Consider the following 190,573-nt stretch of genomic DNA (forward strand, 5'->3'; position numbering starts at 1 on the left):
CGATCGGATGACTCCGAGGCGATCGGATGACTCCGAGGCGATCGGATGACTCCGAGGCGATCGGATGACTCCGAGGCGATCGGATGACTCCGAGGCAACACGGCGATCGACTCGCTGGCACTCGCACTCGCACGGCTGGCACTGACAAGCTGGCAAAATGCACCATCTAGCGCGGTCTAACAGGTTTTGGGGTGATTGGTTGGGTTGCACTGGCACGGCTGGCAGAATCGCACCACAGACACGGCTGCACGTCGGGTAAGGTCGGAGCGCTGGCAAGGTGGCACGGTCGGAGCGCTGGCACGGTCGGAGCAGTGGCACGGTCTAGCGCGGTCGGAGCGGTAAGTGTACCTGTGTGTAACGTGTTGACAGGTTGGATGAAACTTAAGTAGGATAACAAGGGTTAAAAATTAATCGATTAGGAAATTAATAATGAGTGTATTGTTGCCGTGGATAGGCGTGACAGATTGCACTAGAGCAGAATATTTGCTTAAGAATTGCCATCAAAATATTGTTGGAAGTTTTTGGTTAATGTGCGGCTATGGGTTTAACACAAAAGATATACCAAGCTGGTGGATTAGTTTAGTTTCAGAGGAAAATCAAGCGCAGGCTATTGTTGAAAAATTTGACGAAGGTTGGATTATTACTGAACATGAAGACCCTTTGTATTTAGGCTTTTGTATCATCGTCGTCGCTGACCGTTTAAACCCGGCTAACCTGTCCTACGTCATTCAGCATACAAGGATGGAAAATTTTGAAGGCATTAACCTATTAAAAATAATGGTTCAACATAATATTCCAGCTATTACAGAAATTACATATCCTGAAGACTTTTTGTATATCAGATACCCAGAGAAAAGCGAGGCGTATAAACTTTTGCAATCTAATATAAGGTATTGGACTGTTGGGGTGTGGGAAGATTATTGCAGTCATCTAATGGCAGAACATGGTCAAACAATGCTAGCTGAATATTGGGGGAAAATGAATAACAGCTAAAGCAAAAGCTAAGCTTATAGAATACATTGGTAATTCATAGTTTTTCAAAATTTAATTCACTGTAGCAAGGGTTACAAGGCTTAGGCGGGGAAATGTGACTATCCCCGCCTATCTTTATTTGAGGCTCTAAATCAGGAAATGAGCGAATCCTAATGAAGTTACAACATTGTAAGCTGTAGATGGGAATCCCTCGCCTATCTACGATTAATCCTCTTTATCTAGGAGTTTTTTCACATATTCAACTAGAGTTATACTCAGTGCTGCCTTTTCTAGCTGAATACTGCTTGAAGAAGCGGGCAAGAAGTTCAACGCAGCAGTTAGAGTAATAGTAGAGATTAAGTACAGACTTTTGTTCATTGTTTAATTATTCTGGTTTGATTGTGCAACACACTCTCCTTTCGTTTGGAAACAAGCAAAAAAAAAAGGCGCTCCTTGAGGAACGCCGGCTAAGCTTATTCTTGTATTTTGAGAGAGTATAATTGCTGGTTTGATACAGCCGTTCTTACTTTGTAGAAAACAGCAAAAGCTATATTTTTACAAGTGGTTGGCTGACTCTTAGATTATAACGTAATAAAATTGAATCTGCAATCGAGCGAGATCTGCCCCTTCTCCAAATATTGGCTCAGGATATGGGCGTTTTCTGATGTGTAAGGGTTGCAGCCTTTAGGTAGGCTGGGAAATAGAATTTTCCCCGCCTAGATTTATTTAGCAAAGTAAGGTTGGTGATATTCTCACGTCACTATCTAAAAAGGGTGTGACTGTTAGCGAAACTTACAGGTTGCAATCAACCTAAATCCCTATCAGGGATTGAAACATGGCCTTAATCAGGTTGAAGGTGTAGATTTTCACTAATCGGTAGGTGGTTAGATGAATGCTAACCAATTAGCTATCGATCCGCCCTTAAACCTCTCCACTCAAAATCTGTTGAACCGTCAAACTTAGCTGTGGAAACATCGGAGATACGATCGCCTCTCCATCCCGAAACACCCCAACCTCAACATATTGCCCCTCCTCAAGCCGCAAAACCGTCACCACTTCTTCTATTGGATCGATAACCCAATACTCTGCGATGCCCCGCGCTGCGTACTGAGCCCGTTTGCGATCGTAATCCCGATCGCTGCCCACTCTACCCGGACTCACTACCTCCACAACAAACCGAGGAGGCAGCATATCGAAAGTGATAGTTAGCCTGGTTGCTGTCAGCGGAATGTGTTCAGGTTCCAGAATTATCAAATCGGGGTAGCGGTTGGCCGCATCTCCCGATCGCAAAACGGCAACTTGAACCTCGCAATTATGCGTTTTAATCAGCCTGAGTGGCACTAGCCCGCTGCGAGCAAGATAGAAAAATAGATAGTTAGCAATGAAATTATTAGGTTCAGATTCTGGTGGCAAAGCTATTAACTCCCCATCAATTAACTCATAGCGTTGACCCGTATCATTTGAGTAATTAAGGTACTCGTCAAAAGTTAATTTTTTAGAGTGAGCTTGTACCATAAAATTACATTCCTTGATTTATTCGTTCCTTTCTGCTGGGAGTTTGTTTATGTAGAAACGGTTTCAACAGCCGAAGCATATCAATCAAATCTGCTGTGCAAGTTCAGCAGGTGTCCCAGCCTCCATCGACAATCGACCCACAAATGACATATTAAAAACTATCACAGTTCAAATCCTCTGGAATATTAAAAATGATTTCAGATAAATTTCGGCGCGAGTTGCGATCTCAAGCCAAACTCTGGCAAGCAGAAGGACTCATCGACACTTCATTCTACCAACAACTTTCCGAACGCTACCAATTCAACACACTCGAAACCGCCTCCCGCAACCGATTCCTCAGCATTCTCATCAGTCTCGGCGGCATTCTCCTCGGTATAGGAGTCATCACGTTTGTAGCCGCAAACTGGCAAGTTTGGTCACGCGAAGTGAGAGTTGCACTGCTGCTAAGTCTTTTCGTAGCAGTCAATGCAGCAGGTTTCTATCTGTGGCGAATTCCCCCATCCCGAAGCCAAAACTCCAATCCCAATATGCCCGCAACAAAAGGGCGAAACAAACTCCTAGGTGAAGGATTGTTGCTGTTAGGAGCTCTGATTTTAGGAGCAAATATGGCATTGATGGCGCAAATGTTCCACATAGGCGGTTCTTCCTACGGACTTTTCCTTGCTTGGGGAATCGGCGTGCTCGGAATGGCTTACAGTTTGCGGTTGACTTCCTTGGGCGTTTTGTCCGCACTTTTAATCGGTTTGGGCTATTGGCTTGCCGTGTTAGATTGGTCTTCTAAAGTCGAGTTTTCTTGGCTGGAAGTTTTGGTGCGGCAAATGCCGATCGCAGCCAGTATAATGTTTGTGCCGCTGGCTTATTGGTGTCGGTCGCGTGCTATTTTTGCCATAGGTGCGATCGCGATAATTTTTTCCCTACAAGTTTCAATTGTCCAAGGGTTAAATCAAACTTGGGCTGTGACAATGTTTTGCGCCCTACCGCCCGCTTTGCTGTGGGGATACGACGATGCAATCTGGCCCAAGGTACGCAACAAGCTGTTTCAACCTACCGCCCGCAGTTTAGCACTGCTGTTTCTCGCCGGTTTGTTTTATGTTCTTTCTTTCTACGGGTTTTGGCAAGATTCGCCGAATCCTTCGCCAAGTAAGCCGGATTGGGTTTTGCTGGCAAATGTGGCTGTCTTGGGCGGTTTCACAGTGTTTGAATGGCTGCGTTTGGGACGTTTGGAACTGCGGCGACCGAAACAAAAAGGAGGGGATTTGACCACAGGTGCGATCGGCATTTTAATCCTCGCCAGCGCCTTAATACCGCTTATTCACCTCAATTTTACTCCCCTTCCTCAACTAGCAACTTTTCTGTTCAATGTTTTATCATTTTTGCTCGCTGTCGGCTTAATCCGAGAAGGTTTAGCATTAGGAAACCGCCAGACTTTTTGGGGAGGCATGGTATTAATCACCCTGCAAATTATCAGCAGAGTGTTTGAATATAACACAGGATTGTTGCTCAAATCTTTTGTCTTTGTTTTATGCGGAATTGGCGTAATTGCTGCTGGTTTGTGGTTCGAGCGCCACTTCGCAAAAATCCCCGATGAATAGGAGCATTCTACTATAGTGCGATCGTCCCCTTTGCAGTGCACTCGGAAGATGATTATGCCGATTCAAAGCTCAACGATATTATTCTGCGAACCAATTCCCAATTCCCAATATGAACACCGAAAATCCAGATTCAACAGATCAAAGTCCCGAAATAGCAGATACCAGCGCTAATTCCCCATCATTCACCCTTCCCCCCGCAGCGCAACGCCTTCCCGCGTGGCGGCTGTGGGTTCCTTTGCTGCTGCAAATCGGACTAATTGCCGCCGTACCAGCTCCATCAGTTTACACTTTTATTACTGGCAAAACAGTTGTCCTGCAAACAGCACCAGTAGATCCTTACGACTTTTTGCGCGGATATTACCAAGTTTTGAGCTATAATATTTCCGATCGCACAAATCTCCAAAAACTCCCCGGCTGGAAAGATTTAACGACGGAAAAAATATATTGTCCGCCCGCAGTTGTTTGTCCACAAAGTACGCACAGCCTCAAGCCACAAACCAGTTTTTATGTAATATTAGAAGCGCCAAAAACCGCGACTAATCCCGGTCGCCCCCAACCTTGGAAACCCGTCCGCGTCAGTCGGGAAAATCCCGCCAATTTGCCCGCCAATCAAATCGCAATTAAGGGAAAATATAACGGTTGGCAGATGGAATACGGGTTAGAAACTTATTATATGCCAGAGGATGAAAGGGAAAAAGTCAATCAGGACATTAGCGAAGCTCAAAGGAAGCAGCGACAATCTTTTTTGGTAGAAGTCAAGGTTGACAAAACAGGCCATGCTGTGCCTGTGAGTTTGTGGGTGCGCGATCGCAATTATCGATTTTAGCTGATATCTCGCACCATTGTCAGCAACAGGCAAGATGCCTGTTCCCCAAGAAAATTTATACTTTGTGGAACAGGCATCTTGCCTGTTCCTAAACAAGTAATTGAGAATGGTGCAACATATGAGTTTTAGCCAATTTAGCCAAAAGGTCGATCGGTCTTTTGCCCTTGTTTTGAGTATTTTAGCTTAGGGATGGGGCGAAGGTTGGGCGATTCCCTACCGCAACGGGTTCGCACGCGCGATCGGGATAGCTTCCCTCGCGCAGACATTTCAATTGCCGACAACCCAAGAGAATCTATTAAGATATATAAGACTTGTGCAAATCTTGCCAATTCAAGGGCGCAAGTCATGACTCTACTGGAGCTTCTCATGTTAGCCGAGCTAATCTCTGCCAGACGAATACTCAAGACCAAACTCCTCGACTTCTTAGGACTTCCCGAAAATTGCCAAGACCAAACCGATCATCTCGTCAACCGAATTGTATCCCTGCTGGAAGCAAATCCAGCCGAACAAGAAAGATTTTGGGAGACATTCAAAAGTGAATTAGCCGTCGATCCGGTAGAATTAGAAGCAATACTCAAGTGTTCGCCAGCAGAACGCCAGCAGTGGATTGAACAAGACAAACTCCCTATTTTAGAATACCGCTCTTTCCGCAAATCAGGAATCCATCTAGAATATCCCGTTCACGACAGAAGATTCATCTTAAGTCTAACGCCAAGCGATATTAATAATTGGCGCCAAGAACCCAAAGGGCTGATTAAAAATAATCGCCAAATACCCACCCCAATCAATACAGAAAAGCCTGAAGAAAACGAACAATCACGAATAGCTTTTAGTTCAGCTTGGGAAAAAATCATTGCCGACTGGAAAGAACAAGGTTCGGAAGAAATTTCAGCAACCTTCCAGCTAGCTTACTGGACAGTTTGGGCATCGCGCTGGGCCAAAGAAAATCAGCTCAACAGCTTTAAAGCAATTAAATATAAGGAAGTCTACGAAACTCACCAGCAGGAATGGTATCAGCGAAAAAATCAAGCAGTCAAGTTACTGATTGAGATGCCCTACGCCATGCTTTACTTCTACCGTCCGGCGGATTCTGACAAATTATATCTCGAACTGTGTGACGACCACCAAGAAATGATGAAAGATGGCTACTTTTGGGATAAGTGGGATTTTTTCTATCAGAACCGCAAACTTGTAAATAAGTGCCGCGAATGTGTGTACTGCGAAACCAAAGATTATTACTCGCTTTACTATCTCGAAATCAAAAGCGACAAGTTTCCCGATTTTAGTTTTTCTTTCCACACGCCGTACACCATCGGCAGAAAATTTTTGCCACATCCAGAAACGCTCCCTTATGTAGATCACGTAGAACAGGACGGTATTTTTCGCTTTGGCCGCCCGCTGCTGGAACAAGAGAAAGCTATTCACACAGAAAAGGATGTATTGCTCAAGTTTGAGGCAGCTTTGGCAGAAGCGAAAAAGTTTGTTTAGTCATTAGTCATTAGTCATTAGTAGACTTATTGCAGATTATCTGGATTGATAGGGAAACCAATGATATCAAATCTGTTAGCATCGGAATTATTCAGATATCTATTCTCTTTATCTGCGTGAATCAGCGTCAATCCATTCTTATCTGCGGTTAATTTTTCTTTTTCTAACCGCAGATACAGGCAGATAGACACAGATTAACGCAGATAAATTAGATTAATTCCGGTTGCACCCTGGGTGGTTGTTGAGGGTTGATTGGATTTGATGCCCGACGATGCTACCGGATTTGATATGACTTTTGAACTTGGATTACTTGAATGCTGCCACCAGCATAAAGTTTGGGTTGTGGAGTTACTTCGGAATTGTACGATCGCAATCCTACCTCTGCCAACAAACTCCCCAAGTCAGTTTTAGTCTCAAACAACCACAAAAAAACAGCCAACCCTGGCCAAAATACCGGATTTATATGCCGATGAAAATCTACCAAAATGAATAGACCACCGGACTTGATCGCGCGGTATACTTCCTGGAAGATTTGTCGCAATTGCGCCCCTTGCATTTAGTGCATCGCAACGCTGCTGTGTACTCCTGTCAAACTGACAGTCGGCAAAAGCTTCTAAATAATAATTGGCTGATGGTACATTTTTCGGGGGCCGTTGCAGAGATAATGGCGAAGCGTCAAGTCCTGTGACATCCTGGAAATATTGCACCAGAAATTGCTTAGTTTGACCGCAACCGCAGCAACCCTCTAAAACTTTAGTTTCGGCGCTGACGGTGAAATTTTCCCAGGCTAGTTGACCCAAACGAGGATTGCCGCTTACGCTCAAAGCAGCCAGAGGTGCGATCGCAATCCTAGAGACACTGAAACCGATAACTTAAATCTCTAAAAATTGTTGCTATAGTCAAAATTATGTATACCTTGCTATCGACTTAAGATATTATTAAATTATATGATAAAGATAAGTAACAGAACTGAGACGATGGGAGAGCTGTAACCGCTATGGGTCGTGTGGGAGTATTGCTATTAAACTTGGGCGGGCCAGATCAAATCGAGGATGTCCGTCCTTTCCTGTTCAACTTGTTTGCTGACCCGGAAATCATTCGCATTCCGTTTCCGTGGATGCAAAAACCGCTCGCCTGGTTGATTTCGACCCTGCGCTTTCAAAAATCCCAGGAAAACTACCGCCAAATCGGTGGCGGCTCTCCTTTACGGCGGATTACCGAGGAACAAGCCACTTCGCTGCAAGAACTCTTGCAAGAAAAGGGACAGGATGCTCGAGTATACGTGGGGATGCGCTACTGGCATCCTTTTACTGAAGAGGCGATCGCCAAAATTAAGCGCGATCGCATCGAACATTTGACAATCTTGCCGCTGTATCCTCAATTTTCCATCAGCACCAGCGGTTCTAGCTTTCGGCAGCTAGAAGAAATGTGGGGCAAAGATCCTGCCCTCAAGGATATACAATATACCGCGATTCCTTCTTGGTATCAGCGGCCTGGTTACATTCAGGCAATGTCGGAATTGATAGCCCAACAACTAGACCACAATCCGAATCCCGATCGAGTTCACATCTTTTTCAGTGCCCACGGCGTCCCCCTCAGCTACGTAGAAGAGGCTGGAGACCCCTATCAACGCGAGATTGAAGATTGCACTCGTCTGATTATGGAACATTTGAACCGATCGAACGAACACACTCTAGCTTATCAAAGTCGGGTTGGCCCGGTGGAATGGCTCAAGCCTTACACCGAAGACGCCATTACCGAATTGGCAGAAAATGGAGTCCAAGATTTGTTGGTAGTTCCGATTAGTTTTGTTTCCGAACACATCGAGACTCTGCAAGAAATTGACATGGAGTATCGAGAATTAGCAGAAGAATCGGGGATTAAAAATTTCTACCGAGTGCCCGCCCTGAATACTCATCCGGTGTTTATTGAAGCCTTGGCCGATTTAGTCATCGAGTCGATCGAATCTCCCAGCGTTAAATTCTCCGATGTGATACGCCCTTCCAAGACAGTGAAAATGTACCCTCAAGAGCAGTGGGAGTGGGGTTTGACCACGGGGGCGGAAGTCTGGAACGGTCGTGTGGCGATGATTGGTTTTGTCGCACTATTGCTGGAGTTAATTACGGGTCAAGGCCCGCTACACTCGATCGGATTGCTTTAAATTGACAGTTGACAGTTGGCAGTTGACTGTTGACTGTTGACTGTTGTTATAAATGACTAATGATATCAAATTGGTTGGTATCGGAATTATTCATCTCTCTCTTCTCTTCCTCAGCGCCCTCTGCGGTCTCTGCAGTTAAATCATTCCGAAACAACCGTAAACGATATTACTAATCACCAATAACTCATCACTAATTAATCAGGATCGCGCTTGCGGCGGCGGGGATTTCCCCTATCGCCCGATATTCCCTGACTTTTGTACCAGCGATACCACTCTTTAGAACTGCGAATTGCCAGCCACAGCAGCGTCATCGCAACTAACCCTCCCTGCCGTGGTGCGTCAAAGGCAAACAAAACCAAGGAAATGCACAGAACATCTTGGAGGAAAATCACCCAAATCGGCAAACCCCGCAGCCGATAAAACCATCCTGCTTGTACCAGTTGCAGGACTAAAGCTAACAAACCTCCGACAATACCAATTATCCACAGCATCCAAGGGTGAACAATAATTTCCTCGATCGAACTTACTTGAGCGATTGCAATTCCCATAATTGCTCCTACAATGGGGCTGAAAATAATTTGCACAATTTGCAGCACCCGCTGTCCTACAAAGGTTTTAGAAGCAAATAACTCTAACAGCGACCAACTCACCAAGATGGTGATAGCCACCTGGGGGGGAACCCCCGACAATAGAGGTATTTCAGACCAAAGTTTGTCAATCCGCAACAAACCAATTAACAGCAGGGGCAGGGCAATTCTCATACCCCCTGCCGCAGACGCAGAGAGTGCGGCTAGGAGTCCAACCATAATAATAATTCAGTTTCTAACGTCAGCAAAAGCCTCGATCTATTTCAGAATTTAATTCCCCTGATGGCTGGCTATGATTTGAGCGATCGAACTCAAATTGAGGCTTGAGCTTAAATATCACCCTCTATTGTAAGTGTATCTGCTTAATCCTGCTTGGCACTGCGATATCGTCGATCGACAATATCGCAGTTGACTGTTGTTAGTTGACTGTTGTCAGAATAAAGGAGGCAGCATTCAACCAGGATTGTGATTAAATTAGCTTAAGCACCCGAATCCTTCTTCTCTCTGACAACAGTCAACTAACAACAGTCAACAGTCAACTAACTTCTTATGTCTGAATCATTATTTGCCGATGCCAGCCGCCGATTAGAACGAGCCTTAAAATATGTGTCCCTTTCCGAGGATACGATCGAACGGCTGAAACACCCCAAATCCAGTTTAATTGTATCGATTCCCGTGCGGATGGACGACGGTTCCCTACGAATTTTTCAAGGTTATCGGGTGCGCTACGACAATACCAGAGGCCCGTCTAAAGGAGGAGTGCGCTATCATCCGGGAGTATCCCTGGATGAAGTGCAATCCTTAGCATTTTGGATGACTTTTAAATGTGCAGTTTTGAACTTGCCCTTTGGAGGAGCCAAGGGCGGAATTACTCTCAATCCCAAGGAATTGTCCAAACTGGAATTGGAACGGTTGAGCCGGGGCTATGTCGATGCGATCGCAGATTTCATCGGCCCCGATGTCGATATTCCCGCGCCGGATGTCTACACCAATCCCATGATTATGGGTTGGATGATGGATCAGTACAATATTATTAAGCGGCAGCTTTCTCCAGCGGTGGTGACTGGAAAACCAGTGACAATTGGCGGCAGCTTGGGCAGAGATACGGCAACAGCAATGGGTGCTTTTTTTGTAGTACAAACTATTCTACCCAAATTTGAGCTAAATCCTCAAGATACAACTGTAGCGGTACAAGGTTTTGGTAATGCAGGTGCCGAAATAGCTGAACTGCTCTGGAAAGCAGGTTACAAAATTGTTGCTGTCAGCGATTCCCAAGGGGGAATTTATGCTAAACAAGGGCTGGATATCCCCAGTATTCGAGGCTTTAAAGACTCTAACAAAGGTATCAAAGCTCTTTACTGTGAAGGTTCTGTTTGCAATATTATCGAACACGAAATCTTGACAAATGAACAGCTTTTAGCATTAGATGTAGACGTGCTGGTTCCAGCAGCTTTGGAGAATCAAATCACTGAAGCGAATGTTAATGATATTAAGGCTAAGTTTATTTTTGAAGTAGCTAACGGGCCGATTGATTCTGCTGCTGATTTGATTTTAGAAGCGAGGGGAATTCAGGTAATTCCTGATATTTTAGTCAATGCGGGAGGCGTAACTGTTAGTTATTTTGAGTGGGTGCAAAATCGCAGCGGACTTTATTGGACGCTGGAGGAGGTCAACCAGCGGTTGAAGCATAAAATGGTCGAAGAAACTGAGGCAATTTGGAGAAAATCTCAGGAATTGTCAGTTTCCATGAGAACTGCGGCTTACGTGTACGGGTTAAATCGACTCGGAGAAGCGATGAATGCGAAGGGAACGCGGGATTATTATGTGAATGGTTGAGAAATAAAATCCCCGACTTCTTCTGGTTATGTTCGTGAAATATCGAAGTAATTTCAGAAGTCGGGGATTTAGCTATTGGCTATTACATAGCCTTAGTCTCCGGCATCAAACACTTATCGGAATCGCAGCCCGCAGGCCCCGAATCCATCATTTCCCCCAAGTCATAGCGACTTAGTGCCGCATGAAAAACATCTATTTGGCGGCGCGCTAAAGTCTCTTCCACCATCTTGGTGTAAGTTTCCTTGCTCACCGGTTCAAAGGGCAAACGCGGAAAAGTTTCAAGAGCATCAAACCTAGCCAAAAGGGCTGCGGAAATGTAGCCTTCATCATCGCGAATGGCTTCATAAATCCGAGTGCCCAAACTTTCCACTTCATTTTCGCGCAGTTCAATCGTGGCCGAAGTGTTATGTCTGACATAGAACTTTTGCACCTGCATATAAAAGTCCATTTGTGCCGCCGCTGAGAACTTGTTAATGTCAATTTCATCAGCACCGGGCAAGTCAGCCCAACTTACCGCAACAGGTATTTCTACCAGCCATTCTGTACAGCGTTCATCGAAGGGATTGTTCAGCAAATTGCCGTTTTCATCTTTGTCAGATTGAGACGGAATCACGTTGTATCCGTAGTCGATGCAGGCGAGGGCTACGGGGTCGTTTTTGCCAAAAGTGATTCGGCGAATGAAACGCTGGGCTTTCGGCGGATGCCACCCCGGCGAAGCACCTGTCAGCAGAGATTTAGTACCCGATGGTTGAACGGTTGTGCAGCGATTTGGGCGTTTTAAGGAATGGCGATCGCAATAATCCCATACTACTCGATCGACAATCTCGCGCCAACCACTCAAACACTCTTCTTCCCGCTGTTTAAAAGCAATTCCTTGCGGAGTTTGCGGGCGGCCTTCCACCCACCAGCGCAGCCACTCAACGCCAAAAGCATGAACGAAGAAATCGAACAATCCCGTGAAAGATACGCCGACAATGGGGTCTAGTTCGCGACTGTATTGATAGCGGGGTTCAAGAAATTTGTGATTGAGAAGTACCGCGACAGATAGAGCTGCAGCCCTGAAAGCTTCCTCCTGTTCTTTGAAGTTGTAAGGGTCAAGTTGATTGAGGTGAACCTCCGCCAAATTACAGTGGAAATTAGAGCCGATGATTTCCAGTTTTGTTACCCTAAAGGCTTTTTATCCTTTAGTTCTACAGATTCAATTTTCCCTGTAGCTCGGCGTACTTTTTCATCTACCTTAGTCGTAAATGCCCCGCACTCTTGCCAGGATTATATTCTTCAATAAAGAAGGTTCACCCGGTACGCTCTACGGTGGTAAAGGATTTTTAATTCCCTTACTTACCTCGGAGTTAACATCTCAGCCTTCTCCGATTTTGCGAGGTTTTTAACGTGAGGCAAAATTACTTACCACACGGGTTTAAGCCCACACGGACTAACCGATGCTCTAACTCGCCAGCAGTCATATTAGGATGGCGTTCCTGCAACCACTCTTTAGCTTTTCCTTCGTCGTAAGCTTTCAAAAACTTACTTCTAAGACTCGGTGTTGAAAGTAAATCAACGTTAGATCGAGCTACAGCTTCCCCGGCCCATTGAATCGCACCTTCGCCGCTGTAATACTGTTTGCGGACAGCATCAATACATTCTTCTAGTGTAGGTTTAGTATGGAAAACTCGCGTATGGTTGGCCATCCGAAGGGCATCGCGTTCTGGATCTATTCTCCAGTTGCCGCTTTCATCTTGTTGCCACAAATTATTTTTAGCATTTGCTCCGAGTTCGTCATCAGCATAAAACTGACGCATTCCGGCCGATCTTCTAATGTTTCCAGCCACAATGGTCACAGCCGCTTCATCTATCAACACGCAGCATTCAACTGAATTTAACTGCCGTCCTAAAGCTTTATTCAAAATTGCGGCACAGCGCTGATAGAGGTCGGGCAACTTCACCGGATTTGCTACTCCGCCAAAACCTTTTAAAGGTTCTCCCACCGGGCGAACGTCGCTCAAATCGATGAAAACTTGAACTTCTCCTGCAAATCTTTCATCTGTGGATAATTCCAGCAAAGTTTGATAGGAGTTTACCCAACCTTGGCGAGAATCTCCGACATAAATAGTTGCGGTTTTTTCGGCTATTTTTACTTCTGTTTCTTGACGGCGCAACTGGGCGGGTGTAGAGCCGATTTCGCCTTGCATGGTTAGGGTTAAACGGTTGCGAATCGGCGGCAGTTGGTTGATATATTGTGGTTCCAAGACTGCCCCAGTGCCGCAGCCCATCATTGCCAAATCCATTAACAAACCAAAGGAACGCCAGTCGAGAATATTTGTTGAGGAGCAATTATATGCGCCGGAAAAATTCTCTGGTTGTTCGATCCATTTGCTGCCACCTACCCACAGCCAGCGGCCTGAAGCGAGGGTTTTGAGCTGGTTTTGCATCCGGTGCAGCAGTTGTGTTTCTTCGGGGGTGAGGTTTCCAAGCTTTTGCAGCCCCTTGACTGTTCGATCGCACACTTCGGCCCAAGTCTCTCTTCCCGTCTCGGTACGGCGGCTGTAAGTCCTAAAAAATACTGGATTGGCTGCGGGTGCTGTTTCGGGGAAATCGGACAGGTTGCGTTTGTCGCTAGCACTCGATCGCTCTAATTCTCGAACCATAGGTTGTGTACTGACGTGTCGGAATATATCAAACTACGAATATACAACAGGATTCAGATTTAGGGTGAAAGCTGGACAAATTTGACAATTTGCACTAAATATGGGGCATAGAAGTGTACAAGCTCGATCGGGCGTGATCCTCAAAACTTGACAAAAAAACCCGATTTCTTCCTGAAACCGGGTGAAGCGCAAATCTTGTCAATTGTCAATTCTTTGTCAATAAAAACTCAATATTGGGTAACAGCGGGTCTTGAACAACCCCCACACCGTTAAATCCCCAACGTTCAAGCAGCTTTTTTACCTGAGAACCGGAAATCGATTCTACTCCGAATCGATCGGCAACATCAGCAGCGTGGGCGTTGAGATAACTCAAAGCGTCATAGTCTTCGCGAAACATCAGCAGGTAACTAACTGCCGCATCTGGATTGGGATTCGCGGACAGATATTTGCCATCACTGCGGGAACGTAGCAAGTAAAAAACTTGAGATAACATTTTATCTTGTTTGTCAAAATAATAGATTAACTCAAATTGGGCATTGGGAATCGGGAATCGGGAATTGGGCATTGGTAAATTAAAAAAGTTTAATTATTTTTCTTCCTTCTTCCTTCTTCCTTCTTCCTTCTTCCTTCTTCTTTCTTCCTTCTTCTTTCTTCCCCTATTTAAATCAAAGTCAGTGCTAAACCTTTAATCCCTCGCCCGTCACCAATTTGACCGACGATCGAAGCTTGACCGGTCGTCAAATTGATATTGTACAGGCTGGAAACTCCGCCCACCTCGATCGCAGCCAAAGCCGTCTCGTTACCGCCAACACTCCTGACATCAAAGCCGAGAACGGTACCAGCATCAATGCCCAAAGATCCGATCGTATTCAACACCCCATTATTCGGCGGATCTTGGCGCACCAAAACATCTAAATTGGTGTCAATTGCAAACAGCGTTGTCGAATTTGCCCCTGCAAAGTTATTCACATACGCCGCCGCAGCAGCCGCGCCGGGATTGCCAAAATTGCGATCGCCCGCAGCATAAGCCAAATTCCCGTCGAGTTGAATTCCCCCCGTCAGCGTGTCAAAATCTACAAGTGCCCCAGTATCCGGGTTGAGGCGGGCGTTTTGACCGGCTTGATTGACAAAGCGAATTCGATCGACTGTCGGATTAAAATCAAAACCCGCAGCCCCCGGAGTTAGGGGAACAGCAAACTGGCCGCTACCGACTGCACTTGCTTGCCCAGTAACTGGATTAATCGCGTACAAGCGATTGCTAGAACCCACACCGTATAGCACACCGTTAGCGGGGCGAAAATCAATTCCCAGCAAACTTTCTCCAGGCTGCAACCCTGTAACTGCTGCATCACTGAGAATCGCCCGCGGTGCCGCCTCATTAAAACCGACAATTGTTTCAGCGCCATTTCTAACAGTTAAAGCGTAAGCTGTAGGCAAAGGCAAAGCCAAACCGTTAATCTGTCTCCCGTCAGCAATTTGACCGACAAAGGAAGCTTGACCGCTACTTAAATTGATATTGTACAAGCCGGAAATCCCACCAACTTCCAGGGCCGCGACTGCCACCTCGCGGCCGCCAATACTCCTGATATCAAAGCCGAGAACGCTATTGGCATCAACTCCCAAAGATCCGATCGTATTCAACCCTCCATTATTCGGCGGATCTTGTCGCACCAAAACATCCAAATCGCTGTCAATTACAAACAGCGTTGTCGAAGTTCCCCCGGCAAAGTTATTCACATACGCAGCCCCAGCAGCCGCTGGATTTGACCCAACATTGCGATCGCCCGCAACATAAGCCAAATTCCCGTCGAGTTGAATTCCCCCCGCCAGCGTGTCAAAATCCACAAGTGCCCCGTTATCCGGGTTGAGACGGGCGTTTTGATCGGCTTGATTGACAAACCGAATTCGATCGACTGTCGGATTGAAATCAAAACCCGCAGCCCCCGGAGTTAGAGGAACAGCAAACTGCCCGTTACCGACTGGACTTGCTTCCCCAGTCATCGGATTGACAGTATACAAGCGATTGCTAGAACCCACACCGTATAGCACACCGTTAGCCGGCCGATAATCAATTCCCAGCAAACTTTCTCCCGCTTGCAATCCAGTCACGGGCAAATCTGTGATGACACTTCCCGGATTGGAAAGACTAAAACCGACAATCCGATTAGCAGGAGTTAAAGCATAAGCCGTTGTCCGGGCTGGAGGCGGGGGGCTGGGAACAACGCTGCCAATATTATTAGTGAAACTTGCCTGGTTAATCGCACTTTGCCTCACCCCTCTGAGAGTAGCGAGAAATTCTCCTGTTACCCGGTCTTGAATAACAGTATCGTTTCCAGCTTCCAGAATATTCAAGTCGCTAAAACTGAGACCTTCCCCCAAACCGATTAAATCTGTACCTGGTACAAAATCGGCGATCAGGTCGGCATTTGCCAAACTAACACCGCCACTGGTACGGGAAGGGTCAGCCTCAGCGTAGCGCCTCAAAACAAATAGGTCTGCCCCGTCTCCGCCTATCAGGATATCAGTATCTCGATCGCCCGACAAAACATCATTGCCAGAGTTGCCCGATATGGAATCGCTGCCTTTTCCGCCCACTAAAAAATCGTTACCTTCTCCGCCGTTAATAATGTCGTTATCTAAATCTCCAAAAAGCGAATCTTGACCAGAATTGCCATCAATTAAATCGCTTTGCTTACCTCCATAAATGCTGTCATTACCAGAGTTTCCGGCAATGGTATCAGTGCCCATCAAACCAAAAGTCAGGTCATCTTCTGGAGTTCCTGCTAGCAAGTCTGCTTGGCCGGTGCCTCTAATTTCTGCCATTTTCTAATCAGCCTCTAAATTTGATACTTCTGTTGCCTAACGGCGGTGGTATTCTCAGTTAAAATATCACAAGTTCGCACTTTTAGGATAGTTTTTGTTATTTTCGGCTGTAGGGGTGGGTTGCCATAAAAGTATTACAGGCAGATCAAATGATATATAAACCAGCCACCGGGTTCAAATAAACCCAATCCTAAATAAAGATCACTTAGCCGTATTTTATAGTTGGCTGTGTAGCCAAGGGCGATCGCAGCTCAACTGCAAACAGGCAAGCTGAAATTTTTAGCGGTGCGAACCTATGAAATTTTGTACTGCGTTCATTAGTAATATACGCTGACTCTATAATTTTGGATCTGTACGGTCAGAAATTATTTTTTAACTTTAATCTTAAAGCCTGCGACGGTGGGCTTTGTGTGTAGAGGCGACAACCATCATCAAGTCTGCACGGAAAATTTCTGTGGATCGATATCCCAATTTACCCAGCGAATTGCCTCCCTAGCAGATGTCAGGTTAGGTGGAACTCTCAAAGCATGAATGAATCTCGTACTCGGACAAGTCATTTTTAACAAACAAATCGGCTCGACATCGGCGTCATCTATTTGTAATAGTGCATATTTCTGCCAACTATCTATTTGTTTGGCTTGCAACTCTTGACAAATGCGCTCGTAACCAATTCCTTCAATTAACACTCGCTTCAGCTCGGCATTCTCTTCTGTTAAGAGCCATTGGGATTGCCATTGATTTGGGTGGAATTTGCCGTATTCTTCAGGCAATGTGACGCCGTGATAATAGTAAAAATTCCATCCGTCCGCAAACTCAATCGCAGGTTCTCCTTCCGCGTGCAAGCGGTTTTGACTGTCAAAGCGCAGGTGGCGGGGGCGATCGCACACCGCGCAAAACTTTTCAAAGGGAAATATCCAACCGCAATGCTCGAAAAGCAGCTTTTGACAGCGAAGTATTTCTTGTGCCTTTTGGGAAATATTGACGCCTAGTGAAGAGATATAAAGTTCACTCAAATAGATTTCTCTACACAAAGTCGTGGGGGTTTCAGGGTATTTCAAGCCTAACAAATCAGCGGGAAAAACATTCCCCATCCTTTGTTCCGATTGCTCAAATTCGTCAACCAATTCCCTCATGAGCGAACTCAGTATGCTGTCTGCTTCGGGCTCGATCCTTATGCGCCGGAACTCATACTCCCACACCGCCGGACTTGCAAATTCTCTCACAATCGATGGGAACACGGAGATCCATTTCCAGTCTAGCTTTTTCCCCAATCTATTTCCATCTCCTTCGTTTGACCAGTTTGGTGAATGGTCGCCTTTTGACAAGTTGAAGATTTGGAGAAAAGCGTCGCGGGGACTGCTGTAAATAATAACGGAGGGTTCTTCTAGGCCAATAGTGGCATAGGCAACTTTGACTGCTTCTGTTGCTTTTTGAGCATCAATTTGCCTAGTAGAGAGAGTAAGACGTTTCTGCGCGAGTTCGCCTAACACGCACAGACCGGTAATTTGAATGTTGTAGAGATTCACTCCTGTCAGATTGGTGAGCTTACGCAAGGCGCTGATGTCGGTAATTTGATTGTCGCACAGCTCGAGTCTGGTCAGATTGATGAGCGAGCCGAGAGAGCTGATGTCGGTAATTTCAATGGTGCTGAGAAACAGTGCTGTCAGATTGGTGAGCGAGCCGAGGAAGCTGATGTCGGTAATTTGATTGTTGTCAAGAGACAGTATTGTCAGATTGGTGAGCGAGCCGAGGGAGCTGATGTCGGTAATTTGATTGTCGTTAAGAAACAGTGTTGTCAGATTGGTGAGCGAGCCGAGGGAGCTGATGTCGGTAATTTGATTGTCGTTAAGAAACAGTGTTGTCAGATTGGTGAGCGAGCCGAGGACGCTGATGTCGGTAATTTGATTGTTGTCAAGATACAGTATTGTCATGCTTGAAAGTATCTGCTCCGCTGCTTCAGGGTCATCAGTGACAGCCTTGTCTAACAACACTTTAACTGTGTACCTTGCCGATTCTGAAAGACTGTCAATATGTCTACACCAGTCGGCAAAGCGGCTAAAACTCCTTGGCTCGTTTGGTTGTTTTTCTGACATAAAACACTCCGAGATGGGTAATGGGGCATGGGGCATAGGGCATGGGTAATGGGAATACTGTTGACTGTTGACTGTTGACTATTACAAATCGCCCTTGCGTACCTCATATTACTCAGCTAAGTCTGTTATTTCAAATCTTCCAGCTTAATCCGAGGATCGACAGCCTTCAGCAGCAAATCCGCCAACAAATTCCCCACAATCAACATCGTCGCACCCATCATCAAACTCGCCATTACTAAATACAAATCTTGATTGTTCACCGCCTCCAAAGTCAGCTTTCCCAAACCCGGCCAATTAAAGAAAAATTCCGCAATAAACGCACCGCTCAACAAACTAGCAAACTCAAAACCCAATAGCGTAATCAACGGATTAACAGCATTCCGCAAAGCATGAATATAAATTACTCGATCGTCCGGCAAACCTTTCGCCCGTGCTGTTCGGATGTAATCTTGACGCAGCACGTCTAACAATTGTCCCCGCATCAATCTTTGCAAACCAGCAAAACCAGTAACGCTGAGGGCGACTGTTGGCAAAATTAAGTGCCAGCCGTAATCGAGGATTTGACCCCACCAAGGTAAGTCTGCATGGTCAATGCTTGTCATTCCTCCGACGGGAAACAGAGGCGAAGTATTTTGAGCAAAAAATAGCAGCAGCAACGCTGTGATAAAGCTCGGAAATCCTTGTCCGGTGTAGCTGACTACTTGCAGAACTCGATCGACTGTGCGGTTTTGATTGACGGCGGCGACAATTCCCAAAGGAATCGCGATCGCCCAAGTTACAATCAAAGATGCGATCGCCATCAATAGCGTCGCCGGTACCCGTTCCCACAGCAGCGAAGCTACGGATCGCTGATACACAAAACTCGTGCCAAAATTTCCCCGCGTCACAATTTGTTGCAGCCACAGCCAATACTGCACAATCGCTGGTTTATCTAAGCCGAACTGCTGTTCGAGTTGCTTGAGTGTCTCCGGCGAAATCTTGGGATTTTGGCTCAAAGTATCCAAGTAATTTCCCGGTGCTAGTTCAATAATTGCAAAACAAAGCATAGATGCCAAAAATAGGGTTAAAAGTGCCTGCAACAGTCGCTTGACAACATAACTAAATGTCTCGCTGCCAAACAGAGAATTTAACGCTCGCCAATTCCGATTTAACTTAATAGAAGTCATAGGATTTTAGATTTTAGATTTTAGATCTGAACAATTGAAGAATTGTGAATGATATTAATTCCGGTTGCATCGGAATGATTTAACCACAGAGAACGTAGAGAACGCAGAGAAAGAGAAGAGAGAGATGAATAATTCCGATGCAAAGATCGAGAATATTATTTGTCAGTATTTTTTATTGAACTGTCAGCAGTCAACAGTCAACAGTCAACTGTCAACTGCCAACTGTTAACTAACTAATACTCCACTAGCGTGACGATCGGCACATCCGGCAATTTCTGCCTGCCGCCCAAAGCCTGCAATTCAATGATAAAAGCAAAACCGACAAGCTCGCAGCCCGCTTGCTCCAACAATTTAGCCGTCGCCGCCGCTGTTCCGCCAGTGGCGATTAAATCGTCCACAATCAGCACCCGGCTGCCGGATGTCATCGCATCTCGGTGCATCTCCAGTCGATCGACACCGTACTCCAATTCGTACTCAGCAAAATGAACCGCACCGGGCAGTTTCCCAGGTTTGCGGACAGGAATAAAGCCTATTCCCATTTTATAAGCCAAAGGCGCGCCAAAGATGAAGCCCCGCGATTCCATGCCCACCACATAGTCAACAGACATTGCAGAGCATTTTTCGGCTAAGGTGTCAATGGTGTAGCTGAGCCCTTGCGGGTCGCGCAGCAAAGTTGTAATGTCTCGAAACAGAATTCCCGGCTTTGGGAAATCAGGAATGTCGCGAATCAGAGATTTGAGATCCATAAGCTTGCAGATCGGCGTTGAGGGTAACGAGACATCAAAAATGGTACAATAATAACGTCAAAATTTAAAAATTAAAGAATAAAAATTAAAACTAAGAGCTTCTTTAATTTTTATTCTTTAATTGCTTAATCCTTTACGTACTATGTAAACAAATGTCATAATTCCCTAACAACAGGGTTGAATATCAACATTTGTCACCCTATGATCGAAAATCAAAAATCTAATATCTAAAATCCAATGATTAAGTTGGCAGCACGAGTGGGTGAGGTTTCTCCTTCTATAACCTTGGCGATCGCAGCTAAGGCTAAAGCCATGAAGGCCGAAGGGATTGATGTCTGTAGTTTGAGTACGGGAGAACCCGACTTTGATACCCCCGAACACGTTAAAGCAGCGGCAAAACAAGCTTTAGACGAGGGGAAGACTAAGTATGGCCCTGTGGCTGGGGAACCGCAGTTAAAAGCTGCGATCGCCCGCAAACTCCGCGATGACAACAATCTCAACTATCAACCGGAAAATATTATTGTCACCAACGGCGGCAAGCATTCCCTCTACAATCTGATGATGGCTCTGATCGAGCCTGGAGAAGAAGTAATTATTCCGGCTCCCTACTGGCTAAGCTACCCTGAAATGGTGAAACTCGCTAGCGGCAAGCCAGTAATTGTACAGACTGATGCTTCTACAGGATATAAAATTACACCGGAACAACTGAGTCGAGCGATTACTCCCAAAACCAAGTTATTTGTACTGAATTCGCCTTCTAACCCGACGGGAATGGTTTACTCTCCGGCGGAAATAAAAGCATTGGCTGAGGTGATAGTCGATCGAGATATTTTAGTCGTTGCTGACGAGATTTACGAAAAAATTATATATGACGACGCCCAACACGTCAGCATCGGTTCCCTGGGCCAAGAAATCTTCGATCGCACCCTGATCAGCAGCGGTTTTGCCAAAGCTTACTCGATGACAGGCTGGCGAATCGGTTATTTGGCCGGGCCGATCGAATTAATCAAAGCCACCAGCACCATTCAAGGTCACAGTACCTCAAACGTGTGTACCTTTGCACAGTACGGCGCGATCGCAGCTTTGGAAAGCAGTCAAGAGTCTGTCGAAACAATGCGTCTAGCTTTTGCCGAAAGGCGTCAGGTAATATTTGAATTACTCGATGCTGTCCCTGGAATTAGCTGTATTAAACCAGACGGTGCTTTCTATATGTTTGTCAACATCAGCAAGACGGGAATGAATTCTTTGGAATTTTGCGACGCTTTCTTAGAACAGCAGCAAGTAGCAGTTATTCCGGGGATTGCATTTGGTGCAGACGACCATATTCGCTTGTCTTACGCTACCGATTTAGGCACAATTAAAAAAGCCGTAGAAAGGCTCGATAAATTTGTCCGCAGCCTCTAAAAATTAGTCATTAGTCATTAGTCATTAGTCATTTGTTATTTGTTCTTGGTAGCAACTGACTAATTACCGATTGCTGTTGACTATTGACTGACTAATGCTGACTGTTGACTCATACCAATTTAAAAAACTCTTGCTACAGTAATTGTCTTATATAAATTATCGTTCATTCACTCTCACCATCGGCCGGACACGGCAGTGCCGTTTCCCTACAGACGATAGCTGATAATTTATATGTCGCACTACTTTTGTGAATGGGTATAACTACTGCTGACTAATGACCAATGACTAATGACCAATGACTAATGACTAATGACTAATACCTAAAGCTGTTTAGTCATAATCTCTTTGAGCAAATCCAGTCCCTTCTTAACTCGCCGAGAAACTGTCACCGCACTGATACCCAAGCGTTCAGCCGTTTCCTTCTGCGTCAAATCGTAGAGAAAAACAAACTCCAATATCTCGCGAGTCCGTTGTTCCAACATAGCCAAAGCTTGCTGTACGCGAATTTGATCCTCTTGCGCCAACTGAAAACTCCGATACTTGCTATCGGGCACCAATTCTCCCAGACAAGTCGCCCCCTCATCTTCATCTTGCATCGGGGCGTCCAAACTTAGAGGCGATCTGTTGAGATGGGCCAACTTAATTTCTTGCCATTCTTGTAAAGAAACCTCAAGGACTGCTGCTACTTCAGCATCCGTAGGTTTGCGGTTTAACTGCACCTGCAAATCCTTGATCGCTGCTACTGATTTGCGTTCCAGGGACTGCCAGTGGCGGGGAAATCGCACAGAAGGGCTTTTGTCCCGCAAGTAGTGTTGAATTTCGCCCCGAATGTAGGGAATGGCAAAGGAACTAAAAGCGTGCCCCTTCGCGATATCAAACCGCTCGATCGCCCTGATTAACCCAATACATCCGACTTGCAGCAAATCGTCGTAGCTTTCACCGCACTGGTTGATCCAGTGGTAAACTTCTTTTCTGACCAGTCCAATATTCAGTTTAACTAACTGATTGCGGATTTCATTCGATCCAGAAAGTTGGTACTCGCGCAACAATTGCAAATTTTCGCTTTTTAGCTCGTTCGGCAGTGTGGTAGACATGGTGGCATAAGGGTGGGTAGAGCAGAGGACTGAGGTTGCTTTAGATCTAGCTTCTAATCTAGTCTAAAAAAATTCACTTTTAGGTAGTGTAATCCTAGCACTTAATAGGTGTGATAGCGGACACACCAGTTGAGTTTTCGGTACGTGAACGGATTTAGTGGGATTCTCCGAAGTTTTTCGGCATAAGGCAGACTTTTACCAGGTAGAACGCCTTCGACCGCATCCCCAATTTAACCAGGTTTTTTGAAAAAAATATTATAAACTGAAAGCGGTTTGAATACAATACTTTAATTAATAAAAAATCCCAACTTCATAACTTGCGAATGACCACTATTTAATCAGAAATTTAGTCATTAGTCAACAGTCCTAAGTTATGTTGCTCAAGACTGTTGGCTAATGAAGGGCGAGCAGGAGCTTTATGGCCAGAAACTGCTCAAGTTCGATCGATCCAGAAAGCCAATTTTATGACACAGAAGGCTCAATGCGAGCGTAAAACAAACCCCGAATTTTTACGTCCAGAGCTGGTCTAGCTCCCAAATCAGTATCAGAAGGCTGCGTGCTCTCAAAAATCCCGCCAACTTCGCCAGTGGCGCTGTTGACTTTAGCAACTTGGAGAGAAATTTTGCCCGCCTTGGTGCGCGTGTCAGCTACCTTAACATTAGCCCGCACACGTTTGGAATTGTCAGTAGCCGGAAGCGCTACAGCATTGTCGTAGCCAGTCGATACCCCGCGAGCTTTAGGATCTAAAAAGCCTGCGCTGCGGTAAGAAGGAACGTTAAACTCCCCTCTCAAATCGGTGGAAGTATTGATAGCAACCACTCCCGGTTCGGAACTTGCAACTAGCTGTTTAATGGTAAACAAGAAAGGTACTTGCTCTCCGCCCGGTAACTGAATCGTAATAGCTTGAAAATCCAAGCCGTCTTCTTCTGTGAAAGTCAGAGTTCCGTCTGTACCGACCTTGAGTGTACCTTGAACTTGGTCAATGCTCGACGTGAACCGGGTCAGCAATTTACCAGGCACAAATTCCGCTTCTTGGCGTTTGTTTGCTGGTTCTTCCTTCACAAAATAAGTTGTGGGCTGCAAACACAAACCAGTCAGTTTATAGGTGGCGCCCGCTTCGATGGGGATCGATCCCCGAGAAGTTTCTGCCAAGCTAGGGCAGTTATTAGCCAAGCCAGTACCTCTAATCTCGTCGTAGGTGAGCAACTCAGTAGTCGCCACCGTCGTGTCAGGAGCAGAAGAACAAGCAACCAGCGCACTCATGCAAAATGCTAAAAGTGCAACAATTAAAGCACGATATTTCATTGCAAACCTCAATATCCAACATCGGATTATATTAAGAAAAAGCCCTACTTCGAGCAAAATATAATTGCCCGCCGGCAGGCTAGGCCAGCGCTTAGGGCAGCATTTAGATCCAGATCGCTCGCTTCACCGACACCGGCATTGACTCCAAAAATCAAGCTAGTGTGCCGTGAAAATAAGCATGAACTTATGATTTCTCAATCGTGTTCGGATCGCAGCCCAATACACATGGTACGACGGGTTGTGCTCTTTTCCTGACTTGGGCTGCAAATTAATATTGCTTAAGTCAACCTACTTAAGTTACTTTGCTTATGACCCCGAATGGCGATCGCGACTAGCTCGATTAGTCGGTTGACCAAAAGGCTGGGGACAAAGGCCTTGTAGATTTCAAAGGAAGCAGCAGTATGGACAACGGCAAAGATTTAGAGTCAGAAAAGTTGCAGTCTCAAATGCAATCGCTGACAGAGGCGATTCGGACTTTAGCCGAAAGTTGTCAGGGAGACAGTCTGCTGCTTTTGGCCCTGCTGCGGAGGCTGGAAGCTTCGCACCGGGAAATTCGGGACGGTTTGTTTCAAGCGTCTTTTCCCGACAACCGCCAAGCACTTTACAAACTGCTCAGGAATATTGAAGCCAATGGCGGCTGGCCTTACATCCACCGCATGAAACTTCGATCGCTCTTGGGGTACAGCCAACAATTATCTCCCCTAGAAGATTCTCCAGCCGAGTCGTCAGAAGAGTCGGCCGAAACTCCCCAAGACGTTAAATAGTTTTGAGTGATGAGTTTAGTGAGTTTTACATTAACTCATCACTCCTCAGTGAGCTGCGCGATCGCGCTTAGAACTAGAAAGGTGTAGGAGGTAAGGGTAGCGGGTTGGGCACCGTCGGGAATATCGGCGTCTGGCCCTGCATTTGCAATAGTCTGGGAGTCGGAGGGATCGAACTAATTGATAGCAGAGGCGAATCAGGCACGCTAACAGTCGGCGGAATCGGAATCCTCGTAGTAGTCGGCGTGGGAGTCGGAGTCGGTGCTGCTGTGGGAGTCGGAGTCGGTGCTGCTGTGGGAGTCGGAGTCGGTGCTGCTGTGGGAGTCGGAGTCGGTGCTGCTGTGGGAGTCGGAGTTGGTGCTGCGGTGGGAGTCGGAGTTGGTGCTGCTGTGGGAGTCGGAGTTGGTGCTTCCGTGAGAGTTGGAGTCGGTGCTTCCGTGGGAGTTGGAGTCGGTGCTTCCGTGGGAGTTGGAGGCGGAGTTGGAAGTGATTCTGTAGTTGAAGTTTGAGGTTGAGCTGGATCTGTAATTGTGCTTGTAACTGTAGTTGTAGTTGTAGTGGTAATGGTGGTTGGCCTGGGAGTAGCCGTCCCAGTCACAGCGATAAAATCATTCGCTTCGATCAGCGCCGCTGGAGTGTCGATCAAAATTGCTAAAAGCTTGCCGTCGAGCGTCGTAATTACTGTATCCCTGACATTTGCACCGTTGCCTTGGGTAACTAGCAGTTGAGCGAAAGATAAATTGCTCGGCAGTCCAAAGAAATCCTCTGTGTCATTGTAATCAGTAATTAAAGCCAGACTGCCAGGCCCGGCTCCCAATCCAAAAACATCGCTGCCGCTGCCGCCAGTCAGAGTATCCGAACCCTCGCCTCCGATTAAAGAATCATTACCCTCTGCTCCAAATAAATTATCATTGCCGAAACCGCCCAAAATTGTATCGTCGCCGATACCTCCAGCCAGGGAGTCATCGCCAAAACCACCGTCGATACCATCATTACCTTTGCCACCAAACAGAAAGTCATTACCTTCTTCTCCCAGTACCGAGTCGTCGGCTTCATCGCCGCGAAGGGTATCGGAACCGGTGCCGCCAAAAACTGTATCGTCAGCCTTGCCGCCGAATATCTGGTCGTTACCAGCATCTCCGAAGAGCGAATCATTGTCGGCATTGCCGTACAAAGTGTCGTCGCCGTCGCTGGCACTCAAGTAATCGTTGCCCTCACCGCCCAACAGTTGATCCCTGCCGCTACCGCCGTTGAGAGAATCGTTCCCGGAATTCCCGTAGAGAAAGTCATCATCAGCATTCCCGAACACGGAATCGTCGCCGTCATTCCCTGTGAGGGTGTCGTTGCCAGTACCGCCGGCAATCACATCAAAGTCTCCGTTGCCAAAAACTAAGTCGTCCCCAGCGTCTCCCACCACGCTGTCTATCCCGTCGTTGCCTTCGAGGATGTCGTTGCCCAAACCGCCGCGGATCGAGTCGTCGCCGTTCCCGCCGGAAGCAGAATCGCGGCCTTGGTTGCCAATGAGTTCGTCATTTCCTTCACCGCCAAGCAACGAATCTGCTCCGTCAGCTCCAAGAAGCTGGTCGTTGCCGCCGTCGCCCTCTAGGGTGTCATCTCCTCCCGCACCCAGGGGCGTGTCATCCCCATCTAAGCCGCGAATTCGATCGCCCAGCGGAGTTCCTAGAATAAAGTCGTTGCTGTCTGTGCCGATCAGGTTTGCCATACGGGATACACCGGTCCTCAATAAAATAAATTGTTTGAAATTATGTTAATCGCCTTCGTGACAAGGGATTGCTGCTTGCCTAGGTTAGCATAATTGAGATTTTGGCAATCTGGCGCAGGGGCGCTGGAAGTTTTGTCCGTATCCGGAGTTGCGATCGGGGCTGGTATAATGCCCGATTAGTCATTAGTCATTAGTCAACAGTCATCAGTCATTAGTCAACAGTCATCAGTCATCAGTCAACAGTCAACCGTCATGAATTAACAGTCAACAGTCAACTTTTATTCAGTAACAGGTAACACTATCTCAAATTCACTCCCTCCCCCCAAAATAGAATTGACATTAATTGTTCCACCGTGGGTTTCGACTACAATCTGGCGGGCTATCGCCAATCCTAAACCAGTGCCTTTTCCTACTGCCTTCGTGGTGAATAAATGGTCAAAAATCCGCTGTTGTACTGCTTCCGTCATACCCGCACCGTTATCGGTAATCTGAATTTTGATGTGTCGATCGCCCGACAGACTGGTACGAACTGTGATACAGTGTTGATTGGCTTTAATTGCCTCCAAACTGCGTCCTTGGTTTGATTCTTCTAGGGCATCGATCGCATTAGCAAGCAGGTTCATAAAGACTTGGTTCAGTTGACCGGGAAAGCATTCGATTTGCGGGAGATTACCGTAGTCTGTGACGACTTCGATCGCGGGATGGTGTTCGTTGGCTTTCAGCCGATGTTTCAAAATTAAGATGGTGCTGTCAATGCCCTCATGGATATTAAACGGAACTTTGTAGTCTTTATCAGCTCTGGAGAAGGTGCGGAGGCTGGTGCTAATGCCGCGAATACGATCGCACCCCACTTTCATCGACAACAGCATCTTTGGCAAATCTTCTAAGGCATACTCTAAATCAATATCCTCAGCATCTTCTTCAATTTCCTCCCCTGGATTCGGCAGTTTTTCTTGATATAATTTTAAGTGGGCAATCACATCTTTAATCGTGGTGGTTGCTTCCTCAATATTGCCGCTAATAAAGCCGACAGGATTATTAATTTCGTGGGCTATTCCTGTGACTAAATTGCCCAATGTGGACATTTTTTCGCTTTGCACGATCTGTAACTGTGCTTGCTGCAAATCAAAGAGCGATCGCTCTAATTCTTGTGCATAAGCTTGAGATTGTTGGTACAAGCGGGCATTTTCTATAGAGATAGCCGCTTGGGCGCACAAAAGTTGGATGACTTCAGTGCGATCGTCTGTAAATGCACCAATTGTCAAGTTATTTTCTAGATATAGCAAGCCGATTAATTTACCCTGATTTAAAATTGGCACGCACAGCACACTTTTGGGCTTTTTCTGCATCAAATACGGATCGGCAATAAAATCGTTTTGTACTGCTGCATTATCCAAAACTACAGTTTTCCAAGTCCGCTTAACATAGTTGACCACAGCAGCGGGAACCTCGTCGTTGGCTGACAGCGGTACAGATATTGAGATGACATCTCGATGGAAGGAGGCCACAGCTTCGATCGCCAGATTCCCATCCTTAAGCAACAGGAGAACTGCTTTTTTTGCCCCGGCATTTTCCATCACCACACACATCAGTGCAGCTAGCAATTTTTCTAATTGAATTTCACTCGATAGACTTTGGGAGGCTTTGAGAATTGTCGCGAAATCGAGGGCTTCGTAAATACTGCTGTTGCTAGATAGAGTTGTGTGCCAGGTTTGATGCAAAACTGACGATTTATTGATTGTGTGGAGGCGAGTTTCGCTGATTCCAAAACGATTTTCTCTTGCTTGCAATATGGGAGCAAAAAGTTGGGGATAGCGTTTTTCTAAGTCATCAATTTTGGCTTTCGCACCCCAGCGAGCATAACAGTAGTAGGCTTCTTGCATATAAGCTTGCGCCACTTTTTCTTTGCCCCAGTCGAGGTAGAATTTAGCTGCTAGTTCGTTAGCGAGGGCTTCTTCTTGGATGTATTCGTTTTCTTTCGCTCCAGAAATGGCGCGATCGTACATTTCAATAGCTTCTGCCCTCTGTCTGGCAACTCGGTATTTCTCTGCTTCTACCAACTGCCACTTATGCAAATAATTCATGGGGGCGTGTTCTGCCCAATGCTGCAACTTCCTTTGATTTTCCTGAACTCGTTGCGACTGCGTTTCTAACTCCGTCTCGGACTCAGGAGTGGCAAGGGCTATGAGTGAGTCATAGAAATATAAACCAGCTTCGGAAGCAGTTCCTGCACATCCGGCTATATACTGTCTTGCTCGATCGACATCTGCCCAGGCCCCAGCAATGTCTTCCAGCAGGAATCTCAACGTTGCCCTGTATAGATAGAAGACGCAGAGTCGGTAAAAATCCTTAGAGGCAAGCGACTCAGAAACCAGCTTCTCCTCATAGCGTTCCTGTTCAAAGGAAATCTCCAAGTTGTTTGGATTACCCAATAAAAACAGCGTTGTTTCCCAATAAATCGAACAATAATTTGCCGTCGTTAGTTGGTTGAGGTCGAGTAATTGCTGACGGTATGCCCGAATTTGGGGATCGAGTTCTGCTAAAGGCTGACCGCACCCGTAGGAATGTAGACAAAATCCATGCCCATTAAACCCCACAAACTCTAAATTTCCTGTTTCTAATCCGGCTTGATAGCCTGCCTGAAGAATGGGGAGGGTATCCCGCAAATGCGATTTGCGATGGTACAAAAAGAGTCCGATCACAACACAACTTGCAGAGCGAATATTTTTGGCCTCCGCGCTACTGCCAAGACGATAGGCTAATCGGCCAAACTGATCGGCTACCGTCACATCTTGTAGAAAGTTGTTGAGAATAATCCCATAAGAACTATAGCTAAAAGCTGAAGTACGACTGTTGCCATATTGGATAGATAAATTTACCTGTAAGGCAGCCACCAGCGCAAACAAAGACGAACCAACCAGATAACAAACTGACACCAGACTTGCCGCCACTTGCATCGTGGCCAGCTTTTGGGTATCCACCATCGCTGGCAGATCGAATAACTCTTCAATCGGTCGATCGCCGAGCAAGCTATTAATTTCCTGCACAGCTTGCTGAATATCTTCTGATGTAGGGGGATCGGGCAATTCAACTCCTAATTCTTTGAGAATCAACAAACCGATAGTAATTGCTTCTAAAAACTTGTTCTGGGACGATAATGCCTGAATTTTGACGGTGTAAACGTTCACTCGCTCTAGGGGAGTTCTGGTATGATGAATCACAGTTTCAATCCACCGATTCATCTGGTCAAATTCGCCACAAAGTGAAGCCACTTCTGCTGCTATGTCGTGCAAGTTCAAGGTCATCTCGTACTGTCGTTGCCAAGCGCTCTCTCCAAGCAAATTTAGCCCGATCGCAGCATACTCGCGAGCAGCTTGATAAGCAGTAGCGCCTCTGGCTTTGCGGCAAGCCGTGAGGTTGAGTTGTGCCAATTCATCGCGTTCTATTTGGTCTTCAATCAGCGCAATACCATAATTTAACTGATTGACAACTGAAAAAATTTGCTCTTCTATAGCTGCGGCTGAAATTTGCTGGATCAGCAATTGTCCGATCTGATAGTGAGCGCGCGATCGCTCTTGTTCGGGAATTAAAGAATAGGCAGCTTGCTGAACGCGATCGTGCAAAAACTTGTAATTCACCACCTCCGAATTGTCGGTTTCTTCCCGTCTTTCTCGCCCCATATAAAACTTGTAGACTTCACTTTCAGGCAGGATTAACCCTTCTTGCAAAGCCTTCCACAAATCCGCCGCCGTTTCCGTTTCCAATTGCTGGGAGACAACTGCCAAAGTCCCCAAATCAAACTGATTCCCAACACAAGCAGCCAACTTCAACACATTCTGAGTCCCTGGCGGCAATTTTTGCAACTGCAACGCCATAAACTCGACCACATCATCCGTCAGCGCTGCCTCCCGAACTCGCACAATATCGCACTGCCAACAACCAGCAACCCGGTCAAACTCAATCAGCCCATCCTGATGCAGTGCTTTGAGAAACTGCGTTGCAAAAAAGGGATTTCCTTGGGTTTTTTGTGCCACCAAATCAGCCAAAGGTCTTGCCCAAGATCGATCGCAATTGAGCGTATCAGCAACCAAATGATTTAGACTTTCTGAACTCAACGGTTCCAGCGTCAGAGTATTCACCGTCGCCCCAGCTTTTGCCATTGCATCCAGTGTCAGCATCAACGGATGTGCTGCAAACACTTCATTATCTCGGTAGGCACCAATTACTAATAAATAGCCGGTTGCTGACTCGGCAACCAGCAGTTGCATTAACCGCAGCGAGGCGGAATCAGCCCACTGCAAGTCATCCAAAAACATCACCAGGGGATGTTCTGGTTTGGTGAACACGCGAATAAAAGTTTGAAACAGCAAATCAAACCGATTTTGGGCAGCCGTTCCTGATAATTCGAGTGCGGGCGGTTGTGGCCCAATAATTCTTTCGAGTTCTGGGATTACTTCAATAATGACTTGTCCGTTATCGCCCACTGCTTGCAATATTTGAGTTTGCCAATTTTTCAACTCCTGGTCACTGGCGGTCAACAATTGTCCCATTAAATCTCGAAATGCTTGGACAAAAGCTGAAAAAGGAATGTTGCGGTTAAATTGGTCGAATTTGCCTTTGATGAAATAGCCGCGCTGGCGGGCAATTGGTTTGTGAACTTCATTGACAATTGCAGTTTTGCCAATCCCAGAAAAACCCGCGACTAACATTAACTCACAGCCTCCACCCTGTTCTGATGGCTGCTGGGAAAAACCTGCTACTCGATCGAATGCTGCCAGCAATTCGGCAACTTCGGTTTCGCGGCCGTAGAGTTTTTCGGGTATGAGGAAGCGATCGCCCACATCCCTCTGCGCGATCGTAAAACTCTCTATCCTACCGTTTTCTTCAAGTTGCTTCAAACAAAATTCTAAATCGAATTTCAGTCCCAACGCACTCTGATAGCGGTCTTCGGCATTCTTTGCCATTAATTTGCTGACAATCTCCGACAGGACGGGCGGGATTGCGGGATTTATTTCATGCAGTGATGGCGGTTGCTTGGCAATATGACAGTGGATCAATTCCATCACATCGTTGGATTGAAACGGCAATTGTCCCGCCAGCAATCCGTAAAACGTCACGCCCAAAGAGTAAAAGTCTGTCCGGTAGTCAATCCCCCGATTCATCCTTCCCGTTTGTTCGGGAGACAAATAGCTGAGTGTCCCTTCCAGCACGTTAGGATTCATCAGGGTTTGAGTTTCCCTTGGCAGCAAAGATGCAATACTAAAGTCAATGAGTTTGACTTGTTTTGTATGCGGATTAATTAAAATATTGGCTGGTTTAATGTCTTTGTGAATAATGCGGTGGCGGTAGAGTATATCTAATGTATCACTCAGGTCGATCGCCACTGGCAAAAACTCGCTCAGAGACGGCCCAGTTTCCCCTTTTTCCATCCATTCGTTCAGAGAAATTCCCCCAAAGTCTTCCATTACCAGCGCATAGCTGTTTTGGTAGGGTTCTAAACTGTAGGTTTCGATGATTCCGGGCAAGTTGAGATTTTTGGCGATCGTGTACTGATTGCGAAATTGCACCAGTTCGCTGAAGCTGGGATACTGACTCCGCAGGACTTTGATGGCTACTGGCTGTGTGTCGCCCGTGCGGAAAGCTCGATAAACTAGGGTGCGAGTTCCTGAGTAAATGCGATCGAGAAGTTGATAACCTTTCAATGTAAAATTTATACTTGCCATACTTTTATTGTTCCCGTCCTCAGCGAGGTATTTCCACATTAGCAGAAGCCAATACAGTTTCCCAGTCCCGTGATTATTATTTTAAATCAAGATGACATATATGGCTCCATATTTGTGATGGGATCACTGAAATAAGGCAGTTTAAAAACTGAGCAATTTCTATTTTTTTTATTAAAAATTAAATAGCCTCATCCATAGGGGAATAGTGAATAATAAACTAACGCAGCCGAGGCCGATCGCAGTTACGGCTAATTCGCGATCGAGATTGAAAGCTTCGGCCAACAACGTAGTACCAAAAGCAGGAGGCATCGCCATTTGCAGCACTAGCACAAGTCGCGGCGCGCCCGCGATCCCCAAAAACGTTAATCCCGTGCCAATTGCCAAGGGAACTAACAGCATTTTAATCGCCAGACAAGCCAAAACTTGTTTGAGGTTGTGCAAGGAATTCAACTTGCTCAACTGCATCCCGATCGTAATTAAAGCTAAAGTAATTACACTCCAAGCACTTGTTGTTAACAATTCTGCGATTTGTGCTGACAACGGCAAGCTGCGCGAGACAAACCCTAGACCAAAAGCCCACAGTGCCGGATTCTGAAAAATTGCCCGCACCGGACTTAACCAACTCTGATGGCGATCGCTTTTACCGCAGTGAGAAGCAATAGCAACTCCCAGTATATTGATTCCCACGGTAGTGCCTAGCAAGTCGTAAAACAACGCCCAGGCAAAGTGTTCCGACCCTAATAAGGACAAGCTGACGGGAATGCCTAAAAAACCCGTATTACCCACCATCGTTGCCAATAAGAAGCTGCCTTGAGTGGGCAAACTCCAAGCGCTGGTGTGTTCCGGGCTATTTTGGGCGATCGGATTAAGAGTCTTGAAACGTCCCTCGCCGGCACCGAAATTTATCAAAATCCCAGCGAGTCCTCCACCTGCTAGAATTGCCGCCCAAGCTATCAGCGGCGCCATCCAAATAGCGCCAGATAAATTGGCGCTACGGATAAAAGCAACAATGCTCAATGGCGTGCCAAAGAAGAAAAGAAACTTGGCTAAATATGTAGAATAGCTTCTTGGTAGCTGGCGGCCGAGAATGAATCCCAACGCCACCCATCCGAACACATTTAGATAAAGTTTGAGCAGCGGATTTTCTAAATAAACCATGATTGACTAAATATTTACTAAACGACTTACGCAAATCCACTACTTTTGCCAAAACAGCGCACCTTTAGCCTAGCGCCGCAGTTTTCCATTGCACCGCAGCGCTAAATATTAATGTTTATTCAGCCTCGCAGACAATTTTCCACACAGGCCTTGACATCCACAGAAGCGCGTGTCATGATTAAGTTGAGGAATAAATCAACATAGGTCAAAACTATGGCACGGCAAGCAAAACAATCATCTCAAGTTAAAAGTTCCAGCAGCCAAGCAGCCTCCAATACTCGCACCAAGTTTACCCTCTACAATTTTGCCGGAAACGCAAAGGCATTCTATCTAGTCGATCGCATTAATTTAGAAAGAAAGCCCGGTGATATCCCTGAAAAATCCGTCGCTCACAGCATCATCATCATCGACCGTTCCGGCTCAATGTATTATGACTTAGAACCGCTCAAAGAAACCCTAATCAAGCTTTTGACCTTAGACGAATACAACAATTACCAGCTAATTGTTAGCCTGATTTCCTATGCTAGCAATGGGGACGTAATTTGTCATTTCCAGCGAATTCCCATTCAAGAAGTGCTGAAGTTTGACTCTCAATACATCAAAGAAATTCAAAAAATCCACACGGCTGGCAGTACCTGCATATCGCAGTCGATGCAACTCGCTAAATCTTTGGTTAAAGCGGGAGAAATGACAGCGATCAATTTGCACACAGACGGCTATGCAAATGACCCCAGTGCCAATTCGGAATCTGCAAAACTAGGGGAAATTTGCGAAGAACTGAAAGACATGGATGTGTTTGCCAACACGATATCCTATGCCTCTGCTGACTTCAAACTTCTCTCCAAAATCGCCAACACATTATCGGGAAACTGCATCCGCGCTGGCGAAGTCAAAATGGTTTATGATGCTCTTTACGACAGCACAAAACTTTTAGGCAGTTCCGTTGCACCTGCGCTGGAAAAACCGTTAATTAAGGAATATGATTATCAAGTTTTTGTTTCCAAAAGCGGCAAGAAAATCAACGGTTCATCGAGCACGCTGAAAATCTGCGGGCTGAAAGCAGACGATCGGGGACTGTTTTACAAATATCAGAAAGTCGCCAAAGATGAGTATGACAAACTAGATGTTCCCGTTGCTCAAACTGATGAGTCGGTGTTTGCTTTTGCGAAAGCTAACCTCGCTGACGGCAATTTAAATACGGCTAAGTATGCGCTGGTTAGTACCTTCGACGCTACTTTGACGGAAAAACACGCTAAAGCTTTGACAAATGCCCAAATAGCTGAGTTTACGGAAGATTTGGAACAGGCTGTTTTTGCGCCTGAGGTGTTGAAAAATCATGAAATTGGCGATCGGGTAAAAGTCAGCGATAAAATTTCCCTGCTGGAGTTAATCAAGATATTGGAGGAAAACAGCAACAGCATCATCATCAACTTGAAACACTTGCAAGAAAATTATCAGCGAAAAGGTTTGAAGCGAATTGAGGGAAAGCGAGACGAAAACGGCAACCTTGTCAAGCCTTGGCTGAAAACAGAATTCTTAGATGGTGGCGAATACGTGCAAATGGGTTCATTTGCCATCAATCAAAATACCGCTACCATCAATATGCTGATTACCCGAAAAGCTAAGCTGGTAAAAGTTGAGGATGGAACTTTAATCGCAGAAGTGGCGGGAATTCTAGTTACAGACCTCAATACTTTCAACAATTATACCATTGTCAGCGACGGCGAAGTTAATATTAAGTCGCTGCGAACCAAAATCAGCAGCAAATCAGTGTTTGATTTGCTCAAAAAATGCGGTGTCCTTGAAAAAGACGGTTCGCCCGTGCAAGACTTTGACTTCCGTTCAGAGTACGATATTAAGTTGGAGACTTTGCCCCTGGTGCCTTTTGACGGGCGTTACGGCAGCCTTGACGGAGTGTTTGAGGAACTCGCAGAAATCAAAATTCTCTCTAGCATTCTCTCGGCTCATTTGAAGAAGGAATCCGAGGCTTACACTGCGGAACAATTGGAAGAATTGAAACAGCATTATCTGTCAAAAAACCTTTACATCAATTTTCCGACGACGACGGAATACACAGATTTAAAAAGTGCGATCGCCAACGGTTCAGTAGATTCGCGAGTCAGCTACAAAATCGACATCGGCAGCAAAAACATTCTCAACTTCGGCAAATTGCACTCTGCCAACAAATTTCTCGATCGCCTTTATGAAGTTTACCACAAAAACACGGGCGAAAAGCTAGCAAAACCGACATTTGACATCACGTTAGATGAGCCTGTTGTCTTCGCACACAAAACGCTTTCATCCCGAACAAAAATCACCAAAGTTGACGACTTGATGAAACTGATTTTCGATGAGTTTTTGGGGTTGGAGGATAACGGAATTGTTAGCGCTACTTTAGCCAAAGTGGGTGCAGATAGTTTGCTGCGGCTTTTGCAAGCGAAATGGCAGGAAGAAGATGTCAAGCGAGACGAATTTGTCGCTGCTTTAGCTAATGCGAATGAGCGACTGGACGCTTATGCAGAAAAAGTGTACCGCGAAAAAGTTTCACCGCTGGTTTTCTATATCGGTTCTACCGGACTTATCCCGGATGAAATGGAGGCAAAAGCGGCGACGGCTGAGGAAATTAATTCTAAATACGGCAACTTGCAATTTTCTAAAGATGAGCAAGAGGGGATGTTTTTTGAAGTCGGAGACTGCATTATTAGCGTGTATGCTAAGAATGAGTATTTCACGGTAGGGAAGTAGGAATTATAGCCTTTCTCTGTAACATGAGGTGCTCATAGGGCATAGGGCATAGGACTCGCCCCCATACCTCACGACGCTTGAGAACCGCTATAGGGTGGGCATTATTTGCCCACCTTGCTCAAATATGGGTGATTGAAATAAACCGCAAAGTCGCAGCGGTGGCGACTAGGAAATAGGTAGATGGGACAAGTATTAGGTTGCCAAGACGAAAGGAGCGATCGGAAATCTTCTATGATGGGAGTAGAACAAGAGTTTGAGTGTGTGCAATTGCTTAGCTTTTAGCTTTATGCCAAGTCATCACTAGATACTTACGATCGTGTTCAATCCCATCACCAGTAGATAAAAACTCGTGTTTATTGTAGAAAGCAACCGCTATTTTATTCTCCTCATAGACTGGTAACTCAATTGGAGATTTGCAGTTTTGTTTAACCTGCTTCATCAATTTAGTTCCGCAGCCTTTGCGTTTATAATTTTTCAAAATATATAAAATATTTAATATTGTCTTATCCTTATACTCACGAGCAAAGGCAAATCCAATTACTACATCACCATCCACTATAACCCATGCTTTAATAGACCATTTTCCATATTTATCTTCACCTTTGCCATTCAATAAATTCTTTTCGAGAGCATCTAGTTCTTTCTGTAAAGCATCATCAGGCACCAAGCCTAGTAATTTTTCTTCTGTTTTAAATATGTTTAAAACTTGATTAAGATGAGATTTATTATACTTTCTGATTTGTCCAACCATAGTTGATTTGTTCCAAAAATACAGTGAGCGCAATAAATGCCTAATGTTTTAGCGATTTCTGGCCTGATTAGGGCATCTTGAGGAGATCATGTTGAACTCGCAATCTGCCTAGCAGCCTCTCGCAGCCGCTCTACATCGCGCATCGGCGGTATACCAAAGAGCCGCTTGTACTCTCGGTTGAAGTGCGAGGAATCGTCATAACCCACACGGTAGGCAGCACTGGTAGCGTCAAGGTTTTGCCCCAACATCAGACGGCGAGCTTCCTGGAGTCGCAGTTGCTTCTGGAACTGCAAGGGACTCATGGCAGTGACAGACTTGAAGTGATGGTGGAAGCTCGATACACTCATGCCAAGCTCTCGTGCGATGCTTTCAATCCGAAGCGGCTGGTTAAAGTCTTTACGCAGTCGATCGACTGCTCTAGCAATTTGGTGGGTAGAGCCACCCAGAACAGCAATATGACGCAGCCGACTACCTTGCTCTCCCATCAGGAGTCGGTAAATGATTTCCCGCTTAATCAGTGGTGCCAGAACATTAGCTTCACCAGGGCAATCTAGAAGCCTGACGAGCCGCACCACAGCGTCCAAAAGATTTGCATCCAACGGACTTACGTCGATCGCTTTGACACTGGCACCCCGTTGTGCTGAGGGATAGCGTGCCTCCACCATGACTGAGCCAACTAAGGTAGGGTCGAGATCGAGACGAAGGCCTAGGTACGGTTTTTCCTGGGTTGCTTCTAGAATTCGGCTGGCAATCGGCAGTTCGATCGTCCCTAACAGATAGTGCATCGGGTCGTACTGATAGCGATCACAGCCCAGAAGGACTTCTTTGCTGCCCTGAGCAATGACACAAAAGGCAGGAATAGAGACACTATGAAAGCATTCCGAAGGGTAGGAGGCGCGATAGAAGTGTAATCCTTTCAGCGGCTCGATCGCTCCATCATGAGGGATCGCCTGTGTAATCCGCTCGGTCAGTTCGTCTCTGTGGGCTTGCGCTCTATCTGCCTCACGCTTTGCCTGCGGGTTGTTCATTAAATCCATAGCGGACTTTTCACTCGTTTTGGCAGCGTTCATTTCTAAGTTTGCAGGATTGTACAACAATCTTAGACGATCGTTCTATTGCTTGGCCTTGAGGATTCTTAGAATGAAGCTAAAGCAATGAAAAATGGTTCCAGCGAATTGTAAGCATTCTCGACTTTTATTCAAGAGAAAATGCAGTTTTGATTGGGCAAGAGATTCGCCTACTGACAACCAAAATGCCATCAAAGCTAACGTTGCTTCTTAAAAAATCCATCCCTATTGATAGAGAAGCGATAAGTGTTCAATTTCTACGATTAGGACAGCCACCCAAATGGCATCAAGTGAAGGAATTAAGAAATGGACATCAAAAGAAGTGGCTCACAGCCTTCCGCCAAAGGATCGGCTGAGTATTTTACGGGAACTGTCCGCATTGACCCCCTGTTCCAAGCAAATGATCCGGCACGCACGTCTGGTGCCAGTGTCACGTTTGAGCCGGGTGCTCGAACAGCATGGCACACCCACCCCTTGGGACAAACCCTAATTGTCACGGCTGGTTGCGGTTTCGTACAACGTTGGGGCGGAGCGATCGAGCAAATTCGACCGGGGGACGTGATCTGGTTCTCGCCTGGTGAAAAGCATTGGCACGGTGCTACCTCAACCACAGCCATGACTCACATTGCCATTCAGGAGGCGCTCGACGGCAAGCCTGTGGATTGGCTGGAACAAGTCAGCGACGAGCAGTACGAAGGAAGAGCTTAATGCTTTTGAAATGGTTTCCCATCAAGGCGAAAAACTGCCAGAAGAGAATGCTGATTTTGGTCTTCGCCCTAACGATGTCCCTGAGTTACTCAGCCTGCCGTGCCGACAACAGGATGCCTAGTAGTACCTCGTCGAAGCTGCCGACTGAAATATCAACCAAGCAGGCAAACAGTATGAAGATAAACATCAAGGTAGGAGATAAAGCCGTTACAGCCACGTTGATCGACAGCAAAACCACGCGGGATTTTGTTTCCCTGCTGCCATTAACGCTAACGATGAACGATTTGTTTGGAAGAGAAAAGTTTGGCCATCTACCGAGAACGATTTCGGAGGAGGGAAAGCGAACCAAAACTTATGAAGTTGGAGACATCATTTACTGGTCTCCCGGTCCTGATGTGGCTATTTATTATCGCCACGACGGAGAGGAAATTCCTGACCCCGGCATCATCACGATCGGCAAGATCGATGCTGGCGTAGAAGCATTTAATATACCTGGCTCTGTAAACGCAACAGTCGAGCTGATCAAGTAAGAAAAGGAAGTTCCAATCAAGACTTCCCTCATGGGCAACACGCAAAGGAGTAAAAAATGGCAACGAACGAGAATGGCAGCTACACAGGAAAGGTTGCGTTTGTGACCGGAGCAGCGAGTGGCATTGGTCGAGCTACGGCGCTGGCGTTTGCCCGTGAGGGTGCCAACGTGGTGGCTGCTGATGTTTCACAACCGGGCAATCAAGAAACGGCACGCACGATCGAAGAACTCGGCGGTCGGGCGATCGCCATCAAGTGCGACGTGACCCGAACCGAGGACGTGAAGGCGGCTCTGGACAAGACTGTTGAGGCTTTCGGGCGGCTGGACTTCGCCTTCAACAACGCGGGCATCGAGCCGAGGAAGGCAGCTCCGACTGCGGAGTACGAGGAGGAGGAGTGGAACCGGATTATCGACATCAACCTGCGCGGCGTTTTCCTGTGCATGAAGCACGAGATCCCGCTGATTCTCAAGCAGGGAGGCGGCGCGATCGTCAACACGTCCTCGGGCGCGGGAATCATCGGCATCAAGGGCAGCCCCGCGTACACCGCCGCGAAACATGGCGTGATCGGACTGACCAAGGCAGCGGCCCTCGACTACGCCGCGCAGAACATCCGCGTCAATGCCGTCTGTCCCGGCTACATCGACACCCCGATGATGGGTCGCTTCACCGGCGACACCGACGAAGGGCGCGCCAAGGTGATTGCGGAGGAGCCGATCGGACGGATGGGCAAGCCCGAGGAAATCGCCGAGGCTGTCCTATGGCTGTGCTCCGACGCGGCTGCCTTCATGATCGGCCACGCCATGGTCATCGATGGCGGCCAAACGGTGCAGTGATGTTCGTCGCCAACCCGATCGAACCATAAACGCACGACAACAAAGCACTGTCGCGATCGCCACCTTTACCGCCAGCCGCTATGACTCATATCGCCACTCAGGAGGTACTCGACGGCAAGCCCGCGGACTGGATCGAAAGGGTCAGCAACGAACAATACCAGGACAGATTCAAGACCGAGTAGAAGTAAACCAGCTTATCTTCCAGATTGGAGCATCAATATTATGTACAACGCCAAAGCTTATTCCGCAGCCAGTGCAACATCACCGCTAGCCTCCGACACGATCGCACGGCGCGATCCAACCGAACATGACGTACAGATCGAAATTCTCTTCTGCGGCATCTGTCACTCCGATGTCCATTCGGTGCGTAATGAGTGGAGCGACTTCATGTCTACTACCTACCCGATCGTCCCCGGTCATGAGATGGTGGGACGTATCACCCAGGTTGGCTCGGCAGTGACGAAGTACAAGCCTGGTGATCTGGCAGGAGTCGGCTGCATGGTTGATTCGGATGGAACCTGTCCCCATTGCAAAGCTAACCTTGAACAGTTCTGCCCGAACCTGACGCTCACCTACAATTCCCCAGACAAGCACAAGACTGCTCCAGTCACCTATGGGGGCTACTCCGATAGCATTGTCGTCGATGAACGCTTCGTTCTGCGCGTTCCAGATAACCTCGATCTCGCCGGGGTTGCGCCGCTCCTCTGCGCCGGGATCACCACCTACTCGCCCCTGCGCCACTGGGGCGTTACCGAGGGCAAGAAAGTTGGCGTGGTCGGTCTGGGAGGATTGGGACACATGGGCGTGAAGTTCGCTCGCGCCTTCGGCGCTCATGTCGTCGTCTTCACCACCTCGCCCGGTAAGACGGAAGATGCGCTCCGCCTCGGTGCCCACGAAGTCGTGGTCTCCCGCAATGCCGACGAAATGCAAAAGCACGCTGGCAGCTTCGATTTCATCCTCGACACCGTTTCAGCCAAGCACGACATCAACGCATATCTCAACCTGCTCCGCCTCGACGGTAACATCACCCTGGTTGGCGCACCGGAGAATCCCCTGGAGGTCTCGGCATTCAGCCTGATCATGGGCCGCCGCAGTCTCTCCGGCTCTAACATCGGCGGCATCGCGGAAACCCAAGAGATGCTTGACTTTTGCGGCGAACATAACATCACTGCCAATGTCGAAGTCATCCCCATTCAAAAAGTCAACGAAGCTTACGAAAGACTGCTCAAGTCCGATGTGAAATATCGCTTCTGTATCGATATGGCATCCCTTAAATCTGAATAACCGAAGTGGAACCTCGAAGGAGTAACAATGCAAACGCGCAAACTTGGCAACAGCAACCTAGAAGTTTCCGCGATCGGGCTGGGCAGCAGGCAGGGCTGTTTCATTCTCAGGGAAATCATCGTTTTGTAGGGGTAGTGCCAAGAATGCCTACCCCCTCCACGGACGAGGGAATCGGTGTTTTAAATATCGGGGCAACCACGGGGGGTTTGCCCCTAGCTCGAATGAAGCAGCCCTGCCCCAAAGCGGGGAAGTTCCACCTAAAGAACAAAGCAAAAAATACTGCAGATACAGTACCTTTGGCGTTGGCACAAGATGGAGAGCATTGGGTGAATTATATTGATAAATATTCTGAATCTGTACAATAGTTAATGAATTTAACTCCTAATAAACGTCGCTTTTATCAACAGGGTATACAGGCAGCAACCCTTATTCGGTCTTCTAGACCTCTTTCTCACCCTCCTAGCCCCAGAGAACACAGAAAAATGAGAGGAAACGTGATATTTTAGTAGTTAAAACGGAATTTCTTCCTCTTCATCTTCCACAGTCTTCGCCGTCATCCGCCAACTGGTAATATACTCAATTTGCACATCAATTTTGTTAATCGCTTCCCCTAACCGCTTTTGGATGTATTGAGTCAGCGTCACCATAAAATCTAACTCTACTCCCACAGATAGCGCCAGTTTTGCCAATCTAGCAAAATCTACCTTCAAAATCGAGGAACTGGATAACTTAAAATCGGGAGTATTTCTCTTATTTTGCACCAACATTGCTTTTTTAATGCGCTCTTTCAGATGCTCAACTTCTGAATCCAGCAACTTCCATTCAGGCAAAATTTCTTTGTACCTTTCCCCCAATGCTGTTAAATCCTCACTCTCGGGTTCCGGCGCAATTTTCTTAGTAGATTTTCGCCGCTGCTGTACATTAGAATTCAAGCGCCAACTAGCAATATCCTCAACTTCCAAAGATGGATCGGCGATGAGTTTGCCTAACTGTTTTTGAATTTCTTTCGTCAGCGTTACCGGAAAATTTAACTCAATTCCCTCAGTTTGCGTCAGTCTTGCCAGCGTCATAAAATCAACTTTCATCGTTATCGAACTGGAAAGATCAAAATAAGAACTGTCTTTGAGGTTTTGGGCTAGCATCCCTGCTTTAATGCGTTCTTTCACTTCAGCTATTTCTGAATCTAGCGGCTTCCACTGAGATTCTATTTCCTGATATTTTTCGCCCAAGGCTGTCAAGTTTTCCGTTGCGGGTTCGGGGTAACATTGGGCAAGGATTTCTAGCAGGCGGCGATTCACTCCAGCTAAATAAACCGCGTCCATCTTGGCATATTCTAGCTGCTTCTGGGTGAGGGGACGCTTTGCCCAATCGCCGCTTTGTTCTGTTTTATCTACATAAGCAATGCCGCAAAGTGTTTCTATTAAAGTTTTGAGTTGTCGGTTAGGTAATGGCAGGATGTAAGCTGGAATTTTTCTCGCCATTTTTAATGTGCAAGTGACATTTTGAGCATCATCATTGCCTAGAAATCGGATGTCATAGCTGGCGTTGTGCAAGACTTTTTCAATATTTGGATTTACCATGATTTGGTTGATGAAATGTTTGGCCAATTCAGGTTGATCCAAGACATCTAGTAGAAAAGTGGCATCTCCCGTCGAATCTGTGGAGTCAGCTAACACCTGAATCAGAGATAATCTGGGGTTGGATTTATAGTCAGCGATTTCTGTATCCACCCACAGGATTTTAGCTTGGGAAAATTTAGCGATGAGTGCTTTGATGTCGTTTGTTGCTGTTAAATAAGGCATTTTTACAGACTTTTACTATTAACTTTTTGATTCTATTATGCTATAGCAATTATTGGCTCGATTGTCAACTGTCAACGATAGCATTAAGGACACGGCATTGCCGTGTCCCTACATATATCTTTTCAGAATTAGTATTAAATGTTGACCAGTTTTGGAGGCAGAAACCGGGAATAGACGATCGCATTTTTACCATTCAGCAGTAAGGTACGCAGCGCGCACCTTACAAACTATTAACCTATGACTATTCTGCCACTTCCTCAGATTCCGATTCTTCGGCCGATTCTTCACCAGCAGGCGGCACTAAAGCCACAGCTACGATCGAATCATCCTCATCTAACCGCTGCACCCGCACACCCGTTGCTGTGCGCGATTGAGTAGAAATTGCACTCACAGCCTGACGGATAATAATACCTCGGTTGGTAATGATCATCAATTCGTCATCTTCGTTGACAATTCGCAGCGCAGCTACCTGATCCTTACCCTTTTTCGACTTAAATTTAGTAGCAGTCAATCCCTTGCCAGCCCGTCTTTGTAGGCGGAATTGAGAAACTGGAACCCGCTTGCCGTAGCCGTTGGTGGTGATTACCAACACTGAAGGAACTTCGCTGCTAACTGCCGAAATTTCTTCGACATCTTCGCCTTCAATTTCCTCGGCTTGCAGTTCTAATTCTTCATCTTCCACTTCCGCATCTTCAGTGTCCAATTCAGCAATTTCTGCTCCTTCAAATTCCGATTCGCCAGTTTCTAATTGAGCAATATTAGCTCCCTCAAATTCCGAATCTTCCGTTTCCAGTTCAGCAATTTCCGCAACAATTGAACTGGGCAAAATGTCCATGCTAATCAACTCATCGCCCGATCGCAATTTCATCGATTTTACACCCCGCGTCGCGCGGCCGACTGGGCGCAACTGTTCGTGATTAGTGCGGAAATGAATTGCCATCCCTTGGCGCGTACCGATGATGATGCTGTCACCAACTTTTGCTCTCCGTACCCAGCGCAGTTGGTCGCCTTCTTCTAGAGAAATCGCGATTAATCCATTAGTGCGGATGTTACCAAAAGCGGAAAGTGCGGTTTTCTTGATGTAGCCGCCGCGAGTCAGCATGACCAAGTATTCTTCGCTGGTGAATTCTGTGACTGACACCATAGAAGTGATTTTTTCTTCTATAGGAATCGGCAGCAGTTGCACCACGGGAGTGCCGCGGGCCGTCCGGGAACAGACGGGGATTTGATAAGCTTTTACAGAGTAAACTACGCCCCTGTCGCTGAAGAACAAAACGCTATCGTGATCGCAGCAGGAAAGGAAATGTTCTACTCCGTCGTCTTCTTTCATTTTCGCGCCTGCTTTGCCGCGAGTAGCGCGACTTTGGGCCTCGAAAGTGCTGACCGGCATCCGCTTGATGTAGCCTTGTTCTGTGATCAGAATAATTGCTTGTTCGTTGGCAATTAAATCTCTTTCATCGATTTCTCCTTCGGCGTGTTCGATCACACTGCGTCTAGGAGTGGCGATTTTGGTTTGGATTTCGACTGCTTCAAATTCGGCAATTTCTAAGATGCGTTCCCGACGCGCTAAGATATCTTCCAAATCGGCGATTTTTGCTCGCAATTCTTCGTGTTCTTGCTGAATTTTTTGCGCTTCCAATGCTGTCAAACGCCGTAACTGCATTTGCAGAATTGCGTCGGATTGCTGTTCTGAAAGACCGTAATTATCTATCAATTCTTGTTTGGCTGCGGCGGAGTCGGCTGCGGCGCGAATTAGGTGAATAATTGCATCTAAGTTGTCTAGGGCAATTAATAAGCCTTGCAGAAGGTGGTCGCGTTCTTCTGCTTTGCGGAGCTCGTATTGAGTCCGGCGAGTAATTGTCTCAATGCGGAAGTCTAGGAAGACATTGAGGAATTGGGAGAGCGTAAGTAGTTGGGGTTCCCCATTTACTAGCGCTAACATATTGGCTCCAAAGTTGGCTTGGAGGGGTGTTTGTTTGTAGAGGTTGTTGAGGACGACGCGGGGATAGGCGTCGCGCTTGAGTTCGATGACGATCCGCATTCCGTCTCTATCGCTTTCGTCGCGAATGTCGGAAATTCCATCTAATCTTTTGTCGTTGACAAGTTCGGCAATTTTCTCAATTAGCGCTGCCTTGTTTGTTTGGTAAGGCAATTCGGTGATAATAATTGCTTCTTTGTCGGGGCGGCCAGGATGTTCGATGGTTTCAATGCCAGCGACTCCGCGCATTGTAATCGAACCCCGCCCGGTGGTGTAAGCATCGCGAATGCCGCCTCTACCCAGAATTTGCCCTCCGGTGGGGAAGTCCGGGCCGGGGATGTACTGCATCAATTCCAGGTCAGTAATTGCTGGATTGTGAATTAGTGCTACTAAACCGTCAATTATTTCGCCTAAATTGTGCGGCGGAATGTTGGTGGCCATCCCTACAGCAATCCCCGATGAACCGTTGAGCAAAATTTGGGGGATGCGTGCCGGGAGTACGAGGGGTTCTTGCTGGGAACCGTCGAAGTTGTCGCCAAAATCAACTGTTTCCGAGTCGATGTCGCGCAGCATGGAGTCGCTAGTCAAAGCTGTGAGGCGACATTCGGTGTACCGCATGGCAGCGGGCGGGTCGTTGTCAACGGAGCCGAAGTTGCCGTGGCCGTTGATCAGGCGTTCCCGCATGGAGAAATCCTGAGCCATCCGCACCAGGGCGTCGTAAACCGCTGTATCTCCGTGCGGGTGATACTTGCCCAGCACCTCCCCCACGACGCGGGCGCATTTGCGGAAAGGTCGATCGGGAGTCAAGCCCAATTCGTTCATGGCGTAGAGAATGCGTCGGTGAACGGGCTTGAGACCGTCCCTGGCATCTGGTAGCGCCCGACCGACAATTACGCTCATGGCGTATTCCAAGTACGATCGGGACATCTCATTACCCAGATCCGTCGGGATTATCCGCGACTCAGAGATACTCATAGGTTGAAAAACTCCGTTAAAAATTTAAATTTGACCGCTATAAATCTCAAAAATGCGATAAAATCGGTTTGGATTCAGTAGAGCTGCCAAATATTGCAAATTACTCCTGAAATTATATCACAATTTGCCTTTGAATTTATGGGAAAGTTGCCAGAAAAATTAATGGGCGAAACAAGGGAAATTCGTAAGTTGGCAGTTGGTGATTTAGTCATCAATTGGCAAAAGCTAGAAATGGTTTTTTAGGGGGAAGGCTTTCATGCTTTGGTGAGTTTTTTGAGGGTTATCTAAAAAAATAAAAGGGTTTCCCGATCGCAATTGTAATTTCACAAAACCGAAGGCCTTCTTAAAGCAAACTAAAAATCTAAAATCTAAAATCTAAAATCTAAAATCAGCCGATGCTACCCGTCATCTACTCCGAAGATTTCTTGCTACACAAGACTGGAATGCTTCACCCAGAGCGACCAGAACGTTTAACGGCGATCGTCAACGCTCTGAAAGCTGCTCCTTGGGCGGCTCAAATTGAGTGGCAACTGCCCACCCCAGTGGCGCAGCGCGAACAACAACTGTTCTCGGCTATCAAAAAAGTTCACTCGCAAAGATACATCAAAGAAGTCGAACATTTGGCTCATCGGGGAGGTGGCTACCTCGACGGTGATACGCCGATTTCAGCAGAAAGTTACGATGTAGCGCTGCTAGCGGCGAGTGCTTGGCTCGATGGGGTCGATCGAGTGGTGGCTGCGGGGGAACCGGCTTTTGTGCTGGCCAGACCGCCGGGACACCACGCCGAAAACGCCCGCGCGATGGGTTTTTGCTTGTTTTCCAATGCTGCGATCGCCGCTCACTACGCCTTGGAACAGCCGGGAATCAACCGCGTCGCCATCCTCGACTGGGACGTGCACCACGGCAACGGCACTCAATCTTTGGTGGAAAGCTGCCGCCAAATTGCCTACTGTTCCCTGCATCAATCTCCGTGCTATCCGGGAACTGGAGATGCCGAGGAGCGCGGTGCCTACGACAACGTGCTGAACATTCCCCTCTATCCCGGCAGCGGCATAGCTGAATACCTGAGCGCCTTTGAATCTCTTGTCGTGCCTTTTTTGTCAAAATTTGAACCGGATTTGTTGATTGTCAGCGCTGGTTATGACGCTACTGCGTCTGATCCGCTGGCGAGCATGACTCTGATGCCGTCAGATTTCGGTACTTTCACCGGATACTGCCTGCAACTCACCCGCCGCATAGCTTTTGGTTTGGAGGGGGGTTACGCGCTGAAAGAGTTGGCCGAGTCGGTTGTGGCGACTATTGACCGATGCCTCAATTAGCTGGAAAATTGACCTAGGGAAAAATAAGGTTGAGAAGCGGTGAGGACGGGATGGAGAGTTGTTGAGGGCGATCGTGCTTGATGGTCTTTTTCCCTCTGACTTCTGACTTCTGACTTCAGTGACAAGCATCACAAAGTTAAGAGATCCAAGTCACTTGGCATCAAAGTCTTGGTCACAGATTTTTAACCAAAAAATCACACCTTGTCAATGTGTTCGATCGCCTTTGAAGTCGCTCCCAGAGTGCATAATACAAGTACAACAAGCCTGTTAAAATTTTATCTGTCTCAATCAACTAGGAGGTTTATCATGTCAGTATCCCAAATGACACTCGAAGAGTTATTTGGTCAGGTCATGTTCTCCAGCGTCGTGACTCGCCACGACCGGAGACAGCTCAGATCTGCACTCTTAGAAAGAACACTGAATGAAGATGAGTATGCCATCATCAACCGACTGCTGTACAACGTGCGCCGCGGTTGGGTAAAAATTGTCGATTAAATACCTGGCAATGGCTCCCTGTAGGGGAGTTAATACCATTTTCGATTAAAGAATTCGTAATGACTGATAAATATCGGGGTTGAGATCACGGAAATACTGTTACATTTTCTGTGGAACTCATTACAAGTATAACTTGCCACTTAGGGAAGTTTTTTGTGTTTAATACTTGGATCGAGAGTGTGATGTATTTGACCAGAGTGTTAACTATCATCAAAATCTCGCTACACATCAGCCTATAGGTAGAGATAATTATAAAATGACAGGTTTCGGGTGCATCTCTACTTGTTGAAAAATTGTGAGTTTTGAGTTAACTGAAAAGTTATAATTAACTCAAAACTCATAATTTTTTTGATTTTACATGGGAGATTGGAGAGTGGAAAAACTGATGAATATCAGGGTTAAAAACCGCTATAAAGTTAATATTTTTTAAACTGAGATTAACAATCAAAACTATAAGCAGTTTCCAGTTGAGGAGGAGTGTGCGATCGTACAAGCACAGCCAGTCGCATTGGTCGATCGACCATTCCGGCAATTTGAGCCCGGAAGTGTCAAAATATTAACAACCAGTTCATCCCCAAAATATATGGCTCCCGCCGTTTTAATTGAAAATCTTCAGAAACGCTACGGCACTGTAGAAGCCGTTAAAGATGTTTCCTTCAAGGTAGAACCGGGGGAAATATTTGGTTTGCTAGGCCCCAACGGTGCAGGCAAAACCACAACCCTGCGGGTACTTTGTACTTTGAGTGCGCCCGATAGCGGACGCATTGAAGTGTCTGGCATTTCTGCTGTCAGCCAGCCGAGAATTGCCAGACAAAGACTCGGCTACGTCGCCCAAGAAGTGGCTCTGGATAAGGTGCTGACGGGGCGGGAACTCCTGCAACTGCAAGCAGCGCTTTACCATTTGCCGCGCCATACGATTAAAGGGCGGATTGACAAAATGGTGGAACTCCTCGGTTTGGAGGAGTGGGAAAATAAAAAGACGGGTACCTATTCCGGCGGTATCCGCAAACGCCTCGACTTAGCTGCTGGGTTGCTTCACCAGCCGGATGTTTTGGTGTTAGACGAACCGACTGTCGGGCTCGATATTGAAAGCCGGGTGGTTGTGTGGGATTTCCTGCGCCGCTTGCGGGAGGAAGGTACGACGGTTTTGATTACCAGCCATTATCTCGAAGAAGTGGATGCTTTGGCCGATCGCGTGGCGATTATTGACAAGGGTACGGTGATTGCACAGGGCACGCCGGAGGAGTTGAAAAATCGGGTTGGGGGCGATCGGGTGACTCTGCGGATTCGGGAGTTTTCGCCGATCGAAGAAGCTGAAAAAGCTAAAAAACTGATGCAATCTTTGCCTTTTGTGCAGGAAGTAATTGTCAACACGGCTCAAGGAAATTCTCTCAATTTAGTAGTAACACCGCAAAGCGATGCGCTGGTGACTATTCAGCAAGCTTTGAAAGATGCGGGACTTCCTACTTTTGGAATTGCTCAATCTCGGCCGAGTTTGGATGATGTGTATTTGGCGGCGACTGGTAAGACGCTGTTGGATGCCGAGTTGGCTGCTGCTAGCAACCGCGATTTGAAGGCGGAGCAAAAACAGGCGATGCGATCGTAGTTTGAGGGAAGAGGGAAGTTCGGCAACGGATTTTGTAACGGATGTAACGGATATAAGGAAGAGGGAAGAAGGAAGAGAAAACCTTCTTCCTTCTGCTATATAATCTTAAGAGGAGAGTGAAAAAATACGCTCGTAATTTTGGGGGATATTAATAGATGAATCTTGTTTTGGAAGTTGAAGCGCCTCCTTTCCGAGAAGATGCAACAGGTGCTATTCGGGTGGGAAACTCAAGAGTTTTGCTGGAATTGGTGATTCGAGCTTTTCAGGATGGTGCATCGCCAGAATCAATTGTGCAGCGTTATTCAACTGTGTCATTGTCTGATGTCTATAGTGCGATAGGCTATTATCTCCGACACCAAGAAGCAGTGGAAACTTATCTCAATTATCGCGAACAATTAGCAGATTCCGTCCGTCAGCGTTTGTTGGATATTCAACCCGATCTCAGCGTTATTCGATCGCGCTTGTTAGCCCAAAAACAATCTTGAGGATTAACTATGCTGCGGCTGTTGAGCGATGAAAATTTTAATGGCGATATTGTTCGAGGGCTTTTCCTGCGTCAGCCAGACCTTGACTTGCTTCGCGTTCAGGATGTTGGTTTGCGAGAAGCTGACGATCCAACAATTCTCAACTGGGCGGCCCAGAACGATCGCATTGTGTTAAGCCATGACCGGGCAACTATGCCAGATTTGGCTTACGAACAGTTGAGGGATAAGGAACAAATGTCAGGTTTATTTATAATTAACGATCGAATGCCAGTTAGACAGGCTATTGATGAACTTCTGGTGCTGGTTAACTGTAGCGAACAATCGGAGTGGAAAGGAGTTGTTTTGTATCTACCATTGTAACAATTAGCTAGATATTTAAGACTCTTCTGCAACCATTTTAACATACTGTTTTAACACAGGTGGAATCGTGAAAACGATTTCAGCTTCACCGCCCAATTTTTCGATCATTCCCCGTCGGGCTAAAGATTGAATTGCTTTACATAATTCGCCTTGTGATCCTTGACATTTTGCCATCCATTGGGTAAACGAAACAGGCTCAATTTCAGTGCAGATTAGGCCGAGCGCCTGTTTTTCTATTTCCGACAACCGCTGATAATGCTGCTGCAATATCGGTGTCAATTCATCGCTTAAAAATACTGGTTGATAGCTTAAATATTGAGAGACTCTACCGCCAAATAAGTTGTTAATGGTTTGAGCGGCTAATTTTAACCAGAGGGGATTACCTTGATAAAGGTTAATCAATTCTGACCAGTATTCTTCATCCAACAAACCCTTTTGTCTAAGAATTTCTGTTCCTGCTTCACCTAAACCGGTTAACTGCAATAAACGTACTGCTGAATTATCGTCGGTGAATGTGAGGATGTCTGAGGGTGGTTCCCAACTATTGAGAATTAAGCAGCTATTATGGGGAATTTCGCCGATGAGTTTAAATAGGGTTCCGTAGTTTTCATATCCGGGTTTGTAATTTCCTGCAAGTTGCCCGCTTCTGAGAATTTGCTGCACGTCATCGAGGATGATGAGACAGCGATTGTCTCGCAAATATTCGATTAGGATTGATAACTGAACATCGGTGTGGGCGGGTATGTTAATTTCTGGTTGATTTGAGAGAAATTGAATGAGGGTTTTGAGGGTGGTTTCGAGGGGTGGGGAGGTGCGGAGACTGAGCCAGATGATGCGATCGAATTGAGTTTGAATTTGGGGGATGAGGTGACGGGCGATCGCACTTTTGCCGGTGCCTGCCATGCCTGTGATGGTGAGGAGGCGGCAGTTTTGGCGGGCGATCGAGTTTTCGATGGCGGTGAGGGGTGAGTTGGGGTAGTTGTAGAAGGTTTTGAGCTCCGGTGCATCTCTTAAATCGAGTCGCGGTTTCTGTTGGGTGTTGTCTTCATTTGAGGTTTGTGTAGGGGGTGAGTGTTGTGGAGCTTTTGGAGGGCGTGAGGTTTCTGTGCAAACATTGATGTTACCTTTGTTTTGTACAAAATTAAAATCACCAAAATTTGAAACTTTAGAAAATTCATACCTCTCCATCGTGGAGCGCAAATTTGATTTCATTACATCTTCATCTAATATTTCTGAAAGAGTTTGCCATAACTTTGAGGCAATATTTCTGACATGGCGTTCAGTACAATGAACCTCTTTAGAAATTTCGGAGTATCTTTTACCTTGCCACGTTCCCCGTACTACTGCCTGTTGCAGATCGTCCAATCGTTTGCCAGTCTTAGCGAACACCAAGCCATCGGCCAACCTTAAGAGTTCTTGAACATCCATTTATTGGGTAAATGTAGGAGGTTTTATCTATTGTATCAGACTTTTTCTGACGTTTTATGGCTAAGAAGGACAAAATATGACTTTTAACGGCTAGCTAATTTTATTCACTCCTGGCAAATTGTGACATTCTCCTAGTTTCCAATACATAAAAATTAAATTAAAATTTAATCACGGGCTTTAAAACAATCTTCGGCAACCTAAAAATTTTTAACAATGTAAATCTGACTGGCGCAACTATGCCAGATATCAGCGTGCATCCCTAACGGTTCAAAAAGTTGCTCAAAATTTGGCTGCATCCGCTACTCCAGCGGTTAAAGAAGTGGCTCGCAATGTTGCTGCATCGGTGAGCAATGTCTAGGGGCTTTTCGCCTCGTGAAATGTTCGTAAATATTTTCTAACTTACCATAGGAAAGAAATCATGTCTAGTGCATTATCCCTACCGCAAGCTAATTTAAAAATGGCTCTATGGCAAGTCGATGCTGATGCAATGAGTAGCAGCGACTTGTATGTGTGGTTAAATGATATCGGCTTGCCGCATGAAGTCTCGATGCGGCTGCATGAACTAGCCACATACACGAAAAAAGCTGCTAACAAAGTTTTATTCATCGGTAAAATTCTCCTGATTAAAATCATAGAATTTGTCAAAGCGCATCCCAATTTAGTTATAGGGGCTGCTGTTGGCGTCGCTGTAGGAATTTTGGCAAATTCGATACCATTTGTCGGCCCGTTATTAGCACCTTTGGCAACAGCGCTGGGTATCCCAATTGGTGCAATAGCCGGCCACCGACTCGATAAACTTGCCCAAGGCCAAGAGGTGTCTGATGATGGAATTATTGGAATTGCTCAAGACATGATTGAGATTGCCAAAGCATTTTTTCAACTACTGATAGACGTTTTCAATACAATTTTCCGCAACGTCATCACTGCTTAACTGCCTAAATTAGCAAAAAGATTGAGGTCTAATATGTCTGCAAATAAAACGCCAACCAAAGAGCAAATTCTGAAGTCAATAGAGCAACTGGAAAAAAACCCACATGATAAATTAGGGATTTTAGCAGATATTGGCATTGGTGTGGTGGGGGCTGCCGGTGCTGGTGCGGCGGTGGCAGCTTTCGGTGGTGCATCATTTCTATTTGGGTTAGTAGCCGTTGCACCTCCCGTAGGATTAGTTGTTGGCGGTGCAGCTTTAGGTGCTGCTGCTCTTGTAGGGGTAAAACGAATGTTATTTGATGGCACTTTTGACGAGGGAAAACAAGCAGAAATGCTTAAACAGTTAAAAGAACAGCTAAGAGATATTGAAGCCAAAGAAAGAGGCTCTAAGCTGCAAGACAGCGATAAAACTAAATTTATTGTTTCCTTGAAAGAACCCGTCAGGCTCGATTTAATTAGCCCGAAAGACGCTCAGGATTTAATTAGCGCCGTAGAAAGCGGTAAAATTGCAATCAAAGAGGCGATTAAAATGGTTGAGGATGTGGTTAAAGCTGCTAAACCATAACTGCCTTCTGACTGCGTAACATGGGAATGCTAAGTTGTAAGTCTGCGATCGCCCTTCCTTGAGTCAAGAGCGATCGCTCTTTATAAGAGACTACTGATACTCTCATTCTTGCCATTCTCTATCTTCCTGATACTGTTGCAACATTACCTCAGCTTGTTTTGCTAGAATACTTCGCCTCTCTTCAAGCGGCAATTGCATAAATTCTCGGCGACTGGGATAGTCGGCTAGTGTTGGTATTTCTAAAGCTATATCAATACCTAATGGCTGTGCTTTTCCTGCGGAAATTTCCTGTTTGGCGCGCTGTGCAGCCACAATCAGCGATTGTTGCGTGTTCTCAAAAGATGAATTCCATTCCTCTTCATCCCTTAAGTCTTCAAGATATTCTCGCAAATGTTCAACCACTTTGTCTTGAAGAGTTTCTGGCAGAGATTCCATGATTTGGACCAAAGTTGCGATCGCCCTTGATGACATAGCTTTATCCTCCTAGTAAATCAAGTTTTTATTTAGTATATTTGATGAGCTTATTCTCAATTTTAGAGCGATCGCCCGCCCAACACCACCAATACCTCCAGACTTGCTACTGTAAAGAGAGTTAGATCTAATCAACAAGCAATTATGAGCGGTACTGTTACATCCCCCAACAACCTCAACCAGCAGCGGCCACTCTCCACAGCATCCGCTGACACTTCCACTTCCCTGCTGGCCGACTTCATCCAAGAAACACTCGCCTTAACCAAGCGCCTGTTTATTCAATTGCAGCGCCGCCCCTCGACGCTAGTTGCAGGCATTATTCAGCCCCTGATGTGGTTGGTTTTGTTCGGAGCTCTGTTTGAAAATGCACCCGCCGGCTTGTTCGGCGAAAGCCAGAATTACGGACAATTTCTCGGCGCTGGCGTAATCGTTTTTACTGCCTTTGCCGGGGCGCTGAATGCTGGTTTGCCGATTATGTTCGATCGCGAGTTCGGATTTCTCAACCGCTTGTTAGTCGCGCCGTTGGCTTCGAGATTTTCGATCGTCCTGGCTTCGGCTATTTTTATCGTCACCCTCAGCTTTATCCAAACCGGCACAATCGTTACAGCGGGGGCGTTTTTGGGCGCGGGATTCCCCGGAATTGCCGGACTAGGGGCGATCGCCCTAATTGTGCTGCTGTTAGTTTTGGGCGTCACCGGCTTGAGTCTGGGTTTAGCCTTCGCTCTTCCCGGTCACGTAGAATTAATAGCGGTAATTTTTGTTACTAACCTGCCGCTGTTATTTGCCAGCACAGCCCTCGCGCCGCTGTCATTTATGCCAGAGTGGCTGCAAGTTGTGGTGACTCTCAATCCTCTGAGTTATGCGATCGAACCCATCCGCTACCTGTACCTGCACAGCGATTGGTCGCTAGCCAGTGTCGTGATGCAGGCTCCTTGGGGTAATGTTACCTTTGGAGGAGCGCTGTTAGTATTGCTAGCCTTTGATTTGGTGGCGCTGCTGAGCATTCAACCGCTGCTGAAACGCAGGTTTGCTTAGGGCGATCGTTTCACCTGCACCGTCAATGGTAGGGACACGGCATTGCCGTGTCCTTAGCCCCAGCGAAGTAATATAATATTTAGTCGCAAGTCAGAATATTGTTTAGATACAATTGTTTTTTTGAAGATTCAACTAATAAATTATGAACACCAAAACTTCCAAATCCGGCAAATTGATGATTGGGATTGCTGCAAGCGCGATCGCATCCTGTGCTGTGTTCTCCCCTCAAGCAAGCTTCGCTCAAGCCAGCGGTTTAAATAATGCCCAACCGCTGCAAGACTTTCAAACTCAAGACAATACCGACCCATTTTCCGGCCGCAGCAGCGGAAGCGCAATATTTGATTTAATTCACAGATCCCAATTGGGAGGCGGCCGCAGCATGGAAGAATTTAATAGCGAACAGCGCCAAAATTTGAACGATGCGGCAGCAGAATTTCGCAACAAACAGCGCCAACTACTGGAAAAGCAAGCTGTACCTACACCAGGGGCGATCGCACCAGCAGAAATTACCGCCCCCGTCCCTTAAATTTACAACTGCTGTTTGCTCATTTCTCAGTCCGCGTGAGCGAAGTCAGCGCTTAGGCGGACTTCGTTTGTATAGCAGCGATTTCAAGATCCAAATCTTATCTACAAACCATCGCCCTTAATCCCGTTCCAACCACGCCCGCATTTTACCCGGATTAAGCAAACCGTAAGGATCGACCAACTCTTTAAACTGCAACTGTTCCACATTAATACTTTTCATCCCTCCATCTTCCAATATATAAGTGTGAGGATTAGCAATCATTGCGCCTTGCTCTTCGTGATAGCGAATAATTTCATTGAGCCGTAATTCCGTAGTGTAGCGAACTATTTGCAAAGCTGCGGCGATCGCCTTGCCATTGATCCGCAAAAACTCCAAGTGCATCATCACCTCATCCCCATAATAATTGTACAGTTCCTCAATCAATTTCAAACCTTTATCTGGGGGAAAAATCGTCTGCAAATAAGTCAGAGACGGGTCAGCGCTGCGAGCGTGCAGAGTTGTATGATTCCAAGTAAATTCAGCAATGGCTGCACCTTTGCTCGCTGCTTGCGCGTTTTTTTGATAGCAAATTGTGCCGCCATATTCGCGCACCAAATCTTGCAGCGGTTCCAGACAAGATTCAGCTACCATTAACAAAGCGCAGTGCTTACCTTCAGGAATCTCCTCGCGGAAAGCAGCAAAATAAGCAGGAATCGGCCAAGCACAAACACAAATTAGTTTTTTGATAATTCCGTCAGCATCGCCCAAAGCTTGACCGAAGTTTGCCGATGTCATAAAATCGTCAAAAGCGACGATGATTTCCGCCCAAGGATAAGCAGGGGCGAGGGGAATTTCTAACTCAGTAATAATCCCATTTGTGCCGTAAGCGTGATTGACTTTCTGCACTTCATCGCCCCGCAATTCGATGACGCGGGGATCGTCTTCCATTGTAACGACTCGAACGGCATGAAGATTTCCCCGATCGCGCAATTGCCCGTAAGTTATCGAACCAATTCCCCCGCTACCGCCGCCGATAAATCCCCCAATCGTTGCGGTGCGATAGGTTGAGGGAACCATCCGCAATTCCCAACCAGTTTCTCGCGCTTGTTTGTCGAAAACTGACATTTTCACCCCTGGTTCTACGCAAGCTAAACCCGGTTTTATCCAGCGGATACTGTTCATTTTGCTGGTATCTAAAATGACGCCGCCCTTGAGGGGAATGCACTGCCCGTAATTGCCCGTTCCTGCACCTCTGACAGTTAGCGGAATTTTGGATTTGACGCAGGCTGCAGCAATCCGCAAAACTTCGGCTTCGCTGGCGGGACGAACGACTAAATCTCCTGTTTTATCACTTAAGAGAGGTTGCAAAACTGGACTAAAGTGATAATAGTCTTGAGATAGCTTGACAACTTGCGCGCGATCGCTAATTATTTCAATTCCCGATAGTTCCGAAGAAAAAGCATTCCAGTCAATACTTTGAATCGCATTTGCAGTCATTTTGTTTTCTCCATGCTGGCAGTATTATATATTTTATATAAGCGAACTTACTAACATAAAATACTAACTGCAATCTTTCTTTAAGTAGTAAGGTGTGCCGAGGCGCACCCTACATATAGAAGTTTTGCGTCCAGGACTGCTTTTTTCAATTAACAAATCCCCCAAACACCGCCATACCGTAATATTTCCAAGGCACTGCAACAGTGTCAAATCTAGCTTTTACCAGCATTTCCAACTGTGCCGAAAGTGTAGCTAGGCGATCGGGATTAGAATACCCGTAAGAGACACTCGTTCCCACATTTGCGCGAATTTGTGCTAAGGTTTCCCCCTGATTTAGCGCCCAATCTTCTCGCGCCCCTTGATAAATATCTTTCATTGCTGCTGATTCTGCTAAAATAGGCTCGGCATTCCAAAAACAACCACCAGCATTTAAACTTTCGCGAATGCGTTGAAACACTTTCAACTTCATCTCGTCCTCAAGATGGTGAATTGCCAGAGATGAAATGCAAGCATGGAATTTATCGCTCAAGCCTGAAAAAATTGGATTGTTCGCCCATTCTCCAAAGTCCATTTCTATGCCAGTCCACCGGGCTGCGTATCCTGCCGACTCTATTTTGGCGCGGGCAAAATCAAGCATTCGCGGCGAGTAATCGACTGCAACTATTTCCGCAGACGGGTAGCGTTGGAGAACTTTTAAAGTGAGTTCCCCCGTACCGCAGCCGAGTTCTAAAATGCGGTGGTTTGTGTTAGCAATGCAGCCTGATACTACATCCAGCATTTCGTCATATTTAGGTAAAAGTCGCCGAATGCCAGTATCAAAATCAGCAGTATTGACGAAACTTCTCCCGGAAAAATTTCCTTGTTAGTAGGTGAGACAGTAGAGTCAGAATTCACGATCGTCAACCATAGACTACAATTGCTATCCTAACCGAGATCAAGCAAAAAGTGCGTGAAGTAGGGACACGGCACTGCCATGTCCTTAACCGAGCATCTGTACTTCACTCAACAGAAAATCCCTATAAAGTTATGGGTATTCTTACGGATAAGCTAAACACTCGCGGTAAACAATAATTAACCCTCCGTTGCACCCAGAGAGTATTGGTTTACCCCGAACGCCAGCAAAACAGTCTGAGAAAGCAGTGTTATGTTAGTAGTGCATAAATTCCAATCAAGATTAAACCTCACACGTGAGGATACCATGCCCCAGTTGATTTCTCGAATTCGGGCTGCCATCAGCCAATTAATTTACAAGCGAATTATCCTTGCGGTGACAATTTTATTTTGTGTAGGTGTAGGAGTAGCGATGGCAAATATGTCTCGTCTTTCCTCCACTCTAATCGAATCGCAAGCCCTCCAAAATGCCACCCTCTATGCCCAAGCTGTTAAAGAAGCCCGCACCCTTTACAGTTCCGATGTTGTTAGTCCTCTAAACACCGCTGAAGCAATTAACTTTACCCACGACTACAACCCGACAAAAGTAACAGTTCCCGTACCAGCCAGTTTCTTAATAGAACTAGGCAACCATATCACAAAAAAAAATCCCGAAGTATCACTTCGTCTCTATAGCAACTACCCGTTTCCCTGGCGACAAAAAGAAGGCGGAGCCCGAGACGAGTTTGAACAGCAAGCTATTACCTATTTGACGCAAAATCCGACAAAAAAATTTTTCCGCGTTGATGATGTTCGCGGCAAACCCGCCTTTCGATATGCCGAGGCAGATATTCTAAGTTCTAGCTGCGTGAAGTGTCACAATACTCACCCTGACAGTCCTAAAACTGATTGGAAAGTGGGAGATGTGCGGGGGATACTAGAAATTACTCAACCTCTCGCTACCATCACTCAACATACTCAAAGTGAACTTAAAAACCTGTTTTTACTGTTAGTAGGACTTTCCGTTTTAGGAGTGACAGGCTTAACTGTATCTATCAGCAGGTTGCGCCAAAATGCTAAACAATTAGAACAGCGCGTCAGGGAACGCACGGCACAATTGCAAGAAACTAATGTAGAATTGGTAAAAGAACAGGAAAAGAGCGATCGCCTGCTGCTCAATATTTTACCCCAATCCATTGCTACCAAGTTAAAAGACGGTCAAAGCAGTATTGCTGACGGCTTCGCAGAAGTCACGATTTTGTTTGCAGATATCGTAGGCTTTACCGTGCTTTCAGCACAAATATCTCCCGAAGAACTGCTCAAGTTTCTCAACGAAATTTTTTCAGCCTTCGATAGCTTAACGGAAAAGTACGGCTTGGAAAAAATCAAAACAATTGGAGATGCTTACATGGTAGTGGGAGGTTTGCCAAATCCTAGCAGCAACCACGCCGAAAGCATTGCGGAAATGGCTTTAGGTATGCAGCAGGAATTAGCAAAATTTAATGCCAAACATCATGCAGGAATTAACATTCGCATCGGCATCAATACCGGACCGGCAATTGCGGGGGTTATTGGCACTAAAAAATTTATTTACGACCTCTGGGGCGATGCCGTCAATACAGCAGCCCGCATGGAATCCCACGGGATTGCCGGCGCGATTCAAGTCACACAATCCACTTACGATATCTTGCAAAATAAGTATCGGTTTGAAGACAGAGGAATTATCCACATCAAAGGCAAGGGCGATATGAATACTTATCTGCTTGCAGGCAGGTTAGTCAGCCCAGTTTCGGTTTAATTTGTTTATTATATTATGAAGGGGTATGCTAGTTAGTCCGAAGTCATCAGTCATTAGTTGTTAGCCGTTAGCCAACAACTAACAGTTAATGCCTGCTGGCCTTTGACTGCTGACAATTACAGGAATTACAGAGGGGATGTGAGAACCCGGTTTCTGCGCGGTTGCTTCGTTGACACACCAAAAATTTATTACGAGAAACCGGGTTTATTTTCTTATGTCCTATCATTAGCCATTTGCAAAATAGTAAGTTTTATGTTATCGCGGATTTTATCATTCTTGAAATTTTTTAAATCTCGCTTGTCTAGGCAAATAGCTTTGTGGGTATTTGCTAGCATTCTTGTCATAGAGGGAATTATTTTAGTTCCTTCTTATTTTAGGCGAGAAAATGAACTTTTAAGTCAACTGGAACAGGTATCTCGCGCGACTGTTGATTCCCTAGAGTTTTTGCTTCAACAAGATATTTCCGATCGCACTTTCTTGCAAGAAGAAGTAAAAAATATTATTAAGGATTCTCAAGTGGTTTTAGGACTATCTATTTACCAAGCTAACGGTCAGCTAATATATACACTTGGCGAACCCCCAGAAATCAGTTTACAGCAACTAAAAAAAGCTCGTATAGTTCACAATCACAATTTCGATGGCAAGCGCTACGATATTGCTTGGACGGAGCGACATTTGGGAGGCGATTACATCTTAATTGTTCGCCACGATGCTTCCACCGTTCAACCGGAACTCTACGCATTTATCGGGCGGATTGCGGTTCTAGTCATCATTATATCAGCCTTTGTCACTTCGGTGACTATGTTTTTTTTAGGGGTGACAGTAATTTCACCTCTCTTGAGATTGCGCGATGACTTGATCGCTGCTGGAGACGCTTTGAGCAAAGATCAAGAGAAACCTGATTTCTACTCTCTGTCTGTCAAGCGCGATGACGAGTTAGGAGAACTCATGGTCGCATTCAATCAAATGTTTCACCGAGTATACAAGGAAATTGCACAGCGGAAACAAGCTGAGGAAGTATTACGCGCCGAACAAGAAAAGTCGGAACGTTTATTACTAAATATATTACCTGTCATGATTGCCGATCGCCTAAAACAAGGCCAGATAAATATTGCCGATGGATTTGCCGATGTTACGGTTTTGTTTGCTGATATTGTGGGCTTTACCGAAATATCTTCGCGCACATCTCCTGAAGAATTAGTCGAGTTGCTTAATAAAATATTTTCATCTTTCGATCGCTTAAGCGAACAATACGGCTTAGAAAAAATTAAGACTATCGGCGACAATTATATGGTGGCAGGCGGTTTGCCGCTTCCCTGTACAAATCACGCCGAATCTATTGCCGAAATGGCCCTGGAAATGCAGCAAGAAATTATGAAATTCCGCGACGAATGCGGTAAACCTCTCAATATCCGCATTGGCATTAATACTGGGCCTGTTGTAGCAGGTGTCATCGGCACTAAAAAGTTTATTTACGATTTGTGGGGAGATGCTGTGAATACAGCAAGCCGCATGGAATCTCAGGGACTTCCGGGTAAAATTCAAGTTAGCAACTCAACTTATGAATTGCTGTGCGATAAGTATTTGTTGGAAAAGCGCGGTAAAATTAATGTTAAAGGCAAAGGCTCTATGACGACTTATTTGCTCAAAGGTAGAAAATTGTAACTAACAATTTTAACCATCGCCCGCGAATACGTGGTATGGTGGCTGACGTTGCAGGGCAGACGCCCTCGCCACCAAACTATATTTTTTTTGAACGAACCGCGAAGACGCTAAGGACGCGAAGGAAGAGAAGAGAAGAAAAGAGAAGAGAATATAAAGAGTTGCCAAGTGAGTTAACTTTGCTATATTAAAATGCGAGTTGATATTAGTTAGATGGGTAAAAATGACGGCGGATCAGGAACTGAATTATTCTACTTCACCGATTTGGCAGCCCTTCACGCAAATGAAAACGGCGCCCCCGCCACTGAAGGTAATTCGCGGCAAAGGATCGGTGCTGGAATTAGCAGACGGGCGGCAAATTCTCGACTGCATTTCTAGTTGGTGGGTGACTGTTCACGGGCACAGCCATCCAGTTCTCGCTGAGGCTCTTTACGAACAAGCTCAAAAGTTAGAACACGTAATATTTGCGGGATTTACTCACGAACCTGCCGAAAAACTTGCTAATAAATTGCTAACTCATACGCCTGCTTCTTTAACGCGGATTTTCTTTTCTGATAACGGATCGACTGCTGTTGAAGTTGCTCTGAAAATGGCATTTCAATATTGGCAAAATATCGGAGAAACTAATCGCACTAGCTTTATTAGTTTTGAGGGAGGTTATCACGGCGATACTGTGGGCGCGATGTCGGCTGGCAGAAGTTCGCTGTGGTGGGAATCTTTTGCACCTTTAATGTTTGCTGGTGATGTTGTTCCTTTTCCGGCGACTTTTGACGGCGATGAGGAGGTGGAAAGCAAGGAGGCGGCGAGTTTAGAGAAATTGGAGTTTTTGTTAAAGCAGGGCGGCTATGCGGGAATTTTTATCGAACCTTTGGTGCAAGGTTCTGCGGGGATGCGAATGTGCCGCCCTGAGTTTTTGCGGGCGATCGCACAACTTGCCCGCCAGTTTAATGTATTGTTGATTTACGATGAAGTAATGACGGGTTTTGGGCGGACGGGCGAACTGTTTGCCTCGGTTAAATCTGCAACTTCACCGGATATCCTGTGTTTGTCTAAAGGATTGTCTGGTGGTTGTTTACCAATTGCTGTCACAATGGCATCGGAGGATATTTATCAAGCTTTCTGGCGAGATGAATGGGACAAAGCTTTTTTTCACGGTCATTCTTACACCGGAAATCCCTTAGCTTGTGCGGTGAGTGTAGCATCCTTGGAGCTTTTGGAGCAAAACCCAAATGTGTATCAAGGGATGGAAAAACTCCACCACAAATATCTAAATCAATGGCTGAGAAATCATCCTAAACTCGAACGGATTCGGACTTGCGGCACCATCGCAGCAATGGATGTGAAAACGGAAAGCGATTCCGGTTATTTTAATGACATCGCTCCTGTATTGAAAGCCAAATTTCTCGAAGCGGGGTTTTTGCTCCGCCCCTTGGGAAATACGCTTTACTTGATGCCTCCCTACTGCATTTCTCCTGATGAACTAGAATCGATTTATCGGGTAATTCGTCAGGTTTTGGATACTCTGTAAACCCTTTAATTTTAGTAATGAATTTACCCAATTGGAACGATTTGGCTGACGACGCGCTGGCGGGCAAATGTCTCTCTCGCGAGCAATCTTTAGCCGTATTGCGCGCACCGGATGAGGTTTTGCTGGAACAACTAAACGCAGCTTATCGGGTGCGCCGCCACTACTGGGGAAACCGAGTCAGGCTGCACTATTTGTTAAATGCTCAAAGTGGCCTTTGTCCTGAAGATTGCCATTATTGTTCTCAGTCCAAAATTTCGAGTGCGGAAATTGAGAAATATCCGCTTTTAGCTAAGGAGAAAATTCTGGATGCTGCCCAACGCGCAGCAGATTTAAAAGCTGGTACGTTTTGTTTGGTGATTTCGGGTCGCCAACCTAACGCATCTACTTTCGATCGCGTTTTGGATGCTGTCGAGACTGTGAAGGCAAATTATAACCTAAAAATTTGCGCTTGTTTGGGATTGTTGAGCGAGGAGCAAACTCATCGGCTGGCTAAAGCTGGAGTCGATCGCGTAAATCACAATCTCAATACTTCCGAATCATATCACACGGACATTTGCACGACTCACACTTTTGGCGATCGGGTTGAAACCGTCGAACACGTAAAAGCAGCGGGAATCACAACTTGTTCCGGCGGAATTTTGGGGATGGGCGAATCGGATGATGATGCGATCGATTTAGCGCTTTCGCTTCGCAATTTGGGAGTTACTAGCGTACCCGTCAACTTTTTCATTCCGATTCCCGGTACGCCATTTGCAGATGTGAACCGGTTAACTCCCCGCCAATGTTTGCGAATTCTCTGTTTGTTCCGATTTTTGCTTCCCAGTCAAGAAATTCGGATTGCTGGGGGACGGGAAGTGCATTTGCGATCGCTGCAACCTCTCGGACTCTACCCCGCTAATTCTATCTTTGTTGGTGATTATCTGACAACTCCCGGACAAGCTGCCCATCAAGATTGGGACATGATTCGAGATGCGGGATTTGCGATCGAATCCCCCGAAGGTTCTCTCTTAGAAGTTGATTCAGCAGTTACCACATCCGAACAAAAATCCCTGGTTGTGTAACTCTTATAGCAGTTTTCAATCGGATGAAATAGAGGAAGACACGGCACTGCCGTGTCCCTACCCAGTATCTATATTTCACGTTTACGAATGGGAAAGAAAAACCTGGTTTCTGAGGTAGCAAATGTGTAAACGGTAAGTTCTTAGATTGTAGCCCGAAACCCTTATTCTACGGTTGACATTCTTCAATCTAAAATCTAAAATCTAAAATCTAAAATAATACAAGAGAGGAAAATTGTGGACAAACGCGAAGAAATTACGATCGCAGAATACCAGCTAACTGCCGAATCTTTTCGAGAAGGAACTTGGCATCATGACGTATCCCAAAATCGATCCGCACTGACCGCTGCTATGCCCCGCAATCCCGGTAAAATTCTCGATATAGGATGCGGGCCGGGACGAGATTTAGTAGCGTTCAAGAGCCAAGGACACACAGTTGTAGGCTTAGATGCAACTCCGGCTTTTGTAGAAATAGCAAAAGAGTTGTCAGGATGCGAAGTTTGGCAACAATCTTTTCTGAATCTCGACTTGCCAGAAGCAGAATTTGACGGTATTTTTGCCAATGCTTCCCTGATTCACGTTCCCAGCGACGAGATGGTGAAAGTGCTGCAAGATTTGCACAAAGCCTTAGTTGTTAACGGTGCAATTGTCATGTCAATGTGCCGAGGAAATTGGGAAGGATACGACGAGAGACCAACGGGAAAACGCTATACTGCGGGATGGGAATATCATACTTTAGCGCCTTGTTTAGAAGAAACAGGATTTGCAATTGTCAATCACTACTATCGCCCCCCTGGCTTACCCCGCGAAGCTCAATCTTGGGTAGTAATGGTGGGCAAAAAACTCTAACGTAAATGGAAAATAGGCAATCGGTAATTGCCAATCATTCCCCTCTCTTCCTCTGCGCCCTCTGCGCCCTCTGCGGTTAAATAAAAAAACTCATTCACCAATAGACAGAAGATTGTTGTATAATTATATCCAGTCAAATAAACCACTTTCTGCACCAATTAAATCCCAATTAATATGACAGATAAATCCCACATTTTTTTAGCGGGTGCTAGTCGAGGCGTCGGCTTAGAAATCGCGAAATGTCTGACAGCACAAAAGATGCAAGTAACTGCACTTTTGCGATCGCCCACAACCAGCACCGAATTAGAAGCAATGGGCATCAAAGTCGTGACTGGCGATGCTTTGGATGCAGCAGCTATGGAAGCTGCGATGGCTGGCGGTGAGCCAATTCACGCCGTAATCAGCACAATTGGCGGCTTGCCCAAAGATGGAGAAAGAGCAGATTATTTGGGAAACAAAAACTTGATTGATGCGGCTGTCAAAGCAGGCGTGCAAAAATTTATTTTAGTTTCATCCATCGGTAGCGGTAAAAGTGCCGCTGCTTTGCAACCGCAGGTTTTGGAAACTTTGGGCCCGGTCTTAATTGAAAAGGAAAAAGCCGAAAATCATTTGATAGCAAGCGGGATGATTTATACAGTGATTCGTCCGGGCGGACTCAAATCGGAACCTGCAACAGGCAACGGTATTTTAACAGAAGATTTTAGAGTTGCTGGAACTATTCACCGGGCGGATGTAGCGCAGCTAGTTTGTCAGTGTTTAGTTTCTGATGCTGCTAACAATAAAGTTTTGTCGGCGGTAGACAGGCAAATGCTTTACGGCAATCCAGAATTTGAGGTATTAACTTTTAGTTAAATATCCAAACCTCAAAAAACACAAAAACCTGTAGGGGCGGTTTAAGCGAACAATACAAAACTTCCGCCCTTTGCAGATTTTTGTACAAAACCCGCCCAGACTTAAGAATCGCAAGGCTTAATCCACGATCGCCCGATCGCCCAATCCAAAACCAAACCCGCGATCGCAAACAATACCACACTCTCGACACCGCGAACCGCAAACGGCAATAACTCTTGTAGGGCGGGCATCTTCCCGGATTCAAAACACAATCCAGCATCCAACTGTCCAAAAGCCCGCACCAACCCAAAAGCCAACACCGCACCAGATTTAAGCTGCGGGTTAACATCTCGGCGGATAGCGTAGCGGTAAGTCACGCCGAACAAAAAACCGCCCAAAAGTGCGATCGTCCCTCTCAAGGCAAAATTTAGGTCAATTTCCCTTACCTGCAAACTCGCCAGAGAATCCAACCTATCCGCTAGAATTAAGCTATTACCAAGGGCGATCGCCCCAAAACCCAGCAAACAAGACAAAGCAGCAACACTCCCTGCCTTCAAAGATTCTACCCGTTCAGCCGCACTAAAATTTGACGAATCCTTCACAGCGCCCTCATTTCAAAAATGGCTCAAATTGACCTATCATAAGGTTTGGAGTCACTTTGTACAGTTTGTTCAATAAATAGCTATGGATATTTTGTCACTCGGTTGGGTTTCGGTGCTAGTTCTGTTCTCCTTCTCAATTTCAATGGTCATTTGGGGACGCAACGGTTTCTAGATTCCCGAATAGCTTGCGGGGCAGGCTTTTTAACGGCCCCGCATTTTTTTAAATCCTATTTAACCAAATCAAAATAACAGGAGTTGTAAACATGACAGCAAAAAAAATCTTAATGCTAGTCGGCGACTTTGTAGAAGACTACGAAGTAATGGTTCCCTTCCAAGCACTGCAAATGGTAGGTCACACCGTCCACGCCGTCTGCCCGGACAAAGCAGCAGGCCAAACGATTCGCACCGCAATTCATGACTTTGAAGGCGATCAAACCTACAGCGAAAAACCCGGTCACAACTTCACTTTAAACGCGACTTTTGACGAAATCAACCCGGCCGACTACGACGCTTTGATTATCCCCGGAGGACGCGCCCCAGAATACATCCGCCTCAACGAACAAGTGCTGCAAATTACCCGCTACTTTGCCAACAGCAAAAAGCCGATCGCATCTATTTGTCACGGCTTACAGGTTCTAACTGCAGCAGGCGTACTCGAAGGCAAACGGTGCACCGCATATCCCGCTTGCAGCCCCGACGTACTCCGGGCCGGTGGCAAATATACAGAAGTTCCCGTTACCGAAGCCGTAGTCGATGGCAATTTAGTCACCGCCCCCGCGTGGCCAGCACATCCTAACTGGCTGGCTGAATTCCTGAAAGTTTTGGGAACGAAGATCGAACATTCAGATAGTCATTAGTTATTAGTCATTAGTCATTAGTTATTAGTCATTAGTCATCAGTTATTAGTTATTAGTCACATGAAAATTTTTACAGTCAAAGTTAAACCGAATTCCAAACAGCAAAGCATCGCAGAACAACCCGACGGCAGCCTCACAATACATCTCAAGTCCCCGCCCGTTGATGGTAAAGCAAACCAAGAATTAATCATGCTGTTGGCAAAAAAGTTTAAAGTGCCGAAATCTGCGATCGGCATTAAATCAGGTCTTTCTTCTAAAAATAAACTTGTCGAATTTGCGATCGAACCTTTAACTTAGAAATAAAGGTAACAAGAAATCTATCTAAAGATGGATACAAACTCAACTTTAAAATCCTATATTAGTAGTTGTAGAGTTAGAATAAAAAGTTATGAACATTGAAAATAGAGTCGAAGCCACAGCGAAGAATATTGAAGGCAAAATCCAAGAAGCTGTTAGCGAAGTTACAGGCAATCAGAAAGATAAATTAGAAGGTCAAGCCAAGCAGGATGAAGCATCAGCAATTCACCTGAAAGAAGACCTCAAAGATAAAGCCAAAGAGATTGTAGACCGAGCCTAGTAACAGTATTCCCTACAAGTTTCCTGCCTACTCAATCCCGCAAACATATAGTTTGCGGGATTTTTTATAATGAGCCTAAATTATTTGTACCAATATCTTGGGGTGGGTTTATCAACATTATTGGTGGCAAAATTCACCTGCGAACCGCCTTTATAGATTCCAGTAATTCATAGTGCAAAAGCATTAATTTTGTGGCGGGAATTGTTTCCATTGCATAAGTTGTGCCATCTTGATGAGAAAATTTTACCTCAAAAGCACTGCCATCAAATTCCATCATGACTGTTCCTACTTGTCCTTTATATAATTTAATGATTTGTTTTGTTTCAAAATGGGTTGCTTCTAAATCTTCAGTTAAAGCAACAATATCTAGGTCTTTAATTGTTTTCATTATTTTTACCTCACTTTTTGACGGGATAACAACTTGTTAATCTGGGGAAACTTTCACCTAAGCGGACGATCCAAGCTGCTAGAATCAGAGATTCACCTACTTCGGTTTTCAGCAAGAATTTCATGTTGTAATGCGTTCCGTATTCATTGTTTTTTTAAATAACAACATCTTCGTTGATAGCAGCTTCTTTTAAAGCCTGTTTGAGCATTTCAGCATTTTTTAGGGTAATGCCTAACTTACTGGCAAACAAAATAGCTTTATTTTTTCATTCTTGGTGATTCAGATTTAGAGAAGATTCTTCTATTTTATTGCCTAAATCTGCTAGATGACCATTGGGCAGTTTCACTATTAATAACTTTTTTTGAAGGACAAAATAGAATATTAGTCTGCTACGATAATCGACTTTTACTCAAATGTCAATTATATCGTCTTTGAGCTGGGTGGCTGGTTTATCAACATTATTGATGGGTGGCAAAATGGAGCGGTGAATCTGCCCTTCCTTTCAATGCCTAATGCCCAATCCCCAATCCCCAATCCCCGATGCCCAATTCCCAATGCCCACAAAAAAGCCAGGGATGGATATCCCCAGCTCGAAACATAGCACAATTAGTTTTGAGAGTTGGTAGGGCGATGTTTCAGAATCGACCTCACCCTCTTTTACCCAAATTAAATCAGGGTAATGTCAGTAACCGTCAGGCCCGGTCTGCCATTCAGAATTGCCAGCGTAACCCCTGGGTTAGAACCAGAAATACCGTCAGGGTCAAATCCTAGTCGTCCGCTTTCATTTTCATAAAAGACGAACGGCTCTGTCGGGCTCGCCCCGGCTGGAGCAAAACTGCTAGTGTAACTCCCACTCTCAAGCAGCAAGAACGCCTGCGAAGAAAGTCGATTCGTATTTGGCACTACCCTCAAGTTGGGGAAGCCGTTGGAACCATTGATTTGGAAGATAAACTTGTCTTGGCCGACTGTAAAATCACCGATTTGGTCTGGGTTAGTACCCCCGGCGCCCTCGCCGAAGTTGTTGTAGTAGAAACTGTCATTACCCGATCCGCCAATCAGCGTGTCAGCACCAGGCCCCCCGCCGAGAGAGTCGTTACCGTCACCCCCGATCAAATAGTCGCTACCAAAGCCGCCCAGCATGGTGTCGTTCCCGCCACCGCCATTTAAGGTATCGTCCCCGGCTCCTCCGAGGGAGTCGGTAGCATTGGATGAGTCGCCGAACAGGATGTCATCCCCGCTACCAGTAGTGATCACATCAGTGCCGTTGCCACCAATAATGAAGTTGCTGCCTAAGTTATCAGTAATGACGTTTGGCGCTGTAAGACCGGTAAAGCTGACGCCGCTAGCGTAGGAGATGAAGTCGTTACCCGCAACGTTGCCAATCACGCGATCGCGCGCGCTGCCAAAGATAATGGTGTCACTTCCCTCGCCACCGTTCATGAGGTTGGTGACGGTGAAGCTGCTGCCAGTAGTAGGATTGGTGTAGCCAATTAACAGATCGCCGCCGAGTCCGCCTTCGAGAGTAATCAAAGCCGTACCAGTACCAGCAAAAATGGCCTTGGTAGCATCGATAGTATCGTTGCCATCTCCACCGGCTGCGTTAGTAAAGGTACCGCTCAGGCTGTCGTTGCCTTCGCCGCCGACCATTGTATCCGTCACAAAAGCTGCAACGATTGTGTCATTGCCTACTCCGCCGTCGAGCAAGTTGCGACCCGCGAAGCCGGGAAATGAACTCTGGGCGCCTCCGCTCAAAGTTAGATTCGATACCCTGGATGACTGGATGAAGTCGTCGCCTGCACCTCCCAAAGCGGTATCCTGCGTGGCAAAAACCGTGATCGTGTCGTTGCCGTCGCCGCCCTCCAAGAAGTTTCTGCCGGCTTCAAACTCGCCGATCGCCCCGGTGAGAGAATCGTTGCCGCCACCACCAATCAAGGTGGTTCTCTCAATGCCGATCGTAATGACGCTGCCCTGAGCAAACGGGCTTGTCTGGGTACTGTTGCTAATGAATAAGATGTCGTCGTCAAGATCGCCCGACAGGTAGCTGTTGCTGGCGACACCTCTTAGGGTGTCGTTGCCTCTACCGCCAAAGAGACTGTCTCTTACATTGATACCTACAACTAAGTCGTCGCCCAAATCACCGCGCAAGTAGTTGCTGCCTTCATTACCACCGAAGCCAATACCCAACTCCTGTAAACCGAGGTTGTTGCCACCGCCTGCGATGAAGAAGCCGATCGCGTCATTGTCCTTACCGCCGTAGAGGGAATCTCCTCTCTGCGCCCCTCCCAGCATGGTATCTTCGCCCTGATTACCAAACATCAGGTTAGCTTCGACAGTACCTTGGAGGATGTCTTCTCCCTCGCCGCCGACCAGGGTAGCGCGGGCTTCAGCGATTATGGTGTCCGAGCCTGCCTCGCCAAGCAGCAAAGCCGGACTGCGCTGAGATCTGATTGAATCTTCGTCGTCGCCGCCGTATATGGTATCGTTCGGGCCAACTGAAATCAGAGTATCGTTATCGCCTTGGCCAAATATTAAGCTGCCGCCCAGGGTGGAAGTTCTAATGAAATCCGCCCCCTCTCCGGCGAATACTGTATCCGGGCCTAGTCCCGGAAGGTTTAAATCTAGTTGATTAGGATTGTCATCTAACGTTGTCATAAAGCTTCACTCCTCTACTTGTTGGTCATCGCTGGTGCGACTACAGACACTGCCTAGAACACCGAATGTTTGGATTCCGCTGTAGTTTAACCTGTTTGCCAGCCGCAAGTCTAGCCTACTGGCGTTAACCCTGTCTAGACTTTCTCCCTCGCGGATTTTTTGCTTGTAAGCTTTTATTTTCAAAGTCTTCACCCTTTAATAATCCTGGTGCACTGTCTCAGGTGCTCATGCTCTATAAGACGCGGCTCATATTCTTAATGTTCCATTCTGGATTGGCGGTCGGGGATCGCGTCCGGGGGAGGAAATTAAAGATTAAAAAAGGCTGATCTGGGTGATCCCGAAGACAAGGGAAATTGGGAGATTTGTTACTTGGTAACAAGGCTTTGTGGCAATTTCCGGTTTTCCAGGCAGGGCCGTCATTTAATAATTCTGACCCGGATTGAACCGAGTACCGCTCCGGGCTTTAAAAGTCTACGCCCCGCTTTAGTTCTACGCCCCGATCGCCGTAGTGTTTGTGACAGTATACCTCGGAGTGTACGCTTGCCAAGTCAAAGTAAGCGTGGGGTTTGTGGCAGCGCCCGGTGATAATAATTTCTGTATCCCGCGGCTTGCGTAGCAGGGCTTCGACGATCGGCTCTACTGGCAGCAGTTCTAAGTCTACTGTGGGATTGAGTTCGTCGAGAATAATCGTTTTGTACCAGCCGCTGGCGATCGCACATTTGGCGATTTCCCAGCCGCGTTCTGCTTCTATGCAGTCTAGCTCTTGCTGTTGCCCCCGCCAAACTATAGCATCTCGGCCGCACCGCTGGTGGTCTACTAGCTGCGGGTAGCTTTGTCGCAAAGCTGCGATCGCCGCATCTTCTGTATAACCGCTGCCACCTTTGAGCCATTGCACGATTAACACCCGGTGAGATTGGTCTTGACTGATACCCCTACCTATTGCCTGCAAAGCTTTGCCCAAAGCGCTCGTAGACTTGCCTTTCCCCGCTCCGGTGTATATTTCGATACCCGAAATATGATGGTCTGCCGCTGCGGGGTGATAGTGGGGCTTCATTTCTGAGTGTAAGTCGGCAATCTCCAGCAAAGCTTCCGGAGCCGCTCGGCCTGTGGCGATGACTTCTAAATATTCTGGTTTGTTTTTGAGGGTTTGGACTACTTCGTCAACTGGCAGCAAACCCAAGTCCAATACGGGGTTTAGTTCGTCTAGTACCACGACGGAATAGAGCTCGCTGGCGATCGCTCCTTTGGCGATATCCCAGCCTCGCTGAGCTTCTGCGCGATCGAAGCGGGTGATTGCTTCGGCCCCAAAATATTCGGCTCTGCCGGTTCGCACTTGGTCGATCAAGTGCGGAAATGCCCGTTGCAAGGCTTCTATTGCTCCGTCTTCGTCGTAGGAGCGGCCGGGGCCTTTGAGAAAGCGCAGCAACAAGACTCGTGTGGGCGAGTCAGAATTGATACCCAGCCCGATCGACCGCAACACTACTCCCAAAGCTGCCTGAGACTTGCCTTTACCAGCGCCGTCGTAGACGTGAATCTGACCCGCGGCGCGTTCCGAGCGGGATGAGGCTGTCCGAATACCAATGCCATTCCTTACCATAATCAGCAGTTGTTTGAGTCTGTAGCGGGGTGGGTATTCGATCGCGCGCCTTGAATGTTTAATTTTTCCATTCTTTTGGCGGATCTCAACAGATTATACGATAACTTATAACCCCCAATCTTTTAAGCAGCGATCTAACGCAATCAGGTGCTCAAACCTCCGGTTAAGATTATTCCGTTTGTGCTGTACAATTAAAATTTAACACGGACTGATATACCTAAAGGCTTATGATTGCGAGTGTTTTCCCATTTCGGACTGTTTTGGTGCAAATTTTAATTATGTTTTTGGCGATCGCGATCGAATCGTGGTTTTTGCAAAAACTACTTAAACTCGGCCCCAAAACCAGCATTGAATATACAGCCATCCTTAATCTATCTTGCACTTGCGTAGGCTGGTTAGTTTTCTTCGGCATTGAAAGCGTTCTTAGCAAAGAATTGCGGGAACAGCTTATCGGTTATATTTTATTAGGACGTGGGGATAATGTTTACGCTCCAATAACTATGATAGCACTCTCAGTATTAGCAGTAACGTTTGTAGCTAAATGGCAGGGATTAGAATTCATAGACAACATGGTTTCCGGCAATAAAAAAGCTGCCAAACCTCAGTTTTTAGGGCCACCAACCCTCACCCGCCGTCCTCCCAAAAAAACTTTTCAAGTAACTACCCAGTTTGGGGGAATTTTAATCGCCCACACTGTTAGCAATCTCGTTATTTTAACCGTGTTGTTTTTGCAAAGCGTCTATTGAAATTTATGATGAAGCAATTTTTTGATGTCACTCAGCAACTCACTAAGCTGACGAACAACATTTGGGAAACCAATAAAAAAATCCAAAAGGCGATGATTCCGCCTAAAGTTGTTCACTGGAAGACTCCTTTACTGCTCAGCATATTTTTAGCTTTGCTGACAGTGGCGGCAGTCACTGACTGGCGGACGAGAACTCTGCTTTTTGATATGAGCTGGTTATTATTTACACTTTCAATGGGTTTGCTGACAAGCCAGCAACCTTTTGTCATTAAAGGAGTAAGTCTGAGTCCGTGGGTGACAAGCATCTTAATTGGCTTGTGGTTACTGATAAGATTGCCGTCGGATAGGAAGGAAATAGCATGGATATCCGGCCCACTTATAGCAGTAGTAGTTCTGGCTACAATAGAGATTTGGAATAGTGAGTCAAAACGGGAAGGTATCAGGTCGTTGGTGCGCCCTCAGTTTTTGATGATTACTCTAGTTCACCTGCTGTTTTCCTGTTGGTTTGCTTTTCACTTTTTAATTCAAGGTTGGATACAACAGTATCCGAGCGTTTTATCTCAGGATTTAAGGCAAAGCGATTATGTGGTGACATTTCAACGACCAACTATTAATCGCTCCCGAGGAGTTGTCATCCTCAATGCAATGGAGGGATACCTGCGAAATGAAGCCCGCACAAAACCGTGGGCGCAAGTAGAGCAAATGTTAATAGATATTGACAACGAGCGATTTTTTCTGCGGAATCAAGCGTTAAAAACAACTGGGGTAGTCGCAGAAGATGCGAGGTGGGATGTTAAAACTTCTATCGTCCAAGGAGAGTCCCGCTATCAGTTAGAGATGCAGGCAACTTGGCTGGGATTGGTTTTTAGACCGGAAATATATTCGTTTACCAAATCTTGCGAGGTGTTCGAGATAGCCAATAGGGCGACTGTAACCTGCGATGCCATCAAACGCTCTCAACCCGGACAGAAAAAAGATGGAACGGCGAGGGACAGTCAAGTTTGATTCTGTCTGTGTTAACTAATTGCGATGGGTATAGCGGGAAAGTGGGAGAGTCTGAAAGTGGGAGAGTCTGATATCATTTCCGGTTACACTCCTTATGATGTTGACTGTTGACAGTCAACTCGAATTTACTATTCCGATGCTAACGGATTTGATATGAGAGTCTGAAATGGAAAAAATCCTCTTTCTTCCTTCTTCCCTCTTCCTTCTTCCCTCTTCCTTACACTAAAGTATGGCGAAAGTTTTCAGCGGGTTAATAACTAGATGAATTTGAGAAGAATCTTGACAGTCGCGACCAATGTATTTTGGGAAGTAATTCGCGATCGCATCCTTTACTTAATTATTATTTTTGCTCTGTTGATGGGCGCCTCGGTCCGGTTGATACCGGAATTGGCGGCGACAACCGAAAAGAAAATTATCTTAGATGTCGGTTTGGCTGCTATGAGCCTCCTCGGTCTAATTGCCACAGTCTTTGTGGCTACCGGACTGGTCAACAAAGAAATAGAAAAGCGCACTGTTTACCTGTTAGTTGCCAAGCCGATAAGTCGGGCTGAGTTAATTGTGGGCAAGCACTTAGGGCTGTCGGCGGTGCTGGCGGTGCTTGTAGTGGCAATGACTGTTATCTATCTGGCTATTCTGAGTTTGAGCCGCATTCCTTTCCCTTTGGAAAGCATTTTAATCGCTTCGCTGTTTATCTGGTTTGAGCTGTGTCTGATGGCTAGTGTCGGGATTTTATTTGGGGTTTTTAGCAGTTCGTTGCTGGCAACTTTACTGACATTTGGCGTTTATTTAATGGGACATTCGACGCGGGATTTAGTGGCTTTGGGCAAGTTAGCTAAAAATCCTGGCCTTGAACAATTGATGATGGGACTTTATCTGGTTTTGCCGGATTTAGCCAGATTCAATTTGAGAAACGATGCTGTTTACGGACAAGTTCCTTACTTGGCAGGTTTGATTACAGATGCTGGCTACGGTTTGCTGTATGTGGTGCTCCTGCTGTCAATTGCGATCGCCATATTTTCCCGCCGGGAATTTTAAAGCGCGCATTCCGCACCTTTAGGGTAATGGTTTGTAGTGAAGACTAAAATCCTCACTACAAACCATTTTATTATCGACTTAGAGCGCTAAGATATAGAGAAGGTTATCGATCGCCAATTTCGACTAAAACTCAAACTTTTATTGGTAAAATGAGGTGACTTATGACTACTATAATTCACAAACCGATATCCCCGCTCAAGATTACTTGGCCACTGCTACCCGATGATTTCATCCTACCAGACGACCCTATAGACGATATAGACCATCCCTTGCTAGCTAACGGTTTGCGCCAGTCTGTAGTGGATTCCCCGGAACTAATGCAAGACGCACTAATAGTTTCTAATTTTGCTTTGTGTGCTGCTGTGGACGATCGCACTATTTGCAAAGCCCCAGACTGGATGTACGTGCAGCCGGTTCAAAAGAGGCCTCACAACTATCCCCGCCGCAGTTACACGCCTCATACCGAAGGAACAGTCCCTTTTGTAGTGATGGAATTTCTATCAGCTACTTATGGCGACGAATACTCTCTCGAACACACAGAAGAAATTGGCAAGTGTTTTTTTCCGAACAAGTAATCAAAGTTCCTCGCTATGTCATTTTTCGACCGCATACAGGCAGAATAAAAGTTTATGCGCTTGAATCAGAGCGTTATGACAATCAAAATCCTGATGAAAATCGACGTTATTTAATACCTGGATTAAATCTATTTTTGGGAGTGTGGCAGGGAACTCGCGAAGGTAGAACAGGATATTGACTGCGCTGGTGGACGGAGGGCGGAGAACTGCTTTTGTGGCCGGAAGAAAGGGCAGAAAATGAACGCCAGCGAGCCGATCGCCAACAGCAAGACAAAGAGTTAGCCGAAACGCTGCTGGAACAGGAAAGACAGCGAAATCCAGAACTTTGGGCTCGATTGGCAGCCCTCGGTCTCGATCCCGAATAGCATTACAAGTCTGAGGGAAGTCGGAAGAATGAACAGGTTTGATGGAAGAAGAGAACCCGATCGAAATATGCTTTCTTCATCCTTCTTTCTTGAGTTTACTGTCTTACTTATATGTTGGTAAAACAAGGTAAAATTATGTTAATAGAAAAACTCGAAGAATTAAAAAATATTTTCGCACAAATGGAACGGGCTTTGATTGCCTACTCCGGCGGAATTGACAGCACTTTGGTAGCCAAAATCGCTTTTGACGTGTTGGGCGATCGCGCTTTGGCAGTGACGGCTGTTTCCCCGTCTTTACTGCCAGAAGACTTAGAAGATGCGCGCATTCAAGCAGCAGAAATTGGCATTGCCCACCAGGAAGTACAAACTCAGGAAATGGCCAACCCAAATTATACTTCTAACCCAGTTAACCGCTGCTATTTCTGCAAAAGCGAACTGCATGATACTTTGAAACCTCTAGCACTAGCAAAGGGTTATCCTTATGTGGTTGATGGGGTTAATGGTGACGATTTAAAGGATTACCGTCCCGGAATTCAGGCTGCGAAGGAACGCGGTGCGCGATCGCCTTTAGCAGAAGTAGGCATGAGTAAATTGGAAGTGCGGCAGTTGGCCAAAGAATTGGGTTTGCCTTGGTGGGACAAACCGGCTCAACCTTGTTTGAGTTCGCGCTTTCCTTACGGCGAAGAAATCACCGTTAGAAAGTTGCAAAGAGTGGGGCGCGCCGAACGGTATTTGCGCCAGTTGGGACTGAAAAATTTGCGAGTGCGATCGGACGGAGATACGGCCCGCATTGAGTTACCAGCAGAGGAGATTAAGCAGTTTGTGTTAAATGCAGATTTGCCTGCATTAGTCGCGGTGTTTCAAGAGTTTGGTTTTGTTTACGCGACTTTGGATTTGGAGGGGTTTCGCAGTGGCAAATTAAATCAGGTTTTGCAGCCGCAATTGTTGCAGGCAAAAGGTTGATTAATTTTCCCGAATACAAAAAATTTCTCATGATTGATGTAGTTTGGGAAATGGACAAAGGGGAACCATGGCAATCCAACCTTTATAGTGGCGTTGCTGAATCAGGGTATGAAAAAAATAACTTTAAAATCCCAAAGCTTTGTGGATACTGGTTTCTATGACAGCCATATTTAGCGTTTCATACCGTAAATCAACAACGCCGCGAATTTCTTGATAGTACAATCCCCCGAATTTATCCGTGGGATCAATCCAAAATCTAAAATCTAAAATCTAAAATCGAATGACTCTATGCAGCGGTTTCAACCGCCGAGTCATAAAGAGGGTGGCTAATTTTCAACGCCCGAGTCTGATCAAGGAGTAGTTGGCTGAATTTGCTGTGGCTGCATTTGCTGCTGCTGATTTTGGAGCTGAAGTTGCTGCTGCTGGATCTCGAGTTGCCGATTCTCAAGATCTATTTGCCGCTGTCTGTCTTCGAGTTGCAAGCGTCTGTCTTCAAGTTGCAGCAATCTGTCTTCAGCTTGCCGCTGTCTTTCTTCACGTTGTAGCTCTCTTTCTAGCAGTCTGTCTTCACGTTGCTCTTGTCTGTCTTGACGTTGTTCGCGAATCTGTCTGAGCTGATTTCGCCGCTCAAAATCGCCTCCCAAAAATAAGTTTTGAAAAGCGTTGATAGTTGCTTGAAACCCAGTAAAAACGCCGCTAACAGCGCTGATCCCATTTGCAACTCCTGTTATTGGCTGCAAAAAACTGTTGATATTGTCTCCTACCCTAGCATAGCCCGATCGCGCTACCAGAATCACATCGTCGTTGCGGAGAGTGGGGTTATTATTAGGATTCAACCCTTGAGCAAAATCTACCTCGATCGTGCGGCGAGAAACAGTACCGTTGGGGTTCAATCGCAATAGTTCTACCTTGTCTTTTTTAGCCCGCAATTGATTGAAACTGCCTGCCGTCAGCAAAGCTTGGTGCAGGGATGTACTAGGTCGCACCTGCAAAGCCCCAGGCCTAATTACTTCTCCTACAATATTGATGCTAATCGCGTTCGGAGAAAAACTGCTATTTGCGACTTGAGAAACTTCCGCTAAGTCTACAGTAGCTGCTGTCGGGATAATTACGCTATCTCCTTCTTGCAGCAAAATATCTTGAGTTGCGTCGCCTTTTTGCAGCAAATCCCACAGATTTACCATGATAGTTTGTTCATTGCCACCTCTGACTCGGCGGCGGATTTGCACGCGGCGAATGTCAGCTTCTGTAGTGATACCACCAGCAATTTTCAATGCTCTAGTTATTGTTGGTAAGCCTACAACTGCTCCTTGCTGTTGGTCGATAGATACAAAACTCAACTCTGTTTGTTGGTTGCTCGATCGCACATCCGAAGCAAATACAGTATAAGGCCCCGGCCGGTTTACTTCCCCGACAATTACCACACCAATTGGTTTAGTAATATCAGCGGAAAAATTAGCACTGGCTCTTTGGCGAACTTCTTGAGTATTCAGAGCCCTTGCTGTCGGTACAAAAATTGTATCTCCATCTCGAATCGTGACATCTTGACGCAAATTTCCCGTGTCTAAAAAATCCTGCAAATCAACATTAGTAACTTGCTCCGGCCCACCTCTGTTGGAACGACGAATTTGGACATTTCGCATATCTCCTGCTGATGTCACCCCTTGTGCAAGTTGCAGCATTTCCATCAAAGTCGGGAATTTTACTCCTCCTCCTTCTCTAGTGGGATTAATCTTGTATGAACCCGGGCGAGTAACTTCACCCGCAAGACCTATATTTAGGGGGCGAGCGACGATCACAGTCACGGTAACAACGGGAACATTGATGAAGGGTTCGTATCGCTGGGTAATCACATTAGCGGCTTGTTGCAGGGTCAACCCTTGAATTGAGACGCTGCGAATAATTGGCAAATTGAGCGTCCCATCAACTAACACTTGATATTCTCTGCTGAATTCAGGGACGCCGAAGATATCTAAAGCAATGCGATCGCCCGGGCCTAAAGTATAAGCTGCTTCTGGTGTCAGCGAACCAGAATTGCCGATCGGCGGCAAACTCGAACCCGGAGGTGGCGGCAGTACTCTCGGTTGGCTTGGGTTCCTAGCGGGCGCAGGATTTCTGACGGCAGGTAACTGAGCTCTACTGGGCAGCGAACTCAATAGCACCAGGAGTGCTGACAAACTCAGACTTGTAGCGGTTTGAATGGTATGTTTCATCTTTCTTCCCTGGTTGCAGCCTGCCAATGAACAAGAGCAATTTAGCTAGTGGATTTTAGTTTATTTTCCCTGCTGTCCAGTGTAGCCTCGCTGTGCTGCAAAATCCACAGGTGCAAGCATAAAAATTGTACGATCGTACTTAACTATTTTGTCCCTTTTTTGTAAAGAAAGTGTAAAGCCCGCCAACTGTTGTCAGGATTAGGATCTCGTTTGAGCAAAATTTTTCATACATAACTCGCGATACAAATCAACCCGCCACAGAAAGGAGATAGGAAAAAACCACCCTGCTTTGAGGTAAAATGTTCAATAATTCTCTCTGCAGGACAAAGACAAGTGTCACTAAAATTGGATAAGGTGATTCCCTGGGGACGGTGCTTGGATGAATACATAGGAATGTTTAGCTTAACATCAAGTGACATCAAGCTAGCAATTCTTGATTGTGCCGGCGGTCCGGCAAGTTTCAATGCCGAAATGACTCGCCAAGGTAAAAAAGTAATTTCTTGCGATCCAGTTTATCAGTTTACTGCGGTAGAAATTGGCGATCGCATCCAAGAAACATATCAAACTGTGATTGACGGTGTTAAAGCCAATTTAGACGGCTACCTGTGGAACAATTTTGAATCGCCCTACCAGCTAGGCGAAGTGCGAATGAAAGCGATGGAGGAATTTTTAGAAGATTTTCCCTCTGGCTTAGAGCAAGGCCGATACATTAATGCTGAGCTGCCAGTTTTGCCTTTCGAGAACGGTAAATTCGATTTAGCTTTGTGCAGCCATTTCTTATTTGCTTATTCTCACCTGCTTTCCGAAGAATTTCATCTAGAAGCAATTACAGAAATGTGTCGGGTTGCAAAGGAAGTCCGGGTATTCCCTCTATTGCAGAGTTTTAGCGGAGAGGAATCCGATCACTTAAACCCGATCGTCGCCGAATTGAAAAAGAGAAATTTTAGTGTAGAAATTCAAGAGGCTCCTTATGAGTTTCAAAAAGGTGGGAATAAGATGCTGCGAATTAGCAAAAAAAGCTCCGCAGAAAAATAAGTATAACTTATTCTTCTGGTAGGGAAACCAAATAACAGCCATTAATTCGCCAACTATTATCAAACTGTTTTTCCATGAGATAAATGGCTCTGATTGGGATGCCTTCCGAGTCCAGCAACAGCACCGGCTGAGCGAGAATTTCTTCTACAGTGGTGAGGTTTTCAAATAATACCGATCGCGGACGGTAGACAGCTTCATAGGCAATTTTTACCATGTGCATAAAGTTTTCGGCGGTGCGAAACTGCTGCTGAATTCCGGGACTGGCGAAGGAAAAAGCCCCAGCAGCATCGTCTTTTTGAAATGCTTGCAGTTGCTGTTCTACGACTGAGCGAATGGTAGTGCGATCGCTATCAGTAATTTGCATAATTTTGATAATAAAGTGCTGCTATATCTGCGTCCAAATTACTGAGGGCATGGGAATTCGCGATCGCTCCCTAGACTATCTGCCCATTGCTTAACCCGATCGTGTCCAATGCCCGTCTTGTTTGTCTGGTAATCTTGCAAGGCTGCCAGACTATTGGCGATCATTTCTTCTTCGCTGAGGGGTTGAAACTCGTTTGCTGTGTCAATTTATCCCCACTGATATCCCTCCGTTTACTCGGCAATTTCTGCGATTAGGCGTTCAAAGTCGCTGAGATTCCTGTTGGACTGATTCAGCCATGAAAGCACGAGCGCGTGAACCGAATCGCTGGGCATGGCTTGAATTTGGGGGTTGGGGGTGGAGTTGCTTTATAGATTGAGCCATTGGACAATACAGAGTGACTGATGTACTTTTAGCGCAGTGTCAAATAATTGCGTACAATATAACGCACAGTTGCGGTAAAATTAATTAAAGACTTTTGTATTTTACTAACGGTCGGAAAATTAGTTAATACTTAAAATAATGACTTGTGACTAATGACTAATATTTGATATAATATCAGACCCATAATCCAAACTCAAACCAACTCATGCCACAAACAGTCTGGATCGCACGACACGGAAACCGCATCGACTTCGTTAACCCCGACTGGTTTATCACCGCAGAACACCGCTACGATCCCCACCTTTCCGAAGACGGTCACGTTCAAGCCCAACAACTCGCCAATCGCCTCAAAGGTGAAGGAATTTCTCATATTTTTGCTTCCCCTTTTTTGCGAACTGTCCAAACAGCAAATCATGCGGCCGAAGCTCTTGATTTGTCGATAAAATTAGAGTGGGGACTTTGCGAATGGCTGAATCCTGAATGGATGACAGAAATGCCGGAAACAGAGTCAGTCGAAGCTTTGTGCAGGCGTTTTCCCAGGATTGATGCTTCCTACAAAGGCGGTATTGCTAATTATCCCGAAACTGGGGAAGCTTGTCTCAAAAGGGCGGGGGAAACTGCTAAACGCCTCGCGGCTGAGTTTCCAGAAGATATGCTATTGGTAGGTCACGGTGCGTCGGTTTTAGGAACTGCGATCGGGCTGGCGGGCTGTGCAGAAACGGAAATTAACGCTTCTTTGTGCTGTTTAGTGAAAGTGGTGCGGGGTGAGGGAGAATGGTCGATCGCACTTAATGGCGATACTTCTCACCTGACTGATTCTGAAACCGTGATCCGGTTTAATTAAAGTTGAGATTCGTGCGAAAAATCGCATTTTATGCTATGTGTGTAAGGTGCGCCGAGGTGCACCCTACGTTAATCTGATTAGTCCGAATCTGGGTGTTATTGTTTAATCTCGATCGCACATTTTAAATCGAAAAGCTTAAATAGGTATGGCAGGACACAGTAAGTGGGCGAATATTAAACGCCAAAAAGCTAGAGTTGATGCCGTTAAAGGCAAGGTTTTTGCTAGAATATCTCGCGAAATTATTGTCGCGGCCCGCAGCGGAGTTCCCGATCCCGCTGGCAACTTTCAACTGCGGACGGCTATTGAAAAAGCCAAGGCGGCGGATATTCCTAATGAAAACATAGAAAGGGCGATCGCCAAAGGTGCGGGCTTGGCGGGGGGAAGTTCGGAATTAGAAGCTATTCGCTACGAAGGTTACGGCGTTGGCGGGGTTGCTATTCTGATTGAAGCGCTGACAGACAACCGCAACCGCACAGCGGCTGACTTGCGAGAAGCTTTTACTAAAAATGGCGGAAACTTGGGCGAAACAGGTTGTGTGGGCTGGATGTTTGACAACAAAGGAGTTTGTACGGTACGCGGCCCGATTGATGAGGAACAATTGTTTGAAGCGTCGCTAGAGGCGGCTGCGGAATCTTATGATTTGATATTAATTGATGAGGATACTGAAGGTGCAGAGGTATTTACAAGCGTGGCTAATTTGGAACAGTTGGCTGATGTTTTGAAACAAAAAAATTTTGCAGTTTTGCAGTCGGAAACTCGCTGGATTCCGAGCAATACAGTGGAAATAGACACTCCTGAAAAAGCTCGATCGCTCCTTAAGTTAATGGATGCACTGGAAGATTTGGACGACGTGCAAAGTGTGACGGCGAATTTTGAAATGAGCGATGAATTGATGTCTTCGGTCATGGTTTAATGCTTTAAAGATGAGGGATCGGGAGCGTCCTACTGGCACTGCAAAAGACGAAAAATCGCCAGCGGGACGATCGCGCTACACTATTACCAGGAAACGAATCCCCATCTGTACGCGAGGGGGGAGTGTCAATCCAACGCATTGCTGAAAAAGCTGCATTGAAAATCTCAACCCACAGTAAAGCCATGCTAGATAACAACGAAAGCAAAAAAGACAGCACCCACTCAGAAGAAGTTCTGTCAGCAACAGAAGTATCAGAAACCAAGGATCGATCCGAATCGGAGGTGCAGGCTAAACCAGGGGATAAATCTAATTGGTTCGGTTCCGTTTTCGGAGCCGTCTCTGCAACGGCGAGTGCGGTAGGGAGTGCGGTAGGGAATGCCGGAAGTGCGATTGTTAATACCGCCAGTGCGGTAGGGAATGCAGCAGGCAGTGCTGGAGATGCGATTGTTGTTAATACCGCCAGTGCGGTAGGGAATGCCGGAAGTGCGATCGTGAATACTGCGAGTGCGGTAGGGAATGCGGTAGGGAATGCCGGAAGTGCGATTGTTAATACCGCGAGTGCGGTGGGGAATGCAGCAAGCAGTGCTGGAGGTGAGATTGTTGTTAATACCGCGAGTGCGGTAGGCAATGCGGTAGGGAATGCCGGAAGTGCAGCACTCCAATTTCCCAATTTTTGGGATTCAGCCCTCGGTTCGATTTCCCAGAGTCCTATCTTGAAAAAACTGACTGAAAATTTCAAAATCGACTGGTTAGTTAATGCGATCAATAAAGTTGATGTCGTGACTGCCGAGGCGCAAGTTCGAGAGTTGCAGCGCCAATATCCTCACGAGAAACCTCAAGAAATCGCACATCGCTTAATGGTGGAAAAAGCCTTGCTAGCGGCAGGAAGTGGCTTGGTTAGCAGTTTAGTTCCGGGCGCAGCTTTGGCGTTGGCTGGCATGGATTTAGCGGCAATGACGGCGTTATCCGCCGAGTTGGTTTATCAAATAGCTGCCGCCTATGGAAAGGATTTGCAATCGAGCGATCGCCAAAAAGAAGTTGTCGCTATTTTCGGTTTATCCTTGGGTAGCAATTTAGCGATCGAAGCTGGAGTTACGCTTGTCAGCAATATTCCCTTGGCGGGTGCGGTGATTAATGCTAGCGCCAGTGCGGCAATGATTTACGCGCTGGGATACGGTGCTTGTCGGTTTTATGAAGCCGATCTCGATTCCTCGAAAATCGAAACCAAGCTCGAAGATTTACGAGAGGTATTGCAAGCGGAAAGTGAGCAATATTTAGAGAAAGCGATCGCACAAGAAACGGTGATGGATTGGATTTTGGTGTATGTCGTCTATACCAGCCAAAAATTTACCCGATGGGATGAGTTATTACCCCAACTACAACTGGCGAATTTAAATCCCAAGTCTTTAGCTGAGATTGAAGCTGTGAAAAATAAGTCTAAATTGCCTCCCAAGTTGGATATTTTACTCGAACAACTCGAACTCGATTTTGCCGAACCACTTTTAAAGCGATGCACTGAGATCATCGAGGCTGACGGTGAAATTAATGAACAAGAGGGGAAAATTTTGCTGACAATTCAACGGGCTGTTTTGAGCAAAAGAAAGCAAGCTCAAAAGCAAGCCTAGCCAACTTTGATCGAGGATGGGGTATCGGAAGCCACTGAAGCACAAACTGAAGTCTAAGCTAGATCACAAACTCCTCCGTGCGTTCACGCCAGGAAATGTCAAATCCAATGCTCATAAACTGGCTCAAGCGAATGGGGTAAAACTCTGGGACGATAACAGTTAATTGGTTTAGTGATTCGAGCTAAAAAATAAGGGATCTATGAACCAAGAATCCCAGTCTATAAAAGAGCGGGGAGTATCATTTGAAAAAAAATTTGCAGTTTTGCAGTCGGAAACTCGCTGGATTCCCAGCAATACAGTGGAAATAGACACTCCTGAAAAAGCTCGATCGCTCCTGAAGTTAATGGATGCACTGGAAGATTTGGACGATGTGCAAAGCGTGACGGCGAATTTTGAAATGACTGATGAATTGATGTCTTTGAGTATGGTTTAACAATCTAAATCACCAGATTTTTGCCATCCGCAAGACAAATCCCGGTAACTCTGGATCAGCGCTGACTGTTTCAGGATTATCCAAGATTTCAGGTTCGCAATCGGGACGGTAGATGTAGACTTTTCTGTTTTTGCGATCGAGCAAAAAGCCGAGCGATATACCGTTCTCAATATATTCTTGCATCTTGTTTTGCAATCCCTTGAGAGTGTCACTAGCAGACCGCAATTCAATCACAAAGTCTGGACAAATCGGTGCGAATGAGGCTTTTTGTTCTTCAGTTAAGGCATTCCAGCGCTCTAGTTTAATCCATGAGGCATCGGGAGATCGGGTTGCTCCATTTGGCAAGGTAAAGCCGGCACTGGAGTCAAACGCTTCACCTGTGCCATCTTCTTCTGCCCAGTTCCCCAATTGTAGGGCAATCTTACCGTTTCGATTCCCTGTATCTGAAAAGGCGGGTGACATAATGATAACTTCCCCACTGGCAGTACGCTCAATTCTCAAATCGCGATTAACCAGACAGAATTCATAGAACTGTTCAACAGTCATCGATTGGATCGCAGGGAAATTGACTGTCATTGGGACGCTTTGGGTTTGAATTAGCAGCGTCGTCATGGTTTTTCCTCAGTTAGTGTAGGGGTGATAGAATACCTTGAGCTTAGACTATTTTAGCTTTGCGATCGAAAGTCTGAGTCGATCGGGGAATCGGAGGCTTGTATCCGTTTTTGGGCTGGATTAATAATCTTTTTTCCCAGTAAGCAAATAAGTAACCATGTATCCCTTGCCCTTAACTTGAATAGCGCCGCGCTTCTGAAAAGTATATTTATCTTTTAATATCTCGTAGGTTTCGGCGGTGACTTGAATGCAGCCGGTAATCCCGTGGGATTCCATGCGCGAAGCAATATTTACTGTGTCGCCCCAGAGGTCGTAAATAAACTTTTTTAAGCCGATAACGCCGGCAACGACAGGGCCACTGCTAATCCCGATCCGAATGCTGAAAGGTTCCGAATGTTCTAAACTGAGGAGCCGAATTTCGTGCAACATATCGATCGCCATGTTCGCAACCGCCTCGGCGTGATCCTCTCTGGCCGTAGGCAAACCGCCGACAACCATGTAAGCGTCACCAATAGTCTTAATTTTCTCTAAACCGTGGCGATCGGCCAAGTGGTCAAAAGCCGAAAAAATATCGTTGAGCACTTCCACCACCGCCGTCGCTGAAATTCTCGACGAAAGCTCTGTAAACCCCACAATGTCGGCAAACATCACAGTTACTTCCGCAAAACTTTCGGCGATATTGTGTTCATTGTCCTTCAAACGCAGGGCGATCGCTGCGGGCAAAACGTTCAGCAGCAGTTGCTCGGATTTAGCTTGTTCGAGTTCCAATTGTAGGTAAGCAGCCTGCAACTGTTCGGCTTGGCGAATTCTTTCTCGGGCTAGCTTTTCGATTTGGGCGGTGCGGCTCAAAGATGTCAGCATATATGTCACCGGAATCAGAGTCCACAGCATCCCCATCGTCAGAGTTCCCCAAGAGCGCCAGTGCTTGCGAAGCCTGCGAATTTCCGGTGTTGCTGACACGTACATAGACCACTGGCGGCCGCTAATTTTCAGCCGCCTTCTGCAAGCTGTATAGTTCGGGCCTGGATTGTCAAGAATCGGGCAGTTTTGCATCAGGGATCGGTCAGCAGCGGCTGATGCTGGAAGCACTTGTTGGCTCGCCGATTGGAACTGCACCGCAAATTGCTGAATTTGCCTCTCAGCAGGGAGATTTTTGAGAACCTGGTTGGCCCTTTGCGGTAACAGTGGCGCTGCTTGTGGCTTGTCTGGAGCCTCGCTAACGAGATAAATATTGAGGTAGTCGGTATTGCGTCCTTTTAAAGAGGTTTGGAAAATATCTTTGCCTCGAAATACGCCCAGAACAAATCCTTGTAGCAATTGGCGACGGGATTCCAGGGTAGTCGGGTTACTGCTGTTTTCGTAAATCGGAACTATTGCCAAAAGACCCTGTTCCGGGGAAGTGCCCTGAGTTAAGCCGATGTAGTTGGTGACAATCATTTCTCCTGTATCGCGCCCTCGATCGAGCGCGGCGCGGATTTCTGGGTGGGAGGCGAGGTCAAAGCCTAATACTGTCTCGTTTCCGGCTGGTGGTTCGACGTAGAAAGCCGGGAAGTATTCGGAACGCTGGAGGGCCTTGCGGAGTTCTCCTCGCGGGCCGCGTTCTGTAATCTCGAAGCTGGGTTCTGTTTCGGTTCTAGCTTTGGTTTCGTAGTTGCGCCGCTGCGAATTGGGGACGCGGGGGGCCCAAGCCAGGAGTTGCAGGCTGGGGTGGACGGATAGGGGACGGGTGACAAACCGAGCAAAAGAGGAACGCTCGACGGCGCTGAAGGCTTTCATGTAGTCGCTGAGGGCGAGAACAGTATCTAAGTCGGAGTTGAGCTGGCGTTCGATGCCGATCGAAATATCGTCAATGCGGCGGTGCATTTCGTAGTCGCGGCGCTTGTCTTCCCAGTCCCAAACCAAGGCGAATGCCAGGGCCGACAGCCCGACACCCAAAGCCAGCGTCAACCCGGCTGGAATGTAGCGAGACCAGGATAAAGGTAGTTTTTTCAGCATAATTGCCTAGCGAATAAGGGCAGCAGATTAGCACACCGCTGAGTGCGATTTTTTCCGGCCTCTGAGTGCGGTTAATTCAAAACCCTGATAACTCAAGCACCGACGGCAATTGGGAATTAAAAGTTAGATATTTAAACTTTTAGATTAATGGACGATCGCTCAGCAGGGGATTTCAATCCAAAATTCCGCTCCCTGTCCGGGCGCTGAGATGCACCGCAGGCTTCCCTTATGTTTTTCTACCACAATTTGATGGCTGATGGATAATCCTAAACCAGTTCCAGAGCCTACGGGCTTGGTGGTGAAGAACGGGTCAAATAGCCGCTTGCGAACCTCTTCGCTCATTCCCGGGCCACTGTCGGCGATGCAAATTACCATGCGATCGCAATCACTGAGCTGGGTTTTACTGTGGCTTTTCAACCCAGCTTTTTTCATGAGGGTGCGAATCACGATCGTCCGAGGTTCCGGTTGGTTTTCTAGAGCATCGATCGCATTGCTGATAATATTTAGAAATACCTGGTTCAACTGACCCGCACAACAGTAAATTTTGGATGTTTTTCCGTATTCTTTAATAATTTCAATCCCACTTTTTATACTTGCCTGATGCAATCTGTGCTGCAAAATTAATAGTGTACTGTCAATCCCTTCATGAACGTCTACCAACTTCATTTCTGATTCATCCAGTCGCGAAAAGTTCCGCAGCGACAACACAATATTACTGATTCTTTCTACTCCTACTCTCATGGAATTAAGCATTTTTGGCAAGTCTTCCTTGAGAAAGTCTAACTCTAAGTCCTTAACTTTTTCAGAAATCTGAGGTACTGGGGACGGATAGCATTCCTGGTAGAGACTTAACAGTTCAATTAAATCGTGAAAATAGTTGTAGGTATGAGAAATATTGCCGTTAATAAAAGTTGCCGGATTGTTGATTTCGTGGGCAATCCCAGCCACCATCTGACCGAGACTCGACATTTTTTCGGATTGAACTAATTGGATTTGAGCGTTTTGTAGTTGTTCGTAAGCTTCTTGCAATTGGGCGGCTTGTTTTCTTAATTGAGATTCAGAAGCTTGGAGTGCGGCGGCGGAAATTTTGCGATTGGTTATATTTTCAATCATCCCTAAGTTGTAAATAGGTTGTCCTTCACCGTCTCGAATCAAAGTAGCTGTCACGTTTACCCAAACAATTTTACCTGTAGCGGTAATCTGGCGGAGTTCAATTTGATAGTGAGTAATTTCTCCCCGCTTAAGAGAATCAGCAACTTGGAGATTTTTGGGTGAATCTTCGGGATGCCCAAGTTCAATAGATGTTTGGGCGAGCAATTCTGCTGCAGTATATCCCAGCATTTCGCAGTAAGTTTTATTGACTCGCACTAACTTGTTATCGTCTAAATTAGCTAAGTAGATAGCGATGGGTGCATCTTCAAAAATTGTGCGAAATAGTTCCTCGCTGGCCCGGACTTTAGCTGTTAGGAAAAGCCTATCTGTGATGTCTTCAAACGTAGACAAAATGCCTACAACATTGCCTGAATTGTCGTGTAAAGGTATTTTATTTGTATCCAGATAGCGCTGGGTGCCATCGGCTTGCATTTTGAATTCTATGATGTGATATTCAGGGGTGTTGGTTGTCATGATGCGGCGGTCGCAGGATCGAAAAAATTCTGTTTCTTCCGGCTTCCAGGGCATATCGAAGTCGGTGAGACCAGCGATGTCACTGGGGTGATTGAAACCTGCGACTTTGGCAAAGTTTTTGTTGCCTCCCAAGTAAACTAAATCTCGATCTTTCCAGGCAATTAACTGAGGAATGTTATTGATTACTAACCACAGCATTTTTTGGGATGTTTCCAAGGCTTCCGTGCGTTCTAGGACGCGCTTTTCTAGTTCTTGATTGGCTTGTTGCAGGGCGATTTTTGACTCGCTGAGGGCGATTTCTGCTAGCTTGCGATCGCTGATGTCGATTGTCACCCCTTCCCACAGTATATCGCCCCCAGGCTGCGCTTCGGGGCGGGCGATGCCGCGAATCCATTTCAGTTTTCCCGATCCGGTTACGATCCGCCCTTCATATATCCAAGGTTTTAAAGTTTTCCCGGAAATTGTGATTGATTCTAACATGGGTTTTAGGTCTTCTGGATGCACCATTGACCACATTAAACCGGAGTTTTCTTGAATTTTTTCTGGCTCTAATTCGTAGAGTTCCCAACAGCCGGAACTTACATAAATGAATTCATCGGAACCGTCGGGATGCAGCAAGTATTGATAAATCATTCCCGGCACGTTGGCGGCCATTTTTTGGAATCTGGCTTCGCTTTGGATCAGTGCTGATTCTGCAAGTTTGCGATCGCTAATGTCAATCAACACGCCGTCCCAAATAATGTCACCTTTTTCGCCCTGTTCTGGCCGGGAAGCTCCGCTAATCCACTTAATCCGATCGCCCGGAAAAACAAATCTGCCTTCCCACCGCCAAGGCTCTAAAGTTTTAGCTGAGATACCAACAGATTCCTGGAAGCTTGGCGCATCGTCTGGATGAATCATTTCGATCGCGGGAATAGCTGAATTTTGGAGTACATCTGGCTCTAATTCCCAGAGTTCCCGGCAGCCGGAACTGACGTAGGGGAATGACATAGTGCCGTCTGCTGCTAACTGAAATTGATAAATCATCCCAGGAACGTTGGCGGCTAGTTTTTGAAACCTAGCTTCGCTTTGCCGTAGTGCGGTTTCTACTTCTACGCGATCGGTAATATCGTGAAATGCCGATAAAATTGCGGCTTCGCCATTAAAATTAATCGCTCGCATCGACATTTTTACCCAAAAAAAACTGCCATTTCCTTTCTTGAGGCAGATTTCTTCGCTGTCGCTAAAGCCGTTTTGTTTGACTAATCCTATCAATTGACGGCGGTCATTGATATTGGCATAAAGTGCAATTTTTTTGCGCCCGATAAGTTGTTCATGACTCAAACCTAAACTTGCTCCGAGGGCAGGATTTGCATACAAAATAACGCTATCTTCTATGCGCGTAATTGACATAGGAATGGGAGTCACAGTGGCGATCGCCCGCAATCTTTCTTCGCTTTCTTCCCTCGCTGTTTCGGCGGCTACTCTTTTGCTAATATCGTTCTGAACTCCGATAAAATGAGTTAATTTTCCCTCATTGTCTAAGATGGGGGAAACCATTAATTCATTCCAAAAAGGAGTTTTATCCTTGCGGTAATTTTTGAGAACTACCTGAATTTCCGTTCCCGATCGTAAACTGCTGCGAAGTTTGTCTAATTCGGCCTGATCGGTATCGGGACCCTGCAAAAACCGGCAGTTGCGTCCAATAACTTCTTGGGCACTGTAACCGGTCAGTTTCTCAAAAGCAGGATTGCAGTAGATAATAGGTATGTCAGGCCTGCGAGCATCGGCGATGAGGATGCTGTTGCTCGACGCTGCGATCGCCCGCTCTAGGAGAGACAGGTTGAAAGAGTCTGTTGTCATCTGTAGCAATATTCACGCTCCTGCGGAGCGGACAGAAGAATAAAAAATTCTACACACCTTAAGCTATTCTTATTCTATAATCTTATTTTTAATTTAGCTTTGTTAACAAAGTCAGCAGCCCAAAAAAGTCGGCGAGGGAGACGACTAATACCATTTTAGATGTTAGATTTTGGATTGGCAATGACTGATTCCATCATGGTTTGGATGATGGGTGTACAGTTGCTTCTTTTGGGAAATTAGTATCACCGAAGGCATTAGGCACTTATCCAGAAAACAGAAGGTAAAAATACCGAATGCCCACAGAAAATAGAAGGTGAAAATACTGATATGTTGAACTTTTTTTCTTTTCCTCCTTCCATCCGGCTCGCCAACCCTTTTAAATGGACAAGTTGATGCAAGAACCCTGAGCAGTTTTGCTTACTTCAATCCTGGCTTGAAAAGCTTCTTTCAGGTGGGGCATATGGGTAACGGTGAGGATGCAGGCGAAGTCGGAGGCGATCGCATTAATTGCAGCAATCAGCCGATCGCAACCTTCAGCATCCTGAGTCCCGAACCCCTCATCAATAATCAACATTTGTAAAGCCGTGCCCGCCCGCTGAGACAGCAGTCTCGCCAGCGCCAGCCGAATCGCAAAATTAATCCGAAAAGCTTCACCGCCCGAGTAAGTTTCGTAGGCGCGAGTACCGCGAGCATCAGCGATTAAAATGTCTAAAGTGTCAATCAACTTAGTTGCTTTTTTAGAAGCAGCAGCCCGCTGAGTAATAAATTGAACGTGCAATTGATTCGCGCTCAATCTCGACAATATCTGATTGGTTTCAGCTTCGAGTTGAGGCAAAACATTTTCAATCATTAAAGCTTGAATGCCATTTTTACCAAATGCTTGACCCAACTCTTGATAAACTCGCTGCTGGCGTTTGGCAACTTGCATTTGCTCTTTTTGAGCTACTAGCTGAACTTGCAGAGTTTCTAGATTTTGCTGCTGCTGCTGGAGGCGTCCGAGACTTCCCAAATGTTGGTCTAGCTGCTGGCGGCGGCGACTGATTTGCTGTTCGATCGCACTTATGCGGGCTGTGGGATCGGGATGTTCTTGCAATTGCTGGTTCATCGCGGAAGTTTGAGCGCTGACAGCTTGCAAATCTCGATCCCGCACTGCGATGGAATTTGCTATTTCATTAACCCGCTGCTGCACTTGCGGGTACTGCACAGTTGCCGATCGCAATTTTTCGGCGCGCGCAATCCAAAACTGCGATCGGCGCATTTCGCTGCGGACGTGTTCGTGCTGCTCCAAATTATAGCCAACTTCCGCAATGTATCTATCTAAAGACAGAATTTGCTGCTGTATTTCCGAGCTGTTTTTTTGCTGTTCTAACTGTTGCTGTACAGTGGCTAATTGAGTTTGCAAATCCGGGCGACGGGCATTAATTTTATTCAGTTTCTGCTGAGCGTCTTTGATTTGAGCTTGCTTAATTTCCGCCCACCGCAAGCGCTTTTCATCGCTGCGGGCGAGGGAGTGGCTGCGATCGCTATAATTGAGCTGTTGCAGTTGCTGTTCGATTTGCTGGAGTTCGCCCAAATCCTCGGCTGCATACTCGCCGGTGCGTAACAACCGCTCGATTTCTGCCGCGTCTTGACGCATACTTTGCAGTCGGTTTTCGTCTTGGCCCAGGCTATCTAATTGTGCTTGTAAATGACTGCGGCGTTCCCGCAATTCTTGGTAGGGCGCTAATTCCTCTTCTAGTTCGCGGTATTCATGTCTGAGAACTTGAATTTCGCGCTCAGAGACGGCCAACTGTTCGCGGACAACCCACAGTTGGTTCCAGATTTCCTGCTGTTGGGTGTGGTGTTTTGTGACTACCAAATTCCAGTAGTGTTCGTCTAAAGGTCGATCGCACAAAGGACAATTGCCAAAATTTGTATCTCGCACCATTAAAGGCGAATTCGATGGCTCGTTTTCCGCAAAATTCGAGGCTTTACCTTCACCTGCACTGGTTTCTCCTTCATGTTTCCGCAGCAGTTGCAGTTTTTGGTCAATCTCGGCGAGTCTGGTTTGATAGTCGCGGCTTTTAGCTTGCAGGTTTCCTAGAAAGTCGTGCCTTTCTTGACCTTTTTCACGAACTCGCTGCTGATAAACTCGCTTGTTTTCCAACTGCAAAATTTGATTGGCGATGGCCGAGATTTCCTGCTGTAATTGCGGTTGTCGCTGCTGCTGCTGAACTTGCACCTGTCGGTTGATTTCGTCTAAGCGGGCGGTTAAACCAGCGCGGGCGCGATCGAGCTTTTGTTGCTTTTGCTGCTGCTGTTGTAGCAGCGGCGAAACTTGCAGTTGCAGTTGCTCTAGTTCGTTGAGGCGCGATCGAACTGCTTGCAACTGTGCGAGTCCTTTGTCAACTTCCGGCTGCTGTTTGAGAATTTCCAGAACATCTTTTTCATCTTGTTCTAAAACATCTAATTGAGCTTGCAACTGCTGAATTTTGCTTTGCAAAAAGCTCAGTTCTTGCCGCTGCTGTTCTTGCAATTGTTGGCGCTGATTTTGGGCTTGTTGATTAACCTTAAATTTTCCCGCCAGACTTTCTTCTGTGGCTTGCAAGCTGTGGAAATACGCGATGCCTGCTGTTATTTCATTTTCTTGTCCTAGGAGAGCTTGCAGCTCATTTTGCTGCTGTTTGGCTGCGCTGAGTTCTTGCTGCAAGCGGCGGCATTCTTGAGAGATATTGTAGTGCTGTTGCTGGTGGCCGGCGAGGAGTTTTTGCCAAGTTTGGCGGTTGTGGTGCTGGAGTTGCAGTTGCTGTAACTCGGTTGTGTCGGCTTGCTGCTGCTGCTGAAGCAAATCGGTTGCTTGCTGCAATTGAGTTTGTTCTGAGGCGAGCGTCTCTTTTTGTTGCAGTTGCTCTTGTACGGTTAGCAAACTCTGTTTGAGCACTTCTACTTGAGCTTTAAATTGTTTGGAGGTATCCTTGGCTTGGTCGGATAAAGTATCGTAGGAGTCGAGTTTGAGCAGGTTGGCTAAAACTTGTTTGCGTTCGATCGGCTTTTTGAGCATAAATTCATCAGCTCGCCCCTGCCGCAAATACGCCGAGTTGATGAAGGTATCGTAATCTAGTTTGATGTGTTCGAGGATTTTTTGCTGAGTTGTTCTCAGACCTTTGTCTGTGAGCGTGCGAAAATTAAGTTTTTCCTCACTCTCGGCCGAATTCAAGCTGACTTGAAATTCCAAACTTCCCGATTGTCCGCGCCGACGGTTGCGAATCACCCGGTAGATTTGGCCGCCGGTCGAGAAAGTGAAATCAACGCGGACATCTGTTTCGCCGATATGGATGATATCGTCTTCTGTATCGCTACGACAACAGCCCCAAAGTGCCCAGGATATGGCTTCTAAGAGGGAGGATTTGCCAGCACCGTTAGGCCCGCAAATGCAAGCGGTGTGCAGGCCGCGAAAGTCTAAAGCAGCTTCGCGATAGCTGAGAAAATTTTTGAGTGTAAGTTGTATAGGAATCATTTAGGCCATCGCGCCATACAATCTATTTATAAATAACACTATTTGTACGCTGTTGCCTAGTTATTCAATCTAGATCCAGAACTATTGTCAGTGCTTCTGCAATTTCTTCCATAATTGTCTCGGACAGGGTTCCGAGTTGTCGGACAAATCTTTGTTGAGAAACGGAACGGACTTGAAAAGCGTCGGCGGCGGAGACTTTAGTCAAGCCATTTTCGCCACTCGGTTCTAGTCGAACCATCCAATTTCTCTCGGTGTATCGCTCTTTCCAGTCAGTGATAGGAACAATAACTTCAAGCAGCAAAATTCCCACCGTTTCATCGCTGACAATTACTACCGGACGGGTTTTGCCGATTTCTGCGCCCACAGTAGGTTCAAGCGCAACCAACCAGATTTCACCTCTACGCATTAGTTTTTATCCCTGCATTAAGGTATTCTTCCTCGGATTCAAAATAGGGTTCGCTGTCAGCCGACCACAAATCATGTAAAGCACCTCCCGGCATATAATCTTTGACTGCTGCTTCTGCTGCGGCTCTGAGTTTCTGCTTTCGCTCAGCTTTGCGCTGGACTTTTTCTTCTATTTCTTCGCGCATCATCCGCGAAGCTGTTTCGATGATTTCTAGGCGTTCTTCTGCTGTCAGATTTTTGAGTGCTGCTAAGATTTCTGTTTTGGTCACGGTTTTTTCGGGTGGTTGGTGAGAAAGTACGATCGCACCATCATTATATCTTTCACAAAAATCAATATCGACGCTCTGTGCTTATGACGCAACCTACATTACCGCTCTGTGCTTATGGCGCACTCTACATCGATCGCATAGGCAGATTTTCCATCATCAAAAAGGGTTGACTGTATTCCTACAGCCAACCCCGCGCCTATTTATTTATTTGTCCTGGGTTTGCTCAAACAGCAACACTACCGGGCAATATTCGGAAACGTATAGCCGACACCGACTAACAATCCCACGTCAGCTCCGTCAACAAAACCAATATTCAATCCCGCTGTTGCTGTTAAATTTCTCGTCAGCGGCACATCTACACCCCCGGAAATCAGGAAGCCAAAATTACCGTCATCCCCGGTAGTAACTATCACGCCAGCACCTGCATAGGGAGCAGCACTAATCACAAAATCCTCGCTGACTTCGACGGTCTCTTGAGATACAAAATCGAAGGTAACGGGAACTAGAAGAGTTAAGTTGTCGCGCAACAAAACAGCCGGTCTCACCGACAAATTGTTCGTCAAACCGATTTTGCTAATAATCGCAAATGAACCGTCACCCAAGGCTGAATCTCCGCCAAAACCTACATTGCCACCAATGCCGATGTAGCTGGGCCCTGAACGGGTAGCTCGGCCTGGTCGGATTTGAGTTCCCTGAGCCACTTTTTCAGTTGCTTCAGAGACAGTGGCAGGTTTTTCAGCAACTTTCGGTTGGTTTGTCAAAGCTGAGGCGGAAGTGCTGACAGGATTGCTCAACAATTCTTGTGCTGTTTGGACTTCTTTTTCTTCCTTCGTTGCTGTTACTTCCAGATTATTGCTCTGGGCAACAATTGAGGTAGGTCGATCGCTCTTTTTGGCAGTCTCGACTGTTGACTGCACTTTGACACCATTATCAGCAATTTTAGCGGTTTCTTCCGACTTTTGGGTCTCAGCAGCAACGGATGTATTTTGCGCTGTTTCTGTCTCAGCAATTTCAGATGTTGCTGCTTCCGATTTTTCGGGTGCAGCCATAGATACTTGCGAGTTAGTGGCCGATTCAGAGGCTGCTGGCTCTGCCGCTTCTGTTAGTTCGCTCCAACTGATTGAATCAATTTTTTTATTACTAGCCGTTGTTTCTGCGTCGGGTTTAACTGCTGAAGTTGCCGTCGGCTCAGAAATTTGGTCAATATTTTGAGCTGCGATTGTTGCAGTTGTAGCGACATCGGCCAAGTTGCCAGTTTCAGCTTTCGCTGACATGGTACTGCAACAAACAGCTAAAGCTGCAAGATTTATTAACGCAAAAGTAGACTTGGAAAATAGACTATTCATAGCAACTCCTCAATGAAGGGTGTGTTAAAAGTGTAAGTGTTTGAGGCAGAATGTCGAGAGCTTTGGGAAAAAAAGACACAAATATGAGTTGTGTTGTTCCTAGATTGCCATTTTACCCTTGAATAGTCAACTCTCAAGCTGATTAGATTCAAGAACGGACGGTGGGTTTAGAGGCTAATTTTAATTTACAGATCGATCGGCAAAAAATCAATCCTAGGGATGATTCCATTCTTAATCCTGTTTAATTGATGGGTCGATCGCGCGTCTCGCTTGCATTCTACAATACTGTACTTGGGGGCGCTGCACTTGCAGCCACGCCGGAAAAACCCGGTTTTTGAGGGCGCACCGAGTCGAAACCAAGAGACAACAAGCTTTCAAAACAGTCTTGGCAGCCCCGCCGTCCAAAGCAAGTGCAGTTAATACAACGCGATCGGCTGCTGCACAGTCCCTGACAATTAATGTAAAATAATACCACCGATCCGAGAAAGAGTTGGGGCTCGATCGTGTCAAAATTACTGAATATTATGAAAATTGTGTAAAATTTAGTCTTCTATTTGTAAAGTTTAGCCTTCGCTTTCGCTCAGGGTCTGACCATCTCACAACTGCACGCAACTAAACAAGTAAAAAAATACAAAGTATCTCATCTCAACCTGACTTTATGAGCAAAGTTCTAGTGATATTAGGCGAATTGAGCGATCGCGACATCGATTGGATGCTCGCCAACGGCACCCGCACCCAAGTCCTCCCCGGCACAACCCTGATCACCGAAGGTAAGCCCTTAGACGCCCTGTACATACTTCTGGAGGGAACTTTGAGCGTTTCTGTATCATCTTTGGGCGACAAAGAAATTGGAAAAATTATTTCCGGGGAAGTGTTAGGCGAAATGTCTTTTGTAGACGGGAGGCTTCCTTCTGCTAGCGTCACGGCAATTGAAGAGTGCCTCATCCTGTCAATTCCCCGGCGACTGCTAACTGAAAAACTCGAGCAAGACGTGCTTTTTTCCCTGCGGTTTTATCGGGCGATTACCAAATTTCTGTCGTCGAGACTGCGGGGTACAGTCAAACGCTTTGGCGATGATAGTGATGGTTTAATATATCAAGAACCCGACGACGAGGACGGCATCCCGCAAAATGTCGAAAATCCAGATTTGGCGGCATCGAGATTTCAATGGCTGTTGGAGCGTTTGAAGGGGAATTGAAGGAAGAAGGAAGTTCGGCAACGGATTAGCTTTCTTCGGATGTAACGGATTTCAGGAAGAAGGAAGAGGGAAGAGGGAATAAGAGAAAAGGACACCTATTTCCAATTCCCAATTCCCAATTCGCAATTAGAAAACATATTTTTCAGCGACGCGCCAATAGCGGGAAAAACGCTTCAAATCAATGTAACCATCGTAGCGGACAAAGGCTTCCGGTGGCAAAACTTCTACTGGGTGCGATCGCTTAATTTCCCGGCAAATATCCTGAAATCGAGGACTGGGACTTTCGGTAGTTACCACTTGATTAGCGCCGGATTCGATCGCAAAAGCGATAACTTCTGCAGCCACATCGCCCCGCCGAATAACTACCGGCAACTCCAGCAAACATTCGTAAATAAACACCATTCGTTTGAGACTCAACTGCCATTCATCAATGAGCGCATCATCCCAAACCCAGATTGCCGGTGCCTCTGGGTGCGCTTGAAAAGCCGGGCCTTCAGGAGTCAAGCAGTCACCGTGCAGCCAAATAATCGGATTGTTCATAAATTAGTAATTGTTAACTGTTGACTGTTGACTGTTGACTGTTAATTTATGACAACTGACAACTGACAACTGACTTTTTAATTTGTGCGACCTTTTTTAGAGCCTTGCCAACTTTTAGAACCGCCGCTACGATCGACCTTTTCGCCATGAGGAAACAACTTCCCTTCCAAATATTCGTAAGTTCCCTCAAAATCGCATTGCCCATAAAAAGGACAATCGCGACAATAAACCGCCTTAGTGTAACGCTCCAAGTTTTCCCGATTAAAAAAATAAGGTTTGTGACTAAAAGTGCTCGCTACCCACTGCCAAGAAAGATTATTGCTCGCCGGATCTCCATCTAGCAAATGTTGTAAAAACCAGCGAGCTCCGGCTTGCCAACGCACGCGGCGCCAGTGTACGAGATAAGCGGCAGTCCACATCCGCTGGTGATTGTGCAAATAACCAGTTTCTCGCAACTCGCGGCTGAAACTGTCGATGCAAACCAAACCAGTCGTGCCCTCGACGACATCCTGTGGCAGAGTTTCGCTGTAATCTTTAGCAGTGTAACCAGTTTTGTAGGGTTCCCGGTCTTGCCAAATGCCCTTGCCCAATTCGGCGTACAGTCGCTGCCAATAATCCCGCCAACCCAACTCGTTGACGAGTTTTACGGCCTCTTCTGGATGCCGCACCTTCTCCAATACGGCATCCCGGACTTCCGCAAGACTCAAAACTCCGTAGCGCAAATAGGGCGACAAGCGCGTTACCGCACCGTTGAGGAAATTGCGGGTTGAGGCGTATTTGCCTGGGTCAATTTGTTGCAGGGCTGTCTCGGCTGCTTTCCGCCCGCCTGGGGTTGGGGGTACGTTACTATCCTGGGCGGCGGCTTCGGGGAACTGTTCACGCACGTAGGCAATTAATTCGTCGCGGCTGGCAAATTCCCGCTTCATGTCCTGACTCATTGTTTTCTCAAGCGCCTGCTATTCTTTACTCATGTTAAAGCTATTCGATCGGGCGTGCCGGATCGATGCCCTAAATTGCCCTTCACTCCTGGTAACGTACAGTTTGCCCCAGCCGCAATCGATCGTCGGATCGCAGCCAAAATTAGCATCAAAGTTCAGTACACTCAGGGATAGATATAATACCAAAATCCTATGGAAACTTTTCCGGCGCACGCTAAAGCGATCGCCAGCTTAACTAACGGACAGCAGCAAGGTACAAAACAACTGGAAAACAGCGAAGTTCAAGAGTTCGATCGAGCCATGATGCGCCGCTGCATAGAATTGGCTCGCCGTGCTCTCGGCAAAACCGCACCCAACCCCCTTGTCGGTTCTGTAATTGTCCGAGACGGCAAGATTGTCGGCGAAGGGTTTCATCCCGGTGCCGGTCAACCTCACGCCGAAGTTTTTGCGCTCCGGGAAGCGGGGGAACTCGCCGAAGGAGCGACCGTCTACGTGAACCTGGAACCCTGCAACCACTACGGCCGGACTCCCCCCTGTTCCGAAGCTTTAGTTAAGGCCAAGGTGGCAAAAGTAGTGGCTGGCATGGTCGATCCGAATCCTTTGGTAGCTGGAACTGGGCTAGCTCGGTTGCGAGAGGCTGGCATTGAAGTGGTGGCGGGAGTGGAAGGGGAAGCTTGCCAGAAACTCAACGAGGCGTTTGTGCACCGGATTTTGCACCGCCGGCCTTTTGGAATTTTGAAATATGCAATGACTTTGGACGGTAAAATTGCTACCAGTAGCGGCCACAGCGCTTGGGTGACAGGCGAGGAGGCTCGGAGCGAGGTTCACCGGGTGCGCGTCGGCTGCGATGCTGTGATTGTTGGGGGAAATACGGTGCGTCTGGACAATCCCCTACTGACGAGTCACAAGCCTGATAGGAATAATCCTTTGCGGGTGGTGATGAGCCGCACTTTGGATTTGCCGAAGTCTGCTTGGTTGTGGGAAACCTCTGTGGCGGCTACTTTGGTGCTGACTGAGCCTGGGGTTAACCCGGAATTTCAGGAATTTTTGATTGCCAAAGGGGTGGAAGTTGTGGAGCTCTCGCCTCTGACACCGACTAATGTTATGGCTTATTTGTACGATCGATCTTTTCTTTCTGTACTCTGGGAGTGCGGTGGCACTTTGGCGGCTCAGGCAATTACTGAGGGTGCAGTTCAAAAAATTATGGCTTTTATTGCTCCTAAAATTGTCGGTGGCCAAGGAGCTCCAACTCCTGTGGGAGATTTGGGCTTTTCGGCAATGACTGAGGCTTTGACTTTAGAGCGGGTTTCTTGGCGCGCGGTGGGTGCAGATTGTGTGGTAGAAGGCTATTTAAAAGTTAAAGATTGAAAGTTAAAAGCGAGTCTTTTGAGTTTTTGATTTTTAACTTTTAACTCCTTTTATGGTTGAAATTCTGATTTGGAGTTTGATGATTGGCAGTCTCGGCTTGGAGGCTGCGCTTGTGGGTCTTTTGGTGAACCACGAGCAATTGGATGCGGGGCAAAAATGCGATGAGGAGGAGGAAGTTTTGACTCGGTACGAATCTCAAGAAGATAATTTTAATGCGCCTGAAAATGCGCGATCCAATGGCAATCCCAAGTCTGAACCCAATTCTGTTGATTTGACGGTTTGGGAGTACAAGATTGTGCGGGCTAGCAACGATTTGTTCCGCAATCCTGCGATTTTTCACAAGCTATGCCAGGAAGAGGCGGAAGTTGGCTGGATTTTGCTCGAAAAGCTAGACGACAGGCGGGTGCGGTTCAAACGTCCGATCGCGCTGCGGGATGCCCCGATGCCTAATTTACCCATGTTTGACCCTTACCGCACTCATTACGGCCCCATCTCGAATGCGATGACTTGGGCTGCGACGATCGTGTTTATGAGTGCGATCGTGCTTCCTGCTGTTTTGGGCTATGCTTTGGTGTCTACTACTCTAACCAGAAGTCGCTCTAATTGGCCTCCGAGACCCGTTCAATCTTTGCCCTCTCCCAGCGGGCCAGCAACTAATAAGTGAAACCTGGGCAAATTGTCGCTCGCCCTTTTCGCAACCTGTTTTATAGCAAGTCTAAATCATTTGTGAACCAGATGTTTTTTTACGAACCGCGAAGGCGCAAAGACCGCGAAGGAAGACAGGAGAAGTGAGGAGAAGTCGTGGTTTGTTTGACTGATTTAGGCTTGCTATATATAGCCTTTCTCAGTAACATGAGGTGCTCATAGGGCATAGGGCATAGGGCATAGGGCATAGGCATACGACTCACCCAATACCTCACAACGCTTGAGAACCGCTATGCGTTATTTTGTTTTTATAATTGGGGCGGTATTACTGAGGGAGCGGCTAGCAATCTCAAGTCATAATTTGTATCGCCTTGAAATTGAGAAACGCGGACAAAATAACTCCCCACAGGTAAAGGCCCATTGCTGACAATTGTTTCTGAAGCCGTGCCTAAATTGTTAGACGAAGCAATAAGATCGTCTAATCCAGCGGCGCCGTTGCCGTTGAGATCTTGAATTAATTCAACATCAACATCTGCACTCAAGCCGTCAACAGTTACACTGAAAAGGCTGGGAGTATTGAGGATGAAACTGTAAATGTCGGCGGTTTCTGCATCTCCCACAAAATCGCTCGCAGTTTGAATTTCTGTGAGAATGCCCAGGCTTTTTGCTGCGTTCAAATTGTCTGCGGGATCGGGGAGAGTGCTCAACAATCCTTCTTGTTGACCGAATTGAATGTAATGGTCGATCGCACTTTTAACTGCGCCGTTTTGGACTGCGGCTGCTACCAGGGGATATTTTTCTAGATAAAAGCTGGGATCGAAGAAAACGCTGGCTTTGCGGTTTTCTAATTGACCGGCTTTGAAGTAGTGTTCAAAAGGGGTAAATTGATTTGTTTGGACTGCTGTCTGAACATCTGGGTTGCTTGCTAAATAGAAACCAACATCGAAGAAAGGGTTGGGGTTGCGTCGTTCAAATTGACCGAATCTAATAAAGTGATCGGCTGCTGAAAAGCCATTGAGTTTGGCTGATACCGCTACATCTGTATTGGTGTCTAAATAATAGCTGGCGTCGAACAGGGCATTCGGGTCGCGATTTTCAAATTTGCCAATTTTTCGGTAGTGATCGAAGGGACTCGATACCGTGCCTCTGGCAACTGCTACGGCGACATCAGGGTTGTTTTCGAGATAAAATTTGCTGTCGAACAGTGTTCTGAGGGTTAGCATTATTAAAAAAATCTCTCTGGGCTTTAGTCTGGAAATTGCACGATCGAGAATCCAGTTTACATCAAAGTTTTGTTTTGTGAGGATGTCTTAATTATGGCTAAATCTGCACTGATGGCAATGCTGCGCCGCGCTGCGAGTATTGCCCAGAACTCAAGGGAAACGGGCATTCCGGCTGATGAACTGCTGGGGATGCTGAGCGATCACATTCCTAATTCTGCCATATCTCGTCGCCGCTTGCTGCACGGGGGTTTAGCTGCTGCGGGGGCTGCCGCTGCTGCGACTTTTACCAGGGAGGGAGGGGGAGCTTTTGCTCAACAGGGCGGACGATCGCCGATTTTGGTTGTGGGTGCTGGGATTGCGGGTTTGACGGCGGCTTATCGCCTGCGCCAAGCGGGCGTGCGCGCCGATATAATCGAGGCAACGAATCGCGTGGGGGGGCGGATTCGCACTATTCCCAAGGTGGCTGGAACGCTGATTCCGGCGGATCTGGGGGGAGAATTTATTGACACCGGCCACACTAATTTAATCTCGCTGGCGACGGAATTGGGTTTGCAGGCGATCGACTTAGCCCAAGTGCAGAGTGGATTGGTGAAGGATACTTTTTTCTTTCAAGGGCGCCGCTTTTCTCTTGAGCAAATAATCGCGGAATTTACGCCACTAGCGAGTAAAATTACTGCTGATTTGGAGGCGGTTGGCGATGAAATTAGCTATCTTGATTTTACAGAAGCAGCGGAAAGATTGGACAATCTTTCGCTCGCTGAATATGTAGACCAAGCTGAGACTAGCACGATTGTCCGGCAGCTACTCCGCATTGCTTACACGACTGAATACGGTCGAGATCCTGAAGAACAGTCGGCGTTAAATCTGCTGTTTTTAATCGGTTCTGAACCTGGCAGTTTTGAATTGTACGGCAACAGCGATGAGCGTTATCAAATTGACGGCGGCAACAGTCAAATTATCAACCGTTTGGCGGGTCAATTGTCTGGTTCGATCGAGGCGGGGACGGTTTTGGAAGCGATTACTCTTTTGCCGGATGGCCGCTATCGGGTAAATTTGCGATCGGGACAAAGCGCGTTCGAGCGCACTTACGAGCGAGTTTTGTTAACTTTGCCGTTCAGCACTCTGCGAGACGTTAAAATTAACGTACCTTTGCCCCAACCGAAGCGTAGGGCGATCGAGCAGTTGGGTTACGGTACTAATTCTAAGTTAATTACCGGCTACCGCAGCCGAATTTGGCGGGAACCTTATCGATCGACGGCTTCTGTTTATAGCGATTTAGGATTCCAGAATACCTGGGAAGCTACGCCTTTTACTCCTACTCCTAACGGTTTAGTTACTAATTTTACAGGAGGAAAGCAGGGTTTGTCGATCGGTGCCGGAACTCCCGAAGACCAAGCACAAAGATTTTTGAACCAATTTGAAAGAGTTTTTCCCGGAGTGAGAAATTTGCGATCGGGCAAAGCTGTGCGTGCTTATTGGCCGGGAGAACGCTTTTCTAAAGGTTCTTATTCCTGCTATTTAGTCGGACAGTGGACGCAAATGTACGGCGTTGAAGGCGAACGAGTTGGGAACTTATTTTTTGCCGGGGAACACACTTCCCTGGAAAATCAAGGTTACATGGAAGGCGGTTGCGAAACTGGACAAAGGGCGGCTGTTGAAATTTTGCAAGATTTGGGTTTGATACCTTCTGCCGATGCTTTGAATGCTCGAACTGCTAGCAGTTTGAACAGTCGCCGTCCCAGCCGGAAAGTTCCCGGAGCGCAGAATCTTAGGAATAGGAAGCCGAGTATTAGATAATCTCGCCAGGTGCGTATTTAATGCTTGTTCGCCGTTTTTCCTAGCCCGTGCATCTAATTCTTGTGGGGTGGGCTTCTAGCCCGCCCAAAAATACAATTTAGATGCCCAACAGCTTAAAGCAACTTTACTAATTTTAAATCAGCACTTACCCCCTGCGGGGGTAGTTCTGGGGGCTGTATTCTTTGTCCAGTCTCGGTTTTAGCGACTTGACTGCCGACAAACCGTAGTCATGTATTTAAGATTTTCTCAATATTTAGGGCGAGAGTATTGTTCTCTGATGAATTTAAGTAAAAACCCCGCCACATAAGGGTTGTAAGAGGTTTTAGTCAGGTAAAAGACTTGGAGGCTCCGGGCAAGTCTCACCTTGCAATGGTTTCAGACGGAACTTACCCCGCACACGGGGTAAGTTCCGTTTAATCAGTAAAATTACTGGTGTTTAAGATGTGTCATCTACCTTAAGATAGAAATCATGAAGTTATTCGAGCATCATTAGGCAAGTACCACGGGAGCATCACCCCTACCAGGTGTCGCTGATGGACAAGAACGATGAGAATTGCCCCATCCGCTACAGGTAGTTTCCACCAAAGCACAATTTTTCCTACCCATAAGAAAAGATGAATCAATTGAAGCAGTCGATAAAGCAGTTTTGGTCGATCGTAAACCCCTACTTCTTTTCCAGAGAAAAATGGGGAGCTAGGGGGTTGTTCGCCCTCGTAATGTTATTAATGCTAGGTTTCAATGCTGTGAGCATAGTCCAGAGCTATATTATGCGGGACTTGATGAATGCAGTCACGGGAAAGAATGTTTCAGACTTCTATAAGATGTGGCTGATGCTATTGGGTCTGTTTGCCATATTCACGCCCATTATGGTTTTCTTCTTCTATTCGCAAAATGTACTGCAACTCTACTGGCGAAAGTGGCTAACGAATCACTTACTGAAGAAATATTTTAGCAATCAAGGTTTCTACAAAATTAAGTTCAATGATAAGGTTGATAATCCCGATCAGCGTTTAGCTGAAGACGTTAATTTGTTTGTTAAGCAAAATATTGATATTTGGGGATTATTATTCAACCAAGTTGTCACAATAATTTCTTTTCTCGGCGTTCTCTTTACAATTGACAAGGCACTGACTTTAGTTGTATTTATACTGGCTACTTTTAAAACTGTTTTAACTATCTTTATAGGTAAGAGATTAAGTAGATTAAAGTTCAATCAGTTACAACGAGAAGCAAATTTTCGCTATAGTTTGGTTCATCTTCGAGACAATAGTGAATCCATTGCATTTTACCGAGGTGAAAAGCGTGAATTTAGTGCAGTATCACAGCGATTTAATGAAGTTTTGAATAATTTTAATAACCTGATTGTCTTGCAGCGTAACCTTGGTTTCTTTACTCAAGGAACCGGGATGATATTTACAAATTTACCTATAGTTTTTTTAGCTCCTCGATACTTTGCGGGTCAGATAGATTTTGGGCAGGTAACGCAAGCTTCTGGAGCGTTTGTGTCTATATTAAGTGCCCTGGGCTTTATTGCCGAGAATTTTGATATGCTAACTAACTTTACCACTCAGATTAATCGTTTAGGAACATTTGATCGGGTTCTGTCCGAGCAAGTGGCAGCACCTCGAGCCGGCATGGCAAGGATTGATGTTGTGGAACAGCACTATCTAGCCCTCGAAGGGGTTACCTTAGAGACGCCTAACTATGAGCGAATCTTAGTTAGAGATTTATCTTTCAAGGTGGGGCAGGGTGAAAGCGTCTTGATTGTTGGACCTTCTGGCGCTGGCAAGAGTTCGTTAATGCGAGCGATCGCAGGATTGTGGAATGCGGGTACGGGTTGCATTGTCCGTCCTAAACCGGAGGAAACGCTGTTTTTGCCCCAACGGCCTTATATGCTGCTAGGGGACTTACGCAGCCAATTGCTATATCCCAACACCAGCGGTCAAGTTACTGATGAACAACTGCACGAAATACTCGAACAAGTCAATCTTTCCCATTTGCCAGAACGGGTAGGTGGATTTGATGTGGAATTGGAATGGGCTGATGTTTTGTCACTAGGAGAACAACAACGGTTAGCATTTGCACGCCTACTGCTGACTAAACCTCGCTACGCTATTTTGGATGAATCAACGAGTGCATTGGATGTGGCTAACGAGAGACGGCTCTATCAGTTGCTCAAAGAAACAGGAACTGCCTTTATCAGTGTCGGTCACCGTCCGACTTTGGTACAGTATCACGAGCAGGTCTTAAGGCTAGTTGGTAATACCAATTGGCATCTGATATCGGCTAAAGATTACAGCCCCGATCTCGCCGAGTTTGTTTGAAAAATGCAATTGCCGAACTGCAAGTAATGGTCTTTACCGTATCCGCCTCAAAATTCCAGCCGTGCGATCAGGTAGAACAGAGTAACTTTTGACCGTACCCGTCCATCACTTCCCTTTTAGGAGTTTTTCAACTGCTTTCAAGTGTTGCCATAGCATTGACATCACTTGAAAGCAGTTGATGAAGATTCCAACGCACAGTATACTGATAGCGATCGCCCTGTTTTAAAAGATGTAGTGGAGAAAGTAGTTCTAGTTCTGCGTAATTTTCTTTAGCATCGCCATTGTTATACACTTCTACAGGAAATCCAGCACCGCCTACTGTCCCATCGGGGTATTCCCCATCCTGACAAGTTGCTTTTTCCATCATGGCTAACCCATCTTTGACAGTTGCTACCACAACGACGGGGGTATCAGCACCAACCTTATAAATTTTTTTAGCAGAGACACCAACAGAGGGACGTAGCTGTAATAATTTCGGCGTAATTTGCACAATCGGTGACTCATTCTCCGGAGGGACGAGCCAATGATAATTATTTTTATATGTACTCTGGGGATTGAGTGGTAAAAAGATGGCGTCTGGAGCTTCAATTTGAGTAACGTTCACAATCGATAGGAGCAAAGGTTCTCCTTTCACTTTCTCCTTTCCTGCTCAAGAACAACACGATCAGTTATAACGTTTTTTATCCTGGGTTATCTTGAGTAACGACCATGACTTTACTTTACTTTATAAAGTTTGATGCCTTATCATAGCACAATGCAGCGTGAGCGCGACGCGCCATAACTATAGATATGCTAGCCTAAATTTTAGCTGCATTATATTGTAGAATTTATTTCATAAATTGCCGAAAAAAGCATGATTAATTTACATTTAACAGTAGCTTTATCGACCTTGCTAATGGTCCCGATTTCAGCTCGCACTTTAATTGCATACTCTACAAATACAATTGCCCAAAACTCCGAAAATGACGAGCCATTTTGCTACATGAAAACCCCCGATGGCAAAACAGTAGACTTAGGCAAGTTATGCGAGAAACAGCCATCTTTAGGGACTTCCCAAACTTGCATTCCCGGTTCCAACATTGCTGCGAAAGTGTCTATTGCGGCGACTAATTATGACGGCAACTTTTTCAGCGGTCAAGTCCTTAATCAAGGCTGCAAAATAATCAAGAATGTCAAAGTCAATTATGAAGTTTTGGACGAGTCAGGCAATTTAATTGACAACGGATTTATCTACGCTGAACCAGTTACTCTTGCACCCGGACAGTCAGCCGTCTTTCGGGGCCAAGTTGTCGCGGGGTCTAAAGTACAGGCTACTCATGCCGACGGTCAAGAATGATTTTAGATTTTAGATTTTAGATTTTAGATTGAAGAATTGGACAATGAACCCCACAGATGAATCCGTGACCTTTCTATCCGGGATGCTTTGGGTGAAGAATGATTGTTGAGATTTGCCCGATCGCTGTTATCATATTCTGGCTCAGATATCTCTATGACTTACGCAGAGATCCCCCTAAATCCCCCTTCAAAAGGGGGACTTGGAATAATAATCTTGTTCCCCCCTTATTAAGGGGGGTTAGGGGGGATCGAAGTTTGAATATTCTTGCAGAGATCCCTAAAAACAGAATTTGCGAGGGCAAAATATCTTGAAAACTCGATCGACATACTGGCAAATCTTACCCTACCTCCGTCCCCAAAAACAAACCATCGGTAAAGCATTAGCTTGTACCGTAGTATTTACCATATTTTGGCCAATTATAGCGTGGCTAGTTGGCGAAACAGCCAAATTTATAGGAAAAGGAGATTTACAAGGGTTCGCTCAAATTGCTGCACTCAGCGCCATTATATTTCTACTTCGCGGTACAGCCCAGTACGGTCAAGATACGCTGATGGCAAAAGCTGCTTTGACTATTGCTTTAGAAATCCGCAAAAAAGTCTACTCCCACCTGCAAAAACTCAATATCGGCTACTTTGAAACTGCCAAAACCGGAGACTTATCCTACCGCCTCACCGAAGATATTGACCGCATTGGCGAAGTCGTAAATAAATTTTTTCATCAGTTTATTCCTTGTGTTTTGCAGCTAATTGCCGTGCTGGGATATATGATTTATCTCAACTGGCAATTAACTCTAGGTGCATTAATTATTGCACCGCTGATGGCTATTTTAATTGGCTGGTTTGGCGAAAGAATGCTGAGTTACTCGCGCCAAAGTCAAAATCGTATCTCTGATTTATCAGCTTTGCTGACAGAAGTATTCAGCGGCATTCGTTTAATCAAAGCATTTGTGGCTGAAGACTATGAAATTGCCCGCTTTGCAGAAGAAGCAGAACAAAACCGTCGCGCTAAGTATCTGTCAGAAAGAGTAAAAGCACTTCAGTTCGTTGTAGTTGGCTTTCTGGAAGCGATGAGCGTGATTTTGCTCTTTTTCCTGGGAGGTTGGCAAATTTCTCAAGGAAATCTCACAGGTACTCAATTTATCAGTTATATCGCAGGAGTGGCACTTTTAATTGACCCGATCGCTATCACAACTGCTAACTACGGGGATTTTAAGCAGGGAGAAGCTTCTAGCGATCGCATTTTTGAACTCTTAGCAATTCAACCGACAGTAGTCGAAAAGCCTGGCGCGATCGAACTTCCCCATGTTACAGGCAAAGTCGAATACCGCAACATTAATTTTGCCTATAACTCAGAGACACCCATTCTGCAAAACATGAGTTTGTTGGTGCTTCCCGGAGAAATGATCGCTCTCGTGGGTGCATCCGGTGCGGGTAAAACTACTTTAGTAAACTTGTTACCCAGATTCTACGATCCGCAAGCGGGACAGATTTTAATTGACGGTATTGATATTCAAGATGTCACCTTAAATACTCTGCGGCGGCAAATCGGCATTGTACCGCAGGAAACTATTCTTTTTTCGGGTACGATCGCTCAAAATATCGCTTTCGGTCAATCTTATTATGAACTGAAAGATGTTCAAAAAGCTGCGGAGATTGCTAACGCTCATCAATTCATTAGTGAGTTTCCTGACGGCTATCAAACTTGGGTAGGAGAAAGGGGTGTAAATTTATCTGGGGGACAAAAACAAAGAATTGCGATCGCCCGTGCAGTTTTGCTTGATCCCAGAATTTTGATCTTGGATGAAGCGACATCGGCGCTGGATTCGGAGTCGGAAGGTTTAGTGCAAGAAGCGCTGGAAAGATTGATGCGCGATCGCACGGTTTTTATTATCGCTCACCGCTTGGCTACTGTGCGGAGAGCCGATCGCATTTTAGTTTTGGAAAAAGGCAGAATTGTGGAATCAGGGACGCACGAGGAGTTGCTGGAAAAGGGCGATCGATACGCTGGCTACTACGCTCAACAGTTTAGTCAGTAGGCTACATTAGAAACCGGGTTTTTGGCCGTTTCTGCTGGCCTCAACGAAGTATTATCGTAAAAAACCTGGTTTCTGACCACCCGTGGGTAAACCCTGTTCAGGATACTTCTAGTAATAATGTCATTCTAAACCCTTTCTCGTCTCCAAAGGAAGCTGCTCCCTAACTAGCATAAAGTCGTCCGAGAACATATTCAAACTATCAAAAAAAGTTTTCCAAGGATTTTTTTGGGAGAGCGGAAGCTTTTCTGGTATAGTCACAAAAACTTCAACCTCTTCGCCCACAGATCCAGGCGGCACTTGAATTTCAAGTTTATTTCCTGCAAGAACTTTGGTTGTAATCCGTATTGCTGACTGCACACTTCCTCCTTTGCGATTGTGATTAATTTTCAACAGCCCCTAAAGCTTTGAGCGTGACTTTTTCAACTTCCGTTAAACCCGTAACTCCTGTAATATTCATGTTTTCATAAGGTCGGTCACTTTTCAGTATTTTGAGGCACTCACCTGTCTCAACATCCCAAAGTCTAATTGTGCCATTTCGACTGCAAGTACCAAGAATGTTATCATCTGAATTGAAGGCAATAGAGTTAATTCTACTGGTATGACCTTGCAAAATTTTTAGACATTCACCTGTACGGATATCCCATAATCTTACCGTTCGATCGACACTTCCACTAGCAACTATTTCACCCGAATAACTAAAAGCAACTGAACGTATCCAATCAGTATGCCCCTGCAAGATTTGGAGGCATTCACCGCTGCGGACATCCCATAGTCTTATTGTTCGATCGACACTACCACTAGCAAGTATTTCACCGTTGTGGCTAAAGGCGATAGCGCGTGCCCAACCCGTATGCCCCTGCAAGATTTGGAGGCATTCACCAGTATGGATATCCCACAGCCTCACCGTTCCGTCAAAACCTGCACTGGCAAATATCTCGCCCAAAGGACTGAAAGCAGCCGAGTTTACAGAATTGTTATGCCAGTCCAACGTTTTGAGGCATTCGCCAGTACCGATATCCCACAACCTCACCGTTTGGTCATAACCTGCACTAGCAAGTATTTCACCGTTTGGACTGAAGGCGATCGATCGTGTTTCATTGCCAAATTCTGGCAAAGTATGAAGGCATTCACCACTGCGAATATCCCACAGTTTCAGTGTTTGGTCATAACTAGCGCTGGCAAGTATTTGACCCGAAGGATTGAAGGCAACTAAGTTTACCCGATCGAGATGCCCGTGCAAAATTTGGAGGCACTCACCGCTGCTGACATCCCACAGCTTGACTGTTTGTTCGTCATCCGCGCTGGCAAACATTTCACCGTTGGGACTGAAGGCGATCGACATTACTTGAGTGCTATGCCCTTGCAGCGTATTCAAGCATTCACCGCTGTTGATATCCCACAGCATTAGCGTTTTATTATAACTACCGCTAACAAGTATTTCACCAGCAGGATGCAAAGCGACTGACCCTACTCGATCGTTATGCCCTTGCAAAGTATTCAAGCATTCACCAGTGCGGATATCCCACAGCTTCGCTGTTCGATCGTGACTGCCACTTGCAAGTATTTCGCCCGAAGGACTGAAGGCTATTGACCGTACTTGATCGAAATGTCCCTCTAAAGTTTTGAGACATTCACCACTGTTGATATTCCACAGCTTCACTGTTTTGTCGGCGCTGCCACTAGCAAGTATTTCACCAGTAGAATTGAAAGCAACAGAAAACACGTTTTTAGTATGTCCCTCCCAAATTTTCAGACATTCACCACTGTTGATATTCCATAGCCTTACTGTTTGGTCACTACTCCCGGTGGCAAGCATCTCACCAGCAGGATGGAAAGCCACTGAAAATACGTTTTGAGTATGACCGTGCAAAAATTTGAGGCATTCACCAGTACCGACATTCCATAACCTTACCGTGCGATCGAAACTCCCACTAGCGAGTATATTTCCATCAGGATGGAAGGTGACAGACATTACTGATTCGGTATGTCCCTGCAAAACTTTTAAACATTCACCAGTCTTGACATTCCATAACTTAATTGTTTTGTCATAACTCCCGCTAGCAAGTATCTCACCGTCAGGACTGAAGGCGACTGACTCCACCACATTGGTATGTCCTTTACAGGTCAATATTTCTCTGCAACTGCTAGCTTCCCACAAGCGAACTACGCCATTACTATCACCTGTAGCTAACAGTTGGCCATCAGGACTAAATATGACCGATCGAACACTACCGAAAATTTTAGTAAAAGTAGAATCAGTCAGATTTGCTTCAGCAAAGTTGACGCGACGCAGCGTCGCATTTGTAAAATCAGCACCTAAAATAACGGCACGAGAAAGGTCTTTTGTTTCTAACGCAGTGCGATCGATTTTCACCAACAGCGTCGCCGCATTCCCTCCCACATAACCCACCTCGCTTTCAGTTTTGCCCCGCGTTGCTTCCAGAATTTCCAATAATTCCTCCGTAGCTTCCGCTACATCGAGGCAGGGCCGGCACGAGGACACCGCCCCTACCATTGGTAACAATAAATCCATCACAGCTTTTGTCAGCGGCGCTTTTCCGAAACTCTGACAAAGTTGCCCTAAATCTTCAGCAGTAAATCCCTGCAAAGGCGCGATAAGTTCACCATTGTTTCTCTTTTGGGCTTGCAATCGACAATAATTAGACCAAGTATATTTTTGAGGCGCTGCATTAGGATCTAAACAAGACTGTTCGGGCGCAACTAATTCGGTAAAATCTGCGGCCAAAACTCCCAATTCCGCTGCAAATTTGTAAGCGACAAAAAACTCTAATAACGAACGATGGGCTGGAGTATAATCCCCATCTGCATTGCGAATTAGCATCGTTTGACCCATCATGTCGTAGTGCCAGTGGTCTAAGTCTTTTTCCTCCTGCACGACGGAACCAAACAGGTCTCGAATGCGATCGGGAAAACCGCGATAATTGAGACTCATTTGGTTGGTAGACAGCATTTCCCAAGACAGTTCGCACAAAAAGTAAAGCTTATCTGCTACAGAAGTAAAAGTACGTTCAGCTTTGATATCTCTCTCTATCTTCCGCCGCACCGCATACAGATAAATCCGCGACATATCGACTGGTTTTCCAGCTTCAATATCGGGCAATGCTTCCAAAATTAACTCCGTCATCACCGGGCGACGCGCTAAATCCAATAGTTGCGGGTTTCCCATCACTTTTTCTACTGTCGCCGCTTCTGTTTGAAATGACAGCGCTTGCCTAATTTGCTCGTCGTTAAATTTTTCTAATTCTAAGACTTCAAATTGGGGAATTTCGCCTGTTAAAATGGTTGTTGATGCTTGCAGTTCTGCATTGAACAATGCCCGTCCTTCCTTGCCTTCAGGAAAGTGTTCGGTACGGCAAGTGAGGATGACTTTTGCGCCGGGAACGACGGCTTTTGCTAGTTCCCAGAAGTTGTTGATGGTTTCTTGCCGATCGCACTTAGCGGCCATTTCATCAAAACCATCGAAAATTAACAGAAATTTACCCATGCGATTAAGTTGTTCAAAGGCCGAATAACCCGCCAAAGGTATCTCGTGCTTGCGAAAGAAAAACTCGGAAAATAGCGACTCGACACTAACTGCTTTGGCGTAATCTCGCAAAGGAATTACTAACGGCAAACGCGGACGTTCTAATCCCCGCTTTTGAGCATTTCGGTAGCGTTGCAGCGCCATCCAAGCATAGTGCATCGCAAACCAACTTTTTCCAGTTCCAAATTCTCCTAAAACTGAAATATGTTCTTTTACTGGGTCATTCAACCACAGGTCAAGATAACCTTCGATCCAGCCATCTCGAGCGCCATAATGACTCACGCCTATCTTGCGGTGAGTATCGGGGTCGATTTCTTCTTTCGTACAAGCTAGCGGCACATATTTGGTATCAATTCCTCGGCTGGTAATTTCTGTTTCTAGCCAATTCAGATAAGCGGTAAAATCGGCATCTTGGTCGAGTAATTCATCGAAGGTATAACAAGCTAAATCGCGATTTTCATCTTTTTCTACTTCATCCCGCGCCGCGCGACTGATGCGGCGGGCGGTGACTAACCACCCTTCATCGGTGCGCTGTTTTTCTACCGACTCGCGCAAGGCTGAGATGTCTCTGAGTCCGGCTTCTCCGGCAATTCCGCGCACTAAAATGCGATCGTACCGACTGCGTCTGACGGGAACATTGATAATCCATTCAAAATAGTTATCTTCCGAGATGTGATAGGTTTCAAACTTATAACTTAATGTTTCAAACCAACCACGAACTTGCTGTGATAAAATAAAAACTTGAGACTTTTGAATATTAGTTGATGCTGCGGCGGGAAGTTCGGGATAATCTTCAGCTTCCAGTCGTGCAAACTCGGTGCGAATTCCTTCGATAGTGGGCAGGCGTTCGATGCGATCCATTACCAAAGATAGGCGTTTTTGCAAAGATGCGATCGAATTTCCCATCATCACATCTCCCAGCGTCCGCGTCCGCTTTGCTACTTCCATAAACACGGCGGCAAATGCCATAAATTCCCGTCGGGGGTCAATGCCTAAATCTCGAATTTCTTTGCCTAAAGCACTCTCATTCAGATAGTCATCGCCTGCTTTAATTAAAATGGCTGGGCTATCGGACTCGAAGGCTTTGCGAAATGCTGATTCAATCTCTTTTTGGCGAAATAGTTCTAAAATCTGCTTGGGTTTGCCAGCGCCGTACTCTACTAAAGTATAAACATACACTCCGCTAAAATCTGCGGGCGGAGCATCGGGGTCGAGGTTAAATCTTTTTAAGATTTTGATGACACTTTCGTTGCGTTGAAACTTGTCTTTGATAATGCCGAAGGGAATTGTCGTCAGGAGACTGATAACTAAGTCGAGACTAATTAGCATGATTTAGGCTTTTTTGTTTTTCCGTGGAAGTAATGCTCAAATCTAGAATCGGTAGGCTGTGTCCCTGAAATGCGCTGCAGGCGATGATCGCAAACTGCTCTATTTTTATTATGGTAACAGGATTTACGCGCTCCGACCAAAGAAACCGGGTTTTTACCGAATCTGCTGGTAGGAGCGAAGTGTTTTCGTAAAAAACCCGGTTTCTGACCCACCGTTGGTAAGTTGTATCCAGTTAATTAACTTAGCATTTTTTAGGAAATGTGACCACTATAATACCGAGAAAAAACCGTCATACATTGTAGTAATAATAGCTCTCATTTAGTTGTCAGCTAGTAGTTTTAAAAGTTAAAATATAGATAACTAACAAATAAAATTTGCTATCTATGAAAATACAATCTTCTGTCTTAGTCCACCTTGGATTTGGCAAATATGTACGCTCCGATCGAGTAACAGCAGTAATACCAATTGAGGAAGAACGGGGGCCCGGTCGCCGCACTTTCGTACACGTAGATGGCGAAGCAGACCCGATCGTTGCTTCGCGCGCGGAAGATACAATTGTTCGCGATTTGGTGCAGGAACCGCGCGAAATAACTCAAGCTCGGCAGCAACAAGAAATTCTGCAAGATTTGCTGGCAGATTTGAGCAATGTTAACGTCACCGTGCGCCGCATCAGCCGCGATGAAGGTGGACTCGATCTCGAACGTTTGGAGCGCCGCATTCGCCAAATTTTAGACGCCTAAAAAACAAAGACCGCCCGGGCGGTCTTTCTTATTGTTTGTGTCGCTAAAAATTTTAAGTTGAGGGCTTCAATGTAATTTCGATGTCCGCTAAACCGGTGAGTTTTTCTACCACGGGTTCTTCTTCAACTCGCGGTACAAAAATAGTTAAACCTCCCGGAACGCACTCAATAGAAACCGGAGTCATGCCAATGATTTCGCCGTCTACAACCACTTTTTGAGGCGGATCGGCACTGATTTTTACTTTTTTTGCCCGCAAATAACCGATGTCGTCGCGATCCGTAGGATTGCCGCTCAAAGCTGTTTGCAAAAGGTGATAAGAAGCTGCGATCGCCCCAGCTTTATTCTCAGGCGCCACCAGCGTCACGTCCAGCAAGCCGTCATCAAAAACAATCCCCGCCGGGCCTTGAGCTAAAATCGAAGTAGCCGGCGCTGCATTCGCCACTGTCACCGCCACAGCAGTAAGGCTGATAATTTTATCTTCGGTTTCGATTTCCGCTTCAAATCTTTCTAAATTGTTTAACTGTTTAATTCCTGAAAGAATGTAAGCCAGCATTCCCCAGCGATTCTTCATTTCGCGATCGGCTAGTTCGACAGTTTCTGCCTCAAAACCCACTCCCGCTAACAAAACCATCGGCATTTCACCGTTGCAAATCGCTGCATCCACCACCCGTGTCAACCCTCCAAAAATAGTGGCGCAAGCGGTTTCAATTGTATTCGGAATATCTAAAGCATTAGCAAAAGCATTAGCCGTTCCCCGCGAAATAATTCCTAAAGGAATATTTGTGCCGACAATCGCTCCAGCAACTGCTGATAATGTGCCGTCGCCCCCGCAAGCAATAATTTCCTCAACTCCTCTATCAACTGCTTCGCGGGCGATTTGGTCGGCGTCTAATTCGGGGGTTGTCAGCCGAATGTCTAAGTCAATAAAAGGCTCTAAAAGTTCCTGAATTCTAGCTAAGTCTTGGTGGGGGTCGCTGTTACCAGCGACGGGATTGAAAATTAGGCAAGCTGAACGTTTCATAGTTGATAATAGGTAATATGTAATGGGTAATGGCTGAACTGAAACTCTAGATTTTTTCGTTTCGTTTGTATCCAAGTTTCGATCGCGATCGCATCCCCCTTAATAAGACCCATTTTGACTGTTCTTATCCCCCCCTTATTAAGGGGAGTTAAGGGGGAGCAAGACTCAACTATAACCCTGATTTAGACATGGTTTTAACATTAAGTTAACACAAATGCCATGCCCGCTAAACTTCGACAACCCTCACCTATTTTTCAAAGGTTTAGTTAAGACTTGACAAAAGTCCACTCTAAGACTTCGCGGGGAGCTTTGTGCAACGCTTCCTTGATTTCCTTGTTGCTGTCGAACTTGACTTTATCCAAAAGGCACGCTTCGACGTTCACCGTAAACTTATCTTCTTCAAAAGGCCAAGGAGTTACAGTCACGAGTTCGTTGCTGTGCTGTACAATATCGTAGCGCTTACCGTCTGGGCCGACACTAATTTCTAAAGCTCGTTCTCCGGCGGGTAACTCGCGGCTGCAAAGAATTAATGATAGCCGATCGCACCACTGGAAAAAAGCATAAGCCGCCTTAGCATCTTCCTGAGAAATATTCAACTCTTTTTGCCATTTTTTTTGATTTTCCAGTTGTTCGTCCAAAAACTCGTCGAGTTCCTTCGACTCTCCCCGCTTTCCTTCATTGAGATAGCTCATGTGCATAGAAATCAGCATGGCTACCCACCTACCGCGATATAGGGAATTCTCCGTCATGGCTTTAATTTTCGGCAGAGAAGTTTCCGTCTGCAAGGTAAAATCAAAGGGCGCGCCCGCTTCAGTCAAAATATTTTCTTCCCATTCTTTCTCCAAATCGTCGTGATGCGAAATCGCCGCTATGGTTTCATAGAGGCGAACCGGAGATTTCGAGCGCTTCCACTGTCCGCCAAGTTGGGCGGCGAGCAAAGCATGGGCGCGGTGGTAAATAATTTCCCAGCCCGTTGCGGTTAAGTTAGCAATCATTGAATTTTTCTCCTGAATTAAATTGATACAAGTATTTTGTGCGAGCATTCGGATCTCGATCCCCTCTAACCTTAAAAAGGGGGAACCGGAATCGGTCAAAGTCCACCTTTTTAAGGGCGATCGAGACTTACAGAAAAACGAAAGTTAAATCACAAAAGGTTCGATCGAGATCTCCTGCCATTTCCCCTCAAATCGTTCAACAACCAAAGGTCGGATGCGGAACTTCGGGGGACACCCATCGAGAACATCAATCCGCAAACACGAATAAGGACGGCGTTTGTGGGAACCTTGACCGCTGCGGCCGACAAATAGCAAAGATTCCGCTACCCGCCGGCTGGCTGTTTCGGAACCAGACTGCCGCGCCAACCGATAAGCTTCGGGACTCAATGCTTCCTGCAACATCGGCCCTTCCGGGCGCTGGCGGCGGAGACTGTGGCCGCTTCCCCCGCAGACAATCCAATTAATCCCAGAGTCGCCGTGTCCAGTATCCCCAGTCCGCAGGTATTCCAAACAGTGAGCGTGGCCCGTCAGCACCAAATCTACTAGCGGACGCCCCCGCGCCACATCCCCAACTGCATCGGCCACCGTGTCGAGGACCTCGCGCAATCGCCACCGAACCGCCAAAGTTTGAGCTTGATTCCACTTTGTTGCCTCGGTCACGTAGGGGGGATGGTGCAGGTAAATTACCCGCCCCCGCACCTCGGAATCGCGCCAAGAGTCAATCAGCCTTTTTTTCAGCCATTCGAGCTGTTCAACGTCGGTGGCGGCTGTTTTGTTGGGGGAGAGTTGTTTGTCAATATCCATCAACATTTCGTCAACTTGCTCTAATTTGGCGGCCAAGTCGTCTAGCTGTTCGGCTTCATCGGGAATTTGGGGGTTGAGCCGATCGCACATTTCGAGCATTACCAATTTTTCTTGTTCCAATTTCTGGCGATCGAGTTCCAAATTCTGGCGGCGAATGTCGCCCTGTTTGGTTTTCGGGATCGGTAATGGTTCGTTGAAGGTGTTGGAGTCGAGGGCGAAGAAGTCGATGCCGCCGCTGCGGAAGGTGTAGTAGCGGTTGGGTAAGCGGGTAAAGCGTCCGGGTTGGTAGCGGAGGCAGCGGCCTGTGCTGGTGCTGGCGGTGTAGTGGGCGTCTAGGTGGCGATCGAGTTCTCCCGGCATTTTGTGAGCTTGCAGGTAGTCGAGAAAAGCTTTGGCGTATGTATTTCCGCGATCGGAACCGCGCCAGCCGACATCGAGATCCAACTTGGAACCCAACAGCCGGCGCAGCGGCAAAGCTGTCGCCGACAGAAGGCCGTAGACTATCGGCAAGTCGTAATAGTCGTGGTTTCCCGGTACGGGCAAAAACGGAAAATTAAACACCATGCGATCGTAGGCAATGCGAGAGGGATGCTCGCCGCCGACTATAAATTCTCGGTAGGGGCGAATAAAGTTTTGCAAGTAATATTCGCTGGAACCGACGAGATAAACTACATCGCCCGTGTGGAGAACGAAACGGCAAGTTTCGCGCTCGGAGACCATCTGTTCGGCAATCTGTCGCTGGGGATTGTAGCCTCGGTGATTTCCCGTGCCGCTGTCGCCTACGACTAAAAACGAAAACTCTGGAGAGTCGGTGGTTGGAGATTCTAAAACCATCCGAGTTTGGTCGATTCCCCGATGGACGATCGACTGTTCTTGCCACCGCACCCGCTCGTTCATTTTGCGGATTTTGACTTTTATTTGCGGGTCGGAAACGAATTTCAATTCACCTCTTCTCCAAAATTGCTGAGTTCCTAGTTAATAGTGTAGCGATCGGGCGAGTTTTTACATCTCTCTAAAAGCTGAAAATCGACGCGCGGGCAGTCAGAAACAGGGTTTTTTACGAGAATACAGCGTTAAAACCGACAGCAACGGCCAAAAACCCGGTTTCTTTGGTTTTGATGCGATCGCCCCGTCTCTCAACTAAAATAAGATTTTGTACGAGGCGGTGCTGTTTGTTGTTGCCGAGGACGAGGGCATCAATCAAGGACGCGGGAAGATAACACTAAGAATGCTAGCCAACTACAGCGAACTCTAAATACGAGAGAGTAATTATCGCTCTTTGCGGTTTGATTAGATTGAGAGTTGGAGCTTTAGTTTTAGCTAGTTAATAGCTGACACAATTATCAAAAAACGAATAAATCCATCGATATTTATTCACCACTTTTTAACTAAAATTGTTTCTAATTCTTATGCGATCGTCAAATCTAGGTGAAGTCAAGTGGCTATGCAAATTGTGCACAATTTTGTCCCAATGAGCCATTTAGTTTGTGCCCAGATGTCTAGTGTTTTTGCGAAATAGTTTTAACGTTCTGCACTGGAGGGATTCAACCCCCTAATCCTTTCATCCCCGCAACTATTGCCGAGGAGTGTTCAGGTTTTATTTGGTAATCTTAATCCACACTCAAGGCATCGAACCACTGTAAAATCCGATTCCATGCCCACCACCGATCGCTATCAGCAAATTCATTCTGACAACGTTTACTACTGATATGCCCAACATGACCGCCGTAGGCTGTCACCACTAATTCTAAGGCAGGATTGTTCGCGCTAATGGCTTGTAACTCAGAGACAAGCACCGGATCAAACATCGGATCATCTGCTGCATAAAGGATGTAAGTGGGTTTTTTGAGGTGAGGCAAAATGTGTAGAGCGCTGCTAGCCTCATAGTATTCTTCCACAGAGGAGAAACCTAACGGGCCAATTACCAGTTCATGGTCAAAGCCCCAAATGCTGTTGGCGCGTTCAATAGCGGCAGGATCGATCGCCCCTGGATGCGATGCGGCGATGTTTTTTGCTAGTTTTTTTAACTGTCGCGCGATCGCTTTTTCTAAAAATTTCCCCCACTCATCTTTAACTAGATAAGACAGAGAACGGTTCGAGTCCAAGCTGGGGCAAATTACTGCCGCACCTGCTAGTTCTGACTCTTCGATCCCTAAGTCAGGCCCCCAATCTGCGATCGTCTGAGCTGATTTTACGGCCCACAAGGCTAATTGTCCGCCCAGGGAATAACCCGTGAACCAAAAAGGCGCGGGACATCCCATTTCTTTAGCAGCAGCAGCAATCCGAACGAAATCTTCGCCTTCGTATAGGCCATCAGAAGTCAGGGTGGGAGAGAGTTGGGCAGTTTTGCCGTGAGCTCGCCAGTCAAATAACACCACTGCACAGCCTTGGGCATAAGCTTTACGGCCTAATAGCTTGAGATACCATTGATTATCCAGATCGCCAGTAATGCCGTAAGTGCCGACAATGGTATATCGGGGATTTTCGGGGATGGCAACCCAGCCGAAAATCGGGACTCCACAGGCACCAGTAAAGATGTGTTCTCGGTAAGGGGGTTCTGGGTAAGCGATCGTCTTTTCCCAGCGGCGACTAGCCCTTAATGCGGTGTACAACGTCATTAATAGGCCGTTGTTCAGCAGCCAAGGTGGAGTATAGGCAATGGTCATAAGCGAATGTCGGAAATGTCTGTCTTGTTGATGGGATTTTTTTACTTGACAGGTTGGCTATTCTAGCGAATAACCCTGAAAATCGCAATACTTTTTGAGTAAATGCACTCAAGGGCGAAGTCAAGCCAAAATATTAATGGCTATTTATTTGGAACCATTTATTGGCGAATAGAGAAGAATGCCAGCTAACGAGGTTTAGCATATTGTAGCCGATCGCCCAAACTACAAACAAAAACCTGGTTACTTTCAGAAACAGGGTTTCTGAGTCTTGCATCCCCGCGCAGATGTACAATAGGACGATCGCACTCTCCGACTCCAAGCGCGATCGATCCCTACACCCTGGCCCAAGTGGGCAACATCAGATAGAACGCAGTAAAAAAATATAAAATGGAAGCAATACAACTGTCTTTATTCTCAAACGAGGAAGAATTAATTCCTACCAAAAAGCAGAAGAAAGCAAAATTAGGGCGTTACGAACGCATCCAACGCGAACTAGAAGCAAATGACTGCGATCCGTACAAGATATTCATTGATGTTGAATCTCAGTCACTGCCAAAATCAGACTATACATTTGTCGATCTTTTTTGCGGTGCGGGCGGCATGACCCAAGGTTTATTGCAAGCAGGTTTTCGACCAGTAGCAAGCGTTGAAATTAATCCCATCGCATCGGCAACTCATACAAAAAACTTTCCCGATTGCCATCACTTGTGCGACGATATAAAAAACTTAAATCCCCAAAAGTTGCTCGCTGAAATTGGTTCGCCAGAAGTTCATGTTGTTGTAGGCGGACCGCCGTGTCAAGGCTTCTCAGTTGCAGGAAAACGCGACCCCAACGACCCTCGAAATCGCCTCTTTAGAGAGTTTGTCCGCGTTGTCTCTGAAATACGTCCTTGGTATGTTGTCATGGAAAACGTACCCGGAATATTGACTATACAAAAAGGAGCTGTTAAGCAAGCCATTTGCGAGGCTTTTCAGGAAATTGGCTATCCCCATATGTCCGTTGCTGTTCTTGAATCAGCGGCTTATGGAGTCGCGCAAATCCGCCCGCGAGCCATTTTTATTGCCAATAGATTTGGGCTGCCAAACCCCTATCCCAAGCCGCAATTGTTACCCGAACAATACAAAGCGATTGAGTCAGCAATTGATGATTTACCTGAGTATACTCCCATCCCAGAAATCAACCACGAATGGACTCGTCATTCTGTTCAGTACATGGAAAGACTTGCTCAAGTTCCAGCAGGCGGTTCTTTGTATGAAAGCTACGCCGATGCTTTCAAGCGACAGTATCCGGGAAAACCGAGTATGACTGTTAAAGAAAATCACGGCGGCACTCATATTCATCCTTATCTTAATCGCGTGATTTCAGCTCGCGAGATGGCTAGATTGCAAAGTTTCCCGGATTCATTTATTTTTGAAGGTTCAATGAAAAAGGCAATGTGGCAAATTGGAAATGCCGTGCCGCCCCGTTTAGCAGAGTGTATCGGCTTTGCACTTATTCCATACTTGACTGATATTGCGCTTAACCAGCCTAGCTTAGTTACTGTTAAACCTCCCGAACAGATTCAGCTAGTTTTTGATTGAGAGCATTTCGCCAAGTTTCAAAATCATACCAGCCGCATCCTGTGCAGCCTTCCTCAGCTTCAGCGCCGCGCTGATGTATGGAAGGCCAGTCTTCGCCTCTTTCATACCAAAACTTGATTCCGAAAGGTGTGCCTCTTTTCCCTGTTTTGATGCAGCGTTCACAACTTCGAGATTTTAGAAGATTGTGATTGCCTGAAGCATCTTTTTTGAGCAACTGAAACTTTGCCTTGATTTCAGATTCGCTCATAGATGCCAGGTGTGGTGGCTCATTATCTCCCCAACGCTCCATTGGGAATCTATGGTCAATTACTAACTCATGAGCTGCTCGTTTTCTCTGTTCGATTACATCTGTATAAAAGTAAACTTCGAGAATTCTTTTTACCAGAGAAGCGGGTATGTTAGCAGCAGAATTTGCTGATTTAATTTCTCCTGTCCACAAATCGCCTAAACGTGTTGCCTGACAAGTTTGACAGTATCTCTTTTCTGTTACAATAACCAGACCGGGGCGCTTCCTTGTTCCGCGCTGCAATCCCTGAATTCCGCCACCGCCAGCATATTGAGCTGATGCTATCTGTTTGCCTTCGCACTCCCGACAATGCCATTTTTGGTCTGAGAGGAGATTAAAGACTTTGAATTGAGTTGAGTCTTGTTTTAATTGAGCTTTAATTGTGCTTGCTAAATCTTGATTGTTCACTCTACGTTTTCCGCTTCTATTTCTAGATTTTCGAGAAGATTGGAAACTGTTGTGCCCAAGCCGGTAGCTAGACTTGCAATTGCAGTGATGGACGGGTTTCTGACTCCGCGTTCGACTCCAGATATATAGGTGCGGTCTAAATTAGCCCGCATTCCAAGCTCCTCTTGCGAAATTCCCAACGCTGTCCTGCGTTGCTTTACGAGATGACCTAAAGCACGCAGAATCTTCTGTTTCGATCGACTCATCTGGCAATTGTCAGTCTCTGCGGACTATCAGTCTACGGACGATGTGTCACATATCTGAAAAGTTTGATCGCCCCAAATTCCCCATCCCGACTGAAGACAGAGGCCTCGCAGAGGTACAATAGGACGATCGCATTCCCCAACTCCCACCGTGATAGAGCGCTACACCTTGCCCGAAATGGGCAACATCTGGACTGAAACCGCCAAACTGAAAAGCTGGCTGCAAGTAGAAATCGCTGTCTGCGAAGCTCAAGCCGAACTCGGCTACATCCCCGCCGCCGCAGTCGAAGAAATCAAAGCTAAGGCTAATTTTGACCCCAAAAGAGTCCTCGAAATTGAAGCCGAAGTCCGCCACGACATGATCGCCTTCTTGACAAATGTCAACGAATATGTAGGCGATGCCGGCCGCTACATTCACCTCGGCTTAACCAGTTCCGATGTGCTCGATACCGCTTTGGCGCTGCAATTAGTCGCCAGCGTCAATATTTTGTTAGAACGTGTCGAAGAATTGAGTCAAGCTATTCGCTATCAGGCTCAACAGCATCGCAATACCGTCATGGTTGGCCGATCGCACGGAATTCACGCCGAACCCATCACCTTTGGCTTTAAACTAGCAGGATGGCTGGCAGAAGTGTTTCGCAGCCGCGCCCGATTAGTGAATTTGCGATCGTCCATTGCAGTCGGCAAAATCTCCGGCGCAGTCGGAACCTATGCTAATATCGATCCGCGAATTGAAGCGATCGCCTGTCAAAACCTCGGACTCGAACCCGATACCGCATCGACTCAAGTCATTTCGCGCGATCGACACGCCGAATACGTCCAAACCTTAGCACTCTTAGCAGCATCGATCGAGCGTTTTGCAGTAGAAATCCGCAACCTGCAACGCACCGACGTTCTCGAAGTCGAAGAGTTCTTTTCCAAAGGGCAAAAAGGCTCATCCGCCATGCCCCACAAACGCAACCCGATTCGATCGGAAAGACTGACAGGAATGGCGAGAATCGTCCGCGCCAACGCCGTCGCAGCCTTAGAAAACGTAGCGCTTTGGCACGAACGAGACATCTCTCACAGTTCCGTAGAACGGATGATTTTGCCCGACAGTTCTACAGTAACTCACTTCATGTTAGTAGAAACCACAGACTTAGTAAAACACCTGCTAGTCTATCCCGAAAATATGAAGCGAAACATGAACCTTTACGGCGGAGTCATCTTCAGCCAGCGCGTGATGTTAGCTTTAGTAGAAAAAGGCACCAGTCGCGAAGAAGCCTACAAAATTGTGCAATCTTGTGCTCACGAAGCTTGGAACAAACCGGGCGGCAATTTCTACAATTTAATTGCTAAGGACGATCGGGTAACAGCTAAGATGACGACCAAAGAAATTGATGATTGTTTCGATCCGCAGTATCAATTGAGGCACTTAGATTTAGTGTATCAGCGCTTGGGAATTTGAGGAGAATTAACAATTAAATCAGATCGATCATTCTCGTGCTTGTCGGATAGTCGGACAGTCGGACAGTCCGCCGAGGGTTAAAACCCCCGTCTCATAGCTAAAGTCGGTTAAAACCGACTGAAAGACTCATAAAATAAAAGTTTTAGAGAAATATTTCAGTCCTCTTCAGAGGACTTTAGCTATGAGACAGGGGTTTCAAACCCTGTTGGTCTGGCGGGATGACAGACAACACGAAAAGCGCGAAAATTCCCCAAAATATCAAATGTAAAAACTCTATTAAATATCCCCTTAACAGAGCTATGAAATTAAACCGATTTACAAGATATCTAATTGTATTTATCCTCGTATTACTATCTACAACCACCCTCAATTATACAAGATCGATTCGCGCCCAGGAGCCGCCACAAGTGCAAATTACCCAACCAGAAACAAACCCAGTAGTACCTGAAAGTATTTTCATGAGTCAACTTCCCAGTGGGGCGCGACTGGTTGACATCCGCACCGTAAATCCCAACATTCGCCTCGATATCCGATACGCCACTACTAACAATTTCTTGAAACGAAAACTTTACCCTATATCGAAATGCGCTTTGAGAAGTTCTGTTGCTCAACAGTTAGGGCTAGTTCAAACAGATTTGGAAAAAATCGGATTGGGTTTGAAAGTTTACGATTGCTACAGGCCTTTCTCTGTGACTAAGCAAATGTGGCAAGCTTGGCCAGATCCGCGCTATGTTGCTAATCCTGCTAGGGGTTCGCGGCACAATCGCGGTGCTGCTATTGATTTGACTTTAGTCGATCGCACTGGCAAAGAATTAGAAATGCCTACACCTTACGATGATTTTACCGAAAAAGCTCACGGAGATTATCAAGGCGGCAGCGCAGAATCTCGGAAAAATCGTCAAGTGCTTAAGGATGCGATGAAAAAACACGGATTTATCGGTATCACAACTGAATGGTGGCACTTTGATTCGGAAGATTGGCAGAAATTTGCGATTCTTGATATATCGCTTGGAACGATTCCTTAATTATACTATTGATTAAAAGTCGCCGATCCGGTTAGGGAGACGGCAGTGCCGTCTCCCTACCTATATCAGCAAAATTATCGCAATTTTACCGAAAATTCGTATTCGTATCCTCGGAAATTCGAGTCTAATTGTAATGTGTAATTGCCTGTTACTGGCACTTTTCCACTCCACTCTGTTTCATTGCCTTGATAAGGCTCTCCGGCTAAAAGTTTGCCACCAGGAGTTATAATTTGCGGGAAAACATCTTTCCGATTCTTAACAGTCATTGTTTGACCTTTTCGGGCGCGAATCCGGTAATAGTGGCTGCCTCCGCCGATAATTCGACCTTTAACAATTGCCTCATCTCCTCCCCGCCGAAAATTAATCTGCTGGTTGACGTTAGAACAACTGCTTTCGGTGCGGTTTTTGGCAATCCAACCGGGCGGATCGTTAATTCGCAGCCAACCGTTTTGTTCTTCGACGACTGAAACAAAGGTATTATTTTTAAGTCTTCCTACTATGTTGCTGCCCCTTACTTGCGGGCTCGATCGCACATTTAGCGGTGGATTCGGATCGCTGACTACAGCTTGGCTGATTTTGCAACCCGAATTTGGCGGTGTGACAACTACTGGCTCAACTTTTGGTCCAGAAACTCCTCCAACTAGCGAGGATTGAAGTGCTGGGGTTTTTGCAGGTTGGGGTTCGGATTTCGGAGATTGTGTGGCCTGCGTTTGTGCTTGCAGAGGTTCTGGTTGCCGAAATTCAGGGTTGTTCGTCGGCCCTGCAATCTGGTTTGTGGTGGATGCCGGTGATTCTGCAAGGGGAGGATTGGATTGTTTCATCGCACCCGACTGTATAGTTGCAACAGCTACTCCCACCGCTGTTGCCACTCCTGCTAAGCTTACTGTGATGATTTGAGCTTTCGTAAATGACATAAAAAACCCTCTCTGTATCTATACTAATAATTTTTGTTTGGGAGTTGGGGCGATCGCCAGTTAATTTATAGTGGAAATACCTAGTGCGGGCCACAGGGTCAGGATTTTTAGATAAAATTTCAGATCCATAATTGTCGCAATAATTTGAGTCAATATATACTGGACGCCTATACTGATGGTAATCTTGCTCTGGGTTATTTGCGCGCAAATTTGCGAAAGTAAGCGTTCAGCGCGAGGTACATAAAATGTCAAAATTGATTCCTCTGAGATTACAACCGCCTCGCGATCGATTGTTGGAGGAGGTGAAGCAGGAAGTCCAAGCAGGACGATCGCAGTGTTTGCACGCCGCTGTACTGGCTAACCTCAGTCAAGACTCGTCGCCAACGGGTGTTAACCGCTGTTGGGATGTGGAAGTGAAAGCCGGCAACCGTCCGAGTTTTCGGCTTCCTCCCAAAGCCAGCATTGCTAAAGTGTTCGATCGCAGCGGTGGCAAATTGGTAATTTTGGGAGCCACGGGTGCAGGCAAAACTACAACGCTGCTAGAATTAGCTCGCGTGTTAATTTCCCGCGCCCAAAAAGATGCTAGTTTTCCAGTACCAGTGCTGTTTGAACTCGGATCGTGGAAAGCAGAATCCGGGGCGATCGCCGATTGGTTAATTGCTCAACTTCAGTTCAAATACGGCATCTCTCCTACTGTCGGCAAAAAATGGCTTGCCGAACAAAAATTGCTGCCTCTCCTCGACGGCTTGGACGAAGTAGAAACCCACCGCCAAAATAGCTGCATTCAAGCAATTAATCAATTTGTTGAAAGCGAATTTAGACCCAAACATTTAGTAGCTTGCAGCAGTTTTGATGTTTACAAAAACTGCGATACTAGATTTCGCCTGCAAGCAGCGGTTTTATTGAAACCTTTAACAGAAACTAAAATCCAAAATTATTTGCTAGAAGCCAGAAGCCGCGAACTTTGGTACAGCATTGAGCATGAGCCGGAGTTGTTGAAATTGGCAAAAGTTCCCTTGCTTTTGAGCATGATGGCTTTGGCTTACGACGATATTTTAATTGAAGCTTGGAAGCGCATAACTTCCGCAGAAGAACAGCGCAAATATCTGTTAACTGCCTATATTCGCCATCAAATGACCGGGCAAGTCAAGCAGTATCCCAGAGGTAAGGAACTGCGGCCCGAACAAATTCGCCACTGGCTGGGATGGTTGGCGAGAAGGATGGAAGAGCAAGGAATTCAAGAATTTTACCTCGATCGCATACCGTCTAGCTGGCTGCAAACAGCCGATGAACGGCGCAAGTATCTGTTTGGAGTTAAGCTGGTGGGCGGGCTGATTTGGGTGATTTTGGGATTAATTGCCACCCTACTCTCCGGGTCGATTTGGGGAATAATTGCGGGGGCTGTTGCTGCGGTAATTAGTGCTTTTTTGCCGGGACTTCCCGGAATTGAAAGTTTTATATTGCGCCTCGTGCTGTGGTCGAACGGCTACATTCCTTGGGATTACAGGCGTTTTCTCGATGCTGCGACCGATCGCTTGTTGCTGCAAAAAACTGGCGATCGGCGTTATCGATTTATTCACGATTTATTGCAAAAACATTTTTCGGAAATCTAAATGCCAGAGCTTGACATAATTAAATAATTATGATAATGGGTTGCCTATTATGCACGGTTCCATTGCCGAATTTGCGATCGACTCCTAGATCGACACCCCCAAAAGGTTAAGATTCTAATCTGACCCTCCTGCAATCATTCCTTCACCTCCTATGGCAGAAACCTTATTGTTCAACGCCCTCCGCGAGGCGTTAGACGAAGAAATGGCCCGCGACTCCGCCGTATTCGTACTCGGCGAAGACGTAGGTCAATACGGCGGTTCCTATAAAGTCACCAAAGACCTCTACAACAAATACGGCGAACTTAGAGTGCTCGACACCCCGATCGCCGAAAATAGCTTTACAGGCATGGCAGTAGGCGCAGCAATGACGGGACTCCGGCCGGTCATCGAAGGCATGAACATGGGCTTTTTGCTGCTGGCCTTCAACCAAATTTCCAACAACGCCGGAATGCTGCGCTACACATCCGGTGGCAACTTCAAAATGCCCATGGTAATTCGTGGGCCGGGCGGCGTGGGCCGGCAACTCGGCGCGGAACACTCCCAGCGGTTAGAAGCATATTTCCAAGCAGTACCGGGTTTGAAAATAGTCGCCTGTTCGACTCCCTACAACGCCAAAGGACTCTTAAAATCAGCCATCCGCGACGATAACCCGGTTCTGTTTTTCGAGCACGTCCTTCTTTACAACCTCAAAGAAAATTTGCCAGAAACAGAATATTTAGTGCCGCTGGACAAAGCAGAAATTGTGCGATCGGGCAAAGATGTCACCATCCTGACTTATTCCAGGATGCGGCACCACGTCTTGCAAGCCGTGCCCGCCCTGGTAAAAGAAGGTTACGATCCAGAAGTAATCGACCTAATTTCTCTCAAACCCCTGGACATGGAGACAATTGGCGAATCCATTCGCAAAACTCACAAAGTAATCATTGTAGAGGAGTGCATGAAAACAGGAGGCATTGGTGCCGAACTCATTGCTTCGATTAGCGATCGATTTTTTGACGAACTCGACGCACCGGTTTTGCGCCTGTCTTCACAAGATATTCCCACACCTTACAATGGGAATTTGGAAAGACTGACAATTGTCCAGCCTACTCAAATTGTCGAAGCCGTCCAAAAAATGGTAGCTTTGCGAGTATAAATAGTGATTAGTCAGTAGTCATTGGTTGACTGTTGACTGTTGACTGTTGACTGTTGACTGTTGACTGATGACTGATGACTGATGACTACAATCTGCCAACCGCCAACTGCCAACTGACAACTGCCAACTGACCAATGACTAATAATTAAATATGCAAAAACAACGTTCAATATTAGCCCTAATTTTTGTTTTAATCATCGCCGCTATTACTGTAATAGTAACAATTCCGACGCGGCTGGGATTAGACTTGCAAGGAGGATCGCAACTCACAATTCAGGTAAAAACTACCCCCACGATTCCCAAAATAGACCAGGGAATGTTAGAAGCTGTGCGGCGGATTGTCGAAAACCGGGTTAACGGTTTGGGAGTTTCCGAAGCATTAGTCCAAACAGTAGGAGAAGACCAAATTCTCGTGCAGTTGCCCGGAGTAAATGACCCGCAGCAAGCAGAACGAGTTTTGGGCGGCACGGCAAAGCTAGAATTTCTGGAACAACTGCCTGGAACAGAAGCACAATTAGCCATTGAAAGGCAGTTGCAGCAGGAATTGCTGGTCAAACAAGCAGAATTGAAAACCAGCCCTAATGAGGCAGCAATTAAAGAAAATCAGGCTGCTTTGAAAAGAAGCAATGAGGCGATCGCCAAACTCTTCAAAAGCAGCGGACTCGGTGGCGAAAACCTCAAAGACGCTCAACCTCAACCCTTGGCCTCTGGGAACAACTGGAACGTTGCTCTTGTTTTCGATACCAAAGGAGGCGAACTCTTTGCCCAACTCACTAAAAATTTAGCGGGAACCGGACGCAGTATCGGTATTTTTCTAGACGAAAGAATGATCAGTTCTCCAGTCGTCGGCGTTGAATTTGCCCAGACAGGAATTACTGGTGGGAGTGCCGTAATTCAAGGCAACTTTACAACGCAAGAAGCCAACGATTTGGCAGTGCAATTGCGCGGTGGTGCTTTGCCTGTGCCGGTCGAAATTGTAGAAAACCGTACTGTCGGCGCTAGCTTGGGTAAAGACAGCATTCAAAGCAGTATTAACGCAGGTATCGGCGGCTTAATTTTGGTCTTGATTTTCATGGTTGCCTACTATCGACTCCCCGGCGTAATTGCCAATATTGCGCTGTTAATTTATGCTCTGTTAACTTGGGCAGCTTTCGTGCTCTTGGGAGTGACATTAACGCTGCCGGGAATTGCTGGTTTTGTGCTCAGCATCGGGATGGCTGTGGATGCTAATGTGCTGATTTTTGAGCGCACGCGAGAAGAGTTGCGGGCGGGGAAATCGCTTTATCGATCGGTCGAATCGGGTTTTTACCGGGCTTTTTCCAGCATTTTAGACGGCAACGTCACAACAGTTATTGCTTGTGCTGCTTTGTTCTGGTTAGGCGCAGGTTTAGTTAAAGGGTTTGCTGTAACTCTGGCATTGGGCGTATTAGTGAGTATGTTTACTGCGCTCACTTGCAGCCGCACTCTGCTGTTCGTAGTATTGAGCTTTCCAGCATTGCGGAAACCTCAGTGGTTCTGTCCTAATTTGTCGAAAACTGCTAATAGTTAACAGTTAACAGTTGACTGTTGACTGTTAACAGTTGACTGTTGACTGTTAACTTCTTCCTTCTTACATCCGTTACACAATCCGTTGCCGAACTTCCCTATTCCTTCAAATTATGAAATTCAGTGTAATCAAATATCGATCGCTCTGGTGGAGTATTTCCGCCACTATAATCCTCGCAGGTATAGTGTCGATGGCGATTTCTTGGACTCGTCCCGACATCCGCGCACCACTGCGCCCCAGTTTGGACTTTATCGGCGGCACTCGGCTGCAATTTGAACTCGACTGCACGAAACCGGAAAATTGTAAACCCATCGATCTTGCTGCTGTCCGCCAAGTCCTGGACACCCAAGGTTTGGCCGGTAGCAGCATTCAAGTTATCGGCAAAGAACAGCGCGGTTTGTCGCTGCGAACAAGAACTTTGGATGTCGAACAGCGGACTAACTTGCAATCAGCTTTGAGCGAGAAAATAGGCGCTTTTGCTCCTCAATCTACTCAAATTGATACGGTTGGGCCTACCCTCGGTAAACAATTATTTACTTCGGGATTGTTGGCTTTATTTCTTTCCTTTGCTGGAATTACGGTTTATCTAACATTCCGGTTTCAGTTGGATTATGCCTTTTTTGCTTTCGTTGCTCTCTTCCACGACGTGTTGATTACTCTTGGTGTTTTCTCGTTTTTGGGTTTAGTTCAAGGAGTGGAAGTTGACAGTTTATTTGTGGTGGCGCTCTTGACAATCATCGGTTTTTCTGTTAACGATACAGTAGTAATTTACGATCGCGTGCGAGAAGTAATCAAGCTAAATCCGGGACAGTCGATCGATCAAATTGTCGATGATGCGGTCATGCAGACCCTAGGAAGGTCGATTAACACGACGTTTACCACGCTGCTGACCTTGTTTTCAATCTTTTTGTTTGGCGGCGAAACCCTCAAATACTTTGCTTTAGCATTGATTGTCGGTTTTATTGCGGGTGCGTATTCGAGTATTTTCGTTGCCAGCACGCTGCTAGCTTGGTGGCGCAGTCGCACCGGCCACTCTATCCCCGTCCCCGCAGAAGGAATCAACCAGTCAGAGGAAGTTTAGTTGACTGTTAACGGTTAACTGTTGACGGTTAACTGTTGACTGACTAATAATAAATCATTAATAACAAATGACAAATAACAAATGACAAATGACAAATAATATCATGTCCGATCGAGCGATTAAAAGGGCGGGTTTTGGAGATTGTCAATTATTGGCAGATATTTTTCGTGAACTCGCCTCTAGCTTATTAGGGGTAATCGACCGGACATAATATAACAAATAACAAATAACAAATGACTACTGACCAAACTTTTCAAATTGAAGTCCAAAGGCTTCACAAACTAACAGTTTACGGCCGCTGGTTAACAGTGATATTGCTATGGATTAGCGTAGGTTCTTTGAGCATTTGGGGTTTGCGCCACGAAATCGCTTTGTGGTTAGAACACTTCACTTGGGCAGCAGTGCGCTATGGTTTATCTTTTCATCGCTGGCCCACTCTCGGTTTAGGTTTGTGCTTGGGGATGACTTTGGGAGTGCTAACTTGGCAAAGTCGCAATATGGTGCGAGGATTGCCCCTGCGGGAAAAAGAGGGTTTGGAACAACAAGTTCGCCGCATTCGCCAACAGGGGCCAAGTCATCCTTTGTGGAAGTGGGTTTGCAAAGGTTCGCGGTAGCCGACGGGCCTTATTCTTTACTCTCAACCCAGAGGAACGAAAGTTTGACAAGAAGCGATTTCAACAGCCGAGTTCCTAACTTTTATTGCTTCTTCCTTCTTCATTCTTCATTCTTCCTTATTCCTTCTTCAGACTTCCTTCGGACTGACATCCGTTACATCCGTTACATCCCGTACATTGCTCGTTGCCGAACTTCCTTCTGCCATATCACGCAAAGCGAGGCAAAATCTGTGCTAGGGAAGACTGTTGAAGCGGAATTTCGATCGCAAATTCTGCTCCTTTTCCCGGTTCCGAAAAGCACTTCAATGTGCCGCCGTGTTGGTTGACAACAATTTCATAGCTAATCGACAGTCCCAAACCCGTTCCTTGGCCGACCGGCTTAGTAGTAAAGAAAGGGTCAAACAACCGCTTCCGAACATCTTCTGTCATCCCCGGGCCGTTGTCAGAAATTTTAATTATTACCTTTTTTTTCTCAATTAACTCTGTGCGAATCCGAATCGTAGGAATCAGGCGGGTAGACTTAGAAACTGATGATTGAGTCTTTGTACTAAACTGCTTTTCTTCGCCTGATTGCGACTTATTCGCGCTTTTTTTATCAAAAACTTCGTGTTTATTAGACTCAACAAGAGCGTAAATTGCATTAAGTAAAATATTCATAAATACCTGGTTGAGCTGTCCGGGATAGCACTGCACCAGCGGCAAGTCGCTGTATTCTTTGTAAATTTCGATCGCCTCCTGCCCCGGTTTCCCTTTAAGCTGGCTTTGCAACAGCATAATGGTGTTGTTGATACCGTCGTGAATGTTGACCTGCTTCATTTCAGCTTCGTCTAATCTGCAAAAATTACGCAGCGACAAAACGATGTCGCGCACTCTTTCTGCACCTTGCTGCATAGAATTTAAGACTTTCGGCAAGTCTTCTAGCACATAATCGAACTCGATTTTTTCTGCTTCCGCTTCAATTGCTGCGATGGGTTCGGGACAGTGCTGTCGGTAGATGTCGAGCATCCGCATTAAACCTTGCGTGTACTCTTTAGCGTGGTGCAAATTGCTGTAGATAAAGCCGATCGGATTGTTGATTTCGTGAGCTACTCCTGCTACTAACTGCCCCAAAGAAGACATTTTCTCCGTTTGAATTAGTTGAGTTTGAGTGCGCTGAAGTTCCAGCAGGGCAAGTTCGAGCTGTTGGGCTTGATGTCTCAATTGTGCTTGCGACTCGCGCATCGCCACGGTTGATAACTCGTGAATTTGCAACTGAGAAAGCAGTAGTTGGTGTACGTCTAAAAGTTTGTAAATTTCCGGTTCTACTTGTACTACAATTGGTTCGTGGATTAGTTCGGGCGATCGCTCCAAAGACTGCCGCACTGCCATCATAATTGAGGTTTCGCGATCGAGAACCAACATATCAGTTTTAGTAAAGCGGTAGAGTATGAACAAAGGCTGTTGAGAAAATAACTCCAAGCTGTAGGGGCGGCTCATGTGTTCAAAATAACGCCGCCGCGAAATCATCCCTATAAACTTTCCTTGCTGAGTGATGATGATGCCCGGAACTAAAGGGTTTGCTTGAAAAATTTTAGCAACTTCGTCCCCTGGACACTCAGATTCTAGGAGAAAGTCGTACAGGGTTAATTCCTGTAGAGTCGATCGCAAACCAAGCGGCGATTTTAGGGGACTCAACCCGTCAGTTTCATACACTGCTCCCTCCTTTGGTAATTGGCAGTTGCGATTGGCTGCTGGAGTCTTGCCTACTATTTAGAAGGCTTTTTCAACTCTTTTTATAGCTTAGTCATCAACTTTCCTCTGCTCCCTCGAATCCAGTTAATTCAGCAGGATTATTTTTTGCCTTAAATCGAGCTGGTGTCCCCCGAAACGATATTGCAGGTTAGATTGATTTAACAGCCGACACCCCTTTGAAGCCTGACTATGTATTGAGTTTTATATATCCAAGATTTTACTAATCCGAATATAACAGTCATAACTATTTTTAATGTTTGATGACATTAATTTGGTTCAGATGGATAAACATCTGCGACCTGTGGCAGTACATTTCGTATTACCCCTTGCGTAAAATTATATTACAATAAAACAAGAATAGTGACAAATCGGCAGCCGATCGCCCGATTTTAAAATTCAGGCAAAACAGGTTTCCGGCAATTGCTAATAAATCTCAATTGTCAGTTTTTTGGCACAAATGCCGATCGCACTCAACCCGAATATTGTATTGTAGGTAGTCTCCAAGCCAGGGAGACCCCATGGCGAGCTATTTGTCAAGTTCGGCAGCTTATACTTTAGCCATATCGAGACTCCAAAGCTTCACCAACGAACTTTTTCCCAGCCGATGTTAAAGTTGTGCGATCGCAACTAAAACTCATGCTCCACACATCCGCTTGATGTTCCTTAAAAATTTGCATAAAAGTACCATCTGGCTGCCAACTTGATATTTAAATTCTCTCGCTGGAAAATCCGAGACGGAGAATCAAGAGGAAGCAGAAGGAAATAATTGTATTTTACCCGACTTTTCTCCAACCTCCACTTCACTTTGAGGAAGTTGGTTTGGTTGCGATAATCTTTCGATCATTATTACTCCTCCTCCCCCTTGATTTTAGGCAATTCTCATTAGAAACTCTAAGATGTTGATTTGAGGAACCTCCGGGGGTGGGGTTTGGTTGGGCGATCGCACGGAGCTAAATTGAAATGACATTTGAGGAAAGTAAGCGACGGTTTCCATGTGCGGTTTCCCGAACGAGAGGTGGTAATTGTATACACGGCGGGACGATCGTACTTTCAGTACAATGTCAGTATTTCAACCTGTACACCTGTTGAGTCTGAGTCTCTGAGAGTGTAAAAGTCGCTCTCATCCTTTCGTTGTCGGGATTGGAGGTTTTTCAAGGGTGGGGCGGTGCGAGGGCCAGAAGCAGACAGTTAACTAAACGGCACAAGGAGACAGGGACAGATGGGATAAGCCCAGAAGCGAGAGAGTGAGAGAATTTTCATCATCATACCTTCATAAAATCACGACAACAGCACCAAGATCACCCAAAAGAATGATTGATTCAAAAAAAGTTGCGTGTTATATTTCAATATAATTCTATACAAAAATACTTTTACCTAAAAGGAGAACAAAAAATGGACACACCTACAGATCGCGAACAAGAACCTGTCGGGACAAGAGAACTCGAATCAATACCTGTATCTGAAAAAGTTTCTGCCCAAAAAGTTACTGAGGTTAATTTTGAAACGACTCCTTTAGAAACCCCCGCTTATACTCAGCAAAAAGTTAGCGTCGAGGAGGTGAAAATTAACGGCGACGATTTGGTTGCTAAAGTTAAAGAACTGATTCACGAAGGAAATATCCGCCGCATCATTATTAAAAATGAAGAGGGACGGATCTTAGTAGAAGTTCCTTTGACAGTGGGAGTAGTCGGTGGAGTAATCGGTGCGGCATTGTTTCCAGTCATTGCAGCAGTAGGAGCGATAGGTGCATTAGTCGCTCACATGACCATCATCATTGAAAGAACAGAATAAAAAAAATTTAGTTGTTAGTAAGGCTCCTGTCCGGTGAATATCCCGTAATCAAGCTTGTTGGTAGTGAGTACGACTATCCTCTGTTGATTGATGAGAAAAAACTTGTCTTTATTACTAAAAACTTAATTATGGCTATCTAACCGGACTTAAACACATTTCAAGCACAAACGGGCTTTATAAATATAGCACTCCTAAATGAGTCGTAATTTTTTTACGACTCATTTAGGAGTGCTATATGCTTGCACACTAAGCAGTATAAATAACTCATTTAGCCGATATTCTTTGTTGAAGTACGGCTAATCCTATCCCTTTGGGGCGTTGCTGAATCACTCTGAGGGTAGAGCCTGGTTAATACCTTAACGAGTTACATTGGATACAAATGAAGGAAAAACCAAAAGTTCTCTAAACTCCCTAAGCTAAAAGCTGTTAAGCATTTAAACTCATGAGCCAAACACCCAACGCTTACACCTGAATTTTGACAGTAAATCAAAATAAGTGATTTAAATGCTCAACAGCTTAGCTCAAGTTTTCAAAGCAGAGCATCTCCTACAGACAAATATTTTTTGAATAGTTGTGCCCAAGATAATTATGAAACCTAACGAAGAAAATAGCTCTAGCCGTGAAATTCATCAAGAAGTTCACACCGATGCAACTAACGGTCACGTCAGTACAACGCGAACCACTACAAATGTTCCGAGTACAACGGGTAAGGCTTCTAAAGAAGCAGCTCATCACCAAGGTTATGTACAGGGTGAAATGGCCGAAAACCACCGCCAAGTTGGAGTCCAAGAAGTCCGCGATAACGAGAATGCTGGTCGCGGGTTACTGTTAGGGCTTCTTCTGGCTTCTTTGGTAGGCTTAGTTCTCGGCAGTGTATATTACTTCAATCGGGGTGAGGAGGCTCCTACTCCTACCGCTGCTCCTGTGATTGTTGTACCGAAAGCGAATCAGCCTTCAGCAACACCAGCTCCGACTCGGACTATAGAGAGAGAAAAAACGATCATTCAAAAGATTGTTCCGGTTCCGGTTCAACCATCTCCAGTTCAAAAGGCTACGCCGACTCCTCAACCAAGTCCCGCTCAACAGGCAACTCCGACTTCTCAACCAAGTCCGGCTCCCAATATCAATATTACAATTCCAAATTCACAGCAGCAAGATGCACCCGCTCAACAAGCAGCGCCGTCTCCATCTTCGCCGTCAAATAATACCAATACTACGGTTCCGAATTCGCAGACGGAGCCAGATTCCACTCGACCAACTCCAGCACCTGAGAGTTCAGCTACTCCATCTCCAACTCAAGATGATGGTGCTTCTGGAGCAGGTACCAGCGGCTCAACTAATACGGAAAGCCAGAGCGATTCTAATCCTACAGATACGGCTGTACCTGAGAGCAACTCCGGCGCAGAGGGTGCGACTGGTTCACCGCAATAGAAGTTGGATGTCGAATTAGTCCGCCTGGGGTTCAAACCCCAGACTCATAGCTAAAGTCCTTTAAAGAGGACTTTTTTTTATGGTTTAAACTGAAATCTTGCACCATTGTCAATAAGTCTGCTATGGGCGGGATCTCCTGCCCAACCCCTACTCCCCACAAGAAAACTCATTCTTCGTGGAACGGGCCCCAGATCCCGTTATTGAGAATGGTGCAACATCTCAGACTAACCGGACATTGTGGCTGAGCTCAAGAAACCTGGTTTATGCGATGGAAAACCTTTTAAGATTGTGCCAACCTCTCCTAAGAAACAGTTTGGTGAACTAATTTAACTTTCCCTAAAGCCGTCTTCCTGCTGTCAAAGAGTTTCATCACGCCGGAGGAGATGGTCTCGATGACATCGGGAGCGCAGTAAGAGAGAAATTCTTCGGAGGAAGTAGGGTCGGCAAAAAACTCTTGAGCTTTCTTCAAAAAGTTTTCTGTTTCAGCAAAGCCGATAGATTTGATAATAAACGTAGCTACGGGAGAGTTTTTAATATCATAGGGAGATTCTTGATTTCGTCCTATTGCTAACAAATTTAAAACCTCTTTTTCCAACTGAGTTTCTAATGGGTAGGCGATCTGTTTGTTGGGCAAGTAATCCTCCAAAACCGAGGTCTTAAATCCGGGTGCACGCAATTCTCCCATCATAGTAGAAAGGGGAATATCGCGACCCAAACGGTAGGAAAGAGCTTCTAAAATGGCGATAGTAATTAGCTTGACCCCCAGATAAAGTTTAGCAACTTCGATATTTTTGCGAGTTCTGGCAATCAGGTTAGCGTAGGTTTCATCGTCCGGCTCTTGCATAAACTGCTGGAAAACCAGTTCGGGTTTGAGGAAGTTCAAAAATCCTTCCATTTTTTGCAGAGACCTGCGATATCCGGCAACAGTATAGGAATTGACATGGATCAATTCGTGGTTGGTTTCTGGCATCAAGTTCCAGGTATTGTCTAAGAAATTAGAGGAATTTGTAGAGGCAAAATTCTCGACATCCCGATTTGCTAATCTGACAGAACGCTTGACAATTTCTACGGTTTGGGCATCGCTCCATCCCCAGTTAAAATCGCGGTTCGCACTTACCAAACGCTGGTGCAAAAGTTCGATCGCGCTCAAACCGCTGGGCGAAACGGGACGAAAAGGGATAGTAGCTTCAATGCAAGCTGTTATCTCAGCGATCGTACTAGCTGGCAAAAAAGGCTCCAAAGATTTGGCAGCAATAACGGCACTCAAAAATTCGTTTTGGCCACCAAACGGAGAGAGAGTCTTGCCGGGAATAAACCCAAATACTGAGGCCACTAGCTGATACATGGCATCGTCGGGCAGTTCGGTTTCATCTCTAATAACTAACTGCGATCGCACTTCTTTGACAAAAGGACAAAGGGCGCTGCTAATATTGAAACTAACGCCCTGATCGACTTGCACGTACACGAGGTCGTGAAACAGCGCAGCCAGCACCTCGATCGGATCGACTGACCCCCCGACCTCAAAAATGTGTTCCGATGTGTGAAAGTAGCGCCAAGGCCCTCTCATCGTTTGAATAATTAGCTCAGCTATCTGCTCCAGCTTTGGAATGTCTACTCGACCTCCCAATTGCTCGATCGAGCTTACCAAGCAATCCAAGCACCGTTTTTGTTCTGCCAAAAGCTCCATTTACACACCTCCAGTGCATTCCCTGATTGTCTTGCGCTTGATTGAATGGTATCAAAACGCGCTGCGATCTTGCCATAATTCGTCACTCAAAAATTTCAAATTTTATGGTGAAACAGGGAGAGGGGGCGAGGGAAAGAGAAAGAGCGAGGGAGAGCGAGGGAGAGCGAGGGAGAGGGAGAGCGGGAAATTAAATATTAAAAATTCGGCCGTTGTGGAGATTCGGGCAACTTGGGCGATCGGTATCATAAATTACAGTAAAAATGATAAAAAGTGGGTAAAAACTTGATAAATTTTTGATGAAATTATGAGGGATTTTTGACAAAAGCTGTGGGTGGGTGTCCTTGACACCAGCATCAAACTGCGGTGGTATAAACACTGCGTCCGGCCTCAGAATAAGATTCCTAGACTTGCTGATAAACTTCTTGATATTCGCGCTGATACACTTGAGTTGATTAGCTTTCGGGCAGTGTGCCTAAAGCTTCCTCGATCGCCACTTTAACTGCTGCCTTGGTTTGCTGTCACCTCTCCCACTATAACAGTAACAGAACTTACACAACTGTCACCAGTGCTCCTGGCACCATGCCGCACAAAATCCGACAATCAACAGGGGAACATCGGGGGCATTTCAGTGGTTCAATTAAATAATTGGACAACATCAATCGAGCTGAAATACCCCCTTAATCCCTTAGTCCCCCTCTGCTGCGACTTCGTATGTTTAGAAGCAATTTAAATCGCCGAATCAACTGTTAGATCCCCAATTTTTTTAAGAAGTCGGGGATCGGGGGATTGTGTCTTTTGAGTCGCTGTTTACTGCATCCGATCGATCGTCCGATACTGCACCGCCTCCCCCACATGATTCGTTTTCAAGCTTTCATCCCCCGACAAATCAGCAATAGTTCTAGCAACCTTCAAAATGCGATCGCTCGCCCTCGCCGAAAGCCCCAACTTCCGAATCGCCATCTCCAATAAATTCCGAGAAGCATCATCCAACTGACACCATCTATTAATGTGACTGCTTTGCATCTCCGCATTACAGCGCAAACTAGATTCCGACTGAAAACGGCGAGTAGCGAGCTCTCGCGCCCGCTGTACTCTCACCCGCACAGGTTCCGACTCCTCTCCCGTCGGCTGTCGCGTAATTTCCTCGGGTTTCAAACGATTAACCGCCACTTGCAAATCAATCCGATCCATCAAAGGCCCCGAAAGTTTTGCCCAATATTGCTCCCTCTTTTGCGGCGAACAAGTACACTGTTGAATCGAATCCCCGTAATAACCGCAAGCGCAAGGATTCGTACTCGCAACTAAAGTGAATTGAGCCGGAAACATCACCGATTGTCTAGTCCGAGAAATCGTCACATAACCATCTTCCAGCGGTTGTCGCAAAAACTCCAAAACATCTCTTTTAAACTCAGTTAATTCATCCAGAAAAAGAATGCCGCGATGTGCTAAAGAAATTTCACCCGGACGCGGAAAACTGCCGCCACCTACCAAAGAAGGCCCCGATGCCGAATGGTGAGGACTGCGAAAAGGTCGATCGCCCACCAAGCTTCCCTTATCCTTCAACAACCCAGCCACCGAATGAATTTGAGTTACATCCAAAGCTTCATCAAAAGTCAGCGGTGGCAAAATACCAGGCAAACGCCTCGCCAACATAGTCTTACCGCTCCCTGGCGGCCCCACAAAAATTAAATTGTGTCCCCCCGCCGCCGCAATTTCCAAAGCCCGCCGCGCGTGAATTTGCCCCTTTACATCCTTTAAATCTAAACCCGGAAACCGCGTTTTTGCTAACTCTTCTCGACCGTTTACTTCTACAGGCGAATAAACTTCAGGATTGTTCAAAAAATCAGTAACTGCAAAAATATTCTCAAAACCATAAACAGATATTCCGTGCACCAAAGCCGCTTCCTGCGCGTTACCAGCCGGTACAACTAATCCTGAAATACCCATTTTTTGAGCAGCAGCGGCGATCGGCAAAACCCCAGCCACAGGCCGCAAACTCCCATCTAAAGAAAGTTCCCCTAAAAACAAATAATCTCCCAAAAGTTCAGCGCTGACTTGTTCCGATGCTGCTAAAATGCCAATGGCGATCGGCAAATCAAAACTCGGCCCTTCCTTCCGCAAATCTGCCGGTGTCAAATTAATCACAATACTCCGCATCGGAAAAGCATATCCCGAATTTTTTAGCGTAGCCTTAACCCTTTCTTTAGCTTCTTGCACCGCAGAATCGGGCAATCCCACAACGACAATTTTCGGTAGCCCCCCTGACACATCAGCCTCAACACCCACCTTTACCGCGTCAATTCCAACGATCGATGCACTCCAAACCCTAGCAAGCATTTTTCTTTATCCTTAATTTGCCTGTCCTTGATTCATCATCTATTATGATTAACAATGACTAATGAATATCGGGAGAGGCAAGAAAAACTTTTCCTTGCCTCTTCTTTTTCTCCTCTTCCCTCTCTCCTGCTGAGTCTTCCCTCTTCCCACTTCCCCTTCCCACTTCCGCCTTCTGTCCTCTTCCGTCAAACTCCATCCGTTAAATCCGTTACATCCGTTACACAATCCGTTGCCGAACTTCGTTAATACCCATGACAACTCAAGAAACGCTTTTCAGCAAAATCATCCGCAAAGAGATTCCCGCAGACATCATTTATGAAGACGACTTGGCCCTCGCGTTCCGAGATATCCATCCGCAAGCACCCGTCCATATCCTCGTCATTCCCAAACAGCCTATTGCCAAATTAGCCGATGCCGAGTCGGAAGATCATGCTCTCATGGGACACCTGCTGCTGACTGTCAAGCGGGTAGCAGAACAACTCGGACTTAGCAACGGCTATCGCGTCGTCATTAATAGCGGCAGCGACGGCGGCCAAACTGTAGACCACATGCACCTTCACATTCTCGGCGGTCGGCAGATGAACTGGCCCCCAGGCTAAATCCTAATTTTGGCGTTGCTGATTTATGGTATGAAAGGCTAAATATGCAAGTCATAGAAACCAGTATCTACAAAGCTTCGGGATTTTAAACTTATTTTTTTCATACCCTGATTAAGCAACGCCCCTAATTTTTACCCCGAACTTGCGGACTCATCCTCAGAAACCCGGTTGATTTCTATTGCCAAGCGCATCAGAAACCGGGTTTCTTTTTTCGTCAATAAACCCGGTTGATTGGAGATTATTGAGAATGCAGCCCGCACTAGAAACCCGGTTGTCAGTATTCTCCTGATAAAAATTTCCGCTCGCAGAATCCACCGGCTATATGTGAATAAATATTAAAAATCCTCTCCCCCAGACGTAATTAAGAGATATTTAAAATGAAAGAAAATCGACCTGAACAAAAATAATTTGCTCAAACTGCTGAACCCATCTACAGCTAATAGATGCAGTTCTTCAGGTCGCTATATTTAACCTGTTATGTGGGTAATATTGCTTTGTAAAAAACTACAAATATTTACCAATAATCCAGTTTTTGTAAAAGTTTGTAAAATGTTTAAATTGTCAGCAGTAATCCCTTGGCAAACTTTAGTGAATGGTGTTACTAATATAAGCGTGGGGCATCCCCACAACGAACCTTGAAAATTCAATTAAGCCATCATAAACCAAATGACAACAACCGTACAGCGTCGCGAAAGCGGCAACGTTTGGGAACGGTTCTGCGAGTGGGTAACTAGCACTGACAACCGCATTTATGTGGGTTGGTTCGGCGTCTTGATGATTCCCACCTTGCTGAGTGCCACCATCTGCTACATCATCGCCTTCATCGCTGCTCCTCCTGTGGACATCGACGGCATCCGCGAACCAGTTGCAGGTTCCTTGATGTACGGCAACAACATCATTACTGGTGCTGTTGTTCCTTCATCGAATGCGATCGGGCTTCACTTCTATCCCATCTGGGAAGCAGCTTCCCTCGATGAATGGTTGTACAACGGCGGCCCCTACCAATTGGTAGTTTTTCACTTCCTCATTGGCGTTTTCTGCTACATGGGTCGTGAATGGGAATTGTCTTACCGCTTAGGTATGCGTCCTTGGATCTGCGTCGCTTACTCTGCACCAGTTGCAGCAGCAACCGCAGTATTCTTGATTTACCCGATCGGACAAGGCAGCTTTTCTGACGGTATGCCCTTGGGTATCTCCGGTACATTCAACTTCATGATCGTGTTCCAAGCAGAACACAACATCCTGATGCACCCCTTCCATATGTTGGGAGTAGCTGGTGTCTTCGGCGGTGCTCTGTTCTCCGCCATGCACGGTTCTCTTGTTACCTCTAGCTTGGTTCGTGAAACAACCGAAACTGAATCTTTGAACTACGGTTACAAATTCGGTCAAGAAGAAGAAACCTACAACATCGTTGCAGCCCACGGCTACTTCGGTCGGTTAATCTTCCAATACGCGAGCTTTAACAACAGCCGTTCTTTGCACTTCTTGTTAGGTGCATGGCCAGTAGTCGGCATCTGGTTTACCGCTTTGGGTATTTCCACGATGGCTTTCAACTTGAACGGTTTCAACTTCAACCAATCAATTATCGACTCTCAAGGTCGCGTGATCAACACTTGGGCTGATGTCATCAACCGCGCTAACTTGGGTATGGAAGTAATGCACGAGCGCAACGCTCACAACTTCCCTCTCGACTTGGCTGCTGGTGAAGTCACCCCAGTAGCAATGGTTGCTCCTTCCATCAACGGCTAAGTTTAGCTTTTGATTAACAAAAAGCGCTCCTAGAAATAGGGGCGCTTTTTGTTTGGGCAAGTAGAATTTGAGAGATTTTTTTCTGTTAAATCAGTTAAATCCCATACACTGCGCCTTGCCGAGCTTTTTTCTTCCTGATTAATCTGATATATTGATTAAGAATTATTTTTGGCAATCATCAAAGTGGCGATATTTAACAGGCACAAATTTGAAAAACTCGTGGTTCATAAATCCAAAATATTAGCCTGGGCGATCGCACTTTTCAGTGGCATCTTGATGGCATTGACAACCGCACCAGTAAATGCTTGGCTATTGGCTTGGGTAGCATTAGCTCCACTGTGGATTTTGGTTGTCAGTTATCAAAAGCCAAAAATAGAAGAACAAAAACAAAAATTCTTCCTTCTTCCTTCTTCCTTCTTCCTTCTTCCTTCCCTCTGGGGGATTGGCTATCACGGATTAGCTTTATCTTGGATTATGGGAATTCACCCGATGACTTGGTTGGGAGTTCCTTGGTGGCCGAGTTTGGCGATCGCACTTTTTTGCTGGGCATTCATCACCCTCTGGGGAGCCGCCTTAGTCACCGTTTGGGCGTGGCTATTTGTAATTCTCAACTCCCTAACTTTACCAGGCAAAAATCCTATTTTTATTCTTAACTCCCCCCCTTTACAAGGGGGGGCTGGGGGGGGTAAAGCTCAATTTTCCGCATTAACTCGCGTTTTAATTGGCACAGCTTTGTGGTGTGCCTTAGAAAGTATTTGGAGTACAGGTTCGCTGTGGTGGACATCCCTATCATATACCCAAAGCCCGCACAATTTAGCAATATTACACCTTGGCCAACTCTCCGGGCCCAGCGCAGTAACAGCCGCTCTTGTAGCAGTAAATGGCTTAATCGCCGAAGCTTTTATTGAAGGAAGAAGGAAGAAGGAAGAAGGAAGAAGGAAGAATTGGATTGCTTATATTTTGCCTGTAAGTTTGTGTTTAATTTTGCATATTGCAGGCTGGATTTTGTACAACCGCCCTTTGAATCAAGAAGCTGCAACTGCTTTAAAAATTGGCATTATTCAAGGCAATATTCCTAACGAGATTAAGTTTGACTCAGCGGGCTGGGGGCGCGCTTTGGAAGGTTACACCAGTGGATATAAACAGTTAGCAGACAGAAAAGTCGATGCTGTGCTAATTCCAGAGACAGCTTTGCCTTTTATCTGGACAAACGAGTATCAGCGTTCTACTCTTTCCTTTTACCAAGCTATTCTCGAACGCGGTGTGGTGGCTTGGGTGGGAGGATTCGGACAGCAAGAGAATAGTATCACTAACAGCTTATTGGCGATCGATCGCACTGGAGAAATTGTCGGCCGCTACGATAAACTAAAGCTCGTACCTTTAGGCGAATATATCCCTTTTTACGAAATCTTAGGGGGGATTATTAATCGGCTTTCTCCCTTAGATGCTCATTTAGTACCCGGTAATTCTAAACAATTGTTTGATACCCCGTTTGGCCGCGCCATTGTCGGAATTTGTTACGATTCAGCCTTTGCGGAAATCTTCCGATATCAGGCGGCGAATGGAGGCGAATTTATGATCACCGCTTCCAACAATGCCCATTACAAACCGCCCATGTTGGATCAACATCATGCTCTCGATGTAATGCGAGCAATTGAAACTGATAGATGGGCAGCTATCGCAACTAATACGGGTTACTCTGCTTTTGTAAATCCTCGTGGCGAGACGGTTTGGAAGTCTGGAATTAATACCTATGAAGTCCGGGATGCTACTATTTATCGGCGGCAAACTCGGACTTTGTACGTGCGGCGGGGAGATTTGCTGACGCCTTTATTGTTAGTATTGGCTGGGTTAATGCGGTTTATTGTTAGAAATTAACCAGTAGTATCTATGATTTTAGATGTTAGATTGGTATCTAAAATCTAAAATCTAAAATAGAATTAGTTTACTTATTTTTCATGTGTTCGTGAACGCTAGGAGATAGAGAAATTAAATCGTCCATATTGCGCTGCATAGCAGCACACATATTGTCCAAAGGCAAATCATTGGCATCGTGTCCGAAGGGATTTTCTATTTCAATGCCGATTTCTTCGATGCCGAACAAAGTAAAACTAATTAAAGCCACAACAGGACCGGTTCCCCAACCCAAATCCTTCACCATTTGAAAGGGGAGTGCCAAAGAATAAAGTAACAATAGCTGTTTGAGGTGAATCGCGTAAGCCAAAGGGATAGGCGTCTTCAAAATGCGTTCGCAGCCCCCTAAAACATCAATCATAGAGTTGAGCAACTCCTTCATACCAGTTAACTGATAAACATCCAGGCAATTGCGCTCGTACTGCTCGTGCATATAATCCTCAATCCAAAAAGCAATTTCTAGGGGCGGATTGTTCATCGATTTGATCTTTTGGTACTGCGCTGGAGACATTAACGGCTCCAACTCTGGATTGACTGATTCTTGCCGCAAGTGCAGTTTCAGGGCCACGGCAAAGGCAACTAATAGGCGCAGTGCTGACTTTTTTTCTATGATATCCTGCGGGTCTTTTTCCTCAATTGCTACCCAGATTTGACGAGCCAAATTGCGGATGTTATTGTTTAAAGTACCCCAAAATCTCCGACCTTCCCAAAATCGCTCGTAGGCTGTGTTTGTCCGAAAAACTAACAGTAAACCGAGGACAATACTCGGTACAATGCTAGACAAAATCGGCAAGGATACTGGCAAGTTAAAAAAGTATAGGAAGGAAATAAAACCCCCAAATCCGCCGCACAGCAAAACGCGCGGCAAAATTGAGGGAATGACAGACCCTCGAACCTGTAATGCAATTTTAAACCACGACGGCTGATCGACACTCATGCAAGTCTCCTCGTTAAATTAAATTAGCCCGATCGCCCAAAGTCGATTTTAGATTTTAGATTGACTCCACAGATACAGCACATTGCAGGTCGCGAGAGCGCGCTTTCTCTAGGCACTGCGCCTACCAAAACAGCTCTTTTGTACTTCACTTGCCAGCAAAAGTGCTATAAATCTGGGGTTTGAACTTTCGTCTAATTTTTTTAATCTCCACGACTCCTATCGGGGATTATTATCCGTATTTGGGTACGGTGAGATCTTCGGAAAAAAGCTTTCCTACAAACAACCTCTGGATTTTACCAAAAAACTCATCTTTAGAAGCAATCTCAAATCTCAAATCTCAAATTAATTGACTGATGCACTTAATTAGGTAAGATTAATCATGTATCTTTAAACCTCAGCTTCCGTGCAAGAGCTACCGACATCTGTGCCCCCGCATTTTCACCGATTGCCAAACCAACGGTGGCAAATTTATTCGCCTCAACCACAGCAAGCCGAACAGTTTGCCACTGAAATCGGTTTGTCGCCCTTGCTGGCACAGGTACTGATTAACCGGGGCATCGATTCTCTGAAAGAAGTGCAAGGGTTTATCGAACCGGAATCTCTGGTTTTGCCCGCGCCAACCGATGAGTTTCCAGATTTGGCTGCGAGTGTCAAATTGTTGCGGGAGGCGATTTCGGGAGGGCAAAAAATTGCTATTTGCGGCGACTACGATGCTGACGGGATGACGAGTACGGCTTTGTTGCTACGAGCTCTCAGGGTTCTGGGCGCGAATGTGGATTATGCTATTCCCAGCCGGATGCGAGAAGGTTATGGGATTAACGATCGCATTGTAGAAGAATTTCACTCGGAAGGTGTCGCTCTCATTCTCACCGTTGACAACGGAATTGCAGCCTACGGCCCGGTTGCCAGAGCGCGAGAACTCGGTGTCAAAGTTATTATTACAGACCACCACGATTTACCTCCAAAACTGCCGCCGGCTGATGCTATTCTTAACCCGAAATTAATCGCTGAATCTTCGCCATATCGCGGTTTGGCTGGCGTAGGCGTTGCTTATGTTTTGGCTATTACTTTGGCTCAGGATATGAAAAAAGTTGGGGGGTTGGTGAATCCCTTGCTGGAGTTATTTACGTTGGGAACTATTGCGGATTTAGCACCTTTGACTGGCGTTAATCGGCGCTGGGTGAAGCGGGGTTTACGGCTGTTGCCTCACTCGCAATTGGCGGGTATTCAGGCTTTGATTCAGGTGGCTGGAGTGCAGCCGGGAAGTGCGGAAAGTTTACCTCTTATGAATTCAAAAAGCCAAGCTAGCAATACGTTAAAGCCTGAAGATATTGGTTTTAGGCTTGGCCCCCGGATTAATGCTGTGGGGCGGCTGGCTGACCCTCAAATTGTGATAGAGTTGCTGACTACGGACGATCGCGAATTGGCTCTCAAAAACGCCATGCAGTGCGAACGAATTAATCAGCGCAGGCAGGAGTTGTGCCAGGAAATTGAGCAGGAAGCAATTGCTTGGTGCGAGGAAAGTGATCTCGACTTGCAGCAAGAACGAGTTTTAGTTGTCGTGCAACCCGGTTGGCACCACGGGGTGATCGGGATTGTGGCTTCTCGGTTAGTGGAACGCTACGGCGTGCCTGTGTTTATTGGAACTTTTGAGGATGAGGCTGGCGAAAACGAGGCTGTAGGGGCGGTTGCCCATAAAATTATCAGGGGCTCGGCGAGGGGAATTCCTGAGTTTAATGTATTTGACGGGCTGAATTTTTGCGCGGATTTATTAACTAAATTTGGCGGACACAAAGCGGCTGGCGGTTTTTCTATGCCTGCTGAGAATCTCGAACAATTCCGCAATCAACTGTCAATTTTTGCCAATGAATGTTTGCAGCCGGAATACCTGAAACCGCTGGTTTCAGTTGACGTGCAGGCAGATTTGGCAGAGATTAATCTTGACCTTTACCGACAAATTGATGCTCTGGAACCTTGCGGGATTGAAAATAAGGCTCCTGTATTTTGGACGCCTAATGTTTGCATAACTGAACAGAAAATTGTTGGTAAAGGAGGTCACGTTAAACTAACTGCAAGTCAAGATGGAAATGTATCGGCTAGTGTGAAGGCGATTGCTTGGCGTTGGGGGGAATATTTTCCTTTGCCTCGGCGGGTTGATATTGCTTACCGATTGCGGGAAAATAGTTTTAATGGCAAGACATCGGTTGAATTAGAATTGTTGGGCGTTCGGCTACCGGCAAATGCTGCTACTTCCAGGCCACCGAAGTTCGGAAAAGTGGAGTTTGATTATTGCGATCGCACTTATTCTTGCAGTCTATCTCCTGCAGGCTCGATCGAGGAATTGAGAATTCGCAACTCTCAAGGGCAAGTTTTGGCTGTTGCACCCGGACAAAACATCGGTTTGTTAGGTAACTCCCGCAAAGATGCTAGAGAAGTCGATGTATCTTTACCTTTTTTTGAGAATTTGATTCAAACTGCTAAACACGCCCTCGGTATTTGATAACAAAGCAGGTGCAGCAGGGAAAATTGGCGATCGAGCCTTGTGAATTTTGCATCATTTAAAACTCAAAATTCACAAGGCTCGATCGCCCCGGAGCGTGCTATAATTACAGGTCGCCGCCTTTAGCAGCCAAGAGAAAAATCACGATCGGGCCAGAAAGCACGACGGCGGCGAGTAAAGCTACCTGAACAATGAGTTGGTAGTCTACACCAGCCATACCACTGAAAAGATCGGTTATAAAGTCCATTTGTCCTCCTGACTGTAGTGATTAAGTCTAGATTGTTGAATTAGAAAATCCGCTTCTGATTTTACCGGGCGATCGACCATATTTTTTAAGGAACTTTACAAAATTCAACAAAATGTAAACTACGATCGACCTCTCAGTCACAGGAAACCAGGGACTTGATGCCCCTTCCCGGAAACTCCCCCCAATCTCAAATCTCAAATCTCAAATCGAACCCCCTTTCGGGATATCCGTCTCCGGCGGGCGCTGGCAATTGATATACTTTAAGAGCCCCAATTTCCTAAAGTTTGGCATTTTCCACATAATGCTCCGAATCTAAAATCTAAAATCTAAAATCTAAAATCTAAAATCAAACTATGGCTACTTGGCGTTGCGTAAAGCAGTGCGGTGCTTGTTGTTACCTCGACCCAACAGAGCGCCCAGACTTAGACGAGTATTTATCTGAAGACGAATTAGCGGTCTATTTGAGCTTAGTCGGAGATGACGGTTGGTGTATAAATTTTGACAAAACCACCAGAGAATGCGGGATTTACGCCGATCGACCGCGCTTTTGTCGGGTAGACTCAGAGGTGTTTCAGGAAATGTACGGCGTTGAGCCGACTGAATTGAACGATTTCGCGATCGAGTGCTGCTTGGAACACATTGAAGATCTTTATGGCGATCGATCTTTGGAAATGATCCGCTTTAACTCTGAAGTCGGAATCCTCGCCTTACCTGACGGTGTTGCATAATTGCGGGATGATTTTGATTGTTTTGGGGGATGGGCCCCTGATCGCGAAGGTGTGTATTTTCACAGCAGGCGGGACACCCCATAACCATCCTCCTCAAATTGTGCAACGCCTACCTGACAACTAACAATCTCCCGGTTTCTCACCGGGAGATTGTCAAAATAAACAAATCAAGGAAATATCGCGCAACAACTAACAATCTCCCGGTTTCTCACCGGGAGAGTGTCAAAATAAACAAATCAAGGAAATATCGCGCAGTTGAGTTGAGCTATGAGTAATCGAGAGGGTTTTACAGGGGGATTTATTGCCGGAGCTGCCGTTGGCGGCTTGGTGGGTGCAGTTTTGGGCGCGGTGCTGTCGCGGCGCGCTGCTGAAGCTTTGCTGAGTGAACCTTCAGACGCAAAAACCAGAAAAATCCGCCAGAGGAAAGCCAGCCAACTCGAAGCCGACGGGATGGAGGTAGCAAGGCTGAGTTTAGAAGATAAAATTGCCCAGCTAAATCAGGCAATAGATGACGTGCGGCTGCAACTCGGAGACGTAAACGGCAACACGCCGGCTCCGGGCAGCGAGGGATCGCTCGCTCAAGACTCCTAACTCCATTTAAGATTTTAGATTAGTCGGGCACATCAATGCGGGCTACTCACATCTTGCACCATTCTCGCTTCACAGACCTTTCGAGTCTGTGAAGCAAACAGTGATTTTTATTGTGGGCAGTTGCTCTTCTAGCCCGCCCGCAAACAGGGTGATGCTCCCCCTCTCCACCACCTATGCTAAACTTTAAGTTAAAGTGTCTGTAAACTTTACTCAAACTTCAACGAGAATATATGAGTTATTCCATAGGCCTTTTGGCAACCACGCTGTCCACATTTCTGCAAATCTATGTAGCCCTAATGATTTGTCGCGTGCTATTAAGCTGGTTCCCGAATATCAATTGGTACGACCCCCCCTTTTCAATTTTGAGTCAGTTAACAGACCCTTACCTGAATCTATTCCGATCGATTATCCCCCCCTTAGGAGGGATTGACTTTTCGCCACTGATTGCGTTTTTTGTACTTCAGTTCGGCTCGGAATTCTTGATCGGTCTTTTGACCAGCTTGCAAACATCCTTGTAGTTTGAAAAGCTTAAGTTTTTAAGCATCGAGCGTAAATTGTTTGGCAGACCTAACAGCCGGCAACTAAATTTTAGATTTGAGATTTTTAGATGGGCTCCCCGGTTGAAAAGCTGGGGAGTTCATCGTACATCAGAAATGAGAAATTGCCAGCGACTCAACAATCTCAAATCGAAAATCTCAAATCTAAAACAGCATTGCAATTTCACGGGCAGCCCACCCTAAATCTCAAAGAGTTTCCTTAACGGCGAACCACGCCAGTAAAACCTGTAGCTTTAAATTGCTTGAGCTTCAAAGGTGTTCTCTGATTGGAGGCAACCGAAATTCTGAGCTGAAAATCACTAACTCCGGGAGGAACTTCTTCTATAGAACCCAACCGAGTCCGGTTTTGCATCACCGGATTGTCGTCAGCATCATAAATGCGGCCGAAAATATCAGCATTGACAACTGGTTTGCCCGTGCTATTTTCAGCTTTCCCAGTAATCAAAAAGCAGTTAGCTTCCATAGAACTGCCGCTGGTGACTGTTCCTTCTCCCATTTCTGCCGGACATTCGCGATAAGAAAGGTCGGAAAGTTTAATCTGTGTCAGAGCCCAAGCAGGTGGAGTGAATACCAAACTAAAAATTCCGATTAGGCAAGTAGCAAAAAAAAGGCTGATAGCTCGAAATTTCATAAATGGCGGGGCAAGTATATTTTAATTCTCAGCTTAGCGCGAATTCAGCCTCAAATTCCTACTTATATGAATTCGGAAAACTACAGCTAGTTTTTGAAGAAATGGCATTAATCTAGACCTAAATGCTGTCGCAAGGCTTGGCGCATCACATCAACTGGGACGGATTCTTTATCCAACCAAATTTTTAAGGCGGCTGCTCCTTGTTGAACTAGCATTTCGAGTCCGTCAATAGCTCGCGCTCCGCGAAGCTGTGCATCTTTGAGAAACTGGGTAGGATTAGGGGTGTAAATTAAATCGTAGACGATCGCACCTGCTGAAATTCGATCGAGATCACCAGCCGCAACCGGCGACTTCTCCCCCTGCGGATACATCCCCACAGGCGTCGTGTTCACCAACAAATCTGCCTGCGAGATTAACATTGACAAATTATCCCAAGTATGCACCTGCAAATTCTGCACGGGCATCGGAGAATTGACCCAACTCTGCTGAAATTCCGCTAAATTTTGTTCGTTGCGGCCGACAACGTGAATCTCTGCACATCCCAATTGAGCGCATCCAGCCACAACAGCTCTCGCCGCCCCGCCATTCCCCAAAATTACCGCTACTTTCTGACTCCAATCGGAACCGCCCCTAGCCCCCCCTTGGTAAGGGGGGGAACAGGATTCCACAGCCATATTGCCCGTTTCTAAGGGAGAGGTCGCGTATTTAGACCCCCCTTGGTAAGGGGGGGTTGGGGGGGTTTGCAGCGGCGCGAGAAAACCTTCAACGTCAGTATTTGTGCCGCACCAACCTTTGTCAGTTAGGTATACGGTATTGACTGCGCCGATCGATCTGGCGATCGGGGAAACTTCCGACAACAGCGGTAGGATTGCTTGTTTGTGCGGAATCGTGATGCTAAATCCCCGAACGCCGATCGCCGCAAATCCTGCAAGAGCAACTTTTAAATCCCCTGGTTTTACAGGAAACGGCAAGTAAACAAAATCGACTCCCAAGTGGGAAATAGCAGCATTGTGCATCGCCGGCGACAGAGAATGTTCGACGGGATGACCAATTACTCCCAACAGTTTAGTAGTGCCTTTAATCATTTTTGTTAGTTGACTGTTGACTGTTGACTGTTAACGGTTGACTGTTGAGTTTTGTTAGTTTTCATACCAGATCCTGCTACAGTTGGGCCCTTATTCTTTAGTCGGCTAGGAGTGAACTTCGTTGGTTCAGAAGCGATTTTCCTCGCGGAGTGACTGTAAACCGTCAACTGTTAACTGTCAACTGTCAACTCTCAACTGTTTGCCGAAACTCTTTGGCGTCAGCCAAAATCGGATTGACATCAAACCAATAATCTTCGCCGTAACGGTATTCAAACACCCAGAGACTCCGCAGCAATATTTGGTATTTAGTTTCCCCACTCACAGTTTTGGTAGCGGATACTTGGCGCAGCAATTTCCACTCATCAGGTTCTATCGCCAAAGTAAGCTGGTGGCGGCGCTGGACGATCACATTTTCCAAAGTTTCCCGCGACAGAGGAGGGTCTTGTTTCTGCAGACAGCTATACAGCAGTTGCAGCAAATTGCGGACATGACCGCCGCTGACTCGACACAGGCGATCGAGAGTTTCCGCAGAGTCGAAAACTTTGCCAACCAAAGCATTGCGCTGCCAAGGGTGAACCGTCGGAAAAGCCCGCGCCAGAACCATCTGTCGCAGCAATTCCACACCCTCAGAGCACTCTGAACCGTCGCTCAACTGCACCGGCACCATTGGCAAAACCTTCGGATCTACTCCAAATCGATTGGTCAACTGGCCCAAATCGTTAGAGAAAATCAGCACCAAAGGAATTGTATACACGACGTGGCAATTTAGTCTTGCCAACTGTTCACCGCGATCGACAAACAAGTATTCCGGCTGCAGCCGCCCCGTGGGTTTCGCGCACAGGTGTATGCGATCGAGATTGTCGATAATTACTACAAGTCCTTGTTTCCCTTGGCGTTTGAGTTCTTGATTAGCCGGCTCCAGCAACTCCTTATTAAGCGCATCTAAAATTACGTTAGTTCGCGGCTCCAAATATTGCCTCAACTCCGATCGCAGATTCGGAGCATCTTTCGCCTTAGCAGTAATTTTGCCAATTCCCAACGCCAGAGAAAATTCTCCCTCCGTGCTGGCATTTATTTCCCCAAAACCCGGAACATTAGCTTCCGCGCTCAAGTCTATTTGAGTTTGAAAAACATCAGCAATCCCTTTAAGCAAAGCTTTAAAACCCGTCGGTTGCAGCTTAATTTTCATTTTCTCGATGCTTTCGCTCACCTGACGAGCAACGCTCAACAAAATGTCAGTGATATCGACATCTGCCATGTCTAAGTCTTTACTCGACTCAAAGTAAACAACATGAAATCCTTGTTGCTGCAATTGAGCTTGCAGCCGCAGCAATTCTGTTGATTTACCAGAGCCGATGTGACCTGTGAATAGTTGACAGGTAGGTGCATCGGGGGACAGACGGCTGATGGTACGCTCCAATTGTTCGACGATTGTGCCACCCCGCACTGAAGAGAAATCGATATAGTATTGTCGGTCTTGTTGATTTGCTACAGCCAGGGTGTAGCTGGGATTGCAGGCGCTATAAAATTTCTGTAAATTTAGTTCCATACCCTGTTCGCTCAAAACTACATTATGCCCTAATAGCTTATTCGTTTCGCTACTTGACTAATCAGAACAAGTGGTTCGTTTATTCTGCTGTTTTATTTTGCGGTCAATATCTTGATGTAGCTCATACAATTTTAGATTTGAGATTGGGAATGGCTCATCACTATTGCGCTTTATATCTGACCTAGCGTGGTATTTTTTGGGGAAATTTTTATCATAATAGGCGCTAACCAATTATACCTAATTTTTGCCCGCAGGGAATGAAGGGAAGTCGCTAATACCCGATAACTAGGCAATCGATCTGTCTGTGCCACGATTTTGTATATTGAAATAAACGACGAAGAGTGGGCGATAATGTTCTCGCGTCAAAGTGGCTATTTGAGTACGGTTAACCGAATAGATAAAGGGCGGGAACTTGCACCCGCCCCGATGCGGTTATCAAGTCAAGATCAACTCAAATCTCAAACCTCAAATCAAATTGCAGCAGCAAATCCAGTGGCAAATTTAAAACTGTTGGCTGCACCGATTCAGCAGATTTGGCACCGAGCAAAAACCGATACTTGCGAAGGACAACAGTCGTAGAGAGATCAAGATTTTAGGCTCTTCTTCAAGGTCAGAGATTCATCTGTGGAGTAGATCTAAAATCTAAAATCTAAAATCGACTGACAGCGCTATTTTCCATAAATCTTACCATTCGTTCAGGTACACCTCCTGAAGCGTGGTTTTGACCTGTAACCAGCCTCTGGCTCGCAACAACGTAAACTTGAAACTTGGGAAAAACTACAGCCAAGAATAAAACTGATGCTAGAATTTTACCAATTTCAATAATTGTATAAACACGAGGCAGAGCCTCTGGATATGCGTTACCAGGCTCAGCGTGGGAACGAGAAAAACACTTAAAGATTTTGGATGTAATAAACGATATCCAGTCTCTTACTACAAAATCACAATCCTCCGCGACCTCTATCGCCCAAAGTGAATATCCTATAAAAAAAGAGCTGGCAATTATACCAGCCCTTCAACTAATTTGAGATGTTAAATTAGCAGTAATCTAACATCTCAAACCTCAAATCAATCTAGCTTCTGTCGATCGCAGCCACAGGCTCAAAACTCGGAACCACAATTTCACCATTCTGCTTAGTCAACTGGTTGTACAGCCTTTCGGTATTCGGGAAATTAGCAGCCGGTAGAGTCGGAAAGCGGCGGTAAGGAACAGTATCCTCACCAAAAGCCTCCGCATATTCAACGCTGTTCAACATCGCGTTGATAAAGCCCTTAATCCCTTTACTTGCCAAGATTTGGTTATAAGTCCGAATCTCCGCTTGATTGCGAGGAGCACGGCCCAAGAAGTGCTTCGTACCCAACTCAATCACCTTAGTATTGGGATAAGGTGCGTAGAACTGTTTGATGTACAGCGACGAGCAGCCCAAAGCCTCAATGAACTCCTTGAGATTGATTTCATTGTTGCCCAGTTTGCTTTCCAGCGCCGTGAATTCATTCTTCACAACGTAGGGGTTTAAATCGCGTTCAAAAATTTGACGGTAAGCAGCTTGAATTAAAGTTTTCAAAGCTACTTTGTCCGAAGTAGTCGTCAGCTTGAACATCTTAGTTTGTTCACGCCGCTTGCTGACACCTTGAGCAATCCGACTTTGCAACTCGATATCGCCTCGATTGCCTGCTGCACCGAGTTCGATAAACCGAGGAGTTTCTGGCGTCTGAGCTTGGAGATTTTGCTCAGCGACGGAACCCGATCGCATCGTCCGCATTGACAAACCACCGGGAGTCACATAGCGCTCGTAGGGAACTGTATCTTCCCCAAAAGCTTCGTTGTACTCCATGCTGTCCATGATGCTATCGACCAGCGCGTAGAAACCCTTCTTGGCGCAAATGTCAAAGTAAGCGTTCATTTCCTGGCGGCCATAGGTAGGGCGTCCCAGGAGTCGGCGGTGAATGTACTCGATCGCCTTACAAACGTACAGCTTGCTCCAGTACATATTGCGGAACACGTCAGACTTCGCCAACATCCGAATAAACTCGCGCATCGGAATCTCGCCGTTTTCCAGCTTAATTTCCGCTACCTTTTGGCGCTGGCCGTCGAACACGTCGCGACCAAACACTTGCAGGTAAGCTGCCCGAATCACCGCTTGGGTGGAACTTTCGGTATATTTGACACTGGAAGCATTGCTGTAGCTGCTAGAGACACCGCGGGCAGTTTTCTTGGAAGCAACATAGTTGCTCGGTAACTGATCTAATTTAAAGACCTTGGGGCCGAGAGAGCCGGGAGCAGCACCGCGAGCCGCCGGATTGCTCAACTGATTGTCAATACCTGCACCTTGACGGATCAGGATACGGCGAGTGTCTTTGCCGAAGGGAGCCGGACGGCTCTTGGGGTTGCGAGTTTCTTTCGGGAAAATCGCGCCGAACTGAATTTCTAAGGGGTCATTGCCAACACCGTAAACGTGCTGGTCTGGCAGAGGCTGGTTGTAGCCAGCAAACAAGGTGATGAACTGAGGAACCTTGCGGAACGGAGCGCTGAAATTGAACAAATCAATTTGCGGGCCCCAGTTGCGACACTCCTGAGCTTCTTGGCCCAAACCGCGCAGGTAAGGCACTGTTTCTTCGCCGAAGTAATCGGAATACTCCTGGGAATAAACCATCGCGTCTACAAGGGCTGGCAGGCCGCCTTTGCTGACGATCGCAAAATACTTGCTAAATTCCTCCCGCGAGCTCAAACCGCGGCCGAGGAAGTGGCGGGCGGCCAATTCTACAGCACGGCTGTTGACAAACGGCTCGTAGAATTGCTGACGGTACAGAGGAGATTTGCCAAGGCGGCGAATAAACTCTTTCATCGAGATTTCGCCATTTTTGACCTTGGATTCCAAGTCAGAAATGCTTTGGCTGTATGCGCGGCTAATGTCGCGCTCGAATACTTGGCGGTAAGCTGCTTTGATTACTTCTAGCTTTTCAGCCGAAGACAGACCGGTTTTCATGACGAATTTCGATCGCCGCTCGGATGCGTTGAAGTAGATTTGAGGCAGTTGCAGCCCTTGCTGGTCGTTGCTTTCGCGCTGCCGCACCTTGTCTGAAGGTGTGGGAGCTTTGAATTCGGTAATAGCTACATCGAAATACTGTCCGACGATCGCACTTGCCTCTGCATTGTTTCTGAAATAGCCCAAAGATGCTGCCTTCATTTCCTGCATTGCCACAATTGTGGCCGCCGAAGAGCAAGCATTTTCGATGATTTCCCGCAATCCGCGCACGTTCACCGAAATAATGTTCGGGTCGCCAGCTACGATCGCGTAGGTGATGTAACGCAAAAACCAGCTCAAATCCCGCAGAGATTTGGTCATGTTGCCCGGGCCGTAGCGCGAGACATTGATTGGCTGAAATCCTGCGGGGATTGGGCCGCTGTAGCCGCCACCGTTGCCAGAAAATAGATTTCCTAGCCCCAAGAAACCACCGCCACCACCGCCGTTGCCGCCAGCGCGGCTTTCTACGTAGGTGACATTTCCCAGTTTCATGCCTTCAGAGACATTCGCCGAGCCGCCGCGAGCCGCCCCTGCTACAGCCATCGCAGGTTCTTGTGGTCTTTCCAAAAATGCCAGCGGGGAACCGCCGGTAAAAATCCGGTTGGCTGCGCGGGATACTATCAGTTCCGAGTTTTGGGTCAGCGTCGCAGAGATATCGATCCGAAGAGCCCCTGAACTGAAATAACTTGCTAGTTCGCTGAGTTCGCCCCGCTGTAGAAAGCGGTCTTGCTGTTCTGCTTGCGAAATTGTTGCGACCGGTACAGTTTGATATAGTTGCGGACGCGCAACCGAGCTTCCACCACTTGCCTTTACAGTCATTAGACTCCTTAGCTCCCTATCCAAATAGTTGCAGCATTTAACCAGACTAACCTTGCCTTCTGATGCAGGTCAAAGTAGGTATTTTTGCTTTGTTTACTTTTTGCCTTTACCTGTCACGAGGTTCGGGCGCGCTTACTTTCTTAGATTAAAATGTTTTGGTTTCATCTTTCTGCCTGCGGGGAAATGTCCTATCCGAAGGCAGGCACGGGGTACTCCCTCCGCTGCGATCCGCCGGTATACCCGTGGAAAAAAAGACTCGGCAGGAGAGTTGCCTTTGGGCGATTGCAGCCAGTGCCTTGAATTAAAGGAAAAGAAAATCAAAAATTTTCTTCTGCCTGTTTCGGGGCTTTTGACTTTCTGCGGAAAGACGCCTCCGCTTTACCCGACAGTTCAGCGGTGGGTTATTGACAGTCCTTATTTGTTAAAAAGCCTGTCGAGATTTATTGTATAGATTTAAGAGAGCTTATATGAGAAAAAATGATAAGTTTTATTACGCAGAAGCTGTCAGGGCTTGGCTACCAGGGGTTAGTCGATCGCCCGATCGCTCTCTCTTAGGCTTCCCAACTTGGCGAGACGCCACTTTGGTTGCCAGTAACGCAGCAATAGAAGTGCATCGCGTCGCGCTGTTCGTCCGTAGCTACTGACAACCAATCTCAAAACCCACGCACTATTACCTCACCTATGGATACTACGCCTGATATCAGTGCTGCCGTGCGGCGGCTTTACGATACTTTCCCTTTCCCGCCCGATCCTTTGTCAGATGAACCGCCCCCTGGGTACAACTGGCGCTGGAGTTGGCCTGATGCTTACAATTTTTGCACCGGTCAAAAGCCGCCAAAACTCGATATTCGGATTTTAGATGCTGGCTGCGGCACTGGTTCGAGCACCGATTATCTGATTCACCTCAATCCCGAAGCTTCGGTGACGGCGATCGACCTGAGTGAAGGTGCTTTGAAGGTAGCACAAGAACGTTGTCGCCGATCTGGAGCGCGGGAAGCTGATTTTCGCCACCTCAGCCTGTACGATGCCGCCGAGTTAGAGGGCGAGTTTGATTTGATCAACTGTGTCGGCGTGCTGCACCACTTACCAGATCCAATCCGGGGCATTCAAGCCCTGGCGGCGAAGTTGGCGGCGGGCGGTGTGATGCACATTTTTGTGTATGCTGAGCTCGGACGCTGGGAAATTCAACTGATGCAAAGGGCGATCGGACTTCTTCAAGGCCCGCAAAAAGGTGACTATCCCGATGGTGTGAAAGTCGGTCGTCAAATCTTTGCTTCTTTACCAGAAAACAACCGTCTTGTCAAGTACGAAAAACAGCGTTGGGCAGGAGAAAATCAGCGGGACGAATGTTTTGCTGATATGTACGTTCACCCGCAGGAAATTGACTACAATATCGAGACTTTGTTCCAGTTAATTGATGCTTCGGGATTGGAATTTATCGGTTTCTCAAATCCGGGATATTGGCAGTTAGAAAGACTTTTGGGGAAAGCGCCGGAATTGATAGAAAGAGCTCAGGGTTTGACGGAACGGGAGCTTTATCGATTAATTGAATTGTTGGATACGGAAATCACTCATTACGAGTTTTTCTTGGGCAAAAAGCCTGTTAATAAAATTGATTGGTCGGACGATCGGACACTTTTGGCGGCAATTCCAGAGTTGAGTGGTTGTATGCACGGTTGGCCTAGTCAACAAGTGTTTGATTGCAACTACCAATTGCTCAATTTGTCAAGTGCGGAATTTGAGTTTTTGCAAGCTTGCAATACCAAAACTGTGGGAGAGATTTTGGCGGATGTGGAGATGGGATTGGATGAAGTGCGATCGATCTTATCAAAACAGCTCATTTTGCTAACACCCGGTAAAATCTAAGGGCGGGCAAGATGCCCAACTCCTACTCCCCACAATCAAATTAGCTTTTTGTGGAACAGGCATCTTGCCTGTTCTTTGCTCGAAGTATAATTTATGTTAAATTCCCAATTAATCAAGGCTTTACAGTTGGAGGATTAACAGCCGTAATTTGTGAATAACGAGCGAAATCAGCAATGTTAAAAGTTAGGATATGGGTTAAACCATGAACTAGCATAGCAGCAACTAGCCGCGCATCATGAACGTTAACACCTACAACCTTATGTGTTATCACCAGTCGCTCCCATTCTTGATAAATTGCTTCGGTATCCAACAACAGAGGAAAAAGCTGTTTTAAGCGATTAATTTCTGCCTCTGCTTCTGTTGCAGTACGCCCTAATCCATTTCTCTGGATCGGGCGCGTGCAAACGTTCCAAAACTCGATCAAATTTTGGGGTACGATATAAAGTTGTTCCCCGCGATCGCGCAGAGTAATCACGGCATTAACGGCATCAGGATTCATTGGGTGCGCTGTATCGATGCTACGCAGCAGTATGTTTGTATCTACGAGAAACGGCATTTAACCTCTGTCTCCATAAATGCTCTCTCTGCTAATAGCTTCATCTGAAAGAGTGGGGAGATTTAGGGTACGATGACTGTCAACCCATTCTTGAAATGCTATTGACCATTCTGTTGGGGTAGCTGTTTCATAAAATGGAGGTTGTTGAGGTTCAATTAGCTGTTTGAGCATCGCATCTAGTAATGGTTTAATCTGATCCGCCGTGCGGTTGGTGATTTTTCCCAAAACTTGAGTAATCGTCTGTATCTCTTGTTCGTGAGATTGCTGAAGATTGTGCAGCATAATTATCCTTGAGTGCAAGTTTTTGGGCTGATGATAGCGGGGTCGATCGCACTTTTTAAATTGATTTGAATATTATAACTGTAGCGCAAAGCCTAGGAAGTAGGCGATTGCGCTCGTTTCTAGACTCTTAGCCTGGGAACCAGTCCAAAACTTGTGCTGAGCGAAGTCGAAGTATCCAAAATGGATTGACACAGGCCCCCGTCTGCGGCTACGCTTTGAAGTTAGAGGTTGCTTTGCTTGTAGAGGAAGTAGCCCGCGTCGCCCAAAAATCTAGTTGCACTGCCCAAAGCTGCTACCAACAGCAATGGACAGCTAACCGCCAAACTGGTATCAGCAGTCTGGAGGCTAACGGAGTATGATAACACTCTCTGTAGCCGCCCTGCTATGCGTTGAAAAGCGGGGCGGCTGGGTTTTTGGGTTTTTCTAGAAAACCTAAAACCAGGAGAACATAATTATGTCACAGGAATTCTTGCCTGACGACAACAAATTCGATCGGCCAAATGACGACTCAGCAGCAGAATCGGAACAGGATGTGGTGTGTGTAACGGTGACAGGTTCGCCCAAGGGTGTCAGGGAAACCATACTCACTTTGTACCGCCTGGGATTTGCCCAAGTTGGCGATTGGAGTCCCCTACAACGTGCAGCTAATCCGAAGCAAGTGATGAGTGTGCTGATTCGCCGTCGGAAGCGCAAAGCGTAGGTGTTTGCTCGTTCCCAGGCTAGAGCCTGGGAACACATTCCATGAGGCTCTGCCTCCTGTTTTTATTTTTATCCGTTAGCGAGGCAGAGCCTTTGGATCTCGGTTCCCAGGCTAAGGCCTGGGAACCAGTTAAATCTTTGACCTAAGTGGTAAGTAAATCGCTTGGCTTGTAGGATTCTTCCTTTTAGAATATTTAAGAAGAAGTTAAGATCGGATTTCCTCCCAATTTAATTGTTTCCCGCTTTACCATATCACGAATTGTCTCTGGAATAGAGGTAATATTATTACCACTGAGGTCTAGCAATGTCAGATTGGAAAGTTGCCCAAGCGTTTCCGGGATGGATGTAATCTGATTACGACTGAGATCAAGCTCTGTAAGATTCGACAGTTGTCCGAGCGCCTCTGGAATGGAGATAATCTCATTACTACTGAGGTCTAGCAATGTCAGATTAAAAAGTTGCCCAAGTGTTTCCGGGATGGATGTAATTTTATTAAGACTAAAGTAAACCTCTGTCAGATTGGAAAGTTGCCCGAGCGCCTCTGAAATGGAGGTAATCTCATTGCTACTGAAGTTAAGCACTTCGAGAGAGGACAGTTGCCCGAGCGCCTCTGGGATAAAGGTAATCTGATTGTTACCAAGGTCAAGCCGTCTCAGATTGGTAAGTTGCCTGAGCGACTCGGGAATAGAGGTAATCTCATTGTAATTAAGGTCAAGCAATATCAGATTGTACAGTTGCCCGAGTGTCTCGGGAATGGAGGTAATCTGATTGTTATCTAGGTCAAGCCCTACCAGCTTGGACAGTTGACCAAGCGATTCAGGAATAGTGGTAATTTGATTGTTATTAAGGTGAAGCTCTCTTAGATTGGACAGTTGTCCGAGCAACTCTGGAATGGAGGTAATTTCATTGTTATCGAGGTGAAGCACTATCAAATCAGACAATTGTCCGAGCACCTCTGGAATAGAGGTAATTTTATTGTTATTGAGGTAAAGCACTATCAAATTAGACAATTGCCCAAACGACTCTGGGATGGTGGTAATTTGATTACGACTGAGATCCAGCCATCCTAGATTGGATAGTTGCCCCAGCGGCTCTGGAATGGAAGTAAGCTCATTGTCACTGAGGTGAAGTATTCTCAGATTGGACAATTGCCCGAGATATTTTGAAATAGAGGTAATCTTATTTCTACTGAGGTTAAGCTCTATCAGATTCGACAATTGCCCGATAGCTTTTGGGATGAAGGTAATTTGATTGCAAGCAAAGTCAAGCTTTTGTAAGTTGGGTAATTGAAGAACACTATCAGGAAAATTAGTTAGCTTATTTCCCACGCATTTTATTTTTTCCTCATCCCACTTCCCCAATACCAAGGTCTTAAGCTGTGTACACTTACCAATCTGCTCAGGCAATCTTTTTAAGCCCAAACCTGCCAAATCCAGTTCCGTCAATTTTTCCTCGATTGCTTGGTCAATTCGCCGCCCTGCTTCCTTTAGCGTCATATCCTTTGTCTCTCCGTAACATTTATTTTATTGTGACAATTAAATTTAGTCTATTTGAAAAAACGACAAAAATCAGGATACGGCAGAAAAAGAACCCACTAATGTGGATTCTTATGTCAGGCGCTGTAGGATAGATCGTAACGCGATCGTAACTCGCTCTTGATTTCGCAGCATCTACGGCTTGTTTGACCAAAATACCAAACCAGCATGACACCTAACTATAGGCAGGGTACTTCCCTAGATAACAAGGGATAAAAATAATTATTTAGTAAAACGTTTTACTGATAGAATATCTTTTTCAATCTGTAAAATTTGACGGTCAATAGCAGCTTTCTTCGCTTCGTTAGGTCTTAACTGTGCGTCCCTTTGATAACGAATATTACGTCGTTCGCTAGCTGCAATTTTAGAATTATAAATACCTAAAAAATTACCGCCAGCACGAACACTTTTTGAACGCGCTCTTTCGTTAACATTCTTCATGGTAGATGCAACCTCTTTCTTCTGCAACTGCAACTCTTTTTTGGTAAAATATAATTCTTTTAGTAAGGCTTTTTGTTCATCTGAATTATTAGGAGTAAAATCTATAGATTCCTGCAATTTTAATGCCATGTTTTCTAGAATTTCTTGATACTTTTGCTTGAATTTTGTTTTGGTAGCAGTATTAACATTACTGTACTGCAAAACAACCGTATCTAAAAGTTTTATTTGATTGACTATTTCAGCGATAACAACTTCAGCTTCTTTATCCCATTCAGCTACCTCAGAAAAAGTAGAAAGATTTCTAAACTTATTCATTAAATAGTCGAAAGAAATTTCCCTAATTAAAGATTCCCCTTGGGCAAATAATTTACCTTCGACTGTTAGTGTCCGTTGTAACTTACTATTGTAATTGCGAGCAAAAGTTTTACCACTATTTGTGAAAAACATCCAAACTACTAACCCTATGCCTACTATTAAAACCAACGAATAGATAGATCGAAAAAAAACATTACTAAAGAATACTTGAGGTAAATACCCTATCAATATATAAAGAATACTTACCGCTGCAAAAACTAAATATTCAACGCGATACATAAAACCTCCAAGTAGTGTGCGCTCTACCAGCCCAGACAACATTGTAAATAACTTATACATAAACAACAAGTATATACCATTGACATAAACACCCCACCGCATCAAACTCGCTGCACTGTAGTTGTAGCGGGTTTTCTGTCGTTTATGTAGTTTCTATAAGTGTGTACTTTTTAAAAAACAACATACTGATAGACCAGTAACGCTCGCCATTGCCTGCCACCGCTCCGAACCGCTGCAAGCTTGCCAGCCGTGCCAGCCTCTCCAAGCTTGCCAGCCGTGCCTGTGGTGCGATTCTGCAAGCCTTGACACTCCCAGCCATCTAATCACCCCAAAACCCTCTAGACCCCGCCAGATGGTGCATTTTGTAGCCTTGCTTGTGATGTCGAGACGATCGCCCCGTGTCGAGCGGACTGCCGCCAATTTTGGAGTCTTATTGGTGGAAAACGCTACTAAATTCGGCAGACATCAAAGCCTGTCTTGCTTTTGCCGCAGACCATGAGAAAACTGATCCGCCTTGGCTACTTTCAACGTCAGGGTTCTTTTTTTCTCACTACTTGCTCAAACCTGAAATCCTGACCTAAACAAACCAGGATTATTTGCAGTTATAATTACGCTTATTAGTACAAAATATTGCTTTATGGACTACCACGACATCATCACAATTGAACCGGGAAAACGCAGTGGCAAACCATGTATTCGGGGAATGCGAATCACCGTCTACGACATCTTAGAATATCTCGCCGGTGGAAGGACGGAAGCAGAAATTCTGGAAGATTTTTCAGAATTAACTTCGGCAGACATCAAAGCCTGCCTTGCTTTTGCCGCAGATCGTGAAAAAAAGTTATTTGTGGCATCCCTGTGAAACTACTGTTCGACGAAAACCTCTCAGACCCAATTCTTAAGAGAATTATCGGTTTGTATCCCGATTCTGTTCATGTCAAAACCCTATGACTGACAAATACTGATGATGCAGAAATTTGGGAATATGCAAAGGCAAATAATTTTGTGATTGTTTCCAAAGATTCTGACCTTCATCAACGGAGTTTACTTTACGGTCATCCTCCCAAATTTATTTATCTCCGTGTTGGCAATTGCTCAACATCTAAAATTGTTCAAATTCTGCGAGATGAAATCGACATCATTAGTCAGTTTGGAGATAGAGAAGCAGAGAGTATACTGGTATTGTCCTAGCATGAAACCAAAAAAGCAAAGACTCAGGAGATATCAACTTAAGGAGTTTACAGGAGTGAAGAAAATATCCAGCAAGTTAAGCTAATATAAAGTTGTTGATCTCTGCTCAATAATCCACTGAAAATGATGAAAGAAGACACCATTAACATCGTTGGTTTTCATGGACATATTTACTTCGACGCTGATAATCGCGATGCCGCAGCGCGTGTACGAGAAGGATTGACTCAGTTTGAGGTGCAGCTTGGGCGTTGGCATGACAAACCCATTGGCCCCCACCCGCAAGCAATGTATCAAGTTGCATTTTTACCAGACCAGTTTGGCAAAGTGGTTCCCTGGTTAATGCTGAATCGTGAGGGGCTCAATATTCTCATTCACCCTGAAACAGGCGACGATGTGGCAGACCATACAAAACATTCTTTGTGGCTAGGAGAGAAACTAGAGTTGAATGTCGAAGTCCTGCGACCTAGGACAGGTAACGCCAGCTTATGATCCATCCGCGCGCAAGGCGAGGGCGTTTCTCCAGACTGACTTATCGCTGATAATAGATAATTAGCCACCGATTTGAGACATAGTGCGGCTGTAATTTCCTTGAGTAGTTCCCGAATCTCGCTGTTTGAAATTAATCTCCGGTTTCATCTCTAATATGTGCCGCACTCTATCGCGCAATTCGCTTGTAGGAGTCCCACCACGGAGAGCAGTTTTTAAGTCAATTTGACCAGTTTCGTTCAGCAGACAAGGCCGCAGCCACCCGTCAGCAGACAAACGCATCCGGTTGCAGCGATCGCAAAAACACTCGGACATTTGGCTGATAAAGCCTAAAGTACCTTTCGCCCCCGGAATTTGAAACACATCCGCCGGCCCATTTCCGCGCACTCCCGACTCGGCTAACCCGTATTTGTCGCTAATTAGTTGCCGCAATTCTGCCGAAGCTACCCAACCTTTATCGCCAAATAAATCCCCATTCCCGATCGGCATAAACTCAATAAATCGAACGTGCCAATTCCGGTTAATAGTTAACGCCGCCAAATCCAATATTTCGCTGTCATTCACACCGGGAATTACCACAACATTCAGTTTTAGCGGGTCGAATCCTGCTTGATAAGCCGCTTGAATTCCCTCCCAAACCTGCGTCCATCGCGATCGTCCCCGACTCCCAATTATCTTATCAAAAGTCTCCGGTTCCAGCGAATCCAAACTAATATTAATCCGGCGCAAACCAGCATTGTAGAGATTTTCCGCCATTCCCGCCAACAAAAAGCCATTAGTTGTCATTGACAAATCTCGCGTTTCGGGCATTGAGGCGATCGACCTTACCAAATCCACCACCCCAGGCCGCAGCAGCGGTTCCCCACCCGTCAAACGAAACTTAGTAAATCCCACGGGTATAAAAACTTCCCGCAGCAGAGTTAGCAATTCCGAGTGAGTTAACAACTGCTGCTGCAATACATAGTCCAACTCGCTACCTTCCGGCATACAGTAGAGACAGCGGAAGTTGCAGCGGTCTATCAAGCTAATCCGAAGGTAGTCTACGGTATCCATGTCAATAGTTTGTAATATTATTTAATTATAAATGCTGACTCGATTTTCTGCAATTATTGATAGAGAGCAATAAACCTGCATCAATTTCTTTTCACCTTCCCCCTCCTCTCTTACTCTGCGCCCTCTGCGCCCTCTGCGGTTAATAAAAAAAATATCATTCACAAATTTGTATATTTATGTTCTTTGAATTTGAAGCTGACTTTGTAGAAGCCCTGCGCTGCATTCCGATGCAGGTACGTCTCAAATTAGATACTTGCGGCATTAAATTGAAGTTGCAGGATTGGAATCATTTCAACCAAGCAGAACGTCAAATCCTTGTAGAGAAACCTTGCTTGACACCAGCAGAAATTATCGATTACCGAGAAAAGCTAAACCAAGTATTAATTCAACAGACAGGCAAACCGGGAACTGATTTGGCTGTTGATGAAAATCCCCCGTGGATGGATGCTGCAACTGTACCGGAGTCTGTTTCTGCAAAAGGGCAAGAGCTCGGCGTCACAATTACTTTGGCACAGTGGGCGAGTTTGCAGCCTCTACAGCGATTTGCTTTGATTAAGCTTAGTCGATCGAGCCACGAGAATAAAAACTTTCTTCCGGCGCTTCAAGAGTTTAAAGTTATCGAATGAGCTCGAATTTGAATTAACTCTTGTAGCGCGCAGAGGCAGACAAGGGAGAGTTACCTCATCGATTCGGGCGATCGTCCTCTATCACTTCTCACTAAGTGAGGCTTACTTGGTGAGAAAGACGATAACAATGTGTAAAAAAGTGCGGTCGGGCGGTGGGAGAGTTAGGGGGAGGTCGATCGGACATTTAATGGCTTGAGGTTTCCGAAGCGCCAGACACCAAATTCCGAAAATATGATTAATTTTATTTTAAGTATTGTTACCGCAGCGTGGTATTATTTTTCTGAGTTTGCAAAGCACTCGCCTGCTACCTGCATTAGTTTCTGAGCTTCGTGAACACGCAAAACACACCCACCGAACCCACACCAGCAACCGAGGATATTCCTCAAGCTGACACAGTCTCAACAGTCTCGACAGTCTCGTCCGAGACAACGAATCCCATGCAAGACTTTTATCGCCTCCAACAAGAGTTGTTGGCGTACACCCTTGCTTTTACGGCGATTATTTTTATCTCCGTTTGGATTTTTTACTCCCTCAACATTGCCCTGAATTATTTGCTTGGGGCGGTCACAGGTGTGGTTTACTTAAAGATGTTGGCTAGAGACGTTGAACGAATCGGCAGCCAAAATCAACGCATCAGCAAGACAAGGCTCGGTTTGTTTTTCGCGGTGATGATAGTAGGAACACAGTGGAATCAGCTACAGATTTTACCGATATTTTTGGGATTTCTGACTTACAAAGCTGCGCTGATGGTTTACGTGATCCGAAGTGCATTAGCACTAGATTACAGGTAAGTCAGGTAAGAAGAGCAAAACTCAACTCATCGATTTGTATGGGGAAGCCCGTTGAATGGCAATGCTTGACGTTCTAAACACCTTTAATCGTTTCCCCCTCGCCAAATTGGAAGTTGGCCAGCAGTTGTACTGGCAACTCGGCAATCTGAAAGTTCATGGACAGGTTTTTCTAACCTCGTGGTTTGTAATTGCTGTTTTAGTCGTAGTTTCGATTTTAGGAACCAGCAAAATCCAGCGAATTCCCAGCGGAATGCAAAATTTTATGGAGTATGCGCTGGAATTTATTCGGGACTTGGCTAAAAACCAAATTGGGGAAAAAGAATATCGCCCTTGGGTACCGTTTATTGGTACATTATTTCTGTTCATCTTTGTGTCAAACTGGTCTGGTGCTCTAATTCCTTGGAAGCTGATTAAGCTGCCATCAGGCGAATTGGGAGCTCCTACCGCTGACATCAACACGACGGTAGCATTTGCACTGCTGACTTCTCTAGCATATTTTTATGCAGGTCTCAGCAAAAGCGGCTTGGGGTATTTCGCCCACTATGTTGAACCGGTGCCTTTCATGTTGCCGTTCAAAATCATAGAAGATTTCACTAAGCCTCTGTCCCTAAGTTTCCGTTTGTTTGGCAACATTCTTGCGGACGAATTGGTGGTCGGAGTGCTAGTGTTGCTAGTGCCTTTATTTGTTCCTCTGCCAGTAATGGTTCTGGGACTATTTACCAGTGCAATTCAAGCTTTGATTTTTGCAACCTTAGCCGCAGCCTACATTGGTGAAGCTCTAGAAGGCGGTCACGGCGAAGAACACCACGATTAACTAACGATAAACGGCGAAGCATGAAGGAGGAAAAAGAAAAATTCCTCTCCTAAAACTTCCTGCCGTAAAATCGGACAATTCTCTAGACTTTCGGCTCTCAATTTTGTACTTTAGATAAGGAAAATCATCATGAACCCAACAGTTGCTGCCGCTTCCGTAATTGCCGCCGCTTTGGCAGTAGGTTTAGCTGCAATCGGCCCTGGCATTGGTCAAGGAAATGCAGCAGGTCAGGCTGTAGAAGGGATTGCCCGTCAGCCGGAAGCAGAAGGTAAAATTCGCGGCACCTTGCTGTTGAGTTTGGCGTTCATGGAAGCGCTCACAATTTACGGTTTGGTCGTAGCCCTAGTGCTGCTGTTTGCCAACCCCTTCGCATAATAATTTGAAATTTTAGATTTGAGGTTTTGGCGATTCTAATCCAAAATCTCAAATCTAAAATCGATTAAGCGAATTAGATGGAAGCCGTCAAAAAATCATGATGCACTGGACAGTATTACTAGCAGTTGAAGAAGCGGCTAAGGAAGGGGGACTGTTTGATATAGATGCTACGCTGCCTCTGATGGCGGTGCAGTTTTTAATTCTAGTCGCAGTCTTGAATGTAATTTTTTACAAGCCGCTGAGCAAGTCAATTGACGATCGCGCCGATTACATTCGCAACACTCAAGTCTCCGCCAAAGAACGCTTGGCAAAAGCTCAGCAACTAGCGCAGCAGTACGAGCAAAAACTGGGAGAAACTCGCAAACAGTCTCAATCAGTAATTGCTGCTGCTCAAGCTGATGCCCAAAAAATTGGGGCAGCAAAAGTAGCTGAGGCTCAACAAGAAGCTCAAGTCGCGCGAGAAAAGGCTGGGCAAGAAATAGAGCAGCAAAAGCAAGAAGCAATGCGCTCACTAGAACAACAAGTAGACGCGCTCAGCGGCCAAATTCTCGAAAAGCTATTAGGGCAGTCGCTGGCCAAATAGCGAGACGGAAGAGTTTTAGATTTTTGAGGGAATCTCAAATCTAAAATCGCTTCACCCAATCTGCACGCGCAATTATGGAAGAGTATCATGGGGACTGTTTTATTGCTAGCCACAGAAGCTAGCGGCGAAGGTGGTTTCGGTTTAAATTTCGATATTTTAGAAACCAACCTGATTAACCTGGTCATTATTATTGCAGTGCTGTTTTATTTCGGGCGCGGATTTGTAGGTAAAATCCTGACTGAAAGGCGTTCGGCCATCCAAGAGGCGATTCAAGATGCAGAAAAACGCCAAAAAGATGCAGCAGCAGCTCTAGCAGAGCAACAGCAAAAATTGACTCAAGCGCAAGCAGAAGCGGAACGAATTCGTGCCGCTGCTGAAGAAACTGCCAAGAAAGCAAAAGAAGCAATTCTAGCTCAGGCGGCGCAGGACGTTGAACGCATGAGAGCAACAGCAGGTCAAGAGTTGGAAGCGGAGCGGGAAAGAGCGATCGCCCAACTGCGCTCGGCCGTTGTATCTCTGGCATTAGCAAAGGTGGAAAGCCAGCTAAAAACTAGCTTGGACGACAGCGCTCAACACCAATTAATCGATCGCAGCATTGCGTTACTGGGAGGCTAAAACGTGAGTACAGTCAGCACAGAAGTCTTACAGCCTTACGCATCTGCCTTGATGTCACTGGCTCAGTCCAGCAATCTCTCAGAGAAGTTCGGCGAAGACATTCGTTCCTTGCTGAGCCTGCTAGAAGGTTCGGAAGACTTGCGTCAATTTTTAGCCAATCCGCTGGTAAAACCGGATGCTAAAAAAGCCGTGATTCAGCAAATAGCGGGTGAAGAAATGAACCCCTTGATGCACAGCTTTCTGAAGCTATTAGTAGACAAAGGAAGAATTCTTTTTTTAGAAGGAATTGGCAAACAATACTTGGCCAAGCTCCGAGAACTCAACCAAACAGTATTGGCTGAAGTTACGTCGGCAGTCCCGCTTTCAGACGCTCAACAGCAGACTGTTCGCGAGAAAGTGCAGGCGATGACCAGCGCTAGTCAAGTAGAAATTGAAACCAAAATAGACGCAGATTTAATCGGCGGTGTGGTAATCAAAGTAGGCTCTCAAGTAATTGATGCCAGCCTGCGGGGACAATTGCGCCGTCTGGGAATTCGCTTGAATTCCTAATTTAAGGAAGCAGGAGGAAGGAAGCAGGAAGCAGGAAAAAGGAAGAAGGAAGAATTAAACCGGAAGCAGGAATAAATTAATTTCTGTTTTTGAGTTGTTAGTCCCAGATTCTTACTACCAACTCCCTATTCTTTCTTGCCGAAAAGATCGACAGACAACTAACAACTGACAACTGACAAATAATAACTAACATGGCAGCAATCAGACCTGACGAAATTAGCAGCATTATTCGCCAGCAAATTGAGCAGTACGACCAAGACGTAAAAGTCTCTAACGTCGGTACTGTTCTGCAAGTAGGCGACGGCATTGCCCGGATTTATGGCTTGGATAAAGCCATGTCTGGGGAGTTGCTAGAATTTGCCGACGGCACCGTGGGCATTGCACTGAACCTGGAACAAGATAACGTGGGTGCAGTGTTGATGGGCCAAGGCCTCGGCATTCAAGAAGGTTCGGCAGTTACTGCTACTGGCAGAATTGCTGAAGTCCCCGTGGGTGAAGCAATGTTGGGACGGGTAGTTGATGCTTTGGCCCGTCCGATTGACGGCAAAGGAGAAATTAAAACTACTGAATCTCGCTTGATTGAATCTCCGGCACCGGGGATTGTTTCTCGCCGTTCTGTTTACGAACCCATGCAAACAGGAATTACCGCTATTGATGCGATGATTCCGGTGGGAAGAGGACAGCGGGAACTGATTATCGGTGACAGACAAACCGGTAAAACTGCGATCGCGATCGACACGATTATTAACCAAAAATCGGAAAACGTGATCTGCGTTTACGTAGCGATCGGTCAAAAAGCTTCTACAGTAGCTAACATCGTCAACGTCCTGCAAGAAAAGGGCGCGATGGACTACACGATCGTAGTAGCAGCCAACGCTAGCGACCCCGCAACCCTGCAATACTTGGCTCCCTACACAGGTGCTAGCTTAGCCGAGTATTTCATGTACAAAGGTAAGCACACTTTGGTCATTTACGATGACCTTTCCAAACAAGCACAAGCTTACCGCCAAATGTCTCTGTTGCTGCGCCGTCCTCCCGGTCGCGAAGCTTATCCCGGAGACGTGTTTTACCTGCACTCTCGCTTGCTAGAACGCGCTGCTAAATTGAGCGACGATTTGGGCGAAGGTAGCATGACTGCTTTGCCAATTATCGAAACCCAAGCTGGTGACGTTTCTGCTTACATTCCGACGAACGTAATTTCGATTACCGACGGTCAAATCTTCCTTTCTTCTGACTTGTTTAACGCTGGTTTGCGTCCTGCAGTAAACCCCGGTATTTCGGTATCGCGGGTAGGTTCGGCAGCTCAAACTAAAGCTATGAAAAAAGTAGCCGGTAAGGTGAAACTGGAATTGGCGCAGTTTGAAGAACTGGCAGCATTTTCTCAGTTTGCTTCTGACTTGGATAAAGCTACTCAGAATCAATTGTCGCGCGGTCAGCGCTTGCGGGAACTGTTGAAACAGCCACAAAGTTCGCCTCTGCCGATGAACGAACAAGTGGCTGTAATCTATGCCGGTATTAACGGCTATATGGATGACATTCCTGTGGAAAAAGTCAGCAAGTTTACTGTTGGTTTGCGCGACTATTTGCGGACTAGCAAGCCGAAGTACGGCGAAATTGTTCAAGGCGGAAAAGCCTTGACTGATGAAGCTGAGAAGCTGCTGAAAGAAGGTATCGCAGAATACAAGCAAACTTTCTTGGTTTCTGCGTAAATCGAGTTGGAATTTTGAACCGCAGATGAACGCGGATAAACGCAGATTATCGGAAGTTCATCTGCGTTTATCTGCGTTTATTCGCGGTTTTAATTAAAAAGATGCGGGCAAGGGACTAAGGAGAAAATTATGGCAAATCTGAAAACTATTCGCGATCGCATTAAGTCGGTCAAGAACACTAAAAAGATTACAGAAGCAATGCGCTTGGTGGCCGCTGCAAAGGTGCGCCGCGCTCAAGAACAGGTGACTGCTACTCGGCCTTTTGCCGATCGACTGGCAGAGGTATTATACGGTTTGGCGGAACGCTTGCAGTTTGAAAACCTGGATTTGCCGCTGCTGAAAAAACGCGAAGTGCGATCGGTGGGACTGTTGGTAGTTTCGGGCGATCGGGGTTTGTGCGGCGGCTACAACAGCAACATCATCAGATACGCCGAAAATCGCGCTAAGGAAATCAAAGCTGAAGGCTTAGACTACAAATACGTGTTGGTAGGACGCAAAGCCACTCAGTATTTCCAGCGCCGCGAACAGCCGATTGATGCTACTTACGCTAACTTGGAACAGATTCCAACAGCACCGGAAGCAGCCATGATTGCGGACGAATTGTTGTCGCTATTCCTGTCAGGAACTGTGGACAGAGTTGAGTTAATTTACACCAAGTTTGTGTCGCTAATTAGTTCGCGTCCGGTAATTCAAACTTTGCTGCCCCTCGACCCCCAAGGTTTTGAAGTGCAAGACGATGAAATCTTCCGCTTGACATCGAAAGGCGGAGAGTTTCAAGTATCGCGCGAAAAGGTTTCTGCACCTACTATGAAGAGTTTGCCCCGCGACATGATTTTCGAGCAAGATCCGGCGCAAATTCTGGAGGCTCTTTTGCCCTTGTATTTGAACAACCAATTGCTGCGGGCTTTGCAAGAGTCTGCTGCTAGCGAGTTGGCTGCGCGGATGACGGCGATGAACAATGCTAGTGAGAATGCTAGCGATTTGATCGGTAGTTTGACGCTGACTTATAATAAGGCGCGGCAAGCGGCAATTACTCAGGAAATCCTGGAAGTTTGCGGCGGTGCTGAGGCTTTGAATGGTTAGGTTAGGGTTGACAATTTGTTGATTTTATGGTATGCGTCTGAGGGAACTCAGGCGCTTTTTTTAAGATAATTCGGCGGTCGAAACCGCTTTTACACAAACGAAGTTCCTCTCTAAGAGACTAAGAAGGGTATTTATTATTAGACTATCTTCCCGCGTTCCTCTAACCACCGCTGAAATGACTTCTGACTTTCTCCAGATGGTTTACCGAGAATAATATTTTTGATGCTAATGTCTTCGTCAATATCAGGCCAGTGGATTCCCTCATTTCCACCAATAAATCGCCAATTATTGCGTTCGTTTGGTGTGCTATGCAATAGCCGAGGATACCAAGCTAAAGGAACAGAAATAGTACGACCATCGGATAGATCGACTGTTAGCGCGTCGTCTGTAACAACTACGTTTTGTGCTTGGGGGATTTCTAGCAACTCAACCATTAAAGAAGTCATTCCAACCTGCTAATAATTGCTGTTGATGTTCTTCAACAAGTTTCTGAATGCCATTGATTTCTGTACGATTGAAGCCTTTATTATTTTGAAGGCGAACTGGACTAAGCCAAAACTTAGCTTCTTCTCGATCGCGCTCAACGTGAACGTGGGGTGGTTCATCCCGATCGCCCGCATAGCAGAAGAAACGGTATGGGCCGATTCGGAGTAACGTAGGCATTCAGACTTATTAATCACAAACTGACTTCTCTATTTTAACCGATGCACGAGCTTTCATCTCTGATATAGTCGAAGTATTGAACGCGATTGTGCGATCGTCTTTAAAAAAATGGCAAAAAAAATCTGGATTGTCTACAAAACCGAAAGCATGAGTGCTCCCGGCTGGGAAAAACGTCAGCTTATGCCGAGGGGCGGTCTCACTAATATACTTTGGGAAAATTGGACTTGGGAAGAAAACCCAGAAATTCCTCAAGTAGGGGACAAAACCCGCGATTATGAAAATCTATCTGACCCCGGTAATGGAGTCACCCACGGGAAAGATGGAGATTGGGTAGTTACTCGCGTTCAGCAGTTTTCTGCTTCCGATACTGAGGAGCGAATTGTGGTGTGTTACTGTTCTTACCAACCTGTTACATCGGATTGGGAAGCACTACAACGGGGTGAGTCTGTCAATCAGATGCTAGCAACTGTCGAGCAATATTGAGTGGATAATTAGTTCGTAAAAGCGATCGACTATTCCTGCACAATCTCATACAAATCTTCGATCGACAAATCAAAAGTCCTTGCTTTCCTTGTGCAAGGCTGTCACATCAACTGTTGCTAATCCAGGCGATCGGGCATAAGTTCTCAGTGTGCTGTAGACTACGCCCGATCGCTCTGAAACTTCTTTCAGCGTCCAGCCCTTCTCAGCAGCCAACTCTCGAACCCGCAATCTAATTAAACCCATTGACAAAAAACTAGATTTAGTCTGGGATCAAATTTTATCGTAAAAAGCGATCGCTCACTCCTGCACAATTTCCACCAAGTCTTCAATCATTACATCAAAGGTGCGAGCCAATTTGTGTATAGAAATAAAGTCAATGGTTGACACTCCCGGACAGCGGGCGTAGTGTCTGACGGTGCTGTAAATTACTCCCGATCGTTCTGAAACTTCTTTCAGCGTCCAGCCTTTCTCGCTAGCTAGTTCTCTGACTTTTAACCTGACTAAACCCATAGTTGACAAATGATGGTGTACCATCATCGGATAGTTTTATCCCAAAAAGCGATCGACTACTCTTTGACGACCTCAACCAAATCTTCCACCATCACGTCAAAAGTACGTGCCAACTTCAGCAGACAAGTAAAATCAACCATTGCCATTCCCGGAGAACGTGAATAGGTGCTGAGTGTGCTGTAAATGACTCCCGATCGCTCAGAAACCTCTTTGATCGTCCAGCCTTTCTCAGCAGCAAATTCTTTAACCCGCAATCTAATTAAACCCATTGACAAAATACTAGATTTAGTTTTTAATAAAAATATCGTAAAAAGCGATCGCCCCCAGGTCTGGAAAACTAAAAAGCGATCGCCTATCCAAATTCAATCCCTTTACAAAAGTTTGTACTCTTTACAAAGGATTTGCTTAAAATCATGTTAACAAAATTTTCGCGAAAATCAACCCCCAGACACAGATTGAGCCGGTTTGTGACAAAAGAGGCGATCGCGCGGCTGCTGAAAATCAAGGTAGAACAAATATATCGCTTCGAGTGCTGGGCGCATATCCTGTACGTGCACGCCAAAGGCATGAGTCGGTTTGTCAGTTATGCCGACTTTCCGCCTGTTTTGGGAGTGGAATCGCCCTCTGGTTTAGATTTTGGTTATTGGAAGCGCCGGATAGCGAGTCAGAAAGAGAGACACGCGCCGGATTTTTGGGTGGATTTTTATGCGGATAGATTTCAGAAAGCTGTTTGTGTTTCTGAATTGTTGAAGTGGGGAAATTTGGTGGGGGTGATTAAATTGATGTTAAGTGCGATCGGGCTGGAGTCGCTGCGAAAGGTTTATGCACAAGAAAAATCTCTGCTGCAACATTTTTAAATTATGACTAAAACACGGGTGATTAGAAACCGGTTTTTTTTGCGAAAATACGGCATCCCAGCCTTTAACTAAGTGAAAAACCCGGTTTCTTTGCTGTGCGTAACTCTCATAAATCCGATCTCTGCCACAAATATTCAAAAATTGGTTCAAGCTCGACTGCAACAGTTATAATTTCTCCATGCGTTTCCCTCTCTATCCCTTGTTAAGCCCATGAGTAACCTTTCAAACATCCCAGGCGATCGCGGGAATTACAGGCTAAGTCCGCTCAGTCTGCGGTTATGCGTTTGGCGGGGTTGCCGCCGTCGGAGTCGAAGTAGGCTTTGATTGAGTTGGCTGATTATGTTTTTAGTCAGCTTTATTGCGATCGCGCAGTTTTAGGGAAGATAATCAAATTGTGGTTTACATCTTACCTAAAAAGTTTTATATCAATTAATTGGAGGTATTTACGATGAATTATCAGTTTTTGTACGACGACAAAGAAAGCTTAAAAAATAAAATCAATACTTTATTAGATTCCGAACAATTTTATTGGAGTGAAATTTATATTTTTTCTGCTTTTTTTGATGATGCTGGGGTGACACAAGTAAAACAAATTCTTTCAGCCGATTCTTTAACAGAAGATGCGAAAGTTGTGATTGCCATCGGCAGCAAAAACTTCTTTAATGAGATTAAAAATATTAAAAAAATATTAGATTTTATCGAATCAGAAAAATCAAAAAAACCTAATAATAAATCTGTTCACTTTATATGCCCTAAGAAGAACTTTCATATCAAAGCCTATTGTTTTTTAGGTCGGAGTCGGAATGTGAAGATAAAAGCTGACATTCAGATAGGTGTTTCGATCATAGGGTCATCTAATCTAACTCGGCCAGGTCTTGAATGTGAGGGAGAATTATGTATTAGTATCCACAACTTCAACTTAACAAAAACATTAATTGCTCGTTTGTCTGAGATATATATTGATTCTAAGGAATATGATTTATGGGAAAAAATAATTGACGAGTACCAGAACAATCAATATAATTCATGGGAACAAAAAATTAAGGAATTTGCAGAAAAAATTAATAAATATAATGGAGAGTCTTCTGAAAATCAAAATGAAGTTCTCTCACCGTCTGAAGAAAAATCTACGCCTGGAAATCAAGATCAACCACCCATAACAGACACACCCGGTAAATTCCTTAAACTAGGTGTCTTGAATGATAGTGTTCTTCTTGCCAAGGCAACTAATCTCGCTAATGATAAAAATATAGGTTGTTTTCACTCGATTCAAACTATAGATGAAGAGAAAAATGATGTTCCTCAAGGTTCTTTATGCCTCTTATTAATAGAAAACAAGATATTTCAAATTGCTAAAATCCTGTCTCACTGTTCCTATCAAGAAAAGACAGAAGGATGTTTTGTAACATATAAAGAAAATCTAACTTATGAGCTTTCTGAGGATATTCGTGAAATTCTTGCGAAAGAAGAGTATAAAATAATATCTGATCCAAAGAATATGGATGAATTACCTTATGAAATTCTAAAGGATTTTGAAGAAGAAGTTAATGAATATCAGGAATATCAGAAAATGCTCGCCGATCCGAAATATCAAAAATGGATAGAAAAAGGTAAGAAGAAGAGGCAATCAAAAATTTACAGCCTATTAGAAGAAATAGAAGAAATAGAAGAAATAGATCTCAACACTTTAAAAAAAAAGCTAAAAGAAATCAGAGAATTAATTTAATGTGCCATGATTTTGTTCTCAATACAAACTTAATTTTAGAATGATTATGGGATAAAATCATCGTCTTTACCCGCCATAAAAGTAATAGCAGGCTTCTTGCAAAAGTGCCATTTATTGTCAGGAAATCAAAGATAATTTATTGTTTCAGAGTTTATACCTATCTTAAGTCTTTGCTAAAATTTTAAGTAACTTCTTTGCTGGTAAGCCTGTAAGATGGCATATAGAAGGAACTAGAGATAGTGTTAGTATTAGGGTAATAGTAGAACCTGATGGGAGAGGAATTATTGTATTGACTAAGTGAGAAACCCGCTTCGTTTTCTCAAGTGACTTGGCTCATAATGTGCGATAATTCACCAAAATTTTAAATAACCAAAAATGGTGAATAACGGGACTAACCAAACCCCTAAGCAAAATTCGGCTAATTGTGGCAGTATTGATGAATCAGAAAGAGCTTTTGGTGAAACCGAAAGAGCAATTGCTGAATTTCTGGAAAGAGAGGGAAAGAATGTTAAAGCCTTGGTAGAAAAAACCGATGGAGGTAGAAATCCCGATGCTGAGGTAGATGGAAAACGCACTGAATTCAAAAGTCTAGATGCCGGTGCTACAAGCGCGACAGTAAAAAATCAGATCAACAACTCGATTAGACGAGGGGGACAAGCTAGGGATATAATTATAGATGCTAGGGTGTCTGGGTTGATAGAGGCTGAGGCTGAACGAGGTTTGCAGAGGGCGAAAAATATTACACGCGGAAAAATTGATAGCGTCCGAATTATTGGCGATATCTATGACATCACTTTTACTGAGTTTCAATAAAGGAGGTTTTTATGTCTCGCACACTAGATATTTTTGTAGACTTTCCACAGGAAATCGAGCATTTAATCAAAGAATTAGAGTTTATATTGGCTCTTAAATTAGAGCTGGTTTCTGATGGCATAGACAACTGGTATGAGTTTCGCAACTCAACAATCACTCTTACTATAGGAAAGCATGATTTTGAAAATGATAAAGAGCTAAACTTTGAAGAATACCCTTACAACCTATCAATCAGAGCGCTGAATATCTCGAATGAACTTGATAGGAAAAAGTGGCGAGATGAGTTTGCTAGTTATGTTTTCCAAAAGTTGAAAACTACCGAAAGGTATCGTTTAATGCTGGTGGATGACTTACAAGTGAAGTTAGAGGAGTTTGCGCCATTGGTGAAGGTTTGATCGAACATCATACAGGCAAGTTCTGAAACCGATTTGTAAAAGTGAGGAAATAACTATGGTCACTGCTAGTGCTTTACAGGATAATTTTACTTTAGAAGAATTCGTCACCGAGCCGCCCGATAACATGGAATTGGTAGACGGCAAACTTGTGGAGAAAAATGGCATGACACTAAAGACGGGTAAAATTCAGTTAAGCCTGGGGGAAGCTTGGAAAAATTACAAAAATTCTAGCGGACAAGGTGGAGAGGCTTATGTCGAGGTTCCTTGCCGCACTAACCGACAAATTCGCCGTCCCGATGTCGCTTATCTCACACCCGAATTAGTTGCACAGTTTGGCAATCTTGCCACTTTACCCCAAAGTTTCCCCTTAATTGCCGAAATAGTTTCACCCACCGATATCGCTGAAGATGTCTTTCTCAAAGCACAGGAATATTTAGAATCTAGCTGTCAGGAAGTCTGGTTAGTTTTTCCCGAAAGTCGTTTAATATTCGTGATGACTCAAAATCAAATATTGACATTTAGATCCGGCGATACCGCCAGCACTCAACAAATCCTGATCGGTTTTAGCATTGAGGTCGATCGATTGCTAGCTTAAACATCAAACTAAATTGCTACAATATCTTTAAGACTCCCCCAGTCCGCGTAGGCGGACTTCGTTTGTATAGCCCCGAATTCTATTCGGTGGTGTTTAATCTTCGTTTGTAGAGCCTCCGAATTCTATTCGGTGGTGTTTAATCCTTCGTTTGTGTAGCCTCCGAATTCTATTCGGTCGTATTTAATCCAGATTCGATATCCCACCATTATCGGAGCAAACCGCCATGTCAGACGACTTTTCCTTAGACGAGCTTTTAAATAGAAGTTACTACGCCTTCAAAGACGCAGAAAACCAAGTGGGACAGTGCAATGTTTTAGTCATCGGCAAAACCGGCGTCGGCAAAAGTACCCTGATAAATTCCGTTTTTCGCCAACGGTTAGCAGAAACCGGAGTCGGCCGCCCCATAACTCAAGGCATTCGCCAATATACAAAACCCAATTGCCCAATTACAGTCTACGATACTCCCGGACTCGAACTCAACGCCGAACAAATTAAAGTTATTCAATTAAACGTTGCTAAACTGATTGAAGACCAAAGACTCCTGCACCCAAAAGAACACATTCACGTCATCTGGTACTGCATCAATCACAGCGCCAATAGAATAGAATCTGTGGAGGAAAGCTGGCTAAAAGAAATGGAAGTCAAAGATGTACCAGTTCTTTTAGTGCTGACTCAGACGACATCTAAAAAGCCGGGCGAGTTTTTCAAGCAACTAGAACACATGAATTTGCCCGTCAGTCAAATCATCCCCGTCATGGCTGAGCCGGAAGAAATTGATGAGGATTATACTGTAAAATCTCACGGTTTAGATAAGTTGGTAGATGCTACTTTTCAACTGCTGCCGGAAGTAGCTAAAAAAGCTTTTGTTAAAGAACAAATTGCAAACATTGCCCTCAAAGCTGATATGGCATTTAAGTATCTAAGTGCTTATGTTGCAGGTTCTGCAATTGTCGGCGCGACTCCTGTACCGTTTGCTGATGCGCCGATTTTGATGACGATGCAAACGGCAATGATTGCTAATATTACTGTGATTTTTGGAATGCCCTTTGATAAGGGGTTTATTTCGGCGATGCTGTCTGCTATTAGCGGCGCTGGCGGGGTTACTGCTGTTGGCAGAAGTATTGTTACTAATTTGATTAAAATGATTCCTGGTGCGGGTACAGTTGTCGGCGGTGCTATCTCCGGTGCAACCGCAGCAACTCTCACGCTTGCTCTAGGTTTGGCTTACATTGAAGTGCTTAAAGCTTACATGAAAGCTCAAGTTAATGGCGAACAACTTTCTTTGCAACAGTTAACCAAGATGTTTGTGGAAATGTACAAGGAGTATGCTAGTTCTGGGCGTAAAACTTTGAAGGATGAGCAACCGAATCCACCTAAGCCTCCCAATCAAATTAATATTGAGTAAATTGGGCATGGGGCATGGGGCATAGGGCATAGGTTATTTGTTAGTTCCAATTCCCAATTACCAATTCCCAATTACCAATTACCAATTACCCATTACCAATTGATTGCTACAATATGAGTAAATTCTGCAAAAGGGAGTAAATGGCTATGGTAATGGCTGCCGTTTTATCAGAAAATGTTTCTCTAGAAGACTTTATGGCTAATCCCCCCGACGATATGGAATGGGTGGACGGGCAAATTGCGGAGAAAAATGGCATGACAGTAAAACACAGTCGCATCCAATCTAAACTAGATTATTCTTGGAGAAGTTATAAGATATCTAGCGGGCAAGATGGCGAAGTCTATACGGAGGTTCCTTGTCGTACTGACAGGCGAGTGCGCCGTCCTGATGTAGCTTATCTGACTCCTGAACTTGTTGCTCAATTTGGTGATGTTCCGACTTTGCCTCAAAGTCCGCCCTTAATTGCTGAAATAGTTTCTCCTACTGATATTGCAGAAGAGATTTTTCTTAAAGCACAAGAGTATTTAGATTCGGGTTGTCTGGAAGTTTGGATAGTTTTTCCAGAAAGTCGCTGGATAATGATAATGACTCAAACTCAAAAGTTAACCTTTAACCAGAGTTCTACCATCAGCACTCAGTTAGTGCTAGCGGGTTTTAGTGTTGCTGTTGAGGAGTTGTTGGCTTGAAGGCAAAAATTAGCTACGTATAAGTGCTTTCTGGCCGAGTTCGCCCGTGATTATCGTGATAATTTGTGAATAAGTCATTGACAAAATGCCACTCGCCCCAGGCAATTAATAAAAATTTTTAGCAATAAAAAGTGCAGTTGTAAAGTTGCACAAAATCACCAAGAGCGGTAAAATACTCATTGCTTTGTTTGCAAATTTACCGTAAATTCCAATTGGGAATTAAAACCAATCATTGAAATATGTCTAAGACTTACACTGTTGAATTGATCCACCAAGGCTCTACCTATACCGTAGAAGTGCCCGAAGATAAACAAATTCTGCAGGTAGCCAACGCTGCGGGCATTGATCTGCCTAACTCTTGCAATGCGGGGGTTTGTACTACTTGCGCTGCTAAAGTTATTGAGGGTGAAGTCGATCAAGTTGATGGCATGGGCGTTAGTCCCGAACTTCAGGCAGAAGGTTATGTGTTGCTGTGTGTTGCTTATCCCCGATCGAACTTGAAGATAGAAACCGAAAAAGAAGACATTGTGTACGATCGCCAATTCGGTAAATCCTAGGGCTAAGCTAAAATTGACCTAAGTACCGTTAGCGGTAAAACCACTATGGATCGCCCTATGACCACCCATTTCATTTCCGCAGAAGTTGACCTCCACGAGACCGCCGAGCAACTGCACTCGGCTATTGAAATTGAACTGCAAAAGTACGGCGAACCCCTGCGGTGGGCAGTCACAGACGTGGATGTCGATCGGCAAAAGGCTGTGGTAGAAGGCTACGTGCTCGTGGAAGCATCCCCCGCAACAGTGTGAACCGGCGCCCTTTAACAGTGGTTTTGATAGTCCCCACAGGCGTTGGAGCCTCGATCGGGGGCTTTGCAGGAGATGCGCTGCCCGTGGCTAGGGCGATCGCCCAAATTTCAGACACCCTGATCACTCACCCCAACGTCCTCAACGGCGCTCAACTTTATTGGCCGATACCTAACGCTCTCTACGTTGAAGGTTACGCCCTTGACAAATTTGCTGCCGGGTGCTGGGGACTGCAACCGGTACATCAAAATCGCATCGGCTTAATCCTAGATTCCGCGATCGAACCAGACTTGCAGTTGCGGCACTTGCAAGCCGTTGATGCTGCCAGAGCTACATTGGGTTTGAATATAACCGATTATGTTTTAACCGATCGCCCTCTGCAAGTAGAATTGCGTATTTCTCAATCAGGGGCATCCTGGGGGACGATCGGCAATCCAGACAGTTTATTGCGCGCGGCAGAAAAATTAATCAAACAAGCAAGAGTAGAGGCGATCGCAGTTGTAGCCAGATTTCCCGACGATGAAGGCAGCCTCGCCCTCGAAAACTACCGCCGCGGCAAAGGAGTTGACCCCCTCGCCGGCGCAGAAGCTGTGATCAGCCACCTCGTCGTCAGGACGTTTACAATCCCCTGCGCCCACGCCCCCGCGCTGTCTGCGCTTCCCCTCGATCCGCACCTGTCCCCGCGATCGGCTGCTGAGGAAATCGGCTATACTTTCCTACCTTGCGTGCTTGCGGGCCTGGGCAAAGCTCCCCAATTTGTCACTCCTACTGTGGGACAGGCATCTTGCCTGTCCCAGGTATTGGGCGGGCAAGATGCCCGCACGCAGGTATTGGGCGGGCAAGATGCCCACCCCACAAGAGAGAAATTCTATGCAAACAGGCGAGATTTCGAGTCCCAGGGTTTGTGGGCCGATCGAGTCGATGCGGTGGTGATACCCGCCACAGCCTGCGGCGGCAGTGCTATTCTGAGTTTGAGTGGGCGATCGTCGGTACAAATCATCGCTGTCGGGGACAACAAAACCCAGATGCAGGCGACTCCAGAAAAACTCGGAATCAAAGCTTTGCAGGTAAACTCATATTTAGAGGCGATCGGAGCGTTGGTCGCTTTGCGATCTGGCATCAGTCCAGCTTCCTTGGGTGCAGACATCTCCTCCCTGCGTTGTTTGTCTGACTCAACAAAACAAATCTAAAATCTCAAACCTCAAATCTAAAAGTGATTAAGTGGCAGAAAAACTTCCCGGAAATCCTGAAATTGAACCCTTGACGCGCACCCAAGTTTTAATAGCAATGGGCGTGACAGCAATTATGTTGCTGGCGGTTGCTAAATTGTGGTTGCTATTTGGATCGGTATCGCTTTTGCCAGTCAAATTGATAGGAATCGACTTGCTCAAAGGATTTGCGCTGGGACTGGCAATTACAGGCGGCAGTGCGATCGTTTATCACCTCTGGCCGGGTTATCGCCGGAGTGCTGATGTTTACTTGGAAGTTGTGCTCAAACCTTTGTTTTGGCCGGATTTAATTTGGCTGGGACTGCTGCCGGGACTTAGCGAAGAATTGCTATTTCGAGGCGTGATGCTGTCTGCTTTGGGATTGAATGTTACGGGTTTAGTTTTATCGAGTTTTTGTTTCGGCATTCTGCACTTGGGAGGCATGGATCAGTGGCCTTATGCTGTTTGGGCAACGGCTGTCGGATTGCTGTTGGGTTACAGCGTTTTAGCTACTGGGAATTTGTTAGTGCCAATTACCGCTCATATCTGCACGAATTTGATTTCTAGCTGTGTTTGGAAGTGGGAAAACAATCTCGTGAAGCGTTAGCTCGATCGCAATTCCAAAGCGATTGAAATCTCGCCTGTGCGGAATATAGCAATAAATGCCAACGCGCAAGGGGGTTTTAGATTTAACGAACCGCGAAGACGCTAAGGGCGCGTTCGGCGAAGCCGTTCCCGTTCCCCGCAGGGGTTCCCGAAGGGTAGGGTAGGAAGAGAAAGAGTTCACAGAAGTGAAAAGGTTTTAACCGCCGAGTTTTATCTGTGTTAAGGCAGTTTGTAACTGCTCGATCGCACAATCAACTCACCTTGACTGGGGTCGCGGCTGAAAATAAAAGCTCCTTCTTGAGTTTCACCGCTTGACAAAAAATCAATTTGTTGATCGCCGGATTCTACAACTTGACCGTTGACGCGCAATTCGGCAATAATTTGCACTGATTCGGCCGTTTCGCCGCCCGTGTTAGTTACTGTAAACGGCACGTAAAATTGCCCTTGAGTTTCACGAATAGGCGTGTTCCGAGTGACAGAAATAACCGGAGGTTCCTGCTTTTTAGTTACCCAGTTGTAGATTACCAGCCCAGTGAGGGTAAAAAGGATCAAGCAGGCGATCGCAAATGTCACCCATTCAGCAGGCGTTCTTTTTTGCTGCTGTTCGTTATTATTACTTTCACTCATACCGCCAACCTCCCCGCCGCGCCGCCAACAGCCGCCGGCAGTCCCAATACTAACGTATAGTTCAACCAAATCGACCACGGGTCGTCAAAACTGAGTTTGTGGAAGAAAAACATCATAAATGCAGAAGCCGCCAGCGACACTAAATAAGCCATGACAGTTTCGCTGAGGGGACGCTGAAAAATCCCTTGCTGCTGCTGCCGTTTTGCTTGATAAGTAAAGCCTGCTACAAATACAATACCGTAGGAAATTAGCAGCGAAGCGGCGATAATTGCTAATTGCCAAGGCGGCGAAATACCGGCAGCTAGCATAGGAATTTCGTCAGTTGGGGCGATGTTGAAAGCAATGATCATCGCGCCGATTAAAGTAGCGCCGATATCTGCTACAGTTGCATTAATGGTAGGTTGCTGTTCGCTGTCTGAACTTTGATAGCGATCGCCGCTCAAGAAACCGTTGGCCAGGGCTACTCCCAACGCAAACGGCAGGCCTTCAAATATGATTTTCCCCAAAGTTTCTTGCAGCGGAGTCTCCGGAGTAATTTCCCTGAGCAAAAACAGGACAAAAGCCGCGCAGACAATGCCAAGGGCGATCGCTTCTACGGTATCGATTGCAGCATCTAGCCAGCGGATCTCTTGAGTTTTGCGAAAACCTTCCGTGCGAGTCAACAAGAAAACGACGAGAAAAGTAGTTGCGATCGCGATCGACATTTCCGCTGGTGTAGTATGCGAACCGATCCACCAAACCTCCATCGTATAAAGCAGCGGAATTCCGAATAAAAAGCCGCCAGATGCACCTCTAAAGATGTCGTTTAGTTCATTTGACCACTGATTTTTGCGTCTTTTTGATTTTTTCATTTTTGATTTAAAACGCACCTCAAAAAAGGCAATTTCTAATTGGACATATTTCAAGTGTTATCGTAGATAGCATCTGCACTCAACTTTGTGCATAAGCTATTAAAAATTCCTCTCTATAAATTCCCATCTGAGTACAAATTGCTCTCAGTGTCCCTAATTTTATTTGCTCGTGGTTAGGCATTACTAACGGAGTCTCCGTGCCATTCAGATTCTCTCACACCCTCACAATATGTTCGCGTTCTATAATAATCCGAAAACCCAACAACTAAAATGTTCTGATGACTCGTCTTTTAGGAACATCGACAGGAAGCTTCGACATTAAATAGCCACCTCTGCTTCTACTAAAAAACTCTCGATCGCAGGTGATTCGTTTTCCATTGTTTCTTTGCCAAATACTTGGATGTAGCAGCGAATAGCTGACTTGACATCAGTTAAGGCTTCTTCATAGGTATCACCTTCACCAACTACGGCACCTTTGATACCAAGGGGATAGGCTACATAACCATCGGAATGTTTTTCAATGAGGATTTTAAATTGTTTCATCTTCGCCTCTTTATTTTTAAACTAACTTAATTCACCACACCCGCGCGATCGCATAAGCATCAACAATAGCATCAACGCTCAAAATCGGTATCTGTTGGGCCATAGATTATGCAATTATCAGCCTGTCAAATGGGTCACGGTGATACAAAGGCAGTGAAGCTACAACCTCAATGTGCTGGAGATTAATCTCAAGTAGTCCGATATTGCTAACAGTGAGTTGCTGTCCGACAAACTCCATAAAAGGCAGACTAAAGTTTAGCCTGCCTATGCTGTGCTTAATCGCCATTTCCCAGATGCTAGCTATACTGACTAGCTTCTCGTTATTTTCATCCTCAATTAGCAGTTTGACATGGGTGCTAAGTCTAGGGTTGTCCGTGACATACCAAATGAAAGTATGAGTGTCCAACAACAACCTCATGACCTATACTCCTTAAACTCTTCTAGCGGTTCGTCAAAATCATCGGCCATCCAAACCATTCCTTTAGCACTCCCAGCTTTGGATAGCCAGCGCTTCTTATTAGCTGGCGGTATTCCTACCAATTTTACAACAGGCTGGTTATCTTGAGTAATCGCAATTTCTTCCCCTCTCATCGCCGCTTCGATTAATTCCAGAAGCTTTTCTTTGGCCTCAATAATGTCTACTTGATACATAATTCGTGCCTCCTTACTCTCAATTTGCAACATTAACATTCTAACTCAATTAAACAAATCCTCTTCCTCCAAATCAACAGACTGTAATTCCATATCACCAGACTGCAACTGAGCCGGAGTAGCAGGAATCGCCGCAATAATTGCATCAATTACCCTCGCCACCGGGATAATCTCCATCCCTAACTCTGGCACCGGTTGATTCTTAGGAATAATCGCCCTTTTGAAACCCAATTTCGCCGCCTCCCTCAGCCGCAACTCTAATTGGGAAACCGGCCGCACCTGTCCTCCCAAACCCACTTCCCCAAGTAAAACAGTGCGTGCATCAACCACCCGATCGCGAAAACTGGCCACAACGGCGATCGCAACTGCCAAATCCGCCGCCGGTTCATCCACCTTCAACCCGCCCACCGTCGCCAAAATCACATCTAATTTAGATAAAGGAATCCCCACCCTTTTCTCCAAAACAGCTAAAATTTGCTGCAATCTAGCATTGTCCACACCAGTAGTAGTGCGGCGCGGCGAACCGAAACTTGCAGGGCTGACTAACGCCTGAATCTCCACTAAAATCGGTCGAGTTCCTTCGCAAGTAACCGTCGTCGAAGTACCGGGAGAAAATTCATCTCTATTCCCTAAAAACAACTCCGACGGGTTATCTACTTCTCGCAAACCGTTGGCTACCATTTCAAAAACACCGATTTCGTGAGTCGCGCCAAAACGGTTTTTCATCGATCGCAAAAGTCGATGAGAAGCAAAGCGATCGCCCTCAAAATACAGTACAGTATCTACCAAATGTTCCAAAACCCTCGGCCCGGCCAAAGCTCCATCTTTCGTAACGTGACCGACAATAAATAAAGTAATATTTTCCCTTTTCGCAACCTGCATCAAAGCAGATGTACATTCCCGCACCTGAGCCACCGAACCCGGAGCCGATGTTAAACTAGCAAAATAAATAGTTTGGATGCTGTCAACCACCGCCACATTAGGTTTCAGCGCTTCCAACTCCCGCAAAACAACCTCTAAATCCGTCTCTGGAAGCAAATAGAAATTCTCCGCTGAATTGTCCTCGGAATCCTTTTTAGCTTCCCCGTTACTGCCAGATTTATGCCCGCCGTTGCTTGACAAATCAACCGGATTAGCTACGCCCAAACGCTGCGATCGCAACTTCACCTGCTGGCCCGACTCCTCCGCACTCACATAGAGTATTCTATCCTTCCGGGCCAACATATTCGCCACCTGCAACAGCAGCGTCGATTTCCCGATTCCCGGTTCCCCCCCAATCAACACCAACGAACCCGGAACAATCCCCCCTCCCAAAACTCGATCCAGTTCCCCGTAACCAGAAGGCCAGCGAGACTGAGTTTGGTCGGAAATCTGCGATAATCTGAAAGATACCCTTGGTTGACCCTTCGACTTATCAGGGGGCGAACCGCCCACTGTCTTAGTTGTCACCCCAGTTAAACCAGCCCGCGGCACACCAGCAGTAGGTTGCTCTAACTGCTCGTCAAAAGAATCCCACTTCTGACAGCTAGGACATCTGCCAAAATATTGTGGTGAATCATAGCCGCATTCCCGACAAATATATTGTATTCGAGGCTTAGGCATTGTTTTATGATAAATAGTCACCCTTAAAATTTAGAAAAGTCTGAGTTAAAGCAATTATCAAGCTTTCAGACCGATCACCGCCCATGATTCAATTTGTGTCTTCTATGATAGGGTACAAAAAAATAACATTATCTGAAATGTAACTTAAGGAGTGCTCGGTAACTTGGAAAACCATAAAGAAAAAATTCTGGTAGTCGATGACGAAGCCAGTATCCGCCGCATTCTGGAGACTCGCCTTTCCATGATTGGCTACGATGTCGTCACCGCTGCTGACGGCGAAGAAGCTCTCGAAACATTTCGCAACACCGAACCCGACTTAGTGGTTTTGGACGTGATGATGCCGAAGCTAGACGGTTATGGCGTCTGTCAGGAGTTGCGTAAAGAGTCAGACGTACCCATCATCATGCTAACTGCTTTGGGAGACGTAGCCGATCGCATCACCGGTTTAGAATTGGGTGCCGACGATTACGTCGTCAAACCTTTCTCTCCCAAAGAACTCGAAGCCCGCATCCGTTCGGTACTGCGGAGGGTTGACAAAAACGGCGCATCGGGAATTCCTAGTTCCGGAGTCATCCACGTCACCAATATTAGGATTGACACCAACAAGCGCCAAGTTTACAAAGGCGACGAACGAATTCGGCTCACTGGCATGGAATTCAGCCTGTTAGAACTGCTTGTCAGCCGTTCTGGAGAGCCTTTTTCGCGATCAGAAATTTTGCAGGAAGTGTGGGGATACACGCCAGAACGCCACGTAGACACCCGCGTAGTGGACGTTCACATCTCGCGGCTGAGGGCAAAGTTGGAAGACGACCCCAGCAATCCCGAATTAATTCTCACCGCCCGTGGCACCGGTTATCTCTTCCAGCGAATTGTCGAAATTGGAGAAGTAGGATAAAGTCACTTGGCAGTTGGCAGTTGGCAGTTGGCATTAGTTAAATTACCAACTACCAATGACCAATGACCAATGACTAATGACCAATGACTAATGACTAATGACTAATGACTAATGACTAATGACTAATGACTAATGACTAATGACTAATGACTAATGACT

175 protein-coding genes and 6 pseudogenes are annotated in these 190,573 nt (G+C 46.0%); 101 read left to right on the forward strand and 80 right to left on the reverse strand.

Going from position 1 to position 190,573, the window contains the following annotated elements; translation table 11 throughout:
* A partial coding sequence (locus tag QUA24_RS03495; protein WP_333227244.1) for a hypothetical protein occupies positions 1-210 on the reverse strand: 210 nt, incomplete at its 3' end.
* Between the two features lie 219 nt (positions 211-429).
* On the opposite strand from QUA24_RS03495, the gene QUA24_RS03500 reads away from it, so the two are divergent.
* Entirely contained in the window at positions 430-993 is a 564-nt protein-coding gene (locus QUA24_RS03500) for a hypothetical protein (RefSeq protein WP_333227246.1), read from the forward strand.
* A gap of 900 nt (positions 994-1,893) precedes the next feature.
* On the opposite strand, the gene QUA24_RS03505 is transcribed toward QUA24_RS03500, so the two are convergent.
* Positions 1,894-2,487, reverse strand: a complete 594-nt coding sequence (locus tag QUA24_RS03505) for a Uma2 family endonuclease (protein WP_333227248.1) — start codon at positions 2,485-2,487, stop codon at positions 1,894-1,896.
* A gap of 191 nt (positions 2,488-2,678) precedes the next feature.
* Between QUA24_RS03505 and QUA24_RS03510 the strand changes: the two genes are divergently transcribed.
* From QUA24_RS03510 to QUA24_RS03520, 3 genes are all read left to right on the forward strand, one after another.
* Positions 2,679-4,079 (forward strand): DUF2157 domain-containing protein, encoded by a 1,401-nt coding sequence (locus QUA24_RS03510; RefSeq protein ID WP_333227249.1) that lies wholly within the window; start codon positions 2,679-2,681, stop codon positions 4,077-4,079.
* A 109-nt stretch (positions 4,080-4,188) separates the two neighbouring features.
* Positions 4,189-4,905, forward strand: a complete 717-nt coding sequence (locus QUA24_RS03515) for a GDYXXLXY domain-containing protein (RefSeq protein WP_333227251.1) — start codon at positions 4,189-4,191, stop codon at positions 4,903-4,905.
* A 366-nt stretch (positions 4,906-5,271) separates the two neighbouring features.
* Positions 5,272-6,393 carry a hypothetical protein gene (locus QUA24_RS03520; RefSeq protein ID WP_333227253.1) on the forward strand — a complete coding sequence of 374 codons (1,122 nt, stop codon included), beginning with the start codon at positions 5,272-5,274 and terminating at the stop codon, positions 6,391-6,393.
* 274 nt (positions 6,394-6,667) lie between these two features.
* Here QUA24_RS03520 and QUA24_RS03525 read toward each other — a convergent pair whose 3' ends face one another.
* Positions 6,668-6,949: a hypothetical protein gene (locus QUA24_RS03525; RefSeq protein ID WP_333227255.1), complete on the reverse strand. Its 282-nt coding sequence runs from the start codon at positions 6,947-6,949 to the stop codon at positions 6,668-6,670.
* A gap of 441 nt (positions 6,950-7,390) precedes the next feature.
* Here QUA24_RS03525 and hemH point away from each other — a divergent pair, with 441 nt between their 5' ends.
* Positions 7,391-8,554 (forward strand): ferrochelatase, encoded by a 1,164-nt coding sequence (gene hemH / locus QUA24_RS03530; protein WP_333227257.1) that lies wholly within the window; start codon positions 7,391-7,393, stop codon positions 8,552-8,554.
* A 194-nt stretch (positions 8,555-8,748) separates the two neighbouring features.
* Here the strand turns inward: hemH and QUA24_RS03535 are convergent, their stop codons facing one another.
* Positions 8,749-9,360 (reverse strand): DUF4126 domain-containing protein, encoded by a 612-nt coding sequence (locus tag QUA24_RS03535; RefSeq protein WP_333227259.1) that lies wholly within the window; start codon positions 9,358-9,360, stop codon positions 8,749-8,751.
* A gap of 330 nt (positions 9,361-9,690) precedes the next feature.
* Here QUA24_RS03535 and QUA24_RS03540 point away from each other — a divergent pair, with 330 nt between their 5' ends.
* Complete coding sequence (locus QUA24_RS03540; protein ID WP_333227261.1) at positions 9,691-10,977, forward strand: Glu/Leu/Phe/Val dehydrogenase; 1,287 nt, start codon at positions 9,691-9,693, stop codon at positions 10,975-10,977.
* 82 nt (positions 10,978-11,059) lie between these two features.
* Here QUA24_RS03540 and nrdJ (QUA24_RS03545) read toward each other — a convergent pair whose 3' ends face one another.
* The 8 genes and pseudogenes from nrdJ (QUA24_RS03545) to QUA24_RS03575 form a co-directional block, all read right to left on the reverse strand.
* Positions 11,060-12,100 (reverse strand): ribonucleoside-triphosphate reductase, adenosylcobalamin-dependent, encoded by a 1,041-nt coding sequence (gene nrdJ, locus QUA24_RS03545; RefSeq protein WP_445242583.1) that lies wholly within the window; start codon positions 12,098-12,100, stop codon positions 11,060-11,062.
* Positions 12,101-12,377: 277 nt separating this feature from the next.
* The gene (gene nrdJ / locus QUA24_RS03550) at positions 12,378-13,622 is read right to left on the reverse strand and encodes a ribonucleoside-triphosphate reductase, adenosylcobalamin-dependent (RefSeq protein WP_333227263.1); all 1,245 of its coding nucleotides are present in this window, start codon (positions 13,620-13,622) and stop codon (positions 12,378-12,380) included.
* A gap of 205 nt (positions 13,623-13,827) precedes the next feature.
* Positions 13,828-14,115 carry a hypothetical protein gene (locus tag QUA24_RS03555; RefSeq protein WP_333081693.1) on the reverse strand — a complete coding sequence of 96 codons (288 nt, stop codon included), beginning with the start codon at positions 14,113-14,115 and terminating at the stop codon, positions 13,828-13,830.
* Between the two features lie 167 nt (positions 14,116-14,282).
* Positions 14,283-16,445: a DUF4394 domain-containing protein gene (locus tag QUA24_RS03560; RefSeq protein WP_333227265.1), complete on the reverse strand. Its 2,163-nt coding sequence runs from the start codon at positions 16,443-16,445 to the stop codon at positions 14,283-14,285.
* Positions 16,446-16,876: 431 nt separating this feature from the next.
* Positions 16,877-17,443: pseudogene (locus QUA24_RS27275) on the reverse strand (DUF6745 domain-containing protein); the annotation flags it as partial.
* Positions 17,444-17,950: 507 nt separating this feature from the next.
* Positions 17,951-18,574, reverse strand: a pseudogene (locus QUA24_RS27280) (leucine-rich repeat domain-containing protein); the annotation flags it as partial.
* Positions 18,575-18,663: 89 nt separating this feature from the next.
* Positions 18,664-19,704 carry an ABC transporter permease gene (locus tag QUA24_RS03570; RefSeq protein ID WP_333227269.1) on the reverse strand — a complete coding sequence of 347 codons (1,041 nt, stop codon included), beginning with the start codon at positions 19,702-19,704 and terminating at the stop codon, positions 18,664-18,666.
* Between the two features lie 233 nt (positions 19,705-19,937).
* Positions 19,938-20,450, reverse strand: coding sequence for an adenine phosphoribosyltransferase (locus QUA24_RS03575; RefSeq protein ID WP_333227271.1), 513 nt, complete (start codon positions 20,448-20,450; stop codon positions 19,938-19,940).
* A 237-nt stretch (positions 20,451-20,687) separates the two neighbouring features.
* Between QUA24_RS03575 and QUA24_RS03580 the strand changes: the two genes are divergently transcribed.
* Positions 20,688-21,854 (forward strand): pyridoxal phosphate-dependent aminotransferase, encoded by a 1,167-nt coding sequence (locus tag QUA24_RS03580; RefSeq protein ID WP_333227273.1) that lies wholly within the window; start codon positions 20,688-20,690, stop codon positions 21,852-21,854.
* Positions 21,855-22,174: 320 nt separating this feature from the next.
* Here QUA24_RS03580 and QUA24_RS03585 read toward each other — a convergent pair whose 3' ends face one another.
* Both QUA24_RS03585 and QUA24_RS03590 read right to left on the reverse strand, forming a co-directional pair.
* On the reverse strand, positions 22,175-22,948 hold the full coding sequence (locus QUA24_RS03585; protein WP_333227275.1) for an RNA polymerase sigma factor SigF: 774 nt from the start codon (positions 22,946-22,948) through the stop codon (positions 22,175-22,177).
* Positions 22,949-23,410: 462 nt separating this feature from the next.
* Complete coding sequence (locus tag QUA24_RS03590; RefSeq protein ID WP_333209506.1) at positions 23,411-24,253, reverse strand: photosystem II manganese-stabilizing polypeptide; 843 nt, start codon at positions 24,251-24,253, stop codon at positions 23,411-23,413.
* A gap of 401 nt (positions 24,254-24,654) precedes the next feature.
* On the opposite strand from QUA24_RS03590, the gene QUA24_RS03595 reads away from it, so the two are divergent.
* Positions 24,655-25,017: a hypothetical protein gene (locus tag QUA24_RS03595; RefSeq protein WP_333227277.1), complete on the forward strand. Its 363-nt coding sequence runs from the start codon at positions 24,655-24,657 to the stop codon at positions 25,015-25,017.
* Positions 25,018-25,090: 73 nt separating this feature from the next.
* Here QUA24_RS03595 and QUA24_RS03600 read toward each other — a convergent pair whose 3' ends face one another.
* The 3 genes from QUA24_RS03600 to QUA24_RS03610 all read right to left on the reverse strand — a co-directional run bounded on the left by QUA24_RS03600 (position 25,091) and on the right by QUA24_RS03610 (position 33,618).
* Positions 25,091-26,737, reverse strand: a complete 1,647-nt coding sequence (locus tag QUA24_RS03600; RefSeq protein WP_333227279.1) for a calcium-binding protein — start codon at positions 26,735-26,737, stop codon at positions 25,091-25,093.
* 278 nt (positions 26,738-27,015) lie between these two features.
* The gene (locus tag QUA24_RS03605; RefSeq protein WP_333227281.1) at positions 27,016-32,460 is read right to left on the reverse strand and encodes an AAA family ATPase; all 5,445 of its coding nucleotides are present in this window, start codon (positions 32,458-32,460) and stop codon (positions 27,016-27,018) included.
* Positions 32,461-32,631: 171 nt separating this feature from the next.
* Positions 32,632-33,618 carry an AEC family transporter gene (locus tag QUA24_RS03610; protein WP_333227283.1) on the reverse strand — a complete coding sequence of 329 codons (987 nt, stop codon included), beginning with the start codon at positions 33,616-33,618 and terminating at the stop codon, positions 32,632-32,634.
* 213 nt (positions 33,619-33,831) lie between these two features.
* On the opposite strand from QUA24_RS03610, the gene QUA24_RS03615 reads away from it, so the two are divergent.
* Positions 33,832-36,363: a VWA domain-containing protein gene (locus QUA24_RS03615; RefSeq protein ID WP_333227285.1), complete on the forward strand. Its 2,532-nt coding sequence runs from the start codon at positions 33,832-33,834 to the stop codon at positions 36,361-36,363.
* A gap of 271 nt (positions 36,364-36,634) precedes the next feature.
* Here QUA24_RS03615 and QUA24_RS03620 read toward each other — a convergent pair whose 3' ends face one another.
* Together QUA24_RS03620 and QUA24_RS03625 are read right to left on the reverse strand one after the other, a co-directional pair.
* Complete coding sequence (locus QUA24_RS03620) at positions 36,635-37,114, reverse strand: GNAT family N-acetyltransferase (RefSeq protein ID WP_333227287.1); 480 nt, start codon at positions 37,112-37,114, stop codon at positions 36,635-36,637.
* An 86-nt stretch (positions 37,115-37,200) separates the two neighbouring features.
* Positions 37,201-38,184 (reverse strand): AraC family transcriptional regulator, encoded by a 984-nt coding sequence (locus tag QUA24_RS03625; RefSeq protein WP_333227289.1) that lies wholly within the window; start codon positions 38,182-38,184, stop codon positions 37,201-37,203.
* A gap of 303 nt (positions 38,185-38,487) precedes the next feature.
* Here QUA24_RS03625 and QUA24_RS03630 point away from each other — a divergent pair, with 303 nt between their 5' ends.
* The 5 genes from QUA24_RS03630 (at position 38,488) to QUA24_RS03650 (ending at position 41,901) form a co-directional block, all read left to right on the forward strand.
* Positions 38,488-38,889, forward strand: a complete 402-nt coding sequence (locus QUA24_RS03630; protein ID WP_333227291.1) for a (R)-mandelonitrile lyase — start codon at positions 38,488-38,490, stop codon at positions 38,887-38,889.
* Positions 38,889-39,419 carry a cyclophilin-like fold protein gene (locus QUA24_RS03635; RefSeq protein ID WP_333227293.1) on the forward strand — a complete coding sequence of 177 codons (531 nt, stop codon included), beginning with the start codon at positions 38,889-38,891 and terminating at the stop codon, positions 39,417-39,419. Before QUA24_RS03630 ends, QUA24_RS03635 begins: the two co-directional genes overlap by 1 nt.
* Positions 39,420-39,475: 56 nt before the next feature.
* Positions 39,476-40,252 carry an SDR family oxidoreductase gene (locus QUA24_RS03640; protein ID WP_333227295.1) on the forward strand — a complete coding sequence of 259 codons (777 nt, stop codon included), beginning with the start codon at positions 39,476-39,478 and terminating at the stop codon, positions 40,250-40,252.
* Between the two features lie 222 nt (positions 40,253-40,474).
* Entirely contained in the window at positions 40,475-41,536 is a 1,062-nt protein-coding gene (locus QUA24_RS03645; protein ID WP_333227297.1) for an NAD(P)-dependent alcohol dehydrogenase, read from the forward strand.
* A gap of 5 nt (positions 41,537-41,541) precedes the next feature.
* The gene (locus QUA24_RS03650; protein WP_333227300.1) at positions 41,542-41,901 is read left to right on the forward strand and encodes a hypothetical protein; all 360 of its coding nucleotides are present in this window, start codon (positions 41,542-41,544) and stop codon (positions 41,899-41,901) included.
* Positions 41,902-42,045: 144 nt separating this feature from the next.
* On the opposite strand, the gene QUA24_RS03655 is transcribed toward QUA24_RS03650, so the two are convergent.
* Both QUA24_RS03655 and gyrA read right to left on the reverse strand, forming a co-directional pair.
* Complete coding sequence (locus QUA24_RS03655; protein WP_333227302.1) at positions 42,046-43,338, reverse strand: ribonuclease D; 1,293 nt, start codon at positions 43,336-43,338, stop codon at positions 42,046-42,048.
* 241 nt (positions 43,339-43,579) lie between these two features.
* Complete coding sequence (gene gyrA / locus QUA24_RS03660; RefSeq protein WP_333209536.1) at positions 43,580-46,291, reverse strand: DNA gyrase subunit A; 2,712 nt, start codon at positions 46,289-46,291, stop codon at positions 43,580-43,582.
* A gap of 93 nt (positions 46,292-46,384) precedes the next feature.
* On the opposite strand from gyrA, the gene QUA24_RS03665 reads away from it, so the two are divergent.
* The 6 genes from QUA24_RS03665 to QUA24_RS03690 all read left to right on the forward strand — a co-directional run bounded on the left by QUA24_RS03665 (position 46,385) and on the right by QUA24_RS03690 (position 50,556).
* The gene (locus QUA24_RS03665; RefSeq protein WP_333209537.1) at positions 46,385-46,534 is read left to right on the forward strand and encodes a hypothetical protein; all 150 of its coding nucleotides are present in this window, start codon (positions 46,385-46,387) and stop codon (positions 46,532-46,534) included.
* Positions 46,535-46,686: 152 nt separating this feature from the next.
* Positions 46,687-47,610: a histone deacetylase gene (locus QUA24_RS03670; RefSeq protein ID WP_333209539.1), complete on the forward strand. Its 924-nt coding sequence runs from the start codon at positions 46,687-46,689 to the stop codon at positions 47,608-47,610.
* A gap of 306 nt (positions 47,611-47,916) precedes the next feature.
* On the forward strand, positions 47,917-48,105 hold the full coding sequence (locus QUA24_RS03675; RefSeq protein ID WP_015175516.1) for a hypothetical protein: 189 nt from the start codon (positions 47,917-47,919) through the stop codon (positions 48,103-48,105).
* 583 nt (positions 48,106-48,688) lie between these two features.
* On the forward strand, positions 48,689-49,711 hold the full coding sequence (locus QUA24_RS03680) for an ATP-binding cassette domain-containing protein (RefSeq protein WP_333227304.1): 1,023 nt from the start codon (positions 48,689-48,691) through the stop codon (positions 49,709-49,711).
* Positions 49,712-49,866: 155 nt separating this feature from the next.
* Entirely contained in the window at positions 49,867-50,196 is a 330-nt protein-coding gene (locus QUA24_RS03685) for a DUF433 domain-containing protein (protein WP_333168473.1), read from the forward strand.
* Between the two features lie 9 nt (positions 50,197-50,205).
* Entirely contained in the window at positions 50,206-50,556 is a 351-nt protein-coding gene (locus QUA24_RS03690; RefSeq protein WP_333025501.1) for a DUF5615 family PIN-like protein, read from the forward strand.
* Positions 50,557-50,571: 15 nt separating this feature from the next.
* Here the strand turns inward: QUA24_RS03690 and QUA24_RS03695 are convergent, their stop codons facing one another.
* The gene (locus QUA24_RS03695; protein WP_333227307.1) at positions 50,572-51,984 is read right to left on the reverse strand and encodes an NB-ARC domain-containing protein; all 1,413 of its coding nucleotides are present in this window, start codon (positions 51,982-51,984) and stop codon (positions 50,572-50,574) included.
* 418 nt (positions 51,985-52,402) lie between these two features.
* Between QUA24_RS03695 and QUA24_RS03700 the strand changes: the two genes are divergently transcribed.
* Complete coding sequence (locus QUA24_RS03700; RefSeq protein WP_333227308.1) at positions 52,403-52,915, forward strand: hypothetical protein; 513 nt, start codon at positions 52,403-52,405, stop codon at positions 52,913-52,915.
* 33 nt (positions 52,916-52,948) lie between these two features.
* Positions 52,949-53,479: a hypothetical protein gene (locus QUA24_RS03705; protein ID WP_333227310.1), complete on the forward strand. Its 531-nt coding sequence runs from the start codon at positions 52,949-52,951 to the stop codon at positions 53,477-53,479.
* A gap of 102 nt (positions 53,480-53,581) precedes the next feature.
* Here QUA24_RS03705 and QUA24_RS03710 read toward each other — a convergent pair whose 3' ends face one another.
* Positions 53,582-53,950: a hypothetical protein gene (locus QUA24_RS03710; RefSeq protein WP_333227312.1), complete on the reverse strand. Its 369-nt coding sequence runs from the start codon at positions 53,948-53,950 to the stop codon at positions 53,582-53,584.
* A 144-nt stretch (positions 53,951-54,094) separates the two neighbouring features.
* On the opposite strand from QUA24_RS03710, the gene QUA24_RS03715 reads away from it, so the two are divergent.
* Positions 54,095-54,985 (forward strand): ABC transporter permease, encoded by an 891-nt coding sequence (locus QUA24_RS03715; RefSeq protein ID WP_333227314.1) that lies wholly within the window; start codon positions 54,095-54,097, stop codon positions 54,983-54,985.
* Between the two features lie 142 nt (positions 54,986-55,127).
* Positions 55,128-55,511, forward strand: a complete 384-nt coding sequence (locus tag QUA24_RS03720; RefSeq protein ID WP_333227316.1) for a hypothetical protein — start codon at positions 55,128-55,130, stop codon at positions 55,509-55,511.
* A gap of 117 nt (positions 55,512-55,628) precedes the next feature.
* Here QUA24_RS03720 and QUA24_RS03725 read toward each other — a convergent pair whose 3' ends face one another.
* Complete coding sequence (locus QUA24_RS03725) at positions 55,629-56,987, reverse strand: FAD-binding oxidoreductase (RefSeq protein WP_333227318.1); 1,359 nt, start codon at positions 56,985-56,987, stop codon at positions 55,629-55,631.
* A 145-nt stretch (positions 56,988-57,132) separates the two neighbouring features.
* The gene (locus QUA24_RS03730) at positions 57,133-57,765 is read right to left on the reverse strand and encodes a class I SAM-dependent methyltransferase (protein WP_333227320.1); all 633 of its coding nucleotides are present in this window, start codon (positions 57,763-57,765) and stop codon (positions 57,133-57,135) included.
* A gap of 534 nt (positions 57,766-58,299) precedes the next feature.
* On the opposite strand from QUA24_RS03730, the pseudogene QUA24_RS03735 reads away from it, so the two are divergent.
* The 7 genes and pseudogenes from QUA24_RS03735 to QUA24_RS03765 all read left to right on the forward strand — a co-directional run.
* Positions 58,300-58,800 (forward strand): annotated as a pseudogene (locus QUA24_RS03735) (Tll0287-like domain-containing protein); the annotation flags it as partial.
* Between the two features lie 99 nt (positions 58,801-58,899).
* A pseudogene (locus QUA24_RS03740) lies at positions 58,900-59,655 on the forward strand (adenylate/guanylate cyclase domain-containing protein); the annotation flags it as partial.
* 252 nt (positions 59,656-59,907) lie between these two features.
* Positions 59,908-61,320, forward strand: a complete 1,413-nt coding sequence (locus tag QUA24_RS03745) for an adenylate/guanylate cyclase domain-containing protein (RefSeq protein ID WP_333227322.1) — start codon at positions 59,908-59,910, stop codon at positions 61,318-61,320.
* Positions 61,321-61,540: 220 nt separating this feature from the next.
* Positions 61,541-62,845 carry an adenosylmethionine--8-amino-7-oxononanoate transaminase gene (bioA, locus tag QUA24_RS03750; protein WP_333227324.1) on the forward strand — a complete coding sequence of 435 codons (1,305 nt, stop codon included), beginning with the start codon at positions 61,541-61,543 and terminating at the stop codon, positions 62,843-62,845.
* 17 nt (positions 62,846-62,862) lie between these two features.
* Positions 62,863-63,906, forward strand: coding sequence for a biotin synthase BioB (gene bioB / locus QUA24_RS03755; RefSeq protein ID WP_333227326.1), 1,044 nt, complete (start codon positions 62,863-62,865; stop codon positions 63,904-63,906).
* A 234-nt stretch (positions 63,907-64,140) separates the two neighbouring features.
* Positions 64,141-64,752 carry a class I SAM-dependent methyltransferase gene (locus QUA24_RS03760; RefSeq protein ID WP_333227328.1) on the forward strand — a complete coding sequence of 204 codons (612 nt, stop codon included), beginning with the start codon at positions 64,141-64,143 and terminating at the stop codon, positions 64,750-64,752.
* Between the two features lie 174 nt (positions 64,753-64,926).
* Entirely contained in the window at positions 64,927-65,604 is a 678-nt protein-coding gene (locus QUA24_RS03765; protein WP_333227330.1) for an SDR family oxidoreductase, read from the forward strand.
* Between the two features lie 101 nt (positions 65,605-65,705).
* On the opposite strand, the gene QUA24_RS03770 is transcribed toward QUA24_RS03765, so the two are convergent.
* The gene (locus tag QUA24_RS03770; protein WP_333227332.1) at positions 65,706-66,185 is read right to left on the reverse strand and encodes a hypothetical protein; all 480 of its coding nucleotides are present in this window, start codon (positions 66,183-66,185) and stop codon (positions 65,706-65,708) included.
* Positions 66,186-66,267: 82 nt separating this feature from the next.
* On the opposite strand from QUA24_RS03770, the gene petN reads away from it, so the two are divergent.
* The 4 genes from petN to QUA24_RS03790 all read left to right on the forward strand — a co-directional run bounded on the left by petN (position 66,268) and on the right by QUA24_RS03790 (position 67,619).
* Positions 66,268-66,357, forward strand: coding sequence for a cytochrome b6-f complex subunit PetN (gene petN, locus QUA24_RS03775; RefSeq protein WP_071883976.1), 90 nt, complete (start codon positions 66,268-66,270; stop codon positions 66,355-66,357).
* A 91-nt stretch (positions 66,358-66,448) separates the two neighbouring features.
* Positions 66,449-67,042, forward strand: coding sequence for a DJ-1/PfpI family protein (locus QUA24_RS03780; RefSeq protein WP_333209575.1), 594 nt, complete (start codon positions 66,449-66,451; stop codon positions 67,040-67,042).
* Between the two features lie 60 nt (positions 67,043-67,102).
* Positions 67,103-67,339, forward strand: coding sequence for a DUF167 domain-containing protein (locus tag QUA24_RS03785; protein ID WP_333227334.1), 237 nt, complete (start codon positions 67,103-67,105; stop codon positions 67,337-67,339).
* A 91-nt stretch (positions 67,340-67,430) separates the two neighbouring features.
* Positions 67,431-67,619 carry a CsbD family protein gene (locus tag QUA24_RS03790; RefSeq protein ID WP_333054441.1) on the forward strand — a complete coding sequence of 63 codons (189 nt, stop codon included), beginning with the start codon at positions 67,431-67,433 and terminating at the stop codon, positions 67,617-67,619.
* Positions 67,620-67,752: 133 nt separating this feature from the next.
* Here the strand turns inward: QUA24_RS03790 and QUA24_RS03795 are convergent, their stop codons facing one another.
* The 3 genes from QUA24_RS03795 to QUA24_RS03805 form a co-directional block, all read right to left on the reverse strand.
* A complete protein-coding gene (locus QUA24_RS03795; protein WP_333227336.1) occupies positions 67,753-68,007 on the reverse strand; it encodes a DUF4926 domain-containing protein in 255 nt (84 codons plus the stop codon).
* Between the two features lie 666 nt (positions 68,008-68,673).
* Entirely contained in the window at positions 68,674-70,659 is a 1,986-nt protein-coding gene (locus QUA24_RS03800; RefSeq protein WP_333227338.1) for a calcium-binding protein, read from the reverse strand.
* A 463-nt stretch (positions 70,660-71,122) separates the two neighbouring features.
* Positions 71,123-72,256: a cob(I)yrinic acid a,c-diamide adenosyltransferase gene (locus tag QUA24_RS03805; protein ID WP_333162744.1), complete on the reverse strand. Its 1,134-nt coding sequence runs from the start codon at positions 72,254-72,256 to the stop codon at positions 71,123-71,125.
* Between the two features lie 227 nt (positions 72,257-72,483).
* Between QUA24_RS03805 and fraC the strand changes: the two genes are divergently transcribed.
* The 6 genes from fraC to larE all read left to right on the forward strand — a co-directional run bounded on the left by fraC (position 72,484) and on the right by larE (position 76,944).
* Positions 72,484-73,002, forward strand: a complete 519-nt coding sequence (gene fraC, locus QUA24_RS03810; protein ID WP_333227340.1) for a filament integrity protein FraC — start codon at positions 72,484-72,486, stop codon at positions 73,000-73,002.
* A gap of 5 nt (positions 73,003-73,007) precedes the next feature.
* Positions 73,008-74,006, forward strand: coding sequence for a DUF5357 family protein (locus tag QUA24_RS03815; RefSeq protein WP_333227342.1), 999 nt, complete (start codon positions 73,008-73,010; stop codon positions 74,004-74,006).
* A 261-nt stretch (positions 74,007-74,267) separates the two neighbouring features.
* Positions 74,268-75,041, forward strand: coding sequence for an ABC transporter permease (locus QUA24_RS03820; protein ID WP_333227344.1), 774 nt, complete (start codon positions 74,268-74,270; stop codon positions 75,039-75,041).
* Between the two features lie 161 nt (positions 75,042-75,202).
* Positions 75,203-75,616 carry a hypothetical protein gene (locus tag QUA24_RS03825; protein WP_333227346.1) on the forward strand — a complete coding sequence of 138 codons (414 nt, stop codon included), beginning with the start codon at positions 75,203-75,205 and terminating at the stop codon, positions 75,614-75,616.
* A 212-nt stretch (positions 75,617-75,828) separates the two neighbouring features.
* Positions 75,829-75,981, forward strand: a complete 153-nt coding sequence (locus QUA24_RS03830) for a hypothetical protein (protein ID WP_333227348.1) — start codon at positions 75,829-75,831, stop codon at positions 75,979-75,981.
* A gap of 135 nt (positions 75,982-76,116) precedes the next feature.
* Positions 76,117-76,944 (forward strand): ATP-dependent sacrificial sulfur transferase LarE, encoded by an 828-nt coding sequence (gene larE, locus QUA24_RS03835; RefSeq protein ID WP_333227350.1) that lies wholly within the window; start codon positions 76,117-76,119, stop codon positions 76,942-76,944.
* A gap of 350 nt (positions 76,945-77,294) precedes the next feature.
* On the opposite strand, the gene QUA24_RS03840 is transcribed toward larE, so the two are convergent.
* On the reverse strand, positions 77,295-79,157 hold the full coding sequence (locus QUA24_RS03840; RefSeq protein WP_333227352.1) for a polysaccharide biosynthesis/export family protein: 1,863 nt from the start codon (positions 79,155-79,157) through the stop codon (positions 77,295-77,297).
* A 333-nt stretch (positions 79,158-79,490) separates the two neighbouring features.
* Between QUA24_RS03840 and QUA24_RS03845 the strand changes: the two genes are divergently transcribed.
* Complete coding sequence (locus tag QUA24_RS03845; RefSeq protein WP_333227354.1) at positions 79,491-80,192, forward strand: class I SAM-dependent methyltransferase; 702 nt, start codon at positions 79,491-79,493, stop codon at positions 80,190-80,192.
* Positions 80,193-80,199: 7 nt separating this feature from the next.
* On the opposite strand, the gene QUA24_RS03850 is transcribed toward QUA24_RS03845, so the two are convergent.
* A complete protein-coding gene (locus QUA24_RS03850; protein ID WP_333227356.1) occupies positions 80,200-80,556 on the reverse strand; it encodes a DUF4864 domain-containing protein in 357 nt (118 codons plus the stop codon).
* A gap of 586 nt (positions 80,557-81,142) precedes the next feature.
* Here QUA24_RS03850 and QUA24_RS03855 point away from each other — a divergent pair.
* From QUA24_RS03855 to QUA24_RS03870, 4 genes and pseudogenes are all read left to right on the forward strand, one after another.
* A complete protein-coding gene (locus QUA24_RS03855; RefSeq protein WP_333227358.1) occupies positions 81,143-81,781 on the forward strand; it encodes a histidine phosphatase family protein in 639 nt (212 codons plus the stop codon).
* Positions 81,782-81,926: 145 nt separating this feature from the next.
* On the forward strand, positions 81,927-82,694 hold the full coding sequence (locus QUA24_RS03860; protein WP_333227360.1) for a YebC/PmpR family DNA-binding transcriptional regulator: 768 nt from the start codon (positions 81,927-81,929) through the stop codon (positions 82,692-82,694).
* Between the two features lie 122 nt (positions 82,695-82,816).
* Positions 82,817-84,319, forward strand: coding sequence for a hypothetical protein (locus QUA24_RS03865; RefSeq protein ID WP_333227363.1), 1,503 nt, complete (start codon positions 82,817-82,819; stop codon positions 84,317-84,319).
* A 253-nt stretch (positions 84,320-84,572) separates the two neighbouring features.
* Positions 84,573-84,752 (forward strand): annotated as a pseudogene (locus QUA24_RS03870) (YebC/PmpR family DNA-binding transcriptional regulator); the annotation flags it as partial.
* Between the two features lie 9 nt (positions 84,753-84,761).
* Here the strand turns inward: QUA24_RS03870 and QUA24_RS03875 are convergent.
* The 8 genes from QUA24_RS03875 to QUA24_RS03910 form a co-directional block, all read right to left on the reverse strand.
* On the reverse strand, positions 84,762-85,364 hold the full coding sequence (locus QUA24_RS03875; RefSeq protein ID WP_333227365.1) for a Uma2 family endonuclease: 603 nt from the start codon (positions 85,362-85,364) through the stop codon (positions 84,762-84,764).
* A gap of 120 nt (positions 85,365-85,484) precedes the next feature.
* Positions 85,485-87,359 carry an adenylate/guanylate cyclase domain-containing protein gene (locus QUA24_RS03880; protein WP_333227367.1) on the reverse strand — a complete coding sequence of 625 codons (1,875 nt, stop codon included), beginning with the start codon at positions 87,357-87,359 and terminating at the stop codon, positions 85,485-85,487.
* Between the two features lie 159 nt (positions 87,360-87,518).
* Complete coding sequence (locus QUA24_RS03885; protein WP_333227368.1) at positions 87,519-90,827, reverse strand: PAS domain S-box protein; 3,309 nt, start codon at positions 90,825-90,827, stop codon at positions 87,519-87,521.
* Between the two features lie 376 nt (positions 90,828-91,203).
* Complete coding sequence (locus QUA24_RS03890; protein WP_333227370.1) at positions 91,204-94,323, reverse strand: SMC family ATPase; 3,120 nt, start codon at positions 94,321-94,323, stop codon at positions 91,204-91,206.
* 64 nt (positions 94,324-94,387) lie between these two features.
* Complete coding sequence (locus QUA24_RS03895; RefSeq protein WP_015175564.1) at positions 94,388-94,729, reverse strand: type II toxin-antitoxin system PemK/MazF family toxin; 342 nt, start codon at positions 94,727-94,729, stop codon at positions 94,388-94,390.
* Positions 94,722-94,997: a hypothetical protein gene (locus QUA24_RS03900; protein ID WP_333227372.1), complete on the reverse strand. Its 276-nt coding sequence runs from the start codon at positions 94,995-94,997 to the stop codon at positions 94,722-94,724. The genes QUA24_RS03895 and QUA24_RS03900 overlap by 8 nt, the downstream gene beginning before the upstream one ends.
* Before the next feature lie 236 nt (positions 94,998-95,233).
* Complete coding sequence (locus tag QUA24_RS03905; protein ID WP_333227374.1) at positions 95,234-96,343, reverse strand: hypothetical protein; 1,110 nt, start codon at positions 96,341-96,343, stop codon at positions 95,234-95,236.
* A 231-nt stretch (positions 96,344-96,574) separates the two neighbouring features.
* A complete protein-coding gene (locus QUA24_RS03910; RefSeq protein WP_333227376.1) occupies positions 96,575-96,853 on the reverse strand; it encodes a hypothetical protein in 279 nt (92 codons plus the stop codon).
* A 148-nt stretch (positions 96,854-97,001) separates the two neighbouring features.
* Here QUA24_RS03910 and QUA24_RS03915 point away from each other — a divergent pair, with 148 nt between their 5' ends.
* Entirely contained in the window at positions 97,002-97,541 is a 540-nt protein-coding gene (locus tag QUA24_RS03915) for a cyclic nucleotide-binding domain-containing protein (RefSeq protein WP_333227378.1), read from the forward strand.
* 126 nt (positions 97,542-97,667) lie between these two features.
* Here the strand turns inward: QUA24_RS03915 and QUA24_RS03920 are convergent, their stop codons facing one another.
* Positions 97,668-98,081, reverse strand: coding sequence for a hypothetical protein (locus tag QUA24_RS03920; RefSeq protein WP_333227380.1), 414 nt, complete (start codon positions 98,079-98,081; stop codon positions 97,668-97,670).
* A gap of 77 nt (positions 98,082-98,158) precedes the next feature.
* Positions 98,159-99,019: an FAD-binding domain-containing protein gene (locus QUA24_RS03925; RefSeq protein ID WP_333227382.1), complete on the reverse strand. Its 861-nt coding sequence runs from the start codon at positions 99,017-99,019 to the stop codon at positions 98,159-98,161.
* 192 nt (positions 99,020-99,211) lie between these two features.
* Between QUA24_RS03925 and ribD the strand changes: the two genes are divergently transcribed.
* Positions 99,212-100,387 carry a bifunctional diaminohydroxyphosphoribosylaminopyrimidine deaminase/5-amino-6-(5-phosphoribosylamino)uracil reductase RibD gene (gene ribD, locus QUA24_RS03930; protein ID WP_333227384.1) on the forward strand — a complete coding sequence of 392 codons (1,176 nt, stop codon included), beginning with the start codon at positions 99,212-99,214 and terminating at the stop codon, positions 100,385-100,387.
* 52 nt (positions 100,388-100,439) lie between these two features.
* Positions 100,440-101,051 carry a hypothetical protein gene (locus QUA24_RS03935; RefSeq protein WP_333227385.1) on the forward strand — a complete coding sequence of 204 codons (612 nt, stop codon included), beginning with the start codon at positions 100,440-100,442 and terminating at the stop codon, positions 101,049-101,051.
* 289 nt (positions 101,052-101,340) lie between these two features.
* On the opposite strand, the gene QUA24_RS03940 is transcribed toward QUA24_RS03935, so the two are convergent.
* Positions 101,341-102,255, reverse strand: a complete 915-nt coding sequence (locus QUA24_RS03940) for a calcium-binding protein (protein ID WP_333227387.1) — start codon at positions 102,253-102,255, stop codon at positions 101,341-101,343.
* Positions 102,256-102,348: 93 nt separating this feature from the next.
* Between QUA24_RS03940 and QUA24_RS03945 the strand changes: the two genes are divergently transcribed.
* Positions 102,349-104,052 carry an NAD(P)/FAD-dependent oxidoreductase gene (locus QUA24_RS03945; protein ID WP_333227389.1) on the forward strand — a complete coding sequence of 568 codons (1,704 nt, stop codon included), beginning with the start codon at positions 102,349-102,351 and terminating at the stop codon, positions 104,050-104,052.
* 614 nt (positions 104,053-104,666) lie between these two features.
* Positions 104,667-106,376, forward strand: a complete 1,710-nt coding sequence (locus QUA24_RS03950) for an ABC transporter ATP-binding protein/permease (protein WP_333227391.1) — start codon at positions 104,667-104,669, stop codon at positions 106,374-106,376.
* A 127-nt stretch (positions 106,377-106,503) separates the two neighbouring features.
* On the opposite strand, the gene QUA24_RS03955 is transcribed toward QUA24_RS03950, so the two are convergent.
* On the reverse strand, positions 106,504-107,010 hold the full coding sequence (locus QUA24_RS03955) for a hypothetical protein (RefSeq protein WP_333227393.1): 507 nt from the start codon (positions 107,008-107,010) through the stop codon (positions 106,504-106,506).
* A 219-nt stretch (positions 107,011-107,229) separates the two neighbouring features.
* Here QUA24_RS03955 and QUA24_RS03960 point away from each other — a divergent pair, with 219 nt between their 5' ends.
* Positions 107,230-107,712 carry an FxLYD domain-containing protein gene (locus tag QUA24_RS03960; RefSeq protein WP_333227395.1) on the forward strand — a complete coding sequence of 161 codons (483 nt, stop codon included), beginning with the start codon at positions 107,230-107,232 and terminating at the stop codon, positions 107,710-107,712.
* A 307-nt stretch (positions 107,713-108,019) separates the two neighbouring features.
* Positions 108,020-109,747, forward strand: a complete 1,728-nt coding sequence (locus QUA24_RS03965; RefSeq protein WP_333227397.1) for an ABC transporter ATP-binding protein — start codon at positions 108,020-108,022, stop codon at positions 109,745-109,747.
* A 120-nt stretch (positions 109,748-109,867) separates the two neighbouring features.
* Here QUA24_RS03965 and QUA24_RS03970 read toward each other — a convergent pair whose 3' ends face one another.
* Positions 109,868-110,104: a hypothetical protein gene (locus QUA24_RS03970; protein ID WP_333227399.1), complete on the reverse strand. Its 237-nt coding sequence runs from the start codon at positions 110,102-110,104 to the stop codon at positions 109,868-109,870.
* 22 nt (positions 110,105-110,126) lie between these two features.
* A complete protein-coding gene (locus tag QUA24_RS03975) occupies positions 110,127-114,620 on the reverse strand; it encodes a WD40 domain-containing protein (protein WP_333227401.1) in 4,494 nt (1,497 codons plus the stop codon).
* 383 nt (positions 114,621-115,003) lie between these two features.
* On the opposite strand from QUA24_RS03975, the gene QUA24_RS03980 reads away from it, so the two are divergent.
* Complete coding sequence (locus QUA24_RS03980) at positions 115,004-115,360, forward strand: hypothetical protein (protein ID WP_006631047.1); 357 nt, start codon at positions 115,004-115,006, stop codon at positions 115,358-115,360.
* 52 nt (positions 115,361-115,412) lie between these two features.
* On the opposite strand, the gene QUA24_RS03985 is transcribed toward QUA24_RS03980, so the two are convergent.
* The 4 genes from QUA24_RS03985 to QUA24_RS04000 form a co-directional block, all read right to left on the reverse strand.
* Positions 115,413-116,381 carry a YegS/Rv2252/BmrU family lipid kinase gene (locus tag QUA24_RS03985; RefSeq protein WP_333227403.1) on the reverse strand — a complete coding sequence of 323 codons (969 nt, stop codon included), beginning with the start codon at positions 116,379-116,381 and terminating at the stop codon, positions 115,413-115,415.
* Between the two features lie 266 nt (positions 116,382-116,647).
* Entirely contained in the window at positions 116,648-117,424 is a 777-nt protein-coding gene (locus QUA24_RS03990; RefSeq protein ID WP_333227405.1) for a DUF3891 family protein, read from the reverse strand.
* A gap of 96 nt (positions 117,425-117,520) precedes the next feature.
* On the reverse strand, positions 117,521-119,122 hold the full coding sequence (locus QUA24_RS03995; RefSeq protein WP_333227407.1) for a metallophosphoesterase: 1,602 nt from the start codon (positions 119,120-119,122) through the stop codon (positions 117,521-117,523).
* 668 nt (positions 119,123-119,790) lie between these two features.
* Positions 119,791-120,846 carry an alpha/beta fold hydrolase gene (locus QUA24_RS04000; protein WP_333227410.1) on the reverse strand — a complete coding sequence of 352 codons (1,056 nt, stop codon included), beginning with the start codon at positions 120,844-120,846 and terminating at the stop codon, positions 119,791-119,793.
* Between the two features lie 387 nt (positions 120,847-121,233).
* Here QUA24_RS04000 and QUA24_RS04005 point away from each other — a divergent pair, with 387 nt between their 5' ends.
* Positions 121,234-122,427: a DNA cytosine methyltransferase gene (locus tag QUA24_RS04005; protein WP_333227411.1), complete on the forward strand. Its 1,194-nt coding sequence runs from the start codon at positions 121,234-121,236 to the stop codon at positions 122,425-122,427.
* On the opposite strand, the gene QUA24_RS04010 is transcribed toward QUA24_RS04005, so the two are convergent.
* Entirely contained in the window at positions 122,390-123,121 is a 732-nt protein-coding gene (locus QUA24_RS04010; protein WP_006631054.1) for a hypothetical protein, read from the reverse strand. The genes QUA24_RS04005 and QUA24_RS04010 overlap by 38 nt on opposite strands.
* Positions 123,118-123,366: a helix-turn-helix domain-containing protein gene (locus QUA24_RS04015; protein ID WP_190740357.1), complete on the reverse strand. Its 249-nt coding sequence runs from the start codon at positions 123,364-123,366 to the stop codon at positions 123,118-123,120. Before QUA24_RS04015 ends, QUA24_RS04010 begins: the two co-directional genes overlap by 4 nt.
* A gap of 148 nt (positions 123,367-123,514) precedes the next feature.
* Between QUA24_RS04015 and purB the strand changes: the two genes are divergently transcribed.
* Positions 123,515-124,810 carry an adenylosuccinate lyase gene (gene purB / locus QUA24_RS04020; protein WP_333227414.1) on the forward strand — a complete coding sequence of 432 codons (1,296 nt, stop codon included), beginning with the start codon at positions 123,515-123,517 and terminating at the stop codon, positions 124,808-124,810.
* 299 nt (positions 124,811-125,109) lie between these two features.
* A complete protein-coding gene (locus QUA24_RS04025) occupies positions 125,110-125,835 on the forward strand; it encodes a M15 family metallopeptidase (RefSeq protein ID WP_333227416.1) in 726 nt (241 codons plus the stop codon).
* A 74-nt stretch (positions 125,836-125,909) separates the two neighbouring features.
* On the opposite strand, the gene QUA24_RS04030 is transcribed toward QUA24_RS04025, so the two are convergent.
* Positions 125,910-126,749: an SH3 domain-containing protein gene (locus QUA24_RS04030; protein WP_333227418.1), complete on the reverse strand. Its 840-nt coding sequence runs from the start codon at positions 126,747-126,749 to the stop codon at positions 125,910-125,912.
* 245 nt (positions 126,750-126,994) lie between these two features.
* Here QUA24_RS04030 and QUA24_RS04035 point away from each other — a divergent pair, with 245 nt between their 5' ends.
* The 5 genes from QUA24_RS04035 to QUA24_RS04055 all read left to right on the forward strand — a co-directional run bounded on the left by QUA24_RS04035 (position 126,995) and on the right by QUA24_RS04055 (position 132,738).
* Positions 126,995-128,362, forward strand: a complete 1,368-nt coding sequence (locus tag QUA24_RS04035) for an NACHT domain-containing protein (RefSeq protein ID WP_333227420.1) — start codon at positions 126,995-126,997, stop codon at positions 128,360-128,362.
* Positions 128,363-128,513: 151 nt separating this feature from the next.
* Positions 128,514-129,497: an alpha-ketoacid dehydrogenase subunit beta gene (locus QUA24_RS04040; RefSeq protein WP_333227422.1), complete on the forward strand. Its 984-nt coding sequence runs from the start codon at positions 128,514-128,516 to the stop codon at positions 129,495-129,497.
* A 151-nt stretch (positions 129,498-129,648) separates the two neighbouring features.
* Positions 129,649-131,046, forward strand: a complete 1,398-nt coding sequence (secD, locus tag QUA24_RS04045) for a protein translocase subunit SecD (protein ID WP_333160732.1) — start codon at positions 129,649-129,651, stop codon at positions 131,044-131,046.
* Positions 131,047-131,155: 109 nt separating this feature from the next.
* Entirely contained in the window at positions 131,156-132,124 is a 969-nt protein-coding gene (gene secF / locus QUA24_RS04050; protein WP_333227424.1) for a protein translocase subunit SecF, read from the forward strand.
* A 233-nt stretch (positions 132,125-132,357) separates the two neighbouring features.
* Complete coding sequence (locus tag QUA24_RS04055) at positions 132,358-132,738, forward strand: hypothetical protein (RefSeq protein ID WP_333227425.1); 381 nt, start codon at positions 132,358-132,360, stop codon at positions 132,736-132,738.
* 207 nt (positions 132,739-132,945) lie between these two features.
* Here the strand turns inward: QUA24_RS04055 and QUA24_RS04060 are convergent, their stop codons facing one another.
* From QUA24_RS04060 to QUA24_RS04070, 3 genes are all read right to left on the reverse strand, one after another.
* On the reverse strand, positions 132,946-134,430 hold the full coding sequence (locus tag QUA24_RS04060; RefSeq protein WP_333227427.1) for an ATP-binding protein: 1,485 nt from the start codon (positions 134,428-134,430) through the stop codon (positions 132,946-132,948).
* Positions 134,431-135,023: 593 nt separating this feature from the next.
* The gene (locus tag QUA24_RS04065; RefSeq protein WP_333227429.1) at positions 135,024-135,146 is read right to left on the reverse strand and encodes a hypothetical protein; all 123 of its coding nucleotides are present in this window, start codon (positions 135,144-135,146) and stop codon (positions 135,024-135,026) included.
* A gap of 191 nt (positions 135,147-135,337) precedes the next feature.
* Entirely contained in the window at positions 135,338-135,463 is a 126-nt protein-coding gene (locus QUA24_RS04070) for a hypothetical protein (RefSeq protein ID WP_333169341.1), read from the reverse strand.
* 398 nt (positions 135,464-135,861) lie between these two features.
* On the opposite strand from QUA24_RS04070, the gene QUA24_RS04075 reads away from it, so the two are divergent.
* Entirely contained in the window at positions 135,862-136,260 is a 399-nt protein-coding gene (locus QUA24_RS04075) for a DUF4342 domain-containing protein (protein ID WP_015175606.1), read from the forward strand.
* Between the two features lie 588 nt (positions 136,261-136,848).
* The gene (locus QUA24_RS04080) at positions 136,849-137,691 is read left to right on the forward strand and encodes a hypothetical protein (protein WP_333227431.1); all 843 of its coding nucleotides are present in this window, start codon (positions 136,849-136,851) and stop codon (positions 137,689-137,691) included.
* Positions 137,692-137,992: 301 nt separating this feature from the next.
* Here QUA24_RS04080 and QUA24_RS04085 read toward each other — a convergent pair whose 3' ends face one another.
* Together QUA24_RS04085 and QUA24_RS04090 are read right to left on the reverse strand one after the other, a co-directional pair.
* Positions 137,993-139,378 carry a hypothetical protein gene (locus QUA24_RS04085; RefSeq protein WP_333227433.1) on the reverse strand — a complete coding sequence of 462 codons (1,386 nt, stop codon included), beginning with the start codon at positions 139,376-139,378 and terminating at the stop codon, positions 137,993-137,995.
* An 807-nt stretch (positions 139,379-140,185) separates the two neighbouring features.
* Positions 140,186-141,715: a YifB family Mg chelatase-like AAA ATPase gene (locus QUA24_RS04090; protein ID WP_333227435.1), complete on the reverse strand. Its 1,530-nt coding sequence runs from the start codon at positions 141,713-141,715 to the stop codon at positions 140,186-140,188.
* 251 nt (positions 141,716-141,966) lie between these two features.
* On the opposite strand from QUA24_RS04090, the gene QUA24_RS04095 reads away from it, so the two are divergent.
* From QUA24_RS04095 to lnt, 3 genes are all read left to right on the forward strand, one after another.
* Positions 141,967-142,314: a histidine triad nucleotide-binding protein gene (locus QUA24_RS04095; protein ID WP_333227437.1), complete on the forward strand. Its 348-nt coding sequence runs from the start codon at positions 141,967-141,969 to the stop codon at positions 142,312-142,314.
* Positions 142,315-142,980: 666 nt separating this feature from the next.
* Positions 142,981-144,063 carry a photosystem II q(b) protein gene (gene psbA, locus QUA24_RS04100; protein WP_190657438.1) on the forward strand — a complete coding sequence of 361 codons (1,083 nt, stop codon included), beginning with the start codon at positions 142,981-142,983 and terminating at the stop codon, positions 144,061-144,063.
* A gap of 276 nt (positions 144,064-144,339) precedes the next feature.
* Entirely contained in the window at positions 144,340-145,941 is a 1,602-nt protein-coding gene (gene lnt / locus QUA24_RS04105) for an apolipoprotein N-acyltransferase (RefSeq protein WP_333227520.1), read from the forward strand.
* A gap of 67 nt (positions 145,942-146,008) precedes the next feature.
* Here the strand turns inward: lnt and QUA24_RS04110 are convergent, their stop codons facing one another.
* Entirely contained in the window at positions 146,009-146,914 is a 906-nt protein-coding gene (locus QUA24_RS04110) for a bestrophin family ion channel (RefSeq protein ID WP_333227439.1), read from the reverse strand.
* 403 nt (positions 146,915-147,317) lie between these two features.
* Here QUA24_RS04110 and recJ point away from each other — a divergent pair, with 403 nt between their 5' ends.
* On the forward strand, positions 147,318-149,414 hold the full coding sequence (gene recJ, locus QUA24_RS04115; RefSeq protein WP_333227441.1) for a single-stranded-DNA-specific exonuclease RecJ: 2,097 nt from the start codon (positions 147,318-147,320) through the stop codon (positions 149,412-149,414).
* Positions 149,415-149,520: 106 nt separating this feature from the next.
* Here the strand turns inward: recJ and psb30 are convergent, their stop codons facing one another.
* Entirely contained in the window at positions 149,521-149,661 is a 141-nt protein-coding gene (gene psb30 / locus QUA24_RS04120; protein ID WP_190740284.1) for a photosystem II reaction center protein Ycf12/Psb30, read from the reverse strand.
* Between the two features lie 353 nt (positions 149,662-150,014).
* Here psb30 and QUA24_RS04125 point away from each other — a divergent pair, with 353 nt between their 5' ends.
* The 3 genes from QUA24_RS04125 to QUA24_RS04135 all read left to right on the forward strand — a co-directional run bounded on the left by QUA24_RS04125 (position 150,015) and on the right by QUA24_RS04135 (position 151,498).
* Positions 150,015-150,389 (forward strand): YkgJ family cysteine cluster protein, encoded by a 375-nt coding sequence (locus tag QUA24_RS04125; protein WP_333211071.1) that lies wholly within the window; start codon positions 150,015-150,017, stop codon positions 150,387-150,389.
* 267 nt (positions 150,390-150,656) lie between these two features.
* On the forward strand, positions 150,657-150,980 hold the full coding sequence (locus QUA24_RS04130) for a hypothetical protein (RefSeq protein ID WP_333227443.1): 324 nt from the start codon (positions 150,657-150,659) through the stop codon (positions 150,978-150,980).
* A gap of 230 nt (positions 150,981-151,210) precedes the next feature.
* Positions 151,211-151,498, forward strand: a complete 288-nt coding sequence (locus QUA24_RS04135) for a YggT family protein (RefSeq protein WP_333083660.1) — start codon at positions 151,211-151,213, stop codon at positions 151,496-151,498.
* Positions 151,499-151,736: 238 nt separating this feature from the next.
* On the opposite strand, the gene QUA24_RS04140 is transcribed toward QUA24_RS04135, so the two are convergent.
* The 3 genes from QUA24_RS04140 to QUA24_RS04150 all read right to left on the reverse strand — a co-directional run bounded on the left by QUA24_RS04140 (position 151,737) and on the right by QUA24_RS04150 (position 154,802).
* Positions 151,737-152,168 carry a hypothetical protein gene (locus tag QUA24_RS04140; protein WP_333227445.1) on the reverse strand — a complete coding sequence of 144 codons (432 nt, stop codon included), beginning with the start codon at positions 152,166-152,168 and terminating at the stop codon, positions 151,737-151,739.
* 107 nt (positions 152,169-152,275) lie between these two features.
* Positions 152,276-153,253: a shikimate dehydrogenase gene (locus QUA24_RS04145; protein WP_333227447.1), complete on the reverse strand. Its 978-nt coding sequence runs from the start codon at positions 153,251-153,253 to the stop codon at positions 152,276-152,278.
* 184 nt (positions 153,254-153,437) lie between these two features.
* Positions 153,438-154,802 (reverse strand): P-loop NTPase fold protein, encoded by a 1,365-nt coding sequence (locus QUA24_RS04150; RefSeq protein WP_333227449.1) that lies wholly within the window; start codon positions 154,800-154,802, stop codon positions 153,438-153,440.
* Between the two features lie 351 nt (positions 154,803-155,153).
* Between QUA24_RS04150 and QUA24_RS04155 the strand changes: the two genes are divergently transcribed.
* A complete protein-coding gene (locus tag QUA24_RS04155; RefSeq protein WP_333162872.1) occupies positions 155,154-155,381 on the forward strand; it encodes a hypothetical protein in 228 nt (75 codons plus the stop codon).
* 494 nt (positions 155,382-155,875) lie between these two features.
* On the opposite strand, the gene QUA24_RS04160 is transcribed toward QUA24_RS04155, so the two are convergent.
* A complete protein-coding gene (locus QUA24_RS04160; RefSeq protein ID WP_333227451.1) occupies positions 155,876-158,647 on the reverse strand; it encodes a phycobilisome rod-core linker polypeptide in 2,772 nt (923 codons plus the stop codon).
* A gap of 467 nt (positions 158,648-159,114) precedes the next feature.
* On the opposite strand from QUA24_RS04160, the gene QUA24_RS04165 reads away from it, so the two are divergent.
* Together QUA24_RS04165 and QUA24_RS04170 are read left to right on the forward strand one after the other, a co-directional pair.
* Positions 159,115-159,291: a hypothetical protein gene (locus QUA24_RS04165; protein WP_333048382.1), complete on the forward strand. Its 177-nt coding sequence runs from the start codon at positions 159,115-159,117 to the stop codon at positions 159,289-159,291.
* 37 nt (positions 159,292-159,328) lie between these two features.
* On the forward strand, positions 159,329-160,513 hold the full coding sequence (locus tag QUA24_RS04170) for a class I SAM-dependent methyltransferase (protein WP_333227453.1): 1,185 nt from the start codon (positions 159,329-159,331) through the stop codon (positions 160,511-160,513).
* Between the two features lie 112 nt (positions 160,514-160,625).
* Here the strand turns inward: QUA24_RS04170 and QUA24_RS04175 are convergent, their stop codons facing one another.
* Both QUA24_RS04175 and QUA24_RS04180 read right to left on the reverse strand, forming a co-directional pair.
* Positions 160,626-161,069 carry a PIN domain-containing protein gene (locus QUA24_RS04175; protein WP_333227455.1) on the reverse strand — a complete coding sequence of 148 codons (444 nt, stop codon included), beginning with the start codon at positions 161,067-161,069 and terminating at the stop codon, positions 160,626-160,628.
* Complete coding sequence (locus QUA24_RS04180) at positions 161,070-161,351, reverse strand: hypothetical protein (protein WP_333179978.1); 282 nt, start codon at positions 161,349-161,351, stop codon at positions 161,070-161,072.
* 185 nt (positions 161,352-161,536) lie between these two features.
* On the opposite strand from QUA24_RS04180, the gene QUA24_RS04185 reads away from it, so the two are divergent.
* Together QUA24_RS04185 and QUA24_RS04190 are read left to right on the forward strand one after the other, a co-directional pair.
* The gene (locus QUA24_RS04185; RefSeq protein ID WP_333227457.1) at positions 161,537-161,710 is read left to right on the forward strand and encodes a hypothetical protein; all 174 of its coding nucleotides are present in this window, start codon (positions 161,537-161,539) and stop codon (positions 161,708-161,710) included.
* Between the two features lie 95 nt (positions 161,711-161,805).
* Positions 161,806-162,051: a hypothetical protein gene (locus QUA24_RS04190; RefSeq protein ID WP_333179981.1), complete on the forward strand. Its 246-nt coding sequence runs from the start codon at positions 161,806-161,808 to the stop codon at positions 162,049-162,051.
* A 193-nt stretch (positions 162,052-162,244) separates the two neighbouring features.
* Here the strand turns inward: QUA24_RS04190 and QUA24_RS04195 are convergent, their stop codons facing one another.
* The 3 genes from QUA24_RS04195 to QUA24_RS04205 all read right to left on the reverse strand — a co-directional run bounded on the left by QUA24_RS04195 (position 162,245) and on the right by QUA24_RS04205 (position 165,040).
* Positions 162,245-163,546, reverse strand: a complete 1,302-nt coding sequence (locus tag QUA24_RS04195) for a leucine-rich repeat domain-containing protein (protein ID WP_333227459.1) — start codon at positions 163,544-163,546, stop codon at positions 162,245-162,247.
* Positions 163,547-163,807: 261 nt separating this feature from the next.
* Positions 163,808-164,620 carry a hypothetical protein gene (locus tag QUA24_RS04200; RefSeq protein ID WP_333227461.1) on the reverse strand — a complete coding sequence of 271 codons (813 nt, stop codon included), beginning with the start codon at positions 164,618-164,620 and terminating at the stop codon, positions 163,808-163,810.
* A gap of 153 nt (positions 164,621-164,773) precedes the next feature.
* The gene (locus QUA24_RS04205) at positions 164,774-165,040 is read right to left on the reverse strand and encodes a hypothetical protein (protein WP_333227462.1); all 267 of its coding nucleotides are present in this window, start codon (positions 165,038-165,040) and stop codon (positions 164,774-164,776) included.
* A 217-nt stretch (positions 165,041-165,257) separates the two neighbouring features.
* Between QUA24_RS04205 and QUA24_RS04210 the strand changes: the two genes are divergently transcribed.
* The 3 genes from QUA24_RS04210 (at position 165,258) to QUA24_RS04220 (ending at position 166,300) form a co-directional block, all read left to right on the forward strand.
* A complete protein-coding gene (locus tag QUA24_RS04210) occupies positions 165,258-165,482 on the forward strand; it encodes a DUF433 domain-containing protein (RefSeq protein ID WP_333227464.1) in 225 nt (74 codons plus the stop codon).
* 89 nt (positions 165,483-165,571) lie between these two features.
* On the forward strand, positions 165,572-165,811 hold the full coding sequence (locus tag QUA24_RS04215) for a DUF5615 family PIN-like protein (protein ID WP_333227522.1): 240 nt from the start codon (positions 165,572-165,574) through the stop codon (positions 165,809-165,811).
* A gap of 123 nt (positions 165,812-165,934) precedes the next feature.
* Entirely contained in the window at positions 165,935-166,300 is a 366-nt protein-coding gene (locus QUA24_RS04220) for a DOPA 4,5-dioxygenase family protein (RefSeq protein ID WP_333227466.1), read from the forward strand.
* 60 nt (positions 166,301-166,360) lie between these two features.
* Here the strand turns inward: QUA24_RS04220 and moaA are convergent, their stop codons facing one another.
* On the reverse strand, positions 166,361-167,350 hold the full coding sequence (moaA, locus tag QUA24_RS04225) for a GTP 3',8-cyclase MoaA (protein ID WP_333227468.1): 990 nt from the start codon (positions 167,348-167,350) through the stop codon (positions 166,361-166,363).
* Between the two features lie 176 nt (positions 167,351-167,526).
* On the opposite strand from moaA, the gene QUA24_RS04230 reads away from it, so the two are divergent.
* From QUA24_RS04230 to QUA24_RS04270, 9 genes are all read left to right on the forward strand, one after another.
* The gene (locus tag QUA24_RS04230; protein WP_333227470.1) at positions 167,527-167,976 is read left to right on the forward strand and encodes a nitrate reductase associated protein; all 450 of its coding nucleotides are present in this window, start codon (positions 167,527-167,529) and stop codon (positions 167,974-167,976) included.
* A 329-nt stretch (positions 167,977-168,305) separates the two neighbouring features.
* Positions 168,306-168,767 carry an ATP synthase subunit I gene (locus tag QUA24_RS04235; protein ID WP_333227472.1) on the forward strand — a complete coding sequence of 154 codons (462 nt, stop codon included), beginning with the start codon at positions 168,306-168,308 and terminating at the stop codon, positions 168,765-168,767.
* 55 nt (positions 168,768-168,822) lie between these two features.
* A complete protein-coding gene (atpB, locus tag QUA24_RS04240; protein ID WP_242717111.1) occupies positions 168,823-169,581 on the forward strand; it encodes a F0F1 ATP synthase subunit A in 759 nt (252 codons plus the stop codon).
* Between the two features lie 129 nt (positions 169,582-169,710).
* Positions 169,711-169,956: an ATP synthase F0 subunit C gene (gene atpE / locus QUA24_RS04245; RefSeq protein ID WP_006631105.1), complete on the forward strand. Its 246-nt coding sequence runs from the start codon at positions 169,711-169,713 to the stop codon at positions 169,954-169,956.
* 97 nt (positions 169,957-170,053) lie between these two features.
* Positions 170,054-170,539: a F0F1 ATP synthase subunit B' gene (locus QUA24_RS04250; protein WP_333054530.1), complete on the forward strand. Its 486-nt coding sequence runs from the start codon at positions 170,054-170,056 to the stop codon at positions 170,537-170,539.
* 87 nt (positions 170,540-170,626) lie between these two features.
* Positions 170,627-171,154, forward strand: coding sequence for a F0F1 ATP synthase subunit B (locus tag QUA24_RS04255; RefSeq protein ID WP_333054531.1), 528 nt, complete (start codon positions 170,627-170,629; stop codon positions 171,152-171,154).
* Positions 171,155-171,157: 3 nt separating this feature from the next.
* Positions 171,158-171,703, forward strand: a complete 546-nt coding sequence (gene atpH, locus QUA24_RS04260; protein WP_333227474.1) for an ATP synthase F1 subunit delta — start codon at positions 171,158-171,160, stop codon at positions 171,701-171,703.
* A 191-nt stretch (positions 171,704-171,894) separates the two neighbouring features.
* Positions 171,895-173,412: a F0F1 ATP synthase subunit alpha gene (gene atpA, locus QUA24_RS04265; RefSeq protein WP_242717124.1), complete on the forward strand. Its 1,518-nt coding sequence runs from the start codon at positions 171,895-171,897 to the stop codon at positions 173,410-173,412.
* 129 nt (positions 173,413-173,541) lie between these two features.
* Complete coding sequence (locus tag QUA24_RS04270) at positions 173,542-174,495, forward strand: F0F1 ATP synthase subunit gamma (RefSeq protein ID WP_333227477.1); 954 nt, start codon at positions 173,542-173,544, stop codon at positions 174,493-174,495.
* 137 nt (positions 174,496-174,632) lie between these two features.
* On the opposite strand, the gene QUA24_RS04275 is transcribed toward QUA24_RS04270, so the two are convergent.
* Together QUA24_RS04275 and QUA24_RS04280 are read right to left on the reverse strand one after the other, a co-directional pair.
* Positions 174,633-174,941 carry a DUF2442 domain-containing protein gene (locus QUA24_RS04275; RefSeq protein WP_333227479.1) on the reverse strand — a complete coding sequence of 103 codons (309 nt, stop codon included), beginning with the start codon at positions 174,939-174,941 and terminating at the stop codon, positions 174,633-174,635.
* Positions 174,922-175,158, reverse strand: a complete 237-nt coding sequence (locus QUA24_RS04280; RefSeq protein ID WP_333227481.1) for a DUF4160 domain-containing protein — start codon at positions 175,156-175,158, stop codon at positions 174,922-174,924. The genes QUA24_RS04275 and QUA24_RS04280 overlap by 20 nt, the downstream gene beginning before the upstream one ends.
* 108 nt (positions 175,159-175,266) lie before the next feature.
* Between QUA24_RS04280 and QUA24_RS04285 the strand changes: the two genes are divergently transcribed.
* The gene (locus QUA24_RS04285; RefSeq protein ID WP_333227483.1) at positions 175,267-175,641 is read left to right on the forward strand and encodes a hypothetical protein; all 375 of its coding nucleotides are present in this window, start codon (positions 175,267-175,269) and stop codon (positions 175,639-175,641) included.
* 29 nt (positions 175,642-175,670) lie between these two features.
* Here QUA24_RS04285 and QUA24_RS04290 read toward each other — a convergent pair.
* The 3 genes and pseudogenes from QUA24_RS04290 to QUA24_RS04300 all read right to left on the reverse strand — a co-directional run bounded on the left by QUA24_RS04290 (position 175,671) and on the right by QUA24_RS04300 (position 176,420).
* Positions 175,671-175,884, reverse strand: a pseudogene (locus QUA24_RS04290) (helix-turn-helix domain-containing protein).
* A gap of 54 nt (positions 175,885-175,938) precedes the next feature.
* Positions 175,939-176,151 (reverse strand): helix-turn-helix domain-containing protein, encoded by a 213-nt coding sequence (locus tag QUA24_RS04295; RefSeq protein ID WP_190735550.1) that lies wholly within the window; start codon positions 176,149-176,151, stop codon positions 175,939-175,941.
* Between the two features lie 56 nt (positions 176,152-176,207).
* Entirely contained in the window at positions 176,208-176,420 is a 213-nt protein-coding gene (locus tag QUA24_RS04300; RefSeq protein ID WP_194009260.1) for a helix-turn-helix domain-containing protein, read from the reverse strand.
* Positions 176,421-176,564: 144 nt separating this feature from the next.
* On the opposite strand from QUA24_RS04300, the gene QUA24_RS04305 reads away from it, so the two are divergent.
* The 11 genes from QUA24_RS04305 (at position 176,565) to QUA24_RS04355 (ending at position 185,246) form a co-directional block, all read left to right on the forward strand.
* Entirely contained in the window at positions 176,565-177,008 is a 444-nt protein-coding gene (locus QUA24_RS04305) for a hypothetical protein (RefSeq protein ID WP_333227485.1), read from the forward strand.
* Between the two features lie 448 nt (positions 177,009-177,456).
* The gene (locus QUA24_RS04310; protein WP_333227487.1) at positions 177,457-178,734 is read left to right on the forward strand and encodes a phospholipase D family protein; all 1,278 of its coding nucleotides are present in this window, start codon (positions 177,457-177,459) and stop codon (positions 178,732-178,734) included.
* A gap of 375 nt (positions 178,735-179,109) precedes the next feature.
* On the forward strand, positions 179,110-179,547 hold the full coding sequence (locus tag QUA24_RS04315) for a CdiA C-terminal domain-containing protein (protein ID WP_333227489.1): 438 nt from the start codon (positions 179,110-179,112) through the stop codon (positions 179,545-179,547).
* Positions 179,548-179,558: 11 nt separating this feature from the next.
* Positions 179,559-179,942, forward strand: a complete 384-nt coding sequence (locus tag QUA24_RS04320; RefSeq protein ID WP_333227491.1) for a hypothetical protein — start codon at positions 179,559-179,561, stop codon at positions 179,940-179,942.
* A gap of 55 nt (positions 179,943-179,997) precedes the next feature.
* On the forward strand, positions 179,998-180,537 hold the full coding sequence (locus QUA24_RS04325) for a Uma2 family endonuclease (protein ID WP_333227493.1): 540 nt from the start codon (positions 179,998-180,000) through the stop codon (positions 180,535-180,537).
* Between the two features lie 223 nt (positions 180,538-180,760).
* Positions 180,761-181,942, forward strand: a complete 1,182-nt coding sequence (locus tag QUA24_RS04330) for a GTPase (RefSeq protein WP_333227495.1) — start codon at positions 180,761-180,763, stop codon at positions 181,940-181,942.
* Between the two features lie 146 nt (positions 181,943-182,088).
* Positions 182,089-182,628 (forward strand): Uma2 family endonuclease, encoded by a 540-nt coding sequence (locus QUA24_RS04335; protein ID WP_333227525.1) that lies wholly within the window; start codon positions 182,089-182,091, stop codon positions 182,626-182,628.
* A 239-nt stretch (positions 182,629-182,867) separates the two neighbouring features.
* Complete coding sequence (locus tag QUA24_RS04340) at positions 182,868-183,185, forward strand: 2Fe-2S iron-sulfur cluster-binding protein (protein WP_333227498.1); 318 nt, start codon at positions 182,868-182,870, stop codon at positions 183,183-183,185.
* A gap of 57 nt (positions 183,186-183,242) precedes the next feature.
* On the forward strand, positions 183,243-183,434 hold the full coding sequence (locus QUA24_RS04345) for a hypothetical protein (protein ID WP_333227500.1): 192 nt from the start codon (positions 183,243-183,245) through the stop codon (positions 183,432-183,434).
* Positions 183,431-184,621, forward strand: coding sequence for a DUF3326 domain-containing protein (locus QUA24_RS04350; protein WP_333227502.1), 1,191 nt, complete (start codon positions 183,431-183,433; stop codon positions 184,619-184,621). The genes QUA24_RS04345 and QUA24_RS04350 overlap by 4 nt, the downstream gene beginning before the upstream one ends.
* Before the next feature lie 31 nt (positions 184,622-184,652).
* The gene (locus tag QUA24_RS04355; RefSeq protein WP_333227504.1) at positions 184,653-185,246 is read left to right on the forward strand and encodes a CPBP family intramembrane glutamic endopeptidase; all 594 of its coding nucleotides are present in this window, start codon (positions 184,653-184,655) and stop codon (positions 185,244-185,246) included.
* A 218-nt stretch (positions 185,247-185,464) separates the two neighbouring features.
* Here the strand turns inward: QUA24_RS04355 and QUA24_RS04360 are convergent, their stop codons facing one another.
* From QUA24_RS04360 to radA, 6 genes are all read right to left on the reverse strand, one after another.
* Positions 185,465-185,872 carry a TIGR02588 family protein gene (locus QUA24_RS04360; RefSeq protein WP_333227506.1) on the reverse strand — a complete coding sequence of 136 codons (408 nt, stop codon included), beginning with the start codon at positions 185,870-185,872 and terminating at the stop codon, positions 185,465-185,467.
* Positions 185,869-186,723, reverse strand: a complete 855-nt coding sequence (locus QUA24_RS04365; protein ID WP_333227508.1) for a TIGR02587 family membrane protein — start codon at positions 186,721-186,723, stop codon at positions 185,869-185,871. Before QUA24_RS04365 ends, QUA24_RS04360 begins: the two co-directional genes overlap by 4 nt.
* Before the next feature lie 318 nt (positions 186,724-187,041).
* Positions 187,042-187,266, reverse strand: coding sequence for a hypothetical protein (locus tag QUA24_RS04370; RefSeq protein ID WP_333227510.1), 225 nt, complete (start codon positions 187,264-187,266; stop codon positions 187,042-187,044).
* 106 nt (positions 187,267-187,372) lie between these two features.
* Positions 187,373-187,684, reverse strand: a complete 312-nt coding sequence (locus QUA24_RS04375; protein ID WP_333227512.1) for a type II toxin-antitoxin system VapC family toxin — start codon at positions 187,682-187,684, stop codon at positions 187,373-187,375.
* Positions 187,681-187,917: a type II toxin-antitoxin system prevent-host-death family antitoxin gene (locus tag QUA24_RS04380; RefSeq protein WP_333227514.1), complete on the reverse strand. Its 237-nt coding sequence runs from the start codon at positions 187,915-187,917 to the stop codon at positions 187,681-187,683. Before QUA24_RS04380 ends, QUA24_RS04375 begins: the two co-directional genes overlap by 4 nt.
* Positions 187,918-187,962: 45 nt before the next feature.
* Entirely contained in the window at positions 187,963-189,519 is a 1,557-nt protein-coding gene (gene radA / locus QUA24_RS04385) for a DNA repair protein RadA (RefSeq protein WP_333227516.1), read from the reverse strand.
* 163 nt (positions 189,520-189,682) lie between these two features.
* Between radA and rpaB the strand changes: the two genes are divergently transcribed.
* Positions 189,683-190,414, forward strand: a complete 732-nt coding sequence (gene rpaB, locus QUA24_RS04390; protein WP_071587789.1) for a response regulator transcription factor RpaB — start codon at positions 189,683-189,685, stop codon at positions 190,412-190,414.
* The last annotated feature ends 159 nt before the right edge of the window (positions 190,415-190,573 follow it).

The sequence above is a fragment of the Microcoleus sp. Pol12B5 genome (assembly GCF_036701335.1).
GTDB lineage: Bacteria > Cyanobacteriota > Cyanobacteriia > Cyanobacteriales > Microcoleaceae > Microcoleus.

Coding starts and splice junctions, on each gene's coding strand:
- QUA24_RS03960 (WP_333227395.1), top strand. CDS start 107,230: ATGATTAATTTACATTTAACAGTAGCTTTATCGACCTTGCTAATGGTC.
- QUA24_RS03880 (WP_333227367.1), bottom strand. CDS start 87,359: ATGCTGAAAAAACTACCTTTATCCTGGTCTCGCTACATTCCAGCCGGG.
- atpE (WP_006631105.1), top strand. CDS start 169,711: ATGAACCCAACAGTTGCTGCCGCTTCCGTAATTGCCGCCGCTTTGGCA.
- QUA24_RS04250 (WP_333054530.1), top strand. CDS start 170,054: ATGATGCACTGGACAGTATTACTAGCAGTTGAAGAAGCGGCTAAGGAA.
- QUA24_RS04360 (WP_333227506.1), bottom strand. CDS start 185,872: ATGAGTGAAAGTAATAATAACGAACAGCAGCAAAAAAGAACGCCTGCT.
- radA (WP_333227516.1), bottom strand. CDS start 189,519: ATGCCTAAGCCTCGAATACAATATATTTGTCGGGAATGCGGCTATGAT.
- QUA24_RS04365 (WP_333227508.1), bottom strand. CDS start 186,723: ATGAAAAAATCAAAAAGACGCAAAAATCAGTGGTCAAATGAACTAAAC.
- QUA24_RS03525 (WP_333227255.1), bottom strand. CDS start 6,949: ATGCAAGGGGCGCAATTGCGACAAATCTTCCAGGAAGTATACCGCGCG.
- QUA24_RS04135 (WP_333083660.1), top strand. CDS start 151,211: ATGAGTTATTCCATAGGCCTTTTGGCAACCACGCTGTCCACATTTCTG.
- QUA24_RS03670 (WP_333209539.1), top strand. CDS start 46,687: ATGCTACCCGTCATCTACTCCGAAGATTTCTTGCTACACAAGACTGGA.
- fraC (WP_333227340.1), top strand. CDS start 72,484: ATGATTGCGAGTGTTTTCCCATTTCGGACTGTTTTGGTGCAAATTTTA.
- atpB (WP_242717111.1), top strand. CDS start 168,823: ATGGCAATGCTTGACGTTCTAAACACCTTTAATCGTTTCCCCCTCGCC.
- QUA24_RS03805 (WP_333162744.1), bottom strand. CDS start 72,256: ATGGTAAGGAATGGCATTGGTATTCGGACAGCCTCATCCCGCTCGGAA.
- QUA24_RS04190 (WP_333179981.1), top strand. CDS start 161,806: ATGTCACAGGAATTCTTGCCTGACGACAACAAATTCGATCGGCCAAAT.
- QUA24_RS03780 (WP_333209575.1), top strand. CDS start 66,449: ATGACAGCAAAAAAAATCTTAATGCTAGTCGGCGACTTTGTAGAAGAC.
- QUA24_RS03765 (WP_333227330.1), top strand. CDS start 64,927: ATGACAGATAAATCCCACATTTTTTTAGCGGGTGCTAGTCGAGGCGTC.
- QUA24_RS04070 (WP_333169341.1), bottom strand. CDS start 135,463: ATGGAAACCGTCGCTTACTTTCCTCAAATGTCATTTCAATTTAGCTCC.
- QUA24_RS04065 (WP_333227429.1), bottom strand. CDS start 135,146: ATGCAAATTTTTAAGGAACATCAAGCGGATGTGTGGAGCATGAGTTTT.
- QUA24_RS04345 (WP_333227500.1), top strand. CDS start 183,243: ATGACCACCCATTTCATTTCCGCAGAAGTTGACCTCCACGAGACCGCC.
- secD (WP_333160732.1), top strand. CDS start 129,649: ATGCAAAAACAACGTTCAATATTAGCCCTAATTTTTGTTTTAATCATC.
- QUA24_RS03915 (WP_333227378.1), top strand. CDS start 97,002: ATGAGCAAAGTTCTAGTGATATTAGGCGAATTGAGCGATCGCGACATC.
- QUA24_RS03580 (WP_333227273.1), top strand. CDS start 20,688: ATGATTAAGTTGGCAGCACGAGTGGGTGAGGTTTCTCCTTCTATAACC.
- bioA (WP_333227324.1), top strand. CDS start 61,541: ATGACGGCGGATCAGGAACTGAATTATTCTACTTCACCGATTTGGCAG.
- QUA24_RS04145 (WP_333227447.1), bottom strand. CDS start 153,253: ATGATTAAAGGCACTACTAAACTGTTGGGAGTAATTGGTCATCCCGTC.
- QUA24_RS03630 (WP_333227291.1), top strand. CDS start 38,488: ATGGACATCAAAAGAAGTGGCTCACAGCCTTCCGCCAAAGGATCGGCT.
- QUA24_RS03640 (WP_333227295.1), top strand. CDS start 39,476: ATGGCAACGAACGAGAATGGCAGCTACACAGGAAAGGTTGCGTTTGTG.
- QUA24_RS03625 (WP_333227289.1), bottom strand. CDS start 38,184: ATGAACGCTGCCAAAACGAGTGAAAAGTCCGCTATGGATTTAATGAAC.
- QUA24_RS04280 (WP_333227481.1), bottom strand. CDS start 175,158: ATGCCTACGTTACTCCGAATCGGCCCATACCGTTTCTTCTGCTATGCG.
- QUA24_RS04230 (WP_333227470.1), top strand. CDS start 167,527: ATGTTCTTTGAATTTGAAGCTGACTTTGTAGAAGCCCTGCGCTGCATT.
- QUA24_RS04075 (WP_015175606.1), top strand. CDS start 135,862: ATGGACACACCTACAGATCGCGAACAAGAACCTGTCGGGACAAGAGAA.
- QUA24_RS03710 (WP_333227312.1), bottom strand. CDS start 53,950: ATGTCATCAAGGGCGATCGCAACTTTGGTCCAAATCATGGAATCTCTG.
- QUA24_RS03985 (WP_333227403.1), bottom strand. CDS start 116,381: ATGAAACGTTCAGCTTGCCTAATTTTCAATCCCGTCGCTGGTAACAGC.
- secF (WP_333227424.1), top strand. CDS start 131,156: ATGAAATTCAGTGTAATCAAATATCGATCGCTCTGGTGGAGTATTTCC.
- QUA24_RS03745 (WP_333227322.1), top strand. CDS start 59,908: ATGTTATCGCGGATTTTATCATTCTTGAAATTTTTTAAATCTCGCTTG.
- QUA24_RS03925 (WP_333227382.1), bottom strand. CDS start 99,019: ATGAGTCAGGACATGAAGCGGGAATTTGCCAGCCGCGACGAATTAATT.
- QUA24_RS03935 (WP_333227385.1), top strand. CDS start 100,440: ATGGTTGAAATTCTGATTTGGAGTTTGATGATTGGCAGTCTCGGCTTG.
- QUA24_RS03800 (WP_333227338.1), bottom strand. CDS start 70,659: ATGACAACGTTAGATGACAATCCTAATCAACTAGATTTAAACCTTCCG.
- QUA24_RS03555 (WP_333081693.1), bottom strand. CDS start 14,115: ATGTTATCTCAAGTTTTTTACTTGCTACGTTCCCGCAGTGATGGCAAA.
- QUA24_RS03705 (WP_333227310.1), top strand. CDS start 52,949: ATGTCTGCAAATAAAACGCCAACCAAAGAGCAAATTCTGAAGTCAATA.
- QUA24_RS04170 (WP_333227453.1), top strand. CDS start 159,329: ATGGATACTACGCCTGATATCAGTGCTGCCGTGCGGCGGCTTTACGAT.
- QUA24_RS03535 (WP_333227259.1), bottom strand. CDS start 9,360: ATGGTTGGACTCCTAGCCGCACTCTCTGCGTCTGCGGCAGGGGGTATG.
- QUA24_RS04175 (WP_333227455.1), bottom strand. CDS start 161,069: ATGCCGTTTCTCGTAGATACAAACATACTGCTGCGTAGCATCGATACA.
- QUA24_RS04130 (WP_333227443.1), top strand. CDS start 150,657: ATGAGTAATCGAGAGGGTTTTACAGGGGGATTTATTGCCGGAGCTGCC.
- QUA24_RS04040 (WP_333227422.1), top strand. CDS start 128,514: ATGGCAGAAACCTTATTGTTCAACGCCCTCCGCGAGGCGTTAGACGAA.
- QUA24_RS03785 (WP_333227334.1), top strand. CDS start 67,103: ATGAAAATTTTTACAGTCAAAGTTAAACCGAATTCCAAACAGCAAAGC.
- QUA24_RS03820 (WP_333227344.1), top strand. CDS start 74,268: ATGAATTTGAGAAGAATCTTGACAGTCGCGACCAATGTATTTTGGGAA.
- QUA24_RS03840 (WP_333227352.1), bottom strand. CDS start 79,157: ATGAAACATACCATTCAAACCGCTACAAGTCTGAGTTTGTCAGCACTC.
- QUA24_RS04255 (WP_333054531.1), top strand. CDS start 170,627: ATGGGGACTGTTTTATTGCTAGCCACAGAAGCTAGCGGCGAAGGTGGT.
- QUA24_RS04315 (WP_333227489.1), top strand. CDS start 179,110: ATGGTGAATAACGGGACTAACCAAACCCCTAAGCAAAATTCGGCTAAT.
- QUA24_RS03690 (WP_333025501.1), top strand. CDS start 50,206: ATGCTGCGGCTGTTGAGCGATGAAAATTTTAATGGCGATATTGTTCGA.
- QUA24_RS03875 (WP_333227365.1), bottom strand. CDS start 85,364: ATGACGACGCTGCTAATTCAAACCCAAAGCGTCCCAATGACAGTCAAT.
- QUA24_RS03560 (WP_333227265.1), bottom strand. CDS start 16,445: ATGGCAGAAATTAGAGGCACCGGCCAAGCAGACTTGCTAGCAGGAACT.
- QUA24_RS03600 (WP_333227279.1), bottom strand. CDS start 26,737: ATGGCAAACCTGATCGGCACAGACAGCAACGACTTTATTCTAGGAACT.
- QUA24_RS03855 (WP_333227358.1), top strand. CDS start 81,143: ATGCCACAAACAGTCTGGATCGCACGACACGGAAACCGCATCGACTTC.
- QUA24_RS03885 (WP_333227368.1), bottom strand. CDS start 90,827: ATGACAACAGACTCTTTCAACCTGTCTCTCCTAGAGCGGGCGATCGCA.
- atpA (WP_242717124.1), top strand. CDS start 171,895: ATGGCAGCAATCAGACCTGACGAAATTAGCAGCATTATTCGCCAGCAA.
- ribD (WP_333227384.1), top strand. CDS start 99,212: ATGGAAACTTTTCCGGCGCACGCTAAAGCGATCGCCAGCTTAACTAAC.
- QUA24_RS04375 (WP_333227512.1), bottom strand. CDS start 187,684: ATGAGGTTGTTGTTGGACACTCATACTTTCATTTGGTATGTCACGGAC.
- QUA24_RS04085 (WP_333227433.1), bottom strand. CDS start 139,378: ATGGAGCTTTTGGCAGAACAAAAACGGTGCTTGGATTGCTTGGTAAGC.
- QUA24_RS04285 (WP_333227483.1), top strand. CDS start 175,267: ATGGCAAAAAAAATCTGGATTGTCTACAAAACCGAAAGCATGAGTGCT.
- QUA24_RS03990 (WP_333227405.1), bottom strand. CDS start 117,424: ATGCTCGCACAAAATACTTGTATCAATTTAATTCAGGAGAAAAATTCA.
- QUA24_RS04125 (WP_333211071.1), top strand. CDS start 150,015: ATGGCTACTTGGCGTTGCGTAAAGCAGTGCGGTGCTTGTTGTTACCTC.
- QUA24_RS04030 (WP_333227418.1), bottom strand. CDS start 126,749: ATGTCATTTACGAAAGCTCAAATCATCACAGTAAGCTTAGCAGGAGTG.
- QUA24_RS03815 (WP_333227342.1), top strand. CDS start 73,008: ATGATGAAGCAATTTTTTGATGTCACTCAGCAACTCACTAAGCTGACG.
- nrdJ (WP_333227263.1), bottom strand. CDS start 13,622: ATGGTTCGAGAATTAGAGCGATCGAGTGCTAGCGACAAACGCAACCTG.
- QUA24_RS03510 (WP_333227249.1), top strand. CDS start 2,679: ATGATTTCAGATAAATTTCGGCGCGAGTTGCGATCTCAAGCCAAACTC.
- QUA24_RS03595 (WP_333227277.1), top strand. CDS start 24,655: ATGGACAACGGCAAAGATTTAGAGTCAGAAAAGTTGCAGTCTCAAATG.
- QUA24_RS03790 (WP_333054441.1), top strand. CDS start 67,431: ATGAACATTGAAAATAGAGTCGAAGCCACAGCGAAGAATATTGAAGGC.
- QUA24_RS04110 (WP_333227439.1), bottom strand. CDS start 146,914: ATGAGTGTCGATCAGCCGTCGTGGTTTAAAATTGCATTACAGGTTCGA.
- QUA24_RS03895 (WP_015175564.1), bottom strand. CDS start 94,729: ATGCGTAGAGGTGAAATCTGGTTGGTTGCGCTTGAACCTACTGTGGGC.
- QUA24_RS03500 (WP_333227246.1), top strand. CDS start 430: ATGAGTGTATTGTTGCCGTGGATAGGCGTGACAGATTGCACTAGAGCA.
- QUA24_RS03520 (WP_333227253.1), top strand. CDS start 5,272: ATGTTAGCCGAGCTAATCTCTGCCAGACGAATACTCAAGACCAAACTC.
- QUA24_RS03615 (WP_333227285.1), top strand. CDS start 33,832: ATGGCACGGCAAGCAAAACAATCATCTCAAGTTAAAAGTTCCAGCAGC.
- QUA24_RS03950 (WP_333227391.1), top strand. CDS start 104,667: ATGAATCAATTGAAGCAGTCGATAAAGCAGTTTTGGTCGATCGTAAAC.
- QUA24_RS03945 (WP_333227389.1), top strand. CDS start 102,349: ATGGCTAAATCTGCACTGATGGCAATGCTGCGCCGCGCTGCGAGTATT.
- lnt (WP_333227520.1), top strand. CDS start 144,340: ATGGCATTGACAACCGCACCAGTAAATGCTTGGCTATTGGCTTGGGTA.
- QUA24_RS04300 (WP_194009260.1), bottom strand. CDS start 176,420: ATGGGTTTAATTAGATTGCGGGTTAAAGAATTTGCTGCTGAGAAAGGC.
- moaA (WP_333227468.1), bottom strand. CDS start 167,350: ATGGATACCGTAGACTACCTTCGGATTAGCTTGATAGACCGCTGCAAC.
- psbA (WP_190657438.1), top strand. CDS start 142,981: ATGACAACAACCGTACAGCGTCGCGAAAGCGGCAACGTTTGGGAACGG.
- QUA24_RS04025 (WP_333227416.1), top strand. CDS start 125,110: ATGAAATTAAACCGATTTACAAGATATCTAATTGTATTTATCCTCGTA.
- QUA24_RS04330 (WP_333227495.1), top strand. CDS start 180,761: ATGTCAGACGACTTTTCCTTAGACGAGCTTTTAAATAGAAGTTACTAC.
- QUA24_RS04180 (WP_333179978.1), bottom strand. CDS start 161,351: ATGCTGCACAATCTTCAGCAATCTCACGAACAAGAGATACAGACGATT.
- hemH (WP_333227257.1), top strand. CDS start 7,391: ATGGGTCGTGTGGGAGTATTGCTATTAAACTTGGGCGGGCCAGATCAA.
- QUA24_RS03645 (WP_333227297.1), top strand. CDS start 40,475: ATGTACAACGCCAAAGCTTATTCCGCAGCCAGTGCAACATCACCGCTA.
- QUA24_RS04370 (WP_333227510.1), bottom strand. CDS start 187,266: ATGAAACAATTTAAAATCCTCATTGAAAAACATTCCGATGGTTATGTA.
- QUA24_RS04035 (WP_333227420.1), top strand. CDS start 126,995: ATGTCAAAATTGATTCCTCTGAGATTACAACCGCCTCGCGATCGATTG.
- QUA24_RS03505 (WP_333227248.1), bottom strand. CDS start 2,487: ATGGTACAAGCTCACTCTAAAAAATTAACTTTTGACGAGTACCTTAAT.
- QUA24_RS04005 (WP_333227411.1), top strand. CDS start 121,234: ATGGAAGCAATACAACTGTCTTTATTCTCAAACGAGGAAGAATTAATT.
- QUA24_RS04380 (WP_333227514.1), bottom strand. CDS start 187,917: ATGTATCAAGTAGACATTATTGAGGCCAAAGAAAAGCTTCTGGAATTA.
- QUA24_RS03890 (WP_333227370.1), bottom strand. CDS start 94,323: ATGATTCCTATACAACTTACACTCAAAAATTTTCTCAGCTATCGCGAA.
- QUA24_RS04305 (WP_333227485.1), top strand. CDS start 176,565: ATGTTAACAAAATTTTCGCGAAAATCAACCCCCAGACACAGATTGAGC.
- QUA24_RS03605 (WP_333227281.1), bottom strand. CDS start 32,460: ATGGCAAGTATAAATTTTACATTGAAAGGTTATCAACTTCTCGATCGC.
- QUA24_RS04335 (WP_333227525.1), top strand. CDS start 182,089: ATGGTAATGGCTGCCGTTTTATCAGAAAATGTTTCTCTAGAAGACTTT.
- psb30 (WP_190740284.1), bottom strand. CDS start 149,661: ATGGACTTTATAACCGATCTTTTCAGTGGTATGGCTGGTGTAGACTAC.
- QUA24_RS03680 (WP_333227304.1), top strand. CDS start 48,689: ATGGCTCCCGCCGTTTTAATTGAAAATCTTCAGAAACGCTACGGCACT.
- QUA24_RS04195 (WP_333227459.1), bottom strand. CDS start 163,546: ATGACGCTAAAGGAAGCAGGGCGGCGAATTGACCAAGCAATCGAGGAA.
- QUA24_RS03695 (WP_333227307.1), bottom strand. CDS start 51,984: ATGGATGTTCAAGAACTCTTAAGGTTGGCCGATGGCTTGGTGTTCGCT.
- QUA24_RS03825 (WP_333227346.1), top strand. CDS start 75,203: ATGACTACTATAATTCACAAACCGATATCCCCGCTCAAGATTACTTGG.
- QUA24_RS03720 (WP_333227316.1), top strand. CDS start 55,128: ATGAACACCAAAACTTCCAAATCCGGCAAATTGATGATTGGGATTGCT.
- QUA24_RS03620 (WP_333227287.1), bottom strand. CDS start 37,114: ATGGTTGGACAAATCAGAAAGTATAATAAATCTCATCTTAATCAAGTT.
- QUA24_RS03725 (WP_333227318.1), bottom strand. CDS start 56,987: ATGACTGCAAATGCGATTCAAAGTATTGACTGGAATGCTTTTTCTTCG.
- QUA24_RS04080 (WP_333227431.1), top strand. CDS start 136,849: ATGAAACCTAACGAAGAAAATAGCTCTAGCCGTGAAATTCATCAAGAA.
- QUA24_RS04160 (WP_333227451.1), bottom strand. CDS start 158,647: ATGACTGTAAAGGCAAGTGGTGGAAGCTCGGTTGCGCGTCCGCAACTA.
- QUA24_RS03850 (WP_333227356.1), bottom strand. CDS start 80,556: ATGCAAATTACTGATAGCGATCGCACTACCATTCGCTCAGTCGTAGAA.
- QUA24_RS03575 (WP_333227271.1), bottom strand. CDS start 20,450: ATGGATCTCAAATCTCTGATTCGCGACATTCCTGATTTCCCAAAGCCG.
- QUA24_RS03700 (WP_333227308.1), top strand. CDS start 52,403: ATGTCTAGTGCATTATCCCTACCGCAAGCTAATTTAAAAATGGCTCTA.
- QUA24_RS03515 (WP_333227251.1), top strand. CDS start 4,189: ATGAACACCGAAAATCCAGATTCAACAGATCAAAGTCCCGAAATAGCA.
- QUA24_RS03540 (WP_333227261.1), top strand. CDS start 9,691: ATGTCTGAATCATTATTTGCCGATGCCAGCCGCCGATTAGAACGAGCC.
- petN (WP_071883976.1), top strand. CDS start 66,268: ATGGATATTTTGTCACTCGGTTGGGTTTCGGTGCTAGTTCTGTTCTCC.
- QUA24_RS03860 (WP_333227360.1), top strand. CDS start 81,927: ATGGCAGGACACAGTAAGTGGGCGAATATTAAACGCCAAAAAGCTAGA.
- QUA24_RS03905 (WP_333227374.1), bottom strand. CDS start 96,343: ATGAATAGTCTATTTTCCAAGTCTACTTTTGCGTTAATAAATCTTGCA.
- QUA24_RS04140 (WP_333227445.1), bottom strand. CDS start 152,168: ATGAAATTTCGAGCTATCAGCCTTTTTTTTGCTACTTGCCTAATCGGA.
- QUA24_RS04325 (WP_333227493.1), top strand. CDS start 179,998: ATGGTCACTGCTAGTGCTTTACAGGATAATTTTACTTTAGAAGAATTC.
- QUA24_RS03730 (WP_333227320.1), bottom strand. CDS start 57,765: ATGCTGGATGTAGTATCAGGCTGCATTGCTAACACAAACCACCGCATT.
- QUA24_RS04270 (WP_333227477.1), top strand. CDS start 173,542: ATGGCAAATCTGAAAACTATTCGCGATCGCATTAAGTCGGTCAAGAAC.
- QUA24_RS03610 (WP_333227283.1), bottom strand. CDS start 33,618: ATGGTTTATTTAGAAAATCCGCTGCTCAAACTTTATCTAAATGTGTTC.
- QUA24_RS03795 (WP_333227336.1), bottom strand. CDS start 68,007: ATGAAAACAATTAAAGACCTAGATATTGTTGCTTTAACTGAAGATTTA.
- QUA24_RS03975 (WP_333227401.1), bottom strand. CDS start 114,620: ATGCTAATTAGTCTCGACTTAGTTATCAGTCTCCTGACGACAATTCCC.
- QUA24_RS04155 (WP_333162872.1), top strand. CDS start 155,154: ATGTTCTCGCGTCAAAGTGGCTATTTGAGTACGGTTAACCGAATAGAT.
- QUA24_RS04310 (WP_333227487.1), top strand. CDS start 177,457: ATGAATTATCAGTTTTTGTACGACGACAAAGAAAGCTTAAAAAATAAA.
- QUA24_RS03675 (WP_015175516.1), top strand. CDS start 47,917: ATGTCAGTATCCCAAATGACACTCGAAGAGTTATTTGGTCAGGTCATG.
- QUA24_RS03635 (WP_333227293.1), top strand. CDS start 38,889: ATGCTTTTGAAATGGTTTCCCATCAAGGCGAAAAACTGCCAGAAGAGA.
- QUA24_RS03920 (WP_333227380.1), bottom strand. CDS start 98,081: ATGAACAATCCGATTATTTGGCTGCACGGTGACTGCTTGACTCCTGAA.
- QUA24_RS04090 (WP_333227435.1), bottom strand. CDS start 141,715: ATGCTTGCTAGGGTTTGGAGTGCATCGATCGTTGGAATTGACGCGGTA.
- QUA24_RS04095 (WP_333227437.1), top strand. CDS start 141,967: ATGACAACTCAAGAAACGCTTTTCAGCAAAATCATCCGCAAAGAGATT.
- QUA24_RS04340 (WP_333227498.1), top strand. CDS start 182,868: ATGTCTAAGACTTACACTGTTGAATTGATCCACCAAGGCTCTACCTAT.
- QUA24_RS04165 (WP_333048382.1), top strand. CDS start 159,115: ATGAGAAAAAATGATAAGTTTTATTACGCAGAAGCTGTCAGGGCTTGG.
- QUA24_RS04320 (WP_333227491.1), top strand. CDS start 179,559: ATGTCTCGCACACTAGATATTTTTGTAGACTTTCCACAGGAAATCGAG.
- QUA24_RS04000 (WP_333227410.1), bottom strand. CDS start 120,846: ATGACCATTGCCTATACTCCACCTTGGCTGCTGAACAACGGCCTATTA.
- QUA24_RS03585 (WP_333227275.1), bottom strand. CDS start 22,948: ATGTCTACCACACTGCCGAACGAGCTAAAAAGCGAAAATTTGCAATTG.
- QUA24_RS04220 (WP_333227466.1), top strand. CDS start 165,935: ATGATGAAAGAAGACACCATTAACATCGTTGGTTTTCATGGACATATT.
- larE (WP_333227350.1), top strand. CDS start 76,117: ATGTTAATAGAAAAACTCGAAGAATTAAAAAATATTTTCGCACAAATG.
- QUA24_RS04275 (WP_333227479.1), bottom strand. CDS start 174,941: ATGACTTCTTTAATGGTTGAGTTGCTAGAAATCCCCCAAGCACAAAAC.
- QUA24_RS03655 (WP_333227302.1), bottom strand. CDS start 43,338: ATGCCTTATTTAACAGCAACAAACGACATCAAAGCACTCATCGCTAAA.
- QUA24_RS03940 (WP_333227387.1), bottom strand. CDS start 102,255: ATGCTAACCCTCAGAACACTGTTCGACAGCAAATTTTATCTCGAAAAC.
- QUA24_RS03980 (WP_006631047.1), top strand. CDS start 115,004: ATGAAAATACAATCTTCTGTCTTAGTCCACCTTGGATTTGGCAAATAT.
- QUA24_RS04200 (WP_333227461.1), bottom strand. CDS start 164,620: ATGTATCGCGTTGAATATTTAGTTTTTGCAGCGGTAAGTATTCTTTAT.
- QUA24_RS04210 (WP_333227464.1), top strand. CDS start 165,258: ATGGACTACCACGACATCATCACAATTGAACCGGGAAAACGCAGTGGC.
- QUA24_RS03590 (WP_333209506.1), bottom strand. CDS start 24,253: ATGAAATATCGTGCTTTAATTGTTGCACTTTTAGCATTTTGCATGAGT.
- QUA24_RS03685 (WP_333168473.1), top strand. CDS start 49,867: ATGAATCTTGTTTTGGAAGTTGAAGCGCCTCCTTTCCGAGAAGATGCA.
- QUA24_RS04015 (WP_190740357.1), bottom strand. CDS start 123,366: ATGAGTCGATCGAAACAGAAGATTCTGCGTGCTTTAGGTCATCTCGTA.
- QUA24_RS04055 (WP_333227425.1), top strand. CDS start 132,358: ATGACTACTGACCAAACTTTTCAAATTGAAGTCCAAAGGCTTCACAAA.
- QUA24_RS04150 (WP_333227449.1), bottom strand. CDS start 154,802: ATGGAACTAAATTTACAGAAATTTTATAGCGCCTGCAATCCCAGCTAC.
- QUA24_RS04295 (WP_190735550.1), bottom strand. CDS start 176,151: ATGGGTTTAGTCAGGTTAAAAGTCAGAGAACTAGCTAGCGAGAAAGGC.
- QUA24_RS03715 (WP_333227314.1), top strand. CDS start 54,095: ATGAGCGGTACTGTTACATCCCCCAACAACCTCAACCAGCAGCGGCCA.
- QUA24_RS03570 (WP_333227269.1), bottom strand. CDS start 19,704: ATGACTTCTATTAAGTTAAATCGGAATTGGCGAGCGTTAAATTCTCTG.
- bioB (WP_333227326.1), top strand. CDS start 62,863: ATGAATTTACCCAATTGGAACGATTTGGCTGACGACGCGCTGGCGGGC.
- gyrA (WP_333209536.1), bottom strand. CDS start 46,291: ATGAGTATCTCTGAGTCGCGGATAATCCCGACGGATCTGGGTAATGAG.